This is a genomic window from Bradyrhizobium sp. JYMT SZCCT0180 (genome assembly GCF_018130165.1).
GTDB lineage: Bacteria > Pseudomonadota > Alphaproteobacteria > Rhizobiales > Xanthobacteraceae > Bradyrhizobium.
This window is the reverse complement of sequence record NZ_JAFCLZ010000002.1, coordinates 226,477-452,912: the sequence shown is the minus strand read 5'-3', so window position 1 is coordinate 452,912 and position 226,436 is coordinate 226,477. Positions and strand designations below refer to the sequence as shown.

The following is a 226,436-nucleotide window of genomic DNA, read 5'->3' as shown; positions in this document are numbered from 1 at the left end:
CGCTGGCCGAAGCCGCCGGGCACCAGGATGCCGTTGACGTGTTCGAGGAACGGCGCCGGATCCTCGTGCTCGAACACTTCGCTCTCGATCCAGTCGAGATTGACCTTCACCTTGTTGGCGATGCCGCCATGCGACAGCGCCTCGATCAGCGATTTATACGCATCCTTCATGCCGGTGTATTTGCCGACGATCGCGATGGTGACCGCGCCTTCGGGGTTGCGCACCCGCTCGTTGATGTCGTTCCAGCTTTGCATCGCGGGCGGAATCTTCGGCGTGATGCCGAACGCAGCCAGCACTTCGTCGTCGAGGCCGGCCTCGTGGTAGGCTTGCGGCACCGCGTAGATATTGTCGACGTCCCTCGCCTCGATCACGGCGCTTTCGCGCACGTTGCAGAACAGGCCGAGCTTGCGCCGCTCTTCCTTCGGAATCTCGCGGTCGGTGCGGCACAGCAGGATGTCCGGCTGGATGCCGATCGAACGCAGTTCCTTGACCGAATGCTGGGTCGGTTTTGTCTTTAGCTCGCCGGCACTGGGAATAAACGGCAGCAGCGTCAGATGAATGTAGACCGCGTGCTCGCGCGGCAATTCGTTCTTGAGCTGACGGATGGCTTCAAAGAACGGCAGGCCCTCGATGTCGCCGACGGTGCCGCCGATCTCCACCAGCACGAAATCATATTCGTCGTTGCCGGAGAGGACGAACTCCTTGATCGCGTTGGTGACGTGCGGCACCACCTGGATGGTCGCACCGAGATAATCGCCTCGGCGTTCCTTGGTGATGATGTCCTGATAGATGCGCCCAGTGGTGATGTTGTCGGCCTTGGTGGCCGGACGCCCCGTAAAGCGCTCGTAATGGCCGAGATCGAGATCGGTCTCGGCGCCGTCGTCGGTCACGAACACTTCGCCGTGCTGATACGGCGACATCGTTCCGGGATCGAGGTTGAGATAGGGGTCGAGTTTGCGGAGACGGACCTTGTACCCGCGGGCCTGCAACAGCGCGCCGAGTGCCGCCGAAGCCAGACCTTTGCCGAGCGAAGAAACCACGCCGCCGGTGATGAATATGTACCGCGCCATGGGACTCAACCTTTAAGGCCACTGCTCCGATTCGCCAAAACGAATCGCTCGCCAGAGCGAACATTTTGCCGAGCTGTGGGTGACGTGAAAATTAAAGCGATTTCAGAGCATTGATGGGAAGTTCTGATGCAGGACGGTAGTCGCCGTCCTGCATAGCCACCCTGCTTTATTGCGAACGCGGTGCTTGCGGGCCCGACGGCGCCGGCGGGCTCTGCTGTTCGTCGACCTTCTTCAGCGTATCGAGAACGCCGCCGCTGGTCGGCGGCGCGATCGGGGTCCCTCCGGGCTGGGACGGCGTCGCCGGGCCCGTGAGAATCGAGGCGGGCTTGCGATCGAGGCCTGCGGACCAGGCCAAATACAGGCTGGTGACAAAGAAGCCTGCCGCCAAAATCGCGGTCATCCGCGTCAACAGATTGGAGGTTCCACGGCTCGACATGAAGCCGGCGCCGCCGCCCATGCCAAGGCCGCCGCCTTCGGATTTCTGCAGCAATACCGCGCCGATCAGCACGGCGACGATCATGAGGTGAACGACAATAACGACGGCCTGCATTTCTAACCTTCCGTCACAAGCGATGAGCGCCGGGCTTCGGCTGCACTATTGAGCTTGCGGGTTTTCCTGAAGTTGCGCGGTGTTACACGATCGGACGGGGCATTGTCACCCCCAACCGCTGCCCCGGAGATAATTGCCGCAGGCTTTCCAACAAGCTGCGAAGCAACACGAAGTTGCGACATTTCCAGCTTGCGAACGGCGGCCCGCTTCCCTTATAGTAGACGTATGGATACTATTATGGACGATTTGAGCAGGCGGCTGGCGCAGCGCCTGCGTCTCGAGCGCGACAGCCGCGGCTGGTCGCTGGCCGATCTCGCCGAACGATCGGGGGTCTCAAAGGCCACTATCAGCAAGATCGAGCGTGCCGAAGTCAGCCCAACCGCGGTGGTGCTGGTCCGCCTCGCAAGCGCCTTTGACCTCACGCTTGCCGGCCTGATGTTGCGCGCCGAGGGCCAGGGCGAGCGCCTTTCGCGTGCCAGCGAACAGCCGGTCTGGCGCGATCCCGAGACCGGCTACCTGCGCACGCAGGTATTCAATCGCCCCGATCATCCGCTCGAAGTCATCAGGGTCGAATTGCCGGCACGACAGCGCGTGACGCTGCCGGCTTCGTCTTATGCCCATATCCGTCAGGTGGTTTGGGTACAGGCCGGCGCACTCGTCATCATCGAGGCCGGCGAACGGTATCTCCTCGGCACCGGCGATTGCCTCGGATTCGGTCCCCCCGCGGAGACGACCTTCGCCAACGAGAGCGCCGCACCCTGCACCTATGTCGTGGCGCTGGCCCGGAGCTAGCAACGATGTCGGAGGTCACCCTCAAAAGCACCGCGATCGAACAGGCGCTCCCCGACAGCGAAATCGCGGCCGGCCACAATGGCGGCCCACCCCTCGACGAAGCGCACCGGCCGGAATGGGGTGATGGAGGAATCGGAAATTATTTCTACTGGAAGGCTGCGCACCGCAGGGCGTGGCACAATCCCTCACCCGGCATCGTCGCCTTTCGCATTCAAAAGGCCGAACGGCTCGGGCTCACTTATGAAGAGTACACGTTGGAAATTCTCGAACGCGGCCGACATCTCCAGATCGAGGATGTCGAGCGGATTGCAGAAATCAAGCAGGCCCGTGCGGCCAGGAAACGAGGCTGAACGAGATGCCTGATATCGAAATCAAACCCTTGAGCCCTTCGCCCGATATCCGCGCGAGCCTCAGCGAGATACTGATCGAGGCGGTGGCCCATGGCGGTTCGGTCAGCTTCATGCATCCGCTGCATCAGGAAGTCGCAAATGCCTTCTGGGAGAAGTCGCTGGCTGCGGCGGCGCGCGGAGAACGGATCATTCTGGGCGCCTTTGACGGCGACCAACTGGTCGGAACGGTAACGCTGGTGCTGGACCTTGCGCTCAACCAGCCGCACCGGGCGGAAATCGTCAAGATGATCACGCGGGTCAGCCACCGCGGCCGCGGCGTCGCGAAGGCGCTGCTGTACGCTGCCGAACGCGTGGCGATCGATCACGGACGCTGGCTGCTGGTGCTCGACACCGCCGACGACGAAGGCGCGTCCGGATTATACGAGCGCGTCGGCTTCAAGTTGGCCGGGATCATTCCGGACTACGCCTACAAACCCCTCGGCGGCATGACCGGCACGATGTTCTACTGGAAGCGCCTGCAGAACAACGCCCCCACGCCAGCCTAGCATCCCGCTGCGATCGCCAAAAAGTCCACCGCCTTCAGGCTGGCGCCGCCGACCAGCGCGCCGTTGACGTTGGCGACCGCCATCAGCTCGGCCGCATTGGATGGCTTGACCGAACCGCCATAGAGAATCCGGACCTTGCCGCCCTCGGCCTTAAATCGGTCGGTGAGAACACCCCGGATAAACGCATGAACTTGCTCGACATCTCTTGCCGTCGGGGTCACCCCGGTGCCGATCGCCCAGACCGGCTCATAGGCCACTACCAGGTTGGCTGACGTCGATCCGTCCGGCAGCGAGCCTTTGAGCTGGCCACCGCAGACCTCCAGCGTCTGCCCGGCGTCGCGCTGGCCCTGGGTTTCGCCGATGCAGACGATGGCCGTCAGTCCGGCCCGCCAAGCGGCTTCAGCCTTCTGCCGGACCAGGGCGTCGGTTTCGCCATGGTCGGCGCGGCGCTCGGAATGACCGACAATGATGGCGCTGGCGCCGGCATCGGCCAGCATTTCAGCCGAAAGGTCGCCGGTATGGGCACCCGAGGCCTTCGGGTGGCAATCCTGGGCACCGACGGCGAGCTTTGAGCCCTTCGCCTTGTCCGCCAGGGTGGCGATCAAGGAGGCCGGCGGGCAGACCAGCAGGTCAGCCTTGGCGGCCACGGCTGCGGCACCTTCGCGCATCGCTTCAAATTCGGCCAGGGAGGACTTGAGGCCGTTCATTTTCCAGTTGCCGGCGATCAGGGGCCGAATGGCGTCGGGCATGTCGATTTTCTCTCGTATATGGGGTCCTCATCCGCTAGCAGAGGCGCGCGACCAGTTCCAGATGCCGCTTCAAAGTGGCCTCTGAGCCGTTAACCGCTTCAATTGGCCCGCGCTGGCGGAGTTGCGACGGGGCGACTGCCACTTTATGATGCGATATCAACTCGGGTAGACGCCCTGTTGCGGTATTCCAATCGGAAACCGCCTTGGGTATCACCCGGTTCCCCTCCTACAAAACAAGTTGGACCCATGCTTCGAGGAATACGCAAAGCCTCATCAAACTGGCTCGGCAAGGCCGTCATGAGCGTCGTGATGGGCGTGCTGATTCTCAGCTTTGCTGTCTGGGGTATCGCCGACATCTTCAAGGGCTTTGGGCAGTCGACGCTGGCCAAGATCGGCAAGACCGAAATCTCGACCGAGCAATTCCGCCAGATCTACACTGACAAGCTCCAGGCATTCGGTCGTCAGTTCGGCCGTCCGCTGACCCAGGAGCAGGCCCGTTTATTTGGGCTTGATCGTCAGGTGCTGCAGCAGACCATCGCGGAAGCCGCCCTCGACGAGGAGGCGCGGCGCATGGGCCTTGCACAGTCGGATGCCGAGGCCATGCGGATCATCTACAACGATCCCGCGTTCAAGGGAATCGGCGGCAATTTCGATCCGGCGCGCTTCCAGGCCACGATCCGCCAGTACGGGTACACCGAGCAGCGCTACCTCGCCGAGCGGCGACGCCTGGGCTTGCGGCGCCAGATCGCGGACACCGTCACCGCCGGGCTCGAGCCGCCGAAGCTCATGATCGATGCCTTGACCCGGTACCAGAACGAGCAGCGCTCGGTCGACTACATCAAACTCGACGCCGCGCAGGCGGGCACCATCGACACGCCCTCGCCCGAGACGCTCGCCGCCTATTTCGAAGACCACAAGACCCAGTTCCGCGCACCCGAATTTCGCAAACTGTCGTTCATCGTGGTCAGCCCCGAGGAACTCGGCAAATGGTCCGAAGTCTCCGACGAGGATGCGAAGAAAGTATTCGAGCAGAGCCGTAACCGGATCGGTACGCCCGAGAAGCGCGAAGTGCAGCAGATGGTGTTTCAAAACGCCGAGGAAGCCCTCACCGCGCGCAGCCGCATCACATCCGGAATGTCATTCGACGACGTCGCCAAGGAACACAACGCCAATCTCGTTGACCTCGGCATGACGGCAAAATCCGCCATCATCGATCCGGCCATCGCCGACGCGGCGTTCGCGCTGCCCTCCGGCGAGGTGAGCCAGCCGATAAAAGGCCAGTTCGTCGTGGCGCTGGTCAAGGTCGGCAAGATCGAACCGGCTACGACGCCTTCCTATGAAAGCGTCGCGGCGCAGATAAAAAAGGAAATTGCGACCGAGCGGGCGCGCAGCAAGGTCGCCGAACTCCACAACAAGATGGAAGACGAGCGTGGCGGCGGCGCCAGCGTGGTCGAAGCCGCCCAGAAGCTCGGACTGACGGCAGTCACCATCGAGGCCGTCGACCGCTCCGGCCGCGGCCCTGACGGCCGGCCGGTCGGCAATATTCCGCGCGGTCTCGAAGTGGTCTCGCAAGCCTTCGCAAGCAATGTCGGCGTCGACAACGATCCGATCCAGTTTGCCGGCGGTTATGTCTGGTACGACGTTCTCGGCATTACGCCGTCGCGTGAACGCACTCTCGACGAGGTCCGCGCCCAGGTCGAAGCCAAATGGCGCGAAGACCAGATCTCGAGCAAGCTGCGGGCGAAGGCGACCGAGATGGTCGGCAAGCTCGAGCGTGGCGCCACCTTGGCCGAAGAAGCCGCGTCGATCGGCTCGAAGGTCGAAACCGCAACCGGCTTCCGGCGCGACGCCGCTCCATCCGGCGTGCCCTCGAGCCTCATCACCGCGGCGTTTCGCACCGCCAAGGATGGCGTCGGACAAACCGCCGGCGCGGGTGGCAGCGAGTGGATCGTGTACCGCGTCACCGATGTCAGCATGCCCTCGGTCAACGTCGCTGCCGACGAGATCAAGAAAATGAAGGAGACGCTGCTGCGGGGCCTCACCGACGAACAGGTCGCGCAGTACGTCACGAAGATCGAGTCAGAGATCGGCACGACAATCAATCAGGCGGCCTTCGCACAGGTGACGGGCGCGAACAGCAACTGAGCATGATCCGGGACGTGGGCACCGGTTTTCCCTCGACAAACGCGTAGCGTTTGCTCGAAGGTCATGTTCAAGGGATAAAGACGTCCCAATCCTGAAAGCAACGCGATGGACGACCTCAAATCTATCATCGGAAAAGTCGCCACCGGTGCGACGCTGTCGCGTGAGGAGGCCGCCTCCGCCTTCGACAGCATGATGTCCGGCGAGGCCACGCCCTCGCAGATGGGCGGACTATTGATGGCGCTGCGGGTACGCGGCGAGACGGTCGACGAGATCACCGGCGCGGTGTCGGCGATGCGCGGCAAGATGCTGCGGGTCAAGGCGCCGGCGGAGGCCGTCGACGTGGTCGGCACCGGCGGCGACGGTTCCGGGTCGGTGAACGTGTCGACCTGCGCCTCCTTCATCGTCGCGGGCGCCGGCGTGCCTGTCGCCAAGCACGGCAACCGCGCGCTGTCTTCGCGCTCGGGGGCGGCCGACGTATTGGCCTCGCTCGGGGTCAGGATCGATCTTTCGCCCGACCAGGTCGGCCGTTGCGTGCGCGAAGCCGGCATCGGATTCATGTTCGCGCCCGCGCACCATCCGGCCATGAAGAACGTCGGCCCGACCCGGGTCGAACTCGCCACACGCACGATCTTCAACCTGCTCGGACCGCTGTCCAACCCGGCCGGCGTCAAGCGGCAAATGGTCGGCGTATTCTCGAGGCACTGGGTGCTGCCGCTGGCGCAGGTGCTGAAGAACCTCGGCTCCGAGTCGGTCTGGGTGGTGCACGGCTCCGACGGTCTCGACGAAATCACCCTCACCGGCCCGAGTTTTGTTGCAAGCCTCGAGAACGGCAATGTCCGCACCTTCGAGGTGACGCCGGAAGAGGCCGGCCTCGCCCGCGTCGGTGGCGAAGCGTTGAAGGGCGGCGATGCCGACGCCAACGCGGTGGCGCTGCAAGGCGTGCTGAGCGGCAAGCCGAGCGCGTATCGCGACGTCGCTCTCCTGAACGCCGCGGCGGCGCTGATCGTCGCCGGCCGCGCCAGGGATCTGAAGGAAGGCGTCGCGCTGGGCACCAAGTCGCTCGACGGCGGTGCCGCCGCTGCAAAACTCAAGCATTTGATCGCGGTGTCCAACGGCTGACCGCGGGAGCGCCTGACATGTCCGACATCCTGAGCAAGATCGAGACTTACAAGCGCGAGGAGATCGCCGCCGCCAAGCGGACGCATCCGCTGGCAAACCTTGAAGCACTGGCCAAAACCGCGCCGCCGCCGCGCGGCTTTTTGCGCGCGATCCGTGAAAAGCTCGGTCGCGGTAACTATGCGCTGATCGCGGAGGTGAAAAAGGCGTCGCCCTCCAAGGGGCTGATCCGCGCCGATTTCGATCCGCCGGCATTGGCAAAAGCCTATGAAGCCGGCGGTGCGGCGTGCCTGTCGATCCTGACCGATACGCCGTCGTTCCAGGGCCACCTCGATTTCATGGTCGCGGCACGCGCAGCGACCAATCTGCCGGTGCTGCGCAAGGATTTCCTGTTCGACACCTATCAGGTGGTCGAGGCCCGCGCCCATGGCGCCGATTGCATCCTGATCATCATGGCCGCACTCGATGACGGCACGGCCAGAGATCTGGAAGATGCCGCCATCGCCCACGGCATGGACGTGCTGATCGAGATCCATGACCGCGCCGAGCTCGATCGCGCGCTAAAGCTTCGCTCGCCGATGATCGGCGTCAATAACCGCAATTTGCGCACCTTCGAGACCACGCTGGTGACCAGCGAGGCGCTCGCGCCGCTGATCCCCGGGGATCGCCTGATGGTCGGTGAAAGCGGCATCTTTACGCCGGCAGATCTTGCGCGCCTCGCGCGCGTCGGCATGGCGACCTTCCTGGTCGGCGAAAGCCTGATGCGCCAGGCCGACGTCACTGCGGCCACGCGGACGTTGCTGGCCCGTACCGACGTGCCGCGCGCCACGGGGACGCGCTAGGCGATGGCGCGGAAGGCTTCCAAAGACGGCGCCCTCACCCACATCGATGCATCGGGCGAAGCGCGGATGGTCGACGTGTCGGCCAAACCCGCCACCGAACGGGTAGCCGTGGCCGAAGGCCGCGTGATCATGAGCAAGGCGACGCTCGAACTGATCGTCTCCGGTAACGCCAAAAAGGGCGACGTGCTGGGCACCGCCCGCATTGCCGGCATCATGGCCGCCAAGCGCACGTCGGATTTGATCCCGCTCTGCCATCCGCTGGCGCTGTCGAAGGTCACGCTCGACATCACGCCCGACAAGAAATTGCCCGGCTGCGTCGTCCGCGCCACCGTGAAGGTCACCGGGCCGACCGGCGTCGAAATGGAAGCGCTGACGGCGGTGTCGGTCGCGTGCCTGACGATCTACGACATGATCAAGGCCGTCGAGCGCGGTGTGCGGATCGAAGGCATTCACCTGGCCGAGAAAAAGGGCGGCAAGTCCGGACATTACCGCGCCGGGGACTGATCGGCGAGAAGACACCGTTCAGTCCGCCGGTCGTGACCTAATCACGGGTCACAATGATTTATCCGGCGTTGCGTTGCCGCTCGCGATAGCTGCGTGTCTTCATCCGGTTCCCGCACAGCGATGACATGCACCAGCGCCGCGTCGATGGTTTCGAGCGGTCGAAGAACACCCGGCGGCATTCGTCAGACGCGCACATTTTAAGCCGATCCAGCGTTCCATTTCTGGAGCCGTCATAGAGTTCTGCGACAATCGGCGACAGTCCTGCGAGCGCATCTTCACGCGCCGCCCGCAGCACCATGCCGTCATCCCCTGCGGCCACGACCAACGGAAAATACCTCAGCGTTTTGCCCAGCGCACGAGCTGCATCCTTGTTTGCGTGCCGCTCGAGCGGATCGCACTGCAGATAGTCGCGCACCAACGTCCGCAGTTCGATCACGGTTGCAAACATCGCCGGCGTGAGCTTCGCACTGGTGGGCGCCAGCCCGCGCTGCGACATCCAGCTCGCGAGCTCCCGCGCGCTGGTCAGTTCATCGCCTTGCGGATGCGGCACGCCGTGATGCGTGAAGTGCCTGACGTCGAGCGTATTGGCGAAATCATAGAGATTGGCCAGATCGTCCGGAACGCCGAACTTTTTTGATTCCCGCGACATAAACACCAGTAAAGCAGATTTACCGGTTGACAGCAATAGACACCAGTATAACTAATATACGAGTGTCGGACGCTGATCCGATTCCGACCGTGTCGATGACGGAGGCAGAGAATGGATACCACCGCGGATTTGCATTACCTCGAGCTCACGCAGATTGCGGCGCGCATCAGGACGCGCCGGATTTCGTCGGTGGAAGTCACGCGCGCGCACCTCGACCGCATCGCCGCCTTGGATGGCGAACTCGCCAGCTACGTCCAGGTGATGGCCGATGCCGCGATGGCCCAGGCCGAAACGGCGCACGCCGAGATTGCTGCAGGACGCTATCGTGGGCCGCTGCATGGCGTCCCGATTGCGCTCAAGGACCTGTTCTGGACCAAGGGTGTTCCGACGGCCGCGGGTACCGCCGTCCATCGCGATTTCCGTCCCGATCAGGACGCGAGCGTGGTGCGCCGCCTGAAGGAAGCCGGCGCGGTGGTGCTGGGCAAGCTGCAACTTACCGAAGGCGCCTATTCCGACCACCACCCGTCAGTGACACCGCCAAAAAATCCCTGGAGTGCTGATTATTGGCCGGGCATTTCGTCGAGCGGCTCGGCGGTCGCAACGGCGGCAGGGCTTTGTTACGGCTCGCTCGCCTCCGATACCGGTGGCTCGATCCGATGGCCGTGCGCCGCCAATGGCCTGACCGGGTTGAAGCCAACCTGGGGACGCGTCAGCCGCCACGGCGTGTTCGAACTCGCAGCGACCCTGGACCATATCGGGACCATCACCCGGAGCGCAGCGGATGCCGGCGCGATGCTCGGCGTCATCGCCGGACCCGACCGCGCCGATCCAACGGCCGTCCCCGATCCCGTGCCCGACTATCTCGCCGCGGCCGAGCAGGATGTGCGCGGCCTGCGGATTGGGTTCGACGCGAGATGGAGCATCGACGGCGTGGACCATGCAACCCAGCGGGTGCTCGGGGAAGCGATGGAGGTCATGCGTGTGCAGGGTGCTGATATCGTCGACCTGCAGTTTCCCGACGTGAAGCAAGCCGTCGCCGATTGGGTTCCGAACTGCGCGGTGGAAGCCGCGGTCGCGCACGAAGCAACCTATCCGGCGCGCAAGCACGAATACGGTCCCGTTCTCGCCTCCGTCGTCGAGACAGGTCGCGCGCTATCTGGGCTGGACTACCAGAAAATACTGCTGCGGCGACTGGAATTGCGCGGCCGGGTCACATCGCTGTTCGAGACCGTCGATGTGCTGCTAATTCCGGTACACCCATTTCCGCCCCTGACCCTCGCCATGATCAAGACGCTCGGCGAGCAGCCTGACCTGATTGCCAGGCTGCAGGAATACACCTGCCCCTTCAACATGACCGGCCATCCCACTATCACGTTGCCCGGCGGCTTCTCGGCAAACGGATTGCCGATCGCATTTCAGCTTGTGGCGGCGCATCTGGACGAAGCCACGCTGATACGCGCCGGCGCAGCCTTCCAGAGGATCACATCCTGGCACCGTCGCCATCCCGCTCCGAGCCCGTGGAGGCAATCGTGAGTATCCAATCCGCGCTGCCCAACTCCCGCATCTTCTACGGCTGGTTCGTCGTGGCCGCCGCATTCGCCGTAACCTTTGTCGGTTTCGGCTGCGCCTATACGTTCAGCGCGTTCCTGGAGCCGCTGCAGCGCGATTTCGGCGCCTCGCGCGGCTCGGTCTCGCTGGTGTTTTCGCTCGCGGGCTTTCTCTATTTTGCCCTCGGCATCGTCAGCGGCCCCCTCGCCGACTGCTACGGCTCCCGCCGCCTCGCGCTGGCAGGCATGCTGCTGATCGGCCTCGGGCTCGCCGCGGCGGCTGCCGCACGCAATTTGCTCGAGGTCTATGCCGCTTACGGGCTCGGTGTCGGACTTGGCATCGGCTGCGCCTATGTGCCCGCGGTCGGCGCGGTGCAGCGGTGGTTCGTGCGGCGGCGCGGCTTTGCCTCCGGTCTTGCCGTGAGCGGCATCGGCGTTGGCACACTGGTGATGCCGCCGCTGGCGACGCTCCTGATCGAGACGCTGGGATGGCGCGGCGCTTACCTGGCGCTCGGCGCCATCGCCGCTGTCGTTGGCGGCGGGATGGCGCTGCTGCTGGAGAACGATCCTCGCGCGCGCGGTCTCAACCCCGACGGCGATCCGGTCCTGCCGGGTGCGATCCCGGCGCAGGCGCAGGGCGCCACGGTCAGCGAGGCGATCCGCTCACCGCACTTCGTTGCGCTTTATGCCGCCTGCCTGATCTGCTCGTTCGGCCTGTTCGTGCCGTTCGTGCACCTCGTTCCCTATGCCGGGGATCACGGCGTTGCGGCCTCCTCCGCGGTGCTGCTGCTCGGTGTCATCGGCATCGGTTCTACCGCCGGCCGCTTCTTCCTCGGCGGGCTCGCCGACCGGATCGGCCGCCCGACCGCTCTGCTGCTGCTCTTCATCGGCATGGCAGGCGCGCTGGCGATCTGGCTGGTCTCGACGAATTTCTGGCAGCTCGCCGGCTTCGCCTTCGTCTACGGCATGATCTACGGCGCCTGGGTCGCCGTGCTTCCGGCCGTGGTGATGGATTATTTCGGCGGACGCAACGTCAGCGGCATTATCGGCATCCTCTACACCAGCGTCGCGTTCGGCACCCTGATTGGTCCCAGCACCGCCGGCTACGCATTCGATCTCACGGGTGATTATACGCTGCCGATCCTGGCCGGCGTCGCCGCCAACATCATCGCCGCCGCGATCATTGCAATCATGTTCCGCCCAGTCCACGCACCCCGGAACTAGGCCCTGCCGAGGTTGTCACCGGCAGCCCTCACTACCCGGCTAACGTTTCGTTAACCAGACTTGCTAACGTCAATTCCATCTCGGCGCGGTAGCACAGTGCCGGGCCGGAAGTACGCAACACTGCTTCCGGGATTAATTCCTGGCAGCGATCTCGTTCAATGGGTTCAGTCAACACCGCCTCATTCACGATCAAGCCGATCTTTCGCGGCGGTCCGATCCGATGGCTGATCCTGGGCGGCGTGCTGCTGATCGCCGCGATCGCGATCGGCGCGACCATCATGGCCGGCAATTTCCGCGAACGCGCGCTGCGCAACAGCGAGCGCGAGCTGGAAAACACCGTGCTGCTGCTGGCCCGCCATTTCGACCAGCAACTCGAGGATTTGGAGGTGGTCCAGAAGGACCTGATCAGCTTCATCCGATCCAGCTTGATCACGACGACGGAACATTTCCGGCGCCGGATGTCGAGCGAGGAAATCCATCTGATGCTGAAGTCCAAGATCGAGGCGGTGTCCTATGTCGGCGGCGTCAACGTCTTCGACGTCGAGGGCAGACTGATCAATTCGTCGGCGGCCTGGCCCGCCCCGCCCGTCAACGTCGCGGACCGGGCCTATTTCAAGACCTTCAAGTCCGGGCCGGAATCGCCGACCGTGGTGATCGAGCCGGTCTACAGCCGTGTCACCGGCGTCTGGACCACAGTGATCGCGCGCAAGGTCACGGGGCCGAACGGCGAATTCCTCGGCGCCATCGGCCGCGGCATCGAACCCGCCAATTTCGAGAAATTCTTCGCTTCGGTGGCGCTCGGATCGGATGCCGCGATCGCCATGCACCACCGCGACGGCACGCTGCTCGCCCGTTATCCGCATGTCGCCGAGATGATCGGCAAGAACTTCAAGTCCGGCCCGGCCAGCCAGCGGCTTGTGTTCGAGCGCGCCAATACCACCTCCCGTCTGACCAGCCCGCTCGACGGCGAGCACCGGGTGATCTCCTCGCGCGCGCTGAGCAAATTTCCGATCGTGATCGTCGCAGCGACGACCACCGCGGCGGCGCTGGCCGACTGGCGCGCGCAAATCTCCATCCTGATCGCGGTGGCCGGATTGTCCGTGGCGGCGATCGCCATCCTGCTGTTCCTGGTGGTGCGCAAGCTCTTGCAGCAGCATCGCGCGTCGCAGCAGCGGCTGACGCTGGAAAAACTGCGGCTCGACACCGCCGTCAACAACATGACGCAAGGCCTGCTGCTGTTCGATTCTTCGCAGCGCCTCGTCATTTGCAACCAGCGCTACCTCGACATGTACGGCCTGTCGGCCGAGATCGTGAAGCCGGGCTGCAGTTTCCGCGACGTGATCGCGCATCGAAAACAGACCGGATCGTTTACCGGCGACGTCGACCGCTATGTCGTGCGGGTGCTGCGCGACGTCGGGCAGCGCAACGCGATGATCATCACGACGCCCGACGGACGTTCGGTCCAGGTCGTCAACGAACCGCTGGCGGACGGCGGATGGGTGGCGACCCATGAAGACGTTACCGAACAACGCCAGGCCGAGGAGCGCATCACCCACCTCGCCCATTACGACGCGCTGACCGACCTGCCGAACCGCACGCTGTTCCACGAACAACTCAAGCAGGAATTGCCTCACGTCGCGGCCGACCGGCAGCTTGCCGTGCTCTATATCGACATCGACGAGTTCAAGAGCATCAACGACTCGCTCGGACACATGGTCGGCGACGAGTTGCTCAAGGCCGTCGCGGTCAGCCTCCGTGCTTGCGTGCGCGAGACCGATTTCGTGGCGAGGCTCGGCGGCGACGAATTCGCCATCGTGCAGACCGGGGTGACGGGCGCTAACGAGGTCACCGAACTCGTCCACCGCATCTACGATGCGATCCGCGCTCCCTACGAATGCCTCGGCCATCACGTGACCACCGACGCCTCCATCGGTATCGCGCTGGCGCCGCAGGACGGTTCTGACGTCGACCAGATCCTGAAGAACGCGGATCTGGCGATGTACGCCGCCAAGGCCGCCGGCCGCCGCACCCATCGCTTCTTCCGGCCGGAAATGGACGCCCAGGTGCGCGCCCGCCGCGTGCTGGAAATGGACCTGCGACAGGCCATCGTCGACGGCGGCTTCGAGGTTTATTACCAGCCGTGTCTGGACCTGCGGGACGGCAGGATCACCGGCTGTGAAGCGCTGGTGCGCTGGCGCCATCCGCAGCGCGGCATCATCTCGCCGGCCGACTTCGTGCCGATCGCCGAAGAGACCGGCCTGATCAATCAGCTCGGCGAGTGGGTGCTGACCACGGCGTGCGCCGAGGCCGCGACCTGGCCGGACGATGTCCGTCTTGCGGTCAACGTCTCGCCGGTACAGTTCAAGAGCGGCACGCTGGCGCTGAAGGTGATGGCGGCCCTTGGGGCGTCGGGCCTGGCCGCGGGCCGGCTGGAACTTGAGATCACCGAAGCGGTGCTGATCCGCGACGACGAAGCGGCGCTTGCCATCCTGCACCAGCTTCGCGCCATCGGCGTCAGGATAGCGCTCGACGATTTCGGGACCGGCTATTCCTCGCTGAGCTATCTGAAGCGCTTCCCGTTCGACAAGATCAAGATCGACCGCTGCTTCGTCACCGATATCGCCGAGCCGGAAGGGTCCGCCAGCATCGTCGAGGCTGTCGTGAACATCGCCGCCGCGCGCCACATGACGACGACGGCGGAAGGCGTCGAGACCGAGCAGCAGCGTGAATTGCTGCGCGCGCTCGGCTGTTCGGAGATGCAGGGCTATCTGTTCAGCCCGCCACGACCCGGCGCCGACATCAAGCCCCTGCTGCTCGCGCACCGGCCGATGCCTGCCGCCGCGAGCCCAGTGAGTTCCCGCAGGCGCAAGCCCGCCGCCTAGACGGGTCTTCTCGTTGAGAACGCGCTAGTTCGGCACCGCCCGCTTCGACGACGCGACCGCCGGCGCATTGGCGTTGACGGTGACGCCGCGCAGCAGATTGTAGGCGGCACCGAGCGCCTTGTCGTCCTTTTCTGACGGCGGCACGTAGGATTGCGAACCGGTCTGCTCGGCGCCGTCGCCTGCCAAATGGCCGCGCATCGACGCTTCGCCCTTCAGTTCGGCACGGTTCTTCAATTCGTCCGGCACGTCCTGCAGCACCTCGATGTCAGGCGTGACGCCCTGGGCCTGGATCGATTTTCCGGACGGCGTGAAATAGCGCGCGGTCGTCAATGCCAGCGCGCCGTTGGACTTGCCGAGCGGAATAATCGTCTGCACCGAGCCCTTGCCGAACGAACGCGTGCCGATGATGGTGGCCCGCTTGTGGTCGCGCAAGGCGCCGGCCACGATCTCCGAAGCCGATGCCGATCCGCCGTTGATCAGCACGACGAGCGGCTTGCCTTTGGTCAGATCGCCGCCGCGCGCGACGAAACGCTGGGTTTCCTCCGGCGTGCGGCCACGGGTCGAAACCACCTCGCCCCGCCCCATGAAAGCGCTCGACACCGACACCGCCTGATCGAGCAAGCCACCCGGATTGTTGCGCAGATCGACGACGTAGCCGACGAGCTTGTCGGACGGGATCGACTTTGTAATCTCACCGAGCGCCTTGCGCAGGCCGTCGGTGGTCTGCTCGTTGAAGCTGGTAATCCTGATGTAGCCGATATCGCCGCCTTCGGTGCGGAAGCGCACCGGCCGCACCCGGATGATTTCGCGAACGATCGCGACCTCGACCGGCGTGTCTGCGCCCTTGCGAACGATCTTCAGGCGGATCTTGCTGTTGGCCGGCCCCTTCATCTTGCTGACGGCCTGGTCGAGCGTCATGCCCTGAATGGAATCATCGTCGATCTGCGTGATCAGATCGCCCGACATGATGCCGGCCTTGGCGGCGGGCGTGTCGTCGATCGGCGCCACCACCTTGACGAGGCCGTCATCCATCGTCACCTCGATGCCTAGCCCGCCAAATTCGCCATGCGTGGTCTCCTGCATGTCGCTCCAGCCCTTGGCATTCATGTAGCGCGAATGCGGATCGAGCGAAGAGATCATGCCGTTGATGGCGCCCTCCATCAGCTTGGAATCGTCGGGCTTCTCGACATAGCTGGCGCGAATGCGCTCGAACACGTCACCGAACAGATTGAGCTGCGAATAGGTTCCGTCGGTGCGGGCCGCAGCCTTGGCGGCAGCAACCAGATGCGCCCCCTGCGGTCCGGCGACCAGAAAGGTCAAACAGGCGCCGGTGACCGTGCCGAGGAGAAAGGTGAGATTCCTGCGCATTTGCGATCCTTCTCGCTATCATCAGCCAAATTCAGGTGAATCGGCGTCCCGGGCTCCGGCACGGCCAACCAACAACGGCTTTTTGGTCGGATCAAGGCGGTTTCGGCCCGGGCCATTACGGGTTTGTTAGGTATAAGGTTTTGGCCGAAATCGGCCGGGTTTGTGGGGGCAGTATTGCAGCCTCCTCCAATGTCATCCCCGCGCAGGCGGGGATCCAGTACGCCGCGGCCTATCGGTTCAATCATCGGCGTCTCTGGGATACTGGATCACCCGCCCCCCGTGCGCAATTGCGCACTCGGGCGGGTGACGACAACTGAGTATGGGTTAGCATTCTCGCGACGCATTGCGCCCGAGCTTTGCCAGAAACTTCCCGCCCTCTCATTGAGAGGGCGCAGGGAAGACCGGGTGCGCGCTGCACCCGCGGTCTCGTGTGCGGTTTGCACTAAGTGGGCTGCACACGAGCATACAGGGCAGCGGAGAACACCCGGCCTTCCCTGCGCAATGGCTTTACGGCTTATGCCGTGATCTCCCCGGAGACGAGTTCTTGGTTGACTCCGTCACCACCGGTTCAGCTTGCGCCTAGCCGACGGCTTGACGCCAGCAACGGGCGCCAGGACCACACGGTTTTGCCGTACGCTTATCCACGCCGTCGTCGAGGCGTAAACCAGCGTCCACCGCATCCCGTCCAACGTCCGTGACGACGGCCGACGCCCTTCTGAGTAGGACGGGATGGCCGAATGTATGCACCTGATTTTCATTCTGGTAAACAGAAATATTTTTTATTTTGGGCTTGACACAAATTCCGTAAATCGGAAGTGATTTGCCCGTCGGGTTACTTTGTCGCACGCGGCCGGCGAAGCAGCGGGGCAAGAGAGTCCGGGCCTCAGCGCAAACGACCTAAGTGCCATGGTATGGCCGGTGTTGGATGGAAGCCGGAAGTAGTCGACGCAGGTCAAACCGACGCGATTGACCCGAAGCGGACGTGAAAGCTCTCCCGATCCGTCATCGCAAGATTTGCGGGTGCAATAACCCGATTTCACCGTGCGCGTCATGTCCGGTTGTACGACTGGTAGGCGGAGAGGGTTGCGAGCGCCAATATGGGAAAGATGAACACAAGGTCGACGCGAATGTTGCAGTCTGCATCGCACAGGGCGCCGGTCGCCACCTGACGCTCCCAGACGGCGTACAGCAGCCATAGGACGCCCGAAACGATCACGGCCAGACGCGGTCGCTGGCATCCCGCCACCAAGTGGATCACGGCCATCATTCCGGCGGCGAGCACAAATACGTTCATCGTGCTTCTCCCAACCACCCCTTCCGCAGACGTTTGGGCTCAAACTCCGTAGCCACCGGCCTCCGCTCTGGCGCATCGGCCTCCCGGTAAGTCCGCTGGTTGGCCCACTATAAACCATTCGGCCACTGATCCAATTGTGCGCTTGATCGATCGCCTGCAACCTGCTGAAACTCCTTTGGCTTGGGGGAGAAACAAATGGGGCGCAGGAAACTCGCATTGCTCGCTGCGTTGGCGCTGTCGGCTGGTGCATCACACGGTGCAGTGGCCCAACAGCGCGAACTTATGGAGATGTTCGGTAACTTCGTTCGTTCGGGTGTGGCCGCGGCAACGCAGCAAGCCTGGCAGCAACTCCCGCCCAATGAGCTGTCGTGTACCGACCAAGTCCTCCGCGAACGGGGCTTCTCGGTCAATCAAGCTATACAGGAAGGCGTGAACCCGTCCGACCCACGGGTTTCCGACGCTCGCACCGCCTGTCGTACGCCAGTGGGCCAGTCTTCAAACGCCCCCAATAGGGGCTCTGGATCGCCATCCGGTGCCAACGCATCGGTTTACTCTGTCGACGGGCTAACACTTGGCGCTCGCGTGGCGTTTGGCAGTGCCTCGTATACCGAATACTCATGCGGCCCCAGCAGCCAGTTTGTTGGCTTCACTTGGTGCCAACGGAAGAAAAACGAGCGAGGCGCTCGTGGTGCATTCACCTCGAGCTATTCGATACTCCATGCTTCGGATGGCACCGTCGCTTATGTTAACCGCTTTTTGGAGCCCGCTTGGTTTTCCGGAACCGAAGCTAATGATGATGTAGGTCGGCTGACAAAAAGGTTCGGCGCAGCGAGGACAATAGATATCCCAGCCAACTCGGCAGGCCTGACCGGTCTCATTGCCCTATGGGGCGACGTAAAGCTTCTGCCGTTGAACCCTCAAAGCGTTGCCCAACTGGGCGCTGGAAAGGATGTCCGCTCGGGAATACTTGTGGACCATCTTGGCAACTTCCGCCGCTCTGCCGAGCTGAACCTGCCAATCTATCGAGTAGCGGGCGGCCCAGGATATGTATGGGCAGCGAACTGGGATCGAAGCGGAACGGGCACTCTTCGTTTTTTTGCCGCTGACCTGCCGGCTCCAGCCAACCAAGTGGCTGAGAGTCCGCCAAGGAACGAGCCTCGCCCGGTGGATACACCGGCACAGGCGCGGTTCTCGAGCATGCTGAACACCCCATCCGTATGCGAGCAACTTCAGGCTGCCGAAACACAGCTCGGATCGAGCAGCCAAACACAAACATGCCCTCTCGTCGCTGAATGCCGCCAGCAGCTAAACGAAAGAGCTACTACCGTCGATACCTACCTCAAGCAAAGCCCGGAAGTCTCTCGTTGGCTTCGAGAGCAGAGAGTTTCGTCGGGGGTTCGAGAATCGTATCGGGATCTAGGAGGAGCGCTTGTCCGGGCTCAGATCCCGATGTCAGGCAATTGCGGCTACGACAGGATGTATATCCAACGATATTGGATCACATTGCGGGGTGACGCCAACGGCGGGGTCCAACGTCCGCTCGAGCTGTGGAAGTCTGCCGGAAGAGCGCTCCAATCCGACATCCAGAACACGCTTGCTCAGGACGAAAAGACCTACAACGAACTCCTGGAGAACACCGACCGGTATCAAGGGCGGGATGAGCTGGCCACGGACTTCGGCACTTACAAGCAATCCGTTCGCAACGAAGACTATGAGACCGCTCTGAGCATGCGCGCTGCCCTTCTCAACAAGTTCGAGGTCGGAAATCAACGGAGGCAGCTACTAGATAATCAAACCTCAAAAATCAGGTCCGTGACACAGTTAGTCTCCGATTGGTTGAACCAACTATCGGGACCGCTCGTTGTCGTCGCGGATCAAGCAACGATCGATGCAGTGCGCCAATTGAAGGGCGACCTGGATTCGTTGGCGGAGCGACGCGACCGAACGAAAGCAGACGTCTCCGTGGATTTGAACCAGGTTACAGCTCGACTGGATCAGATTCGTCCCAATGTCGCCAAGATCACTAAAGCATCGCAATGGGCGAAGGACCTTTCGGAGGCCCGCAATTCGGTCCTCAATGACATTCCGGTGCTCAAGCGGAGAATTGCCGACCTACCAAACTCGCGCCTACTGCCTAGCGAAACTCAAAAGGCAACTGAGCTCGACAAGGTCGCCAGCGACCTAAATACCTATCGCCCAGACGACGTGGAAAAGCAGGTCGAGTTCCAAGGCGCGATAACAAAGGTGAATACTGCCCTTTCCGAGTTGCGAACCGCCGTTTCCCAGCAAGAAGGTGTCGACAGTCTGACCAACGACATCGAACGTCTGAACTCCCGCGTGTCCGCGCGTGGCCGAGATCTGCTGGACAACAAGACTGGTCAAGCAATGGCCGATCTTGCCTCACAGCAGCAGTCTCTGAAGCTCATGAAGTTCCCCTTGAACGAAGACCAGTTACGCACCTATTCGAAGACGAAGGATACTTTCGATCGGGTCTCATCCGATGTCGATACAGTGATGGCAAACGGTGAGAAGCGGCGTGAAGTGCAGCGTCTCGGCGACCAATACTCGCGGGAGAGCGGCACGCGATGGTCTTTGGACCAGAAGATCGATCCTATGACCGATAAACCTGACTACAAGGTTTCATCGGTTCAGAAGAACGATGAAGGGGCAGTTGCCGAGATCGAGGCCAAGTGCGCGGAACGCGGCATAATCAGCTTCACTGCCCTCGTCGTGGACCAGGATGGGAAGCCAACGATATCGTTCCCGAACTACAATCCCTCTGAACAAGTCTTGATTGGCAAGCGGCGCCTCAATGGCGATGATCCCAAAGCTGCGGTGCTTGTCAGCGATCAATTTAATAATCGGTTTTCAATTCTGTTTCTTCTCGGGCAACCCGCACAAGCCCAGCCTGACAAGGGCCGACAAGGCAATCCGGTCGAGCAGATTCAGCTGCTTTCAAAGGCCCTCCAGGTCGGGATTGTCGGAGCCCAAAAGGCTGACGAGACCTGGCGTGTTCTCGTTCAGATCGAGACCAGCCGAGGTTCTCTGATCCTGAAGATCCCAACCTTCGAGCGAAGCATCAGGAAGCTGGTCGAGACCTGCTCATAGCTGCACTCCCAGTACCCGTGAGACCACCCAGCAGAAAGGCCGCACGATCGCCTTTCGGCCGGCGCGACCCAGGGGTGCAGACGGCGGATTAATCGCTCCTGCTGGTGAAGCAGCGCTGGTATCAACACCTGCTACATACGCGTAAAGCGTTGAGGGTGCGTTCTCAGTTGCTCGCGCGGGACCAGCCGAACGTAACCGTGGTTGATGTGCTCGTATGGCCCCCACATACGTTAATTACTGAACCAACACCTAATCGGCTCACTTCCAACAATCAGCTCGGACAGAGCGGATGGAAAGGAATGCTGAAATGCAAGCTCTCTTTGGCACTTCCGCTCAACCAGGTACGCAACGGATATCGCCAGGATGATCGATGCCACGGCGGCGAAGTACGGCCAACGTTTGTCACTCATTGAGCACTCCGTAGGCTCAAGGGTTGCCAGTGTGCTTATTATGTTCGATTTTGCCCTGCCCTGGGATGCGCGGATGTGAACATGTTCACATTTGAGGCGGATGACGAGCGCCACCAAAGTCAGCATTGGTGCAGTTACTTGCGCAACTTCCGCTGGCAGTTGGCTCGGTTCGAGGAGGACCGGCGTCTACTTGCACGTCGCCGCCGAGCGTGGGCTGCGGATGGCAGAGACTCGATCAGTCTAAGCGCGCGTCTGCGGGCAACCAAATTTGCCCGTCCACCGTAGGTAGATGTCGGATCCTTCAGCGGATCGGATGCCTCGCCGTCGATGCCTCGGCTCGAGTGACGTGACGTACTTGATCTCCCCGCACGTCGCGCGGGGCGGGCAATCAACCGCGAAGCTAATGTCTGGCAGCGGATCATCTGAAATCTTCGCGCCCTCCAAGTATCGAGTTAGTCGGCCGCACCACCATCGCGGACTTGATCACCCTGAACACTATGGCGGGAGGGTTGCTGAAATGGCGCTCGGGAGACGCAGCAGGTGAACGAGTTGCGTGGCCGTCTCCGGTGTGAGATTGCGGCGAAGGTGGTTCAGATCGCGATACAGATAATCACCATTCAATGACGTGGAGCATCCATCGTCATCGCACATTAGATCGTGAGGCAGCAACACCGAGACATTGGGCCATCGATTGGTGAGATCTCGAAGGGAGGACCGTATCTCTTCCTGATACGCGCCGAAAGTTGATCGTGGCGTTTTCAGTATTGGTGGAGGACAAGGGCGCCGCAAGATCATTGGGCTTTTGGACAAGCACAAGTAATTGTAGGGCAGCACTTGTGGTACGTCGCCGATCACCAGAAACTTGAGTCCTGGCCGGTCAAGCGACCGAAAGAATTCATCAAAGGCATCGGCCATCAATTCGATACCACGCTGGCCACCACGCTCGTTTGGACTGTCGCGGTAAAGATCAGTAGGATAGCCCACCCATGCAGCTGCGAGGATGATAACGTTGATATCTGGATTAGATCGAACGTAGCTCAAAATGGGGGCGATAAGCTTGGCGCAATGTTGCCCGTAACCTGGATCGGGAGGAAAAAAACGCCTCAACGATGTGCTGCCTAAGAGCGGCATACAACCCTGGTTCTGGGAAGTTGCGAATGAAATTCCAATCTCTTGCGCCGCCACATCGATCAATGGAGCGAAATGCTGTGCGTGGCTGTCGCCGATCAGCAGTCCAGCTATTTTAGTGTCGCCAGTTCCGAGAACACATGATGATGGATGCGAGATGGGAATCTCACGCTTGTGCCTACAGTCCCAGTTCCACATCACCTCCAAGCTTGCGTATTGCTCCGCGCCGGGTGCCCGTTCGGGAAAACCGCTCTTAATGACAATCACGAAGGCCAGCAAGCCTACGGCCGCTGTGGCGGTCAGTCCGCATCCGATGCTAACTTGAGCGTCCCGGCGCGATCGTCTGAAGGGCTCCTCGACAAAAGTCCATGACGCCCACGACACCACAAGGATGATTACCGCGAGGCACGCCTGTTCGATGACCGACATCGGGGCGTCCATTTGGTAGTGCCGATACAAGGTGATGATCGGCCAATGCCAAAGGTAGAGTGAGTAAGAGATTTTCCCCACGAATGTAAACGGCGCGAAGGAAAGGAGCCTTTGAACTAGCCCGACCGAACGCCACGGCGCTACTAGCAGCGCAGCTCCTGCCACGGGCAGCGCGGCATGATAGCTCGGGAACGGCGAGGATCGGGTGAGTGAGAGCGCGCTCCAAAGGATCAGCGCGAGGCCAGCCAATCCCGCGATGTGGGCGACGACGCGCGAAGCCGTATAGCGGGCGCGCGGGATGACCGCCAGCAGCGCGCCAACATCGAGTTCCCAGGCGCGGGTGTGAGGCAGGTAGAAGGCTGCCTTTGGATTTGTCTGCGTCTGATGGATGCACAGAACGAAGCCGGCGGCGCAAACAATGGCTACAAAAAGGCCGATGTTGCGACGGCTGCGACCGAACAGGTGAACAAGAAAGACAAGTGTTGCGGGCCAAACGAGGTAGAACTGTTCCTCGATCGCCAGTGACCAAGTATGCAGGAGCGGCATCATCTCGGACGCCACATCAAAATAGCCGGTGTGCTTTAGAAAGTAGAAGTTTGACGCCGAGACGGAGGCGTACAACACACTACGTGCCGTCACTTCATAGTCACCGGGCATCAAAAGAAACGCTCCGGATACCAGCACAATGGTCAACATCACCAGAAGCGCCGGGAAGATGCGCCTTATGCGTCGAGCGTAGAAGGCAGAGAAGGAAAAGCTTCCACTATCGATGTCTTGGATGATGATCTTGGTAATTAGAAATCCGGAAATGACAAAAAATACATCAACGCCGACGAAGCCGCCGCTGATCGGCCCCCCCAGGTGGAAGATGACAATCAGCAGAACCGCGATTGCGCGTAAGCCGTCGATATCGGGTCGGTATGGCTGGCTCATAGACCCACCAACTAGCACCACAACCCAGCCTAGAACAAGCATGCCCGCGAAGCTTGAGCGGCTCCGCGTTCTGTAAGGCGGGATACCCCGAGTTAGTGAAATTCCCATTCTTCTTGACGTAGAGGGCGCGCTTTCGCGCGTGAGAACCTAATGGCTGCAAGTCTCATTTCCAAAGACGCCGGCAACCTGATCATCGAGGAGGAGGTCTCAAGCCGGCAGCTCGTTCTTCAAAATGTCAACCACGACGGGCCCTGTCGTGATCCGGCAGCATTCACCGCCGCCGTCTTCGAGTTTCTGTCGGGGCTTGAGTAAGGCGCTCTGTGTCTCTGGTGCCACCTGCGAGCAGGTCAAGAAGGTTCTGCCGTTGTCGTTCGCGAATCTCGATCCCCAACAGGTCAAGAACATCGAGGAGCCGATCAGGGCTTACATCGTTGGCAGCCTCGGCGACCCTCCGGGTGCTGCCGCCCTCGCGAACGCTTCCAATTCCCTACCGCTGCCCGATAAGCCGTCCATCGCGGTGCTGCCATTCCACGCGGCTATCCCGCTGCGACGGATGGAACGCAGGCAGGCTCGCGTTGACAACCAAGACCGCGGACGGATGGATGGCTGCGAACGACGGCAAACACCTCAGGCGCAAGATCGAAACCCTTGATCGGCTGCTTCCCGATCGATGCCAGCGGGATGCGATCCCTGACCTGTTCGGTGACAACAGGGTCGACCAATATCTCCGCGTCGTCAGCCAGACTGCAAAGCCGGGATGCCAGATTGACGACGTTTCCGATCGCCGTGTAGTCGAGCCGCCCTTGATAGCCGAGGGTACCCACGGTCGCGGGTCCCATCGCAATGCCCACGCCGAAGCCCACGGTGCAGCCACCGGCGGACCAGTTGTTGGCAAGGGATTGCACGGCGGCCTGCATGTCGATCGCAAGCCTGATGCCGCAATGCGCCGGGTCCTCGCACCTGACCGGCGCGTTGACGAGAACCATCACGCCGTCACCGGCGAAACGGATCAGGGTGGCGGCATGGCGGGCCGTGACGGCGCCAATGGCCTCGTAATATTCTCTCAGCACGGCCAGAATGACCTCGGGCTCGGCGCGGGCGGAAAACGCGGTGAAGCCGCGCAGATCGCCGAAAATCGCAACCACGTCACGCCGCTGTCCATCCAGCAGCCGCGGATCGGAGTGTTCCACCAGTTCGGCGACCTGCGGGGCAAGGAATTGCTTCAGGCGATTGATGCGCTCGGATTTCTGTTGCGATGCTCCCAGCTCTTCCGCCATCTGGTTGAATCGGACTGCCAATTGCTCCAGTTCGTCGCGGCTTTCGATCGCGATGCGATGTTCGAGCTGTCCCATCCCGATCCGTTCAGCGCCCTCCTCCAGCTTGCGTATCGGCACCCACATGCGGGATGCACGCCAATAGGCGAGCACAAGCGCAAAAACCGTTCCGACGGCGATGAACATCAGGGAACGCCACAGCGCCGCGCGCATGGATTCAAACGCCTCTACGATCGGCTGCTGGGCAATCACGGTCCACCCCACATTCGCGGCAGGTACCGAGAGCGCGACGAAATCTCTTCCGTCATCGCCTGTGGTGACGACCGCCGATCCATTGGCAGCCGACACAACCGATTTGAGCCGGCTGAATTCGCCCGACCCCGCGCCACTGCGCAGCACCAGGCTGATGTCCGGGTGAGCAATCAGGCGTCCTGCGTCATCGACGACAAGGGCGTGGCCGGTGCTGCCGATCTTGATCGCCGCGATGACATCCCAGATCAGTTTCAAATTGATGTCGGCAACGACAACTCCGGCGGCCGCGCGGTTTCCCGCGACGGCGATCCGCATGTAGGGCTCTGAATCGCGCTGATATCGCACAGGACCGTACCAGACCCGGTTCGCGCGCGCCCCCACCACCGCGGGATCATCAGACATGTCCGTACCCCGACCGGACCGATTCAGACTCATCCTGGATACGAACACGCGTTCGGTGCCGGTCGGGTCAACCAGCGACACCGAAACGATCGCCGGCACCTGCTGCAGCAGCCGCAGCCCGTCGACCCTGCGCCGGTCGTCCTCGCCCTGGGTCCACGGAAACTGCACGAGCCAGCCGAGCTGATCGCGTATGCCATCGGTAAAGGTCTGGATCCGGTCGGCCGCAGCGCGGGCCTCGATCTGAAGCACTTCATTGAGATGAAGACGATGGTCGCGAAAGGCGAACCAGGCCTCGATCACGGAGCCAAGTGTGAGCGGCACCACCACTGCGACAAACAGTGTGACGAAGTACTTGACGAACAGGGAGCGCCGCGGCCGGGTCACGCTGGCGGCGCCCGGCAACTGGAGCTGCACGTCACGATGGGATGTGCCGGCCTCATTCGATCACCTTGTTGGCGCGAAACAGGATGGAGGATTTGTCGAGGTCGATGCCGAGCAGTTCAGCCGTCCTGAGATTGACGACCAGCTCGAATTTGGTGGGTTGCACAACAGGAAGCGTGGCGGGGTTTTCCCCGCGCAGGATCCGGTCGGCGTAGGCCGCAAGCGCGAAATAGGTCGCGCGCTGGTTCGCGCCATAGCTGATGAGCCCGCCAGCATCGCAATACTCGCTCCATCCGAACATCGAAGGCAGCCGATACTTGATGGCGAGCTGGGCGATCTTGGCGCGGTGCACCAGCGTGAGAACATCCGGAAAAACAAGCAACCCATCCGGGTGCGCGTCTCCAACCAGTCCAAGCGCGTGGTCCAGCTCGTTCGCGCCGGCAAAGGGAACATAAAGCAGCGTGATGCCGAGCTGCCGGGCGGCGTCCTGGGTCGCGCGCCACTCCGATTGTTCGCCCGGATGAAGACTGTTCGACAGGACCGCCAGGGTGCGCAGGGTCGGAAAGATTTCCTTCAGCAGCTCCACCCGCTTTCCCGCCACATCAAGCGACAGGAAGGTCGAGCCGGTGAAATTGCCGCCCGGTTCTCCGAGGCTCTTGACGAGGCCGAGCTCCACCGGGTCGCCGCTCAGCGCAAACAGGACCGGAACATCCGTTACCTCCGTCAGCGCGCGGGTCGCAGGGCCGCTCGACACGGCAAGGTCGACGTTGCCGCGCCGGACGTTCGATACCACCTCGCGCAGCGCCTGCGGATTGCCGGGCGCGTAGTGTAATTCCAGGGCCACGTTCTTGCCCTCGACATAGCCCCGCGCGCGCAATCCTTCGCGGAATCCGTCGAGGAACGGGTCGGGCTGGGACCCGGTGGAAACCCAGAAAATGCGATAGACCCTTGTCGGATCATGAGCCAGTGCGGCGACCGGCCAAGCCATCGCGGCACCGACAAGCGTTATGAAATCTCTTCGTTTCATGCTGGCCACCATGGCCCAAACCGGCCTTCCAAGCTTCGAGCCGGCATTCAGATGAGCTGCAGATAATCTTGATTTTTTCCTTTTTGGGCGGCTCGGGGTGCCCGAATGCGTCCTCGGCCCGAGGTTCCAACTGGCTCGTCCCTACTCCACGCCATAGCGCGTGAAGTGATCGCCGACGCTGGCCTGGATTGTCCTGGCCGCCGAGATATCGCCATCGCTGCCCGCCTTGTCGCCCTTCCTGAGCTTGGCAAGCCCGCGCCCATAGAGCGCGCTCGCCAGCTTCGGCTCGGTTCGCAGCGCAGAATCATAATCCTCGATCGCCGCGTCGAACTGGCCCATCTTCAGACGGACCAGCCCCCGCGAGTCGTACGTTTCGGCATTGTTGGGTCCCGCCCGAAGCGCCCTGTTGCAGTCCGCCAGCGCGGTTTCCAACGGCCCGACGACAGCGCGTGTCCAGCACCGCCCGCTCCATCCGGCTGCCAGATCGGGCTGAAGGCGAACCGCCTCGTCATAGTCCCGCGCCGCGCGATCGTACTCGTGCTTCTTCAGGTAGATTCCCGCACGGTTGACGAAGGCTCTGCCGTAGTTGGGATTGAGCTTGATCGCCTGATCGAGAGATTGGATGGCGAGGTCGTATTCGCCCTTTTTCAGGTACGTTACACCCCGGTTGTTGAACGGGCGGGCATCGCCTGGGTTGAGCTTGATCGATTCATCGAAATTGGGGATGGCGCGGTCGTAGTCGCCCTTTGAGGCATAGGCATTGCCACGATTGTTGTGGGCGACAGCCAGGGAGGCCGTCGTGAGTTGGCCCGATCCGATAAGCGCCGTGCAAGCATTGATCCGGTGCTCGAGCGAGGCGCGATGCGTACCGTTGCACAGCTCGAGATTCCCGAGATAGGTGTTGTTCTTCGGGTTCTGCGCCGCCGCCGGTGATCCGAACAGCAGCAAGGCGAGGATCGGCGCCAGGCCGAGGACAATGCGTCCGCTTGCGCTGGATTCCATGTCAGGCTTCCGGGTCCTGGAATAAGAGGATGAGCGGCCGACCGCCTAGCACCCCCGACAGATTTTCAGATTTGACCCGGGAGGCGTTGTTTCGGATGGCGCCGCCGCCGGTCTCCCGGGCTTTCGCATGACTTTGCTCTTGCCTTCTTCAATGAGGGTGGAAAACTTGAATGTCCCGTCGTCCGACATTTCGACGTGCGGCGTGGTGCCGCGAATCCCCATTGTCGCGACCGGAGTATCGACCTTCATATCGCCGGTCTTCGCGACCTGGCCGGCAACAAACGTGAAGGTTCCCTTGGTCAGACTGAGCAAGGTCTTGTTGGACTTCCCGTTTGGGTCATACACGAACTCGCTCAGGGCCATGCGCGCGTTGCTCGACAGATTGAACGCGGTGCCATCCGTAAAGGTGATGCCGACCCGGCCGTCGGCGCCGGTCGCGACCACATCGCCCTCATAGACGATATCACCAACCTTCGCCTGAGCGGCCAGAGCGTCGGCGCGAACCTGAATGACGGTCGCACCGGCGCGTTCGATGGTAACCGAACCTGTCGCGACGACGACTTTTCCAATCGGTTTGGATGCGACCTCCTGAACCGCGGGCGTCGCAGAACCGCGTTGCGCCTGAGCCGGGCCCGGGAAAGATCCGCCGATCGCCAGTGCGAAGCCCGTCAGCAAAACGGCAAGTGTGTGGTTGCACATGATCGGCCCTTCCCGAGCAAATCTCGTTCGCGTGGCCAACCGGTTCCTTGGAACCGCCGGCCAGGGCAACAATGGATGCGATTGAATATTATGCCGGACCGGGCCGCTCCGCACCACCTCCCCCAAAAGGAGTACCCCTTTTGCGCCGCGGGCCTTGTGCTGACTTTCCTAATCTCTCCAAAATGTTTGCGCTACTTTGGCACAGAAGATTTCGACGGTCGGTCTTTGGCTGACCGCGCCAAATGTTTTCACCTGATTGCGCAACTGGTAGCGGCAGACCGGGGCGGAACTCATGCTCGCAGGGTCCCACGCCAAAACCGGGGACGATCGTGACGCGGCAGCGGAGCGGCTTCCCCGCGTCATCGGCAATGCTCAGACGGATGCCCATGGCCGCCTCCCCGGCCAGGGGGCAAAGAGCGATTGCGCGCATGACGACAGGCCGTTTCCTGGCATTTCGGGCCGCACTCACGCCCGTTTCGGCATCCTGTGGCTCACAGCGCTGACCTTCTCCATGATGAAGGAAGCCGGAGCCGCGGACCCGAATGTCCTTTTCCTGGACGACGGCAACATAACCTACAAGGATCTTGAGCACGGAACCTTCGAGCTTGTGACCAAGGAGGCTATCCCGCGGCACTTCTTCGTTGAGGATCCTGGCGAAACAATCGTCCTGCGCCTCGAAGGATCCTCGCTCAATGTCAGCAAGGTCACAAATTCATCCTCGCGAATGGCGGAGTTGCAGGCAGCGCAGCAGGAAGCGCTCGCCACCCTTGCGAAAGGCATGGAGTCATCCGGGTCGAGCACACCTCCTTTGGTCGATCGGCTGCCGGTGCAACCGATCAACTTTATCGAGACTGACGTCCCCTCCCCCACGGGGGGGTCTTTCCAGCCGCTGCCGGTGCCCAACTTCCCTTCCACCCAAGTTATTATCGCAATGCCGCCTGTCCCGCCGACACTGAATGCCGTGGCAGGTCCGACCGAAATCGACACCTCGGCGTTTGACACCTTCACTGCGACGAGCGGCACTTTCATTGCCAGCAGTAGCAACGGCGCCACGCTGACTTACGGCATCAGCGGCGGGACCGCCGGCAGCACGGTACTGGCTGGGGAGACATTTGATGTCTCGCAGACGGGCCCCTACGGCACGCTTTACGTCAACAGCACGACCGGCGATTACACTTTCGTTCCGGACAGTCACGCGATCAATGCGCTGACCCAGCCCACGACCACGAGCTTCACCGTCACGGTGTCCGAGGGCGCGCTCGCAGCCAGCCAGACCTTCACGATCAACATCAATGGCGCCAACGACGCCGCCATCATTTCCGGTGCCGCGACCGGTTCGACGGTCGAGGCCAGTGGCGTCGCCAACCGCGCGCTGGGCACGCCGACCGTGACCGGCACGCTCACCAACACCGACGTCGACAATCCACACGATACCTTCACGGCAATCGAGACGCCCACGGCGAGCGCGGGCGGCTACGGCAGCTTCGCCATAACGGCGAATGGCGTGTGGACCTACATGCTCGACGAGACCAACAGCGCGGTGCAGGCGCTCAATGTCGGGGGCACACTGACCGACACCTTCACCGTGACCACCATCGACGGCACCGCCAAATTGATCACGGTCACCATCCAGGGCGCCAACGACGCGGCCGTCATTTCCGGCGCCACGGCCGGCGCGGTCATCGAGGCGGGCAGCGCCGGGCGCGGCACGCCGAGCGCGACCGGCGCGCTGAAGGCCGCCGATGTCGACAACACGCCGAACAGCTTCACGCCGGTCGACTCGCCGACCGAGAGCACGGGCGGCCATGGCACCTACACGTTGACCGCGGACGGCGTGTGGACCTACGCAGTCGACGATTGCGACCATGCGGTGCAAGCGCTCAACGTCGGGAAGACGCTGATCGACACTTTCACCGTGACCACGATCGACGGCACAGCGCAGGTGGTGACGGTCGAGATCCAGGGAGCGAACGACGCGGCCATCATCTCCGGCACCACCACCGGGTCGGTGACCGAGGCTGGGCACCATGAACACGGGAAATCGACCGCGTGCGGCACACTCACCAACACCGACATCGACAATACGCCCAATACCTTTACGGCCGTCGGCGAGCCGACCGTGAGCGCGGGCGGCTATGGCAGCTTCACCATGACGACGGATGGCAAGTGGACCTACACGGTCGACGACACCAACGGCGCGGTGCAGGCCCTCAATAGCTGCGACACGCTCTGCGACAGCTTCACGGTCACAACCATCGACGGTACCGCCCAGGTGGTGAAGGTCACCATCCAGGGCGCCAACGACCCGGCCGTCATTTCCGGCGCCACAGCCGGAAGCGTTGTCGAGGCCGCTTGTGATGACCACGGCACGCCGGTCGCGTGCGGCACACTCACCAGCACCGACGTCGACAATACGCCCAATGCCTTCACGCCGGTTTGCTGGCCGGAGGCGAGCGCGAGCGGCTACGGCAGCTTCACCATGACGGCGGCGGGGGTGTGGACCTACACGCTCGACAATTCGAACTGCACCGTGCAGGCGCTCAACAGCTGCGACACCCTTTGCGACAGCTTCACGGTCACAACCATCGACGGTACCTGCCAGGTGGTGAAGGTCACCATCCAGGGCACCAACGACCCGGCCGTCATCTACGGCACCACCGCCGGATGCGTGGTCGAGGCTGGTTGTGACGATCAAGGCAAGCCGGTCGCGTGCGGCACGCTCGAGAGCACCGACGTCGACAATGCGCCCAATGCCTTCACGCCGGTTTGCTTGCCGGAAGTGAGCACGGGCGGCTATGGCAGCTTCACCATGACGGCGGCCGGCGCGTGGACCTACACGCTCGACAACGCCAACTGCACCGTGGACGCGCTCAATAGCTGCGACACCCTTTGCGACAGCTTCACGGTCACCACCATCGACGGCACCGCCCAGGTGGTGAAGATCACCATCCAGGGCGCCAACGACGGATACGAATTCAAGGCGTCGGCCGCCGGCGACTCATTCCAGTTCAACGACGAGATTTCCGCCTTTGGCGGCTCAAGCGTCATCGATCCCCTTGATGTGGATTTTGCCCAAGCGGCAATCAGCCCGAGCGAAGATGTCGCAGGAACCAGCAGTTTCGCTCTCGACCCGTTGGCGAGCGCCGTCGCTTTTCATGCGCCGCACGACCTGATGCTGTGACGGCTTTCGAAACCGTGGCGCTCGAGAGCGCGAAACAAACAGTCAGCAAACACTTATCCCGTATATCGCTGCGCTGATGCAGGCTGCTCGCTGCGCGCGCCTTCCGAAGAAACCAACGTCACCGAAAGGCGCTGCAGGACTTTTACTTGGTGACCTTGTCGACCACCGCATCGATGCCCATGCGGATCGCGGTGCCGGTGGCGAAGGCAACCACGACGACCGGGATCCAGATGAATCCGCCCGAGACGGAGTCGAGTTCGGCAGCATTCAGTTCGCGCGCTTCAGGGTTCAGCTTGGTCATATCAGTCGCTCCCGTTATCGGTGGAAGGACTGTCCCCGCCACTCGTAAGAGATTGATAATCCGCGGCGCGCCAGGCCGCTGTGTCGGACGTCACACTCAAGTCGGTGCGTGGAACGGGTGTCGGGCGCGGCCCGATCGAACCGGAATCCGTGATGCGCTCGCACCATCTTGATCCCGCGCAGGCCTTGGCCACCAGCGAGGGGCGCAACCTGTTTTGGCGCAAGCGCCACAGAATCGTGAAGCCGCCACGGATTGCGGCGGTGCGGCCCGCGCATTACCTGACGTAGTACGCCTTGCTGGAGCAAGTATGATGCGCGCTGTTTTGGCCTTGGGCCTTTTGATCGCCCTCTGTGCTTCTGCCAACGCCGCAAAGGTGCAGCACGCCAAACCGCATGCGGGCCAGTCTCGCCCGGCCCAACCTGTTGCTGCCACCAGGGGCTATGCTGTTCCCGGTTGGACCGACGCACAGACGCGGTACTGGATGGACAGCTTTCACGGCGGAACGGATTGACGCCGAGCGGCACGACTACCCGCGCATCACCGCGTTGGCCTTTTCGGCGGCGGCGGTCATGGCAATCTTCGCCGATTTCGCTCCCGAGACCACTTCATTCACGCCGATCATGAAGGCATCCATGACGGGCCTCGATTGCGGATGGAAAAGTATCGCCTTGGCGCGGTCGACGTCGGCATTTTGCAAGTTGGTCAGCGCCGCTGCGGCGGCCTGCGGGCCGAACGCCTTCTTGAATTCCTCGCTCGACCAGGCCGACAGGCGTGTCGTGGCGAGTCCCGCCGCCGCGGTCTGCAGCGAGGTCGCCTTGCTTGTCGCCCACAGCAGAAACAGGAAAGCGGACCGCTTGTTGCGCGACTTGGAATTGATGCACGCCTGCCAGTGCGACATGAAGGGGATGGATGCCTGCCCGGGGGCATGCGGAAAGGCCGCAAACTCGGCCTGCTTCGTCACGCGGCTCTTGGCGGGATTGGAGATGTCGGTCGCGAAGTTGCTGCTGTCGATGGCCATTGCCGTCCTTCCTTGCAGGAAGTCGTCCAGCACGTGGTACCATTCATAGCTACCGACGCCGACCGGCCCGGCCTGGCTGAGCAGCTGCCCAAACATCTCGACGGCGGCGATGGCCTCGGGGCTCGCGAAAGCGGCCTTGTTGTCCTTGACCATGTGTCCTCCATAAGAGAACACGAAGCTCATGGCCGGCACCGACGAATTGCCGCCGGCCTGCGCGCGCATCGCAATCCCGGACATCGCGCTGGTCTTGACCGCCTTGGCGGTGGCAAGCAGCGCTTCGAACGTCTGGGGAATCGGCAGGTTCCTGGCCGTTCGCGCATCGCTGTTGACGAACAAGGTCACCGCCTCGGAGGTGATCGGGACGGCGTAGCGTTCGCGGTCCGACCACAGCGGAAACGCGCGCGCCGTCTTGAGAAGGTCGCTCTCGTCGTACCAGCCGAGATCGGTCAGCGACTTGTCGGCATAATAGGCGTTCAGCGGCGCGAGCCATCCTGCCGAGATGCCCTGGCCATAGGTCGTCCACATGAAGACGTCGGGGGTGCTGCTGCCACGGTTGAGCTGGATCGGCAGCGCGCCGAGATAGGCGGTTTCCAACCGGAAGTCGGTAGTGACGATGATACCGGTAAGCTTGGTGAAGTCCCACAAAAGCGGAGTGATCGCGTTCGACCAGGGATGGATTGCGCCTGCGAGCGCGATCGTCTGCCCCGCAAACTGCTTCCAATCTATCGAAGCCTTGGCATAGCTCGCGGCGGCATCCTCTGCAAAACCCCACCGCGGCAGCATGGCGAGGCCCGGCAATGTCGCGCCCACCGCGCCCAATCCCTTGACGAAGCTCCGCCGGCTGGCCGAGCCTGGACTGCTCGGTAATGTTTCACCTGGAGCCAAGTGGTTTGGAGCCATGTGGTTGCTCCTGCCGCGGATCGGCCTTCACAACAAGCAGACGGGGCCTTACCCGTGACGTTCTGGCCCCTTGCGTGTAATCTGCAAAATGGAACTTGCAGGTTCCCGTCTGATCCTGCGGACCGCGGCTATGTTTTCATTATACTAGCAATGTTCTGCGTCGGCATCAGAAAATAATCGCTCACGCGAGCATCGAAGACCGGGCCAATGTCAGTCACTCTGCGCCAGTCCTCTCGGTGGTTTGCTCGTCCGCTGGCGCTGGTGGTCGCGGTTCTTCTAACTGTGGTTGTCGCGACCGGGTTTCTCGGCTTCAGATATTGGCAGGAGCGACAAGCCGCAGATCTCTTGTTCGAGCGCGGTCGCCAGGTGCTCGAGACGCTGGATCGGCTGCGGACGGTGATCGCCGACGTGGAGGCCCAAAGGCGCGGGTATCTGCTGACTCTGGACCCCTCATATCTCAAGGCCTACGGCGTCTCCGACGAAAGCGTGCGCCGCGACGCCCAGGCGCTCCAGGCTCTGGTAGCGAGCGATCCATTGCAGAACCATCGTGCGGGACATCTGGCGCTGACCGTTGCAGCAAAGCTGCGCGAGATCGATGACATCGTCAATTCTGCCCGAACCAGCTCCGGGCCGGCGGCGCTGGCGATGATCCGCAGCCTGGACGAGATCCGGTCGCAAATCGACCAGATGGTGGACCACGAGCGCTTCCTGCGCGTGGATCAGGAGCGGCGCGCCGAGGCACTCGAACGCCGCAAAGCCTGGCTGATCGCTACGGCTGTCGTCGTTGTCGCGGTCCTGGCAGGGGCAGCGCTGGCGCTCGCACGGTTCGAAGCGAGGCGCCGGCGAAAAGCAACCGAGGAGAACGTCCAGCTTCAGAGCGATATCGAAGCGCGTGACAGGAAGATCCGGCGCCTGGTCGACGCCAACATCATCGGGATCATCATCTGGGAGGTCGATGGGCGCATTCTTGAGGCCAATGACGAGTTTCTCCGCATTGTGGGATACGACCGGGAGGATCTAATCTCGGGTCGCCTGCACCGGACAACGCTGACGCCGCCGGAATGGCTTGAGCGCGACGCGCGTACCGTTGCGGAGCTCAGGCAGGTCGGGACTGCGCAACCCTTCGAGAAAGAGTACGTGCGCAAAGACGGAAGCCGCGTTCCGGTGCTGATCGGCGCGACGATGATCGAAGGAGCTACAAATCAAGGTGTTGGCTTCGCCCTAGATTTAACCGAGCGCAAGCGGGCGGTCGAGGCCCTGCGGCAAAGCGAGGAGCGCTTTCGCACCCTCGTGCAATTCTCCTTCGACGTGTACTGGGAGACCGACGCGCAGCATCGCTTTACTCACCAGGAGTTCGCCGAGAACCTTGCCGACGCGCCGGCGTGGGGCGCCGAGATCGGGAAGACGCGCTGGGAGGTGCCTTACCTGGAGCCCGACGCGGAGGCCTGGCGCAAGCACCGGCAGACGCTCGATGCCCACCTGCCGTTCCGTGATTTTGAACTCGCGCGCCCTGCCCCCGACGGCAGCAAGCGTTACGTATCCGTCTCGGGGCTGCCGATGTTTGACGAGTCTGGGCGCTTCGTCGGCTACCGCGGCGTCGGGCGGCACATCACCGAACGCAAGCGGGCCGAAGAGGCCTTGCGCTCCGCGCAGGCGGAACTCACCCACGCCAATCGCGTCGCCACCATGGGGCAGCTGACGGCCTCGGTCGCCCATGAAGTCAGCCAGCCGATCGCCGCGACCGTGCTCAACGCCCAGGCCGCGTTGCGCTGGCTAGCCACTCAGCCACCGAACCTCGGCGAGGTTCGGCAGATCCTCGGCCAGATCACGGATGACGGCAAGCGTGCCGGCGACGTCATCGGCTGGATCCGGGCCCTCATCAAGAAAGCTCCCCCGCGGAAGGAGCGCCTGGAGATCAACCAGGCGATCCTCGAGGTCATAGCCCTGACCCGCGGCGAAGCGGTGCAGAACGGCGTCTGGGTACGGACGCAACTCGCGGAGGGCTTGCCGCTCATTCAAGCGGACCGGGTCCAGCTGCAACAGGTGATCCTCAACTTGATCATCAACGCCATCGAAGCGATGAACGGCGCCAGCGAGGGGACGCGGGAGTTGCTGATCAGCACCGCCGCAGACGCCTCGAACGGCGTGCTCGTGAGCTTGCGGGATACCGGTCCCGGACTGGATCCGGCGAGCCTCGAGCACCTCTTCGACGCGTTCTACACCACCAAGTCCAGTGGCCTCGGCATGGGACTAAGCATCTGCCGTTCGATCATCGAAGCGCAGGGAGGACGGATCTGGGCCGACGCCAACAAACCTTGCGGCGCCGCCTTTCATTTCACCCTGCCCTTGCAACGAGAAGAGATCGCTCCTGCCGAACACGCCGGCCCAATGCCGGTGGCATGAGATGTTGGTTCGGGAGCAAACCGTTTTGCGGATGCGCGTATCGCTATGCTCGCGCGCCAATCGCTGCTTATCGGCATCAATAGCGTCCACTAGTCAGGAGCGTGCCCACCGCGCCCGACGACCCATTCGCACCAAATCCTGCTCCGTAGAGAGATCGCCGAAATGTATCCATGCCCGAACGGTCACCAAGCCATGGCAATTCATCTCTGATCTTGTGAGACATCGGAACGCCGGAAAGGCCGATCTGATTTAGCGGCCAATATCCGGCATCGACGATTTCAATCGTCGCTCGCACCAGCTTTAATCCGTGTCCCGCCGGGGCAACCAATTCCACATTCTTCGGGTCATTCACGTTTCGCAGCCGCACCATGGATGGCACCAGCTCCAACGGGACCTCGCGCCGGCCCTTCAACGCGCCTATGCGGCTGAATTCTTCCGGCCCGACACCGTCGGTCGTAACATCGAAAACAACCGGAATGACGTATTCCGGAGCGGACCTCGGATGCCCTCCCGACGCAAGCAGCGCGAACAAGGCGTCGCGCTCGCCCAGATCGACCCAAACGGCCTCGCCACGGACCTCCGCAACCATATTCGCGGAAGCCCCCAGGAACTGCGGATTCTTGCGATAGGAGACTTCGCTGACGCTTGAGCCGGTTTTTCGTTCGCCGTTCAATTCCACTTCGAGCGTCAAGCGATATCGTACGGTGACGCTCGGAAACGCCGTCATCCAGAGCACGACAACGCCGGCAATCAGCAAGATCGTAATGACCAGCCCTTTCATTCGGGCGTCCTCCGATTCATTCTGCGCGGCTCACTTCGCCGATTCCGCACCAAGCCGCCATTATCAATCCCTCTTAAAAGCAAGTTCGGGTTCACCCAGGTAAAGATCAGCGGCCCTCAAAGCAGCTTCGGCTGGCCGACCGGGACCGCTCCACCACACCAGCTTTCTTTCGATGCCCTGGGTCACCGGCTCTCCGCCAACCCCAAGCAGCGTTAGCGGCCACGTACCTGCCGGCACAATTTCAATTGTCGCGCTTTGCAATGTGACACCGGCACCGAACACTTTGGTAAAACCATCGGGCTGAACTACACGTGCGGTTTTTGGATCATTCATATCCTCGAACGTCACCAAGGTCGGAATGAGCTTGCCGCGAAGCTCGGCCTTGGTACCCGGAGGCAGCTTTGGCAGCTCCGAGGACGCACCGCGGAACCCGGGCGAAGCTTGCCTCTGCTTCCAGAGCGGTTCAAACGCTTCACCGGGAAGGAAGTGGAGATTGGGATTTTCGCCACGTGCTCCAAGAGTGAGCAGCGCGACGAGATTTTGCGGCTTGCCGTCTCTCGTCGGGCCGAGGTCTACAAAGACAGCCTGGCCTGTGAGATGCGAGTCGCCGGTGCTCTGGCCCAGCGTCGTCCAGGCCGGATAACGCCGGGTTCGGACCTCCATCACGCTCGATCCACTCTTGAGGCCTTCCGGCGTCTCGACACTCAACGTGATTTTGAACCGATACGATGTCGTCGGATAAGACAACGAATAGACCGCGTACATCATTACAATCGCCGCCGCGAAAATTGCCGGCCATTTCCATGCTGCGCGGCTCCGGCGTCCGGTCGACATCAACGAACGTGCCGACTTCACGAGTTTTCCCCCACAAACATATTGTAAATCAGCTGAAATTGCCCTGGCGTTGAGATGACCAACTTTCCTTTCTGAGCGAGCAGCAGCGCCGGGTACCAGGGCAACTTCGTCGCAATATCCACCACGATTGGATCTCTTGTGATTTCGACAAAGGCTTCGGTGAAGCGGGCCGTCGGATCGATAGTATTCCGGACGTTCTCGATCGTTATCTTCTTTGCTGAGTTCGGATCGGCCGGATTCGCAAACCATATCAATCGTGGGAAGTTGGATGGGGCGAGACCGCGACGGCCGGTCAGACGCGGCAGCGCCGGCAACTCCGCGTCGGTGCTTTGGTTGCCAAATGCATTGGCGCAGAACCAAACGGCATCGATCGCGCCGTCAGGTATGGGGAGGATATTTTCGCCGGTACGAAGTGTCGCGACGACAACACCCCGAGACCCCAGGTCGATGACCGCGGCCTGTCCGCCGAGGTACGCGGCGCAACGGCCCAAGCCTGCAATCTTGGGACCGCACTCCCACACCACCTCTATCACGCTCGATCCGGTGTAGACTTTTTCGTCAAGCGAGAGAGAAACCTGGAGGCGGTAGCGATAGGAATAGGTCGGAAAGTTCAGCTTAAAGATCACCACCCCGGTCGCGATGAACGCCAGCAGTATCGCAAGCCACTTCATGCGCAGCCTGCGTCGCCGATGTCGAGCCGCTTCACTCCAACCCCATAAGACCTGCGAGTTACCGTCTGCTGCTCCATCGCCCATACATGGCGCAGCTTCATTGACAAATCGCTTCGCCCCACGGTTGCATATATGCCTGCCCCGTTAACCCCACTTCTTAAGCGCCCGTCCACCATTGCCGGACGGACCCGGCGCTTAACCATTTCGATTAACATCCCCTCAATCCACTCCCGACAATTCTAACGACCGTACTGGGGAGAGATTGCCGTGGACGGGTTTTCGCTGAACCTCTTTGCCATCGAATTCATCGGGCTGATGATGGTAGCGCTCTGCCTCGTCGTGCTCGCGCTGCCCTCGGGGCGCCGGCCGTCGAAACACGCCCGCTACGAGTAATTCTTTCCGGCCGGGCTTCTTTGGCCGGAACCACCGTTTGCAGGGCTCGCCCCAAGCGTGTCCTGCCGCAAAGCGCACGCAGAAAGCGGTGCTTTGCCTCCTATTCCGGGCCAAGAGCCTTTGTCTGACGCGTTTTCTTGACGCGAACCGGCGCCCACTTCGCTGGAAAACGCTCCGAAATTTGCCCAAAGACCCTTGACATACCAGCGCTTTCGGCAGAACGCCTGTCCAAAGCGTCATGGACTGTTCATGGATCTGATTACCACCACTTCCGACCTCGCGGCTGCCTGCGATCGCCTCTCCAAGCACCCGGTCATCACCGTCGACACGGAGTTCCTCCGCGAGACGACCTATTATCCCCTGCTCTGCGTCGTCCAAATGGCGAGCGCGGACGAAGCCGTCGTGATCGACACGCTGGCCGAGGGCATCGACCTCAAGCCGTTCTTCGAATTGATGGGCAATGAGGCGGTCCTGAAGGTGTTCCATGCCGCGCGGCAGGATATCGAGATCGTCTGGCACCAGTCCGGCACCATTCCGCACCCGATCTTCGACACGCAGGTGGCGGCGATGGTGCTCGGCTATGGCGACAGCATCGCCTATGACGCGCTGGTCGAGCGCATCACCGGCCACCGGCCGGACAAGACGCATCGTTTCACCGACTGGTCGCGCCGGCCCCTGACCGCGGACCAGATGCATTACGCGGTCTCCGACGTCACCCATCTGCGCGACGTATTCGCGGCGCTGGACGCCGATTTGAAGAAGCGCGGCCGCAGCGAATGGGTCAGCGAGGAGATGGAAGTCCTGACCTCGCCGAAGACCTATGATTTCCATCCCGAGCGCGCCTGGGAGCGGCTGAAGACGCGGGTGCGCAAGCCCAAGGAATTGGCCGTGCTGATGGAAGTCGCAGCCTGGCGCGAACAGGAGGCCCAGAGCCGCGACGTGCCGCGCAGCCGCGTGATGAAGGACGACGCGGTCGGCGACATCGCCACCCATGCGCCGACCACGCTGGAGCGTCTGGCCAATTTGCGCTCGCTGCCGAAGGGTTTCGACCGCTCCAAATGGGGCAGCGACATCGTCGCCGCCGTACAGCGCGGCATCGCGCGCGATCCTGCGACCTTGCCGAAGCTCGAAAAGCCGCGCGGCAATTCGAATGGCGCTGCGATCGTCGAGCTCCTGAAGGTGCTGCTGCGGATGACCTCGGAGCGTCATGCGGTGGCCAGCAAGGTGATCGCGACCGTCGACGACCTCGAGCAGATCGCGGCCGACGACAAGGCCGATGTCGCCGCGCTGCACGGCTGGCGCCGCGAATTGTTCGGCGAAGCGGCGCTGTCGCTGAAGCACGGCAGGCTGGCGCTCGCGATCGAAAAAGGCCGCGTGGTCAGGGTCGATCGCGATAAGGCGGTTTAAGCGCGCGGCAGCGGGGGCCTCATGGTTCGAGACGCGCTTCGCGCTCCTCACCATGAGGGTTTGATACCTTGTCCGGGGCTCTAAATCTTATCCGAAAATCCAAGCCCTCATCCTGAGGAGGCGCGAAGCACCGTCTCGAAGGATGAAAGCCCCACTACCACTTGAACTCGACGCCGAACGTGCCCTGGTGCGACTGCATCGCGGCGCGGAATTTGGCGTCGTAGTTGATGTAGAGGCGCGCGGTGTTGGTCAGGCTGAGCGAGGCCGAGGCGCCGGCATCCGCGCCGTACTGGCTTTCGCCGATGCCCTGGAAGGTCACGCTCTGGGCGCCGAGGCTGACGGTCGTATCGGAGAAATTCTGCACGACGTTGTTGACGAACTTGCCGTAGGCCGACAGGTCCAGAATCTTCTGGTCGAAGATCCAGTAGTGCCCGACCTCGGCGCCAACCAGCACGCGGAAGCGCTGCACACTCGCCCCCGTTGCCGTCACCGGATCGAGGCCGCCGAACTCCTGGAACGCTCCGGTCTGGGCGCGGACATATTCGACCGCGCCCTTGGGCACGATGCGGTACTGGTCCTTGGACCAGTAATAGCTGATCTCGCTCAGCACGCCGTCGAGCCTGGCGTTGTAGCCGGCGGTCGCGAAACCCAAACCGGTATCGCGGCGCGAATTGATGTTGCCAAAACCGTGCACGATCACGCTGGCCCAGGTCCACGGCCCGGCATCCACGGAGGCGTTGAAGCCGAACTGGGTCAGGTCGATTCCGGCTGACTGGAGCGCCAGCGGCACATCGATGTCGGTGCGGCTCTGGTCGACGGAGAAGCCGACATTGACGCCGGTTGCGATGCGCGCGCCGATGCCGGCGACGCCGCCCCAGGTCTTGCGCTTGTCGCCGACGAAAAACCCGAGCGGACCGTTGTTGGCCGAAATGCCATAGCCCTCGAACCAGGTCCGGTAGCGCGGCGTTTCCGCAGCCTCGGAGGCGCCGCCGCCGCCGGGATTGGTCCGCATCATGCGGCTGAAGCTGCTGGTGGTGCCGAACCGTTCCAGGAAACTGCTGCCGAGATTGGTGATGGTCGCGGTCGACGACACCGCTGAGTTGATCATCTGAGGCGTCGGGGACGGTGTGGGCGTTGGCGTCGGCGAGGCCGTCGGTGTTGGCGTGGGGGTCGGTGTCGGTGTCAGCTGCGCCTGCGCGGAAGACACGCCGAACGCCAGCACGAACGCGATCGCCGCCAGTCGCGCCAAAGCGCGACCGCCCCCGATCCTCTCCGCTCGCGATGCGCAGCGCATCAATATCAGTCCCGAAAAAAGCGCCCGCTCGAAAAATGCGCGACAAGCCGGTCGGCAAGCCCGGATTTGCGCCCAGTTCGTGCGGAGCGTCAATCGCTTACGGGCCTCACCGGGGACTGAATACAAGCCGCTGTTGTTCGGCGGCCACAGTCCTTGGACTGGGGGGCACTGGCCTTGTCCCAGACGGGCGAAATGGAACTAGGCGTCCCCGCCCCCGCTGCCACGATATTGCGCCGGCGAGGCGCCGAAGCGGCGGCGAAAACAACGGTGAAAATACGACACCTCGTTGAAGCCGCAGGCGAACGCGACCTCGTCGATCTTGAGGCGATCGTTGCGGCGATCGGCCAGCATCATGCGTGCCTTTTGCAGGCGCAGCTCCAGGACGCGCGCGGCGAAGGAGTAGTCGGTCTCAAAAAGCAGGTCGTTGACATAGCGGCGCGAGACGCCGAGGGCGCGTGCCACCTGTTCCGATGAAAAGTCCGGATCAGAAAATCCCTTCCTGATCGCGAGGAGAATGTCTTGCAACCGTGCAGCGCGCAGCCCGCGGGTGCGGGCAACTTCAGTCACGTCGCGGCGTGCGCCGAGCGCGAGCGCAAAGAGATCCAGAAAGGTCGTCTCGATGTGCGCATCCAATGGATTGCCGCCATCGTCGTTCGGCTCCTGGATGATGTCGAGATATCGCGCCAGATGCCGGAGCGTCGGATTGTTCAGGTCGAATTGACTGAGAATGAGATCGTCCGGGTCGGCAACCAGTTCAATGAGATTTTGGCGTGCCACTGCGACGGTCGTAGATTTCAACCCGGCCTTGCTTTGACATATGCCTGCGTTGTCTGCGGTATAAAATGTTGCCCCGCCCGGCGCCATGACGCATTCACGGTTCGTCAGCTCGCATCGTATCGATACCGGTTCGCGGGCATGATTGAACGTGAAGGCAAAGAGTTCAGTGGTGTCGTTGGCAATGTGCCGCGGCGTTCGCGCTAACGCATTTATCGCACCGCTGCTGAACCGACTGGCCCTCACGTTGCCGTACTGGGAGAATTGATAGCGCGCCGAAAACACCGGGCCGTTGAGCCTTGAATAGTCGAACGCGCAATAGAGGTCGCTATGAAGCTCTCTCCAGAGCTTGAAGCGACCGTTGTCGTCGAGTTCGGTGGACAAATCATCGGTCGAGAAAACGACTCTGTTCATAATGTTCTTGGGTCCCGCGCGGCTGGCTTCATCATAGGTCAGCGGCCAGAAGATAAAGTTCAACACACAAACATCGCGTGAACATCGATACCGGGCGATCGCTGCGCATCGTGGCGCTCCCCTGAGGTGCCGTTGGCGCCATGCAATTCATGTTTTCCCGTCGCCGCCGCCGCTTTCCTGTGACGCATCCGCAACATCCGATGAAATTGCCCGGCCGGTGCCATCCTGTTCATAACCAATGCCGCCGGGGATACGACGGTTTGCGCTCAGTCGAATAAGCCCTGCGGGAGACCGGAAATTTCAGGGGGATTTATGATCAAGTTTGCAAAGCCTGCGATCCTCGCATTGATCGGCGCCATGGCATTGCCGATCTCGAGCGCGCTGGCCGTCGAGGACGGCGTCACCTACGGCGGCGCCGAGATCAACAACGGAGGCGCCGTCGGTGTTGGCGCGATCGCAGCCAGCGGTTCGGGCGGAGCAGCCGCGAGTGCGAACGGATCCGGCGCGATCGCGGTCGGCGTCGGAGCGTCGGTGGGTGGTGGCGTCAGCGGTGTTGCGATCGGGAGCAGTTCGTCCGCGCTTGGATCCGGCGCCATCGCGATCGGCGCCAATGCGACCAGCACGAGCGGCATCTCGATTGGTGTCAGTGCAAATACAAATCTTGGCAGTAACAGCGTTGCCGTCGGTAACGGCGCCAGCGGGACCGCCATCAGCGCCTCGGCACTTGGCGACAGCGCAGCCGCAAACTTCAATAACGCCACAGCGCTCGGCGCCAACACGGTTGCCGGCGCCCTCAGCGCGACGGCGGTCGGCGGCGGCGCCAATGCCGGGGGTCAACACAGCTCGTCGTTTGGGTACAACAGCGCCGCGTCCGGAACCAACAGCGTGGCCGCCGGCGCCAGCAGTGCCGCATCGGGGGTCAACAGCGCGGCATTTGGCACCAGCGCCAACGCCACGGCGACCGGCGCCGTTGCGGTCGGCGTCAATGCCTCCGCCACCGCCACCAACTCCGTCGCCATCGGCGCCAATTCGACCGCCACCGCCGCCAATACGGTCTCCGTCGGCTCCGCCGGCAATGAGCGGCGCGTCACCAACGTCGCCGCCGGCGTCAGCGCGACGGACGCTGCGAATGTCAGCCAGCTCAACAGCGCGACGGCCAATTTCCAGTCGCAGGCCGCGGGGTTGCAGACCCAAACCAACGGGCTGCAGAGTCAGGCCAACGGATTGCAGACCCAGGTCACCGGCCTGCAAAGTCAGGTCACCGGGCTGCAAACCCAGCTCAATGGCGTGCAAAGCCAGGTCGATGCCAACCGCACCGAAGCGCGCCGCGGCATCGCTGCCAGCGCGGCCCTCGCCCCCGTCGTGATGCCTTCCGCCGCAGGCAAGCTTACGGTATCGGCGACCGGCGGCGCCTATCGGGGCGCCTATGGCGCGGGCTTCGGGCTTGCGTATCGCCTCAACACCCCGGCACCGACCGTGCTGTTCGGCAGCTATTCGAACGGCGGCGGCACCGAACATATCGGCCGTGTCGGCATGGCCGCTGAATTCTGAGCCGCGACACTCAGCGATGCGGCGAAGTCGACGAATACAGGGCCGGCGGCGCGCCCTGTCCACATGGTGCGTGTGTGCGGCAAGCCTTGCGCTGTCGCCGCCGCTTGCGCACGCCCAGCCGGTGGACTGGAGTAAGATGCCGACCATGCAGATCGAGCGGCAGTTCGGAGGGCCGTTGAAAGATACCGTCATCCAGCGATTGCGCGATCCGGTCGACGGCACGGTCTGCATGGTCTACCTGCCGATCAATGCGCCGCACTCACCGCAGCAGACCAGCGGCTATGTGCAATATGGCTCGACCACGATCGGCTCGATCAGCTGTTTTGCAGGCCCCGCCCCCGCACCAGCCGTAGCGGCCGCGCGGCCCAAGCCAGCGCAGCCCGCCAGCGCGCCCCAGCCGCAACCTCCGGCGCCGACCTCGCTTGACCAGCGCTGGCCACCGCCTGCCGCACAGCCTGCGCGTTAGCCGACCGCCGCATCACACCGCGGGCCAAATCAGGGTTCCGTCCGGCGCGGCCTGTCCCGAGACCTTGCAGATATCGCCTTCGAGGCGGACCTTGCCGCTGGCGAGCAGCCGCAGCGCCTCGGGATAGATGCGGTGCTCGATGCCGAGGATGCGCTGCGACAGGGTCTCGGCGGTGTCGCCATCGGCCACCGCGACCGCGCCCTGCATCACAATCGGCCCCGCGTCGGTTTCCGGGATCACGAAATGCACGGTGGCGCCTGAAATCTTCACGCCGGTCGTGAGCGCCTGGCCGTGCGGATCGAGGCCCGGAAAGGACGGCAGCAGCGAGGGGTGGATGTTGAGCATTTTGCCGTACCAGCGTTTGACGAATTCGGCGGTGAACAGCCGCATGAACCCGCCTAGGCAAATCAGCTCGACATTCTTTTCATCAAGCGCCCGCTGCAGCACCGCCTCGAAGCCGGCGCGGTCCTTGCCGAACGGCTTGCTCTCGATGACGGTCGTGGGAATACCGCTCGCAGCAGCCTTTTCCAGGCCGCCGGCGTCGGCGCGGTTGGAAATCACGGTGACGATTTCGGCCGGGAAATCCGCAAGCTTGGCCGCGTCGATCAGCGCGGCCATGTTCGATCCGCGCCCGGAGATCAGAATGGCGACGCGGCGCTTCACGGCGTCACCGCGACAGATCCAGATGACCGTTATAGACCACGCGGTGCTCGCCCCGATCGTCACTTTGCGCCGCGATCACTTCGCCGAGCAGGGCGACGGTCTCGCCGCCCTCGGTGAGGATCTCGGTGACCCTGTCGACCGCATCCGGCTTGACGATCGCGACCATGCCGATGCCGCAGTTGAAGGTGCGCAACAATTCGAGTTCGGCGATGCCGCCCTGCTCGGCCAGCCATTTGAAGACCGGCAATACCGGCAGCCGCGCCAGATCGATGCCGACGCCTAGATGCTTGGGCAGCACGCGCGGAATGTTGTCGGTGAAGCCGCCGCCGGTGATGTGGGCGAGGCCCTTGATGGCCCCGGTTTCGCGGATCGCGCGCAGGCAAGATTTCACATAGAGCCGCGTCGGCGCCAGCAGCGCGCCGCCGAGCGTCATGACGGGCGAGAACGGCGCCGGGGCGTCGAAGCCAAGGCCGGAATTCTCGACGATTTTACGGACCAGAGAGAAGCCGTTGGAATGCACGCCCGAGGACGCCAAGCCGATCACCGCGTCGCCGATCGCAATATCCGGACTCGGCAGCAGCGCGCCGCGTTCGGCCGCCCCCACAGCAAACCCTGCGAGGTCGTAATCGCCGTCCTTGTAGAGGCCGGGCATTTCCGCGGTCTCGCCGCCGATCAGGGCGCAGCCGGACTCCCGGCAGCCCTCGGCGACACCCGCCACGATGGCCGCCGCAGCTTCCGGATCGAGCTTGCCGCAGGCGAAATAGTCGAGGAAGAACAGCGGTTCGGCGCCCTGCACCACGAGGTCGTTGACCGACATCGCCACCAGGTCGATGCCGATTCCGCCATGCAGGCCGGTCTCGATCGCGATCTTGACCTTGGTGCCAACGCCGTCGGTCGCGGCCACCAGCACCGGGTCCGTGAAGCCTGCCGCCTTGAGGTCGAACAGCCCGCCAAAGCCGCCGATTTCGGCGTCGGCGCCGGCGCGGGCGGTGGCACGCACCATCGGCTTGATGAGATCGACGAGGCGATTGCCCGCATCGATATCGACGCCCGAATCGGCGTAAGTGAGCCCGTTTTTGCGGTCGATCATGCTCAATTCCCGTCAGAAGACGGCTGGTTACGAGGATTTCGGCGATCCTGCAATGGCTCGCAAGGACCGGATGCATATACTATGTAGATAACAACCGGCCTGCCCCGCAAAGGGCCGGATCTGTTACGTAATCAGGGCCGGTGGCCAGGTAGCCGGGAAGCGACCGAGTTGAATATTCCGAATATCATTACGCTGGGTCGCATCATCCTGGTGCCCATTATCGTCTGGGCGATCGCCTCGAGGCAGATGGAGATCGCGTTCGCGATCTTCGTGATTGCCGGTGTCAGCGACGCGGTCGACGGTTTCCTCGCCAAGCGCTTCAATATGACCAGCGAGCTCGGCGCCCTGCTCGATCCCCTCGCCGACAAGGCGCTTTTGGTCTCGATCTACGTCTCGCTCGGAATCTGGGGCGCGGTGCCGCTGTGGATCGTGATCCTGGTGGTGTCGCGCGACATCATGATCGTCACCGCCGTGATTGTGTCATGGTTGTTCGACAAGCCTATCCCGATGAAACCCTTGATGGTCTCGAAGCTCAACACGGTGGCGCAGGTGGCGTTCGCCGCCCTGGTGCTGGCGTCGCTCGGCTTCAACTTCAAGCCGACGCCATACGACCTGATCCTGATGGGTTTTGTTACGGTCTTTACTTTGGTTTCCGTCTCCCTCTATCTCGTGGAGTGGGTGCGGCACATGAGTACGATCGAGGCCAAATAGGCCTGCCCCTGAAGCGTTTTGTTTTACGCGTTTTCTTCACGCGAACCGGTACCACTTCGCTTGAAAACGCTATGGTTCCGGAGACTTGCGTGGCAGTTCGCGTTCAACCCCGTCAGCTTGCCTTTGCGCTGCCGCACGCCGAAAGCCTGACCCGCGACAATTTTCTGGAAGGGCCGGCCAATGAGGCGGGCCTGGCGCTGATCGAAAGCTGGCCCGACTGGCCCAACCGCATCATGCTGCTGGTGGGCCCGGAAGGCTCCGGCAAGAGCCACCTCGCCGCGATCTGGGCCGAGCAAGCCGGCGCCCGCTCGACATCCGCACACGCTCTGACGCCCACCGCCGTACCGGGCGCGCTCGCCACGGGGGCGCTGGTGGTCGAGGACCTGAAACCGGGGGATTTCGACGAGCGCGCGATGTTCCACCTGATGAATCTGGGGCGGGAAGACGAAGCCTCCATTCTGATGACGGCGCGGATTGCGCCATCGGCCTTCGAGGTCGAGCTGCGCGATCTGCGGTCGCGGCTGCGCGCGGTGCCGACGGTGCCGCTATTGCCGCCCGACGATTTGCTGTTCCGCGGCCTGATCATCAAATTTTGCGCCGACCGTCAGATGAGCATCGACGAGACGGTCGTGAGCTATCTCGCCAGCCGGATCGAGCGGTCCTATGCGGCCGCGCGCCAGGCCATCGACTTGCTGGATAGCGAGGCGCTGCGGCTCGGCCGGCCGGTGACCCGGGCACTGGCAGCCGAACTGCTCCGCAACGCCTGACGGGCGCTTGCTGCCGCTGCGCGCCATGTCACGCCCCCGCCGCCTTGACGGCGGCGGCCGGCGGAACATCAATGTCATCGAAACGTCATCCAACTATCACATGGTGCGCACGGCATCCGCCTAGATTGGCGCTGCGCTCCAACTGAGATGGATCGAAACTTCATGGACTCGGCACAAGTTGTTGAAATAAAAGAAAAAGACGTAGTTGCCGAAGCCCCGTTGGCGATCGCCACCAGCCCGGAGCGGTTCATCAATCGCGAGCTGTCCTGGCTGCATTTCAATCGCCGGGTGCTCGAGGAAGCCGTCAATCCCGGCCATCCCACGCTGGAGCGGGTCCGGTTCCTGTCGATTTCTGCCAATAACCTTGATGAGTTCTTCATGGTCCGTGTCGCCGGTATCAAGGCACAGGTCCGCGAAGGTATTGCCGAACGCAGCCCGGATGGCCTGACCCCCTCCGAGCAGCTTGTCCGCATCAACCAGACGGTTTCGGAACTCGCCTCCGACCAGCAGGCGATCTGGAGCGATCTGCGCACCATTCTGTCCCAGACCGGCATCATTTTGGTCGACAGCCACGACGTCACCAAGGCCGAGCGGACCTGGATCGAGGATCACTTCCTCCACAACATCTTCCCGCTGCTGACGCCGCTCGCGATCGATCCGGCGCACCCCTTCCCGTTCATCCCGAGCCTTGGTTTCACGATCGCGCTGCATTTGTCGCGGGTGTCCGACGGCAAGCCGATGAACGCGCTGATCCGCATGCCCGGCAAGATCGACCGTTTCATCCGCATGCCCGCGGGCAAGGACGGCGCGGTGCGCCTGATCACGCTGGAACAGGCCACCGGCCTGTTCATCGGCCGCCTGTTCCCCGGCTACACCGTCAAGGGCCAGGGCGCCTTCCGCATCATCCGCGACTCCGAACTGGAAATCGAGGAAGAGGCCGAAGATCTGGTCCGCCTGTTCGAGACCGCGCTGAAGCGGCGGCGGCGCGGATCGGTGATCCGGCTCGAGATCGAAGCCAAAATGCCGGAAGAGCTTCGCGCCTTCGTGCAGCAGGCGCTGTCCACCGCCGATGACGAGATTTTCCTGGTCGACGGCGTGCTGGCGATGAACGAACTGTCGCAACTGACGCGGCTCGACCGGCCCGACCTCGAATTCGTGCCCTATGTGCCGCGCCATCCCGAGCGGGTGCGCGACCATGGTGGCGATATCTTCGCCGCGATCCGGCAAAAGGATCTGGTGGTTCATCACCCCTATGAATCCTTCGACGTCGTCGTGCAATTCCTGCAACAGGCCGCCCGCGACCCCGACGTTGTCGCGATCAAGCAGACGCTCTACCGCACCTCGAACAACTCGCCGATCGTGCGGGCCCTGGCCGAAGCCGCCGAAGCCGGCAAGTCGGTGACCGCCTTGATCGAACTGAAGGCCCGGTTCGACGAGGAAGCCAATATCCGCTGGGCGCGCGACCTCGAACGCGCCGGCGTGCAGGTGGTGTACGGGTTCATCGAACTGAAGACCCACGCCAAATTGTCGATGGTGGTGCGCCGCGAGGGCGGCAACCTCACCACCTATGTCCACACCGGCACCGGCAATTATCACCCGGTCACCGCGCGCATCTATACCGACCTGTCCTACTTCACCTCGGACCCGATCATCGGGCGCGATGCGGCGCGGGTGTTCAACTACATCACCGGCTACGCCGAGCCCAGCGACATCGAGCGCATGGCGGTGTCGCCGCTGACGCTGCGCAACCGCATCATCGAACACATCAAGGGCGAATCCAATTACGCCCGCCACGGCAAGCCCGGCGCGATCTGGATGAAGATGAACTCGCTGGTCGACCCTGATATCATCGATGCGCTGTACGAGGCCTCGCAGGCCGGCGTCGCTATCGAGCTCGTGGTGCGCGGCATCTGCTGCCTGCGGCCCGGACTACCCGGACTTTCCGAGAACATCCGCGTCAAATCCATCATCGGCCGGTTCCTCGAACACGGCCGAATCTACTGCTTCGGCATGGGTCAAGGCCTGCCGAGCACAAAAGCTGCTGTGTATATCTCGTCCGCCGACATGATGCCGCGGAACCTGGACCGCCGCGTCGAGGTGCTCTGCCCGCTGCAAAATCCTACGGTGCATCAGCAGGTTCTCGAACAGATCATGGTCGCGAACCTGAAGGATACCGAGCAAAGCTGGCAATTGTTGCCGGACGGGTCTTCAACGCGTATGAAGGCCGCGAAAGGCGAAGAGCCGTTCAATCTGCACAACTACTTCATGACGAATCCGAGTCTGTCAGGCCGTGGAAAGTCTCTCAAGGAATCTTCGCCGCGCCGCCTCACGCGCCGTAATGAGCGTCAGCATTCGTCCTAGCGAGTTGCGTCATATGGGGGATTGGCGGTGAAGCGGCCGCGCAAGCGCTCGACCAGCGTCGCCGTCATCGATATCGGTTCGAACTCGGTTCGTCTCGTCGTCTATGAAACGATGGCGCGCAGCCTCGTCACGATCTTCAACGAGAAGGCGCTGTGCGGGCTCGGCCGCGAGGTTCAGACCACCGGGCTGCTGGCGACCGACGCCGTCGCCAAGGCGTTGACCGCGCTGCGGCGGTTTCGCGCGTTGTGCAGGATCCAGAAGGTCGGCCGCGTCTATGCGATCGCCACGGCGGCCTGCCGCGACGCCTCCAACGGCCCCGATTTCATCGCCAAGGCCGAGCGCATCTGCGGCGCCACCATTCAGATCCTGTCGGGACCGCGCGAGGCCAAATTGTCGGCGCTCGGCGTCGTCTCCGGCGTGCACGATCCCGACGGCATCGTCGGCGATCTCGGCGGCGGTTCGCTCGAACTGATCGACGTGCACCGCAACCGCGTCCGCAGCGGCGTCACGCTGCCGCTCGGAAGCCTGGCGCTGCAGGACCTGTCGGACAAATCGCTCAAACGTGCCGAGCGGATCGTCTCCGACGAACTGTCCGACGTCGCCCAGCTCAAGGCCGGCCACGGCCGTACCTTCTATGCGGTCGGCGGCACCTGGCGCGCGCTGGCGCGCATCCACATCATCCAGAGCGACTACCCGCTGCGGGTGATGCACGGTTATTCGATCCCGGCGGCGGAAGCGCTCGACTTCGCGCAGAGGCTGAGGCGGCTGGCTGCGGCCAACATGCTGGCTAATATCGAGATGATCTCCGACGCGCGGCGGCCGCTGCTGACCTACGCGGCGCTGGTGCTCGAACACATCATTCGCGTTGCCAGGCCCAAGACCATCGTGTTCTCGACCTTCGGCGTGCGCGAGGGGCTGTTGTACGAAAAGCTGCCGCCATCCGAACGCGCCCTCGATGGATTCATCTGCGCCGCGCAGACGCTGAACCAGCTGTTGTCGCGCTCCGCCCGCCATGCCGAAGAACTGGTCTCGTGGACCGATCGTCTGGTCAGGGTCGTCAAGCTGCGCGAAACGCCTGAGGAACGCCGGCTGCGCCACGCCGCATGCCTGCTGTCCGACATCGGCTGGCGGGTGCATCCGGACCATCGCGGCGAAGAGACGCTGAGCCTGATCACCAACGGCAATTTCGGCTCGATCAGTCACCAGGGCCGCGCCTTTGTCGCGCTGTCGGTGTTTTATCGCTACGCCGGTCTCAGCGAGGAAAACGAACCGCCGGCGCGGATCCGCGAGCTGGTGCCACCGGCGATGGACGAGCGCGCCAGAATGCTGGGCGCGGCGTTCCGCGTTGCGCATCTGATCTCGGCGGCGCGAACCGGTGTGCTGCCCGCGACGCATTTCCGCAGCCAGGGCCGCAAGCTGATGCTGGTGTTCGAGCACCGGATGGTCGATCTGGTCGCCGACCGCGTCGGCAGCCGCTTCAAGCAACTGGCCCGGCTGGTCGGACGCTCTGGATCGATCGTGCGGCGCTAGCGCGTGAAGCCAGGCGTCAGGCTTCCGCCTGATACGCGCTTGCATAGCGATCGATCAGGAACGATTTCATCAGATCAACTTTCGTTCTGTGGTGAGCCGGCAGCGCCAGTAATGCGATGCAGCTCAATCGGGAAGTCTGCTGAATTTTCGAAGGTTCTTGTCGACGAAGGACTCAGGCAGGAAGCGGCGCATGAAACGAATCTGTCCTGCAGCTTTTCCGGCCGTGTAGCGTCTCTTCGGCGATGCCGCATTGGCGGCCCTCACGACGGCTGCGGCAACAACCTCGGGTGCATCGCCTTTCGCGACGATCTCGCGCATCAGCTTCGCCGCGTCGGCGCGAATCGTATCGTAGACCGCAAGCGGCCGGTCCGGTCGCGTGATGTTCTCTTCGAAGGACGTGCGGGTCACGCCGGGTTCGACCAGCACGATGCGGATGCCCTGCGTTCGCACTTCGTGATCGAGAGATTCCGAATAGCCTTCGATGGCGTGCTTGGTCGATGCGTAGAGAGCGTTATAGGGAGCGGGGATCAGCCCGAGTATGGAACTGAGATTGACGATCCGGCCTCTGCGTTGCCGTCTCATCACCGGCAGGACCGCATTTGTCATTCGTATGATGCCGAACACGTTGACGTCGAACACGGCTTTCGCCTGTGACATCGTGGATTCCTCAGCGCCGCCCAGCAATCCGATCCCGGCATTGTTGACGAGAAGATCGATCCGACCTGCTCGGCTTAGAACCTCGTCGACGACGCCCTGCACGGATGCATCGTTGCTCACGTCGCAGATCAGCATCGTGATCCCATCCGCGGTGTCGGGCATCGGCTTCCGGCTGGTGCCGAAGACACGGTAGCCATCGCGGCGCAGCGCTTGTGCCGTCACCAGCCCGATGCCCGAGGAAGCCCCCGTAACCAGGGCAATACCGCATTCTGTCTCGCTCATCGGCCTCTGCTTTCATTTTGCCGTGGAACCTCGATGGACAATCAGTTACTATCAAATCGATATCAAGTCACTACTAAAAAGATATGGACATGAAGAATCTTTCGAACCAGCCATGCCTGATCGCCCGGAGCCTGGCGCTTGTGGGGGACGCATGGAGCATGCTGATCATGCGCGACGCCCATGCGGGGCTGAGCCGCTTCGATGATTTCCGCAAGAGCCTCGGCATCGCGCCGACGATGCTGACGGGGCGGCTTGCAGCCCTGACTGATGAGGGGCTGCTCGAGAAACGCCGCTATTCCGACCGTCCGCCGCGCGACGAATATGTGCTTACGGAAGCCGGCCGCGACTTTTTGCCGGTGCTGTTTGCGATCGGCGCGTGGGGACGCAAGCACCGCAGCGGGGGCAAGGTGACCCGGTTCTTCGACGCAGAGACCGGAACGGAGATTGATCCCGTCACCATCGACCGCCAGACCGGCGCTCCGGTCGGAACACGGCCCATCCGCATCGCTGCGCCCGAATGAGTGGCCCCAGGGGAGATGAAGCAGCGCGACGGATCACCGAGAACTTCGAGCTCACATCAAAAAAAACGCCCGGGAGATTCCCGGGCGTTTCCGTGTCGCGATGCGAGCAGTTCGCTACGCATTTCGCTGTCTGAACACCTACGCCGCCTTGGCGGCGTGCTCGGCGGCGTGTTTCTGCTGCGCGCTCTTGCGCCACATCGAACCGATCACCAGCACGATCGCGATGCCGATCAGGCCGCACACCACTTCGGCACCATGACCGCCATTGGCGAAGTGCAAGCCGATCGGGCTGAAAACGCGGTCGAGCGAAACGCCGATCGGCCCATCGGAAAGCGCACGCAAATAGGGAACGACGGCAGGATCGGTGGCCATCACCTCGCCGGCGACCCAGCCGAGCAGGCCTGCACCGGCCCATACCAGAGCCGGCATGCGCGTCAGCAACGCCATGATCAGCGCCGCACCGGCAACGATCAGGGGAACGCTGATCGCAAGGCCGATCACCAGCAACGGAATGCTGCCATTGGCGGCCGCCGCGACCGCGATCACGTTGTCGAGGCTCATCACGATGTCGGCGATCGCCACGATCCGCACGGCCGCCCACAGATGCGCCGCCGCGTGAACGTCGCCCTCACCTTCATCTTCGGGCACCAGCAGCTTGGCCGCGATGTAGAGCAGCGCCAGGCCACCGACCAGCTTGAGGAACGGCAGCGCCATCAGCGACACGACGATGCCGGTGAAGATGATGCGCAGCCCAACGGCGACGCCGGCGCCGAGGATCATGCCCCAGAACCGCTGGCGCGGCGGCAGCCCGCGGCATGCCATCGCGATGACGAGCGCATTGTCGCCCGACAGCAGGATGTTGATCCACATGATCTTGCCGAGCGCGACCCAGAAGGCGGGCTGCTGCATCTCGGCCTGAAACTGCGTGAAGAAAGTCGAGATCGTCGCCGGATCGAAAATTTGCAGCACCCAGTTCACAGCATGCTCCCCCCGGCGCTCGGCCGTCCTGGGCGGCGCTTGCGCGCCGCTCGTTTTGAATTAACCGACGATTTCGTTACCGGAAAAGAACTGCGCGATTTCGATCGCGGCCGTTTCCGTCGCGTCCGAACCATGCACCGAGTTTTCGCCGATCGACTTGGCGTGAACCTTGCGGATCGTGCCCTCGGCCGCCTTCGACGGATCGGTGGCGCCCATCACGTCGCGATATTTCAGCACCGCACCCTCGCCCTGCAACACCTGCACCACGACCGGGCCCGACGTCATGAAGTCGACCAGTTCGCCAAAGAACGGACGCGCCTTGTGGACCGCGTAAAAGGTTTCGGCCTGCTCGCGCGTCATGCGAATGCGCTTCTGGGCCACGATCCGAAGCCCCGCCTTCTCGATCAACGCGTTGACGGCGCCGGTCAGATTGCGCTCGGTCGCGTCGGGTTTGATGATCGAGAAAGTGCGTTCCATCGCCATAGTTACGTCCTTGCAAACACTGATTGGGAGTTGGGGGCTTATATCGGCGCAGTCCTGCGACGGCAAGCGACCCAATGCCGCGTTTTTGACGTGTTTTCGTTGGTCAGCCCCTTACCGCGGGCCGGACTTACGGCCGAAAACGCTTCGAGCCCTTGATTGCAACCATTTCACGTCGGCGCGAAGGCGTTCAGCACGTTAGGCTTTCAGGCAATCGGACGCCTTGTGGGCCGACCAGAAGCGAGCTCACGGATGGCGCGCCCTCCGCGCCGAAACCTCACTCAAACGATCATGCTTCGCGATCGGATGATCGCATTTCGCAATCGATCGCGTTGCATTGCCGCGGCTTCGTTGAGTGGCCGCGTCCTCTTCGGCAGCCCCCATTGCCCCGTCCATACAGGGAACCAGTGGGACGCAGCTCCCCAGCCTCCCCTCAGATGCATGCATCGGAGTTCTGCAACCGGAAACAAATCGCAGCCTCGTGACTTGATCCTGCAGCAACTTACTCAGACTTACTCAAAAGCAATGCTGGAACTCGCCATGGATAGCCGAATCAATCCCGTTTTCGAGCAGATCGATCACCGGACTTCGCGATCGATCTGCGATGCCGTCGGCGAACGGTTGCAGCAGTATATGCGTCCGGAAACCGAACTCTCGCCCCGCTTGCAGCAATTGATCAATGAGCTCCGCCGGCGTGAAAACGAGCGGCATTAACCTGTATCGGGAGCCTCAGGAACGCCTAAGCCTTGGGAGCGCCTGTTCGTCACATAAATCGGTTGCGTTTGGCAGCCGGTCCGGTGACAAGGCCGCATGCTTTCAATCACAGATATCTCGATCCGGATTGCCGGACGGCTTTTGATCGAGGACAGCTCGGTACAGATCGTGCCCGGCGCGCGCGTCGGCTTCGTCGGCCGCAACGGCGTCGGCAAATCGACGCTGTTTCATGCGATTCGCGGTGATCTGCCGACCGAATCCGGCAGCATCTCGATACCTCCGCGCTGGCGCATCGGCAGCCTTGCGCAGGAAGCCCCCGACGGGCCGGAAAGCCTCATCAATGTCGTGCTAAAGGCCGACCTCGAGCGCGACGCGTTGCTGCAGGAAGCCGAGACTGCCGACGATCCGCACCGGATCGCCGAGATCCAGACCCGGCTGGTCGATATCGATGCACATTCGGCGCCCGCTCGGGCTGCTGCGATCCTCTCGGGCCTCGGCTTCTCGACCGCGGACCAGGCCCGCCCCTGTTCGGAATTCTCCGGCGGCTGGCGCATGCGCGTCGCACTCGCCGCGACGCTGTTCGCGGCGCCCGATTTGCTGCTGCTCGACGAGCCCACCAACTATCTTGACCTCGAAGGCACGCTCTGGCTGGAAGAGCATCTGGCGAATTATCCGCGCACCGTGATCGTGATCAGCCATGACCGCGATCTCCTGGACACGTCGGTCGACCAGATCCTGCACCTCGATCGCGGCAAGCTGACGCTCTACAAGGGCACCTATTCATCGTTCGAGGAGCAGCGCGCCACGCGCGAGATGCTCGACGCCAAGCACGCCAAGCGGCAGATGGACGAGCGCAAGCGGCTGCAGGCGTTCGTCGACCGTTTCAAGGCGAAAGCGTCCAAGGCGCGCCAGGCCCAGTCGCGCGTAAAAATGCTGGAGCGGATGAAGCCGGTCACGGCGCTGGTGACGCAGGACGTGCGCGAGATTTCATTCCCGACGCCTGAAAAGATGCTGTCGCCGCCGATCATCGCGGTCGATGACGTCTCGGTCGGCTACGATCCCAAAAAGCCCGTGCTCAACCGCGTCACGCTGCGCATCGACACCGAGGACCGCATCGCGCTCCTGGGATCGAACGGCAACGGCAAATCGACACTTGTAAAACTGCTCGCGAACAAGCTGCCGCCATTCTCCGGGCGGATCACGCGCGCGGAGAAACTGTCGGTCGGCTATTTCGCGCAGCACCAGGTCGACGAACTCAACCTGGATGGCTCGCCCTACGACCATGTCCGCAAGCTGATGCCCGAGACGCCCGAAAGCAAGGTGCGCGCGCGGGTCGGCGCCATCGGATTTTCCGGCAAGGCCGGCGACACCCTGGTGAAGAGCCTGTCGGGCGGCGAGAAGGCGCGGCTGCTGCTCGGCCTCGCGACGTTCTACGGCCCCAACATGATCATCCTGGACGAGCCGACCAACCATCTGGACATCGACAGCCGCGCCGCCCTCGCCGAAGCGATCAATGAATTTCCCGGCGCCGTCATCATGGTCTCACATGACCGCTATCTGATCGAAGCCTGCGCCGATCAATTGTGGGTGGTCGCCAACCAGACCGTGACGACCTATGACGGCGATCTCGACGAGTACCGGCGGATGGTGCTGTCGATCCGCGACGTCAGACCCGCCTCGCGCGACCGTGGCAATGAGCGCGCGAAAGAAAACTCAAAACCCGAGCGCGGCAAAACTGAAAAGCGCACGCCGCTGCGGCAGAAAATCGCCGAGGCCGAGGCCGAGATCGCGCGCATCAACGGCATCATCGCCAAGATCGACACCGCCCTCGCGCTGCCGGATCTGTTCACGCGCGATCCGAAGCAGGCCGCCCAGCTCAGCAAGGCCCGGGCGGGTGCAGCAACCGCACTACAGCGCGCTGAGGAAGACTGGCTGGAAGCAAGTTCGCAATATGACGAGGCGACGGGTTAAGCCTTCCTAGCGAATGACGCCGATACGCGTGAAGAATCGTAGGGTGGGCAAAGGCGCGCTGCGCCGTGCCCACCATTGCGGTCACCGCAAGAATTTGGTGGGCACGCTGCGCTTTGCCCACCCTACGACTCTGCCAAAATGGAAAGCGCCTTACGTCGCCGCCGGCTTTCGCTTCGGCTTGGCGCCCCTCGGCTGTTGCACCGGCTCGGGCCCGCGCTCGATCGACGACAGGCGTCCAGCGGTGAAGGTGTAGATGCCGGCGCGCTGGCCGCGCGAATAGGTGACGATCGCAACGCGATCGCCGCGGGGATTATTCGAGAAGTTGACGCTGTCGGGCGCGCCGATGCCGCGGACCACGTCGCATTCGGTATGGCCAAGCGCGACGCTACCCGTCGTCGAGGGCGGCGGACTACCCGCCTGCGCATTGGCGTCGGCAGCACCTGGTGGCGGCGCCATTCCCGCGCAGCCGCCGTCGGCGGAGACGAGATCTTCCGCCATGACCGGCTTGTCCGGGGTCAGCGGCGGCGTCTCGATCGAAATGTTTTTGACGAAGACGCGGCCGGGACGCGAGAACCAGTCGGCATCCTTCGAAAGCAGGTCGGGCGCGCCGCTGCAGCCCGCGATCACGGGACCGAGCAGAAGCAACCCCAGCAATGGCTTTCGATTGAACGTTCCGTCTCGCACGCTAGACCCAGGCTCCCCCGCCCTTGATATGTAACTACTTGTCCCAACATCACTTTGCGGCACGACCATGGCTACCCACAAGCCCGCCGGAAGAAACTTCAAATTATCATTAATTGTCTTATATCGCTATTGTCGGCGCTGCCAGCGGCCCCGCTCGTCGGCCTGCCAATAAGTCACCTCGAAGCCGCGGGCCTTGCAATCGGTCCAGACGCCACGCGCCGCGGTCAGCGCGTCGGAATCGTCGCCGTTGAAAACCAGCACCAGGCGCTCGTAGCTGTCGGAATCCGCGGGCAGCGCGGCATTGTCGATCAGGAACCTGACATTGGCGCGGTTCGGATTGCCCTCCTCAGTCGAAAGGATGATGGGCTGATCCGGCGCGTCGGCGGCGCGCCAGGTGGCGTGCGGCAGGAACGAATCGTCACTGTAGGTCCACAGATGCGCATCGAGCGCATCGGTGCGTTCCTGCGATGTCGATTGCACGACCACGCGCCAGCCGCGCTCCAGCGACTTTTCCAGGAGCGGCGGCAGGACGCTTTCGAGCGACATGTTCTGCAAATGGTAGAACAGGACTTCCGTCATGCAGTTCTCAGCTCTTCCGCTGCTATTTTTTGGCTTCGTAGTATTCCGAGACCAGCCGGTCGAGCAGACGAACGCCGTAGCCGGAACCCCAGCTGTGATTGATCTCGGTTTTCGGCGCGCCCATCGCGGTTCCCGCGATGTCGAGATGCGCCCACGGCGTATCGTCGACGAAACGCTGCAGGAACTGGGCGGCGGTGATCGAGCCGCCGTACCGTGCACCGGCATTCTTCATGTCGGCAAATTGCGAATCCATCAGTTTGTCGTATTCCGGACCTAGCGGCAGACGCCAGACTTTCTCGCCAGTCTCAAGGCCGGCCTTGCTCAGCCGTTCCGACAACTCGTCATTGTTGGAGAACAGGCCGGCATGCTCGGTGCCGAGCGCGACCATGATCGCGCCGGTCAGCGTGGCCAGATCGACCATGAATTTCGGCTTGAACTTCTTGTTGACGTGCCAGAGCATGTCGGCCAGCACGAGCCGGCCTTCGGCGTCGGTGTTGATGATCTCGATGGTCTGCCCCGACATCGAGGTCACGATGTCGCCGGGACGCTGGGCATTGCCGTCAGGCATGTTCTCGACGAGGCCGATGGCGCCGACGACGTTGATCTTGGCCTTGCGCGCCGCCAGCGCATGCATCAGGCCGACGACGCAGGCAGCTCCCCCCATGTCGCCTTTCATGTCTTCCATGCTGGCGGCGCCTTTGATGGAAATGCCGCCGGTGTCGAAACAGACGCCCTTGCCGATGAAGGCAACCGGCTGCTCGCCCTTTTTGCCGCCGTTCCAGCGCATGATCACGGTGCGGCTGGGCTGGGTCGATCCCTGGCCGACGCCGAGCAGCGCACCCATGCCGAGCTTGGTCATCGCCTTGACGTCGAGCACCTCGACATTGACGCCGACCTTCTTGAGCTGACTGGCGCGGCGTGCGAACTCGATCGGGAAAAGCACGTTCGGCGGCTCGTTGACGAGCTCGCGCGCGATGATCACGCCGTCGACGACGTGCGATTCCGGCGCGAAGGCTTTGCGAGCGGCGGCAACGTCAGCCACCGCAATCGAAACGTCTGATCGCAAGGCACCGTTTTCGTCCTTTTTCTTGGTCTTGTAGCGGTCGAATTTATAGGCGCGCAGCCGGACGCCCGCCGCGATGGCGGCGGCCTGATCAGGCTGCATCGCGCCATCGGGCAGTTCGGCGATGATGGTGACGGCGTCGCTGGCGGCATTGAGCTTGCCGGCGGTGACGCCGCCGAATTTGAGAAAATCCTTCTCCTTCAGCGCCGACGGTTTGCCGAGACCGACGACGATCAGCCGCGGCGCCTTGATTCCCTCCGGCGCCAGAATATCCAGCGCCGCGCCGCTTTTGCCCTTGAACTGGTTGGCCGCCGCCGCCCGCTTGACGGTGTCGGCCGCTGACCCCAGCGCCTTGCGGGTCGCCGCGCCGAACTTCAGCGCATCGTCGCAAAACACCACCAGAATGCCGCGAACCGCCGCGGAAAACGGGACAAAGCCGACCTTGACGGCGTCGGACATAGGCAATTCCTCCAGAATTCAGGGCTGATTGCGGGACCGGAAACGGTCCCAAGGATACACGGAGCGGTATTCAGAATGGTCTCTTGGTGGCGGTCCCGATCAGCCGGGACCTTGATTTGCCACACTATGGCCTGTCAGCCGCGGCGCTGCCAAGCGCCTGCGTGGCCCCAAGGCCACAGGCGCCGAATAATTAACCATATCCTAAGGGTGCCACGGCCCGGCCATTTTGTTGACGGATCAAAGGGATGGTAGTGAGAGTGGAGACGGCTGAAAGGCTGGCGGCGCGACCTCGGGGATCCCGGTTTCGGGATTGGTCGCAAGCCGCTCTTTTGGCACGCTAGGTGGGATCGTGCGGTAAACGATGGGGTCTATCGACAAGTATATCTTCCGCACGACGCTTGCGTCGTTTGCGCTGGTCTTGGTCAGCCTGACGGGCGTGATCTGGATTACGCAGGCGTTGCGCGGAATCGACCTGATGACCAGCCAGGGTCAGACCATCATCACCTTCCTCGGCATCACCAGCCTGGTGATTCCCGCGCTGGTTCTGATCATCGCGCCGATCGCGCTGATGATCGCGGTCTCGCACACGCTGAACAAGCTCGCCACCGATTCCGAGATCATCGTGATGAACGCCGCCGGCTTCTCGCCGTTCCGGCTGTTCCGTCCCTTCTTCTACGCCACCTGCGTGGTGGCGCTGATGGTCGCCTTCATCGGCGCCTATCTCGCTCCCGACGGCATGCGCCGGATCAAGCAATGGGACGCCGAGATCACCGCGGACGTGCTGACCAACATCCTGCAGCCCGGTCGCTTCGCCCAGCTCGACCAGAATCTGACGATTCGCATCCGCGAACGGCTGCCGGGCGGCGTGCTCGCCGGCATCTTCGTCGACGATCGCCGCGATCCGAAAGAACGCGTCACCATCATCGCCGATCACGGCACGGTGCTGAAGAACGAGAATGGCTCGTACCTGGTGCTGGAAGACGGCAACCTCGAGCGATTCGAGGCGGGAAAACGCGACCCCGCGCTGGTGGCGTTCGGGCGCTACGCATTCGACATGTCGAAATTCTCCAATCAGCGCGACGCGGTGCTGGGGATTCGCGAACGCTACATCTGGGAACTGGTTTCGCCCGATGAAAACGATCCGGTGTTCAAGAAATTGGGCGGACAATTTTACGCCGAATTGCACGACCGCTTGATGGCGCCGGTGTATCCGTTCGCGTTTGCGGTCCTGACATTCGCATTTCTGGGCACGCCGCGCACCACGCGGCAGAGCCGCAACTTTTCGATCGGCGGTTCGATTATCGCGGTGTTCGGCCTGCGCATGGCCGGATTCGCCTGCTCCGTCATGGCGGTGAAAAATCCGACCGCCGCGCTGGTCCAGTATTTGATGCTGTTCGCATCGATCGGCATCGGCTTGTGGATGATTGTCGGCGGCGTGGTGGTGGAACCGCCGGCCGCACTGATCGAGGCGATCAACAAATCGAATGCGCGCCTGGCGCGGCTCTTTGGACGTCCGGCCACAGCATGAGCATGTTGACCAACACGCTTGGACGATACTTCGCCGGCCGCTTCCTGGTCGCGGCGGTGGGCGTGTTTGCAAGCATCTTCGTGCTGCTGGTGCTGGTCGACTACATCGAAATGGTGCGCAAGACCTCGGGGCTGGCGTCGGCATCGGCGATCACGGTCGCGCAGACGTCGCTGTACCGCGTGCCGCAGCTGCTCGAAAAGCTGATGCCGTTCTGCGTCCTGATCGGCGCGATGACCTGCTACCTTGCGCTGTCGCGGCGGCTCGAACTCGTGGTGGCGCGCGCCGCCGGCGTCTCCGCCTGGCAATTCATTGCGCCCGCGCTCGCCAGCGCGATCATCCTCGGCACCGCGGCGACCGTCGCCTACAATCCAATGTCGGCGAACCTGCGCGAACTCTCCAAGCGGATGGAAGCGGAGCTGTTCGGCTCGGCACCCGGCGGCGGCATCCAGGACGCTGCCGGATTCTGGCTCAACCAGATCAACAGCGAGGGCCAGACCATCATCAACGCCGCCCGCAGCGAGCGGCAGGGTGTGCGGCTGACCGGTCTCACGGTGTTCCGGTTTGATACAAACCTGCAGTTCAAGGAACGAATCGAGGCCCGAGAGGCGGCGCTGGAAGAAGGCCGCTGGGCGTTCAAATCAGTGCGCCGATACTCCCTCGACAAGCCGCCGATCGAACAGGAAAACCTGTACATCACGACCACCCTGACGCCGGCCCAGATTCGCAACAGTTTCTCGACCCCGGAAACTGTGTCTTTTTGGCAACTCCCCGGCTATATCCGATCTTCGGAGAGCTCGGGATTTGCGACCGCCGGCTACCGTTTGCAGTATCACAAGCTCATCGCACAGCCGTTTTTGCTGGCTGCAATGGTGATGTTGGCGGCGTCGGTCAGTCTTCGCTTCTTCCGGATGGGCGGCGTGCAAAAGATGGTTTTGAGTGGCGTGGGTGCGGGCTTTCTGCTCTACGTTCTGTCGAAAGTAACTGAGGATTTGAGCAAGGCTGAGTTGATGCATCCCATCGCTGCGGCGTGGTTGCCCGTCTGCGTGGGCGGCCTCACCGGTTTTTTGGCCTTGCTGTACCAGGAGGACGGGTAGTGGCCGTTGTCGCCGCCCGCCAGTTGAGGTCGCCTGCGTTCAGGCGGCGCAGCCCGCTGCGCCGCTATCGGAGCCGCTTGGCCACCGTTGGCGTCCCAATGATCGCCCTGCTCGCCGGCTTAGCGCTCGCAGGCGCGATGGTGCTTGCCTGGACGGCCCCCGCCTCGGCGCAAGGCTTCACCTACAATCCGCGGCCGCCCAAAGCGCCGCCCCGGCCCGCCAACAACAACGGGCAAATGCTCGTGCAGGCCGTCGAGGTCGATTACGACTACAACAACCAGCGTGTGTCCGCGGTCGGCAACGTGCAGATGTTCTACAACGGCACCAGCGTCGAGGCCGACAAGGTCATCTACGACCAGAAGACCAAGCGCCTGCATGCCGAGGGCAACATCCGCCTGACGGACGCCGAAGGCAAAGTCACCTACGCCAACATCATGGATCTGAGCGACGACTACCGTGACGGTTTCGTCGATTCGCTGCGCGTCGACACCGAGGATGCGACGCGGATGGCGGCAACCCGTGCCGACCGGAGCAGCGGCAATTACACCGTGTTCGAAAACGGCGTGTATACCGCCTGCGCGCCCTGCAAGGACGATCCGAAGAAGCCGCCTTTGTGGCAGGTCAAGGGTGCGCGCATCATCCACGACCAGACCGAGAAGATGCTGTATTTCGAGAACGCCCAGCTCGAATTCTTCGGTGTGCCGATGGCGTACCTGCCGTATTTTTCGACGCCCGATCCCACCGTGAAGCGCAAGACCGGCTTCCTGATGCCGTTCCTCAGCTCGTACACGCCTTATGGCTACGGCGTGGAAACGCCGTTCTATTGGGCGATTGCGCCGGACTACGACGCGACCTTCAATCCGCGTATCACGACCCGGCAAGGCGTGCTGTTTCAGGGCGAGTTCCGCCAGCGCCTGATCAACGGCTCGTACGCGATCCGCGCCTATGGCATCAACCAGCTCGATCGCAGCGCCTTCACTGGCCAGCCCGGCGACCGCGACCTCCGCGGCGGCGTCGAAACCAAGGGCCAGTTCGCCATCAACGACAAATGGACCTGGGGTTGGGACGGCGTGCTGTTGTCCGACTACTTCTTCATGTCCGACTACCGGCTGGCCCAGTACAGGGATACGTTGGGATCGTTCCTGAGCCTGCCGACCGAAGCGATCTCGCAGCTCTATCTGACCGGCGTCGGCAATCGCAGCTTCTTCGACGCGCGCACGATCTACTACCTCAGCTTCTCCGGCAGCCAGGAGAAGGTTCCGGTCATCCATCCGGTGGTCGACTATTCCAACGTGATCAACAGCCCGATCTTCGGCGGTGAGGTCAGCTACAAGACCAACTTCACCAGCCTGTCGCGCTCGACCGCGGCGTTCGACCCGATCACGACGCTGGCCAACACCAACGCGCTCTGCACCACCGCGTCCGCCGATCCGCTCGCGCGGCTACCTTCGCAGTGCCTGCTGCGCGGCATCCCCGGCACCTACACAAGGTTCACCGCGGAAGCGCAGTGGCGGCGGTCGTACACCGACCCCTATGGCCAAATCTGGACGCCGTTCGCGATCGCCCGCGTCGACGCCGTCGATGCCTCGATTTCGAATCAGCCGGGCGTCTCGAATTTCCTGCCTGTCGGCGATACCACCGCGCTGCGCGTGATGCCGACCGTCGGCCTCGAATATCGCTATCCCTTCATCAACGTTCAGCCTTGGGGCACCACCACGATCGAGCCGATCGCGCAGGTCATCATCCGCCCCAACGAGACCTATGCCGGCAGGCTGCCCAACGAAGACGCGCAGAGCATGGTGTTCGACGCCAGCAATTTGTTCGCGGTGGACAAGTTCTCGGGCTACGACCGCATCGAGGGCGGCGGCCGCGCCAATGTCGGCGTGCAGGCGACCACGCAATTCGACCGCGGTGGCAGCATCAACGTGCTGTTCGGACAATCCTATCAGCTGTTCGGCATGAACTCGTTCGCGGTCGCCGACCTGACCAATACCGGTGTCGATTCCGGCCTGCAGAACACGCGCTCCGACTATGTCGCCCGCGTCAATTATTCGCCCAACCGGACCTATACGTTCAGCGTGCGTGGGCGCATGGACGAAGCGACGCTCAACCTCAACCGTTTCGAGGCCGAGGGCCGCGCGTCATTCGACCGCTGGTCGGTCAGCCTGCTGTACGGCAATTACGCGGAGCAGCCAGCCCTTGGATACCTGACCCGGCGCGAGGGGCTGCTCGGCAGCGCGTCGGTCAAGCTGGCGACGAACTGGGTGGTCTCGGGTTCCGCGCGGTGGGATCTTGAAGCCAACAAGCTCAATCAGTACATCATCGGCGCAGGCTATGTGGACGACTGCTTCGTGCTCGCTGCCAATTATGTGACGTCCTATACCTATTCCGCCGGCACCACGCCGCCGGTCCTCAGCCACGGCTTCATGCTTCAGATCGGCCTGCGGACCATCGCGAATTCGTCCACGTCGGCCACCGGCGCCGGCGGCCTTCAGTAGCGTGGGCGAAGCCTTGAACGTGGGAAGCCTTGAACGCAGGAAGCCATGCAGTTCCCGGCGTATTGCGGATCGAATTGGTTGATGCGCCTGACATGAGCATGAAGACCATCAAGCCTCGACATCATCGCCTCCGGTTCCGGATCGCAGGCTGCTCGGTTGCACTGGCCATGCTCGCCAGCAGCGGCACTCACCTGCACGCGCAATCGATCGCCTGTATGGTCACGGGCGAGCCCATCACCAATCTCGATATCGAGCAGCGCACCAAGCTGAACTTCCTGACAACCCGCAAGCAGATGCCCCGCCAGGAAGTGATCGACCAGCTGATCGACGAAAAGGTGAAGATCCGGGAAGCCAAAAAGTTCGGCGTCGACCCCACGGCCAGCGATGTCGATCAGTCCTACGCCCAGATGGGTTCGCGAATGCGGCTCTCGAACGAGCAGCTGACAAAATCACTTGAAAGCCAGGGCATCCGGCCGGAGACCCTGAAGGCCCGCCTCAAGGCCGAGATGGTTTGGACCAGCCTGGTGCGCGGCCGGTACAAGGAGAGCCTCCAGGTCAGCGAGCGCGACATTAACGAGCAAGCCAAAGAGGCTGGCGATTCGGGCAAGGTCGAAGCCTTCCAATACAAGATGCAGCCGATCGTGCTGCTGGTTCCGCGCGGATCTCAGCCGGCGGCCGTCGAGGCGCGGAAAAGAGAAGCCGAAGCTTTGCGTGAACGCGTCACGAGTTGCGAGTCGGCCAACGCCTACTTCAAGTCGATGCAGAATGCCACGATCCGCGATAGCGTCACGCGCACGTCGTCCGACCTTCCCGCTCCTTTGCGCGAGATGCTCGACAAGACGCCGATCGGTCATTTGACCGCACCGGAAATCACCAGGCAGGGCGTCGAAATGGTGGTTTTGTGCGAGCGGAAACCGACTACCGTCGATTCGCCGAAGAAGCGGGAAATCCGCGAAAAGATAACGATCGAGAAATACGAGGCGAAGCAGAAAGCCTACCTGGCCGAGATCCGCAAAGCCGCAATGATCGAATGTCGTTGATGCATGGCAAAGCCCCTCGCGCTGACATCCGGCGAGCCTGCGGGCATCGGTCCCGACATCGCCATCGCAGCGTGGCTCCGGCGTAACGAACTGGGCCTCCCGCCGTTCTATCTGCTCGGCGATCGCACCTGCTTCGCCGAGCGGGCGAAGATCCTCGGATTGAAGATCGAACTCGCGGACACCAGTCCGGAGGATGCGGCCACAGCCTTTGCGCGGGCATTGCCTGTCGTGGCGACGGGCGAAGCGGCAACCGCGCCGCCGGGCCAGCCGGACACGACCAGCGCAAGCGCCGCGCTGGCTTCCATCCGTCAGGCGGTTGACCATGTGCGGGCCGGACGGGCCAGCGCTGTGGTCACCAACCCGATCGCCAAGAGCGTGCTGTACCGCGCCGGCTTCCGGCATCCCGGCCATACCGAATTTCTCGCCGAGCTCGCCGCCAATGGCGGGGCGGCACCGCAGCCGGTAATGATGCTGTGGTCGCCGGCGCTCGCGGTGGTGCCGGTGACGATCCATCTATCGGTGCGCAACGCGCTCGCGCAGCTCTCGACCGATCTGATCGTGACGACGGCCCGCATCGCGGTGGCCGACCTGAAGGCCCGCTTTGGCCTCGCCAGCCCTCGCCTGGCCGTATCAGGCCTCAATCCGCATGCCGGCGAAGACGGCTCGCTCGGCATGGAAGACATCGAGGTGGTGGCGCCGGCTATCGACATCCTGCGGCGCGACGGCATCGAGGTCCGGGGGCCGTTGCCCGCCGACACCATGTTTCACGAAGCCGCACGAAAAACCTACGACTGCGCGATCTGCATGTATCACGATCAGGCGCTGATCCCGATCAAGACCATCGCGTTCGAGGACGCCGTCAACGTCACGCTGGGATTGCCGTTCATCCGCACCTCGCCCGATCACGGCACCGCGTTCGACATCGCCGGCACCGGCCGCGCCAACCCGTCGAGCCTCGTCGCGGCGTTGCGGCTCGCCGCGCGCATGGCGGCCAGAGCGTTTTCCAGCGAAGTGGATACCGGTTCGCGTCAAGAAAACGCGTCAAATCAAAAAGGCTCCACCCCTGAATGAGCGCGATCGACGATCTGCCGCCGCTGCGCGACGTCATCCGCGAACACTCCCTGTCGGCCCGCAAATCGCTCGGCCAGAATTTTCTGCTCGACCTCAACCTCACGGCACGGATCGCGCGCGCCGCAGGTCCACTCGAGGGCGCCACCGTCATCGAGGTCGGCCCCGGCCCCGGCGGGCTGACGCGCGCGTTGCTGGCGCTGGGCGCGCGGCGCGTCATCGCGGTCGAGCGCGACGAACGCGCGCTGGCGCCGCTCGACTATATCGCCAAACGCTATCCGGGTCGGCTGGAGATCGTGCATGCCGACGCGCAGCATTTCGATCCCCGCCCCCTGCTCGGCGGCGAGCCTGCCAAGATCGTCGCCAACCTGCCCTACAACATCGCCACGCAATTATTGGTGGACTGGCTCTCGATCGAACCATGGCCGCCCTGGTACGACATGATGGTGCTGATGTTTCAGCGCGAGGTCGCCGAGCGGATCGTCGCGAAAGAAGATGACGAGGCCTATGGACGGCTCGCCGTGCTCGCCAACTGGCGCGCCGAGACCAAGATCCTGTTCGACATATCGCCGGCCGCCTTCGTGCCGCAGCCCAAGGTTACGTCGTCGGTGGTACGGCTGGTGCCGCGCAGCGCGCCGGAGCCGTGCGACCGCCGCGCGCTCGAGCAGGTGGCAGCTGCAGCCTTCGGCCAGCGCCGGAAAATGCTGCGCCAGAGCCTCAAATCGCTCTCGGTCGATCCGGCCCGGCTGGCCGCCGCCGCCGGCGTCGATGCGACCCGGCGCGCCGAGACGATCCCGGTATCCGGCTTTGTTGCCATGGCCCGTGAATTGACCAATATACGAACCACAAAATCAAACGTTCCCTGAGGAGAAAATGCCATGGCGCTGATGCGACGCCAATCGCTGGTCAAATTCGATGCGCCCCTGTGCGAAACCATCGTCGACACGCCCAAGCCTCAAGGCAACGAAGTCCTGGTCCGCATCGAACGTTGCGGACTGTGCCACTCCGACCTGCACATCCAGGACGGCTACGCCGATCTCGGCGGCGGCAAGAAGCTCGATACCACGCGCGGCATGACGCTGCCGTTCACGCTCGGCCATGAGATCGCGGGCGTGGTCGAGGAAGTTGGCCCCGATGCGCCGAAGGACCTGATCGGAAAGAAGCAGGCGGTATTCCCCTGGATCGGTTGCGGCCAGTGCCGCGACTGCGCGAACGGCGACGAGAATCTCTGCGTCAAGCAGCGCTTCCTCGGCGTCTCCATCGACGGCGGCTTTGCCAGCCACGTGCTGGTGCCCGACGCGAAATATTTGCTGGATTACGATCCGCTGCCGGTCAACCAGGCCGCGACGCTGATGTGCTCCGGCGTCACCGCCTATGGCGCGCTCAAGCGCCTGCTCGATCGTCCGCGGCAGCGTAATCTGCTGCTGATCGGGCTCGGCGGCGTCGGCATGATGGGACTGTCATTCGCGCAGGCGATGTTCACGCAGAAGATCGCGGCGGCGGACCTAAGCCCAGCCGCGCGCGAGAGCGCCCTGCAGAACGGCGCCGCGGTTGCTTACGACCCGTCGGAGCCCGACGTGGTCAAGCGCATGATCAAGGAGACCGAGGGCGGCTTCGACGAGATCGTCGACTTTGCCGGCAACGAAAAATCGATGGCCTTTGCGGTCTCGGTCGTGGCACGCGGCGGCAAGATCGTGGTCTCCGGCCTGATGGGCGGCAATTTCAGCCTGCCGATGGTGCAATGGGTCTACAAGCGCATGACGATCGAAGGCTTCATGGTGGGCACGCTGGCCGAGGCCAGGGAATTGATGGCGCTGGCGCGCGCCGGCAAGATCAAGCCGACGCCGATGAAGGAAGAACCGATGGCCGACGTCCAGAAATGGATCGACGAGTTGCGGGCCGGCAAGGTCGTCGGGCGCATCGTTCTGAAGAACTGAGGCGATGCAGGCGCGCAGCGTTGCCATGAATTGCGGCAACAGCGACGCTGTCGCGTCTTCCGAGGCATTACCGGTAAGTTAGATGCACCGTCACCGTAGTTCCACGGAATCGCTGGCGGTGTTGCTCCTGATCTTTCTTCCTCTATTCAACCGGCCAAAGCGAATCTTGTCCGGTCGTTGAATAACAGGCTTGAGGTCAAGCAAGGTATCCTGGGCCGCTTGCGCTTGCCATCGTTTGAAGGGGCTGCGCGTTTTTCGAATCGAGATCGATCTTCATAGGCAGCATGCTGCAACCGAGCGACCCTCGGGTCCCTCGTCGATGTGCACGCGATGATGCGGTCGCGATACCGAAACGCAACAGGCGACTGCAATCAGATGTCACGCTCAGAGTTGTAATGAAGGAACCAACCAGACTCAGGTTAGATTCCATGCAGTTGGAATTTGGCAGGGGGCTCTAATGCCATACTTCAATTTTGATCTTGTCGTCGGCGCTGAGTTTAAAAACCAGGGCGGCATGATCCTCGAGAACACAGATTACGCAATCGATAAAGCTGATAGCCTCGCGAACGAGCTTTGCATCGTTCGTCCCGAGCTGCGTTCGACAGGATGTGCCGTGCGCGTTACTGACGGAGACAGCAACGAGCTCTACCGCACTCCGCTCGAGACTATCGGCCGCGGGTAAAATCGTCCGGTCGTGGCGATGAGCGCACGATCTTGCGAATTGCTGCGATGCGTCCATTGAGTGCACTGTCACCTCACGATGGCCGAGGCCAAGGAATTGATGGCGCTGGCGCGCGCCGGCAAGATCAAGCCGACGCCGATGAAAGAAGAACCGATGGCCGACGTCCAGAAATGGATCGGCGAACTGCGCGCCGGCAAGGTGGTCGGGCGCATCGTTCTGAAGAACTGAAGCGAGTCTGCTCAACATAATACGGTGCGGGACGACCGAAAGAGAAGTCGTCACGCTCCGGCGAGTTGAATCAACTTGCGACCGATCGGTTTGGGCTGCTCGCTGCGCAGGACCAGCGACGTCGTCACGGCGCCGTGCCTGGCCACAGCGTCCACGATCGTTTCCAGTTGCTGCGGGGACGGCACGAAAACCTTGAGGATGAAACAATCCTCTCCGGTCAGTCGCAACACCTCCAGGACGTGAGGCATTTCGGAGAACTGCTTCAGGCAGGACTGAATATGTTCGTGGGTCGTGCGCACGCGGATCACGGCCATCATTCGGAGGCCCAGCGCGGCAGGATTAATTCGAGCGCCATAGCCGGTAATGACGCCGCGCTCCTCCAGTCGCTTGACCCGTTCGGACGTCGCGGGCTGAGACAGTCCGATCCTCCGGCCAAGCTCTGACATCGCGATACGTCCATCCTCCTGCATGGCTTCGATGATCGCGATGTCTGTGGGATCCAAGGCTACGACGGTGTTTTCTCGAGATGACATGGGTGAACCTTAAATCCATCGGTGCGCGCGCTTCTTTTCCGATCATTTCCCATTCCCGATCACAACGGAAGACGTCAACTTTGTCCCGTCACAGGGATAACGGAGCGGACATGGCTGAGATCATTATGGTGCCGGGGATCGGAGGATCGGGTGAGCTGCACTGGCAAACCCGCTGGGAAGACGCAAACCCGCGATGGCAGCGCCTCCGGCCGACGGACTGGAATCAGCCTGTGCTCGATGACTGGATCGCGGCGCTAGATCGCGCGGTTGGTGCAGCCCGGCAGGCGCCCCTCCTCGTCGCTCACAGCCTGGGGTGCCTTTTGGTGGCACACTGGCAACAAGTTTCGACGGCGCCGGTGGCTGGCGCATTCCTCGTGGCGGTTCCGAACCCGGAAGGCCAGGCCTTCCCCGTCGAGGCCGCCAGTTTTGCCAATCCGCCGCGGACGGAATTCAGGTTTCCCTCACTCATCGTCGCGAGCGTGGACGATCCCTATGGCACGGTCGAATATGCCCGAGAGAGAGCGAACCTGTGGGGATGCGGTATCGTCGAGGTTGGAGAACTCGGACACATCAACGAGACCAGCAAGCTTGAGGACTGGCCGCAGGGAAAGGCATTGTTCGCGGCTTTCGCCGCCGGAACAGCGAGCTGACGGCAAGGCAGTCCCGGCTAACGCCAGCACCTCGCCTTCAGATCGGATCGAGATTTCCCGCCCGCCTCACCGCGCGCAGACGAAGCTAGCTGCGCTTTTCGAATCGCCCGCCTTGTATTGCGGCCAGGCGGGCCACCGGCAAAGCGGCAATGAGCGGTCGACCGTGACGGGGAGCGCGGGCTGCTGTTCGACGACGACGAGATCGCCAGGAGCGCGGCCTTTTTCGACCCAGTCGACGAGGACCGACAGCATGTCGACACTCGACGGTGCGCCGCTGCCGACGTGGTCGACACCGGGCGCGGCATAGAGGCGGGCGAATTCGGCGGTCGCCGCCTCACCCATCCGCTTCTGCACCTGTTCGAAATAACCGATCCCCGCGTAGGGGCTCTGCGCGTAGTCGGCCATGTATTCAAGCATGATGAGCTTGCCGCCACGGGCCTTGAACGCGCTGAGGTCAGGATTGGTCGAATCCATCAGCGCGGAAACCTCGCGCACCCGATCGGCAAAATCCTCCACCCGGTATTTGCGGACATCGAAATTCGGATCGCGCGCGAAGATATGCGCGATGCCGCCCGCACCGTAGACCCAGGCGATGCCGTTGGCGGGCACCGGCGGCAGCGCCGGAGGCGCGGAGCCCAGCCACCACGCGCTCCATCCGCCGGTCGGGCCAAAGGATTTCGTGCCCTCGCCGGAAACGCCCCAGCCCGGATATTCGGTGATGCCGTTGGCGAGCGCGAACGGGAATTTATAGGGGGAAAGCAGCGTACGAATGGCGATGAGCTGCGCCTCGCTGAGGCACGTGTCGCCGCCAGCCCCGCTGGCGCAGAGCAGTTTCGCCGGGTCGAAACGCGCCTTGCAGCCGACCGCATCTTCCACCAGCGCGTCGGCGACGCCGTCCTGCGCATCGCAGGCCGCGAGCACCGCGTCGTGCACGAACTTGACCTGCGCCGGGCGAATCCACCCCTCGCCCATGGTCGCGAGGCCCGCGCGGGTGCCGGCGTGCTGCAGGCCGACCCAGTTGATCACGGGAACGCGGGCGAAGATGCCGTCGAAGTCGGCAGGATAGCGCTGCGCCATGGTCAGGCCCTCGCGCCCGCCTTCCGAACTGCCGACGAAATACATCCGCTCGGGTTTCGCGCCGTAAGCGCGCTCCATCAGCATGGCGGCAGCGTCGCGCACTTTCTTGTAGGAGGCATGGGCAAAATTGACGAAGGCCTCATCGTTCGCGGCAAACAGCTGCGGCGGTTCGCCCGGCTTGGTCTCGTGACCGGAGTCAGTGCCGTAGGTCGCAAAGCCCCGCGCCAGCGGAGAGGCGCTGTCGAAGGGGGCGGCCGGCGGCAGGCTGAGCCCGGTGATCAACACGCCGTTGAACCCGCCGCCGCCATACTGCACCGAGCGGCCGTTCCATTGCAGCGGCAGATTGAGCTGAAAGCGGATCGGCGGCGCCTTCGGATCGGTCGGATCGATATGACCCAGCACGCGGCAGAATTGCGGGGTCGCGGGGCTGATGCGGGCGGCGGGGGTTGGTCCGCCCGGCGCGACGGTCAGCGGCTTCGGCTCGGTCAACGCGGCCGTGTCGACCTTGATCGCGCCGCTGCCTGCACCCGACAATGTGGCGCATGCCGCGACCGGGTCGGCGCCGAGAGGCCGCTCGGCTGCAACGGCCAGCGCGGGCAGTGCGATGAGGCCGGATAGAAATACCGTCGTCGTCATTGCGCGCGATACGGCGAACTTCGTGATCATGCGATCCCCCCGCGGACCTCTCTCTTGGTCCTGTCAGGCGAAAACTGCCACAAAGCTCGACCGGCGTCACGCCTCGGCCTTGCAGCGACGTTACCCACCGCGCAACGACGCTGTCGAAACATTAGGCCGCACCGATCGGACGTCCGGCCCGCTTTTCGCGGGCGGCGCAGGCTGTTATCTTGCCGCCATATTGCGGGGAATTATTGGAAATGCGCGGGGCTTTCAGCGGCAAGGTCTGGGCGTTTTCAGCGTTGGCGCTTCTGCTGTCGCTGCTGTCGCTGCTGTCAGCCGCGCCCGCCGCCGCCGAGAAACGTATCGCGCTGGTGGTGGGCAACTCCGCCTATCAAAACGTTCCCCGGCTCGACAATCCCCGCAACGACGCGGCGCTGATGGCCAGCACGCTCGCCGGTCTCGGTTTTACCCTGGTCGGCGGCCGCGCCCAGCTCGATCTCGACAAATCGGCCATGGACACCGCCGTGCAGAATTTCGGTCGCCAGGTCCAGGGCGCCGATGTCGCACTGTTCTACTACGCCGGCCACGGCGTTCAGGTCGCGGGTTCGAACTATCTGGTCCCGGTCGGCGCCAATCCGACGCGCGAGGCCGATGTCGATTTCCAGATGGTGGACGTCAACCTCGTGCTGCGCCAGATGCAGGGCTCGGGCACGCGGCTCAACATGGTGATCCTCGATGCCTGCCGTAACAATCCGTTCGGCGCGCGCGGCCTGCGCGCCTCCGACGGCGGCCTCGCCCAGATGCGCGCACCGGAAGGCACGCTGATCTCCTACGCGACGCAGCCCGGCAACGTCGCGCAGGACGGCACCGGCGGCAACAGCCCCTACACCAAGGCGCTGGCGGCGACCATCAAGCAATCGGGCCTCGATATTTTCCAGACCTTCAACCAGGTCGGCCTCGCGGTGAAACGCGAGACCGGCGGCGCGCAGCAGCCCTGGGTATCGTCTTCGCCGATCGACGGCACGTTCTACTTTGTCGCGCCGAGCTCGCCCGCCTCGCCGCAGGTCGCGGTCGCACCGCAACCGGCGCCGCAGCTCTCCACCACGCTGCGCCCCGATCCCGACCGGATCCCGATCAAGGACGTCGCGCTGCTCAGGGAATTGAGCGACCGGCTCTACGAGCACAATTTCGATCCGGAGCCGCTCGACAGCAAGAACGGCATGCGGCTGGCGATCAGCCAGTTCCAGGCCAAGAGCAGCATGACGCCGACCGGCGAGGCCACCGAGGGCGTGCTGACGCGGCTACGCAAGATGGACGATCTCAAGCCCTGGGGCTCGATCGTCTATGGGCCCGACAGCAACAAATGGGGCATCTCCTGGAATCACACTTCACGGCGCGCGGCGGTCGACGATGCGCTCAAGAATTGCGGATCGAGCAAATGTCCGCTCGAGCTGAGCTTCTATGGATCGCGCTGCGGCGCGTTCGCAATCTCGGGGAATTCTTACTCGCTGGTTCAGCGCGACACGGTCCAGCGCGCCAAGGAGGCCGCGCTTGACGAGTGCAGCAAGGCTGGCAAGTCTTGCCGCGTCATCGGTGCGGTCTGTGCCGACGGATCCGGCCGCTAGATTTTACATTCGAGACATTGAAAGCACCGATTTATGCAAAACGCTGTTCAACGTTCGATCAAGGTTGGTCTGCTCTGCCTTTTGATGTCGGTTGGGTTCGGAACGACCGGCTTCGCGCAATCCGGCAGCACCGGCGGCAGCATCGGCAATGACGAGAAATCGCTGTCGGGATCGCGCACGACGCCGCGCGCGGTCGAGACCGAGAAGCCCGCACGGCGCAGCAAACCCAGAGCCGAGCCCGACGAACCGCGTCGCGTTTCGCGGAAGAGCGGCGGTGGTGGCGGCGGCGGCGGCAGTTTCGACGGCACATGGGTTGCCCAATCCCAGGGCTGCGGCAACAGCACCGAGCGGTTCGTAATCAGCGGCGGCAGGATCTCGGGTGAATTGAGTTCCGGTCAGGTCAATTCAAGTGGCTCTACGACGTCAGGCGGATCCGTCTCGGGTTTGAGTTGGAGCAGCTCCGGCCGTTTCACGGGCCGCAGCGGCGCCGGAACGTTCAGGCGATCGGACGGCTGTTCCGGAACGTGGACAGCGTCGAAACAGTAAGCATCCCGTTTGATTTCCGCTCGTCTTAGCCGGCATTACATTCGAGAAATTGAGGGCACCTGTTTATGCAAAACGCCGCTGTTCAACGCTCGCTCAGGATTGCTCTGTTCAGTCTGTTGATGTCAGCCGCATTCGGAGTAAGCGCCAGCCTGGCGCAATCCGGCAGCGCCGGCGGCAGTATCGGCAATGACGAGAAATCACTGTCCGGATCTCGCGCCACGCCGCGCGCGATTGAGACGGAGAAGCCCGCACGGCGCAGCAAGTCCGAAGCCGAGAGCCCACGCCGCGCCTCGCGCAGTGGCGGTGGTGGCGGCGGCAATTTCGACGGCGCTTGGATGGTCACATCCGTCGGCTGCGGCGGTACCACGACCGGCGCGGTGGTCGTGACCAGCGGCAGGATCATCGCCCAGGGCGTCAGTGGCAGCGTCAGCGGCAACGGTTCCGCCCGCACGGTCGGCAATTTCAACGGCGTCACGGTCACCAGTTCCGGCCGTCTCTCCGGCCGCAGCGGTTCCGGAACGTTCCGGCAATCGACCGGTTGCGCTGGAACGTGGACGGCCAGCAAACAATAGCTTTCGTGCCTGTTTTCTAGAGCGTTTTCCAGCGAAGTGGCTACCGGTTCGCGTCAAGAAAACGCGTCAAATCAAGAAGCTAGAGGCCCGTTCGATTCAATCGGAACGGAAAAGACTCTAGCCTCCCGTCCGCTTCGCATATTGGGCTGGCGAGCCCCAATTATGCCCTACCCGCTCCGAAATTGCGGCCCATTACGACCCAAGTCTTTAACGAAAACTTGAGACGTAAGTGTCGCGTATCACCATCGGGGATGGCCATGTCAAAGCGTTCAGCGAAATTCATCTCGGCGTTCTTCGCCAGTATTCTGGCGGGAACCAGTTTCGCTGCCGTTGCGCAGGATGCCGCCAAAGATACCAGCAAGGAGAACAGCGCGAAAACGGCGGACAGCTGCCTGACGCGTCCAAAAGGGGCTTTGCCGGCAGGCGGTCATTGGTATTACCGGGTCGATCACGCCACCAAACGCAATTGCTGGTACATCGGCGAAGCGAAGAACAAGACCGCGCGCGCCGCGCCGAAGGAATCTTCATCCGCGCCTGCAGCATCGGATTCCGCATCGGCGGAGGCGGCCAATGCCGTTTCGCCGCAGCAGAGCTTCAATGCGCGCAAATCGATCGCCAACGCGCGCGCCGAACTGACCGCGCCGCAGGCGCGCGTCGAGGATTTGATCGAGCCGCGGAGCACGGGCACCGTGCCCGTTGCCAAAATCGCAAATAACCAAATTGCGGCCGCACCAGACTCGCAACCGCCATCGTCCATCGCATCGCGCTGGCCGGAATCTTCGGGCGTCAGCCCCTCGAGCGGTCCGCGCCTTGCTGCGGCCGAGCCATCGCAGATCCCGCAGACTCAAAACCCGCAGACCCAAAGCCTCCAGACCCAGAACCTTCAAACCCCAAGCCTTCAAACCCAGAGCCTACAAGCCAATCCCACAGCGGCCCCGCCGCCCGCCATCCCCCCGGTTGCGCTCGCTGCCGCGGACGCATCGCAGGAAAGACGGTCGGCATCGATGCAGATGCTGCTGCTGGTAATGGCTGGTGCACTCGCGCTGGCAGGAATTACGGCAAGTCTGGTTTACCGGTTCGGCCGCGCGCAGGCGATCCCGCTGGAAGCGCGCGGTGATCGCCGAGCGATCTGGGATTCGATCCCGACCGAACGGAACTCGCCATCGATGTTCCCGGACGAGACGCCGGTCTGGCGCAGCAATACTCCGCGCGACGTTCCCCGCGATCCGCGCGCGCCCGACGATCCGGAGCGGCGGGTAACGGAGATGCTGGCGCGATTGGCGCGCAGTGCGCATACGTAAGGCCGGGCGTCGCGTAGTCCGGGCATAGACTCGGCCTGCGACCGCCGTCGGAATTACTTTTCGAGCTGGCGCTGCAGGCCGCGAACGAATTCCGTCAGTCCGGTGCGGCGCTCGCGCTTGAGCCGCTCGGCCTTGAGGATCGACTGCACCTCGGCGAAGGCATGGTCGACGTCCTGGTTGATGACGATGTAGTCGTATTCCGCCCAATGGCTCAGTTCGTGGGTGGCGCGGTCCATCCTTCCGCGAATGACCTCGTCTGAATCCTGGGCGCGGGTGTGCAGGCGCTTTTCGAGGTCGGCAGCCGACGGCGGCAGGATGAACACGCTGACCACGTCGGCGCGGGCTTTCTCGCGCAATTGTTGCGTGCCCTGCCAGTCGATATCGAACAGTACGTCCTGCCCGGCCGACAGCGCGGCCTCGACCGGCGCACGCGGCGTTCCATAGCGATTGTCGAACACGGTGGCCCATTCGAGCAATTCGCCCTTCTTGGCCATTGCTTCGAATTTCGGTTTGTCGACGAAGAAATAGTCGCGCCCGTCGACCTCTCCCGGCCGCATCGGCCGCGTGGTCGCCGACACCGACATCTTCAGGCCAGGCATCTTGTCGATCAGCATCCGCGACAGCGTGGTCTTGCCCGCGCCTGACGGTGAGGACAGCACGAACATCAGTCCGCGCCGCTCAACCCCGTCGAATCCACCAGCCGTCATCGCTCACTCCAGATTCTGGACCTGCTCGCGGAACTGCTCCACCACGTTTTTCATCTCGAGCCCGGTATTGGTCAACTCCAGATCGTTCGATTTCGAGCAGCAGGTGTTGACCTCGCGGTTGAACTCCTGGGCGAGAAAATCCAGCCGGCGCCCCACCGGGCCGCCCTTGCCGATCATCTCGCGGGCCTGGGCGATGTGGGAGGCGATGCGGTCGAGCTCCTCGCGGATGTCGGCTTTGGCCGCGATCATGATCGCTTCCTGATTGAGCCGGTCAGGATCGAAACGATCTGATGTTTCCAGCAGCGCTGCGACCTGTTCGGCCAGCCGCGCCCTGATCGCCTCGGGCTTGCGGCCGGGCGCAGCCTCGGCCCTGTTCGCGAGCTTCTCGATCTCATCCATGCGCTGGTTGAGGATCTGCCCGAGCGTGACGCCCTCACGGCGGCGCATCTCGACCAGATTGGCCAGCGCCTGCTCGAAGGCGACGGCCGCGGCGTCTTTGGCCGCCTTGTCTTCGGCCTCATCGCTTTCGGGCTCGACCACCTCGATGACGCCCTTGATGCCGAGCAGACCATCGATGCTGGGCGCAACCGCATCGATCTTGCCGGCGAGCACACCCGCGACCTTTACGATCGAGTTGAGCACGTCCTCATTGATGCGGATGGTCGAGACCGCGTTGGCCCGCTTGACGTTGAGATTGGCGTAGACCGTGCCCCGCGACAGCACCTCGCCGGCCCGCTTCTTGGCGAAAGCCTCGAGTTCGTCCCATCCAGGCGGCAGCCGCAGCCGCAGGTCAAAGCCCTTGGCGTTGACCGACTTCAGTTCCCACTCGAACGTGTACGGACCGCTGGCGCCGTTGCTCCGGGCAAAGCCGGTCATGCTCGATAGCGCCATCGCGTAAAACTTTCCGAAAACAGGGAGATGCCAGACTCGGGGTGCGGCGCGAGCTTAAAACGAATTCACGCCTGATGGAATTGACTTAGCGCTGAACCACCGGCGCCGTGGTGGTCGATTGCGCCGCGCCCTGGCGGGCGCCGGGGGCTGCCGCAGGCGCCGCCGGACGTGCGGGCTGCCGCTTCGTCCCCGTCGGTTTCGGCGTGGTCGCCGTCGGGTTGGTGTCGGCCGCCGGCGTACCAGCCGCTGCAGGCGGTGCGGCCTCTTCGGCCGGTTCGACGGTGTCGTTCTGGATCTGCTTTTCCAGCACCCGCAGCTTGGCGACGTTTTTCTGATGCTGGTCGTAGGTTTCGGTGAAGGTATGTCCGCCGCTGCCATCGGCGACGAAGAACAGGTCGCGGGTCCGCGCCGGGTTGGCGACCGCCTCGAGCGAGGCGCGGCCGGGATTGGCGATCGGGCCCGGCGGCAAGCCCTCGATCACATAGGTGTTGTAGGGCGACGGCTGGGTGATCTCGGAGCGCTTGATCGGCCGGCCCAGCGTACCCTTGCCGCCCACCAGCCCGTAGATGATGGTCGGATCGGACTGCAGCTTCATCTTCTGTCGCAGCCGGTTGGTGAAGACAGCGGCGACCCGGCTGCGCTCGTCGGCCCGGCCGGTTTCCTTCTCGACGATCGAGGCAAGCGTAATCAACGCCTCCGGCGATTTGACCGGAATGTCCGGATTGCGGCGTTCCCAGACTTCCGCGAGCATCCGCTTCTGGGTCTGCTGCATGCGCTGGACTACCTGTTCGCGGCTGGTGCCGCGCGGGAATTTATAGGTTTCCGGCAGCAGCGTGCCCTCGCGCGGCATTTCCTTCAGCGAGCCCGAGAACAGGTCGTTGTCGGTGAGGCGCGCCACGATCTGTTCGGAGGTCAAGCCTTCGGGAATGGTGACGCTGTGCTGCACCACCTTGCCCTCGACGATGGTCGCGATGACATCGCGCAGGCTGGCGCGCTTCTGGAACGAGTATTCGCCGGGCTTGAGGTCGGAACTCGCCTTCAGCGCAAACACGCTGCCGATGAACAGCCACGGATTGACGTTGATCACGCCCTCGCGCTGCAACGCGTCGGCAATGTCTCTTTTGCCGGCACGTGCCGGAATATTGACGATCTTGTCTTCCTGCAGTGGACCTGGCGTCTCCAAAAGCTGGCGCCCGTAATAATACGCGGTCCCCGCGCCGATCATCAAAATGATCAGAATGGTGATGATGGCGTTACCGATCACGACAAACAGATTGCGGGCGCGCTCGGACCGCTTCGGCGGCGGCGGTACCTGCTCGGGCTCCAGCGCAGCGCGCGGGCTCCGGGGGGAAATGGGCGGCCTTTCACTCATCGATGCAACCTGAATCCTGCCGGTTCAATCGTGGCCTGACAAACCCCTGCCCGGCCAATAGCATACGCCCACGTCTAGGAGTCATCGCCGAATACGGCAAAACGGTGGAGTCGCTCTAAACACTTGCTAACTAACTATGCGCCGAACGATGACGGAGGCGTTGGTACCTCCGAAACCGAAAGAATTCGACAACGCGACGTTGATCTCGCGTTGGCGCGCCGCTTGAGGCACGAGATCGATCGCCGTCTCCACCGACGGATTTTCCAGATTGATGGTGGGCGGGGCGATGTTGTCGCGAATCGCAAGGATGCTGAAAATCGCCTCGATCGCGCCGGCCGCACCGAGCAGATGCCCGGTCGACGATTTGGTCGACGACATCGACACCTTGGAAGTTGCATTGCCGAGCAACCGCTCCACCGCGCCGAGCTCGATCTCGTCGCCGATCTGCGTCGAGGTGCCGTGCGCGTTGATGTAGTCGATATCGGACGCGCTGATCCCAGCGCGTTTCAACGCCGCACTCATGCTGCGGAAGGCACCATCGCCGTCCGGCGCCGGTGAGGTGATGTGATAGGCGTCACCCGACAGGCCGTAGCCGATCACCTCGGCGTAGATTTTCGCGCCGCGCTTTTTGGCGTGTTCATATTCCTCGAGCACCACGATGCCGGCGCCCTCGCCCATCACGAAGCCGTCGCGATCCTTGTCGTAGGGACGCGAAGCCCGTTCCGGCGTGTCGTTGAAGGCGGTCGAGAGCGCACGCGCCGCGCAGAAGCCCGCCATCGCCAGCCGGCAGATCGGCGATTCGGTTCCGCCCGCCACCATCACCTCGGCGTCGCCGAGCGTGATCAGGCGGCTGGCATCGCCGATCGCGTGTGCGCCGGTCGAACATGCGGTGACGACGGAATGGTTGGGTCCCTTGAGGCCGTGCTCGATCGAGACGTAGCCGGAAGCGAGATTGATCAGCCGCCCTGGAATGAAGAACGGCGAGACCTTGCGGGGCCCGCGCTCCTTGAGCAGCAGCGCGGTATCGGCGATGCCGGACAGGCCGCCGATTCCGGACCCGATCAGGGTGCCGGTCGCGCATTTGTCCTCTTCGGTCTCGGGATGCCAATCGGCGTCGTCGAGCGCCTGACGCGCGGCGGCCATCGCAAAGATGATGAAATCATCGACCTTGCGCTGGTCCTTTGGCTCCATCCACTGGTCCGGATTGAAGGTGCCGCCGCTGCCGTCGCCGCGTGGAATCACGCAGGCGATCTGGCTGGAGAGATCGGCAACTTCGAAGGTCTCGATTCGCCTGGCGCCGCTCCGGCCGGCGAGGATACGCGTCCACGTTGCGTCAACGCCGCAGCCGAGTGGCGTAACCATGCCCAGCCCCGTGACGACAACCCGCCTCATATCAAAAACTCCGGCCCGAAACTGGCGGTCCATAACAAGAAACCGGGGGACCGTTCGACAACGGCCCGTCCGGCTCTATGCGCACCGCGCGGGGGCGTCAGCTTTTCGCGTTCTTTTCGAGAAATTTCGTCGCGTCGCCGACGGTCAGAATCGTTTCCGCGGCGTCATCGGGAATCTCGCAACCGAACTCTTCTTCAAATGCCATCACAAGCTCGACGGTGTCGAGGCTGTCAGCGCCAAGGTCATCGATGAAACTTGCCGCATCGACCACCTTCTCGGGTTCAACACCGAGGTGCTCGACCACAATCTTCTTAACCCGCTCGCCAATCTCACTCATCGTTCAACCTCGTGCTTGTTCCATTGGACCCGACCCCAAGATACCGCAAGACGATACGAGCCATCGTGGTCGTTAAACTTCCTTCGCAATCGCGCATAGTCTTGATTCGGCACGGTGGTAGCCGACAAAGGCCCGGCGAACGGCAGGCGTCGCCACGCCAATATACAGGGTTTCAAAATCCTGCAATGGCCTTGTTTGCCCATCCGTCGGTGGTTCGGTTATCATACTTCCCTACCGTTGACTACAAGCCCTCGGCCGGCCGCCCGAAACGGCCCTTCGCCGCATCGATCGGGCCGTAACCGGCTCAAATCATGGCCATTCCGCCGTTGACGTGGATGGTTTGCCCGGTGACGTAAGCCGCCTCGTTCGAACTGAGATAAACCGCCGCCGCGGCGATGTCCTCGGGCGTTCCCAGCCGTGCTGCAGGAACCTTCGACAGGATGGTCTCGCGCTGCTTGTCGTTGAGCGCATCCGTCATCGGCGTCTTGATGAATCCGGGGGCGATGCAATTGGCGGTCACGTTGCGCTTGGCGTATTCGCCGCCCAGCGTCTTGATCAGGCCGATGATTCCCGCCTTCGACGCGGTGTAATTGGCCTGTCCGGGATTGCCGGTCACACCGACGATCGAGGTGATGGCAATGATGCGGCCGAAGCGCTTGCGCATCATCAATTTGGTCGCGGCGCGCGCCAGGCGGAAGGTCGCCGTCAGGTTGACGTTGATGACGTCGTCCCAATCCTCGTCGCGCAATTGCACGAACAGGTTGTCGCGGGTGATACCGGCATTGGCGATCAGGATATCGACCTGCCCCATCGCCGCTTCCGCCGCGGGCACCAGGGCCTCGACTTCCGCGCTGTCGGAAAGATTGCACGGCAGCACGTGAACGCGCTCGCCGAGCTTGGTGGCGAAGGCATCCAGCACTTCGCGGCGCGTGCCCGAGATCGCCACCGTCGCGCCCTGCGCATGCAGTGCCTGCGCGATGGCGTTGCCAATGCCGCCGGTCGCGCCGGTCACCAGCGCCGTCCTGCCCGTCAAATCGAACATCGAAATCTCCTTGTTCGGCAAGCTTACTTCGAAGCCGCCAATGCGTCCTTGGCGGCGGCAATGTCCCCGGGCCCACCGACTGAAACGCCGACCGCACCATCGGCGATGCGCTTGACCAGCCCGCTCAGCACCTTGCCGGCGCCGATCTCGAAAAAGCGCGTCACGCCCTGGGACGCCATATAGGCGACCGACTCGCGCCAGCGCACGGTACCCGTGACCTGCTCGATCAGGCGGCGACGAATTTCGTCCGGATCGGTGATCGGCGCGGCCAGCACGTTCGACACGAGCGGCGAAGCCGGCGCCTTGATCGTCACATCGGCCAGCGCCTTCGCCATGGCGTCGGCCGCGGGCTGCATCAGCTTGCAATGGAACGGCGCGGACACCGGCAGCGGCATCGCGCGCTTGGCGCCCTTGGTCTTTGCAATTTCGAGCGCGCGCTCGACCGCGGCCTTGTCGCCGGAGACCACCACCTGCCCGCCGCCATTGTCATTGGCGGCCTGACAGACCTGATCCTGCGCAGCTTCAGCCGCGACAGCCACCGCCGCCTCGTAGTCCAGACCAAGCAGCGCGGCCATGGCGCCGACGCCGACCGGCACGGCCTTTTGCATCGCAAGGCCGCGGGTGCGGAGCAGGCGCGCGGTATCGCTGATACTGAGGCTGCCGGCCGCAGCCAGCGCCGAATATTCGCCGAGCGAGTGACCGGCCACGAAGGCGGCGTCCCGCCCGACTGAGAATCCAGCCTCGGTCTCCAGCACGCGCAAGGTCGCGATCGAGACCGCCATCAGGGCCGGCTGGGCATTTTCGGTGAGCTGGAGGGTTTCGGCAGGCCCGTCCCAGATGATCGCGGTCAGCTTTTCGCCGAGCGCCGCATCGACCTCGTCGAATACCGCCCGCGCGGCCGGAAAGGCGTCCGCCAAGGCCTTGCCCATACCCACGGCCTGCGACCCCTGGCCTGGAAAGGTGAATGCTGCGGTCATTTTGGCTCAAAACTCCATCAAGTGCAGCCGTAAGACACCGGGTTTCGCCGCCCTGTCAAGCCGGACGGAGCGTGCATCGCACAAGCAATCGCGGTGCAAAATTGGCCGCGCCGCCTGGAACCTCGCCGCGGCGCTCGCCGGGATCATCGCAGATATCGATCAACCCAGCTATTTCGGCACCGAAGCCACTCCTGCTGTCTTGAGCGTCCTGCAACAAGCGTGTAACGGCGCGAGCGCACACGGATGCGGCGCCAGCCCCGCAATCGCCGAGCCCGGTCAAGTCTTACCCAGGTGATCTCTTGAGTCCTGAACCTTCTGCGAAACCCGTGGCGTCCAGCTCGTTCGCGGCCATGAAGTCGCAGCCCTATCGGGCCCAGTTCATCGCCTACGTGCTGGCCATGATGGCCGACAATGTCGAGCACGTGATCAGCTATTGGGTGGTGTTCCAGAAATTCCATTCACCCGCGCTGGCGGGCTTTGCGGTGCTGTCGCACTGGCTGCCCTTTTTGCTGTTTTCCGTCGCCGTCGGCGGGCTCGCCGACCGGTTCGATCCGCGTCCGTCGCATCATTCAGTGCGGGATGCTGCTGTTCATCGTGGCGTCGGCGGGTTGGGGAATTTTCTTCATTACCGACACGCTTCAGATGTGGCACGCGATGCTGCTCCTGGTCATCCACGGCTGCGCCGGCGTGCTGTGGCAGACGCCGAACCAGCTGCTGCTTTACGATATCGTCGGCCCCGCCGATCTGCCGAGCGCGGTACGGCTGAACGCGATGGCGCGCTATCTGGGCATCCTGGTAGGTCCCGCCGCGGGCGGCGTGATCATGCTGGCGCTGGGACCCTCCCACGGCATCATTCTCAACACGGTGTTCTATCTCCCGATGCTGCTCTGGCTGTTCTGGGCGCCCATCAGCGCCCAGGGCGCAGTGGCAAAGCGCCTCGCCGTCCGCGGCCTTGCCGACATCGTGCAGACCATCCGCGTCATCGGCACCTACCCTGTCCTGATCTCGATGACGCTGCTCGCCGGACTGACCTCCTTCATGATCGGCAACGCCTACCACGCCCAGATGCCGGGCTTTGCCGTCGATCTCGGCCACGGCGACCCCGGCGTGGCCTACAGCGTGCTGCTGGCCGCCGACGCCGCCGGCGCACTGCTCGCGGGCATCGCGCTCGAAGCGTGGGGGCGGCTCAGAGCGACACCTCAGACGGCCATCGTCCTTGCCATTCTATGGGCGCTGTCGCTGCTCGCATTCGCATCGGTCGGGATCTACTCGCTTGCGATCGCGCTGCTGTTCGCCGCAGGATTCTTCGAGCTGTCGTTCAACACGATGGCGCAGACCATGGTCCAGTTGAACGCTCCCGCCAACATTCGCGGCCGCGTCGTCGGCCTGTTCAACATGGCCGGACTCGGCATGCGCGCCTTCAGCGGCATCACCGTGGGTCTGTTCGGCGCGGCGATCGGCATTCACTGGTCGCTTGCCCTGTCGGCCGCGGTGCTGTTGGCGTTTCTGTTCGTGCTGCTTCGCCGCGCCCATGCGCAAGCCGGCCGAACACGCGCCAGCGGCGGCTAGAAGCCGCCGGCCTTCTGATCGCCGCCGACCTCGGCCCCGGCACGTGCGCGGCGCGCGCTGCTCACGAGCTGGCCCGGGCGATCCTGCTGGTTGGGCTTTGCGGTCGCAAGGCGCAGCACGGCGGCATAGTTCGGCTGCACTTCCATGCGGTCGGCATGCCGGCTTTGGCTCAGAATGCGGTGGACGCGCGGCAGGTTGTAGCAGGGCACGTAGAACAGCAGATGATGCTCGAGATGATAGTTCACGTAATAGGGCGCGACGAACAGCCGCTCGAGGAAACCGGCATGCGTGGTGCGGGTGTTGCGCAAGGGATCGCTGCTGTCGGGCACCACGGCGTGCTCGGCGATATTGCGGATGCGGGTGATCACCATCTGCCAGGTGAAGAGCGGCAGCAGCCATAGCAGTGGATAGGCCCACCACACGCCGGCAGCGGCAAGGCCTGCGAACATCACCGCATTGACCGCGAACTGCGGACCGAGCTTTTCCCAGAAATGGGCAGCGCGCTTCGACAGCGGCCATTCCGCCGGACCGAGCGCGTTGAGCAATTGCGCCTTGCGCTGCTGATAACCGGTCTGCCCGGTGATATCGCGGAGGAATTTGCGGCGATAGCTCATCTTCGTAATCGGAAACGGCGCCGACAGAATGAGATCGGGATCGTCCTCCTGCTGGGTGCGCGCATGATGCTGCAGGTGATAGCGGCGATAGGCGCGGGTCTCGGCAAACACCGGATAGGCGCAGAACCACTGGCTCAGGGTCAGGTTGGTTTTCTCGTCGGCCGACAGGCAGCCATGCGCGCCGTCATGCATCAGGATCGCAAGCCCGAGCTGGCGCGAGCCGATGATGCCGACGGCCAGCACGAACGTCAGCGGATTGGGCCACCAGGCCACCAGCGCGATCGAGCCAACGATCAATGCCCAAGCATGCACGATCAGGGCAACGCCTTTCCAGGTCGAACGCCGGCGCACGGCGATCAATTCATCCTCGCTCAGGAAATCACGGGCACGCATGCGAAGCGCGGTCATGACGACGTCTCCCCTTCGGGTGAATCGGAAGCTGACGTGGGATTGCCGACGAGGCGCAGGCGCGCGCTGTCAACGGAAGAGGTCGTCGCCTGCTCACCGAGCGAGCGCAGCAACTCGCCGCACATCTGCTCGGCCGCGCGGCCCATGGCATAGCCCTCCACGATCACGCCGATCGCAACGGCCCAGAACCTGCGCGAACTTTCTTCCGGCGCGCGCAGCGAGCGCCAGCCGTGCCGCTCGACCTGGCTGGCATAGGCGCGTGCGCCCTCGCTGTGCAGCCGCTCGATGGTGCGCTCGACCAGCGGCGCGAGATCCTGGCGGCGGCGCGTCAGCGTCAGCGCCTCGGCGAAGAAGGCCACCGAGTCCGTCGCCGTCACCGTCTCGGCCAGCGCGTGGGTGTAGTCGCGCGGCGAATGCGCCTGCAGCGCCGCCTGCTCGGTCGCGCGCGCCAGATAGAGCATGTCGCGGCAGGCGGCTTCCACGAACAGCGCTTCCTTGGTCCGGAAATAATAGGTGATCTGGCTCGGAAACGCGTCGGCAGCGGCGGCGATATCCGAGATCGAGGCGCCGGAAAGGCCACGCTCTTTGAACAGGCGGCTGGCGCCATCCAGCAGGCGGGAACGCATCTGGCGTCCGGCCGAACGCGTGGCGCGGACGGCGTGCTTGGGGTCGCCAGGTGCCTGAGCGGTTTCGACGGACTCGGAAACCATTTTGGGAGCCATTTTGCCCTCTCGTCCCTTATTTGTATGATATACAAACAAATATGTCAATGAAGCCCTTGGGGACGGCGGTCGGCCAGGGCATCAACCGGCCAAATCCCCGCATCAACGCTTGCCAGCGGGCTCAAAATCTCTATAAACCGCGCATCCGTGGATCCCGGCCGGGAGCTGAACGGACGGTCTCAGCAATCTCACCTTTCGGCGATGTTGATGTGGCAGGGCCAGTTGGCCCGTCGTCCCGTGCTTCCGCCTTCTGAGCATTATCGAGTCCTTTCCGAAGGTCTCGAAGGGCTTGCCGCCGGGAACCGCGCCAACACAGGAAAGGACACCCATGCCTCTTTATGAGCATGTTTTTCTCGCGCGTCAGGATGCGAGCACCCAGCAGGTCGAAGAGCTGACCACCCAGATGACGGGCATCGTCGAAGGGCTCGGCGGCAAGATCACCAAGACCGAGAACTGGGGCGTGCGCTCCCTCACCTATCGCATGAACAAGAATCGCAAGGCACATTTCGTGCTGATGAACATCGATGCGCCCTCCGCTGCGGTCACCGAGATCGAGCGCCAGGAGCGGATCTCTGAAGACGTCATCCGCTATCTCACCGTCCGCGTCGAAGAGCACGAGGAAGGTCCCTCTGCCATGATGCGCAAGGCCGATCGCGATCGCGAGCGCGACGATCGTGGTGGTGGTGGTTTCCGTGGTGACCGCGAAGGCGGCTTCCGTGGCGACCGTGAAGGCGGTGGCTTCCGTGGCGACCGTGGCCCGCGCCGTCCGCGCGATGAAGACGCAGCGGTTGAGGAGTAAGAATCATGGCTGAAGCTGGTGCACGCCGTCCGTTTTTCCGCCGCCGCAAGACCTGCCCGTTCACGGGTCCGAATGCGCCGAAGATCGACTACAAGGATTCCAAGCTGCTGATGCGTTACGTTTCCGAGCGCGGCAAGATCGTGCCGAGCCGCATCACCGCCGTCTCCGCCAAGAAGCAGCGTGAACTCGCCCGCGCCATCAAGCGCTCGCGGTTCCTCGGCTTGCTGCCCTACGTTATTCGCTAAGACGATTTCGATCGGCGGCATCCGTGCCGCCGATCGCGACTTTTCATAAGGCTTCCGGGTCGTCCGGTCGCCGATGGTTGGGGTCCAAAGACCTCTAACCGCTCGAAGGGAGCGGGACAGCTGATGATCGTGATCATACTCATAGCGCTTGCGGCCGGCTCTGCGTCGGCGCTGATGTTCGCCTCGATCATCTCGGGCGCGCTGATCTCATTGCTATTGTTCTATCTGGCCCCGCTGCCGCTGATGGTGGCCGCCCTTGGGTGGGGCCCGCTTGCGGCGACGATCGGCGGCATCGCCGCGGCTTCTGGCCTTGGGCTGATGTTCGGCCTGCCCTACTGCATCGCCTTTGTCGTCACCGTCGCCCTGCCCGCCTGGTGGCTCGGCCATCTCGCGCTGCTCGGACGGCCGCTGCCCGCCGAGGAAGCAGACAATGGCGCCCCGCCTGCCGCGCCTGCGATGGAATGGTATCCGGCCGGCCGCATCCTGCTGTGGGTTGCAGGCTTTGCGATGCTGACCACGATCACCGCCATGCTGACGCTCGGCAGCGACGCCGAGGCGATTACGGCGGCACTGAAACGCGGCCTGATGCGAATCCTGACGCCCCGCAATGCCGCGCCATCAGGCGACACCGAGCGGTGGGTTAGCGCGCTCGCAATCATCGCGCCGCCGGCCGCCGCGATCGTCGCCATGATGACGCTAACGCTCAATCTCTGGCTCGCCGGCAAGATCACCGCGACCTCCGGCCGCCTGCACCGGCCGTGGCCGGACCTGAAGAGCGCAGAGCTGCCGCCGATGACGCTGGTCGCGCTGTCGGTCGCACTGGCGTTCTGTTTCGTCGGCGGGCTCGTCGCGTTGTTCGCGCAGATCACGGCCACCGCCTTGTTGATGGCCTACGCCATCATCGGCTTTGCCGTGCTGCACACGCTGACACTGGCGCTGAACGGCCGCGCGTTCTGGCTGTCCTGCGCCTACGCCGTCGTCGTGGTGTTCGGCTGGCCGGTATTGGCGATGGTCGTGCTTGGCCTCGCCGACGCGGTATTCGGATTTCGCCAACGCTTCATGCGCGGCAGACCGCCGCCGGTGCCTGCAGCCTAACCATTCCACCGATCCACTCAAACCGGACCATCACCACTTCAAAAGGAGAACGAATATGGAAGTCATTTTGCTGGAACGCGTCGCCAAGCTCGGTCAGATGGGCGAAGTCGTCAAAGTCAGGGACGGATTTGCCCGTAACTTTCTGCTCAAGCGCGGCAAGGCGCTGCGCGCCACGTCGGACAATCGCTCCAAGTTCGACGGCATGAAGGCCGAACTCGAGGCCAACAACCTCAAGGCCAAGGGCGAAGCCACCAAGGTCGCGGAGAAGATCAACGACCGCAACGTGGTCGTGCTGCGCCAGGCCTCCGAAACCGGCCAATTGTTCGGTTCGGTCAGCGTGCGCGACATCATCGCCTCCTTCGAGGCCGACGGCGTCACCATCAGCCGCAGCCAGGTCATGCTGGACGCGCCGATCAAGACCATCGGCAAGCACTCGATTGCCATCGCCGTGCACCCCGAAGTCGAAGTCAGCGTCAGCGTCACGGTTGCACGCAGCGCGGATGAAGCCGAGCGCATCAACCGCGGCGAGGACATCTCGAGCCGTCAGGAAGATCAGGACGCCGCCGCCGAGGCGCTGGCCGCCGCCGGCGAGTTCTTCGATCCGGAAGCTCACCACGACGACGACGCGCCGGCCCCGGCTGCGACCGAGAAGTAACGCAGGCCGATCTTTATGTGTTGAAGACCAAGCTCGGCCGATCAGGCCGGGCTTGGGATCGGTGCCGCCGCTTTCTCGTCGAGCATCGCGATCGAGGCGAGCGCCGTTGCGGTGTGCTTTTCGACGCCATCGGTGACGCAATATACGTCAGCCGCGACCACCGCGACCTGACGTCCCGGCTTGATCACCCGCGCGCGGCAGATCAGCCGCTCGCCCACCGCTGGCGACAACAGATTCAATTTATATTCCGCCGTGAGCGCCGGCTGGCCGCGTGACGTCGCAGCCGCGATGGTGGTCGCATTGTCGACCAGGAACGCCGTGACGCCGCCGTGGAACAGGCCGTGCTGCTGCAACAGCTCCGGCCGGCGGTCGACTGCAAGCGTGCACCCGCCGCGCGTCAGTTCGGACAGTTCGGCGCCGATATGATTCATAAAACCCTGGCGGCCGACATTGTCGCGGATGCGTGTGGCGATCGGCGCGAACTCCGGATCGGTATTGGCGATCATGGGGTCTCTCCTGTTCTGTGGCCGGCATCAATGGCGACCACCGCACGGGTGGCGCAGGCGATCAGGGTGTCGGCGTGGTCCCTGGGATCGTCACGGTGGCGGCCCGACAACCAGGCGCGACAGAAAATCTGCGCAGGCCCGATGATCTGGCTGAAGAACAAGATCGCCGTCATCGGCAGCAATTCGCCGCGCGCGATCAGCGGCGCGCGCCAGCGCTCGACGGCCTCGGCGAGACGCGAATTCTGCGCGCGCTGCGCACCACGGATTTCTTCGGTCCATTCGCCGCGCGAAATCTCGAACAGATAGCGCGCCTCGCGCCGGTTGTTCACGACCCAGTCAAGATGCGCATGGATCAAGCGTGCCACGCCTTGCCGGGCGCCGCAGGGTTCGTCGATCCCAGCCAGTACTGCGGCATGGTAGCGGCCGAGGATTTCCAGGAACAGCGTGCCGGCCAGTTCCTTCTTCGATCCGAAGAAGTGGAAAAAGCTGCCGTTGGACGCGCGCGCGCGGGTTCGAATGGCAGCCACGGTTGCGCCCTCAAAGCCGTCGCGGTCGAACACCGCCAATCCCGCCGCCAGCAGATCCTCTCGTGCCGTGGTCACCACGCCAAACCTCGCCGGTTAGATCACTACTCTAGAGTATTACTCTAGCGGTGATTGAGCAAGTCCGCTCGCGAGCTTTCGTTCGCGAACGTTATAGGCGTGCGTTGTTGGAACGCGGCGTTACTGGGAAATGGGCGGTGCGGGCGGCCCCGCAGGCGCAACCGCCGGTGGAGGCGGCGCAGTTGCCGTCACCTCGGGCGGAGTGGCCGGCGCAGGTGCTGCGACGGGCGCCGACGGACTCGGGATGGCGGCCGGCTCTCTCGGGCTCGCGGCTGATTCTGATGTACCGCTGGGGGGCAGTGCGGCGGCCGCCGGCGCGGGCGTGACCGGCGGGACCGGATCAGGCCGCAGCGGCGTTGGTTCGCTGCCGCCGGTTTCCCTGGGCGCATCGACCTTGGCGGTCTCGGACTTGGCTGATTCAGGCTTCCCTGCTTCAGATTTGCCCGTTTCAGATTTGCCTGTTTCAGACTTGCCTGTTTCAGACTTGCTCGAGTCAGAGGTTCCGTCGCCGGCCGGCTTGGGGGCTTCAGGCTTTTCGCCGGGATCCACCTTGGCGGTTTCGCGCTTGGCTTCTTCCTTGGCCGCCTCGTCCGGTTTCGGCGGCTCTTCGGCAGGCTTGCCGCGCTTGCCGAGCTTCTGCTTGGCGCCCGTTTTGCTGTCGGTCGCGGTCTGCGGCGTCTGGCCATCGGCGGGCCTTGCGGCATCGGGCGGCTGGCCCGGCCGTCGCTTGCCGTCGCGTCCGGGGCCTTGCGGCGTGAGCCCGTCGGCGTCGGGCCGGGATGCCTCTTGCGTGGCGGCGGGATGTTGCCGGCGGCCGGGCTGATCCGGCCGGGCAGCCTCTTGCTTGGCGCCCTTTGCCGCATCGGTCTTCGGCTGATCCTTGCTCTGAAATCGTGCGTCGGCCGCGCCGTTCGAGATCAGGAACGAGGCCAGCACCCCGGCCATCTCGCTGCTGGTGGTGTAGTGCTGGCGCAGAAAGCCGGGCAGCGACGACGGCGACACGCTCTTCAAAAGGCCGCGAGGGCTCTTGTGGCAGGCGTTGCAGGTACCCGAGAAGATCTGGGAAGGGGTCTTGCCGGCCTCCAGGTTTTCAGCCCGGGCCGTGAGACAGCCAACCAGAAGCATCACCGTCGCCAGACTGAGCGCTCGGCTCAACATTCCCTGCTTCTCCAATTGGAATCGCTTCCAGCGTCGCGCAACACGGCCGACGGCGGTCACCTTTTAGCCGATTATCCTGCGAATGGAAGCTCACTTGTGACGCAACTGCGTGATCTCCACATTTGGGAATATCCGCTTTGACTACAACGCCCTAGCCCGTCGGGCTGATCACGATTATGATCTGGTTGACGCACATTGGAACCTTCGTTCCCGCCGTGCGTCGGTTGTAACGGGCCGGTCGTTCCATTGGTGCTTTGATGGATCGTTTGTTGCGTTATTTCCTGGGGCAGTTCATCCGACGCGGCACGATGACATTCACGGCCGCGAGCGGGACCACATTCACCTGCGGCGACGGCACCGGGCGGCCGGTATCGGCCCGGTTCCTGAGCCGGCGCACCGAACGGCGGATCCTCCTCAATCCCGAACTGGCGCTGGGCGAAGCCTACATGGACGGCACGTTCGTGGTCGAAAACGGTTCGATCGCAGACGCGCTGGCGATCCTGCTCGATCAGCCAGCCATGGTGCCGCAATGGGCTCGGCTGCAATGGTGGATGCGCTATCTCGCCCGACACATCAGTCAGTTCAACTGGCGCGGCCGGTCACGAAACAATGTCGCGCATCATTATGACCTCGACGGGCGGCTCTATTCGCTCTTCCTCGACGCCGACAAGCAATATAGCTGCGCCTATTTCGAGACGCCGGACGCCACGCTCGATGATGCCCAGTTGGCCAAGAAGCGCCACCTCGCCGCCAAGCTCCGAATCGGGCGCGGCGACCGCGTGCTCGACATCGGCTCGGGCTGGGGCGGGCTTGGGCTCTATCTGGCCGAGATGACCGGCGCCGATGTTACCGGCATTACGCTCTCGACCGAACAATTGCAGGTCGCGAACGCCCGCGCCGAAGAGAAAAAGCTGGGCCATCGGGCGAAATTCCTGCTCAGCGACTACCGCGACATTCCAGGTCCGTTCGACCGGATCGTGTCGGTCGGGATGTTCGAGCATGTCGGCGTCGGGTTTTATGAAACCTTCTTCAAGCGATGCGCCGAGCTGCTCAGCGACGACGGGATCATGGTGCTGCACTCGATCGGCCGCTCCACCGGCCCCGACGTGACCAGCCCCTGGACCACGAAGTATATTTTCCCGGGCGGCTACATCCCCGCGATGTCCGAAGTGACGCCGGCGATCGAGAGCTCCGGGCTTCTGGTCTGCGACACCGAGATTCTGCGGCTGCATTATGCGGAGACGCTGAAAGCCTGGCGCGAGCGTTTCATGGCGCGGCGCGAAGAGGCCGTGCGCCTTTACGATGAACGCTTTGCCCGAATGTGGGAATTCTATCTGGCCGCTTCGGAGATGTCGTTCCGCAAGCAGAACCTGATGAATTTCCAGATCCAGCTCACCAAGCGCCAGGGCGTGGTACCGATGACACGCGACTACATCACGCGCGAAGAGGCGCGGCTGCGCGGGATCGAATCCGGAAAGCAACCGCGGCTGCAAATCGCGGGCGAGTAGGCCAATTTTGAGCTGAATGTCTTAGTTTCGGAAGCTGTAGTCCGAGCCGTAGGCTACTCCGGCAGTTGCCGGGCGAGCGAGTTGCGCGCGCAGAGCGTCCAATACGTCGATATCGCAGGGCACGGCACGCGATTCCGGGCGCGAGACGAGTTCCATGGTGTCGATCAGCATCGACAACCAAGCGCGCTGGTCGCCTCCTGATCCCCATGTACCGAGCTGCTGACCCATCGTCTTGTCCTTGATCCCTGCTCTTAACCAACCCGAAAGCCTAAAATCCGTTCCCAAGTTCCTCGACCAGGATGCCGGCCAGAAACCCCCTCGGATGTGATCTGGTTCACAGAGTTTGCCGGCTGATTGCCGTAAAACTACTGAATGGCCCAGAAAACCTACTCAACCTCGCTCGTCCCTCGCGCCGATCTCATCGTCGATTACGCCTTGATCGCGACCGGCATCGGCTCGGCCTTGATCGCGTTGATCTTTCTCATCCTGGCTTGATCAATCGCTAACATCGCGGCCCGGATGACCTCCGCAGCCTGGTTAGGTCTGTCCAACTGGCGAGAAGGTTCAGGCGGCCCTAACAGCTTTCCAAACATTTTCGTGAATGCGGCGGTACCGAGCGGCCGTCGCACGGCTTTGGCCAAAATCCGTCAAGTGCAACGCCGCCACGGCCGACGGGGATTCACATCTCGCTTGTGTGAATCGGGCATAAGGCATGTAGGTACTTCCGCTCGGCACAAGGGGAGCGCTTTATCGCCACCCCAAATCCGGCATCCCAAATACCGACCCAAATCCGAAGAACAATTCCGAGCATGGCGCTGACTGATTCGAACGTTCTGAAACTTGCCCCCGACGCGGGAACTCCGGCCTATCGGAGTGCGCCGCACAATATCGAAGCCGAACAGAGTCTGCTGGGCGCGATCCTGGTGAACAACGACGCGTTCTACCGGGTTTCGGACTTCCTCGAGCCAAAACACTTCTTCGAACCGATCCATCAGGCGATCTACGAGACCGCCAGCAGCCTGATCCGGATGGGCAAGGTTGCGACGCCCGTCACGTTGAAAACCTTCCTGCCTGCCGAGACCGACATTGGCGGCATGACGGTTGGGCAATACCTCGCCCGTGTCGCGGCCGAGGCCACCACGATCATCAACGCGCAGGACTACGGCCGAACGATCTATGACATGTCTCTGCGCCGCGATCTGATCCGGATCGGCGAGGACATGGTCAACGTCGCGTTCGACGCGCCGGTGGATTTTGCCCCGCGCGCGCAGATCGAGGACGCCGAACGCCAGCTTTACGAGCTGGCGGAGTCCGGCCGCTACGACGGCGGCTTCCAGCGTTTCGCGCAGGCGATGAAGACCGCGCTCGATATGGCGGCCAACGCCTATCAGCGCGACGGAAAATTGTCCGGCATTTCAACCGGCCTCCGCGATCTCGACTCCAAGATGGGCGGCCTGCAGCGGTCGGACTTGATCATCGTCGCCGGACGTCCCGGCATGGGCAAGACCGCGCTTGCCACCAATATCGCCTATAACATCGCCGAGGCGTACCAGCCGGAAGTCCAGGCCGACGGCACCATGAAGGCGGTCAATGGCGGCGTTGTCGGCTTCTTCTCCTGCGAAATGTCCGCGGAGCAGCTCGCCACGCGTATTCTGGCCGAGCAAACCGGCATTGCGTCCAGCATGATCCGCCGCGGCGGGATCAAACAGGACGAATTCGACAGGATCCGCGACTACACCATCAAGCTCGAGCACTTGCCGCTGTTCGTCGACGAAACCGGCGGCCTTTCGATCTCGCAATTGACGGCCCGCGCGCGGCGGCTGAAGCGGCAGAAGGGCCTCGACATCATCGTGGTCGACTACATCCAGCTGCTGCAGGGCTCCGGCAAGAAAGGCAATGACAACCGCGTCCAGGAAGTCACCGAGATCACCACCAGCCTGAAGGCGCTAGCCAAGGAGCTCAATATCCCCGTGATCGCGCTGTCGCAGCTGTCGCGCCAGGTCGAAAGCCGCGACGACAAGCACCCGCAATTGGCGGACTTGCGCGAATCCGGCTCGATCGAACAGGACGCCGACGTCGTGATCTTCGTGTACCGCGAAGAATACTATCTGCAGAACAAGGAACCCAAAATCGGTACGCCCGAGCACGAGAAATGGAAGCTCGACATGGAGCTCGCTCACGGCAAGGCCGAGGTGATCATTGCCAAGCAGCGCCACGGACCGACGGGTACGGTCCAACTGCAATTCGAAGGGCAGTTCACGCGGTTCAGCGATTTCGCCGAAGGGGATCTACCCTACCGCGGGCCCTAAGCGCGGTTTCCAGCGAAGCATCGGACTTGATCCGGGATGCTGCCAGGTTCGCGCGAAGAAAACACGTCAAAACAAGAATCCAGAGCGCGATCGGTTCTGATCAATCAGGACCGACCAGCGCCCCAGTCCTGCCTTCTGCGCGGTTGAACCATGGCGTTCGCCCGCGTAAAATGCGGCATGAACATCGCATCCGACCCCAAATCCATCCCCACCAGCACCCTGCTCTCGCCCGAGGCGAACCAGGCCGCCGCGCTGGCGAGCGCCACCGGCGTGCTGACCGTCGATCTCGACGCCATCGTCGCCAACTGGCGTAAGCTCGAAAAGACCGCCGTGCCGGCCGAATGCGCCGGCGTGGTGAAAGCGGACGCCTATGGCTGTGGCGCCGAACAGGTCGGGCGCGCACTGGCCAACGCCGGCTGCAAGACGTTTTTCGTCGCAACCCTGGATGAAGCGCGCGTGCTCCGCGCGGCTCTTCCTACCGCAACGATCTATACGCTCGACGGCTTCTTTCAGAACACCGGCGACGCCTACGCCAAGCTCGATTGCAAGCCCGTGATCGGCGATCTCAACGAACTCGCCGAATGGGACGTGTTCTGCCGCCGTTCCGGCTGGTCCGGGGGGGCGGCCATTCACATCGACACCGGCATGAACCGGCTCGGCCTGACCGTGACCGAGGCGCAAGGCATCATCCCGCGCATCAATGCCGGCGATCACGGCATCACGCTTGTGATGAGCCACCTCGCCTCCGCCGAACTCCTCAACAACCCGCTCAACGCCAAGCAGCTCACGACCTTCCGCGAAATCGCGAGCCTTTTTGCCGGTGTGCCGGCGTCGCTGGCGAATTCTTCCGGCGTTTTCTTAGGTCCCCAGTTCCAGTTCGAACTGGTGCGGCCAGGCGCCGCCGTCTACGGCATCAACCCGACACCGGAAGCCGACAATCCGATGCAACCGGTCGTCGAATTGAAGGCCCGCATCGTGCAGATCCGCAATCTGGAAAAGGGCGAGACCGTCGGTTATGGCGGCACCTGGACCGCGCGGCGGCCGACGCGGGTCGCGATCGTCTCCGCAGGCTATGCCGACGGATATTTCCGCGCCGCCAGTTCGAATGACGGCAGCCGCGGCGCCGAGGTGGTGGTGGCCGGCAAGCGCTGCCCGATCGCGGGTCGCGTCTCGATGGACCTGATGGCGGTCGATGTCACCGATCTGGAAAAGAACGCGGTGCGGCGTGGCCACATGGTGACGCTGCTCGGCGAAGGCATCACGGTCGATGAACTAGCCCACCATTTCGGTACCATCGGCTATGAAGTGCTGACCAGCCTCGGCAAGCGTTACGCGCGAGTTTACAAGGGCGGCGACGCAAAGGCCGAGCCGCTGGCGGTAACCGCGCCGCCCGTGCCGCCGGCAATCGAACCAGTGCCGGCGACCGCTGAACCCGCCGCCGCGCCAGCTCAGGCCCCGCCCCCGCTGCCGACCTGACAATTCCTGTCAGGCATGAAGATCGCGACCTTCAACATCAACAACGTCAATCGCCGCCTGCCCAATCTGCTGCGCTGGCTGCGTTCGGCAAAACCCGATGTCGTGGCGTTGCAGGAGTTGAAATCGACCGACTCCGATTTTCCGGCTGCTGCAATCGAGAAGGCCGGCTATGGCGCGGTGTGGCGCGGCCAGAAGACCTGGAACGGCGTCGCGATCCTGGCGCGCAACGCCGAGCCCGTGCTGACGCGGACCGCCCTGCCCGGCGGCCCCGGGGATAACGAGGCGCGCTACATCGAAGCCGCCGTCAATGGCATCATCGTCACCAGTCTCTACCTGCCGAACGGCAATCCGCAGCCCGGGCCAAAATTCGACTACAAGCTCGACTGGTTCAAACGGTTGCGCTCGCATGCCGCGAAATTCATCAAGCAGGACATCCCCGTGGTGCTGGCCGGCGACTACAACGTCGCGCCGACCGAACTGGATATCTATCCGACCAGATCCTGGGACAGGGACGCGCTGATCCAGCCGAAAAGCCGCGCGGCGTTCAAGACGCTGACGGCGCAAGGCTGGACCGACGCAATCCGTACCCTGCACCCGTCAAGCCAGATGTTCACGTTCTGGGACTACAAGCGCAACCGCTGGCCACGCGACGCCGGGCTGCGGCTCGATCATCTCCTGCTGAGCCCCGTGCTCGCGCCGCGCTTGATGAAAGCCGGAGTCGACCGCAAGATCCGCGGCGAGGAAGGCGCCAGCGATCACGCGCCGGCGTGGATCGTGTTGAAGTAGTAGGGTCCAGAAACAAAACTGCGAAAACAACCCCATGCAAAGAAAGGAACCTGCTGGGTTAGCTGCCGAATTTCCGGCGCAGCCAGCGGTCGCCAGCATTGGCCGCGAAAACCTTTTGACACGTCGGGCAAATCACCGGCACATATCCATCATCCCCCCATTCTGCAAAACGCCCTTTGGCCTGTCCGTCCAGCTCTGTGCGGCGCGATTGATGGCGGACGCATTGGGGGTAGCCCATCGCTCGCAATGTCCGCTATTCCCTGAACAGCGGACCTTTCGCGACGCTGCGGTCATGTCAGCTTTGTGCCATGAGCTGACGACCATACGCAACGGCAGCTATCCGTACACATCAGCCCGCTTGATCGATCTGGGTACGCTTGAGTTGCGACTACCTGAGCTGCTATCGTCGCTAATGTGGCTACTTCCAGAGTCGGGTCTCAATGGGAGGTGATCATGTCAGATCGTGATGCCAGCGAGCACACTGGTCCGAACGCAAGCCGCCCGGTAGTGGGCAAACTCGATAAAAACGACTTGCCGGAAGCTGCGCGGATTGTGCGTCTCGCCTTTGGGACTTTCATTGGGGCTCCGGACCCGGAGACGTTTTGGGCCGATCGGGATTACGTTTATGGCCGTCAGCGCGCGGCTCACGTAGCCTCATTCGGCGCGACACTGGATGGAAAATTTGTCGGCTCCAATTTTGCCACCAACTGGGGAAGCGTCGGCTTCTTAGGCCCATTGACCGTGCGTCCTGATGTCCAGGGGCAAGGTATCGCCGGAGCACTGCTTGCGAAGACCATGGAGCAATTCGAAACCTGGGGCACGCGGCATGTTGGGTTATTCACATTCTCGGATAGCGCAAAGCATATCGCTCTCTACCAAAAATACGGCTTTTACGCGCGTTTCCTCACAGCAATCATGTCGGCAAAAGCGGTGCGGCAAACGGCAGCCGGATGGTTGCGCTTCAGCGAGTTGAGCCAAGTGCAGCGAGAGGAGGCCCTCCAGTCGTGTCGGGACGTAGCTGAAACGATTTACCCGGGTCTCGACCTGTCCGGTGAGATAAGCGCGACGCATTCGCAGGGTTTAGGTGACATAGCTTTGGTTGAAGGTGCCCGTGGCATCGCGGCGTTCGCGGTGTGTCACTACGGGCCACGCAGCGAAGCCGGCGCGGACACCTGCTTCGTTAAATTCGGTGCGGTTCGCGACGGAGGATCGGCCGAACGCGACTATCTCCGGCTGCTCGATGCGTGTGAGGCTATGGCGGTCGCTGCCGGCATGTCGAACTTGTTGGCTGGTGCGAACATGGCGCGCCATGAAGCCTATCAGCATCTCGTCGCCCGCGAATTTCGCAGCGAGATTCTGGGCGTGACCATGCACAGACAGAACGATCCGGGCTATTGCCGCCCGGGCGCCTACATCATCGACGATTGGCGATAACATCCAATAGACTTGACTTCCGGAATGGGTCATTCGCGTCGGTTTGATCGGATCACGGCGACTTCCGGTCTACCCCGATGAACGGACATTCTCGGGATAGGCAGGCATGTCTCAAAGATGCCAAACGCGGACATTCCACCGCGCTATGCTTAGGCTCGCCTTACGGGCGGCCAGCCACGTCCAGTTGATAGTTCACATCCAGCGCAACACGCTTTTTGTGTGGAGCGTCAGGATGCCAACCGACGACTGCGAACATCACGAAGAAGCCCACAATATACGCCACCACGACAGACCAGCCGTGCCGCAGCCACAAGCCGACCGACTTGGCCTCCGGATACATATTGGCGATCGCGACGCCCGCCGACGAACCGAACCAGATCATCGAACCGCCAAAGCCCACGCTATATGCAAGGAAACCCCAGTCGTAGCCACCCTGCTTCAGCGCAAGCGCCGTCAACGGGATGTTGTCGAACACGGAAGACAGGAAGCCGAGCCCCAACGCGGTTTGCCACGAGGCGACAGGCAATTCCTCTACCGGCATGAAGGACGCATTGGTGACAAGGGCCAAAAGGAAGACCGTGCCCTTGAACGTTTCCGGCATGATAGCCCAATCCGGCCGACGCAGCGGCGCGGCTGCGAGAATGACGATCCACACCGCAAGCCCTATCACGGGGACGGCATCGAGCATCGCCGGAAATTTCAGATTGGCGATGACGTTGGCCGAAACAGCGATGATCAGGATTGCAGCGACAATTCCCACGTAGGTCCAATCGATGTGCAGGCCACGCTGCGCATCCTTCTCTATGGGGGAATGGCGATGTTGTGCGAGCGAAGCCGGTATTCCGTAGATCAGGAAGCCAGCGATGGCTGCAACGTATGCCTCCACGACGCGCAGCGGGCTAATGCCGTCGATCCACATCATGGTGGTGGTGGTATCACCAACGACGCTGCCTGCGCCTCCGGCATTGGCGGCCGCGACGATGGCGGCAAGGTAACCGATATGCACTTTGCCCTTGAATACGTGCCGCGCCATAGTGCCACCGATCAAAGCAGCGGCGATGTTGTCGAGGAAACCCGACATCACGAATACGATCGCCAGCAGGATCAGGCCGCCGCTCCAGCCGTTTGGCAGCAACGCCGGCATCGCGTCGGGGATTCGGCTGTTCTCGAAATGCCGCGACAGGATAGCGAACCCCATCAGCAGTAGAAACAGATTGGCAAGAACAACCCATTCGTGATGCAGCTGGAACATGAAGCCGGTCAGACCCTCGCCATGCCGGAAGCCGGTAAACAGCAGCTTGTAAAGCGTAACGGCCACGAGCCCGGTCAACGCCACCTCAAGTGTCCAGCGGTGGAACACCGCGACGCCTAGCAGCGTCAGGCCGAAAAGAATGAAATCAACGGGGATGCTGAACAGGTAGACGGGCTGGGCAGAGTACGCGCCCATTGCGGATGCTGCCGCGACCGGATTTGCGAACAGGATGCCTAGGAGGAGCACCACAGCGGCGAGAAGCAGCAGCGGTGGCACATTGACGGCCCTCCCGGCGAGGTATTGGGCACGGAGGATTTCTTCGTCTGATCTTCGACAGGTCATGGGGCGCACGCTCTCCGCGTGGCGGCCCGACCATCGCTTGACCTGTCACTGCCACCTGCAGCGAGCACCCGACTGCCGTTCTACACGCCACCCAAAAGAAAGCAATGTGTGCCCGAGGCCTTATGTCCGCTTTGGGTCAATCGCGTCGGTTTGACGGTCGGCCAGCCACTTCCGGTCTACCGCCGTCAACGGACGTCGCCAGATCGGCCGGGCTCTTCCGCTTCGTGCCAGAAGCCGACACTGCGCTCTGCCTCACTTGCTCCACTTTGCCCTCGAAAGGGAATATTGCAGACGACAGAACCGCTGGCGGATGCGCCTACCACTGCGGCCTAGTGAACTTGTGCTCTCAGCGCGTTCCATAGAGCAAACAGCTCGGCGGCCTCGGGCCGGCCACCGCTGAGCGCGGTCTGCACGAGAACAAGCTTCAGGTCTGGATCGACAAAGACAAATTGTCCGCGAAGGCCTTGCAGCGAAAAACGTCTGGTGTCTGCGGAATACCAGATTTGATAACCGTACTTCGCCAGCGGAAAATCCGTCGGAAGCGCATTGGCGGCCGATGCCGCCAGCCAGTCCTCGGGGACGACGGTCTTGCCCTGCCAATTGCCGCGATTGGCCAGCATCAGGCCGAGACGCGCCCAGTCGCGCAGCACCGCATTGACATAGGCAAACGTGATTTCCTGCCCGGTCGCATCGATGATCCACGTCGCATCGGCTTCCGCTCCCAGCGGCTGCCAGAGCTTTTCGGCGGCATAGTCGGATACTGTTCGCTTCGTGGCGGCCGCGAGCACAAGGCCGAGCACCAGCGATTCAGCCGACGAGTAGGAGAAACGCGCCCCCGGCAGGGAACGGCGGGTGTTGAACTGCATCACCGCAGCGAGGCTGCCGGCAGAGTCCTGCTCAACGGTCATGCGGGCCAGTTTGTTGATGTCGCTGGACCGGATGTCGTAGTCTTCCGAGAAGGCGACGCCTGAGGCCATCAGCAGCAGCGCCTTGATCGGCGTACGGCCGTATTCGGTGTCCTTCAAACCAGGGACATAGGTTTCCGCCAGATCATCGACGGACCGGATGGCCCCCTCCTTCACGGCGATGCCGATCAGCAGCGCAACCACGGTCTTCGCCATGGAAAAGGATGCCAGGCGGTCCGTATCGGTGCGTCCGTACTGGTAACGCTCGACCAGGATCGTATTGTCTTTCGCGATCAAGAGGCCAGTGACCGGTTGACGATTGAGGTAGTCGTCGAGCGTCAGGTCGAGCCCGGCAAAGCCATAGCGAATAGCAGGCTCGCCCGCTACGCGTGCCAGCGGGGCCGGCTGCTTCGGGGCAGCGATGGTGCGCGCAGGAAACAGCGTGTCGTAGCGGCTCAGCGCACCGACGCGGCAGCGCGTTTCGTGAACATAGGCAATTCCCGTGCAGCTCGGGTACCCCTCCTTGCGGCCGAACTCGTCCGCATTCGGCCCGTCGGCACGAAAGCGGGGACCGGCCCCTTGTGAGGCCGGTGCTGCCTGGGCGAAGGCTCGATGCGAATTCAGTGTGAGCGCATCCAGCATGAAAGGGAATGCCGCTGCGCAGGCGACGCAAAGCAGCCGTGTGAAGCCGCGTCCGGTCATTGAGAAAGCACCCAAGCTATTGCAACTGTCGCTTGATCCTAGTTGACCCTGATACACTAGCCAATGTCCGCTTCGGGTCATTTTCAGAACTTGGCACTCGCGATGGCGATGACCGATCCAACATCGTGAATGGAAATCGTTCGATCAGCCGCGCTGGTTGGATAGGAGGACTAGTCTACCCGCCCAATCTCTTGTGCAGCATGACGCCGAGAATATTGGAGTAATCGTCGGTCCACAGCGCGCTCGACCGGTCCGGCTGCAGCGGCGTCCAGCTTGCGGCAACGCTGCCGATGGCGGCCGCATCGCGCGCCAGGACGACGAGGCGTGCATTGGCTTTCATCGTGGTCAGCAGATCGCCGGCGCTGGTGTCTTCCCGCAGGTAGGCGACAAGCCCAAGCGATTGCGCGACGTTACCCACAACAGGCGCGAGATCGAAGTAGCGGTTGGAGATATGCACCACGATCACACCATGCGGCGTGAGCTTTGAAAGATAACCCGCAACCGCTTCGCGCGTCAGCAGATGCACCGGAATCGCATCCGACGAGAACGCATCGAGCACGATCAGATCATAGCGGTCGGTTGATGCCTCCAGCGTCAGGCGCGCGTCGCCGGCGACAATAGGCGCATCGGGGGCGCATTTCGACAGGAACTCGAAGCGGCGCGGATCGCGCGCGATCCGGATCACCTCGGGATCGATCTCGAAGAAGGTCCAGCGCTCCCTGCCCTTGCGATGACAAGCCAGGGTGCCGGTACCGAGGCCCACGACGGCCACATGGTCGAGGCTGCCCCGCACAGCACGGGCGGCGCCGATGGCTTCCGCGTACGGACCGCCCGGATAGTAATAGGTCTGTGGCAAGAGCGGGCCGGTGACCGGCGTGCCATCATCGTTGCGCAACCGCTGCGCGCCATGAATGGTGGTGCCGTGATAGAGCAAGCGGGCACTGCCGCCGTTGATCTCCGCGACCTTGTGGACGCCAAAGAAACTGCGCGCGGTTTCGATCGGCGCAATGCCGGGCCGCCACAGGGCGGTCACCGCAAAACTCAGGATCACGAGCCCGACGAAGCGCATCGGCCGTTGCCGCTGAAAAAGCATCGCCGCTGCCAGCAGCGCCAGCAGGACCTGGAAAGCCAGTTCCAATGTTGCCGGCGGCTGATAGCGCGTGACGTACCAGACCAGCGCCAGCGCTGCGCTGATTGCAAGCCATGGCAACGCGCCGGTCAGCGCCTTGCGGAAGCCTCCGGTAAAAATGCCGGGCGTGCACAACAGCGCGAGCGCGATCAGGATCGGATATTCGTAGTTGCCATTGAAGATCTGCGGCGCGACGAGCCCCGCAAAGGCGCCACCGATCACCCCGCCAAGGGACGTGCAGAGATAGAACTCCGTCAACCGTCGCGGGCTCGGCCGCCGCGCGTAAAGTTCGCCGTGGCACATCAGCGTCAGCAGCGCGAAGACGACGAGGTTGAGGGCTATGGTCGTCAGCCAGAACACCTTCTCACCGCCGATCAGGCTGACCGCGAGCGGCGCCACCGCGAACGGAACGAAGCGCACCACATTGGCGTGGGCGATCCATGGCCGCTCGCGGAACACGGCGACGAAAGTCAGCAGGTAGATCGCAAGCGGCACCACCCACAGGAATGGTGCGGCGGCAATATCGGTCGTCAGGTAGGCAGTGACCGCGATGACGAGCCCCGATGGCACGGCGGCGAGAGCGATCCACCGCATCCGTTCGCCGGTACTTCCGCGGATATCGTTGGAAACCTCGACCTTTGCGGCGACAGGCTTCGCGCGCGACGTCAACACCGCGACCAGGCTCAGGAGCATGGCGAGCAGCGCAAAGCCGATCGACCACGCCGCAGCTTGCGTCTTTAAAGTGAGAAACGGTTCGATGACGACGGGATAGGCGAACAGTGCCGCGAACGAACCGAGGTTGGACGCGGCGTAGAGAACGTAGGGATTGCCGGCCCGGCTGTGCCCGCTGCCTGCGAACCAGCTTTGCAGCAGCGGCGCGCTGGCCGACAGCGTGAAGAATGGCAGGCCGATCGAGACCGCGAACAGGCCGAACAGCCAGAGCGCCGTCCCATCCGATGGCGGAACACCCCATCCAGGCGCGATCGCGATCGGCAGCATCGTCGCGGTGGCGCCGAGCAGCGCAAGGTGGAACATTGCAGCCCAACGCGGCGCAAGCACGCGGTTCAGCAGATGCGCGTAGGCATAGCCGCTGAGCAGCACGGTCTGGAAAAACACCATCGCCACCGACCACACCGCGGGCGCGCCGCCGAGTTTCGGCAACACCATCTTGGCGAACATCGGCTGGATCGAGAACAAGAGCAGCGCCGAGACGAACAGCGTCGCGACATACAGCAGCGGCGTCAGCCGGACCGCCATCGCCTGCCGATCGCAGTCGGGCGAAATCCGATCGGAAGCATTGAAAAGCGACATAGTCCCCCTGGCACACCGGCAATTTGTGGTTGCACCGTAGCCAATCAGTCCTGAGCAAAGTCTTAACCCGGCTGCCGGGAACCGCTGACATGCACCATGGTAAAGGCCGCCTTGCCAGTCGCCGCGGCGGAACCCAACGAGCGGCGCGGTTCCCGCTCCCAACTAAAATATCGAAAACAACCCCATGCAAAGAAAGCAGCGGTCGCTGGCATGGAGGCTCCGAGCGAGCCTGCAAAAACCTTTTGACACGTCGGGCAAATCACCGGCACGTATCCATCATCCCCCATCCTGCAAGATGCTTTTGGCCTATCCAGCCAGCGCTGTTCTGCGCGATTGCGGGCAAAAAATCCTTTCGACAATTGAAGTTGCACGGGCTCGCGCGGCGGACGACCGCCCGGGCATTGCCAAACCGCGCGCGTCCAATGCGCGTGCTCGAGGAGACATCGACATGGACACACCTCCAGAACTCAACGAGCCCACGGCAATGCCCGCATCCTGTCAACCCAAGCCTGCCGCAGCCCCACGGCTAATAATCTCGACAAGCGGAGTGTCCATCGACCATCCCGATCCCGCATTTGCCGAACGGCTGATGGCAGACGCGTTGGGGGTCGCCGATCGCGACGCGATGCATGGCATCCTGCAACAACTGCTGAAAGCCAGCGTGAACGGGCGGCAGCCCGACCCGGCCAAGCTCGCCTTCATGATTTCAATGATGGAAAGTATCAAGCCGAGGGATTCCATCGAAGCGATGCTGGTAGCGCAGATGGTGTCCGTCCATGTGCTGGCGATGCGAAGTGCCTATCACCTCGCAAACGCGGAAGACATCGCCCAACAAGACAGTGCCGGGCGCGCATTGGGCAGGCTCGTCCGTACGTTTCCGGCCCAGATCGAGGCGCTCAACCGCTATCGCAACAAGGGCGAGCCTGCCGTCACTGTTCAGAACGTGCGTGTCGGGGATGGTGGCAAGGCGATCGTCGGCAACGTCACGCAGCATGCGAGCGTGATCGTTTCGGGCAAGAGCCAGCGTCCGTGAAGGACCCGACGCCCCACCGTCGAACACGGGGGCGCGATTGCCTCAACGCCAAACGGCGACCACAGGCATGAGCAATCGCTCCCCCAACACCCGCCCGATGCTGGCGAGCCCGCGTTGCGGGGCAAAAATCCGTTCCGGTGGATCATGCCGCTCGCCGGCGGTGCGCGGCAAAAGGCGCTGCCGCATGCATGGCGGTGCGCCGGAATCCGGTGCGCCAAGAGGAAACCAGAACGCGCGCAAACACGGCCTCTTCACAAAGGCCGCGACTGCCGAGCGCAAGCAGATTGAGGTCCTGTTGGCTGATGCACGCAAGCTGCTGCAACAGATGAAATGATTTGGCGTCGCCAGCCCCTGAAATAGCGCCTTGTACGGAACATCGTCATGCCCGGCCTTGTGCCGGGCATCCACGTCTTGCCTTCCCTTAAATAAGAAAGACGTGGATGGCCGGGACAAGCCCGGCCATGACGAAATCGAGAATCATTTTCAGACAGTTAGGAAGTGTCCGAAAAATGCGGGCTGCTTTTCGATCAGGCCCTAAGGTCTGCGGCCTGAGCGGCGCCCTGGCCGGATATCAGCCCTTCTTTGTATGACCCCAGATCTGATCCCAGTCCTCGCCCGCGGCGTCGACGACGCGGCCGTCGGCCTCGAAGAACTTGTTCGGGACCTGGAAGATCGCGAGCATCAGCCCGCCCTCGGGGCACCAGGCGACGTGACGGCTGCCCTGCTCGCGCCAGATGTATTCGCCGGCCTTGCATACGATGCCCTTTGCCGGCCCCTCCTTGTCGACCAGGCTGCCTTCGAGCACGTAGGTCTGCTCGATGTTGACATGCTCGTGGTCGGGCAGCACCGCGCCGGGTTGAAACCGCATCAGCGCGGTCATCAGGCCGGTCTTGCGATCGAACAGCAGCGTCTTGGCTTCGCAACCGGGGAAACGGGTCTTCTGCCATTCCATGTCGGCCGGGCGAACGAGATGCGAATGCGCGTCTGATGTCTCTGGGTGTTTCGGCGTCACGGCGTCCATGGCGATCCTCCGTCTTTTTTGGATTTGAGGCGATCCTAGAGCCTTTTCCGTTCCGATGAAATCGGGAACGGGGCTCTAGATTCTCGATTTGACGCGTTTTCTTGACGCGAACCGGTTGCCCACTTCGCTGGAAAACGCTCTGCCAGCTTTGCTTGCGACCGCCAGCCGGGAGAAGCCGCATCCAGTCTTGCTGGCGTCCGCCCCCAATTGTAGGATCAACACGCTAGCCACTCCCGCGACGCATGGTGAACGATGGCGGCGCTGCAACATTCGCGTTTCTGCAAGGGCTGCTGGGAGCAGATGCGCATGCCCGTGCCGATCCGCGGGGTAATCTCGGCGCCGTTCCGGGCATTTGGCGTTCGCCCGAGCCGAATGAACCCCAACACCTGCACCATCTGCGAGCTGATGTTCACGAAGGTGATGCGAGCCCGCAAGATCACCATCGACGCGACCGTGATGTTTGCCGATCTGCGCGGCTATACCAGCCTGTCCCAGTCGAAATCACCGGAGGCCGTGTCGGGTCTGCTCGATGCCTTCTACGATGAATGCGCCGACGCGATCTGGCGGCATGAGGGGCTCCTCAACAAGACGATCGGCGACGCCGTCATGGCCGTCTTCAATTTTCCGTTGCGGCGCGACGACCATGTCCGCAATGCCCTGCTCGCGGCGCGCGATATCCAGAACAACTGGCGCGAACGGCGCGACGGTCTTGCAGCCGCGCTTGGCCTCAACGCCGGCGACCTCGGGATCGGCATCGGCATTCACGCCGGCGAACTCAGTTTTGGCGAATTCGGCCGGTCACACCGCGACCTCACCGCCATCGGCACCGTCGTCAACACCGCCTCCCGTGCGCAGTCGGTCGCCGAAGCCGACCAGATTCTCGTGACGCAGGAGGTCTATCAGCGCGCCCGGCCGGATTTGCAGGCGAGTCATTCGAAGACGTTTCAGCTCAAGGGATTCGATGCCCCGATCGAGCTTTACGCGGCATAGCCCCGCCTCGCTTCCAGAGGTCGTCGTCGCTCACCAGAGGTTCTTGCCGTCGATGACCGTCACCGGCACGGCGTCGAGGTCGACCTCATCGAACAGCCGCGCGTTGACGGCGACCTTGGGGTTCTCGAAGTCCGGCTTGCCGGTCGACCAGTCAGGCGATTCCCCATAGGTCCCGCAGCCGCAATTGGCGCAGAAATGATGTTTGATGGTTCGGCTGCCCCACTGGTACGTGGCGACATTCTCCGGCGGCGAGGTCAGGCGAAATTGCGCGGGTGTGTAATAGGCCCACAGCGCGCCGCGCTTCGAACATAGCGAACAGGTGCAGCGGGTCACGTCGGCCGGCATCTCGTCCACCTCGAATTGCGTCTGGCCGCAATGGCAGCTTCCCTTGATTGGCACGATCTGTTCCCTTCCGAATGATCTGGCGAGAAGTTCATAACCGCTACCTGCTGCCAGCATGGTGTCAGCAGCAAGCACGCCGATGCCTTCCGGCAAGGCGCCGCCAAACGTGATCGGGGTGCGTTGCCGCTGGGTTGCGAAAGTTGCTAGCGTTCCGGTCCCGCCCGAGTCGCGGAGCAGGTCTTCGGCGCGAGTGTTCGAAGCAAGTCCTGGGAGCAAGTCTTGGGTTTCCTCTTCGTCCTCACCGTCGGGCTTCTCGCCGGCACCATCAGCGGCATCGTCGGCACCGGCTCCTCGATCATGCTGATGCCGGTGCTGATCTATCAATACGGGCCGAAGGAAGCCGTGCCGATCATGGCGGTGGCGGCCGTGATGGCGAACCTGTCGCGTATCCTGGCATGGTGGCGTGAGGTCGATTGGCGCGCCTGCCTCGCTTATTCGGTCACCGGCATTCCGGCTGCGGCACTCGGCGCCCGGACGCTGCTGGCTTTGCCGTCGCACGCCGTCGATATTGCGATCGGGCTGTTTCTGATCGCGATGGTGCCGGTGCGGCATTGGCTTGACCGACACCAGCTTAAAGCGCGGCTCTGGCATCTGGCGGTCGGTGGCGCCGTGATCGGCTATCTCACCGGCATCGTGGTGTCGACCGGCCCGCTCAGCGTGCCGCTGTTTCTGTTTTACGGGCTGAACAAGGGCGCGTTCCTCGCCACCGAAGCTGCAAGTTCGCTCGGACTCTACTTGAGCAAATCAGTCACCTTCGAACGCTTCGGCGCGCTGACATCAGATGTGGCGCTGAAAGGCCTGGTTGCCGGCTCCTCGCTGATGTTCGGCGCCTTCATTGCCAAGCGCTTCGTGCTGCACCTGCAGCCCCAGATGTTTCGCCTGCTGATGGACGGCATCATGCTGGTGGCCGGGCTTTCCATGTTCTGGAATGCGTTGTGGAATAGCCCGCCCGGGCCGTGAACCCTCAAATCACCGAGCGGACGGTTTGTGGGGTCCGCCATGCGCTAATCGCGGAGCAAATTCCGCGTCGTAGCGAAATGACGCTAAGTGCCAAAAAGCAGACATCGCAACGGCTTCAAGTGAGCGGTCAGCGTTCTCCTGGCCGAGTCATCGGCAGATGTTTCTGCAACCTTCGGTAGCGCAATTCGGAATGTATGGTACCGTGCACATATCGGGACGATGTCCGTCCCGGATTTGGAAGGACACGTCATGAGATTGTCGTCAGGCTTTGTCGCGCCCTCAGCTGTCGCTATCCTGTCAACTGTATTGTTGTTCGGCCCGAGCAGTACGGCAATGTCGCAAACCGCAGGCCCCGCCACCCCGCTTCCTAGCATCACGGTCGAAGCGCCGAAGCAGGTGGCAAGGCCAAGGCCGACGCAGCTGCCGAGGCAGGCAGCAGGTGCATCTCGCCGGGCATCGCCAACCGCTCATACGCTAACCGCTCGCACGCCATCGGCTGCGCCAGATTCAGTATTGGGGAAGATTGCCAAGCTTGAGAGAGCCAGCAGCAGTTGCAACGGTGGTTGCGAAACAAGCTTCAAAACCGGCAACGCCCCCTGGGTTGGATGCAGCTATTCGGCGGGGATATTTGGAACTTACTCGCCAACGTGCACGGACACACTCACCTACAAAACCTACGCGGAGTGCAAGGACACCAGACAGTTTTTGGGCATGGTAGAACGAGAAGCCCGCTGGCTTTGCAGCGGCCTGCTCGCCGGGGGGAAGCTGGCCGGGGAGAAGCGTCAGGTCGCCGAACTCAAACGAGCAGGACGTCGCTAGTCCATACCGCACGCCGGCTGCGCCCGAGACGTAGGATGGCATGTTTCAATCAACGGACTTGGAGCCATGCGGCTCCGGGTCATGCGCGACCGGGGCCAAGCACTGGCTAGCCCAGCCACATCAGCTGTTCCGCCGAAAGCGGAAGTACGCGACCTGATACGACAAGCCCGCAGTCAACTGACGGGCATTCGTCAAACTCGCATCAATTCGAATCTTGCTCCGCGATATTGCGTCCACGCCCTCGCATTCCGGTTGCCGCCGACGCCGACGAGGCTGGTCGATCCCAGGCCCAATGACGCTCTTGCCGCCTGGCGCGCCTGTGATCGGCCCTCGCCTGCCAAATCCTCCTTTCCGATCTGAACCAACCCCGCGCTCCGGGAGACGAAGTGACGTGCATCACATCCAATTCCGGATGAGGCCTTAGACGTTGCGTGGTTTGAACACTCATGTTCAGCCACAGGAGATTTGGAAATGTACAGGGGCATTATCGGCGCCGTTGCTGCCGTCATCGTCGTCGGCTTGATCGCAGCCGGAAGCTGGTACACCGTCGATCAGACCGAGCGCGGCGTGCTGCTGCGCTATGGCGCGGTCATCGGCACCGCACAGCCGGGCCTCGGCTTCAAGATCCCGCTGATCGACAGCGTCGAGAAGGTCAGCGTCAAGACCACGACCTTCTCCTGGGACAAGATGAATTCCTATTCCTACGACCAGCAGCCCGCCGATCTCAAGATCAGCGTCACGTTGCGGGCATCGCCGGAAAAAGTAACGGATCTCTACGCCAAATTCGGCCGGCTGCAGGCGGCGGTCAATCAGGTGGTCAGCCCTGCCGTCAACCAGCAGGTCAAGATCGTATTCGGCCGCTATACCGCGGTGAAAGCCATTCAGGAGCGCGGCGCCCTCAACAACGCGATCCGAGACGCCATTACCGCTTCGCTCAAGGATGATCCGATGATCATCGTCGAGAGCGTGCAACTCGAGAACATCGAGTTCAGCTCGACCTATCTGCATTCGATCGAACAGCGCATGCTGGCCGAGGTCGAGGTGCAGAAGCTGCAGCAGAACGCCGAGCGCGAGAAGGTTCAGGCGCAGATCACCGTCACGCAAGCCAACGCCAAGGCCAACGCCGTCCGCGCCGAAGCCCAAGCCTCCGCCGACGCGCTGCGGCTGAACGGCGAAGCCCGCGCCACCAACATCAAGCTGACCGGTGAAGCCGAAGCCGCCGCGATCGAAGCCCGCGCCAAGGCGCTCGGCACCAACCCGAACCTCGTCACCCTGGTGCAGGCCGAGCGCTGGAACGGCGTGCTGCCGACCACGATGGTGCCCGGCTCCGCGGTGCCGTTCGTCTCGGTCAAATAGTCTTCGAAAACATCCGGAAGCGGTGATGCCTGGGATCGCGATCTCAGGCATCATCGTCTTGGGGAACAGGTCCCATGCGAATTGTCATCACCATGGCGGGCATCGCGCTCGCTTTCGCCCTCGCCGCGCCGGCCTCGCACGCCGCGGAGAGTTTTGACGGGCTCTGGGCCAGGACGGCGAAGGACTGCCGCAACAAGGAAGGCCCCGACAGCAAGACGCTCATCGACATGAGCAAACCGATCGGCAGCAAGCCCGCGCCGATGGTCGACCAATATGAAAATCACTGCCGAATCGACCGCAAGACCGTGGTCGGAGACGGCATCAATCTCTCGGTCACCTGCTTTGAATTCTGGGATTATTTCAACAAGGGCGTCGAGCCGCGGAAAGCCACCGTCAAGCTCGCCCCCGGCCCGAACGGCACCATCAAGATCGACGGCAAGCCGTATCTGCGCTGCAAGGCCGGGAGCGGTGCCGCCAAGCGCTAGGCGCAGCCCACTGCCCGAGCCTCCGGTGATACACACCGCAACAGAAAGTGTTCGACTGCTTCCGGTCACCTCAGTCCATTTCATGCGGGACCGCATGCTAACCTGCGAACCTCGATCCCTTCCTGGAATTGATAATCGTGGGCGCATTGATTTTCGACTTCGACGGCGTCATCGCTGACAGCGAGGCGATCGCCAATACCGTTCTGGCGGAAACGGTGACTGGCCTCGGTCATTCAACAACGCTCGACCAGGCGCTTGCCCGCTATTCCGGCCGGAGGTGGGATGAAGCCGTGGCCGAGATCGAAGCGGCAATCGGAAAACCGCTACCTGCGGATTTCTCCGACCAGCTCAAGCTTGCCACCTTCGAGCGGTTCCGGACAGATTTGAAGGAAGTGAGCGGCGCGTCGGATTTCATCCGGCGTTTTTCCCACCTGCCCCGGTGCATCGCCTCGTCCAGTTCGATGGATCGGCTGCAGCTGTGCCTTTCGGTATTGGCGCTGGAAGCGGAATTCGGCAGTCATGTTTTCAGTGCCGATATGGTCGCGCGAGGAAAGCCGCATCCGGACATCTTTCTGCTTGCTGCCGACAAATTGGGCGTGGGTCCGGAGCAATGTCTTGTGATCGAGGACAGCGCCAGCGGGATCAAGGCGGCGGTTGCGGCTGGCATGGCCGTCGTCGGGCTGTGCGCGGCCAGTCATATTCGCGAAGGCCATGATCTCAGGCTGCGCGATGCCGGCGCCGTCCACCTGGCGCATTCATGGTCGGACGTCGAGCACGTCGCCCTTGAGTTTTTCAAAAGTTAGGATGCCTGCGGAGCATCGCGAACCGTTGAAAAACGCGGCCGGATGACATCATGCTGACGCCAAGAATGCACGGTACCGTGGCATAGTGCACGATCCGATCAATTCGGCCTTGAGGGCGATGTCTTGAGCGCAATAGCTGACGTAGTTGATATTACCGATCCCGGGAACGAGCCGGCCAAACGGGGCGATGCCCAGCAAGACACCCTGAGATTCGCGGAAGCCGCGCTTACCGACAGCAAGCGCGAGGGTTTGCTGCTCGCTGTTCGCGCCCGCTGGGTTGCGCTGGCGGTGACGGCCGCCACCCTGCCGATCATCAATCCGGAGTGGGAGGTCCTCTATTACGTTGCGATGCTCGGCCTGTTTGCCCTGATCGGCTGGGCCCAGCTCAAGGTCGGCAAGGCCGAGCGGTCCGTGCCGGAGCTTGTTCTGATATTTTGCGATCTGATGCTGATGACCTTCCTGACCGTCGTGCCCAATCCCTGGAGCACGTCCGACTGGCCGCTTGCCATGCAGTACAGGTTCGACAGCTTCATCTACTTCTTTGTTTTCCTGGGCACCGCGACGCTGGCCTATTCCTGGCGCACCGTTGTGGCGATGGGGTTCTGGACTTCGGCGCTGTGGGCGATCGGCGTCGGCTGGGTTTACCTGCAGCCGCAAACCCACGCAGCATTGTCGGAACGGGTGCGGGCCGCCGTCGGCGCCGACGTCAGGCTGTTCGATATCATCGACCCCTCCTCGATCGGCTTTGGTGCCCGGTTCCAGCAGATCACGGTCTTCCTGATCGTCGCCATGACGCTGGCGCTGGCGGCGCGCCGCTCGAACGCCCTCTTGATCAGCCACGCCGGCATCGAGCGCGAACGCACCAATTTGGCGCGCTATTTCTCTCCCAACGTCGTCGAACAGCTGTCCAAGAACGACGATCCGCTCAAACAGGTGCGAACGCAGAATGTCGCGGTGCTGTTCACCGACATCGTTGATTTCACTGCCTATGCGGACGGCCGCAGCCCGATGGAAGTGATCGGGACGCTGCGGCAGTTCCACGAGCGGATGGAACGGGAAGTTTTCCGGCACGCCGGCACGCTGGACAAATATCTCGGCGACGGATTGATGGCGACGTTCGGCACGCCCTTCACCAGCGATTCCGACGCCGGCAACGCGCTGCGCTGCGCGCAGGCCATGATCGGCTCGATCGCTGAACTCAACCGCGAGCGAAATACCCGCAACGAGCCGCCGATTAAGCTCAGCGTCGGATTGCACTACGGCCAGGTCGTGCTCGGCGATATCGGACTGAACCGGCTCGAATTCGCCGTCATCGGCACGGCAGTGAACGCCGCAAGCCGCCTTGAGGCACTGACGCGTGAATACGGCTGCGCCCTGGTTGCCAGCGACGAACTGGTGCAGCGAGCGCGGGCAGAAACCGGCAGCTCGAGCGACGACTTTTTGCATCTTGTCAAAAAGCCAGCGCGGACCATTCGCGGCCTTGAGCAACCGGTGGGGATATGGACGCGGGACTACGATGCGTCCTGACAGGCGAAGCCACGGTTGACCACGCACCATGTCAGGGCGCATAGGCCATCGCAGAATTGAACTCACCTATGGCTGACCCAATGCCCCAATCCAAACCTCACGATTCCTTCTACGTCGAACCGCGCAGCGGCGAGCGCTTTTCCCTGGATGTGCCGCGCTGGTGCGCCGACGGGCAAAGGCCGCTGCTGATCAACCCGCAGCCCGGCATCGGCCGCGAAGACATCGATCGCGGCACGCGGTCGCTGTGGCGGTACCGGGCTTCGCTGCCGGTCGAAATTGCAAAACCGATTTCGCTCGGTGAAGGCTGCACCCCACTGGTGCAGAAAGAATGGGACGATTTTCGGCCGTTCTTCAAGCTGGAATGGTTCAACCCGACCTGCAGCTTCAAGGACCGGGGCACCACCGTGATGCTGTCCTATGTGCGGCAGCTCGGCATCGATGCGGTGCTGGAAGACTCCTCCGGCAACGGCGGCGCCTCGGTTGCGGCCTATGGCGCGGCCGGCGGCATGCGGGTGAAGATCCTCGCCCCCGCCTATACGTCGCCCCCCAAGGTCGCGCAGGTTCGCGCCTATGGCGCCGAGGTGCAGCTGGTCGAAGGTCCGCGCGAAGAATCCCAGCGCGAAGCGATCCGCCAGTCCAGCGAGATCTTTTACTCCAGCCACAACTGGCAGCCGTTCTTCCTGCAGGGGACCAAATCGGTCGCCTATGAGATCTGGGAAGATTTCAACTTCACGGCGCCCGACAACATCATCATCCCGGTCGGCGCGGGCAGCAACCTGCTCGGCTGCCACATCGGCTTCTCCGAATTGCTCGCGGCCGGCCAGATCAGCAAACTTCCCAGACTGTTTGCCGCGCAGCCGCTCAACTGCTCACCGCTCGACGCGAGCTTCCAGGCCGGCGTCGACACGCCGGTCGATCGCGCCGTCAACAAGACGATCGCCGAAGGCACCGCGATCGCGCATCCGCTGCGGCTCAAGGAAATGATCCACGCCTTGAAAGACAGTGGTGGCGAATCGGTCGCGGTTTCCGAGGACGAGATCGTCGCCGCCCTGAGGCGGCTGGCGCGGCTGGGCCTGTTCGTCGAGCCCACATCGGCCAGCGTCGCGGCGGCGCTCGCAAAGCTTACGGCGCGAGGCGTCATCAAGGAGCGCGAAACCACGGTGGTGTTGATTTCGGGGACCGGCATCAAGACGGCGTCCACGATTGCCGAACTGTTTTGATTCCGGGCCCTCCCAGCCTTTGACTTGGCACTGGAACCGCTATAGAACAAAATAAGAACAAGCGCCTCACCGGGACTTCATGGCCAAATCCACCCTCTCCTTTGTCTGCCAGAACTGCGGCGCTGCGTTTAATCGCTGGCAGGGCAAGTGCGAGGCCTGCGGCGAGTGGAACACGCTGTCCGAGGAGGACACGACGGGCGCGACCTCGATGCCGGTCTCGATCCGCTCCAAACGCCGGGGAAGAACTTTTGCGCTGGAATCGCTGACCGGCAAAAGCCAGGACGCGCCCCGCCTCTCCTCCGGCATGGTCGAGCTCGATCGCGTCACCGGCGGCGGCTTCGTCCGCGGCTCGGTGCTGCTGGTCGGAGGCGATCCCGGCATCGGCAAATCGACGCTGCTGACGCAGGCCACCAGCATGATGGCGCGTGCGGGACACCGCGCGGTCTACATTTCAGGCGAAGAAGCCGTCGCCCAGGTGCGGCTGCGCGCCGAGCGGCTCGGCCTTGCCGACGCGCCGGTGCAGCTCGCGGCCGAGACTTCCGTCGAAGACATCGTCTCGACGCTGTCCGAGGGCGCGGTGCCGCGCCTGATCGTGATCGATTCGATCCAGACCATGTGGACCGATACGGTGGAATCAGCCCCCGGCACGGTCACCCAGGTCCGCGCCTCCGCGCAGGCGCTGATCAGGTTTGCCAAGAAATCCGGCGCCACCATCATCCTGGTCGGGCACGTCACCAAGGACGGCCAGATCGCCGGCCCCCGCGTGGTCGAGCACATGGTCGACGCGGTGCTGTCGTTCGAGGGCGAAGGCTCGCAGCAGTTCCGCATTCTGCGCGCGGCGAAGAACCGCTTCGGCCCGACCGATGAAATCGGCGTGTTCGAGATGACGGGCCTCGGCCTGCGCGAGGTCTCGAACCCCTCCGAATTGTTCCTGTCGGAGCGCGACCTCGGCAGCCCCGGCACCGCTGTGTTCGCCGGCATCGAGGGCACCCGCCCGGTGCTGGTGGAATTGCAGGCGCTGGTGGCGCCGACCACCCTCGGCACCCCCCGCCGCGCCGTGGTGGGCTGGGACCCAAGCCGGCTGTCGATGGTGCTGGCGGTGCTGGAGGCCCATTGCGGGGTCAAACTGTCGGGCTACGACGTCTATCTGAACGTGGCCGGCGGCCTGCGGATCCAGGAGCCCGCGGCCGATGTGGCGGCGGCCGCCGCACTGGTTTCGTCGCTGGTCAACGCGCCGCTGCCGACGGATGCGGTCTATTTCGGCGAGATCTCGCTGTCCGGCGCGGTCCGGCCGGTGGCACAGACGTCGGCCCGGCTGAAGGAAGCGGCAAAACTCGGCTTCGGGCGCGCAATACTGCCCGAATCGGCGCGTGGTGAGGCCGGCGGCGACGCGGGCCTGGTGCTGAACAGCGTCGGCGGATTGACCAGCCTGGTCGCTGAAATTGCCGCGCGAGGCACGCCCAGAGCCAATCGAGAGGGTAACCGGGAGGCCAATCGCGAAGGCCCAGCGGAGAAAAATGCCACACCGACGCGATTCCGTCGCGAGAACGGCTAAAGCGGCGTGACGTTACGCCCCCTCGCCGCTATACAACGCGCGCGAAAGGCGCGTGGGATGGCGTGATATCCGGCCTTGCGGGACACGCCATATGACCGTCACCTAGAACGGCACCGACACGCCGATTCGCAAGACTTTGAGCATTTACGAGCGGACCTGACCAGCCGATGCCGATAACGATACTCGATCTCGTCCTGCTTGGTGTGATGCTGATTTCGGGGCTGCTCGCCATGGTGCGCGGCTTCATGCGCGAGATTCTGTCGATCGCGGCCTGGGGCGCGGCGGCTCTGGTCACGCTGTATGCTTTCTCCAAGCTGCTGCCGACCGCCAAAACTTATTTCAATAACGACACGGTGGCGGCCGTGGTGGTGGTAGCCGGCACCTTCATCGCGACCCTGGTCGTGGTGTCGATCATTACGGTGCGGATTTCGGACATGATCCTGGATTCGCGGATCGGCGCGCTGGATCGCACCCTCGGCTTCCTGTTCGGTCTGGCCCGCGGCCTGCTGATCGTGGTCGTCGCCTTCCTGTTCTTCAGCTGGCTGGTTCCGGACAAGCAGCGGCCCGACTGGATCACCGGGGCGAAGTCCCGGATGGTGCTGCAGGGAACCGGCGATTGGTTAATGGCGCTCTTGCCTGACGACCCTGAGAACACCATCTTAAAGAGATTCAAGAAGAATAAACCCGACGACGATTCAACTGACGCCGAGCCGGCAGCCCCGGCGTCCGGCGATGGCTACAGCAAACCTGCCCGCGACGGCCTTAAAAAGCTGATCGAGAAACCTGCGAGCAAGTAACTCTTGGCCAAAAGAGAGGCGATGGACGCGATGCAAAACCCTTCCGATCTCGCCGAGCAACTTGACCGAAACTCCGGTCCGATCGATTTGCAGGACGATCTTGAAGGCGACACGCTACGCGAGGAATGCGGCGTGTTCGGCATCTTCGGCCACCCCGAGGCCGCCGCCATCACCGCACTCGGACTGCACGCCCTCCAGCATCGCGGCCAGGAAGCCGCCGGCATCGTCTCCTTCGACGGCAGCCGCTTCCACAGTGAACGCCGACTTGGCCTCGTCGGCGACACCTTCTCCCGCCGTGAAGTGATCGAGCGCCTGCCCGGCAATGCCGCCGTCGGCCATGTCCGTTATGCCACGACAGGCGCCACCATCCTGCGCAACGTGCAGCCGCTGTTTGCCGAGCTCAATGCCGGCGGTTTCGCGGTCGGCCATAACGGCAACCTCACCAACGGTCTGACACTGCGCCGCGAACTCGTGCTCCACGGCGCCATGATGCAGTCGACCACCGACACCGAAGTGATCCTGCATCTGGTCGCGCAATCGAAGCGCACCCGTTTCGTCGACCGTTTCATCGAGGCGTTGCGCACGATCGAGGGCGCCTATTCGCTGACGGCCTTGACCAACAAGAAACTGATCGGCGCGCGCGATCCGCTCGGCATCCGTCCCCTGGTACTCGGCGACCTCGACGGTCACCCGATCCTGACCTCGGAGACCTGCGCACTCGACATGATCGGCGCCAAATATGTCCGCGACATCGAACCCGGCGAAATCGTCGTGTTCGACGACAAGGGCGCGCACAGCCACAAGCCATTTCCGCCAAAACCGCCGCGGCCCTGCATCTTCGAATACATCTATTTCTCGCGGCCGGATTCCATCGTCGGCGGCCGTTCGGTCTATGAGGTTCGAAAGGCCTTCGGCGCACAGCTCGCGCGCGAAAGCCAAGTCGAGGTCGACGTCGTGGTGCCGGTGCCGGATTCCGGCGTGCCCGCCGCGATCGGTTACGCCCAGCATTCCGGCGTGCCGTTCGAACTCGGCATCATCCGCAACCACTATGTCGGACGTACCTTCATTCAGCCGACCCAGAGCGTGCGCGAGCTCGGCGTGCGCATGAAGCATTCGGCCAACCGCGCCGCGATCGAAGGCAAGCGTATCATCCTGATCGACGACTCGCTGGTTCGCGGCACCACCTCCAAGAAGATCGTGCGCATGATGCGCGACGCCGGCGCCCGCGAAGTGCATTTCCGCCTCGCCTCGCCGCCGATCCTCTACCCCGACTATTACGGCATCGACCTGCCGGACCGCGGCGGACTGCTTGCCGCCACGCATACCCTTGAGGAGATGCGCGAGATCATCGGCGCCGATTCACTGGCGTTCCTGTCGATCGACGGCATGTACCGCGCGATGGGCGAACCCGGCCGCGATCCCGCCAATCCGAAATTCTCGGACCATTGCTTCACGGGCGCCTACCCGACCCACCTCACCGACCAGAGCGAAACCGAGCCGTCGCCGCGGCAATTGTCGTTGCTGGCGGAGGCGAGTTAGCTGTCGTCCCTGCGAACGCAGGGACCCATAACCACAGGCCTTCGTTTTTCGGACGCCTATAGACACAACCACCTTTCGCCTCATAACCGTCACGGCGTATGGGTCCCTGCGTTCGCAGGGACGACGATAATAGAGCCTCTTCGATGATCTCCTCCCTCGCCTCCCGTATCGCTCTCGTCACCGGCGCCTCACGCGGTATCGGCTATGCCACCGCGCGCGCACTCGCAAAGGCCGGCGCGCATGTCGTGGCGGTGGCGCGCACGCAAGGCGGGCTGGAAGAGCTCGACGACGAGATCCGCAAGGACGGCGGCAGCGCCACGCTGGTGCCGCTGAATCTGACCGACTCCGACGGCATCGCGCGGCTCGGCGCGGCGCTGCACGAGCGCCACGGCAAGATCGACATTCTCGTCGGCAATGCCGGCGTCGCCGGCCCCTCCTCGCCGCTAGGTCATATCGAGCTGAAGCCGTGGAACGACGTGATGGCGGTCAACGTCACCGCCAACTTCCAGTTGATCCGCTGCATGGAGCCGCTGCTGAGGCAGTCCGACGCCGGCCGCGCCGTGTTCGTCACATCAGGCGCCGCCAACAAGGCCAGCGCCTATGTTGGCCCCTATGCCGCCTCGAAAGCCGCCCTCGAAGCGCTGACGCGCGCCTGGGCACAGGAGACCGCGAGCACGAACCTTCGCGTCAACCTCTTCAGCCCCGGCCCGGTCCGCACCAAGATGCGTGCTATCGTATTCCCCGGCGAAGACCCGGCGACGCTGGATACGCCGGAACAGGTCGCGGAATTCATCGTGCCGATGTGCGCGCCCGACTGGACCGAAACCGGCAAACTCTACGATTACAAGACGCGCACGCTGATGGACTTTCGTGCGCCGGCCTGAGTTCTCTCCACGTCATTGCGAGGAGCGAAGCGACGAAGCAATCCATTCTTCCTTTGCGTGGCGCCATGGATTGCTTCGCTGAGCCTGTCATCGGGCGCGCATTCGCGCGACCCGGTGGCTCGCAATGACGACGTCATGCCGTTGACACCTCCCCCTCCCCACGATTGACTGCCCGCGCAAGCGGGAGCAACCCGCCAGGAAGATCAAGGGAGGAAGCATCATGCCGATGCATCATCGCGCGCGCTCGATACCTGCCGTCCAACGTCTCAGCAAAACGATTCTTGCAGGCCTGACCGTCGCGACACTGATTGGCATCACAGCGATGCCGCTTCCCGCGCTCGCCGGCGATGTTCCGACCTTCGCGGTCGATGCATCCTGGCCGAAGCCGCTGCCGAACAACTGGATCCTCGGCCAGGTCGGCGGCATCGCCGTCGATTCCAAGGACCACATCTGGGTCATCCATCGTCCGCGCTCGCTGACCGACGATGAAAAGGGTGCTGCGCTGACCCCGCCACGATCGAAATGCTGCGTCTCGGCGCCGCCGGTGCTGGAGTTCGACGCCGAGGGCAATCTGCTGCGCTCCTGGGGCGGAGCGGGCGAAGGCTATGAATGGGTCGGACGCGAACATGGCATCGAAGTCGACGAGAAGGGTTTTGTCTGGGTCGGCGGCAATGCCGACAATGACAACGCGGTTGTCAAATTCACCCTCGACGGCAAGTTCGTGATGCAGATCGGCAAGATCGCGCCGAGCAAGGGCTCCAACGACACTACCCAACTCGGCAAACCCGCCGAGACCGCGGTCGACAAGGATGCCAACGAGATCTACATCGCCGACGGTTACGGCAACCGCCGCGTCATCGTGTTCGACGCCACGTCAGGTGCCTACAAGCGGCACTGGGGCGCCTATGGCAAGCCGCCGAACGACGACAAGCAGCCGCCCTACGATCCCAAGGCGCCGCCTGCCCAGCAATTCGCCAATCCCGTGCATTGCGTAAAGCTCACCAATGACGGGATGGTTTATGTCTGCGACCGCATCAACAACCGCATCCAGGTGTTCAAGAAGGATGGAACTTTCGTGAAGGAGTGGTTCTTCGAGAAGAACACGCTCGGCAATGGCGCGGTGTGGGACATCGCCGTCTGGCCCGATCCGAAACAGACCTGGCTGTTGAGCGCTGATGGCGAAAACAACGAAATCCGGGTGCTGAAGCGCGACGACGGTACCGTGGTCGGGAGTTTTGGACGCAGCGGCCGCAATGCCGGGCAGTTCCACTGGATTCACGCCATGGCCGTGGATTCCAAGGGCAACGTCTATACCGCCGAAGTCGATACCGGAAAGCGCATCCAGAAATTCAAGCTGACATCGGACGCGCTACGATAGGTGGATTGCCCAAGGCATCCGGAACCACTACCACCATCTCAGTCATATGCCGGGCGTGGACCTCCCAAAGAAGGCCACCCGGCGACCATAGATGGAGGAAATACATGACTGCACTAAGCGCGCGGCGCCTCGCCGCGTTGATCACCGTTGCCGGCGTCAGCTTTACTGCGCCCGCCTACGCCCAGGACAAGACCGTCAAGATCGGCGTGTTGAACGACATGTCGAGCCTTTACGCCGATATCGGCGGCCCCAATTCGGTGGTCGCGGTCAAGATGGCGATCGAGGACTCGGGGCTGCTCAAGAAAGGCTGGAAGATCGACGTCGTCAGCGGCGATCATCAGAACAAGCCCGACGTCGGCGTTAACATCGCGCGGCAGTGGATCGACAACGACAAGGTCGATGCGATCGCCGATACGCCGAACTCCGGCGTGGCTCTCGCCGTCAGCAACCTCGTCAAGGAGAAGAACGCGGTGCTGCTCAATTCGGGCGCAGCTTCCGCCGATCTCACCGGCAAGGCCTGCACGCCGAACACGATTTCCTATACCTACGACACCTACATGCTGGCCAACGGCACCGGCAAGGCGCTGACCAAAGCCGGCGGCGACACCTGGTTCTTCCTGACCGCCGACTATGCTTTTGGCCACGCGCTGGAGCGCGACACCTCCGCCGTCGTTACCGCCAATGGCGGCAAGGTGCTCGGCGGCGTCAAGCATCCGATCAACTCGTCGGACTTCTCGTCCTTCCTGCTGCAGGCACAAGCGTCCAAGTCGAAGGTCGTAGGACTTGCGAACGCCGGTGGCGACACCACGAACGCCATCAAGCAGGCAGCCGAATTCGGCATCGTCGCCGGCGGCCAGAAGATCGCCGCTCTGCTGCTGTTCATCAACGACGTGCATTCGCTGGGACTGAAAACGGCGCAAGGCCTGACGTTCACGGAATCCTTTTACTGGGACATGAATGACCAGACCCGCGCCTTCTCAAAGCGGTTCGCCGCATTGGCGAGCAAGAACTCCATGCCGTCGATGACCCAGGCCGGGAGTTACGCCATGGTGCTGCATTATCTCAAGGCGATGGAAGCGCTTGGCGGCAATCCGCGTGACGGCGCCAAGGTCGTCGCCAAGATGAAGGAACTGCCGACCGACGATCCCTTGTTCGGCAAGGGCCCGCTGCGCGCCGACGGCCGCCGTCTCATTCCGGCCTATCTGTTCGAAGTGAAGACACCGGCAGAGTCGAAGGGTCCGTGGGACTATTACAAGCAGATCGCCACGATCGCCCCGGAAGATGCCGCCAAGCCGCTCGAGGCCAGCGATTGTCCGTTGGTGAAGAAATAGTCGGGTAACAACTCGATCGTCGTCCCGGCGAACGCCGGGACCCATACGCCGCGGCGGCTGTGATTATAGCAGGTGTCGGCCACCTTGCTTTAGCCGATAGCACAACGCGGTATGGGTCCCCCGATGCGCAATTGCGCATCTGAGCTCAAGGCCGGGACGACGTCGGTAGTTGCGCGCTGCTTTTGCCAGCCAACGTCCGCCATGCGACCAACAGCGCCAGCGCCAAAAGCGCAGCGGCCAGGAGGAACGGCGCGCCCGGCATTTTCACCGGCGCAGAATCGCCGATGAAATAGGCAAAGATCAGCGTAAACAGAAACGGTCCCACCATCTGTGCGACGCTGTTGACGCTGTTGGTGGCGCCCTGCAACTGGCCCTGCTGATCGGGCGCGACCAGTTGCGTGGTCAGCGACTGGACCGCGGCTCCGGCGATGCCCCACAACGCCATCACGGGAATGCCGACCCAGAACAGCGGGCCGGTCGGCGCCGCGCCATAGATCAGGAAACCGAGCGCACCGCAGCCGAGCCCGAGCAACAGCGCGCGGCGTTCGCCGAGGCGCGCGACGATCGGTCCGACGCCCGCGCCCTGCACCACCATGGCGCAGATGCCAACGAGGGCCAGCGTCAGCCCGACCGTCTTGGTGTCCCACCCATAGCGATAGGTCGCATAGAGCACGAAGGTCGAGGGCAGCACGACATGCGCGACCTGGCCGAAGAAATTCGCCAGCGACAGACCTGCGAGAATCCGGTTGGAACGCAGCAGATGCAGCGCGCCGAGCGGGTTGGCGCTTTTCCATTGGAACGGTGCGCGCCGTTCCGGCGGCAACGACTCCGGCAGGATCAGCCAGCCGTAAAGCGTGTTGGCAAAACTCAGGCCCGCCGCGACCCAGAACGGCAGCCGCGGATCCATGTCACCGAGCAGGCCGCCGACGGCGGGGCCGAGAATAAATCCGGCGCCGAACGCCGCGCCGATCTTGCCGAACACGGCAGCGCGTCGTTCCGGCGGCGTCACGTCGGCGATGTAGGCAAAAGCCGTGGAGATACTCGCCGAAGTGATCCCCGAGATCACGCGGCCGATGAACAGCCACAGCAGCGACGGCGCCAGCGCCATCAGCACGTAGTCCAGCGCCAGGCCGAAATTGGACAGCAGCACCACCGGCCGGCGGCCGAACCGGTCGGACAAGGCGCCGAGGATCGGCGAGAAGATGAACTGCATAACCGCCCAGGCGGTGCCGAACAGTCCAAAGATCCGCGCGGCGGTCGCGGTATCGTTGTCGACGAAGCTTTCGACCAGCTTGGGCAAGATCGGCAGGATCAGGCCGAGTGCGAACATGTCGAGCAGGATGGTAACGAAAATGAAGATGGCGGCGCCGCTGCGCACCGGCGGCATCCCGGCCGCGCGCTCCGAGGCCGCCTCGTTCACGACGGCCGTTTGCGCTTGTGGGCGAACGGATTGGCCTTCTCGCGCAGCATAATCCGGATCGGCGTGCCCGGCAGATCGAAGGCCTCACGCATGCTGTTGGTGAGATAGCGCAAATAAGAGGTCGGCACCGCGTCCGCCCGCGAGCAGAACAGAATGAAACTCGGCGGCCGCGCCTTGGCTTGTGTGATGTAATTCAACTTCAGCCGGCGGCCCGACACCGAGGGCGGCGGATTGGCGTCGACCGCCTGTTCGAACCAGCGATTGAGGGCTGCGGTCGGCACGCGCTTGTTCCAGACCGCATAGGCTTGCTGGATCGCGGTCATCAGCCGATCGATGCCTTCGCCCATCAGGCCCGACACGGCAACCACCGGCGCGCCCTTGATCTGCGGCAGCAAATGATCGGCGTCGGTGCGCAGCCCCGAAACGAGACTGCCTTTCTTCTCCATCAAATCCCATTTGTTGACGGCCAGCACGACCGCGCGCCCCTCGCGCTCGATCAGGTCGGCGATGCGCAGATCCTGTTCCTCGAACCGGTTCTGTGCGTCCATCATCATGACAACGACTTCGGCAAAGCGCACCGCGCGCAGCGCGTCCGCCACCGAGAGCTTCTCCAGCTTCTCATCGATCCGCGCCCGCCGCCGCAAGCCGGCGGTATCAAACACGCGGAAGTCACGCCCAGCCCAAGTCACCTCGACCGAAATGGAATCCCGGGTGGTGCCGGCCTCGGCGCTGGTCAGCAGCCGATCCTCGCCGAGCAGATGATTGATCAGCGTCGATTTGCCGGCGTTGGGACGGCCGACGATCGCGACGCGGATCGGACGCTTGGCGAGATCCTCGTCGGATACGATGATGTCGTCATCGTCGAACTCCTCCGCCTCCTCGGTGGGATCGGGCATCAGCACCCGCAGCGAATCGTAGAGATCGCTGAGGCCTTCGCCATGTTCGGCGGAAATCTGCACGGGATCGCCGAGCCCGAGCGCGTAGGATTCCATCGCGCCGACTTCGCCGTGCCTGCCCTCGCTCTTGTTGGCGACCAGCACCACGGGCTTGTTGGCGCGGCGGGCGAAATCGGCAAAGGCACGGTCGTTCGGCGTAAGCCCGGCCCGCGCGTCGATCACGAACATCAGCGCGTCGGCAAGCGCAATCGCGGTTTCGGTCTGTTCCTGCATCCGCGCCGTGAGCGAGCCCCTGGCGCCTTCATCGAGCCCGGCGGTATCGATCACGGTGAATTCGAGGTCGCCAAGGCGCCCGTTACCCTCGCGGCGGTCGCGGGTGACGCCAGGTTCGTCGTCGACCAGGGCGAGCTTCTGCCCGACCAGCCGGTTGAACAGCGTCGACTTTCCGACATTGGGTCGGCCGATGATGGCAATCGTAAAGGGCATAAATAAATCCAAACGCCCCTTTTGAAGGACGGGTCAATCGAACGAAACGATAGAGCACGGTTCTGTCGCAACCGCGCCCTGATTTTGTTTTGACGCGTTTGCTACCGCAGATAAGTCTACGCAATCTGCGTAAACTTATTGCTGAGCGAACCGGCGCCGACTTCGCGCGAAAACGCTCTGCAATTAACGCGTGAAGCTGCCGCTGGGCATCGGCGCCGGGAACGGCGCGGCGGATTGTTGGGTGGACTGCGCGGGCGCCGCCGATTGGGCAGCCGGCTGATCGGGCGGCGGAGCGGTGGTGCGCTTGCGCACAATCTTCTTCGGCTTCGGCGCCGGCGGCGCTGCGTTGGTGCCGCCCTCTTCCACCGGTGCGGCATCGGGGTCTGCGGCGGCGGGCTCGGTCGCGGGCGCCGCTGCAACGGGTGCCTGCTTGCCTCTGGATTTCGCGGATCCCCTGGACTGCGGTTCCTGCGGCGGCTGTGCGACCGCTGCCTGGGCATTCGGGTCTTCGATCTGCTGCTGGCGCGTGCCTTTGTAGAGATCCTTCGGCACGCCCTGCTCGAGACCGGGCACACCGTCGGGGAAGACCGGCTTGCGTTCACCGGGTAGCTTCTTTTTGGTGTCGAGGAAGTCGAGCATGTCGCTCGGATCGAAATTGCCCATGCTGCTACAGCCCGCCAGCGCGCTGGAAAACGCGATGAGGATGGTGGCTGCGATCAGACGGTGCGGGCGGCGCATGCTCGGGTTCTCGTTTGTCTCGTTGGCCGGCTCAGCTCTTTGCGACAGGCGGAAGCAACGCCTGCAGCGCTTCGGCGCGAGAGCGCAGGCTCGGTGGCGTGCCGCCGTCATTGGCAATCACGTCCAGCCATTGCCGTGTCGCTGTCGCATCGTTGGCGCGCCAGGCCGACAGGGCCAGCAGTTCGCGCGCAGTATGGCGAAAGGTTGCAGTCGGTCCGGCTGCCGCCTCCAGGCGAGACTTCATGTCGGGATAGGAGATGCTCTCCAACAGCAGCTGGGCGGCGCGAATCCGGGCCAGATCCTGTTCCGCCACGCCGACGCTGCGGTCGGCGGCAATCTCGTCGAACATCTTGGCAGCAGCCTGCTGGTCGCGGCTTGCGACCTCCGCGGCCGTACGCAGGCGCGCCAGCACGCGGTATCCCGCCGGCGCCTTCGCCGCCAGCTCGGCAAACGCCGCCTCGGCCTCTGCGTGCTTGTTGGCTTCCGATAGCTCCGCCGCCTTGTCGAAGGCCGCACCGGCCTCAACCGCCTTCTTGGCTTCCAGATATTGGTAGCCACGCCAGCCACCCACGGAGGCGATGATCAGCAGCGCTCCTGCAATGATATAGAGAGAATATCGGTCCCACAGCTTCTTGAGCTGATCGCGACGGACCTCTTCGTCGACTTCATTAAATAATTCAGACACTTAAGGCTATCCCATCCCCGATGAGCCGCTGGACGCGCGGCGGCGCCCTGCGCCCGATCCCCGCATGGCGGCGGCGATACCCTAACGATATGGCGGTGGCAAGGCAAAGCGAGGCGGATCAAAGCGTTAACGCTGGAGGGCAGCCAGAAGCGAGTTGTCCCACGCCGCGAGCGTCCGGGAATATTGACTTCGCGGTTCAAAGCTTGGCGTAATCCGTTCGATTTTCGTCGGTTATTCGTCTGATTTTGCAGGTGCTTCATGGTTTGCCGCGCCCTGGTCGTCACGCTTGCCATCGGGGCCGCCGCCCTGCCCGCCGCGACCCAAGCCTACGACATCAAGGCGAAGACGCCGGAGACGGCATTTTCCGGCAAGCAGCGCCCCGACATTTTGGGCATCTCGGCGGATTCCACCGCTGATTCCGCGCGTGCCACGCTAGAATCGTTCTTCAAGGGACGCCCCAACACCACGACCGACGTCCAGCAGCAAAAATTCGGCAGCACCGCGATCAGCTTCACCTCGGCACTGACTTTCAGCCTTGCCCCCGGGGCCAGCCAGAACGGTGAGGTGCTGTCGAGCAGCTTCTCGTCGCCGGCGAGCGGAAATCGCATTTATTTCCTCGCCCGCAACCTCACCTTTGCGAAGGACCAGCAGCCGGCGAAGGCCGACATGGTCAGGGAGGTGATGGGCAAATACGGCGCGCCCACCATCGTCGGCGATCAGCACCTCTATTACATCTATCGCGCCGGCTCGATCGTATCGGTCGGCACGAAATACAAGGAAGCAGCCGCGGTCGAGGCCATCGGCAAGCCGCTCGATCCCAAGGCCGCGCTCAAGCTCAACGGCGAAACCATCCGCGGCAGCTGCGTGGCTGTCGTCAAGCGTGCGCAGGCAAAGGAGAAAGCGCTGGCCGCGATGCTCAGCGAAGCCAAGGGCGCCAATTGCGACGGCGTGCTGAGCGTGCAGCTTATACCGGGCACGGCGCCCGACCGGGTCGGAATCGCGCAGTTCTCGCTTTTGGACGTCAAACGCGTGATCAGCGCGGCGACGATCGACAATGATGCGCTTGCCGCAGAACAAAGCGAACGCAATGCGATGCCAAAAGGCAGCGCGCCGAAGCTCTAGATTTCTGTTTGGCGCGTTACGCGAACCGGCCCCCCCGGATCAAGTGCGACGGCTGCGTCGCACGAAAACGCTCTAAATCGCCTCGCGCAGTTCGCGCAACTGGCGTTTGAGTACCTTGCCGTTGGCGTTGCGCGGCAGCGGATCGGCGGTCAGGTCGATGGTTTCCGGCACCTTGTAATCCGAAAGCCGCTCGGCACACCACGCACGCAAGGTCTCAACGCTTGCCCCGCCTTTGACCACGACCACGGCGTGGACGCGCTCGCCGAGCACCGGGCACGGTTTGGCGATGATCGCGCTTTCGAGCACGTCGGGGTGGCCTGACAGGACAGACTCGACCTCGGCGGAATAGATCTTCAGGCCGCCGCGGTTGATCATGTCCTTCTGGCGATCGAACACGCGCACGAAGTTTGCCTCATCGATCGAGCCGAGATCGCCGGAATGCCAGAAGCCGGCGGTAAAACTTTCAGCCGTTGCCTTTGGATTGTTCCAGTAGCCCTTGATGACCGAGCCGCCGTGGATCCAGATTTCACCGATCTCGCCGCGCGGCAGTTCGTGGCCGTCGGGATCGACGACGATGATCTGCGCGCCGGGACAAGGCAATCCGACGCTGTCGATGTACCGCGCGGTCAATTCGCCGGGCATCATGGTCGACGGCGACGTCGTCTCGGTGGCGCCGTAGCAATTTGCCAGCTTCAGGCCCGGAATCCTGGCGGCCAGCCGTTCGATCGTCGCAATCGGCATCGGCGCTCCGCCAAAGCCGCCGATCCGCCAGCTCGACAGATCGTAGCTGTCGAAATCCGGTTGCAGCAGGCAGAGATTGTACATCGCCGGCACCATCACGGTGTAGGTGACGCGTTCTCGTGCCGCCAGCTTCAGATATTCCGCGGCCTTGAACTCCGGCATCACGATCAGCGCGCCCGCGCAGCGAGCCATGGTCGTTATATTGGCGACCACGCCGGTGACGTGCCCGAGCGGCACCGCGGCGATCGAGCGGTCCGACGCGGTCAACTGCAGGCACGACACGAACACCATCGACGAATGGATGATGTTGCAATGCGCCAGCATTGCGCCCTTTGGCTTGCCCGTGGTGCCCGACGTGTAGAGGATCATCGCGGTGTCTTCTTCGCCGACCTCGGCGGGCGTCACTGATGCCGCGTGATCCAGCAGACCGGAGAACTGCGAGGCGCTGCCGTCAGCGACGGCAACGCGATGCAGGAGGTCAGGCACATCGCGCGCATCCGGCAGGCGCTCGGCCAGTGTCGCTTCGTGGACCAGCAGCTTTGCGCCTGAATCGGTCAGCACATAGGCGATCTCCGGCTTTTGCTGGCGGGTCGAGAGCAGCACCGTCACCAGGCCGGCATGAGCGGCGGCGAACATCGTCAGCACGAACTCAACGCGATTGCCGAGCAGCACGGCGATTCGATCGCCGCGCTCCAATCCGAGCCGCTGAAACCCGGTCGCAATCCGTGCCGATTGGGAGGCGACGTCGCGCCAACTCATCCGGCGATCACCGCAGATCAATGCCTCGCCATCCGGATTTCGCTCTGCAGCCTCGGCAATCATCGCCCAGACGGAGCCCGGCCGCTCACTAAACGCCGGCACCACGCGATCGCCGAAGCGCGTCTCGAGCCGCATCGCCGGAATAGGATGTTGCGACCAGTCCATTTTGGCCTCGTCAGTTCTTTGCCTTCATGTCGTAGACGTGTTCGGGGCCGGGAAACGCGCGGGAACGGACGTCCGCAGCGTAGCCTTCAATGGCGGCCTCGATCGCGGGCCCGAGATTACCATAGCGGCGCACGAATTTCGGCGTCCGTGGCGACAGGCCGAGCATGTCCTCCAGCACCAGCACCTGGCCGTCGCAGGCGGCACTGGCGCCGATGCCGATGGTGGGAATGGCGATGCTTTCGGTGATCTTGCGGGCCAGCGGTTCGGCGACCGCCTCGATCACGACCGAGAAGGCACCCGCCTCGGCAATGGCCTTGGCGTCGTTCTCGATCGGCTCCCAGCTGCCCTCCTCGCGGCCCTGCGCGCGAAACGAGCCGAGCGTGTTGATCGATTGCGGCGTCAGGCCGATATGGCCCATCACGGGAATACCGCGCTCGCTGAGAAATGCCACCGTCTCCGCCATCCGCACGCCGCCTTCGAGCTTGACGGCGCCGCAATGGGTCTCCTTCAATATCCGTACCGCGGCATGGAACGCCTGCTCTTTCGAGGCCTCATACGAGCCGAAGGGCATGTCGACCACGACCAGCGCGTGTTGCGAGCCGCGCATCACCGCACGCCCCTGCAGGATCATCATATCGAGCGTCACCGGCACCGTGGTCTCGAACCCGTGCATGACGTTGCCGAGGGAATCGCCGACCAGAATAACGTCGCAATAGCGGTCGACCAATGCCGCCGTATGCGCGTGATAGGACGTCAGCATCACGATCGGATCGCCGTTCTTGCGCGCGCGAATGTCCGGCGCGGTCTTGCGCCTGATGGCCGACTGGACTGACATGCTAGACTCCGACCACGGGGACGCCGATCACGACCGGATGGAAGGCAAATGCCAGCGCCAGATAGGCGATGACCCCGACCGCGATTGCGATCAGGTCGTTGCCGGGACCGCCGACCGGTATCGGCGGCCCGCCGGCGTCGGTGCGGCGTTTCAGCGAGATGCGGTCGAACACCGCCCACGCCAGGAACGAGCCGAACAGAATGATCGAGCCGAGATCGCCATTGGCGAGCAGATGCGCGGCCGCCCACAGCTTGACGCCGGTCAGCATCGGATGCTTCAGCGTCGTGTAGATCCGGCCGCGGATGTAGGACGCGACCACCAGAATGATCGCGGGCAGCATCAGGGCCACGGTGATGTGCTTGAACGCCGTCGGCGGGTTCCAGACGTTGATCCAGCCCGTAGCGCGATAACTGCCAAAGCCCCAAATGATCAGAGCCAGACCCGCGACCGAGGCCAGCGTATAGCCGATCTTGTACCCGCCCTCGCCCATCGAGCCGATGAACCGTGCGCGCAATTCGCGCTGCGTGGTCAGCGTGTGGACGCCGAGAAACAGGACCAGCCCCAGGATCATCACCAGCAGTCCCATGATGTCCCCTCTCCCCGCGCCCCTTCGTTACCCTCGCCTATCATTGATGGGGCTTGGAGCGCAATGCGCTCCGCCGCCATCCGCCTCACGGCTTCTCCGCCTGCTTCTTCAGATCGCGGTTGTCGACATAGCGGATCGCGATCGGCCGCCCCGCCAGCGCGCCACCGAGCCCATCGGTGAATTTCAGCGGTTTGCAGGCCTCGAGCGAGGCATTGATCGCCTTCAGATAGGTGGAGCGCGTATCCGCCGGGACACCGGCGGTGGAGAAGGTCAGCTGGGGCGCGGCAATGATCTCGCCGGAGCGCTTGAAGCTGAAGCGCACCGACATCTGCATGCCCTCGCGCGCGCTATCGGCCGGCGGGGGGGTCCAGCAGGATCGCAGCGCCGCAAACAGGTCGCCGATGCTGTCGAGGTCGTGGTCCGGCTTCTGGTATTTCGCCGCCTGGTCCTTTGGCGGTACGCTTTCGATCGTCAGTTGCAGGTTCTGGCCGTAGGGATAATCGATCTCGGGAATGCAGGGGCCATCGTTGAACACGCTGCAGAATGACGGCGTGCAAGGCTGGCCGTCGAGCACGCTGCAGGGCGCGTGCGAAAACGGCGTGGCGTCGATCTGACGCCGCGACTGGGCGTCGGCGGCGCCGATACCGGCAACCGCAACGATCAGGCAGATGATGACGCGCCGGAGCATGCGGCGATCCTTCAATGGCGATCCAATCAAGTTGGTCCGCGCCTTGGTCGGGTTCAAGCGGGCCGGCGTTCACATCCCCGCGTTCATTTCCCTGATATCATCGCCGAAAGTTCCGCGATCAGCGCCTTTTCGCTGGGCTGGTCGAGAATACCGGTCGCATAGAGCGAGATGCCGCCATAGAGCGTGATGTAGACCTTCATCACGGCCCGGCGCCGCGCGGCAGGCGCAAGGATATCCTGACAGAAGATCCGCATCGCCTGGGTGATGACACCGTGGACGGCGCTCTGCAGCGGCGGATTGTGCTTCATCGCCGCGTGCGGGCGGCTGGTCATCAGCGCATAGAGCGCGCGGTTGGCGAGCGCGAAGCGAACATATTTCGCGGTGTAATCCTCCGGCGTGGTCGCTTTGACCAGGATCGCGGCTAGCCGGTTATAAGCGCCGGTGGCGACCGCATCGAGCAGCGCTTCGCGGTCCCTGAAATGATTGTACAGCGAGCGATGCGCGACGCCGACGGCATCAGCCACCTCGCGCAAACTCAATTGCTCGTGGCCGGCCTTGGCCACCAGACGGGTGGCGGCCTTCAGCGCGGCTGATTTCAGATTGCCGTGGCGATAGGTCGTCCGGCGCGGCGATGCGGTCATGCCCCTTCATACAAAGGCACCGGCCGCAGCGCCACCGTCGCAGGCGCGATTTCCCAAGCCTAGGCCGAAGCGCGGCTCCGGACGCGATCCTCGCCATATTGCGGGGTGATGTCCTCGTCGATCATGCCGCGGATCATCTTGATCACAGCGCCGCGTGCCCGCGCCTTGGTGGCGGCATGCGCCGCCATGTCGAGCGTGCTCAGCTTCCCGGCGACCTCCTCCGCGCTGCGCTCGAGGGCGTCAGCCGCCACCACGCGATCGAAGAAGCCGGCGGTGACGGCTTCCGCCGGACCGAACATTTCGGCCGTCATCACCACCCGGCTGAAATAGGCCGGCGTCAGCCGCTGCCGGGCGATCTCGATGGCAAACCGCGGCACCGTGAGCCCGATCGCAACTTCGTTCATCCCGATCAGGTAATTGCCCTCGGCGGCGAGACGGTGGTCGCTGGACATGATCAGGAACGCCCCCATCGGATAGGCGTTGCCCTGGCAGGCCGCGACCACCGGCGTCGGAAACGACAGGATGCGCAGCGCCAGTTCGGCGCCCGCTTTCAGCATCAGGTACTGATCCTCGGCGCTGCCTTTGGCGAAGACATTGAGGTCGAAACCGCCGGAAAAGTGCCTCCCGCGTGCCTTCAGGATCACGACGGTTTTGTCTTTTTCCGCCTGGTCGAATGCCGCATGCAGCGCGTTCAGCATCGCCAGCGACATCACATTGGCCTTGCCATCGTCCATCACGATGGTGCCGACGAAGCCGGTGCGGGAATAGGTCGCAAGATCAGGCACGTTAGCCTCCCTGTTCTATAAGCATCCATTGGATACTTTAGGAATGTCCGCGGGCGTGCAAGACCAGTCAGGGAGCAAGAAACGCATACAGGCATCCACTGGATGCATGGGTAATGGGCGTGCTGTGCTGCAACGACACGCCGCTGCTGTCGTCGCCCGCCCGAGTGCGCAATTGCGCACGGGGGGCGGGTGACCCGGTATTCCAGAGGCGAATATTGATTAGCCGAAAGGCCGCGGCGTACCGGCTCCCCGCTTTCGCGGAGGACGACAGGAGAACGGAGGCCAATTCCAGCCTCCCCGCGCTCCTACCCCTTCTTCTTCACATCCTTGATGTGGGAAAACACGATGCCCTCGGCGCGTTCCTTGGTGTAGCCCAGATAGAACTCGTTCTTGGCGAGGAACACCGGGTCACCGTCGACGTCGTCGGCAACACCCGATCCGTTGGCCGAGACGAACGCGTCGAGCTTCTTGCGGTCGTCGGACGAGATCCAGCGGGCCAGCTGGAATTCCGAGACTTCGAACTCGACCGGCAGCGAATATTCCGCGTCAAGCCGCGCTTTGAGCACGTCGAGCTGGAGCGGACCGACCACGCCGACCAGCGCCGGTGCGCCATCGCGCGGGCGGAACACCTGCACGACGCCCTCCTCCGACATCTGCTGCAGCGCTTCCTTCAGCTTCTTGGCCTTCATTGCGTCGGTCAGGCGCACGCGGCGGACGATTTCCGGCGCAAAGCTCGGCACGCCGACGAAGGTGAGGTCTTCGCCTTCGGTGAGCGTGTCGCCGATCCGCAGCGTACCGTGGTTGGGTATGCCGACGACGTCGCCGGCGAAGGCTTCATCCGCCACCGAGCGGTCCTGGGCAAAGAAGAATTGCGGCGAGGACAGCGACATGTTCTTGCCGGTGCGCACCAGCTTGGCCTTCATGCCGCGGCTGAGCTTGCCGGAGCACAGCCGCGCGAACGCGATGCGGTCGCGGTGGTTCGGATCCATGTTGGCCTGGATCTTGAACACGAAGGCGCTCATGCGCGGCTCGGCTGCCTCGACCTTACGCAGGTTGCTTTCCTGCGCGCGCGGCGCCGGTGCAAAGCGGCCGAGGCCTTCCAGCAAATCGCCGACGCCGAAATTGCGCAGCGCGCTGCCGAAATAGACCGGCGTCAGATGGCCCTCGCGGAACGCATCGAGCTCGAACGGCTTGCAGGCCTCCGAGACCAGCGCGAGTTCATCCTTGACCTCGGCGACGTCGAGATTGGCGCTCCGGCCGGCGAGATCGGCGATGTCGATCTGCTGCGCGGCACCGGTCTTGGCGCCGCCGCCTTCGAGCAGGCGCACGCCGCCGGTGGCGATGTCGTAGGTGCCGAGGAAGTCACGGCCGCGGCCGACCGGCCAGGTCATCGGTGTGGTGTCGAGCGCCAGCGTCTTCTCGATTTCATCGAGCAATTCGAAGGTGTCGCGGCTTTCGCGGTCCATCTTGTTGATGAAGGTGATGATCGGGATGTCGCGCAGGCGACACACCTCGAACAGCTTTCGGGTCCGCGCCTCGATGCCCTTGGCGGCGTCGATCACCATGACCGCGGAGTCGACCGCCGTCAGCGTGCGGTAGGTGTCTTCCGAAAAGTCTTCATGGCCCGGCGTATCCAGCAGGTTGAAGACGAGGCCATCGAACTCGAAGGTCATCACCGAGGTCACGACCGAGATGCCGCGCTCGCGCTCGATCTTCATCCAGTCCGACCGGGTGTTGCGGCGTTCGCCCTTGGCCTTGACCTGACCGGCAAGGTTGATGGCGCCGCCGAACAGCAGCAGCTTTTCGGTCAGCGTGGTCTTGCCGGCGTCGGGGTGGGAAATGATGGCAAAGGTCCGCCGCCGCGCCACTTCATCTGCAAGCGGCGACCGGGACGGCGATTCGGCTGAAACGGCAATGTCGGACATGAATCGAGCGTTTGGCAGGGAAAACGGGCGCAATCAAGGGCGATTTGGCAATTGCCGACGGTAGATACAACCCCCATATCCAGCCGGGAAGGACGACCTTCCCATCACCATCATCCGCGGGGACGACCCTGCTCTATCTGGAGGGTTTGTCATGGCTTGGGCTGTGTTGTTCACCGCGGGTCTTCTCGAAATCGGTTGGGCCATCGGTCTCAAATACACCGAAGGCTTTACGCGGCTGGTGCCATCGGTCCTGACGCTGGCGGCCATGGCCGGGAGCATCCTCCTGCTTGGACTGGCGTTGAAAACGCTGCCGATCGGAACCGCCTATGCCGTCTGGACCGGAATCGGCGCCGTAGGCACGGCTATCCTCGGCATCGCCCTGTTCGGTGAACCTGCCACCGCGGCCCGCCTGGCCAGTATCGGCTTGATCGTAGCCGGCATCGTCGGGCTGAAGCTGGTCACCTAACGCAGCAGCACCACCGCCCAATAGGTCGCTGCCGCCACGATTCCCGAGGCCGGGATGGTGATGACCCAGGCGTAGACGATCGAACTGGCCACGTTCCAGCGCACGGCCGAGACCCGGCGCGCCGCACCGACGCCAACGATGGCGCCGGTGATGGTGTGGGTGGTGGAAACGGGAACCCCGAGCCAGGTCGCCATGAACAGGGTCGCGGCCCCGCCGGTTTCCGCGCAAAAGCCCTGCATCGGCGTCAATTTGGTGATCCGCAGGCCCATGGTGCGGACGATCCGCCAGCCGCCCATCAGCGTGCCGAGCCCCATCGCCGCCTGGCACGAGATCACCACCCAGAACGGGATCGAAAATTCGGTGCCGAGATGGCCCTGCGAATAGAGCAGCACCGCGATGATGCCCATGGTCTTCTGCGCATCATTGCCGCCATGGCCGAGCGAATACAGCGAGGCCGAGACGAATTGCAGGATGCGGAAGGCGCGGTCGACCGCAAACGGCGTCGAGCGCACCGAGAGCCAGGACACGATCGCCACCAGCACCAGCGCCAGCAGGAAGCCGACCAGCGGCGACAGCACAATTGCCAGCAGCGTCTTGGAGAGTCCGCTCCAGACCGCCGCGGACAGGCCTGCCTTGGCGATCCCGGCACCGAGCAAGCCGCCGATCAGCGCGTGCGAACTGGACGAGGGAATGCCAAGCCCCCAGGTGATCAGGTTCCAGACGATGGCGCCGACCAGCGCGGCAAAGATCACCGTCGCGTCGACGATGCTGGGCTCGATGATGCCGGTGCCAATGGTGTTGGCGACGTGAAGACCGAACACCAGAAAGGCGATGAAGTTGAAGAAGGCGGCCCAAAACACCGCATATTGCGGCCGCAACACGCGCGTCGACACGATCGTGGCGATCGAATTGGCGGCGTCGTGCAACCCGTTGAGGAAGTCGAACAGCAGCGCGACCGCAATCAATGCGATCAGGATTGGGAGACCAAGCGAAGCATCCACTTGTTGGCCCTGCCCTATACTTGTTCGATTACGATGCTGTTGATCTCATTGGCGACGTCGTCGAAGCGGTCTGAAACCTTTTCAAGATGCTTGTAGATCTCGGCGCCCACGATGAAATCCATGGTGTTGGCGTCGCGATGCTTGAGAAACAGCTCCTTCAGGCCGATATCGTGGAGGTCGTCGATGCGACCCTCCAGCTTGCCGATCTCCTCGGTGATCGCGGTCAGCATCGCGACGTTGTCGCCGATCGACTGCATCAGCGGCAATGCGCGCCCGACCAGATTGGCGCACTCGACAATCAGCGTTCCGATTTCGCGCATCGGCGGCTCGAAGGCGCGGACCTCGAACAGAATGACGGCCTTGGCGGTCTGCTGCATCTGGTCGATGGCATCGTCCATCGAGGTGATCAGGTTTTTGATATCGCCGCGGTCGAACGGGGTGATGAAGGTGCGCCGGACCGCGGTCAGCACCTCGCGCGTTACATTGTCGGCATCGTTTTCGAACTGATTGACGCGCTGGCAGAACACCGGCGTCTCGTCGCCGCCGCGCAGCATGTCCTGCAGGGCCAGCGCCCCCTGCACGACGGTCTGGGAATGGCGGGCAAAGAGGTCGAAAAACCGCTCTTCCTTGGGCAGGAAATAGCGAAACCAGCGCAACATCGGTCTTATCCATCGTTCTGGAACGGCTGCCCGAGGCAGCCTGTCACAAAACTGTCATAGACCATTCACAGGCAAAGCGCGCGACGACGGACCCCGGAATAGTGGTCATCCACCGCTTTGTAGGCCGTAAAAATGCGCCCGAACGGGCAGTTTACAGCGAACGGCGGAAGAAATGCGCGATCTCGCCGATCACGCCGCGGCGGAAAGTCAGCACGCAGGCGACGAAGATGACGCCCTGGATCACCGTCACCCACTGGCCGAAACCGGCCAGATATTGCTGCATGGCGATGATCACGAAGGCGCCGACCACGGGACCGAATACGGTTCCGAGACCGCCGACCAGCGTCATCAGCACGATTTCGCCCGACATCGTCCAGTGCACGTCGGTGAGCGAGGCGTTCTGCGCCACAAACACTTTCAGCGAGCCCGCAAAACCGGCGATCGTTCCGGAAAGGATGAAGGCCACCAATTTGTAGTGATCGGTCTTGTAGCCCAGCGAGATCGCACGCGGCTCGTTTTCGCGGATCGCCTTCAAGACCTCGCCGAACGGCGAGTTGATGGTGCGATAGATCAAGAGGAAGCCGCCGAGGAATCCGACGAGGATGACGTAATAGAGCACCGTCGGCTTGGCGAGATTGAAGATCCCGAACAGATAGCCCTGCGGGATGCCCTGGATGCCGTCCTCACCATGGGTGAACGGCGTCTGCAGGTAGATGAAATACAGCAGCTGCGACAGCGCCAGCGTGATCATCGAGAAGTAGATGCCCTGGCGGCGAATGGCGACGACGCCGGTAATGACGCCAAGCCCGGCGGCACCCAGGGTGCCGACCAGAATTCCAAGCTCCGGCGACAGCCCCCAGACCTTCAGCGCATGCGCGGTGAAGTAACCGGCCGTGCCCAGAAACATCGCGTGGCCGAACGACAATAGCCCGCCATAGCCGATCAGGAGATTGAACGCGCAGGCCAGCAGCGCAAAGCACAGCGCCTGCATCACGAAGAACGGATAGATCCCGGTCAGCGGCACGATCGCCAGCAGCGCCGCCATCAGGACGAATACGATCATCTCGTCGCGCACGGCACGCGGTGACACCGGCAGTGTATCGTCAGTCAATGCGCTCATATCAGGCCGCCCGTCCGGTCAGACCCGTTGGCTTCACCAGCAACACCAGCACCATCAGGACGAAAACCACGGTGTTTGAAGCTTCGGGATAGAAATATTTGGTCAGTCCTTCGATCACGCCGAGCGAAAAGCCGGTGATGATCGATCCCATGATGGAGCCCATGCCGCCGATCACCACCACCGCGAACACGACGATGATCAGGTCGGCGCCCATCAGCGGCCGGACCTGATTGATCGGGGCGGACAATACGCCGGCCAGCGCCGCAAGACCGACGCCAAGCCCGTATGTCAGCGTGATCATCCTGGGCACGTTGATGCCGAACGCGCGCACCAGTGTCGGGTTCTCAGTCGCGGCGCGCAGATTGGCGCCAAGCCGAGTCTTTTCGATCAGGTACCAGGTGGCGAGGCAAACGATGAGCGAGAACACGACTACCCAGCCGCGGTAAATCGGCAGGAACATGAAGCCGAGATTCATGCCGCCCTTCAGTTCATCGGGGATCGCATAGGGAAGGCCCGAGGAGCCGAAATAATTCTGGAACACGCCCTGCACGATCAGCGCGATGCCGAACGTCAGCAGCAGCCCGTAGAGATGATCGAGGCCCGAAAGCCACTGCAGCATGGTCCGTTCCAGGATCATGCCGAAGATGCCGACCACGATCGGCGCGATGATCAGCGCCGGCCAGTATCCGATGCCCGCCAGGTTGAGCAGGAAATAGGCGCAGAACGCCCCCATCATATAGAGCGCGCCATGGGCGAAATTGATGATGTTGAGCATGCCGAAGATCACGGCCAGCCCGAGACTGAGCAGCGCGTAGAACGAGCCGTTGATCAGTCCCACCAACAACTGTGCGTAGAGAGCTTGCATCGGTTTCGCACTCGATTTCGTGTGACGCGGATTCGCGTGAAGGGAAGCCCGCCGGCACGGTGCCGGCGGGCAATCGTCTTACTTCTTTACCAGCGGACAGGCGCTTTCCGAAAGCGGCCGGAAAGCCTGGTCGCCCGGGGTGGTCCCGATCAACTTGTAATAGTCCCACGGCCCCTTGGATTCGGCCGGCTTCTTGACCTCGAACAGGTATGCCGGATGAAGCTTGCGGCCGTCGGCGCGGATCGTGCCTTTGCCGAACAGCGGGTCGTCGGTCGGCGCCGCCTTCATTTTCTCGACGACCTTGATGCCGTCATGCGGATTGCCGCCCATCGCATCGAGCGTCTTGAAGTAGTGGACCAGACCGGAATAGACGCCGGCCTGCACCATGGACGGCATCGCCTTGTTCTTCATGCGCTCGGAGAAGCGCTTGGAAAACGCGCGGGTGTCGTCGTTGAGATCCCAGTAGAAGGTTTCGGTGAAGTTCAGGCCCTGGGCAACCTTCAGACCGAGCGAATGAACGTCGGTAATGAAGAGCAGAAGACCGGCCAGCTTCTGGCCGCCGGCGACGATGCCGAATTCCGACGCCTGCTTGATGGTGTTGGTGGTGTCGCCGCCGGCATTGGCCATGCCGACGATCTTGGCCTTGGAAGCCTGCGCCTGCAGCAGGAACGAGGAGAAGTCCGACGAGTTCAGGGGATGCCTGACGTTGCCGATAACCTTGCCTCCCGATTTAGTCACGACCGCGGCGGTATCGCGCTCCAGCGCGTGGCCGAACGCGTAGTCCGCGGTCAGGAAGTACCAGGTGTCGCCACCCGATTTCACCAGCGCCTGGCCCGTGCTGTTCGCCAGCATGTAAGTGTCGTAAACCCAGTGGATCGTGTTCGGCGAGCACTGAGCGTTGGTGAGGTCCGACGTCGCCGCGCCGGTATTGATCATGACGGCGTTCTTTTCCTTCACCAGATTGTTGACCGCCAGCGCCACGCCGGAGTTCAGCACGTCCATGAAGATGTCGACCTTCTCGACGTCGATCCATTGGCGCGCGATGGTCGTGGCGATGTCGGGCTTGTTCTGATGATCGGCCGAAATCAGGTCGATCTTCCAGCCCTTGGCAGCGAGCCCGGAATCCTCGATCGCCATCTGGGCGGCGAGCGTGGAGCCGGCGCCGCCGAGGTCGGAATAGAGACCGGAATTGTCGGTGAGGACGCCGACCTTGACGGTTTTATCCTGCGCCAGCGCGCCGCTCGCGGCGAGGGTCAGCGCGGTGCCGAAAAGAAGTGCCGAAATTTTCTGTTTCATATTTTCTCCCTGAATTTTGCTTGCCGAACTATACCGATCAGACGCCAAGATAAGTGTGGAGCTTGTCCATATTGGCCTGCAGTTCCGAATTCGCGAACCCGTCGATGACCTTGCCGTGCTCGACGATGTAGTAGCGATCCGCGACCGTCGCGGCGAAGCGGAAATTCTGCTCGACCAGCAGGATGGTGAAGCCTTCTGACTTCAGCCGCGCGATGGTGTGACCGATCTGCTGGATGATAACCGGTGCCAGACCTTCGGTCGGCTCGTCCAGCATCAGGAACCGCGCACCGGTACGCAGGATTCGGGCGATCGCGAGCATCTGCTGCTCGCCGCCTGAAAGTTTGGTGCCCTGGCTGTTGAGGCGCTCCTTCAGGTTCGGAAACAGCTCGAAGATCTGATCGAGCGACAGGCCGCCCGGGCGCACGATCGGCGGTAGCAGCAGGTTTTCGCGCACGTCGAGGCTTGCGAAAATGCCGCGCTCTTCCGGGCAGAAGGCGACGCCCATCCGCGCGATCTTGTCGGACGCGGCGCGCGTAATGTCCTGATCGTTGAAGCGGATCGAACCGGTGCGCTTGCCGATGATTCCCATCACGGACTTCAGCGTGGTGGTCTTGCCGGCACCGTTGCGGCCGAGCAGCGTTACCACCTCGCCGGCATTCACATTGAAGTTGATGCCGTGAAGGATGTGGGATTCGCCGTACCAGGCCTCCAGGTTCTGAACCGAGAGAACTTGTGCGCCGGTCGTCTTTGCAGGGGCTTCCGCCATCTTTACCTCAGCCATGACCGGCCCCCAGATAGGCTTCCTTGACGCGCTCGTCCTTGGACAGATCGGCATAATTGCCTTCCGCCAGCACCTGACCGCGCGTCAATACCGTGATGATATCGGAAAGGTTCGCCACCACGGAGAGATTATGTTCGACCATCAGGATCGTGTGTTTCGCCGAAATGCTCTTGATCAGCGCCGCGATCTTGTCGATGTCCTCGTGGCCCATGCCGGCCATCGGTTCGTCGAGCAGCATCATCTCCGGATCGAGCGCCAGCGTCGTCGCGATTTCGAGCGCGCGCTTGCGCCCATAGGGCATCTCGACCGCCGGTGTCGTGGCGAATTCGCTCAAGCCCACATCATTCAACAGCTCATGGGCACGATTGTTGAAGCGATCGAGCACGCTCTTGGAGCGCCAGAAATCGAATGAAGAGCCATGCTGGCGCTGCAACGCGACCCGAACATTCTCCAGCGCCGTGAGGTGCGGAAACACCGCCGAGATCTGGAACGAACGCACCAGCCCGAGGCGGGCCACGTCGGCCGGCGCCATCGCAGTGATGTCCTGCCCCTTGTACAGAATCTGGCCCGCCGAGGGCTTCAGAAACTTGGTCAGGAGATTGAAGCATGTCGTCTTGCCGGCGCCGTTCGGCCCGATCAACGCATGGATACTGCCGCGACGCACCTTGAGAGCAACGTCGCGAACGGCGAAGAAACCCGCGAATTCCTTGGTCAATCCGTGGGTTTCGAGAATGATCTCATCGGCCAAACAAACTTCCCCCATCAGCCCGCTGCGAAGTCCCCTCGCGCGCGGCCAATTTTTCCCTTGTCGGGCAGGCTCTCCCGGACGCCTTGGAAACCGTCCCGGACCTGCCGCCTCCGGGCGGAATATGCCGTCAACGGCACGGATTAGGCAAGGCGGAAAGCTTGGCCAGGCCAAAGCATTAGTGCCGGTTCCAAATCCGCCCTTAGTCGAATTGCATGGCCCGCGCGAATGGCAGGGGGCCGGAGCGTTTTTCCGCCGAACCCGTGCACCGGAAAGCCGCCGTTAACGGTGTTTTGCTGCAATCGGGCCGTTTCATAGAATATTACCGCCCGCGGCGGATCATCTCGCGATTTAGTCAGGCAGGGATCGCGGCCGTGGATTTCGCAAGCGCCGACCCATCAATCGTCAAATCGATCAAGCAGCGCGATTTGCTGAACACCTGGCTGCGGCTTTTTGCCCGCGATCAGGCCGTGCCGCGCATGGACGAATTTCAACCGGAGCGGATCGAGGATGAACTTCCCGACCTTGTTTTTCTGGATGTCGATACCGGCGCTCAGCCGCCGCGCCTGGTGATCCAGAGCGACGGCACGCGGATGTCGAGCGCGTATGGCAATACCGGCAAGGGCCGCTATCTGGACGAGTATCTTGGCGCAAGGCTCGCACCGATCGTGATGCCGGTCTATTACGAATGCATCGCTCGCCGCCTCCCCGCCTACACCATCGCCAATATCGATGACATCTACGGGCGAATCGTTGCCTATGAGCGGCTGCTGCTGCCGTTCTCCGACGACGGCAACGTCACCCGCATCATCGCATCGCTAAAGACCATCAGCGAGGATGGCGGTTTCGAGATCAGGAATCTGATGCGCGGAAGCGACAAGCTGCCGGTGCCGAAGCTTCGCACCATCATCGATCGCGACCTTTTCCATCGCGCGCCCGGCCGCATTCCGTCCGGCGACGTGCTCGAATTCGGCTAGGTCAATGGAATTTGCAAGTGCCGATCCTTCGGTCGTAAGGTCGATCAAGCAGCGCGAGCTCCTGAACGCATGGCTGCGCGCCGCAACCAGGCACCGGCCGCTTCCCCTTATCGATGATTTCCATCCGAACCGCGTCAGCGACGAACTGCCCGACATGATGGGATTTGACGTCGAAGGTGAAGGCGAAGGCGCGCGATTCCTGATTACCCAGGCAGGCGCCACACTAAGCACCACTTATGGCAGCGACCACCTCAGCCCGGCCGAGCGGATCAATCGCTATCTCGACGACGCGCTCGGGCCGGAACGGTATGCCCGCGTGATCGCCCTGTATAGCGTTTGCCTGAAGCACAGGCGGCCGGTCTATTCGATTTCAACGGTGCAGGATGCCGACAACAAGGACGTATCCTATGAGCGGCTCCTGATTCCGTTCGGCCGGGGCGATGCCGTCGAACAGATCGTGGGCTCCTACAAGAGCATCAGCATCGAGGGCGGCTTCAAGATCAACAATCTGATGGGACTGAGGCCCAAGGCCGTTCCTGTGATCCTGGTCCGGGCAATCATCGATCGCGACTTTGTCCCTCATCAGGCGAGCCGGCAACCGTCCGACGAAGTGGTCGAACTCGACTAACGTTTTCGAACGAAGCATGCCCTCGGACTTGATCCGGGGGTGGGCACCGGTTCGCGTAAAGAAAACGCGTCAAACCAGGAATCTAGGCCTTGCGCTTGCCCTTCGACGCCACTTCCTTGGCGTAAATATCCGGCTTGAACCCGACCAGCAATTTGCCGCCGAGATCGAGCACGGGACGCTTGATCATCGACGGCTGCGCCAACATCAGCGCGAGCGCCTTGCGCTCGTTCAGCCCTTCCTTGTCGCTATCCGGCAGCTTGCGGAAGGTCGTGCCGGCGCGGTTGAGCAGGGTTTCCCAGCCGAGCTCGTCGGACCATTGCTTGAGCATGTCCTTGGCGATGCCCGCGGTCTTGTAGTCGTGAAAATCGTAAGCGATGCCCTGGCTGTCGAGCCAGGCACGCGCCTTCTTCATGGTGTCGCAATTCTTGATGCCGTAGATGGTGATGGGCATTTCAACACATTCCAGATTTGGCGCCATTCGCTGCTGGCGAGGCGTCCGCAGGTTTCTATACAATGCAGATCAGCGAATCCATCATAGACTGACGTGTCACCCGCAGGTGAGGCCCCGCATGGAATTCACCCTTTTGTTTCTGGCAGCAAGCATCGTGATGCTGGTTGCCTGGCGCGGTTCACGCGCCCTTGCGCTCAGCCTGTATGCGGCCGCCATGATCGCCTGCGTCGCGACTTATCTGCACCATGCGACCGATACGTTGAAACTGTCGTTCTGAGCCGCCCATGACCCAGACCCGCGCCATCACCCTGAATGCGCTCAGCCTCTACGCCGTCGCACTGGTGCTGGCGGCGGCATTCGCGGCGCAGCTTCTTCTGCATGAATTACCCTGCCCGCTGTGCCTGCTGCAGCGCATCCTGTTTGCGATGCTCGCGATCGGCCCAATCCTCAACATCCGCTTCGGCCCACGCCCCAGCCACTATGCGCTGTCGCTATTGGCAGCGGTTGCCGGCGCGGTCGCCTCGACACGGCAGGTGCTGCTACACATCATGCCCGGCGACGCCGGCTACGGGTCGGCATTGCTCGGCTATCACTATTACACCTGGGCCCTGATCGGCTTCATCGCAGCCGTCGTCCTCCTCGCGGCGGTGCTGCTGTTCGACCGGCAGTTCGAAGATGATGGCGCTGCATTGCCGCCGACCGGCGGCCTGTTCGCGCAGGCCGCCGTCTGGCTCGTGATCGGGCTGACGGCGGCGAACGTGGTGATGACGCTTTTGGAATGCGGCTTTGGGGCATGCGCCGATAACCCGGTTGTATATGAATTGCTCAAACGGGGAGTGTAGCGGTTTGCCGACCTTGAAGCAGAAGCGCCGCCATCAGGATCAGTTCTTGGCGTAAGACTCCAGGTACTCGGCTGACGGTGGAATCGGCGTGATCACATCGATCAATACGCCGTTGGGATCTTCAGTGATGAAGTGCCGTTGACCGAAGGGCTCATCGCGGAGCGGAAGCAGGATAGGCAGCCCGGCTGCACGAAACCTGCCATAGACCTCATCGACGTCTTGAACTTCAAAATTGATCAGAACACCGCGCGCAGAGCCGCGCGCTTTCGCGGGGATCGTGTCGTGATCGCCTGCCAGGATCGCGAGGGCAACGTTCTCTTGCACTTTCGATTGCAGATGGACGTACCAGTCCGCCTCGAACGCCGGCTCGAAATCAAAGTGGGTTCGATAAAATGCCGAGGTCGCGGCGACATTGTCGACCATCAGTACCGGATAATAGCTCGTGATTTGCATCCTTGTTCTCCGCGGCTAAAAAACATACAGTGTGTACGTAAACATAAACATACAGGCTGCATGCATGCAAGTGGTAAAAGGACGCAGGAGCAACATCGACCGCAGCGCCACCACTCGTGGGAGAGTGCTTGAAGCGGCCAAAACACTTTTTATCGCAAAGGGATATGCGGCCACCGGAACGCCCGAAATTGCCACGCAAGCGGGAGTGACCCGGGGTGCGCTCTACCATCATTTCGAGGACAAAAGGGCACTCTATCTCGCCCTGGTCGAGGTTGAGTCCGCCGCTGTTGCCGCCGAGATCGACGACGCTGCTTCGCCTGCAGACGCTCCGATGCACATGCTCCATACTGGCGCTTCAGCGTACTTGCGCGCGATGCAGAAGGAAGGACGAACACGTCTGATCCTAATCGAGGCCCCCGCCGTTCTGGGTTTCGAAACCGTGGATGCCATCGATGCCAAACATGGCCGCCGAACTTTGTTGAATGGTCTGGAAGCGGCGATGCGCCCCTCGCCTGAAATCTCGCTCATCGCCGTGGCCAATATCCTATCTGCGGCCTTCGACCGGGCGGCTATCGCCATCGCTGCAGGCGGTAACTTTTCCGAATACGACATGGCGCTGAAGCAACTGATGGATGGCCTTGTCGCCGAGAGATTGACTTCGACCGGCCATCAGCCTGTGTGAAAGGCATTTCACACGAAGGCTGTTGAGCGATGTTAACCGCCCGCTTTTGGAAAGCGCGTTGCGAAACGTCCAGTTGCTTACGGCCGTTTCGGAATGTTCAGGCCGCGCTCCACGGCAGGCCGCGCGAGGCCGCGCTCCAGCCATGCCGGCACGTGCTTGAGAGAATCGAACGCGACGAGTTCGCGCGCACCGTAGAAACCGATCAGGTTGCGCACCCAGCCGAGCATCGAAACATCGGCGATGGTATACTCATCGTCCATCACCCACTGCCGGCCGCCCAGATGGGTCTCAAGCACGTCGAGCAGGCGCTTTGACTCCGCGACATAACGCTCGAGCGGCCGCTTGTCGGTAAACTCCTTGCCGGCGAATTTGTGGAAGAAGCCGACCTGGCCGAACATCGGCCCGATCCCGCCCATCTGGAAATGCACCCACTGAATGGTCTGCCAGCGGCGCGCGGCGTCCGCCGGCAGCAGCTTGCCGGTCTTCTCCGCGAGGTATTGCAGGATCGCGCCGGACTCGAACAGGCCGAGCGGCTTGCCGCCGGGACCATCGGGATCGAGGATCGCAGGGATCTTGCCATTCGGATTCAGTGACAGGAATTCCGGCGTCTTCTGGTCGTCCTTGCCGAAGTCGACCAGATGCACTTCGTAAGGCAACCCGATCTCTTCGAGCATGATCGAGACCTTGACGCCGTTCGGTGTCGGGAGCGAATAGAGCTGAAGGCGGTCGGGATGTTTGGCGGGCCAACGTTTTGTAATTGGGAAGGCGGAAAGATCGGACATTGAAACTCGTTCTTTTCGTGGTTGTTGTTGCGCCGGTAATGTACGAACCTTGCCGCGCATAACAAGGGTCGGCGCCGCCAATGACGGATCATCCAACACCAGAGAAGCTCGGGCTGACCGATGCGGAACTCGCGGTTCATCCGACCGTGTTCGCGGCCGATGCACTGAAGGATCAGGTCGTGCTGGTCTCGGGCGGCGCCGGTGGCATCGGGCGGGCGATCGCCTGGCTGTTTGCGCGGCTTGGCGCGCATGTCGCCGTGGCCGGGCGCGATCAGGGCAAGCTCGATGCGCTGGTCGCCGAAATGACCGGACGCGGCCTGAAAGCATCGGCCCACACCGCCGACATCCGCGAGCCCGACGCCGTCCACGCCCTGTTCGATGCGGTATGGGACGCCCATGGCCGCCTCGATATTCTCATCAACAGCGCCGGCGGACAGTTTCCGCAAGCCGCGATCGATTTTTCCGTGAAGGGCTGGAACACAGTCATCAACACCAATCTGAACGGCACCTGGTACATGATGCAGGCCGCCGCGCAGCGCTGGCGCGACCGCAAGCATCCCGGCAGCATTGTCAACATCGTGGTGGTGACGACGCATGGGCTCTACGGCATCGCGCATTCGGTCGCGGCGCGGTCCGGCGTGATCGGGCTGTCGCGCGCCGTTGCGGTCGAATGGGCGCCGCTGAACATCCGCGTCAATTGCATGGCGCCCGGCGCGATCGAGACCGAGGGTTGGAACGTCTACACGCCGGAAGCCCGCGCCGCCTATTCGCGCTCGAACCCGATGATGCGCGCGGGCTCGCCATGGGACATCGCGGAAGCCAGCGTCTACCTCGCCGCCCCATCCGGCAAATTCGTCACCGGCGAAACGCTGACGGTCGACGGCGGCGGTCAGCTCTGGGGCGAGACCTGGACCACGGGCAAGCCGGACTATTTCAGCGGCGACAGGTGATGTGCTAGTCGATCCCGCATGCCCCGCTATCGCCTTGCCATTTTCGATTTCGACGGCACGCTCGCCGACTCGCTTCCCTGGTTTCGAACCGTTTTTCAGGACCTGATCGCGAAGTTCGACCTAGCGCCCGTCAGCGCCGAGGAACTGGAGGGATTGCGCGGACGGTCGGGCCGCGAAATCATCGCCCGCCTCAACATGCCGATGTGGAAGCTTCCGGCCATCTCGCGCGACATGCGGCGCCGAAAGCTTGCGGCCGCAAACCAGATATCGCTGTTCGACGGCGTCCCGCAACTGCTGGCCGACCTGCAGAGCCTCGGCATCCACACCGCGATCGTCAGCTCCGACAGCGAAAGATCGGTACGCCGGGTCCTCGGTCCTTCCGCGGCGCTGATTGAACGTTTCGACTGCGGCGCCTCGCTCTTCGGCAAGCATCACAAATTCAAACGCGTTGCGCGGCAGCTCGGAACGATTCCTTCCGAAGTCCTCTGCATTGGCGACGAACTCCGCGATATCGAAGCCGCCAGGGCCGCCGGGATGGATTCCGGCGCGGTCGCCTGGGGCTACGCCCTGCCCGCCGCGCTGCAGGCAGCCGGGCCGACGCATTTCTTCCATACGTTCGACGAGATCAAACAAAAGCTCACGATCGCCTGATTTAACGGTCACGCCTTCTTCTGCAGCACCGTCACATGCAGGCGACGGCGGATTTCCATGCCTTGCCGCCGATAAAGCGCGATCGCCGAGGTGTTGCTGCTGAACACATGCAGGAACGGAATCTCGCCTCGATCAACGATTCCGCGGGCAACCGCGCCGAGCAGCGCTTGCGCGTAGCCGCGGCCGCGGTGATCCGGATGCACGCAGACGGCGGTCATCTCGGTGTAATTGCCGGGCTTCATGCGCTCGCCGGTCATCGCGACGAGCTGGCCGTCGATCCTGATGCCGAGAAACGTTCCGAGTTCGTGGGTTCGCGTACTGAACGGCCCGGGTTTGGTCAGCTCGACCAGCGCGATCATCTCGGGCACGTCGGCCACGCCGAGCGTGACGATCTCCACGCCGGGCAGCGAACTTTGCGCTGGTGTGCCGACCATCTGCTCTCCGGTTTCGGCGAGCAGCGTCTTGAATTGATCCGGCGCGGTCACAGCGTCCGGCGTAAACAGCACAGCGATCTCGGATCCGGACATCAGCGCGCCGAGGGCGGCAAAACTTTCGCGCGACATGTCCACCATGTCGGCGAATGGCGCGATCGCAAGCGGGAAGCGCCGCGCCACGGTGCCGCCCTCGGCCAGTGCCTGCTGCCGGGTCGTCAATGCGCTCCAGATGGGCTGATCGAGCGGTTGGGTCATGGTTCTGCCGGCGCAAGTCCGCTCAAAGCACGCAGCCGTAATGCGCCGACGACACCAGACGGATATACTTGTCGTGCACCGAGCCGCGCCGCACCCGCCCCGCGTCAGGCGCGCGCCAGTCGGCCATGCGCCGGGCGATCTCCTCGGGCGACACGTCGAGGGTGACGGTGCGAGCGCCGGGATCGATCACGATGACATCGCCGTCGCGGACCGCCGCGATCGGACCGCCACGCGCCGCTTCCGGCGAAACATGGCCGATCAGGATGCCGTGCGAGACGCCGGAGAAGCGCCCATCGGTGATGAGCGCAACATCCTCACCGAGGCCCTGCCCCTGCAACTGGATCGTCAGCATTACCATTTCGGGCATGCCAGGCCCGCCGACCGGACCGACATTGCGCACCACGATCACATTGCCGGCCACGATCTCGCCGGCGCGGATCGCAGCCATCGTGGCGGCCTCGGATTCGAACACCCGCGCCGTGCCGCGGAATTGCCCGTTGTCGAGCGTCTTGCCGGAGAGCTTGAGCAGGCAGCTTTCCGGCGCGAGATTGCCCTTCAGCACGCTGATGTGGTTGTTCGGCGGCGCGACGGGACGTGCCACCGGCGAAACGACCTTCTGTGGGCCGATCTGCTCCAGCGTCGGCACATCAGCGAGGTTTTCCGCCAGCGTCTTGCCGGTCACCGTCATCACGTCGCCGTGCAGCAGGCCGTTGCGCAGCAGCTCCTTCATCACGACAGGCACGCCGCCGATCGCATGCAGGCTTCCCATCGCAAAGGGTCCATGCGGCTGCAGGTCGGCCAGCAGCGGCACCCGTTCGCCGACCGCCTGGATGCGCTCGATGCCGACCGGCACCTGCGCCTCGCGCGCGACCGCGAGCAGATGCAGATACATGTTGGTCGAACCGCCCATCGCGTAGACGGTGGTGATCGCGTTCTCGAATGCGCGCTCGGTCATGATGTCGCGCGGCCGGATTCCGGCCTCGATCAGCCGGTACAGCGCATCGACCGAGGCGCGGGCCTGCGCGCGGACGTCGGCATGGATATCGCTGCCGGCGTGGTAGTCGGCGGGATGCGAGGCGCCGCGCGGCAGCATCATGCCGATCGCTTCCGCAATCGTGCTCATCGTGTTGGCGGTGAACATCGCGCCGCAGGTGCCGCTGCCGGGCATCACGTTGCGCTCAATCTCGGTCAGCTCTTCCGACGAGATGCGGCCGGAATCGTTGGCCGCGCGCGCCTCGGCGTAATCCATGATGGTCAGATTGTTGCCCTTGGCGGCCCACGCCCCGAACGACACCCGGCCCGGCGAACTGGTGCCGGGATAGAGCACGAGCCCGAAGGCATTGGTCCGCGCCAGCGGCATCAAGGCGGCAGCGCCTGTCTTGTCGCAGCCGGAGATCACGATCATGGCGTCGCCATGGTGCGCGTAGTGGCCGATCTCGAAGCAATCGGCGACGACGTCACGGGACGCCAGGCTGTAGCCTGCCGTCGGCGTGCCCTGCGTCAGCGCGTCCGACACCGCCGGCGCCCCAACGATCAGCCCCTGCCCGCCTCGCTCGGCGAGAAGTTCGACCAGCAAATCGGTAATGGTACGCACGCGATTGTTGCACCGATGCGCATTGGTATAGGCGCTCGCAATCGTCACGACAGCGCTGGTCTTCGCGGCGCGGTCCGGTTCGAAACCGGCGGCACGCAGTTCGACGCGGGCTTTCTTCCAGTAGGTGCTGCTGTCTTCAACCATTATTGCTTATTTGCCTCTTGCATGCTGATCGAACGCGCTGAGCACCGCGAGCGTCAACGCCGTGATGCCGGTTTGAATAGTCGGCTTCGGTACCGGTGCGAACAGCGGTGAATGATTGCCGGGCAGCGGCGTCCCGGCCTTGTTTGCCGCCATCCACCGTTCCGGCTCGTAGACGCCGATATTGAACATCATCGACGGCACCCCGGCTCCGGCGAATTCGGAAAAATCCTCGCTGGTCGTGTTCGCGGGCGTCAGCCTCAGCTTTTCGCCGAACGCCGCCTTCAGCACCTTCTCGGCGGTCGCGACCACGGCGGGATCGTTGATCACGGCCTTGGTACCCTCCGCGATCCTGATCTCCGGTGGCGGCGCATCCGACATCTCGGCGGCGGCCTTCGCCACCCGTTCGATACCCGCGACCAGTTTGTTGCGCACCGCAGGCTTGAAGGTGCGGATAGTCCCCAGCAGCGTCGCCTCGTCCGGGATGATATTGCCGACCGTGCCGCTATGGATCGATCCAATGGTGACGACTGCGAATTCGGTCGGATCCTTTTCGCGGCTGATCACGCTCTGCACATCGACGATAAATCGCGCGGCCATCATCACGGGATCGATGGTCAGTTGCGGCATCGCTCCGTGACCGCCGCGGCCACGGAACTTGATATAGAGGCCGTCAACCGTGGATGAGCCGACGCCGACGCGATAGTTGACATTGCCGTAGGGAACGCCGCCGGCATGCAGGGCAAAGGCGAAATCGGGCTTCGGAAATCGCGTGAACAGGCCGTCATCCAGCATGGCCTTCGCGCCTTGCACGATTTCCTCGGCCGGCTGCGCGATGAACATCAAGGTGCCCTTCCACTGGTCCTTCATACCTACCAGTGTCTTGGCCGTGCCGACCCAGTTCGCCATGTGAATGTCATGGCCGCAGCTATGCGCGATGAACGTCTCGCGGCCGTTCCAGGTGGTCTTTTCACGGCTCGCATACTCGAGGCCGGTCTTCTCCTCCATCGGCAGCGCATCGAGCTCGGTGCGCACCAGAATGGTGGGGCCGTCACCATTCTTGTAGATCGCAACCAGCCCGGTCCGGCCGACCTTCTCGGTCACCTCAAAACCAAGCGCGCGCATCTCGGCGGCGAGTTTTGCCGCGGTCTTTACCTCCTGAAAGGCGAGTTCAGGATGGGCATGGAGATCCTTGTAGAGCGCATCGAGTTTTGGATAGTCCGCCTCGAACGATTTCTCGATCGCGGCCTTGAGCGCGGGAACGTCCAGTTCGGCATGCGCGGGCCAGAGCGTGAATGCACAGAGCGCCGATGACAAAAGCAAGGATTTGACCAAGTGCTTCATGGCGGCGGCGCTCCCTTGTTTCCCCGGTGTTGCTCTTATCGGCAGCTTGGACGACGGCTTGTCGGGTGTCTACCCGGTTTTGCCGTCGTCAAAGCTCACGATCACGGCAGCGTTCGCGATCAGGATCGGATCGTTGCCCAGATCGGACGGGATCTCGAGCCCGCCCGCGATCGCCTTCACGGTCTTGGTGCCATATGGCAATTCCTTGGCGACTTCAGCGGTATCCACCGCCTCGGGGTTCGGCACGGCGATGGTGACATCGACGTACATATCGTTGGCGGTTTTGCCCAGCATCCGGAAGAAGCCGAGGCTGGAGTGGCGGATCGCGTCCGAGACCGCACGCTTCGCGGCCTTGGTGGCGTCGCGGCCATGAACATCAACGCCCATGCCCATTTCGGTAATACAGCGCACGCGTGCCATCAGGTTTTTGCTTTCATTGAAGTGCGAGGAAATCAGTTCTGGCGCAGAGTTTCGCGCCATGGCGGTCCGAAGGCAAGCGGCCGACTAATCACTGGCGATCCCTGAGCTTACGAACAGCCGTCGTCAGACGATCGATTTCGTCCTCGGTATTGTAATAATGCGGCGAGGCCCGCACGATCGAAGGTAATGCACGCCGCTGCGCGTCGAGCAGCGTGCTCGCAGGGTCCGACGTGCTGACATTGATTCCCGCCCCGGCCAGATGCGTTTTAACCGCATCGGCCTCAAAGCCAGGGACGGAGAATGTGACGATCGCCGCCGGGTGCGGCCCGAGGTCATGGATTGTGACATCAGGAATCTGGTCAAGCCCGGTGCGCAGCAGGCCAGCCAACGTTCGGCAACGCGCGGCAATCGGCTCGATTCCGATCGCCCGCGCGTAGTCCACCGCGACACCAAGCCCTAATCTTGTGGCGTAGTTGTTCTCCCAGGTCTCGAAGCGACGGGCGTCGGCCCGAAGCTGGTAGCGATCGGGCGCCACCCACGGCGCTCCAAAATGGTCGATCATCGGCGGCTCGAGCTTGCCCAGCAGTTCGCGACGCACATACAGGAATCCGGTCCCGCGCGGACCGCGCAAGAACTTGCGTCCCGTCGCTGAAAGCATGTCGCAGCCAAGCGCGGCGACGTTGACTGGCATCTGTCCGACCGCCTGACACGCGTCGAGCAGATAGGGAATCCCGTGCGCCCGTGCGATGCGGCCGACGTCAGCCGCAGGATTCACCAGGCCGCCATTGGTGGGCACCCAGGTGACCGCGATCAGACGCACGCGATCGTCAAGCATCCGCTCCAGCGCTTCTGCATCCAGCACGCCATCTGCGTCATCAGGGATGATCTCGATCACCGCCCCAGTGCGCCTGGCGACCTGCAGAAACGCAACGTAGTTCGCCGCGTATTCGGCCCGTGCGGTCAGGATGCGGTCGCCGGCGCGCAGCGGCAGGGCGTAAAAGGCCATTTGCCACGCCACAGTGGCATTTTCGGTCAGCGCAATCTCATCCCTGGCGGCGCCGATCAGACCGGCAACACTATCGTAAACGCCGTCAAGGCGTACCGCGGCCTCGGCGGCCGTCTCGTAGCCCCCGATTTCGGCCTCTCGCCTGAGGTAGTCTGTCATCGCCTGCAGCACCGGCAAGGGCATCAGCCCGGCGCCTGCATTGTTGAGGTGGACACGGCCGACGACACCGGGCGTCTCAGCGCGAAGGTGTTCAAGATCAATGGACATGAGCAATCCGGTTTCAGACGAACTGAGGGAGCCTACCAGACCAGCCCTGCCCTCGGAGGGGTGGATTTGGCATAGCGAAAAAGAGACAGACCGTGTCGGAATCCCGTCCCCTCGTTCGTCCACCCGATGAGCCCACGCCGACGACGGCCCAATACTCCTCGCTGATCTGCCTGTCGACCTCGCCACCCTCTCCCTCCAAAGCACCGAGCCTGCCTATTCACCCCAACCGACAAGGACATCCGTCATGACTTCCATCACGCCGTTCCTCTGGTTCGACAACAACGTCCCTGCGGCCGTCGCCTTCTACAAATCGGTGTTTCCCAATGCCAAGGTCGAAATCGTCAATGACTTCATGGCGAGTTTCGAGCTTGAGGGACAGAAGTTCAACGCCCTCAATGGCGGACCCAAGTACAAATTCACCGAGGCGGTGTCCTTCTTCATCAGCGTCGAGACCCAGGAAGAGGTGGACTATTTCTGGGGCAGACTGACCGCCGACGGCGGCGAAGAATCGCAATGCGGATGGCTGAAGGACAAATTCGGCCTGTCCTGGCAGGTTGTGCCCACGGCCCTTGGTCGTTACCTCGGCGATCCCGATCGCACGAAGGCCGATCGCGCCATGCAGGCCATGATGAAGATGCGAAAGATCGTCATTGCCGATCTCGACAAGGCATTTGCCGGCTGATCCCTGACACGGCAGGGCGATCAAGGTAACAACGAGCCCGGGCGCGCTAATACGCGCCCGGGTTTGCTTATCTGACTATGCTGAGGCCGGCACCGGCGCCGCTTGCGCGTTGGCGTTCGCCTTGGGGAACGGTTTGAATGTCATCGCGACCAGGAACGCGCCCAGTCCCATCGCCCAGGAGCCGACATAAAGCCATGTATAGCTGCCAAGGGTATCGTAGATCAGACCGCCGGCGACCGGCCCCGTGGCCATACCGAGGCTGCCGGCCATCGCGGTGCCGCCGATCACGGTGCCCATCATCTTCAACGGGAAATTCTCGCGCGCGATTGCAGCATATAGTGGCATCGTGCCGGCATAGATGAAGCCGAACACCGCCGCCACAGCGTAGAAGCCAGCAAGGTCGCGGACGAACACATAGGCCAGCGCGCCGAAGGCCTGCACCAGCAATCCCGCCACCAGAACGCGCTTGGCGCCTAATTTGTCACCGAGGATGCCGAACGCGATGCGGCCGCCGAGCCCGGTGAGCCCTTCGAGGCTGTAGATCGACACCGCCGCGATCAGCGGGATACCGCAACTGACGGCATAGCTGACCGTGTGGATGATCGGACCCGAATGGGTGGCGCAGCAGAAGAAATTCGTCAGCAGCAGGATTGCGAACTGGGGCGACCGCACCGCCTCGCCGACCGACATCTCGGTCTGCTGCTCGCCGTTTACCAGGGTACTGGCACTGGCCGCCGCGAGCGCCGGCGGGCGCCGCACCAAGAGCGATACCGGAATCATGATGACAGCAACAATCGCAGCCACGATCTGCAGTGTCGTTCGCCAGTCATGGAACGAGACCAGCCAGGCCACCAGCGGCGCCATGGTCATGGGTGCGATTCCCATGCCGGCCGACACCAAGGACACCGCGAGGCTGCGATTTGTATCGAACCAGCCGGTAACGCAGGCCATCATCGGCGCAAAGATCGCGGCAATCGCGCCGCCGACGAGAACGCCGAAGACGAACTGGAACGCGAGCAGCGACGTCGCCAGGCTGGCGAGCAATAGGCTTGCCGCCAACACCAATGATCCCGTCAGCACCACCGGCAGCGGTCCGAAGCGGTCGGACAGCGAGCCCCAGAGCATGCTGCAGCACGCCATCGCCAGGAAACCGACCGTCATCGCGCTCGATACGCCGGCGACCGACCAGCCGGTATCACGCGTGATTGATTGCAGCAGCACCGGCAGCGAAAACATCGCGCCGATCGCGACGCAGCCGAGCGTGCCGCCGGCCGCGACGATCACCCAACGATAGCGAGAATGGTCCATTACAAATCTCCGTTTTGGCGCTTCTTTGTTCAAGACGTACGAGAAGCGCCAAAGGCGACATGATCAGGATAATTTTTTGAGCCCTCGGTTCAGGAACTGGCAGCAGGTGGCATCTTGTCGAATTTCGGCAAGGCTGGGTCGAGATCATCCCAGGCGTGGCCGCGCATCCCGTAGGTGACGGCCTGCGGCTTGAAACGGCCGGGATCGTCGAGGCTCGCCGCGTGCACGGTAATGAAATCGGGCATCGCCGCGAAGGTCAGGTAGACCGGTGACCCGCAGGCCGGGCAGAAGCTGTGCGTCTTCACATTGCCGCTGTCGGCAACGACGTCGCAACGCGCCGCCTCGCCTTCGAGTTTTACGTTCTTCCTGCCCATGAAGGTCAGATAGGACCCGTGCCCGGTGCCGCTCCTGCGCTGGCAGTCAAGGCATTGACAGTGGTTCATGAAGACGGGTTCGCCGGAAATTTCATAACGGATCGCGGCGCAGGCGCAGCCGCCGAAAAAAGCTTTGCTCATGTTGTTCCTTATCGTGGGGGTGATGCGAGGCAATCTGGATTTCGAACGCAGGATCAGCACCGGCGAACACCATTTCGCCGGCGGGAAATCAGTGTCAGCCACGGCGCCAGATGAAAGGCGCTCATCAGCAAATACATCGGGACCATGCCGCCCAGCGGTGACGCGCCCGAACACAGCACATCCAGCGATCCGAAAGAGGTCAGCAGCGCCATAGCCGCGAAGGTCGGCGCGGCCGCGAGGTACAGAAAATCGGCGGCGCCGATCGCGGCCGCGTTGCCGTTGTCACAAGGAATCGCACCAGTACCGCGTGCGACGGCATGCGTCTCACTCATGGTCGTTCTCCCGTGTTGCCGTTACCTGCCCGCACCGCTCGCGCAGAGCCGCGAGCGGTGGCTTACGCCAGTGGCACTAGCCGCTTTGTTTCCGCATGGCGGCCTCGCCGGCATCCGACACCTCGACCCATTTCCTGTCGGGTGCGGCGTCCGGCACGTAGCTGTCGTGCCAGTTCCACCATTTGTAGGTCGGTGTCTGCGGAGTGCCTTCCGGAGAATCCTCCCACACTTCCTGGCGGCCGAGCGGCGTGATGTCGAGGTAGTTCCAGGTGCTGCCCATCTGCTCGTCGCCGCGGTTGTTGATGAAGTAGGTCCGGAAAATCTTGTTGCCGTCGCGGATGAACACGTTGGTGCCGTGCCATTCGTCGACGCCGAAGTCTTTGTCGAAACTGTCGGTGATGGTGTACCAGGGCATCTCCCATTCCATCCGCTTCTTGAGCCGCGCGATGTCCGCCTGGGGCGCGCGCGAGACAAATGCAAGCGTGGTATCGCGGGCGTTCAGATGAGCGAGGTGGGCGACCTGGTCGGCCCCCATGGAGCAGCCGCGGCAGGCTTGTTCGGGCCAGCCGTGCACTCCGGGCTCGAAGAAGGCGCGGTAGACGATCAACTGACGTCGGCCGTCGAACAAGTCGACCAGGCTCGCTTTGCCGTCCGGTCCTTCGAACGCATAGGTCTTGTCCACAGCCACCCACGGCATCCGCCGGCGCTCGGCGGCCAGCGCGTCACGAGCGCGGGTATTGGCCTTTTCCTTCACCAGCATCTGCTGACGTGCGGCTTCCCACTCCTGTGCCGAAACGACATGAGTCTTCATTGCTAGAGTCATAGCTAGCCTCCTGTTGGTTGCGATGCTTGTTGCGTTACGCGTCGTGCTGCGGCGTCAGGCCGGCAGCCGCCGGTCGTATTCGTCGCGCAGCCTGCTCCAGCCTTCCCAGAACGGCGCCGGCTCCTTGCCGGATGCGCGGGCGACCAGGACATCGAGGTGCATGTGCCAACCGGCGCCGACCTTGAGCAGGGTCGCGCGATCGGGCAGGCGGCGATGGATCACCGTCAGCAGCACGCCCTGCCCCTTTGGCTCCAGTTCAAACGTCACGTCGCCGCTGTTGTTCCAGGCAATGGAAAGCTTGCGCATCGGATCGAGTTCGGTGATCCGGCTCTGCATGCGGTGCTCTTCGGGAAAATCCGCTGGCCGCGGGCTCGGCGGATCGTTGAGCTGGCCGTTGCGCCAGACCAATTCGACTGGTGCGCCGACCTTCATCTCCATCGCGCCTGCCGCCAGCCATTTGCGGCGCAGGTCGCTGTCGGTGAGATAGGCCCAGATGCGCTCGATCGGACCGGGCAACAGCCGCTGGATCTTCAGCGTGGTGGGTTCGATCAGCGTGCCGTAGGCGTCGGGTGTCTTCGCATCCATCGTTCTGCTCCTTCACGTCTTGCTTTTCTTTGCGGCTGCTTCGTCTTCGGCGCGCAACAGGGATTCCAGCGTGTCGAGTTTTTCATTCCAGAAGCGCTCATAACGCCGCAGCCACTCATTGGCTTCGGCAAGCCGCGCCGCTTGCAGGCGGCAGAGATGCGTCCGGCCCTGAATCGTGCGCGTCACCAGCCCCGCGTTCTCAAGAACCCGCACGTGTTTCGAGGCGCCCGCGAAACTCATGCTGAACGGGGTCGCCAGTTCCCCGATCGTGAGTTCGCGTTCCGCGAGCTGGCCGAGCATGGCTCGCCGCGTGGGGTCCGCGAGGGCATGAAAGACGGCGTCGAGATGGGCTTGTTGCTCAACCATGTGGTTTAACATAGTCGCACAGTCCGGATTGTCAACCGATCGGTTTAACTTCTTTGTGATCGGGCTCTGTCCGGTTCCCGCGCTAGCCGTCCGGCACGGTGTAGACGTCGCACGGAGCCACGATGCCGCGCAAAGCATGCGTTCCGAGCGGGATCAGTTTTGCGGTGGTCTCGGCGGCGACCGCACCGGAAATCAGAACCGTCCGGCCGAGCGGCCGGCAAAGCCCTTCGAGCCGGCTGACCAGATTGACGGCGGGACCGATCGCGGTGAAATCCAGCCGGTCCGCCGCGCCGACATTGCCCCAAAGGATTTCGCCGAGATGCAGCGCGGCGCCGAACGAAAGCGATGGCAAGCCCTGCTCTCGCCTGATCTCATCAAGATGCGCCATGCCGGCTTGCGCGGATGTGACCGCACGAAGCGCCGCGTTGCAGGCATCGCCGGCATTGTCCCCGGTGACCGGAAAGATCGCGAGCATGCCATCGCCGATAAACTTCAGCACTTCACCGCCAAAGGCGTGGACCGCGCCGGCCATGCAATCGAACCAGGCATCCAGCGCGGTGATGACGGAAGGCGGCGGCTCGCTCTCGGACAACGCGGTGAAGCTGCGCAAATCAGCAAAGAGCAGCGCGGCGCGGATGGTCTCACCGACATCGCGCCGCAATGGTCCTGCCAAAACGCGCGCCGCGCTGCGCCGGCCAAGATAAGCCTCCAGCGCTGCGGTCAGCGTCGCGCGCGCTGAAAGTGCGGCGAGTGGTGCGGCGGCAAATCGGGCGACCTCACGCAGCCGGGCGATCTCTGTTGCCGTGAACTGATGCGGCCCGATCCATGAGAGCACAGGTCCTTCCGGTCCCGGTCCCACGACGTCTTCATGCACCATTCCGTCCGCGAGCCCGGCCAGCCAACGCCAGCCGGCATCGCCAGCGGAGTCCTTCTGTGCTGCATCCGCCGGCGCAAAACCCACCGCCTCGATCACCTCGCCATTCTTGGTCCGCCACAACCAGGTGCGGCGCGCAATGATCGGATGCGGAACCGCGAGCGTCAGGGCGCCGCCGGCGAGCGGCAGATTATCAGCGATCAAATGCGCACCGAGTTCGGCAAGGAACCGGTCCGCCCCCGGTGAAGCGCTCGCCGCATCCACCAGCCATGTCAGCGTCGAATTGAGTTGCATGGGCCGATCATGTGGCAGCGGCGCGTCATTGTCATCAACCGCCCTTGGTAAATCCGCGCGCGGGCATATGTTCGCATCGGTTGCACCTTCTTCATGCCAGCGAGCAACGAGGTTTTCGATGACTGAAGCGTTCGTCGTCCAGCGCGAGACCCACATTGCGGCACCACGCGCCAGCGTGTTCGCCTTCCTCACCGATCCCGACAAGATCGTGCAGTGGATGGGCACCGAGGCGACGACACAGATGCATCCGGGCGGGCTCTATCTCCTGAAAGGCGTCGGCAGCGCCACGGCGCGCGGCGCGTTTCGCGAAGTCGTGCCGGTGCACCGCCTCGCCTACAGTTTTGGCTGGGAATCCAACGACGAGGTGCCGCCGGGATCAAGCCTGATCGAAATCGATCTGATCGAAAAGGATGGCGGCACGCTGCTGCGCATGACCCATAGCGGCCTTCCCAACGAGGCGACCCGCGCCAGCCATGACAAGGGCTGGGCGCATTATCTCGGCCGGCTGACCTCAGCCGCCGCCGGTCAAAATCCTGGTCCCGATCGGGGCCCGAATGCCACGCGGGGCGCGGCGTGATCCATCCTGCACGTAAATCCATTGTTCACCGCCATTCGGAATGGCGTTCTTGCGCCAGCATGCCGGTGATCCAATCAACAAAGGCGATGATTTCCGGATTGGCGCGATCCTCGCGGCGATAGAGCAGCCGGTGAGCGACGGCAGGAATGCCGAGCGGCCCGAAAGGCATCGTCAAGGTGCCTCGGCGCAGATGGTCACCCGCCTGCAAGGTCGATTCGAGAGCGAGGCCCAGCCCGTCCGCCGCGACCGCGAGCGCAAGATGCGCCCGGTCGAACTGCAGGCCGCGCGGATTGAGCGGCACCAGCCGCGCGTGCCTGGCCGACCACTGGTCCCAAGGCACCACGCAGCGCAGCGAGTGGATCAGCGGCACGCGAGCGATATCGGCAGGCGCCGTCAATCGGTGCTCGGCGACGAAGCTTGCGCTCGCGAGCGGCACGATCAACTCCTCGACGAGCGGCACCGCCTCGCAGGATTCCGGCACGGGACGCGCATACTGGATATCGACCAGGATGCCGTCCTGGCCGAGCCGCGCCGGCTCGTGACTGGCGTAGAGCGCAATGTCGATCGCCGGGTGCTCGCGCAGGAACTGGCCGAGCCGTGGCACCAGCCAAAGCGTCGCGAAGCTTGGCGAGGCGTGGATCGGAAGCCGGCGCACGCCGGCGCCGGAGGCGACGCGGCTGGTTGCGGTCACGAGTCGGGCGAAGCTCTCGCCTATCGATGCGCTGTAGGTCAGCGCCTCCTCTGTGGGGATGACGGTTCGCTTGACGCGCAGGAACAGCGGGCGCCCGAGCGTACCTTCCAGCGCGCGCATCTGATGGCTGATCGCAGAAGGCGTCAGGTTCAACAGCTTGGCCGCACCGACAAAGCTGCCGGTTTCCATCACGGCGCGGAAGGTCAGCAGCCACTGCAGGGGCGGCAACTCGCCAATCATTGACGAATACAGCTCATCGATTCAGGCATCCTTATTCGCTTTTGCTGCCCCATTTCCTCATGCTAGCACGCTGAAATGAGGAATGCAGCTCATCAAATGAAGCTGCTGACGATCGGGAAGAGACGCCACCCGCCATATTGGGGGCTGACATCGGCAGGCGGCGCAAGCCCGCCTGGTGATCGCTGTACGCCGCCAAGTAGGCGGCACGGCATGGCTGTTTCCGTCGATTTCTCACTGGATGAGGCTGGCCCGATCATCGATCGGCCGAAGGCGGAAGGCGCACCAATATGAACTTGCATCGCATGCTCCTGGAACGGACGGCGGCCGGACGGCCGGTCACGGTCGCCATCATCGGCGCCGGAAAATTCGGAACGATGTTCCTCTCGCAGGCCCGCAACACCGACGGCATGCATATCGTCGGCGTCGCCGACCTCAACACCGCGCGCGCCCGCTCGCAGTTGCAGCTCGCCTGCTGGCCGCAGGAGCAATATGCCGCCGCCTCGATCGAGGACGCGCTCAAGAATGGCGCGACGCATATCACCGACGATGGCGACAAGCTGGTCACCCATCCCGGAGTCGAGGTCGTCATCGAAGCGACGGGCGATCCCGGCGCCGGCATCCGCTTCGCGCTGAAAGCGATCGAGCACGGCAAGCACATCATCATGGTCAATGTCGAAGCCGACGCCGTTGCCGGCCCGATCCTGGCCCGCAGGGCGAGCGCGGCCGGCGTGGTCTATTCGCTCGCCTGGGGCGACCAGCCGGCGCTGATCGCCGACCATGTCGATTGGGCGCGCGCGGCGGGCTTCAAGGTGGTCTCGGCCGGCAAGGGCACGCGCTACCACCCGACCTACCACCAGTCGACCCCCGACACGGTCTGGGACATCCTCGACAAGTACATGAAGATCAAGGATCGCAACTCGATCAATCCGAAGATGTTCAACAGCTTCGTCGACGGCACCAAGTCGGGCATCGAGATGACCGCTGTCTGCAACGCGACCGGCCTTCATGCGCAGGCCAACGGCCTCTCCTTCCCGCCGGCGACACGTTTCGAGCATGCCGAGATATGCAAGCCGAAATCGGACGGCGGTGTGCTGGAGCGCAGCGGCGTTACCGAGGTCACGTCCTCCGTCTATCGCGACGGCACCGATGTCCCCAACAGCCTGGTCATGGGAACCTACGTCGTGTTCGAGAGCGACAGCGCCTATAGCGAGGAGTGCTTCCGCGAGTACAGCATGCTGCCGGACAAGACCGGCAAATATTCCTGCCTGTACCGGCCGATCCACATGATCGGACTGGAGCTCGGCATCTCGGTCGCCTCCGCCGCCCTGCGCAAGGAGCCGACGGGCGCGCCGATCATGTTCAACTCTGATGTCGTCGCTACCGCCAAGCGCGCGCTCAAGGCCGGCGAGATGCTTGACGGCGAAGGCGGTTTCTGCGTCTGGGGCAAGCAGACGCCCGCCTCGGCCTCGCTCGATGAAGGCTATCTGCCGCTCGGGCTCGCCCACAACGTCAAGCTCAAGACCGACATCGCCGAAGGCCAGCGCCTGAAATGGAGCGACGTCGCCTACGACCCCGCCAATATCGCCGTAAAGGTCCGGCGCGAGATGGAAGCCGCCTTCGCGCGCCCCAACACCCGCGTCGCCTGACCGACTTCATGACGGGGCGCCGTGGCGCCCCGCCATCGCCCAGAGCCCGAACAACGGGCCGAACCACAACCGAGGAGGGCTAACCATGACGACCAAGGGACGAAGCTATCTATCCCGCCGCGCCATGCTCGGCGGGCTTGCGACCGGAGCGGCGCTGATCGCCATGCCGGGCGTGCTGAGGGCTCAGAAGCTCAGCTGGATCGGCGCCAGCGCAGCCTCGCAGCAGGATTTCATCGGCATCAGCCTCGATTTCTTCAACAAGCGCGTCACCGAACTGAGCAAGGGACAGATCGAAATCACCGGCCACCATGGCGGCGCGCTCGGCGGCGAACGCGAGCATGTCGAGGCCGTCCTCCAGGGCGCGATCCAGATCGCGACGCCTGGCCAGGGCGTGGTTGCCGGCTGGTACCGCCCGGCAGAGGTCTGGACCCATCCTTATTTATTCAAGGACGTCGCTCACAAGGATCGCGTCTGGGACACGATGCGCGCCGAATATCAGGATGACATCGCCAAGGCCTCCAAGCTGCGGCCGCTCGGCGCCATCCCGCGCATGCCGCGCATGCTCTCCTGCAACCGGGTGGTGAAAGTACCAGCCGACATGAAGGGGCTCAAAATCCGCGTGCCGGAAACCGCGCTCTGGCGGCGGACCTTCGAGCTGTTCGGCGCCTCGCCTACCCCGCTTCCCTTCCCCGAAGTTTTCCAGGCCCTGAAGTCGAGCGTGATCGACGGCCAGGAGAACCCGATGGGCCTGACCTACAATTCGGGCATCTTCGACGCCAACACCCATCTGTCGCTGACCGAGCACATGATGCAGGACAACTGCGTCCTCATGAGCGAACCGGCCTACCAGAAACTGAGCCCTGAGCTGCGCCAGGCGGTCGACCAGGCCGCGCGCGACATGGAAGCCGAGATGCGGCCCAAGGTGATCGCCGACGACGTCCGCGTCCTGGAACTGATCAAGGCCAAGAAGATCGTGATCTCCGAGGTCGACAAGGCGGCCTTCACCGCGACGGTGAAAAGCCTGACGACCGAGTTTCCGGCGGGCAAGAAATGGGCCGACCGCATCGGCCAGATCGCCTGACGCGTTCAGCTTGCTGCGGGACGCGCTCGCTTCGGTCCACGACCGAGGCGGCGCGTGAGCGCTTCCGGACGGGCAATTGTTGTTTGACAGCGGAGCATCCCGCATGACGGCGATCATCGGCAGGCTATCGGACGTCATCACCGAGATCGCCAAGTTCGTACTCGGGCTCTGCGTCGCGGCGATCGTGCTGATTACGCTTGCCGCCGTGTGGTGGCGCTATGTCATCAACGCACCGATTGCCTGGATCGAGCAGGTCTCCAACATCCTGTTCATCTGGATCACCTTCATCGGCGCGGCGGTGCTCTACCGGCAAAAGCTGCATATCGGCGTCGACATGTTCATCGGCATGCTCAAGGGACGCGCCCAGCAGGTGATGTTCTGGGTGATCGAACTCGCCAACCTGACCTTCATCATCGTGCTGTTCATCTACAGCCTGAAGCTCTCGATCGACGTCCTGCCCAACACCTATGGCGCGCTCGATATCACCCCGGCCTTCTTCTATTTCTCGGCGCCGGTCTCCTGCGCGATGATGATGCTCTACTTCATCGAGAAGATCGTCGATCCCTCCAAGCGTCAGCCTGACGGCTTCGCAGGGGATTTCTGAGATGAGCACCGTTCTGATCGGCGGCTTCTTCCTGCTGCTCGCATTGTCGGTGCCGATTGCCTTCGCGATGGGGCTCGCCACCATCGGCGCGATCCTGGCCCATGGCTCGCTGCCGATGTCGATCCTGGCGCAGCGCACGTTGGTCGGCGCCGATTCCTACGCGCTGCTCGCGATCCCCTTCTTCATCCTGGCCGGAAACCTGATGAATGGCGGCGGCATCACCCACCAGATCATCAATCTAGCCAACGCCATGGTCGGCCGGTTCCGCGGCGGCCTGGCGCTGACCTCGGTGACGGCGGCGATGATCTTCTCCGGCCTGTCGGGCTCGGCCGCGGCCGACGCGTCGGCGCTCGGCAAGGTGCTGATCCCGGCGATGAAGAAACAGGGCTATGGCGGCGGCTTCGCTGCGGCGCTGATGGCGTCGGCCTGCGTCAACGGGCCGATCATCCCGCCCTCGATCCCGCTCGTCATCTACGGACTGTCCGCAGGAAAGGGCGTCTCGATCATCGCGCTGTTCCTCGGCGGCATCGTGCCGGGCATCCTGCTTGCGCTGTCGCTGATGGTCGCGGCCTACTGGATTTCGGTGAAGCGCAACTACCCGGTCTCGGAAGCGGTGCCGATCCGGCAGATTCCCCGGCTGTTCCTGCCGGCAAGCTGGGCGCTGATGATGCCGGTGATCATCCTGATCGGCGTCACCGGCGGCATCGTCACGGTCACCGAGAGCGCCACCATCGCCGTCGTCTACGCCGCCTTCATCGGCTTCTTCGTCTACCGGGAGCTCAGCCTCAGGACGATCTGGCCGATCCTGATCCAGACCGCCCTCGACACCGCGTTGGTGATGTTCATCATTGCCCTGTCATCGGGCTTCGGCTGGCTGCTCGCGGTCTCCGGCACGCCGCGCGCGCTCGCGGTCTGGATCGGCTCCCTCTCCTCGGATCCGACGATCATCCTGATGATGATCAACGTCTTCCTCCTCATCATCGGCATCTTCATGGAGCCGCTGCCGGCGATGTTCATCCTGATCCCGGTGCTGGTCCCGGTGGTCCAGGCCGTCGGCATCGACCTCGTCCATTTCGGGCTGGTGATGGTGTTCAACCTCTGCCTCGGGCTGATCACGCCACCGGTCGGCATCCTGCTCTACATCTGCGCCAACTTCGCCGGCGTGAAGCTGGAGGAAGAGAGCCGTGAACTCGGCCCCTTCCTGGGCGCCGGGCTCGCGGTGCTGATCATCATCTCGCTGTTTCCCGCGACGGTATTGTGGCTGCCGAAACTGCTTGTAGGTTACGGCCAGTAGACCGCGGCGAGCCTTTGGAGGTGCTCGATAGAGCGCCTCCGCGTTAGCGATCCGCCAGCTTGCATCCCGACTGCGGCGCGATCTGGCCCAGCGCGCGGACCGTGACGAGTTCGCTCCCCTGCGTCCTGGCGATGAACATGTTCATCGTCGCGTAGTGGTTCCGGTCGATCGTCACCGGCCCGGTCGGCGATGCGAAGACCAGCCCCGCCATCGCGTCGATGATGGCTTCCTTGTCGACCTTGCCGGCCTTCTCGATCGCGCCCCTGAGCGCGATCAGCGTATTGTAATGCGTCATGACATAGTTCGACACCAGCACGTCGGCGCCGCCCTCGGCGCTGACCTTGGCAACGAACGCCTTCATGGCGGGATCGTCACTGGTCGCGACCGACGGCACCGCCGTGTGCATGTTCTGGCCTTTGCCGCGGAAAATGCCGAGATCGATCTCGGACAAGCCGAGGAATGCGACCGTCGTTTCCTTGAACAATCCCTTCTCGTCGGCCTGCCGGATGAAATCGATGCCGTCGCCTTTCAATGCGAACAGCAGCACCTTCGGCTTGGCCGCCGCCACCTGCGCGATCAGCGGGGTGAAATCCGTCTCCGTGCCAAGCGTATATTGCGTGCCGACGATTTTGCCGCCGAGCTTCTCAATCAGCGGCTTTGCAAGATCGAACATCTGGTGTGGCCAGACCCGGTCGGCACCCAGCAGGAAATAGGTATTGCCGAAAGTCTGGTTCATGTAGGGCAGCAATTGGCCCATGTCCTGATTGGGTACGGTCGAGAACGAGAAGACATAGCGGCTGCATTTGCCGCCCTCGTAATTGGTGGCGTAGAGCAGCGGAGTTTTCGAGCTCTCGGCGATTGGCACGATCGCATTCAGGTTGGCCGAGGTGATGGGGCCGACCACCGCCACAACGCCATCGGCGATCAACTTGCGCATCGCGGCCTCGGCGGAGGGCGGCCTTGTCTTGTCGTCGGCGTAAATCACTTCAACCGGTCTGCCGAGAATGCCGCCCGCCGCGTTGATTTCCTTGGCCGCGAGATCAAGCCCGAGCTTGGCCTGCTGGCCGTAAAGCTCGACGCCGCCGGAAAACGGCAGCACCGCGCCGACGCGGATCGGCTCGGCGGCATCGGCGCTGCTGAGGCCTACGCCACATACCAGCAGCGCGAGCGCCATACGCTTGATCGACTGCAACGCCATGCGCGCTCCCTCCGCGACCGAGAATCGGTTGCGGCGAGCCTACAGGGGATTCGTTAGGCCTGCAGCCGCACGAACTCAGGCAGCGGCGATCGACCGGCGTGTGAATTCACTTGCCTTCAGCCGGCCGACCAGATCAGACAGTTCCTCGACCTCTGATGCTGTCAGATCGGTCAGCGGCGAGCGAACCGGACCGGAATCACGGCCGATCACTTTCATCCCGGCCTTGATCATCGAGACCGCATACCCGCGCTTGCGGTTGCGGATCGCGAGCAGCGGCATGATGAAATCGCGCAAGCCCGCCTGGACGGTTTCACGGTCGCGCCGCCGCACCGCCGCGTAGAATTTGGTCGAGAACTCAGGCACGAAGTTGAACACGGCGGAGGAATAGGTCGTGACGCCCATTTCCAGATAAGGCAGTGCGAAGGTCTCCGCGGTGGGCAATCCGCCGACATAGGTCAGCCGGTCGCCCATGCGCAGATAGATCCGCGTCATCTGTTCGATGTCGCCGACGCCGTCCTTGAACCCGACGAGATTCGGGCAGCGCTCGCAAAGTTTTGCGATCGTGTCCTCGTTGAGGATGGCGTTGTCGCGATTGTAGACGATGACGCCGAGGCTGGTCGCCTTGCACACCGCCTCGACATGAGCAGCCAGTCCGGCCTGCTCGGAGAACACCAGATAGGGCGGCAGCAGCAGGATGCCGTCGGCGCCGGCACGCTCTACGGCGCCAGCGAGTTCGGTCGCCAGCGCCGTGCCGTAGCCGACGCCGGCGAGCACCGGGACGCGGCCGGCGGTCTCTTGTACCGCGGTTGTAACGACGTCGACGACTTCCGCCGGCGTGAGCGAGAAGAATTCGCCGGTGCCGCCGGCCGCGAACAGACCGGCCACCTCATAACTGCACAGCCAGTCGAGATTGGAGCGATAGCGCGCCGCGTCGAATTTGTTGGCGGCGTCGAACGGCGTGACGGGAAACGACAGCAGCCCGTTGCCGATCGTCAGTGCCATTTCCTTCGGGGTCATTCTGCTCATCGCTGCGGTCCTCGCTGTGAAGAGCTCAGGAGTAGACCGGGACTGATGCCGCCGCAGACCAATTGCTGGATCGAATGATCCATTGATTGGATGGCTCAGGCGCTGCTGGCCAGGAAATAGGAATTCGTCATGCCCGGCCTTGTGCCGGGCATCGACGTCTTCGTTTCATTCAGCAAGAAAGACGTGGATGGCCGGGCATAGGCGAGCGGAAGCGACGCCGTCCTTCAGACGGCTATGCCCGGCCATGACGACAACCACTCGGTTCAGGCTCCCGCCAGGTCGCGGGCAATCGCCGCGATCACCGGCAACAGCGGATTGTCATTGTCGTCCCGCCAGACGAAGTAGAGTTCGGCTGCCCGTTGCTGATCGTCCGCCAGCGGCCGCAGGGCGACGCCCCTGAACTGCAGTTTCTCAGCCGCTTCCGGCACCAGCGCCACGCCGACGCCGGCTTGCACGATGGCCAGGATCGAATGGATCTGCGCGAGGTGCTGGACATAGACCGGGGCCAATGCGGCGCGCGAGAACAGCTCCACCAGCAGGTCGTGGAAGTAACGGGCCTCATACGGCGCATATGTGATGAACGGTTCGGCCGCGAGATCCCTGAGATCGACCGTCGTCGCCCCGGCGAGCTTGTGCCCGGCCGGCACGGCCGCGATCATCCGCTCTGCCTTGACCCGGAAAAACTGCAGGCCGGTGCGCGGGATCGGCGGCCGCAACAGGCCGATATCGATTTCGCCGGCACCGAGACGCTTGAGCTGGTCGCCGCTGACCATTTCCTTGAGGATCAGCTCGACGTCAGGCAATTGCTGGCGGCAGGCCGCGACCAGCTCGGGGACATAACTATAGGAAGACGCGGCGGTGAAGCCGATATTGACCGAGCCGGCCTTGCCTTCCGCGACGCGCCTCGCCAGCAGGGCCGCGCTTTCCGTGAGCTTCAGGATCAGCCGCGCCTCAGTCAGGAAGCTTTGTCCGGCCGGTGTCAGCCGGACCAGGCGATTGCCGCGCTGAAGCAGTTTTACACCCAGGATCCGTTCGAGAATCTGGATCTGCCGGCTCAGCGGTGGTTGCGTCATGTTCAGCCGGGCAGCGGCGCGGCCGAAATGCAGTTCCTCCGCCACGGCCACGAAGCAGCGCACCTGACTCAGTTCGAACATCCCGCTCCCTTTATTCTCCGCCGCATACCGGCTCCGCCTCGCCTAGCCTAGCGCATGTCCGCGATTTGATCCAAAATTGGTATCGGACCATCCTCATTCTGGTTCGCTATTGGATCGGTCATCGCCTATCGTGCCATCAGCGCGGCCTAAGACCGCGATGCGCGACGCCGCAGAGCGCCTGCGCGAATTCGACCGGAGGAGAAACCAATGCTTCCACGTTTCGGGCGCCGCGCCGCCCTCGCCGCCGCCGCAGCCATCCTGTTCAGCCAACTGCCGGGCACAGCTTCCGCCCAAAATTTCGACCGGCCGGTGCGCATCATCGTGCCGTTCGCGCCCGGCGGAACCTCCGACATCCTGGCGCGGCTGATCAGCCCGAAACTGTCGGCGGCGATCGGCCAGAGCGTGGTGATCGAGAACAAGCCCGGCGCATCAGGCAATCTCGGCGCCGACACCGTCGCCAAGGCGACGCCTGACGGCACGACGTTGCTGCTGACGGATCTCGGTTCGCTCACGACGGCGCCCAGCCTGTTTTCGAACCTGACCTATAGTCTCGAAAAGGATCTTGCGCCCGTCACGATGGTGATGTTCGGCCCCTATGTGCTGGCCGTGCATGAATCGATCCCGGTCAAGACGGCGGCGGAACTGATCGCCTATGCCAAGGCCAATCCCGGCAAACTCGCCGTTGCCAATTCCGGCGTCGGCGGCGCCAATCACATCACCGCCGTGGTGATGCAGAAGGAACTCGGCATCCAGTTCAAGCACGTACCCTACAAGGGCGGTGCTGCGGCCACCCGCGCCGTGGTCGCGGGCGAGAGCGGCGCCCTCATCAATGGCGCGTCGGCCACCCTTCCCTTCGTGAACAACAAGCAGTTGATCGGTCTGGCGGTCACCGGCGAGAACCGCGTCCCGTCCGCGCCTGACGTGCCGACCTTCAAGGAAGCCAAGCTGCCCGGCGGCGAGTTCGGCACCTGGCAAGGCATCGTCGTGGCCAGCGGTACACCGCCGGCAGTGATTGCACGGCTCAACGCCGAGATCGGCAAGATTCTGGAGACACCCGAGATCAAGGCCAAGATCGCCGAACAGGGCGGCGAAGTCCGCGCCGGCAGCACGGATGCGATGGCGACCTGGCTGAAGGATTCAACGAAGCGCTGGGGCGACATCATTCGCGAAGCCGGCATCAAGGGCGAATGACGCGATCGAGACTGGCGATGCGAGGCTTGCGATGAACGCCCGCCGAACGGACTGGCAGGACCTGCTCTTCGGGCTGTTCCTGATCGCTGTCGCTGCAATCGCGCTGGCGGCAACGCGCACTCTGTCGGGCGGCAATGCCGCCGACATGGGGCCCGGCTACATGCCGCGCGCCATCGCCATCATGCTGCTGGGCTTCGGGCTCTGGTTCAGCGTCCGCGGGCTCCGCCGCCCCTTTGTCGGGATCGCGCCGGTCCGGCTGCAGCCCCTGCTCGCGATCACGGCATCCGTAGCCGTGTTCGCACTGACAGCCACGCGCTTCGGCCTTGCGCTGTCGTCCTTTGCCGCAATCCTGATCGCCAGCCTGGCGACGCGGGAAGCGCGGCCGATCGAAACCCTGCTGTTCGCGCTGGGGCTTTCGGCGGCCGCGGTGCTGCTCTTCGTCAAGGCGCTGGCCTTGCCGGTGCCGATCTGGCCGGGAGCATGGTTCTGACATGGAGCTCTTCGACAATCTGCTGATGGGGCTCTCGACCGCCCTGCAGCTGAACAATCTGCTGTTCTGCCTGATCGGCGTCGTCATCGGCACCGCGATCGGCGTGCTGCCCGGCATCGGGCCGATCCCGGCGGTCGCGCTGCTGCTGCCGTTCACCTTCGGCCTGTCGCCACCGTCAGCCATGATCATGCTGGCCGGCATCTTCTACGGCGCGCAATATGGCGGCTCGACCACCGCCATCCTCGTCAACGTGCCCGGCGAGACGTCTTCGGTCGTCACCTGCCTCGACGGCCACGAGATGGCCAAACAGGGCAAGGCCGGGACCGCGCTTGCCATCGCCGCGATCTCGTCGTTCTTTGCCGGCACCGTCGCAACTGTCGTCATCGCCGTGCTCAGCCTGCCGCTGGCGGCGCTGGCGCTGAAATTCACCGCGGTCGAATATTTCAGCCTGCTCGTGCTCGGATTGATCGCGGCCGTCGTGCTCGCGCACGGCTCCGTTGCCAAGTCGCTCGCAATGGTGCTGCTCGGCATCCTGCTCGGCCTCGTCGGCATCGACGTCAATTCTGGCGCGCCGCGGATGACCTTTGGTGTTCCTGAAATCTCCGACGGGCTCGACTTCGTGCCGGTCGCGATGGGGTTGTTCGGTCTCGGCGAGATCATCGCCAACCTCGAGCGCCCGGCGACGATGCGCGTCGTCAGCCAGTCGATCCGCAGCCTGATCCCGAGCCGGGCCGATCTTCGCGCCGCCTTCCCGGCGATGGTCCGTGGCACAATGTTGGGCTCGGTCCTCGGCGTATTGCCGGGCGGCGGCGCGGCGCTGCCGCCGTTTTCTTCGTATGCGCTGGAGAAAAAACTCGCCCGCGATCCTTCCCGCTTCGGCAAGGGCGCGATCGAAGGCGTCGCGGGGCCCGAGGCGGCCAACAATGCCGGTGCGCAGACCAGCTTCATCCCGCTATTGACGCTCGGCATCCCCGCCAACGCCCTGATGGCGCTGATGATCGGCGCGCTGATGATGCAGGGCATCCAGCCCGGGCCGCAGATCATGCGCGAACAACCGCAACTGGTCTGGGGCGTCATCGCCAGCATGTGGGTCGGCAATCTGATGCTGCTGGTGATCAACCTGCCCCTGATCGGCGTGTGGGTCTCGATGCTGAAGATTCCCTACCGGCTGCTGTTCCCGGCAATCGTGCTGTTCTGCTGCATCGGCACCTTCGGCATCGCCAACAATCTGTTCAACGTCTGGCTGATGCTCGGCTGCGCTGTCATCGGTTACTTCTTCATCAAGGTCGGCGTCGAGCCCGCGCCACTGCTGCTTGGGCTCGTGCTCGGCCCGCAGCTTGAGGAAAATTTCCGGCGCGCGATGCTGCTGGCGGACGGCGATTTCTCGGTCTTCGTGCGCCGTCCGATCAGCGCCACGCTGCTCGCCCTGGTCGCGATATTGTTCTTGCTAATGGTATTCCCGAAAATCCGGCGCAGCAGGCAGGAGGCGCTGGCGGAATGACCGCAGCGCCACTCATTTCTCGCCTCATTTCTTGCGTTGCGGATAGATCGTCTCGCCGCGCTTGAGCATCGCGACGAACGTTTCGACCTTCTTCTTCCGTCCGGCCTCGGTTTTCATGTTGTGAGTCCGAAACGCCAGCGCGAAGCGGTTCTGCGCGCTGAGTTTCGCCAGCATGGCCTTTGCCCTGGGCTCGGCATCGATCGCGGCCTGCAGATCATCGGGGATCTTCATGTCCTTGCTGTTATAGGCGCGCGCCCAGCGCCCGTCGGACTTTGCCGCGTCGACTTCCTTCAACCCGTGATCGGTCATCCGGCCTTCGTCGATCAGCCGCGCGACGTTGTCGACGTTGATCTTGCTCCAGATGCTTTTCTTGGTGCGCGGCGTATAGCGCTGCATGTAGCTCTTGTCGTCAAAACCCTTGCGCTGGCCATCGATCCAGCCCCAGCACAGTACGACGTCGATGGCCTGCTTCGGCGTAATCGATTTGAATCCTGAATCCACCTTGTGGATCTTGATCCAGATCTCGGTTTCCTTGTCGTGGTGTTTGCCGAGCCATTTGTAGAAACTCTCGGCATCCTTGAATTCGCGGATCTTGTCGGCATTGATTTTGACGGGTGCCACCAGCGGACCTTTGATCGGAGAATCATTCGTCGTTGAACGCTTCTATCATCGCGCACATCCACCGGGCCTCAGGAACGGTGCAGCGCGCAGCCGGCCTTACTTTCCCTCGGCGATGTCGTCCAATTTGCCCCAGCCAGCACTGGCGCCAGCCGCCGCCAACTTACACATCTGCCGGCATTTCCGGCATGCCGCGCCGCTTCTCGTTTGAATTGTCTGGGGAATCGGCCCTGGCGACCGTCTTTCACCGTAGCCGGCGCCCGCCTGCCGGACACGAACACGTGAATAATATATCGCATACGATTAAATCGGACACATTGACTTCCGGTGCTGTCGGGCCTTTATAGCGCGTACGCAAATAGATCGCATCCGATCTAATTCACAAAGGGAGAAGGACCATGACAAATGCAAGCAAGACCGCGAGCCCCGCCATGAAGCTCGAGGTCGTCGTTATCCCGGTTTCCGACGTCGATCGCGCCAAGGCGTTCTACGGCAGCCTCGGCTGGCGGCTCGATGCCGACTTCGCCGACGGCAAGGACTATCGCGTTATCCAGTTCACCCCGCCCGGCTCAGACGCTTCTGTGATCTTTGGCAAGAACGTCACCTCGGCGACCCCCGGCTCCGCAAAGGGACTCTATCTGGTCGTCTCCGACATCGAAGCCGCGCGCAGGGAATTGCAGGGTCGCGGCGTCGACGTGAGCGAAGTGTTCCACGCCGCCGACGGCGTGTTCTCCGGCAAACATGAACCCTTCCTGCTCGGGCGTGATCGCGCCAGCGGCCCGGATCCGGAGCGTCGCACTTACCAGTCGTATGCTTCCTTTAGCGATCCTGATGGCAATGGCTGGCTGTTCCAGGAAGTCACCGCCCGCGCCCCCGGACGTGTCGAAGGCAACACGAATTTCTCGTCGTCGGCCGAAATCGCCAGCGCGCTTCGCCGCGCGGCGGCAGCCCATGGCGAGCACGAGAAGCGGAACGGCGGCCAGCACGATGTGAACTGGCCGGACTGGTACGCCGAGTACATCGCCAAGGAACAGGCCGGCGAGCCGCTGCCGCTGTGAACAGCTTTTATCCCACGCGGACCGGCCGGGTCTCGGCCCGGTCCACGCGGGCTCGTGAAATTCCTCAACCCAAGGAGAACCGATATGAGCAACCATCTGTTGAAGACGATGCGAGTTGTAGCGAGCGCGGCGTTGATCGCGGCAAGCGTTTTGGCGCTGCCCGCGGCGCAGGCACAGCCGTCCGGCATCACGCGAACCGACCTGCAGCGGCATGATCTCAGCATCCCCGGACGCGAGGTCGTCCAGGTGCGGGTCGATTTCGCGCCGGGCGCGGCGTTCGGCAGGCATAGCCATCCCGGCGAAGAGATCGTCAATGTGCTGGAGGGCACGCTCGAATACGAGATCGAGGGCAAGCCACCGGTCACACTCAAGGCGGGCGATGTTCTGTTCATTCCGGCCGGTACTGTTCACGCGGCCAAGAATGTCGGCAGCGTCACCGGCAGCGAGCTCGCCACCTACATCGTCGAAAAAGGCAAGCCGCTTCTGACATTGAAGAAGTGACGGCGACCGCTTCCCACGAGGAATACTGCGATGATCGAGATAGCCCTCGCCCTGGCGGCAGGACTGCTGACGGCGGCAGCGCCGTGCATCCTGCCGCTGCTTCCGATCCTGCTCGGCACGTCGATCGGCCAGCACGGCCGGTTGCGGCCGCTGTTCATCGTGAGCGGTTTCGTCATCGCCTTCTCCGGCTTCGCCTTGCTGTTCAGCGCGTTCCCAACGGTGCTCGGGCTGTCGCATGACAGCTTGCGCAAGGTTTCCATCGTGCTGCTCGGCGGCTTCGGCGTGCTGATGCTCTGGCCACAACCTTACGAATGGCTGGTAGCGCGGTTGAGTGGCCTGCTCTCCCACGCGGATGACGCCCTGCGGGCTGCCGGACCGGGCAATTTCGGCGGCCTCGTTCTTGGCCTCTCGCTCGGCGTATTGTGGACGCCCTGCGCCGGGCCGGTGCTCGGCTCCATACTCACGCTGATCGCGACGTCGGAAGACCTCGCACGCGCCGGCGTGCTGCTTGTCACCTACGCAATCGGCGCGGCCCTCCCGATATTGCTGATCGCTTATGGCGGACAATACGCCACCACCCAGATGCGCAGGCTCGTGCCCTACACGCCTGCCCTGCAACGCAGCTTCGGCGCGGCCGTACTGCTCGTCGCGTTCGCTTTCTACACGCAATACGACACCATCATCACGGTGTGGCTCTCGGACTTCTACCCGAACCACCAAACAGGACTATGACCATGCGCAAGCTTCTCACCGTCATTGTGCTTCTGATTGTCGGTTTCCTCGTCGCCATGCAGTTCAGCCCGTCGCTGACCCGCGGCGAGCAAGCCACATCGAGCGAGCGCCGCACCGCGCCGGAATTTGCCGGGATTTCGACCTGGCTGAATTCTCCGCCGCTGACGCTGGAAAGCCTGCGCGGCAAGGTCGTGCTGGTGCAGTTCTGGACCTATTCCTGCATCAATTGCGTGCGCACCCTGCCCTATGTGACGAAGTGGTACGACACCTACAAAGACAAGGGTTTCGTTGTGGTCGGCGTGCACACGCCCGAATTCGCCTTCGAGCGGGAAACGGCGAACGTCGAGACCGCCATCAAGCGCTTCGGCATCAAATACCCTGTTGCGCAGGACAATCAGTACCGCACCTGGCGCGCCTTCGGTAATCAGTATTGGCCGGCCGGATATCTGATCGACAAGTCCGGCACCATCGTCGCGACACAGTTCGGCGAAGGCGGCTACCAGCAGATGGAGAACACGATCGCCCGCCTCGTCGGCGAAGCCACGCCGTCCGCGCAGGCCAGCGATCCCGATCTCGCCGGCATCGAAACATCAGAACTCTATCTCGGGTCGGAGAAGAACGACGGCGCCATCGTGGCCTCGCAGGATTCCGCAGCGGGAGAGCGATCCTACGCGCTGCCGGACAGCGTGCCGCAAGGCCGCTTCGCGCTCGGTGGCGCCTGGAAGCTGGTTGGCGACAGCGTCACCGCCTCGGCAGACGGTAGCGAGATCGTGCTCCGCTTCAACGCGCCCAAGGTCAATCTGGTCGCGGGCAGCGCGTTGCCGCAAGCGGTCTCCATCACCGTGGACGGCACGTCGCAACCGCCGGTCACCATCGATGGAAGCCGGCTCTATCCCCTCTACAGCGGAACCAGCGGCGAGCATGTGTTGCGCCTGAAGGTGCCCAAGGCCGGCCTGAGCGCTTACAGCTTTACGTTCGGTTGATCGGCAAGCCTTGATTAACAAGGCCTCCTAGACAAGGTTCGGCCGCGCGCCGCTGGCGCAGGCCTGTTCGACGCAACGGCTGGCGCGGAGGATTTTCTCCTCGCTGAACATCGGCCCCACGATCTGCAGGCCGATCGGCAAGCCATCGACAAATCCGCAGGGCACCGAGGCCGCGGGCTGGCGGGTGAGATTGAACGGCCATGTCAATGGCGTCCAATCGAACCATTGGGGAAAGCGCGCCGGATCCGGCGTATCGATGCCGGCGGCGAAGGCGGTGATGGGAATGGTCGGCGTCAGCAAGAGATCGTAGTGCTGGTGGAAGTGATGCATCTGCTGGCTGAGCGTGCGCATGTCGGCATAGGCCGCCTGCAATTCGCTCGCCGAGATATCCTGGGCTGATATCACCAGCCTCAGCAGGCCTGGATCGAGCGCCGCTAATTGCGCGCCGTCGAAATCCCGCACGACAGCGGCATGCGATGCGCCCCAGATCACTTCCAGCGCGGGCTGCGCCGCGGACAGATCCAGATCGACGCTCTTCACATCGGCCCCTGCCTTCACCAGCGCTTCGATCGCCGGCTGCATGCCATCAGCGACATCCGGCTCGGTGACCGGGAAGCCGAGATCCGGCGACCATGCGATTTTCATTCCCGCCACCCCCTCGTCGAGGCCATCGAGATAGTCGATGCCGCGATAGGGAACGGCGAAGGAATCCCGCGCGTCAGGCCGCGTCAGCACGTTCAGCAACAGCGCACTGTCGGCGACATCGCGCGACAGTCCGCCATACACGGCGAGCGTTCCCATCGGCCCCAGCAAATTCGGCACCACGCCGTAGCTCGCCTTCAATCCAAACACGCCGCTGAACGCCGCGGGGATGCGGATCGAGCCGCCGCCGTCGCCGCCGGTGGCCAGCGGCACGACGCCCGCCGCGACCAGGGCGGCCGAACCGCCGCTGGAGCCGCCGGGCGTGCGGGAAGTATCCCAGGGGTTGCGGGTGATGCCGGTCAGCGGCCCGTGCGTAATCCCCTTCCAGCCGAATTCGGGAGTCGTGGTCTTACAGAAGAACACCGCGCCGGCCTCACGCAAGCGCGCGACACCCGGCGTATCCTCCGTGCTCGGCGCCGTTGCGGTCGAGTGCGAGCCGATGCGCATCGGCCAACCCTTGACATGTCCGGTGTCCTTGATCGCGACCGGCACGCCATCGAGTGGTCCCATGGGATCACCGCGACGCCAGCGTTCCGCCGACTCTGCAGCTAGTCGCCTCCCCTGCGGCTCATCCAGCAGGCACGTGGCATTGAGAGTCGGATTGACCGCGTGCAGTCGCGCCAGCGTCGCTTCCAATACATCGACCGGCGACAGGTCGCCCTTGGCGAAGCGCCGGGTCATCTCGCGGGCGGAAAGCCAGTTCAAATCGTTGGACATCGCGCGGCCTACTCGGCCGCTTCACGCGCGGGGACGCTCGGCTCGATATCGCATTGCAGGATATCGGTGAAGCGGTTGAACGCGCCACACAGCGAGATGCGCCAGGTCAATTCGATGATCTGGGCCTCGGAGAAATGTTCACGAAGGCGGGTGAAGATTTCGTCGCGCGTCTTGCTCCAGTTATTATTGACAGCAACGGAATATTCGACCACGAGCTTGTCGACGTCGTCGAGTTCCGGATGATCCTTGTAGTCGAGCAGCCGTTCGGCGCCCTCCTCCGATACGCCCTGGATCGCCAGTTTCGGCGCGTGGTGCGAGACGCAATAGTCGCACTTGTTCAACAAGGACACCGCGACCAGCGCGATCTCCAGATGCCGCTTCGACAAGGTGCCGCTCTCGGCGAGATCGACCAGCAGCGACCATGTATGCTCAAAGATCGGCGGCCGGTGCGCCATCACGCCCGCCTGGTTCTCGAACGCGCCATAGGTCGTCATCTTGTCCCACAGCGGCTGCAGCTCGGCCGGGAGATCGTTCTTGGTCTTGATCGACACGCGTGACATGGCTTTATCCTTGAATCGAGTTCGCGAATTGCGGTGATGGTGCCACAGGCCAGGAGGTTTGGCGCGACCCGCTCTGGAATAGCAGGTCTGCCTGTGGTGAGGCTGTCATTCCGGGGCGATGCGCAGCATCAAACCAAAGATGTACAATGGCACATCGGGGAATGACGGAGACAGAGAGCATGACCATCCGCCCCATCGTCCGCTATCCCGATCCGCGGCTCGCGCTCCCCACGCAAGCGGTTTGAGAAGCTGTCGTGGGGTTGATACCGGCCCTCTGAGTACGATCAAGGTCAACCGAACAATTTTGCAATCCATAAACCAATCCGCGAATTCTACTTTCACGTGCCGCATTTCCACATGGGCCAATGAGGTTGCTTTAACGGCCTCACGATAGGTTGCCGACAAGAGAGGCGGCGAAGTTCATGTGAGGTCGGTATGGAATCAGGCCGAGTATTTTGGGAATTGGGCACCTGGTCGCGTTTTGGCGGGGCCCCCATTATTGACGTTGCATGGTGAAGGCGCATTTCGGCGTTGCTCGCCAAAGGACGGAGTTTCCCAGTCGTGACCCAGCGCGCGTTCAATACATCACTCATCCTGTTGGCAGCGGCTGTCGCGCTGTCGGGGACATCGTTTCCGGGCGGGATGCTCGGCTTCCTGCTCGCGATCGGGTTCGTCATCTTCATCGGCGTGCCGGCGGCTTCCATCGCAAAAGCGTTCAACCTGAGCGAACTTCCACTGACATTCAATCAGTTCGCCGCGATTCTGGCCGGCGGCTACGCGCTGTTCGTCGTCATTTCGGCAGTGCAGGCATGGCGACTGCTGCAGCAGCGTGACCTGCACAAGGCACGATCGGCAGGGTTTGGAGTGGCGGTCTTACTGGCATTGCCGTTGGTCGGCTGGCTTTCGTTGCGAGCGATGACGCATGCCTAGCCATTATGCGCTGGTAACGTGAGGGTACAACAGCTTTTCACTGCCGAGCCGCCGGATCATTTCGTTGCGAGAATGCCAATAGAGATCAAGATCGGTGCTGTCTAGATATGGGCCAGACGGCGAGAAAACACCGTTGGCCTGCCACGATCCAGCGTCGAGTTTCATGACCAACTCGCAAGCCCCTTGAACCGCCCATGTCAGATAGCGCTCGCCAGCCGGCGTCCGGCGGGCTCGGTCATCAAGGCTGACATCCACGCCGGCTACTCGACCTCGATTGCGAAACGCGGCATTGTTGGGGAACCACTCCGTGTAAAACATCAAGCCCAATAACAGGTCGTCTCCCGTAGGCTCTCCAGGATGACGGATCAAAGCAGCTTCGTTAAACGGCGACCAATCCGAAGCGAAACAGTGCGACACTTCCCAATCCCGCATCAGCCCAAGGCGGGCAAGCATGTCACAGGGGGCATTGAGATTGTTTTCGCAGGCATGAAAGTACACCAGTTTCCCCTCGATCTCTGCGTCGCACAGCCCCCATAATATGCGAGCGATCTGCGTGGCCAGGCCGGCATATGTCCTGTCAGAGTAGTTCGTCATCGTCATCATGAGCCGATCCGCAGCAATTCAATTGTCCGGCCGCCATCAATGGCATTCAAGGAGTATCTGCGCGCTTGAGAAGTTCAGCGCTTTCAACTCGTCCGGTTTCAAGAAAAAATAATAGGCGCCGGAATCGCCCCAGCTCCAGTGCATGGCGTCATCGCTCGCGATCTGGAACAGCAAGAGCTCGTTCGTGGGACCGATTTGGGCGTCCGACTGGACACCATTGCGATAACCGCCCATGCGATGAGGCCGGTTGTGATGGAGGCTTCGCCAATGCGGCTCGAATTCCGCAAGCACGGCCCGCGGGATCAAGGATTGACGCGCAACATCCACATAATAGTCGGCCACCAGTTCGCGGACGCCGGTGCGCTGACCGAGATCGGCAGAGAGTTCTTTCTCCCAGAAGCTGACATGAAGCCGTTCGCCATCCCTGTCCACCCAGTGGTAATTCCAGAAACGGAAGGTGTCCTGCCGGAGGCGTGTCTTGAGCGTTTGCCAGGCCTCAATCGGCATCGGGCTGTCGAGATCATGGCCAAGAACGGCGGATCTTTCGCCGGCAACACGGTCCACGACTGCTGCGCGCCAATGCCGAAGGTCGCGGTTAGACCGGCGCAGATAGGCGATGATCGAGTCCGGCGTCGAGTGGCGCGCCAGGAAAGCGGCCAGCGCTTCGCGCCGCGTCCTCCGCACCTCGGCCACCGCAATCGTTTGGACGCGGCGCAGGCGCAGCGTCTCGTCTTCCGGCTCAGGACCTTCGAGCAAGGGCCGCGACGATGCGGTCCACTTGGCGTCATCCGCATCGACCGCGGCGAGGATGGAGCCGATGTAGCCCGGCTGGTTGAGCCGCTCGACAAGCTCGTTGGGAAGCCGCAACTCATCCATCGGTGTGGAGCACGCGCGTTCGATGCTGTCGAGCACGTAAAGCGCGCCGCGCCAGGTGAAGGGCTCGGGGTCGGACGGCCGTTCCCGGTCAGGGGCGACGGGCTGCCCCGCATAGAGAATCTCCGCGAAACTGTCCGGCGCGACTACCGTTCAGTTGCCTTCTTTGGTCAGTGTGTTGGCAACGACAACCAGGTCGACCGGCCAACGCCGCCAGAGTGTCGGCACCTCAGCCAGCGAGCGGCAATAGCCATAGCCCGGATCGGTGTAGACGCCGTCATAGACGGGGCCGAGATCGAACGGCGGCTTCCGCTCGGGTCCCAGCGTATCGACGTGGAGGATACGAAAGGCGTCGGGTTCTTCGGGCGCGCCTTGATTGGGATCGACGAACAGCAGCAGCCAGCCCTCACGCGGTCCGAGCCCGCCCCAGAGTTCGGCGGGCAGGTCGGCACAGGCGATCTGCGCGAGGAAATGCAGCGGCCGCTCGCCCTTCTCCGGATGCTCGGCGGAAACTGACCGCGGCCATTCGACGTGATCCGGCATCATCAGCAGGCCGCCCAGCCATGATCGCGGTGCTTCGAACCGCGGCGGGACCTGCCGCCGCAGGATGACGGAGACGCTTTCGCTGACGCCGGCAGGTGGACTGACCGGGACATCGCGCATCGGCTTGGCAGGATCGTCGCTACGGGCGCCAGACGGAATCGACCTCGCCTTCTCCGCTTCCTTGGCTCGCCGGAAACGGCGAAAGTCCCAGACAATAAACGCCGCGGCGCAAACGATCAGCAATTGCCACCAGGACATGCTCCCCCCTTCAATATCCGGTTGTCGTGAGCAAGACACGGTCGAAGCGACGCGTGCGAAGGTCGTCGGGCAGAATCCAGAACTGGTACACGCCTTCCCCGAAATGATGTCCGAGCCCTTCGTCGGAGGACAGTTCCAGAAGCAGCAAATGCGTGCCGGCGGTTTCCTCCTCATTGCCCTGCACGTAACCTGGCGGCGCCAGCATGCGGTCGGGGGTGGCGGCGAAGATGCCGGACTCGGCTCGCGTGGCAAGGGCGTGGGTGGCTTCGATGCGCGCAATCGCCTCCTTGGGAATGCGACTCGCCGCCTCGGCGGACTCGGCGAGCGCCGCCTCGATGGAAAGCCTCGCGGCTTGCTGGATCACGACCGCCGAGAAATCTCGCCAACCCTCCAGCCATGACCAGAAGCTGTCGCGCGTCTGCTCCGACGTCGCCGCGAAAGGCGCGTGCTGGGCAGCTTGCACCAGCCATTGCCGTGCCTCCAGGCCGATCCGCTCCGACATCGCCTGAATGTCCTCGGCGGTCATCGCGCGCAGGCGATAGCTGGTCCCGGCATAGCGAAGCTCACGGTTCACGTAGCCGAGAACCAATCCTGCGCCGATCTCGATCGCGCACCAGTCCTGCGGATAGGTCGCGTAAGGCCTGCTTATGCCGGCCTGCTTGGGTGCGGCATCATCAGGGGGAGCTGCAACGCCTCTTCGCGCTTCCTGCGCTTCGAGCAGCACGGCATCCATGGCCCGCAATTCGGGCCACCAAAACACGGGATTTTCGTTTTCCTCATCGATCTCGCTGCGCCAGGCCTCGATAAGGGCCGGAGGAATCGCAATGGCCAGCGGATCGAACGGCCATTTCAGCAACAGTTTTGGCAAGCGCGTATCAGGGTCGTCCAGCGCTTCGGTCCAGCGCCAGGCATGGCGCGCCTCTGATCCGTAGACGGCGGCAAGATTAGCCGGTGCGGGCGCCTGCGCCATCGCATCCATCGCGTTCTCCGTATAGAGCACGCGAAAACCGTTCGAATGACCCCAGCGCAAGTCGAGAAAGAAATACAGCACGCCCTGCGAAGGAAATGCCTCATGCCGCGCCGATGCCGGCACGGCGGCGCAATCGATCTGCATCACGAAGTGAAGCGGCTCGGTCGCGCCTTTATGCGTCCAGGTCGGCCATGTGAAGGAACGAGGCGCGGTCGGAAGACCGCCGAAATAGCTGAGATGCCGGGGATCATGGCTGGGCGGCATCTGCTGCAGGAAGACAATCGCGGTCCGCGCAGGCTCGATGCGAACCGAAGCGGCGCGAAGATCCTGCCTGACAACGCCGGCCGTGGGGGCGATCGATGGCGAAGCCGCACGGGCGGAAATAGCGGGGGTGCTGGCGGGCTTATCTTGTTTGTCACTTCCGTTACCGGGCAGCAAAGCGACCAGCGTCGCCGCGACGATTCCAAGCGTGATGGCGATGAAAATGGCCGCGCCCCATGGTATCCACGCGCCCGTTGCGATGCCTCGGAAGATCACCAGCGCCATCACGGCCGCGATCGTGATGGCGGCAACGTTCAGGGGCTTCAGGCTGGCCATGGTCCACTCCGACTCTAGCTTGCCGGTTGTATAGGACGAAAATGTCTCGTTCCGGTTAAAGCGATAAGCAACACGGGAGACCCACGCATGCGCTACAACAGATCATGACCATCCGCCCTATCGTCCGCTATCCCGATCCCCGGCTCGCACTCCCTGCGCAGCGAGTGACCGCGTTCGACGGCACGCTGCGCGAGCTGGCGACAGACCTGCTCGAGACCATGCACGCCGCACCCGGCATCGGCATCACCGCGCCGCACATCGGCGTCTCGCTTCGCGTCGTGGTGCTCGATCTCGACCCGGTCGATGGCGCGCGGACCTATGTCAATCCGGAGATCATCTGGGCCTCGCCCGAGATGATCATGCATCAGGAAGGCAGCGTCTCGATGCCCGGCGTCAACGACGACATCGAGCGCCATGCCCGGTTGCGGATCAGCTATCATGACGTCGACGGCCATGCCCGAACCGAGGAATCGCAAGGCCTGCGCGCGGTCTGCCACCAGCACGAGATCGATCAGCTCAACGGGATTTTCTGGATCAGGCGGCTGTCCCGGCTGAAGCGCGAGCGGCTGATCAAGCGGTTCGAGAAGCTGTCGCGGGGTTGAGGTGAAGGCGGGCAACTCGCCTTGGAGATCGGAGACCGCTACGGCCCTACCATCCCTTCAGGCCGAATTCCTCCAGCCCGCGCGCGCTCCTCCAGTTGGCCAATGCCCGGTGAAGCGCAGGCACGTAATCTCGCCAAAGGGCATTCAGTTTGCGCATTTCGGAAAGGTAGCGGCTCGCCACCTCAGTCTCGTCGGCCATCGCATCCTTCAAGAACAAATCCCGGGCGATACCGAAGAGTTCAGCGGCGTCAGACAGGCCAATCATGCGCAGGTTGCGCTGGGCCTGATCCCAGACATCCGGTTCCTCCTGGTGGGCAAAATAATAATCGAAACCACCTTGCCAGGTCACCAGTGCATCGAGCTCGTGCAGCACATTCATGTTTGCGTCAAATCGAAATCCACCCCCTTCGAGATAGCGAAACTTCGGTACCCGGAGCGTGTCGTTCCTCTTGTATGGATGGGTCGGCGGCACGTCGCTGCGATTTGCTTCGACCAGGCGTATCGCTGTATCCACGCCAGTTTCGGCATTGATCAGGTGCATCCCGGCCAAGGATTTCGAGAAAACCGTTACGCCGTGTTCGGAGAACACGAGATCCAGGCCGTTGTATCGCAGGCACACATCAAACTTGTAATCGAGGAATTGAGCGATGATCGGTGTCATCAAGACCGGGTCTACGGTTGAAATCCCGCCGGTCCATTCAGAAAACTCCGACGCGTTTTCCAGCGCCCGTGTTGCTATCAACGTGCCGCAAGTTATCGGGCAAAGGCAGACAACTCCCTCGTCGCGTGTTTGAGGCTGGAGGTCGCTGTACCTCCTGCCGTGAATTGCCAACAAATAGGAAACCGCGCGCAAGACGCCGCTCATGTTACGGTTCTCAAGCCACCAAGCGCAGTAACCAAGGCCATCCGCAAGTTCCGCCCGGTAGCCACATTGACGCGCCGCGCCCGCGATCCAACCACGGACCTCCATCGTCGGCAGCTCGAGTGCATCATCATCCATTGAAATGATCCCGTACCGGGGAGAGCGGAAATATTCCGGGATTGTCGGTCCCGCCTTCCTTGCCGAACATGCGGATAACACCCGGTTGCACACCGGAATAATTATCTCCAAAGGTTTAATGGTCCGTCTGAGAACTGTTTCAGCGCTGGTGGCAGCGCATCAACGTTTGCGAAACCATGATCAAGCGGTGGCCGCCTTCGCTCTTCGGGCCATGGCGGAAAGGCCGGCCAATCCATGCTGCGAATTTGGCGCCCCGCCACTCGGTCAGGCAGGCTGCGGAATGCGCGCGATGACCTTGATCTCGAAATCAAAGCCGGCCAGCCAGTTCACGCCGACCGCGGTCCAGTTCGGGTATGGCGCCTCGCCGATCGCCTTCAGCCTGATAGGGCCGATCGTCTCCCACTGCCTGGCCGGGTCGGTGTGGAAGGTGGTGACGTCGACGACGTCGTCGAAGGTGCAACCGGCGGCCTTCAGCACGGCGGCGAGATTATCGAAGGCAAGCTGGACCTGCTTTGCAAAGTCAGGCTCGGGCGAGCCGTCATCGCGGCTGCCGACCTGGCCGGAGACGAACAGCAGATCGCCGGAGCGGATCGCCGCCGAATAGCGGTTGATTTCGTACAGCGCCTGCCGGCCGGCAGGGAAAATTGCGTCGCGTTTTGACATTGTTTCACTCCATTTGAACGAGGCAAGCCCGACCGTAACGCTTGCGGCCGGCAGGAGCATTGATATACGCCCCGTATGCCGCTATATCTGTTCATACGCGCCGTATGTCAATGGCATACGCGGCGTATCTTTTTTGGAGTTTGGCTTTGGTCGCAAAGCGGCGGGCGCAGATGGTGGAGAAGACCCGGGCCAAGCTCATCAGGGCCGCCCGCAAGGCGTTTGCGGCCGAGGGTTATGCGGCGGCGTCGATGGACGAACTCACCGCCAAGGCCGGCCTGACGCGCGGCGCGCTCTACCACAATTTCGGCGACAAGAAGGGCCTGCTGCAGGCGGTGATCGACCAGATCGACGCCGAAATGGTGGCGCGGATGCGCATCGTCCAGGACCGGGCCAAGACCGCATGGCTCGGCTTTCTCGACGCCAACATCGCCTTTATCGAGATGGCGCTGGAGCCGGAGATCCAGCGCATCATGCTGCTGGACGGGCCGGCCGTGCTCGGCGATCCCTCGCGATGGCCGAACCAGAACGAGTGCCTGCGCACCACGACGCAAACCATCCAGGCGCTGATCGATGCGAAAACGGTCCGGCCGGTCGATGCGGAAGCGGCCGCCCGGCTGCTCAATGGCGCCGCGCTCAGCGCTGCGCTGTGGATTGCGGCGGCCGACGATCCCCGCGCCGTCCTTGCCAAGGCGGTCGCGGCGTTCCGGCATCTTGCGGTCGGGTTGCTGCAGATCGAGGAATGACGTAGCGACAGTCACGGCAACTTCAGCCCCGCGTCAGCAATTTCTCATAACGCCAGATTTCGAGATCGAACGGGCCGTCAACGGTATCGAGGCGGTTGACCATCGTCCGGGCGAGATGCCATCCGCTCTTCTCGTAAAATTTTGCGGCGCGCGAATTGCCGATCGCGCAGGCGAGCCAGGCCGTCTCGACGCCGCGCTGCGACATCTGCACCTCCGCGTCCGCGATCAGCGTGGCCGCGACACCCGTGCCGCGCGCTGCCGATGTGACGTAGAACTGATTGAGCTCATCGCCCTTCAGCATCGCAAAGCCCAATGGCGCGCCCAGCGGGCCAATCACCCGCACATCGGCAAGCGCGACGGACATCCGTTCGGCAAAATCTTCAAACGTGCGCGCACGCGCCAGCGCCGGCGGCAGGATCGCGGCGTGGGCATCCTGCCAGCCGTCATGCCACAGGCGCGTCAGCACGCTGGTTTCGGAGGGGTCGGCTGGTCTTGGGATCATCGGGTGAACAACATCGTCTGCCATAGCGAATGGAAACCTCGTCGGTACGACCCAAATCCAATCCTCCGCGAAAGCGGAGGATCCAGTACGCCGCGGCTTCTCGGTTCGACCCAAGCGACCTCGTGTGACGTCCGTCACAGCGACGGCAAGCGTCCTGCGGCATTGATCTGCCCATCGACGGCGGAATGGTCCGCCCGACCTGACAAGGAGTGGACGACAATGCAGAACATGGAACAGAAGACCTCGGAAATCCGCGAGTTGACCGATGCAGAACTCGAGGCGATCAGCGGCGGCAACATCTTCGGCGACATTGGACGCTGGATCGTTCGCCGCCTCCAGGGGCCCGGCGACCTTCGCCGCGCGACCGACCGCCCGAACTGAACTCATCTTCCAGACTGCCCCCCGCGGCGCAAGCGGCGTTCGCGGGGGTCTCGCGTCCGATCTGTCGCACTGAGCGCCCCGCCCCGCCTTCTCACCCTCCCGCCATCAAATCCTTCGCCAGCGCCATGTAGGCCGGCAGCGTGACGGGGTCGTTGGCGGCGTTGCCGGCGGCGGGGTGCGAGGCATAGCGCGCGATCACCATCTCGGCTTTCGGATCGATATAGATGCCCTGGCCGTGAACGCCGCGCGCCATGTAGGCGCCGTGGGCGTTGTGTGTCACCCACCACTGGTTCCGGTACGATGCGCCGGGCAACGTCGTGTAGCCGGCCGGCTTGAATTTCTCGGGATCGCCGCCGCGCGCGATGTCTTCCACCACCGTTGACGGCACGATCTGGCGGCCGTTGAAGCGGCCGTGATTGCGGATCGTCTCGCCGAAGCGGGCGAGATCGCGCAGCGTCGTCGAAAGGCCGCCGCCGCCGCTTTCGGTGCCGATGCGGTCAACGTGATAATGCGCGTCCTCTTCCGCGCCCATAGGCGCCCAGATCCGCTCGGAGAGCAGGTCAGCCAGCGTCATCCCACTCGCGCGCCTGATGATCCAGGCGAGCACGTCGGAATTGACGGTCTTGTAGGCAAAAGCCTTGCCGTGCTCGCCCTGCTTGCGCTGCGTGCACAGGAAATCGAAAATATTGGTGGCGCCCTCATAGCCCGGCTCGATCGGCGCCATGCCGTTGGCGCGCCGCAAACCGAACACGCCGGAATTCTTGTCGGTATAGACTTCGGTGTATTCGAGGCCGGTGGTCATATCCATCGCCTCGCGCACCCGCGCGTCGCCGAACGCGCTGGCCTTCAGCTCGGGCACATAATCGGTGACCGGCGCCTGCGGATCGATCTTGCCCTCCGCAATCAGAATGCCGGCGAGCGTGCCGGTGAACGATTTTGTGACCGACATCGCGATATGCGGCTTGTGCGGCTTCAGCGCGCCGAAATAACGCTCGTAGATCAGCTTGCCCCGGTGCATCACGGCGATGCCGTCGGCATAGGTTTCGTCAAGCATGCGCTCAAAGGTCATCGGCCGGCCATCCATCGTGACCGACTTGGACGCGCCGATATCGTGGTCCGCACGCGGCAGCACCGACGCGGGCCCTGCCCCGCGCCAGACGTTTACGGTCGGCACCAGTTGGCGGATATTGCTCCACGCCCAGCGCAGTTCGGGGAAGCTGCGGAACGAACCGTTGTGGAAGGTGATGGTTTTGTCGGGCGGCGGCGGAAAGCCTTGCATCCAGCCGAGGGATTGGGGGTCGGTTTCGGCGGCGGTTGGAGTTGGTTGGGCGGCTGCGACGGACATGAAGGCTGGCTCCGGAGGGGCGATCGAGGATTCGTAGCATGGGCCCGCACGGGAGGCAGCCTGCGTTTGAGGCTGAGGGTTATGCGTTCGCATGCTCGCGGCACCCCTCTCCGTCGTTCCCCCGATGCGCAATTGCGCATCGGGGAATGACGGAGGCTACTCGTTGATCTCGGGCTCGACGAGCTTCGCCAGGTTTCGCAGCGACTCCTGCCAACCGAGATAACAAGCCTCGGCTGGAATGACGTCAGGCACGCCGGCCTGCTCGATATTCACCTCGGTGCCGACCAGCACCTTCTTCAGCGTCACGGTCACCTGCATCTCGCCGGGCAGGCCCGGATCGTCGAATGTGTTGGTGTAGCGCAGGCGTTCGCCAGGCACGAGTTCGACATATTTGCCGCCGAACGAGTGGCCTTTTTCCGTCGTGAAGTTCCGGAAGGACATCCTGAACGTACCGCCGACCTTCGGCTCCTGATGGTGCACGGTGCAGGCAAAGCCGTTTGGCGGAAGCCATTTGGCAAGCGCATCCGCTTCAAGGAACGCGCGATAGACTTTTTGCGGGCTGGTTGTCAGGACACGGTGCAAACGGATGGTGCTGGGCATGCTGATGGACCTCTTGGATTGCCGGTTGGTGCCCCGAGGACGAACGAGACTTGATCGAGCCGACATGGGGTCTGGGATTTTCTTGAAAAGGAACTCACGCCTGTTCGGCCTACGGTAGCACGGGTCCTCATTCTCGCGGCACGACATGCCCGAGCTATTGCTTTGGTTTCGCCCTCTGATGACAGAGGGCGCAGGGAAGGCCGGGTGCGCGCTGCACCCGCGGTCTCGTGTGCGATTGTGCATAAGAATGCTGCACACGAGCATACAGGGCAGCGGGGAACACCCAGCCTTCCCTGCGCAATGGCTTTACGGCTTATGACGCGCTCTCCCCGGTGAGACGGCCTCTATTGCCACCGTCGCCTCTGGTCAGCGTTAGCCTCCCAAAAGCTTGACGCCGTTACGGGCGCCAGGACCACACGCTTTTGCCGTACGCCTCTGCCGCGCCCGTCAAGCGCAACATCGGCGTCCATCGCAACCCGCCCAACGTTCGTGACGATGGCCGACGCCCCTCATGGCAGGACGGGATGGGCAAATATGTGCCGGTGATTTGGGGTGAGTGGAAAGGAGAATATTTTTGATTTACGGAAATTTTGGACTTGACATGATTTCCGTAAAACAGAACTGATTTGCCCGTCGGGTTGTTTTGTCGCAGGGCGCAAGGCAACTTCGTTGTTGCGTGCGAAGCGGCGGGTTAGCGAAGCGTAGCCCCGACATCACGAGTTCATCGGGTGCTCAAATCATCGCCTTTCGCGCCACGACGAACGGCCGCGCGTCCTTGCCGCGCGAGGCGTGGCGCGCAAGTTCGATGATTTCAAATCCCGCCGACGCGATCTCGCGCTCCAGATCCTCCGCGGACAGGAACGTCACATGGGGCGCCTTGCCGATGAGCTGCGCCAAGGGCACCGCGATCCGCAGCAGCGGATTCATTTCCTTCAGGCATGGCGTCTTCGAAAGGAACAGCCCGCCAGGCCGCAGCAGCCGATGGATGCCTCGCAAGACCGCGGCGCGGTCGGCCACCAGATGCAGGACATTGAAGCCGAACGCGACGTCAAAACTTCCGTCGGGCCACTGCGCCGCCTCGGGCCGCGCCACCTCGAACGTGATATTGCCGCAGCCTTCGGCGTGAGCCTTCTCACGCGCGATCGCGATCATTTCGCCGGACAGGTCGGTCGCCATGATGCGCCCGACCGATGGCGCAAGTCTAAGCGCCGTCGTTCCCGTCCCGCATCCGAACTCGAAAGCCGCCTCATTGCCGTTGAGATAATGTCGCGTTCGCTCCAGCGTGCGCTCATAGCCCGGCATATCGGCGATCGGATCGGCGGCATATTTGCGCGCGATGCGGTCCCAGAACTGCGCATCATTTGCGGTACGAAACATGGTGTCCCCTATGCGGAGGCTTCTAGCATATACGGAGGAATTGGGAACTTCGGATGACAGTCCGTAAGATGGCAGCCCGTAGGATGATTAGCGTAAGCGTAATCCGCCGCTCGGTCTGTTACAAAGGCGGCGGATTACGCCTTCCGCCTTCGCTCTGCGAGCTACGGCGGACAGGTCGGCTAATCCGGTTCCTGAATACTGGTTACGAGGACTGGTACATGATCGACTGGACGACCTTGATAGCTTACGTCTCAATCGTTCTTGGATTCGTTTTCATACCTGGTCCTGCCACACTCCTGACCGTCGCCCGGGCAACAAGCTCGGGCACCCGGGTCGGCATCGCGACCGGAGCTGGAATCGCGGCGGGCGATGTTATTCATACCTTCACGGCGATCGTCGGCATTTCCGCAATCATCGCCGCGTCGGCCACACTTTTTAGTATCGTCAAATATCTCGGCGCCGCCTATTTGGTCTTTCTCGGAATACAGGCGATCATCGCAAAATCACCGTCGGATCCAGCTGCCGCCCGATCAGTTCTGATCACGCCCCAGACGGCGTTTCGGCAGGCCATCGTGGCCGAAGTGCTAAACCCAAAGACAGCGCTTTTCTTCCTGGCCTTCCTGCCTCAATTCGTCGACTCCGGGAATGGCTTGGTGGCGCTGCAACTGGCGATCTTCGGAACGATCTTTGTCCTGTTGGGCTTGCTGAGCACCGTGATATTTGCGGTTTCGGCCGGACGCCTAGGCAACTTTCTCCGCCGCAATCCGACTGTGCTGAAGTGGCAAGGCAAGATCGTAGGCGGAATTTATTGCGCCTTGGGCATCCGCCTGGCTCTGCAAGAGCGCTAGCATTATTGCCGGCAACGCCCGCCGCTAACGCTCCACTAGTTCGTCGCGGTAAAACGATGCGATGGACTATGCCTTCGGCGAATTCACCGCACGAGCTAACAGGGCAAAAAGTGTCTCGGTTCCCGCTCTTCGATGCTGAAGGCGGCGCGCTAGGTCTCCCAGCGTTCCCAGTAGAACAAACCAGAAGTAAGTTGCGCACTTTCGCTAAATTCCTCGGTATACCGTTGTGGCACACGCATAATCTCGTTCAACAGACCTGCTACGTTGTCCGCAAGTAAGTCGGTTTCAATCTCATCGCCTTCAAGAAAATAGCCCCACCGCAGCGCGCCTCGCGGATTGGAGAGCCCGAGCAGCATCGCCAACGCCCGGTCGAAAGCACCTCCAGCGCCGTTGGGTGGCTTATCTGCAAAGAAATTCCACGTAACGCACATTGGTGCAGCAGCAGACAGTGCAACTTGTACCTCTTGATGCATGCGCCTCAGGAAGTGGGCAATGAATAAAACCATAGGAGCTTGGTTCCCAGAAAGCTCCACGGTGTGCTTCTCACCTGTTCGAGCATTCACAAGTGGCCCTATCGACACCCGTGTGCGGTCATCCAGCAAATGCCGCCGGTAGCACTGAGAGCCACCGAGCTCTTTGATGAAATGCTCCTCGCTTGCGGCAATCGACGGTTCCGTCGCCGAAATTGCAAACACCATGACCCGATGACGGTCTAGGCTAGACATCAAACTGGCGCAGAACCGCCTTTTGTAATGCGAGTTCGCTCGGGTCCACTTAGTGAGCTTGCACGTTAGCGGGTTGGCAATTTGACCAAGCTCACGCGCCAGCGCGCTATGCTCAACCGCGGCTGACAGTATCAGTGCCGAGGTATGCCATTTCTCGCCAATCAGTTGTTCTGTCGGCGAGTGGTCTAAAGACGCTATGAACAACCCATCATATTGATGGCCCGCGAAGTACTCGCTGAGCCCGCGATGAAGCGCGGCAGGTTCGATCTCTGGCATTTCAACCTGTACTGACACCGCGAGCGGTATACCCCCTCACTCCCACTCGATCGTCCCCGGCGGCTTGCTCGTCACGTCATACACCACCCGGTTCACCCCCTTCACCTCGTTGATAATCCGCGTCGCGGTCTCGCCGAGGAATTTCATCTCGAAGGGATAGAAGTCGGCGGTCATGCCGTCGGTGGAGGTGACGGCGCGGAGGCCGACGACGTATTCGTAGGTGCGGCCGTCGCCCATCACGCCGACGGTTTTCACCGGCAGCAGCACGGCGAAGGCCTGCCAGATCGCATCGTAGAGGCCGTGTTTCCTGATCTGGTCGATATAGACCGCGTCGGCGTTGCGGAGGATGTCGAGCTTTTCTTTTGTGATGTCGCCGGGGCAGCGGATCGCAAGGCCCGGCCCGGGGAACGGATGGCGGCCGACGAAGATTTCGGGGAGGCCCAGTTCGCGCCCGAGCACGCGGACCTCGTCCTTGAACAATTCGCGCAAGGGTTCGACCAGCTTCATGTTCATGCGCGCTGGAAGGCCGCCGACATTGTGGTGGCTCTTGATGGTGACGGAAGGTCCGCCGGTGAAGGAGACGCTCTCGATCACGTCGGGGTAGAGCGTGCCCTGCGCCAGGAAGTCCGCGCCGCCGATCTTTTTCGCCTCGGCATCGAACACGTCGATGAACAGGCGGCCGATGGTCTTGCGTTTTACTTCGGGGTCGGTGACGCCTTCGAGCTCGCCAAGGAACTGTTTTGACGCGTCCACGTGCACCAGGGGAATGTTGTAGTGGTGCCGGAACAGGTCGACGACGGTTTTTGCTTCATCGAGCCGCAGCATGCCGTGATCGACGAACACGCAGGTGAGCTGGTCGCCGACCGCCTCGTGGATCAGCACCGCGGCGACCGCCGAGTCGACGCCGCCGGAGAGACCGCAGATCACCTTGCCCTTGCCGACCTGGGCGCGGATCTTCTCGATCGCCTCTTCGCGGAAGGCGCGCATGGTCCAGTCGCCGGTGAGGCCGGAAACTTTCCTGACGAAATTGCGGATCAGTTTGGCGCCATCCGGCGTGTGCACCACTTCGGGGTGGAACATCAGGCCGTAATATTTGCGCTTCTCGTCCTGAATGACCGCGAACGGCGCGTTGGCGCTGACGCCCGCGACCGAAAAGCCCGGCGGCATTTTGGTGATGCGGTCGCCATGGCTCATCCAGACCTGGTGCTTTTCGCCCATGCCCCAGGTGGATTCGAACAGCTGGCTTGATGCCTTGACCTCGACATCGGCGCGGCCGAATTCGCGGTGGTGGCCGCCCTCGACCTCGCCGCCGAGCTGGGCGGCCATGGTCATCTGGCCGTAGCAGATGCCGAGCACGGGAACGCCGGAATCGAAGATCAGCTGCGGCGCGCGGGGCGAGCCGGCCTCATGCACCGATTCCGGACCGCCGGAGAGGATCACCGCTTTCGGCTTCATCTCCTTGAAGGCTTGCTCCGCCTTCTGGAACGGCACGATCTCGGAATAGACGCCCTCCTCGCGGACGCGGCGGGCGATCAGTTGCGTCACCTGACTGCCGAAATCGACGATCAGAATCTTGTCGTGCGCCGAGGCCACTGAGGGCGTCGACTCTGCTGCGGGCTGTGCTGCTGTCATGGACAGGAATTACGCGACGGGGGGCGTACTCGCAACCGCACAGATGGGGGACTCACATTCTTATGTGGCGGTGGACGGGAGGTATTTGGGTAGGTATTGTTGACCTGGTTTGGGCTGCGGGCTCGGTGCACCTCTCCCGCTTGCGGGGGAGGTCGACGCGCAAAGCGCGGCGGGTGGGGGCTCTCTCCAATCGAAGAGTCCGACTCGCGGAGGCACCCCCACCCCAGCCCTCCCCCGCAAGCGGGAGAGGGAGTGCACCAGCGCCGTGGACACATCCGAATTCGAGACACGAGAAACCCCATGAAAATCCCCACCCTGCCCTTTACCGTCACCGACTGGAGCAAGGTCGAGCCGACGACGCACAAGGGTGAGACCGGTCAGGCGATTTGGCGGACGCTCGACATTGGCGACTTGCGGGTGCGGATGGTCGAGTACACGCCGGGCTATCTGGCCGATCACTGGTGCGATCGTGGCCACGTGCTTTATGTGCTGGAGGGCGAACTCGATAGCGAGCTGCGGGATGGGCGGACGTTCAAGCTGACGGCGGGGATGAGTTATCAGGTGTCGGATTTCGGCGATGCCGCGCATCGGTCGTCGACGACGACGGGGGTCAAGCTGTTTATTGTGGATTGAGGTATCGTAGGGTGGGCAAAGCGCTTGCGTGCCCACCCTCGCGCGCACAGGACTTGATGGTGGGCACGGCGCAAGTGCGCCTTTGCCCACCCTACGCAGTCACGACCGCTTCAGCACCGACACAAAAAACCCATCCGTCCCGGTCCGGCGCGGAGTCATCAGCCAGCCCTCCGGCGACTGCAGCGCGGCGTTGGCAAAATCTTCCGCCTTGTCCCACAGCACGCTCGCCGTCTGTTCCGGCGGCACCACCGAAAACTCCGGATGGCGCGCGACAAAACTGCGGACCTGCGCGCCGTTTTCCGGCGGCAGTACGGAGCACGTGATGTAGGCGATCCGGCCGCCCGGCTTGACCAGAGCGGCCGCGCGATCAAGTACTTCGGCCTGGTCTTTCAGGCGAACCTCGAGCGCGCCGGGGCGCATCCGCCATTTGGCGTCGGGGTTGCGGCGCCAGGTGCCGGTGCCGGTACAGGGCGCGTCGATCACGACGAGATCGGCCGAGCTGTGGATGTCGGCGAGCGGGTCGGCGTCGCCCTTCGGCGTGCGGACGTCGGCGTTATGGATGCCGGCGCGCGACAGCCGCTCGTGGATCGGCGCGAGCTGGCGCTTGTCGTGGTCGGTGGCGATCAGGCGGCCCTTGCCCTGCATCATTGCCGCTAACGCAAGCGTCTTGCCGCCGGCGCCGGCGCAGAGGTCGATCACCTGCTCGCCGGGTTTTGCCGCCGACAGCAACGCCGCCAGCTGCGAGCCTTCATCCTGCACTTCAACGGCGCCCTTGATAAAATCCTCCTCGGCATGGATGCCGGGGTTGCGGGCGTCGGCGCCGAGTTCGATGCGCAGGCCGATTGCGGACCACGGCGTCGGCTGCGCGCCGAGATGAGAAAGCCGCGGCAACATCTTCTCGCGGTTGGCTTTTAGGGTGTTAATGCGAAGGTCGAGCGGCGCCCGGCTGGCCATAGCCGTGGCTTCCGCGACGCGGTCGTCGCCGAACACATCTGCCAGATACGCATCCAGCCATTCCGGGTAATCGCCGGCGATGTGCGGCGGCGCATCGCGGAGGGAGCGCGAGGTCAGGGCGGTGCGTTCCGCCGCACTGAGCGGTTCGGGCGCAAAGCGCTCGCCGTGGCATAGATTGGAGATCGTCTCGGTGTCCATGCCGCGCTCAAGCCGAAGCATGCCGAGCACGCGCGCCCGCGGCGTGTCGGATTCCATCAGCCAGGCGCTCGAGGCGCGGCGGCGCAACACGTCCCAGACGAGGCCCGCGATCGCCGCGCGGTCCCCCGAACCGGCAAAGCGATGCGCGGTGCCCCACTCCTTCAGCGCCTTGGCGGCGGGAACACGCTGGGCGTCGATGGTGTCTATGAGTTCGATGGCTGCGGACAGCCGGGCGGCGGGGGTCATTCAGGTCTTTCGTTTGAGATAGGCGCGGTGTCAGATGAGCAACAGCATCTTCAGCGCGAAGTAGATCCACATCGCCAGCAGCACAAGGACGCCGGCGAACCAGGCCAGCGAGCGGGTCCGGACGTCGTTCGACGTGACAAAGATCCCGGCATGGGCAAAGCGCGTCACGACGAACACCCAGGACATCAGCAGGATGAAGAAATCGGCCTTGCGCAGCGGCAGCGCCAGCGCGATCAGGACGTAGAACAGGACCGGGATTTCGAACTGGTTGCTGTAGCAATTGCCGATCTTGGTGGCCTTTTCCGGCCAGTTCGGCTGCCGCAGCGCGATGTCCTTCAGGCTGGTTTCCCTCGCCTTCAGCGCCCCGGTCCGCGCCGTGGCCATCCACAGCAGCAGCGCAAAGGTGAGCCCGACCTGAGCGAAGACAGGCAGCAGAACCAGTTGAATCGACATCAGCACGCCCATGGGAATCTCCCCGCAGGGCGTTCGCCGCCCGTACCAACCAATAGCGGGGGTGCCGCCCTGTGACAAATCGGCAGCCGCGTCCGGTTGAACCGCAATCGGCACCGCCGTGACCTACTGCTGGAGCGGTCAGGTCATTCCGGTCGGAACGGCTCCGCCGCTTCGAGATGGCGCCATGAACATCACCTCACCGCTTCTAACCGGCGCGGCCCGCGTGGCCGAAGCGCCCGGCGATTCCGTGACCTCGCTGCTCAGAATGGTTGGCGCCGGAACCGGATGGTTCGACGACAGCGTCAATGGCGGGCTTGGCATCGTGATGTCGACGCTGGCCGGTGTCGCCGCTGCGCTGGCGGTGGCCATCGTGCTGTCGGTCTATTTCCGCAGCGGCACCCGCAGCCCGCGCGACCTTTTCAAGCATGGCCTCGCCGCCGTTGTCGTGATCGCCCTCACAGCCTTCGTGGTCTACGACGTCAGGCATGCCGCGCTGGCCTATCTCGGCATCAATCCGGCAAAACCCGCGGTGGAGTTCGAAATCCGGCTGCCGAAGGCGGCGCTGACCGCAATTGCCGATACCCAGGTGGAACTGCTCACCGACCGGAACCAGAAGCTGGCCAAGGTGCAGGATGCGCTGGCCTCGACATCGGACGGCCGCAACGTGCTCAAGGGAACCGTCACGCTCGACTACCGCACCACCGAACGCATGGTGGTGCTCAATCTGCCCGGGCGTGCGCAAACCCAGTTCAAGCTGCGGCTGCCGGCCAGCCCGACGCATTCCGACAAGTTCGGGCCGTGGCATCTGGCCGACGGCATCACGCTTGCGAAGGGCGACACCGTCACGCCAGAGACGCACAACGCCTTTGCGATCCGCTACCGCGTGCTGTGAGCGTCGGCGGCTTTCCTTTCAAACGGCTTTTCAAACAAGCATTCAAACGACCTTGCGCGCACCTGTTTTCGTGCGAACGACCGCGTGCAAAATTTCATCATTCCGTCGCCGACAAATCTATAATCAGGGACGAAAGGATTTTCGCATGAGCCCATTCCGCCTGACCCAGATTTCCGACACCCACCTCGCCCGCCGCCTCGTAAAGCTCACTGACAATTTTCATCGTGTGGCCGCGCATATCGACGCGACGCGGCCTGATCTTGTGATCAACAGCGGCGATCTCGCATTCAGTGCCCCGACCAGCCCGGACGATCTCGCCTTCGCCAAAAGCCTGCACGCCGAGCTGCCGGTCGCCTGCCGCTACCTGCCCGGCAATCACGACATCGGCGACAACCCGACCGCGGTCGGACCGGTGCCGTCGCATGCCGCGAGCGAACAGCACCTGCAAAACTTTCGCGCTGTGATCGGCGAAGACCGTTGGCGGTTCGACGAAGCCGGCTGGTGTTTTGTCGGGTTGAACTCGCTGATCATGAACACCGGACTTGCCAGCGAGGCCGAGCAGTTCGACTGGCTCGCGTCAGAACTGTCACGCACCGGCGGCAAGCCGGTCGCACTGTTCCTGCACAAGCCGCTCTATCTCGACGCGCCAGACGATCCCGAACTTGAGGCTTCCGCGATCCGCTACGTGCCGCAGCCGGCGCGCAGGCGACTGATCGAGATGTTCGGCGCGGTCGACCTGCGTTTAGTGGCCTCCGGCCATGTCCACCAGCGCCGCGACTTCACCTATGGCCGCGTCCGCCATGTCTGGGCGCCCTCTGTGGGCTTCATCATTCCCGGTCGCATGCAGCCGTTGATCTCGATCAAGGAAACCGGGCTGGTGGAATACCGCTTCACCCCGGACAGTTTTGAAGTCCGCCACATCAGAGCGCCCGGCCAGGTCGATGTCGACCTGGACGAGTTGCTCAAGAAAGCGCCGGCCGACTAGCCCGTGAACCCGTGAATTCAGAAGAGGCGACGGCCGTCCGCTTTGGTCGTCGTGCCGTTTCGCTCGGCCGGCTGGCCCTTGGCGCGCGGGCTAGGTTCCTCGTCCGCTGTCGTACCCGCCCTGAATACGCCTTTGCCTCCTTCTTGGGCCAAAACTGGCTAAAAACTGATAATGACAACGTTGTCATTCTGTCATACGGTGAATTCGGCACCTTGGATCGCCACAGATGGAGCGACACATCCCCCTCGGCATCTCCCATTCCTGCATCCCGCTCGATCGATGGCGCGTGATCTTCGGTCCCACAGCGGACAGGGCCCTGAGGCGGGTCCTGCACACCCGTTTCGGCTGAGGGAACGGCGATGAACTTCCTGCCGCTCTGGCGCTATCGCGACCAATTGATCGATGGGACGCTCGTCACGCTCGAGCTGACCGTCATAGCCGCCTGCTTCGGCCTCTTGATCGGCACCGCCGGCGCCGTCGCACTCAAGGGGCGCGCGAAGCCCACGCGCTGGCTGGTGCGCGGCTACATCGAGCTGTTCCGCAATACGCCATCGTTGATCCAGCTCTTCATCGTGTTCTTCGTGCTGCCGAGCTTCGGCTTGAAGCTGCCGGCGTTCGAGGCGGCGGCGGTGGCGCTGTCGCTCTACTTCGGCGCCTATTCGGTCGAGATCATCCGCTCGGGCCTCGACTCCGTCCCGAAAAGCCAGATCGAGGCCGGCCAATGCCTCGGTCTCAGCGGCTGGCAGGTGTTTGTCCATATCCTGCTGCCGCCGGCGCTGCGCAACGCCTATCCGGCGGTGACCAGCCAATTCGTGCTGCTCCTGCTCGGGACTTCGCTCGCCTCGCAGGTCGCCGCCGACGAGCTGTTCCACGTCGCAGGCTTCGTCGAGAGCCGCACCTATCGCAGCTTCGAAGTCTACGCGGTCATCTGCGCGGTCTATTTCGCGATGGCGATGTCGTTCAAGATCCTGTTCGCGGTGGTGGGCGCCCTCGCCTTCCGCTCGCCCCGGCGGCGTTGAGGCAGGCCGCCGCATGCGATCCTTCTCCTTCATCGATTTCGTCTCGCTGCTCTCGGCGCTGCGCTGGACGGTGGTGCTCGTCGTCCTCGCGCTCGCCTTCGGCGCGCCGCTCGGACTTGGGCTGGCGACGGGCCGGATCAGCCGCATCGCCCCGCTGCGCTGGATCTCGGCCGCGGCGATCCAGGTGATCCAGGGCGTGCCGCTGCTCGGCCTGCTCTTCTTCTTTTACTTCGGCATGCCGGTGTTCCTCGGCATCCAGGTGCCGGCGCTCGTCGCGGTTACGGTGGCCTACACGCTCTACACCGCGGCCTTCCTGGGCGATATCTGGCGCGGCGGGCTCGAGGCCGTGAAACAGGCGCAATGGGAAGCCGGCGCCTGCCTCGGCCTGTCGCGCTGGCAGCAATTTTGCCACATCGTCGGGCCGCAGGCGCTGCGCCTGTCGCTGCCGCCGACGGTCGGCTTCCTCGTCCAGCTCGTGAAGGGCACCTCGCTCGCTTCGATCATCGGATTCGTCGAGCTGGCGCGCGCCGGCCAGGTGGTGAGCGCCGCGACCTTCCAGCCGCTCCTCACCTACGCCGTGGTCGCGGCGATCTACTTCGCAACCTGCCTGCCGCTCACGCTGTGGTCCCGTTCCCTGGAGGCTCGCCTCGATGGCTCTCGTTGAAATCCGCGACGTCCACAAGAAGTTCGGCCGGACCGACGTGCTCAACGGCGTTTCGCTCGACGTCGAAGAGGGCGAGATCGTCACGATCATCGGCCGCTCCGGCTCGGGCAAATCGACGCTGCTCCGTTGCATCAACGCGCTCGAGACGGTCGATGCCGGCGAGATTCACGTCGAGGGACAAAGGGTTCATGCCAAGATGCCGGACTTGCGGCAGTTTCGCCAGCGCGTCGGCATCGTCTTCCAGGCCTTCAACCTGTTTTCCCACCTCAAGGTCGAACGCAACATCACGCTGGCCCCATTGCTCACCGGCCGCATCGGCAAGTCCGAAGCGCGAGCGCTTGCTCAGGATGTCCTCGCCCGCGTCGGCCTCGCCGACAAGATCGACGCCTGGCCGGAGCAGCTCTCCGGCGGTCAACAACAGCGGGTGGCGATTGCCCGCTGCCTTGCCATGGCCCCGCACCTCATGCTGTTCGACGAGGTGACTTCGGCGCTCGACCCCGAACTGGTCGGCGAGGTCCTGAAGGTGATGGAGGCGATGGCGCGCCAGGGCATGACGATGATCCTCGTCACGCACGAGATGGGGTTTGCCCGCAACGTCGCCGACCGCATCGTCTTCATGCACCAGGGCCGCGTCTGGGAACAGGGACCGCCGTCGAAACTGTTCGTCCGACCCGAGACCCCCGAACTCGCAAGTTTCATCGCCTCGGTGAAATGAGCCCCTTCCAAGCAAACCGGCCATCGTGCCGCCACCAGGAGAGAGTTATGAGAAGATTGAAATCCCTCTTCGCTATCGCCACCACGGCGCTCGCCGTCCTCACTGCGCCAGGTCTTGCCAGCGCCGACAAGCTGAAGGATGTGCTCGGTGCCGGACGTCTGCGCGTCGGCATCCTCACCGACGCTGCACCCTGGGGCTTCAAGGACGACAAGGGCGAAATCGCCGGCCTCGACGCCGATCTCGCCAAGCTGATTGCGGCCGACATGGGCGTGAAGCTCGAACTCGTCCCGGTGACGGGCGCGGCGCGCATCCCGAGCCTGTTGTCCGACAAGATCGACGTCCTGATCGCAGGCCTTGGTGCAACGCCGGAACGCGCCCAGCAGATCATGTTCTCCCAGCCCTACGCGGTGGTGAATCTGGGCGTTTATGGTCCGAAGTCGATTGCCGCAGCGACGGGCAAGAAGGCCGAAAACCTCGAACGCCACACCGTCGCGGTGGCCAAGGGAACGACGCTCGACGTCTGGCTCACCGACAATGCGCCAAAGGTGAAGCTGGTGCGCTTCGAGGACACTCCCGCGGCGATCGCCGCCTATCTCGCCGGCCAGGCCGACAGCTTCGCCGAGAACAGCGCGATCGCGCTCAAGGTGAAAGAGCAGAATCCAACCAAGGAGGTCGAGCTCAAGTTCCTCATCCGTCAGTCGCCGGCGCATATCGGCTTGCGGCAGGGCGAGCAGAATCTGCTCAACTGGATCAACACCGCCCTCTTCACCAACAAGCTGAACGGCAAGCTCGGCGAACTGCAGCTGAAGTGGTTCAAGGAAGAGCAGTCACTGCCGACCTTGTGAGTTCAGGCGAACTTCTTTTTTTCTCGAGGAGCTGCAAACATGATTGAACGTTATTTGGTCGGCCCGCGCATGAGCCAGGCCGTTGTCTGCGCCGGCATGGTGCATATCGCCGGCCAGGTGGCCGACGACCGCAAGGCGGGGATCGTTTCCCAGACGACCCAGGTGCTCGGCAAGATCGAGGCGCTGCTGAAGCAGGCGGGATCCGATCGCTCCAAGCTGGTCGCGGTCAACGTCTTCCTGCCGCACATCACCGACTTCGAGGCGATGAACTCGGTGTGGGACGCCTGGATCGATCCCGCCAATCCGCCCGCACGCGCCTGCGTCGAGGCGCGGCTCGCCGACCCCGATTTGCGCGTCGAGATGACGGCCGTCGCCGCCGTCTGAGACGCGCTTCGTGCACTCCTTCAACCTTCGGCCGGCGTCGGTGACGACGCGGCCCTGAGGCATCCAATGCATACCGGACTTTTCCACGAGATCGACTTCGACGCCGACCACAAATGGTCCGGCCACCTCAGCATCCCGTTCTCGATCGATCGGTCGCCCTATTTCCAGGTCAAGATTCCGATCTTCCGGATCCGCAACGGTGCGGGCCCGCGAGTTCTGCTGATGGCCGGTAACCACGGCGACGAATACGAGGGTGAGATCACGCTCGCGCGGCTGTTTCGCCGGCTCGATCCCGCCAACATGAAGGGCGAGGTGACCATCCTGCCTTTCGCCAATCTCCCGGCGGTGATGGCAGCCCGCCGACGCTCGCCGCTTGACGAGGGCAATCTCAACCGCGCCTTCCCTGGCGACCCCTCGGGCACGCCAACTTTCCGGCTCGCTCATTTCCTCGAACATGAACTCTTCCCCCGCCACGACGTGATCTTCGACATCCATTCCGGTGGAACGTCGATGGCGCATCTGCCTTGCGCCCTGATCGAGCGGCAAGGCCCGCCGGACATGTTCGCCCGCGCGCTCGGTCTCATGGAGGGGCTCGGAATGCCGTTCGCCTTTGTCGCCGAAAACGGCGCCGAAGCCCCGACCTCGATGGCAGCTGCCGCGCGGGCCCGAGCGATCGGCATCTCCGGCGAATTCGGCTCCGGCGGCACGGTCACGCCGCAGACGATGGCCCTGACCGCCCGGGCCGTGGACCGGCTGCTGCTCGCGCTTGGCATCATCGAAGCACCCGTGCTCGGCCCACACGTCCCCATCGAAGGACAAACCGAACTGCTGGCGCTGGAGAGCCACGCCCAGGCGGTGTTCGCGACACGGCGCGGCTGGTTCGAACCGGCGGTCGTGGTCGGCGCGCGGGTCAGGGATGGCGACGTGGCGGGCTGGTACCACGATTTCGAACGACCCGAGGCGCCCGAGGAAGTGCTGCACTTCCCCGCCGCCGGGATCGTGATCTCGCAACGTCTCCACACCGACTGCCAGAGCGGCGATTGCCTGGTCCAGGTTGGCCGGCCGTTGACACGCGATGAGGTTTCGGGCCGATGAGATTTTGGTACGCGAAACGACTCTAGACAACACTAGCCCCTGGATTCGATGGCCGATCCGCCCCTGACAACCTTCGATGATGTCGTGCGAATTCCGGCACCGCCCGGGCGCGGCACTACGGTCGGACGACCGCCGCGCATCGAAGAGGTGGCGGAACGCGCCGGGGTCTCCCCGATCACGGTGTCGCGGGTGCTGCGTCATCCCGAGAAGGTCAATCGTGAGACCCGCGACCGCATTCTCGGGATCATCGAGGCGACCGGATACGCTTCCAACCCTCACGCGCGGGCGTTGCGTTCGGGCCGCTCCAACGTCGTCATGGCCTTCGTCTCCAACATCCTCAGCCAGCAGTTCGGCTTGGCCGTGCGCAGCTTCGCAGCGGCGCTCGAGCCGGAAGGATACGAAGTGTTGGTCGGTCAGACCTCATACTCCTATGCCCGGGAAGTGGCGATGCTGCAGTCGCTGCGCGGCATCCGGCCGGCGGCCGTGCTGTTTACCGGCGTGATCGAGCTCGAAGAGAACCGGGCCGCCCTGCAGGAGCTGGCCATTCCGGTGATCGAGACATGGGCCTATCCGCGTGATCCGATCGACATGCTCGTCGGATTCTCCAATGCGGATGCCGGAGCGATGGCGGCACGGCGACTGGCGACCGCCGGACATCACCGCGTTGCCTTCATCGGTCGCAGCAGCGGCCGCGGCGCGCTACGCCGGGACGGTTTTCGCGCAGCCGCTGGAAAACTCGGCATCGAGATCGTGCACGAGATCGCCGTCGGCGAGGTCACCGGTCTTGTCGACGGCCGCACCGCCTTCGGCGCCCTTCTCGCCCGCGGCGATCCGGTCGACGCCGTCTTCTGCGCCAACGATCTATTGGCGACGGGAGCGCTGATCGAAGCGCGCTCCCGCGGCCTGTCCGTGCCGCGCGATCTTGCGTTGCTCGGCTTCGGCGACAACGACGTGGCGGATCAGATGACGCCGGGCCTCACCACGATCGCATTTGATTCCGCGGCGATCGGCCGGATCGCCGGCGAACTTCTGCTGGCGCGTTTGGCCGGTTCGCCGCATGCCGTGCAGCAACACGCGGTCGAACTCTTCTTCGTCGAACGCGGCAGCATCTAAAGACCGATTCCCTACGCCTTGTCCGGCCCGACGCGCACCAGTTGCTTGCCGAAATTGGCGCCCTTGAGCAGGCCCATGAATGCGGCGGGCGCACTGTCGAGGCCTTCGGTGACGAATTCCTTGTGCTTGATCTTGCCTTCGCGGAACCACTGCGACATGTCGCGCAGGAAGTCACCGTGGCGCGCGGCAAAATCGCTGACGATGAAGCCACGGATGGTGAGGCGCTTGGTCAGCACCGCGCGCATCATCTTGCCGGCCCATTTCGGCGAGGTCTCGCCGAAATTGTTGTACTCGGCGATCAAGCCGCAGACCGGCATCCGCGCGAACGCGTTGAGCTGCGGAAACACCGCATCGAACACCGCGCCGCCGACGTTTTCAAAGTAGACGTCGATGCCCTTCGGGCAGGCGTCCTTCAGTTTGGCGGCGAGATCGGGATCGCGATGGTCGAGGCAATCGTCGAAGCCAAGTTCCTTTTTGACGTAGTCGCATTTGTCCTTGCCGCCGGCGATGCCGATCGCCCGCGCGCCCTTGATCCTGGCGATCTGGCCGACGGCTGACCCGACGGCGCCGGAGGCCGCCGCCACCACGACGGTCTCGCCCGGCTGCGGCTTGCCGATATCGAGCAGTCCGGTATAGGCGGTCATGCCGGGCATGCCGAGCACACCGACGGCGGTCGAGATCGGCGCGAGCTTCGGATCGATCTTGGCGAGGCCCTTGCCGTCCGAGATCGCATGCGTCTGCCAGCCGGCGCGCGACAGCACGATGTCGCCCTTCGCAAAACCGGGATTGTTCGAGGCGATCACCTCGCTGACGGTGCCGCCTTCCATCACGCCGTCGATCGGCACCGGCGCCGCATAGGACGGGCCGTCGCTCATCCGCCCGCGCATGTAGGGATCGAGCGACAGCCAGATGGTGCGCAGCAGGACCTGGCCTTCGCCCGGCGTCGGCGCGGCATATTCCTCAAGGCGGAAGTCGGATGGCTTCGGTTCGCCCACGGGACGGGACGCGAGAACGATACGTTTTGCGGATTGGGACATGGTTGGTTCCTCCGAACTCTTTGTCGCTCTGCATAGTACAGGATATTGCAATCCTTACGTGCATCGATAGGCTGAAGCATCTCTACAAAGAGAGTATATGCCAAAAGGAAACATGATGTCTGCAACGTCTTTTGTTTTGGGATCCTTGATTGCTGTATCGATTGTCCTTGGGGGACCGACTGTTACGCTCGCGGCCAACTTCGCGCAGTTCGACGATTTGTCAAAGCGTTGCAAGGCGACCGACAAGATACCACCCTCGGACAAGGGAAAGGGCATCGCGAGAGTAGCGATGGCCGAGCACAAGGAGTTTGACGGCAATCGCGTGGATCACACCGGCCGAATGATTTTCTTTGGGCATGGGGAAGCTGAAAGCGATCAGAAGAACGGTCGCAACGTGGGCAGAAAGGACATCCCTTGGCAAAAGGTCCTGACATACTGGGAAGCCATTGATGGCAGCGAGAGAAGCACCACCCATTCACCCGAGGACGCCTTAAAGACTTCGTTTTATCAGAACGTTCTCGCTTCGACAGACTCACCGATCGTGCCAGACAAAATGAAACTGGAGAAGTTACTGACCACAATTTCCAGGATTGATTTGTCGGCGACGGGTGAGGACGAGCCACGCATCCGGGCTGCCTTGCAGCAGAGCGTGATTCGCAGCAGTATCAGCGACGTTCCCTGGTCTGCCGCATTTGTCTCCGCCACCATGCGCCAGGCGAAATTGACACGACCGCAATTCGCCTTCAGCGCCGCTCACGTCACCTATATCCGCCAGGCAATCAAGCAATCGGTGACTGACGTAACAGCCGGCTCTGCGAACGCATTCTATAGAGCCTGCGACCCCCAAAGTACGATGCCTAGAGTTGGCGATCTGTATTGCTATCACCGACATGTCGAGGGCACATCGGATGTCTATAAGCCACGTAGCGGGTTTACTCTGTTTCGTTCGCTCTTTGCGGACTTCGTTGCGAGCGAAGACAATGATCCGATCAGCCGAAGCCATTGCGATATCATCGTCAAGGTCGACGACGCTTCAAAAAAGGTTCACGTGATCGGCGGCAACGTACAAAACTCGGTCACCGAGAAGATATTGAACATCACCGAACAACGGCATTGTCGCCATCGCAAGGAACGAAAGAGTGTGCGAGCTATAATCCAGACAAGCAAGGCTCAGAGGAGCCAAACTGCAATTTGAACGATCAGAAATGGTTCGTTTTGCTTCAAGCGCGAATGTAGGCGTAGGCTCGTCCCGATCGCCATTGTTCATCAGCGCGGTACCGAGCGCCGGGGCTGGCGCTCGGCAGACTTTGGATACCGATCCGATCCCGTCAATTTGACTAGAGACTGGCGTAGACGGGGTTCGGCACCACCACGATCTTGTTAGCCTCGCCGAGACTCAGCGCTGCACGGTTAACCGTGCATCAGGCCGCGATTTTCGCCAGCGCGGCCTCAAACGCCGCCGCAGCGCTTGGCAAGTCGGGGAACGCCAGCCCGCTATCCGCGGTCTGCTTCTGGGCTTCCGTCGCGGTGGGACGCACCTCCGCAATCGGCTTTGCCCCATCCAGCAAGGCCGCCGGCGCGATCACGTGAAACTCGTGGGTTTCGACCGGCGCATCCTTCAGGAGGAAGACGCTGAGCGAGACGATGTCGGTACCCCGCCGATAGGAAATGTAGCGGTCGACCGCCACCGAACCGTCGCGCTGCATACCGCCGAGTTTTGCAAAACCCTTGGAGTCGAGCAGCTTGTGGGCCTTGAAGCCCTTGACGCCCACCGACCTTGCTTTTGCGGTCTCTTCCGACAGGTCGAATTTGGCGGCCATCGCCTTGCCGATTTCGGCGAGCTGCTCCGACATCGCGTGCTCGAACTCTTTCAGTTCGGTGCGCGGCTTCGATGCCTTGCCTGGCCTTGCGGCATTGCGCTTTTCCAGCTCGGCGTTGCACCGCGCGATGATGTCAGCCGCGGCTTTCCGCTCGGCGTTGACGAGCAGATTCTTCAAATCCTGATTAGAAAGCGCGGCAATCCTGTCGTCCGACCAATCGACCATGATCAACTTCTTTCAATGATAAATCGCCGTCATTCCGGGGCGCGTCGAAGACGCGAACCCGGAATCCCGAGATTCCGGGTTCGCTTCGCGCCCCGGAATGACGGCCTAGAATTACACGCCGCCCGGATAGTTCGGGCTTTCCCGCGTAATGGTGACGTCGTGGACGTGGCTTTCGCGCAGGCCCGCGCCGGTGATGCGCACGAACTGCGCCTTCTCGTGGAATTCGGCGAGGTTGCGCGCGCCGACGTAGCCCATCGCCGCGCGAAGACCGCCGGCGAGCTGGTGCATGACGTTGCCGACCGGGCCCTTATACGGCACCTGGCCCTCGATGCCCTCGGGCACCAGCTTGAGCGTGTCCTTGATGTCCTGCTGGAAGTAGCGGTCGGCCGAGCCGCGCGCCATCGCGCCGACCGAGCCCATGCCGCGATAGGCCTTGTAGGAACGGCCCTGCCACAGGAACACTTCGCCCGGCGTCTCGTCGGTGCCGGCGAGCAAGGAGCCGACCATGGCGATGTCGGCGCCGGCGGCGAGCGCCTTGGCCAGATCGCCGGAATATTTGATGCCGCCGTCTGCGATCACGGGGATGTCGGATTTCTTGGCGGCTTCGACCGCGTCCATGATCGCCGTGAGCTGGGGAACGCCGACACCGGCGACGATGCGCGTGGTGCAGATCGAACCCGGCCCGATGCCGACCTTGATCGCATCCGCACCGGCATCGATCAGCGCCTGCGCGCCTTCCTTGGTGGCGATATTGCCTGCGATGACTTGTACCGCGTTGGAAAGCCGTTTGATGCGGTTGACGGCTTCCAGCACCCGCGAGGAGTGGCCGTGGGCGGTGTCCACAACGACGAGATCGACGCCGGCGTCGATCAATAGCTCGGTGCGCTCAAAGCCGCCCTCGCCGACCGTGGTCGCCGCCGCGACACGAAGCCGTCCCTGCGCGTCCTTGCAGGCGAGCGGGTGCGCGACCGCCTTTTCCATGTCTTTGACAGTGATCAGGCCGACGCAGCGATATTGATCGTCGACCACCAGCAGCTTTTCGATGCGATGCTTGTGCAGCATCCGCTTCGCCTCGTCCTGGCTGACGCCTTCGCGCACCGTGACGAGACCTTCATGCGTCATCAGCTCGGAGATCTTTTGCCTGGGGTCGGTGGCAAAACGCACGTCGCGGTTGGTGAGGATGCCGACCAGCTTGCCCGGAACGCCCTTGGAAGCACCGGTGACCACGGGAATGCCGGAGAAGCCGTGATCGTTCATCAGCGTCAGCGCGTCCGACAGCATGGCGTCTGGGCCGATGGTCAGCGGATTGACCACCATGCCGGATTCGTACTTCTTGACCTGCCGCACCTGGGCGGCCTGGCCTTCGGGATCGAAATTGCGGTGAATGACGCCGACGCCGCCGGCCTGCGCCATCGCGATCGCCATGCGCGCTTCGGTCACCGTATCCATCGCGGACGCAATGATCGGGATGTTGAGCGGGATCGCGCGGGTCACGCGGGAGCGGATATCGGCCTCGGAGGGCAGGATGTCCGACAGACCCGGTTTGAGCAGCACGTCGTCGAACGTGTAGGCTTCGCGGATAGCCTGAAGTTCCTGCGCCATTTGCCAACTCCTTTCGGCGGCCTTCCGCCGCATATTATTTAAGATGAACGTCGCCTTCGGCTGCGCGAGCGGCGCTGCCGTCGAATCGAAGCCCATCGGTGGGGTTGACGGTGGTCGATAGCATGGCAGACGGCCGAATCAAAGCGTTTGGCCGCTATGCACAGGCTTTTCCCGAAAAGCCCTTAGTTAAAGGACCTTAACGTTGATATCCCGGCGGCGGGCCGTGCTGGCGGATCGCCTCAACCACCTCCCGGTGCCGGCGGTCCTCCCGCTTCATGTGAACCATGACAAGCGCATGCGCCGACGGCACCAGCAGCAGGACGTGGAAAAACAGGCCGAAAACCAGGCAAAACACCAGCAGAACGAGGTTGAAGATCGCCGAAAATGGCTGCCCGTTCAGGAGCAGCCCAAGCGGCGGCAACAGCGCGGCAAGCAGGTAGATCATCGTCAGGTCTCCGGTGGCGCCAGTTAGCGGCGTCACGCAGGATTTAGGTGGTATGCGCGGTTCCGCAATGGCCAAGGTCCGCCGCCAGGAAGCAGCTGATCTCATTCGATCAGGAGGTCGACTGGCACGCCGAGCGCCCGGGCGAACTTCTTCTGCAGTTCGGCCGGACCCTTACGCCGACCGGTTTCAATCTCTGACAAGTAGTTCTGGCTAATTCCGACCGCCACCGCCAGCTCGCCTTGGATCATGTCGCGCCATTCGCGGATAACGCGCACCGCGTTGTCTCCGCTTGCGAGACGATCAGCCACGGCTTTCGGCAAAACGACTTCACGGCCTTCCTTGAGACTACGCGTCGAACTGCGGACGATCCGGCTCGCGGCGGCATCTTCCTGTGCCTCAGCGGCAAGGGCAACCAACCGATCATACTCGTTGCGCGGCAGTACGGCGAGATCATCGCCACCGGGCGTACGGATGAACTGGACAGAGCTCTTTGCGGTACCGGCTTTCGCCATCGGGTCCTCTCAGTCTGACCGAAAAAACAGCCAGTTTCGGCTCCTCACCAACTGTTCATCATGGCCGGGCTTGTCCCGGCCATCCACGTCTGCCTTGCTTAAGTGAAGCTTAGACGTGGATGCCCGGCACAAGGCCGGGCATGACGAAATTTGCTACCAAGTCTTATTTCATTGGATGCATTTTGAGTCAGGCTCTTGAGCGCAACTATCGCATAATGCGATGCACGCATCAAGTTACCTATCGCATAATCCGGGATCACACAGGGTTTAGGTGGTATGCGCGGTTCCGCAATGGCTTGTCCGAGAGCGGGGTGATACAGCCCAATTCACCCCGCCTGCCCTCCCGCACCCTGATTCCCATGGACAAGCAGCGCATCATCCCGCTCATCGTGGCCACCGCCCTGTTCATGGAAAACATGGACGCGACGGTCATTGCGACGTCGTTGCCGGCGATCGCGGCTGACATCGGCACCAGCCCGCTGACGCTGAAACTGGCGATCACGTCTTACCTGCTCTCGCTCGCGGTGTTCATTCCCGCCAGCGGCTGGACCGCCGACCGCTTCGGCGCGCGGATGGTGTTCGCGATCGCGATCGGGGTGTTCATGGTCGGATCGATCGGCTGCGCATTGTCGCAGAACGTGACCCATTTCGTGATCGCGCGCATCCTGCAGGGTCTTGGCGGTGCGATGATGACGCCGGTCGGGCGACTGGTGCTGCTGCGTTCGATCGACAAGAGCGGGCTGGTGCAGGCGATGACCTGGGTGACGGTGCCGGCGCTGATCGGCCCGGTGATCGGGCCGCCGCTGGGCGGCTTCATCACCACCTATTTTTCCTGGCACTGGATCTTCCTGATCAACATCCCGATCGGCCTGCTCGGCATCTTCCTCGCGATGAAATACATCGATCCGATCCGCAGCGAGGATCCGGAGCGCTTCGATCTCTACGGGCTGGTGCTGGCGGGCATTGGCCTGGCCGGCATCGCGTTCGGTCTGTCCGTTGCCGGCCTCAACCTGCTGCCCTGGACGGTCGTCGGCGGCCTCATTGCCGTCGGATCGATCTCGATGACTCTTTACGTGGTGCATGCGCGGAAGACGAAATCGCCAGTGCTGGACTTCTCGATGCTGCGCCTGCAGACGCTGCGCGCCAGCATCTATGGCGGCTTCCTGTTCCGGCTCGGGATCGGCGCGCTGCCGTTCCTGCTGCCGCTCTTGATGCAGGAAGGTTTCGGGTTGACGCCGTTCCAGTCCGGCCTGGTGACGTTCTCCTCCGCGGTCGGCGCCATGGGCATGAAGACCTTGGCGGCGCGGATCATCCGCACCTTCGGCTTCCGCAACCTGATGGCGGTCAACGCCATCATCAGCTCGGTGTTTCTCGCCGCCTGCGCCCTGTTCACGGTGTCGACGCCGCTGACGCTGATCTTCCTCATCCTCGTGGTCGGCGGCTTCTTCCGCTCGCTGCAATTCACCGCGATCAACACCGTCGCTTATGCAGAAGTCGAACCGGCGCAGATGAGCCGCGCCACCACGCTTGTGAGCGTCAACCAGCAGCTGGCGACGTCGGCCGGCGTCGCGGTCGGCGCGTTCTCGGTGGAATCGACCATGCTGTGGCATCACGCCACCGAACTGGATGCAACCATGTTCGGCCCGGCCTTCATCGTGGTCGCGATCATCTCGGCGGTGTCAGGCTGGTTCTTCTGGCAGATGCCCGATGACGCCGGTAATGAAATCTCGGGCCGCAAGGCGGTCGAGATTTCCAGCCGGAAGGGCGCGGAAAAGGCCGCAACCAAAGCCGCCAGCGAAGGCACCGAGGACGCGCGCGATCAGCGGCTGGGATAGATCCGTCACACCCAGTTGATCCCGGCACCGGAAACATATCCGGGGCGCAACCGTTTTCCTTCTGTACCTGGAAAGGAAGACACCATGAAACTCGGAACTATTGGATTGGCCGCAGCGCTGACATTTGCGAGCACACTGGCTATCGCTCAAACCGGCACCGGTTCCGCCGGTGGCAGCACGGCCCCCGGCGGATCGACCACAAGCGGCACCACCACAGGACCGTCGGTCAACAGCACGACGACAGGCAGTTCCACCACCGGCTTGAGCAACGATGCCGGCAGCGCCGCCGCCGGCACGAACAGCACGCGCAATCCATCAGGAAATCCCGCCATCAATACCTCCCCCAGCGGATCGCCGGCGCTTCCTCAGGGCGGACGGTAGTTACGGCACCGCAATGTAGGAATACGGGAAAGCCGCCTCATGGCGGCTTTCTTTTTGCCCGGCCGGTGCCGTTGGCGGCTCTCATTTCGAATTCACGACGACCCGGTTTGCTGTGTGACGTCGGTCACGGCAAGGGGCCGGCCCATGCCGTATCCCTGTGATCACGGATGGCGGGAATGGTCTCGCTCGAGGACACACGGGAGACGACAATGGTGAACTCTAGGAATTCAGATCAGTCGGTTCGTCTGCTCGACGACGCCGCGCTCGAAGCGGTGGCGGGCGGGGTCAAGGATGGCTGCATTCCGGGGCGCCCGCTGCCCAAGCCCCCGATCAATCCCGACGGCGACTGGACGTTCAATAGCGCCTTCGTGCGCTGGACCATCGGCTAACGATCAATCCCAACCCAACAGGAGACTGACATGACGAAGAACGAACTGAACCTCGATGAACTGAACAAGGTTGCCGGCGGCATGATCAAGACGACTTGCCCGCGGCTTCCGACCGGGACCGGCCCGACCTTCCCGACCGACCCGTTTCCGTTCCCGATTCCGTTTATTCCGCTTGGTCCGTTCCGTTTCTGATCATTCACGGCATCAGACCGGCAAGAGGCCGCCCGACTGGGCGGCCTCTTTTATTTGCGTCATTGCGAGGAGCGCAAGCGACGAAGCAATCCATTCTTTCTTGTTGCCGCAAGATGGATTGCTTCGCTTCGCTCGCAATGACGGCTGAACGTATCGGCTAAACCTTCGCTCCACCGCGAAAGCCCATCGCCAGCACGTAGCGCTCGGACGAGTCCTGGCGGCTTGACGCCGGCTTGACGTGTTTGACGGTAGCAAAATCGCGCTTCAGCTGCGCCAACAGTTCGCCTTCGGCGCCACTCTGAAACACCTTTGCGACGAAGGTGCCGCCGGGATTGAGCACCTCGGTGGCGAACGCCGCCGCGGTTTCGACCAGCCCGATGATGCGGAGCTGATCGGTCTTGCGATGGCCCGTGGTGTTAGCGGCCATGTCTGATAGCACCACGTCGGCGCGGCCGCCCATCATCGCCAGCAGTTTTTCCGGCGCATCGTCGGCAAGGAAGTCGAGCTGCGCGAAGGTGACGCCCGGCACTTCCGGCATTTCCAGCAGATCGATCGCGACCACCTTGCCCTTGCCATTGGCCGCCCCGATGCGCTTGGCCGCGACCTGGCTCCAGCCGCCGGGAGCCGCGCCGAGATCGACCACGGAGATGCCTTGCTTCAGAAAGCGATGCTTGTCGTCGATCTCGATCAGCTTGTAGGCCGCGCGGGAGCGCCATCCGTCCTTTTTGGCCTGCGCCACATAGGGATCGTTGAGCTGCCGTTCCAGCCAGAGCTTTGATGACAGCTTGCGCTTGCCACCAGACTTGACCGTGACGTGCAACCGGCCGGTGGTGTCTTTCGCCATATCGAGTACTTACTTGATGATGCTGTGTACGGCCTCGTGGTTCGAGACGCGCGGCTTCGCCGCGCTCCTCACCATGAGGGTCTAGACCTCATCCTGAGGAGCGGCGCAAGCCGCGTCTCGAAGGATGAAGCCACTGAACTGAAAAACCGCCTTAGCACGACCGCAGCGCGCCGTCCTCCCGCATCATTTCGACCAGCATGCCCTCGCGCAGGCCGCGGTCGGCGACGCGCAGCCGCGGCAGCGGGAACGCGTCGCGGATCGCGTCGAGAATGGCGCAACCGGCCAGCACCAGATCGGCGCGCTCGACGCTGATGCAATTGTTGTTGGCGCGCTCCTGATAGCTCATGCCGAGTAGCCGCTGGATCACCGAGGTGACGTCGGAATTGTTCATCCAGATGCCGTCGATCCGCCGGCGGTCGTAGCGCTGCAGATTGAGAAACACGCCGGCCAGCGTCGTCACGGTGCCAGACGTGCCGAGCAGATGCATGTCACGCAGATCACCACCGTGCTCGGCCGCAAACGGCGCCACATATTGCGCGACCTCGGCGACCATCCGCGCATAGGATTCGGGCGTGACGTCCTTGCCGCCGAAATGCTCGGCGATGGTGACGACGCCGAGCGGGATCGACATCCAGGCCTTGATCCGCGGTACGGCGTTTTCCTCCGCTGGATCGCGCTCGATCCGAACCAGTTCCGTCGATCCGCCGCCGATGTCGAACAGGATGGCACCCCGTCCCCTGGGATCGAGCAGCGGCGAGCAGCCGATCACCGCGAGCGTCGCCTCGGTCTCGCGATCGATCACCTCGAGCCGGATGCCGGTGTCTTTTGCCACCCTCTCGCGAAAGCTATCGGCATTGGCCGCGGCGCGGCAGGCTTCGGTTGCGATCAACCGCAAACGTCTCGCCTTGCGGTAGCGGATCTTGTCGCTGCAAATACTCAAGGCCGCAATCGCACGATCAATCGCCGCCTCGCTGATGGAACCGGTCGAGGAGATGCCCTCGCCCAGCCGGATGATCCGTGAGAACGAATCGACCACGCGGAAGCCGTCGCCGGACGGACAGGCGATCAGGAGCCGGCAGTTGTTGGTGCCAAGGTCGAGCGCGGCGTAGACGCCGCTTTCCGCCCCTGCCACAGCAGACCCTGACGGGCTTGCGCGGGCCGCAAGGCCATCGGCAAGCCGCGTATCCTCGTTCATCAAAACTGTCTTTCCGCGGCATATGCTGCCGCCGAAGAATGAGCGTTCACGGAAACTTTAGCAGCGCCAAGGGCCTACGCAACATCCCATCACATGGGACCATGCCCAAACAGGCGTTGTCGCTGGGGGATCGGTGCGTTATTTGGTTCCGAGCCCGCGAAAGTCGCGGGAATCCAAGCATTTCAGGTATTTTTCGATGCAAGATCATACGTCGCCGTCGTCGCTGGAAAACGCAATCGCAGTGCAAAAATACGGCGTCGGGCAGCCTGTGCGCCGCAAGGAAGACGACACGCTGGTTCGCGGCAAGGGCAAATACACCGATGATTTCAGCCTGCCGGGCCAGGCCTATGCCTGGATGGTGCGCTCCAGCCACGCCCACGGAATCATCCGCGGCATCGATATCAAGGCGGCGCGGACCATGCCGGGCGTGCTCGGCGTCTGGACCGGCCAGGACCTCGTGGCCGCCGGCTACAACCCCTTCACCTGCGGCCTGCCGCTGAAGAGCCGTGACGGCTCGCCGCTGTTGCAGACCAACCGCATGGCATTGGCGACCGACAAGGTGCGCTTCGTCGGCGATCCCGTGGCCTATGTCGTCGCCGAAACGCTGGCGCAGGCGCGCGACGCGGCGGAAGCCGTCGAGCTCGATATCGAGCCGCTGCCCGCGGTGACCAGTGCCGAGGAAGCCGCACAACCCGGCGCGCCGCAGCTCTACGATCACATCCCCAACAACACAGCGCTCGACTATCACTATGGCGATGCCGCCAAGATCGATGCTGCGTTCGCCGGCGCCGCGCACGTCACAAAACTCGATATCGTCAACACCCGCGTCGCCGTGGTGTCGATGGAGCCGCGCGTGGCGCTGGCCTCCTACGACAAGGCCAGCGAGCGCTTCACGATCCAGGTGCCGACGCAGGGCGTTTCCGGCAACAAGGTCACGTTTGCAAAGATCCTGAACGTACCGAACGACAAGGTTCGCATCCTGACCGCCAATGTCGGCGGCTCGTTCGGCATGAAGAACATGAACTATCCGGAATACACCTGCATCGCGCATGCCTCGAAGGTGCTGGGCCGTCCGGTGAAATGGACCGACGAGCGCTCGACCAGCTTCCTGTCCGACAGCCACGGCCGCGCGCAGACCATGCATTGCGAACTGGCGCTGGATGCCGAGGGTAAATTTCTCGCCGTGCGCCTGAAGGGCCATGGCAATCTCGGCGCCTACATCACCGGCGTGGCGCCCGGCCCGCTGTCGCTCAACACGGCCAAGAACCTTGCGAGCGTCTATCGCACACCGCTGCTCGGCGTCGACATCAAGACGGTGCTGACCAACACCACCTTGATGGGCGCCTATCGCGGCGCCGGCCGGCCCGAGGCCAATTACTACATGGAGCGGCTGATCGACCGCGCCGCCGACGAAATGGGCATCAACCGCCTCACCCTGCGCAAGCGCAATTTCATCAAGCCGACGCAACTGCCGTTCCCGGCGGCCTCCGGCGTCACCTATGACAGCGGCGATTTCCAGGGCGTGTTCGCGAAAGCGCTGGAGCTTTCCGACCACGCCAATTTTGCCAGACGCAAGAAGGAAAGCAAGAAGCAGGGAAAACTGCGCGGCATCGCGGTTGGCTCCTACCTCGAAGTCACGGCACCACCGAGCGGCGAACTCGGCAAGATCAATTTCGAACCTGACGGTTCGGTGAAGCTCACGACAGGCACGCTCGATTACGGCCAGGGCCATGCCACGCCGTTTGCGCAGGTGCTGTGCGCTGAACTCGGCGTACCCTTCGAGAAGATCACGCTCGAGCAGGGCGACAGCGATCTCGTGCGCTTCGGCAACGGCACCGGCGGCTCGCGCTCGATCACCGCAACCGGCCAGGCGATCGTCGAGGCCGCGGCGCTGGTGGTCGCCAAGGGCAAGCAGGCGGCGGCGCATCTGATGGAAGCCAGCGAGGGCGACATCGAATTCGGCAATGGCCGCTTCACCATCGCCGGCACCGACCGCTCGATCGGCATCATGGAGCTGGCGCAACGGCTGCGCGACGGCAAGGTGCCGGAGGGCGTGCCCGATACGCTCGACGTCGACCACGCCACCAAGGACACGCCGTCGACCTTCCCCAATGGCTGCCACGTCGCCGAGGTCGAGATCGATCCCGACACCGGCGTGACCCAAATCGTGCGCTACACCGGGATCTCTGACTTCGGCACCATCGTCAATCCGATGATCGTCGACGGCCAGCTGCATGGCGGCGTCGCGCAAGGCATCGGCCAGGCGCTGATGGAGGAAGTGAGCTACGATTCCAGCGGCCAGCCGATCACCGGCTCGTTCATGGATTATGCGATGCCGCGCGCCGGCGACATCCCGCTGATGGCAACCGCCGATCACCCCTCGCCGGCCAAGACCAATCCGCTCGGCACCAAAGGCTGCGGCGAAGCCGGCTGCGCCGGCAGCCTCGCCTGCATCGTCAATGCTGTCATCGATGCGCTGTCGGAGTACGGCATTTCAGAGATCGATATGCCATTGACATCGGAACGCGTCTGGCGTGCGATCCAGGAGGCCAAGGCGAAGAAGGCGGCATAGGATGCAACCAGCCATCATCGGTGAACTCCGCGCAGCGTTCGACGCGACAACGGTCCTGACCGGCGCCGATATCGATGCGCGCTATTACACCGATATAGCCGGCATCCCCGTCCCTCCGCCGATTGCGGTGATGCGGCCGCGCTCCACCGAGGACGTCTCGCGATTCCTGGCGATCTGCCACCGGGCGCGCGTTGCGGTCACGACCCAGGGCGGCATGACCGGGCTCGTCGGCGCCACCATGCCGATGGCCGGCGAGATCGTGCTGTCGATGGAGCGCATGAACGCGATCGAGGAAGTCGACACCGGCGGCGGGGTCGTGATCGCCCAGGCCGCCGTGCCGCTGCAGCGCGTGCACGAGCGCGTCGCGCAGGACGGCTTCATGTACCCGCTCGATCTCGGCGCCCGCGGCAGCTGCACGATCGGCGGCAACATCTCGACCAATGCCGGCGGCAATCGGGTGATCCGCTATGGCATGACGCGCGATCTGGTGCTCGGGCTCGAAGCGGTGCTTGCTGACGGCACCGTGCTCAAGGGCGTGCGCAAATACATCAAGAACAACACCGGAACCGACCTCAAGCAATTGTTCATCGGCACCGAAGGCACGCTCGGCGTGGTGACCCGCGCGGCATTGCGGATTTTCCCGGCGCCGGCCGAACAGCAGGTGGTGCTGTGCGCGCTGCCGAGCTTCGACAAGGTGCGGGCGATGCTCGACCTGGCGCGCAAGCGGCTTGGCGGCGAACTGACCGCGTTCGAGGTGATGTGGAACAGCTATTACCGCCTTGTGACGCAGCTGGTGCGAGGCGTCGCCGCGCCGCTGCCGGCCACCCATCCCTTCTACCTGCTGATGGAATCCTCGGGCAGCAATGCCGAGCGACTCCGCGCCGACGTTGAAAGTCTGCTCGAAGAGGCGCTGGGTGAAGGCATCATCCTCGATGCGATCATTGCCAATTCGGGTGCTTCTACAGCCGCGATCTGGCGGGTGCGCGATTCCAGCGTCGAACTCAGCCGGGCGACCGCGCCCACCGTCGGCTTCGACATCAGCCTCGCCATCGACCAGATGGAACCGTTCACGGAAGCCGTCGCAAAGGCGATCAAGGCGGTCGACAAAGACGCCTACACCATCGTGCTCGGGCATGTCGGCGACGGCAACCTGCACGTCAACACAAAATACTCGCCTCCGGCCGACAAGCATGAGGAAATGAAGAAGCTGGTCTTCGGCCTCACCAGCGACTTCGGCGGTTCGATCTCGGCCGAGCACGGCATCGGCATCTCCAGGCGGCCGTATCTCAAGCTCAGCCGCACCGCGGAGGAGATCGAGACCATGCGCACGCTGAAGCGCGCGCTTGATCCGCATCACATCCTCAATCCCGGTCGCGTCTTCGAGATGTGAAGCGCGCCGCTTAGGCGGCGAGCTTCAAAGCGCGCTCCAGAAGCTCCAGGCGGTCCTGGCCCCAGAAAATCTCGCCCGAGGGCAAGACGTAACTGGGCGCGCCGAACACGCCCGCCTTCACGGCATCCTGCGTGTACTGCTCATACAGCGCATCGAGTTCCGCGTCCGACGGGCCGCCGGCCCGCACTGCGGCGGCGTCGAGGCCGGCGCGCTGCGCTGATGATGCCAGCACCGCGGGGTCCGCAAACGATTCCTCGCGCTCCCAGACGGCGCGCGCCAGCTCCAGCGACAATTTATGAGCATCCTTGCCCTGCAGCTTGGCTGCGATCACGAGGCGCGTCGCCGCCGCGTCATCGCTGGGAAAGAATTTGGGCTCGACAGTGAGCGGAAGTCCCCGCACCTCGCGCCAGCGCTTGAGCTCCATCAGCCGGTAAGCCTGCCGCTGAGGCGAGCGCTTTGGCAGCGGCAGTCCGCCGGTCTGCTCAAAAATGGGACCGAACTTGGCGGGCTTGACGTTGACTTGCGCGCCATAGCGCCGCGCGATCTCGGCGAACGGGCCGCTGCCCATGTAGGTCCAGGGCGAGTTCAGCGACAGATAATAGTCGATGGTGATGGCCATGGTTACGCCGCCACCTGTTCGCGCGGCTGGTAGATCGCCGTGTGGTGGCAATGCGCCAGCGGCGTCTTGCCGTTGGCGACCACCAGTGCGTCGAGTTCGACGAAACGGTGGCCCTTCTTGTCGTAATTGCCGATCACTTTGGCGCGCGCCGTCAACTCGTCGCCGATGCGGGCCGCGGACAGGAGCTGCATCCTTGTGCCGACATGAATCCACGGGCCCATGATGGCGTTGTCGACCAGCACCATGTTCATCACCCGCGGCAACAGGCCGGGATGGCCGAGTCCTTCCTGCGCGTAAATCGCTTCGGTTTCGCGAATATCCGCCAGATATTGTTTTGCCGCGTCCGTCGCCCAGGTGCGCGGCGCCGCGCCGAGCCATTTACCAAGAGCATAGGACGCCGCATCCACCGGCTTGCGTTCGCCTGCGGCTGCGACCTCGACAAAGTCGGAAAGCGAGAATGATGGCGCTGCCGGTGACAGCGAAGCTGTGCCGGTCGCACAAATATCTCCCCGGCTCTCGACCTGGAGCTCAAGCACGCCGTTGCCTTCCTCGCCCATGACATCGGCCTGCTCACCGTCATAGACCGGCTTGACGAAGCGCGCCTCGATCAGTCCACGTTCGAGAAAGGCCCGGCCCCATTTTGCGACCGGCAGGTGCATCATGTAGGCCATGACATCGACACCGGGGACCAGACCGCCGCTAAAACCATAGCGCTTCGCCACCGTGTCATCGTGCATCTTGTTCTCGGAATGCTTGGAAGTGTTGTAGGCCGAGACGCGATACGGCCCGATCCGGCTTGTCATGCCCGTTTCCTCTATTTTCTTGTTGTTTCCGGGCGTTATCGTACGCAAAGAAAGTGTCGTGGCAAGCGTGTTCCCCGGCCTGTTTTCCTCGCATTTTTCCGCCCCATGGAGTACCACGCGCGGACGAGACGACGAGACCGAATCCACCCCCCATAAACCGACTGAAGTGCCTGACTTGAATCCTACCCGCATCTATGTCGACGCCGACGCCTGCCCGGTCAAGGACGAGATCTATAAGGTCGCGAGCCGGCACGGCCTGCCCGTCAGCGTGGTCGCGGGCAATTTCATCCGCGTGCCGCAGGATCCGCTGATCGAGCGGATCGCCGCCGGCGCCGGGATGGACGCCGCCGACGACTGGATCGCGGAACGCGCCGGCAGAGGCGATATCGTCATCACCTCGGATATTCCGCTGGCGAGCCGATGCGTGAAAGCCGGCGCCGAGGTGCTGGCACCGAACGGCAAGCCATTCACCGAACAATCGATCGGCATGACCCTGGCGGTACGCAATTTGATGACCGACCTGCGCTCATCAGGTGAAGTGACGGGCGGCCCGAGATCCTTTGCGCCGCGGGACCGCTCGGCGTTCCTCTCCGCGCTCGACCAGACTATCCGGCGCATCCAGCGTCAGCGGGCCCAAGCGCCTGCGCCGAACCAGAATTGAGCTGAACGATGCCGCCGCCGCTGATCCAGTTGAAAGATATCGCGCTGACCTTTGGCGGCACGCCGCTGTTATCAGGCGTCGAGCTGTCGGTATCGACGGCCGAGCGCGTGTGCCTGATCGGCCGCAACGGTTCCGGCAAATCGACGCTGCTGAAGATCGCCGCAGGGTTAGTCGAGCCCGACAGCGGCAGTCGCTTCGTGCAGCCCGGCGCCACCATCCGCTATCTGCCGCAGGAGCCTGACTTCGGCGAGCACAAGACGACACTGGCCTATGTCGAAGCCGGGCTCAATCCGGGCGACGATCATTATCAGGCGCGCTATCTCATCGAGCAGCTGGGCTTGAGCGGCGATGAAGATCCCGCCCATGTCTCGGGCGGTGAAGCCCGCCGCGCGGCGCTGGCGCGGGTGCTGGCGCCCGCCCCCGACATCCTGCTGCTGGACGAGCCGACCAACCATCTCGATCTCACCACCATTGAATGGCTGGAAGGCGAATTGGAAAGCCGCCGCTGTGCGCTGGTCATCATCAGCCATGACCGCCGCTTCCTCTCGAACCTGTCGCGCTCGACCGCCTGGCTCGACCGCGGCCAGATCAAGCAGATCGATCGCGGCTTCTCCGCATTCGAGGCCTGGCGCGACGAAGTGCTGGCCGAGGAAGAGCGCGACCAGCACAAGCTCGACCGCAAGATCGTCAATGAAGAGCATTGGCTGCGCTATGGCGTCTCCGGCCGCCGCAAGCGCAACGTCAAGCGGCTCGGCAATCTGCATGCCCTGCGCGACCAGCGGCGGACCTATCGCGGCGCGACCGGCAACGCCAGCCTCGCCGCCGCCGAAGCGGACAAGTCGGGCAAGCTTGTTATCGAGGCCAAGAACATCGGCAAATCCTTTGGCGATCGCAAGATCGTCGAGGGCTTCTCGATCCGGGTGCAGCGCGGCGACCGCATCGGCATCGTCGGCCCTAACGGCGCCGGCAAGACCACCCTCATTGACATGCTGACCGGCGGCAGCCCGCCCGACAGCGGCACGATCCGTCTCGGCGCCAATATCGAAATGGCGACGCTGGACCAGCACCGCGAAAGCCTCGACCCTAAATCGACGCTGGCCGATGCCCTGACCGGGGGCGGCAGCGACCACGTCATGATCGGCGGCAAGCCGAAGCATGTCGTCAGCTACATGAAGGACTTCTTGTTCGCGCAGGAGCAGATGCGCACGCCGCTGGAAGTATTGTCCGGCGGTGAACGCGGCCGGCTGATGCTGGCGCGTTCGCTGGCAAAAGCTTCCAACCTCTTGGTGCTGGACGAACCGACCAACGATCTCGACCTCGAAACCCTCGACGTGCTCGAGGAAATGCTCGGCGACTACGAAGGCACAGTGATCCTGATCAGCCATGACCGCGACTTTCTCGACCGCGTCGTGACCTCGGTGATCGCGCCCGAAGGTGACGGAAGCTGGATCGAATATGCCGGCGGCTACACCGACATGCTGGCGCAGCGCGGCGCGGATCTGAAGCGTGAGGCGGTCAAGGTCGCCGAAGAGAAGCGGGAAGCGAGGGTTGCCGCCGGATCGCCTTCGACCGGACCGAAACGGCGCCTGAACTTCAACGAAAAGCACGCGCTGGAAACGCTGCCCAAGACCATGGCGAAGCTGCAAGCCGAGATTGCCAAGCAGCAGCGCATCCTCGACGATCCCGATCTCTACAAGAAGAACCGCAAGAAGTTTGATTCCGCCTCCGATGCGCTTACAAAGGCGCAGAAGGAATTGCAGGAAGCCGAGGACAAGTGGCTGGAACTTGAAGTGCTTCGGGAAGAGATTGAGCAGGCTTGAATCGTAGGATGGGTGGAGCGAAGCGATACCCATCATGCCCAATGGATAGTGTTTGATGGGTTTCGCTTCGCTCTACCCATCCTACGAAAGAGGACTCCCATGACCACACCTCTCGCCGCCAAGATCGCCCGTGAATACGGCACGCCCGCCGCCGTCATCGACATGGACCGGGTCGAGCGCAACATCGCGCGGATCCAGGCGGCTTGCGATGCCGCCGGCGTCGCCAACCGGCCGCATATCAAGACCCACAAGAGCCCGCTGCTTGCCACGATGCAGATCAAGGCCGGCGCCAAGGGCATCACCTGCCAGAAGCTCGGAGAAGCCGAAGTGATGGCGGATGCCGGGATCGACGACATCCTGATCAGCTACAATCTGATCGGCGAAGAGAAGATGGCGAGGCTCGGCGCGCTGCAGGGCAAGGCGCACATGACGGTCGCCTGTGATAATTCCGTTGTTGTAGCCGGCCTGCCGCAGGCGGCCGCTGCTTCCGGCCGGCCGCTGTCGGTGGTGGTTGAATGCGACACGGGCCGCAAGCGCGCCGGCGTCGAGACCCCGGCGGAAGCCATTGCGCTGGCGCGCGAGATCGCGGGTTCCAAGGGGCTGAAATTCGCAGGCTTCATGCTGTACCCGACCGAAACCGGCTGGGCCGAAGCGCAGAAGTTTTTTGACGAGGCGCTGGCAGGCATCCGCGCCCACGGCCTCGACGTCACGATGGTTTCGACCGGCGGCTCGCCGAACATGGTGAATGTCGGCAAGCTCAAGGGCGGCACCGAGCATCGGCCCGGTACCTACATCTACAACGACCGCATGCAGGTCGCCGCCGGCGTCGCCGGCTGGGACGATTGCGCACTCAACATCTATTCGACGGTCGTCAGCCGCGCCGGCCCGGACCGCGGCATCCTCGATGCCGGCTCCAAGACGCTGACGTCCGACACCGGCGGGCTCGAAGGCCACGGCCTGATCCTCGAACATCCCGAGGCCAAGATCGCGCGCTTTGCAGAGGAACATGGTTTCCTCGACCTCACCCGCAGCAACACGCGCCCGAACGTCGGCGACGTCGTGCGCATCGTGCCCAACCATGTCTGCGTCGTCGTCAACATGATGGACGAGGTGGTGATGGTCCGCGGCGACGAGATTCTTGGGACGCTGCCGGTGGCGGCGCGGGGGAAGCTGCGGTGAAATTCACGTAGGGTGGGCAAAGGCGCGATAGCGCCGTGCCCACCATCTCAGACGCAACAAGAATGGTGGGCACGCTTCGCTTTGCCCACCCTACGACGCGCGGCTAAGCCACTTCAACACACCCTTCCCCGCCGCCGCCCCGGTCGCGAACGATGCCTGCAGCAGATAGCCGCCGGTCGGCGCTTCCCAATCGAGCATTTCGCCGGCAGCGAAGACGCCGGGCAAGCGGCGGATCATGAAGTTGGCGTCGAGTTCGTCGAAGGCGATGCCGCCTGCGGTCGAGATTGCGCGGGCAATCGGGGCGATGCCGTTGAGATTAATCGGCACGGCGTTGATCAGACGCGCGAGATCGGCCGGTGGTAACGACGCCAACGAGACGCCGGTTGTCTTCGCCGCCTCCTGCAATAACCCGATCGCGACCGGCGAAAGATGCGCGGCCTTGCGCAAGAAATTCGACTGGGATTGCTTCCCCCTTGGCGCGGAGAGCCGCGCGGTCAGTTCCTCGATCGCCAGATCGGGCCGCAGCGCGACGTGCAGCGTCGCCTGCCCTGCGCTGAGGATGGCCTCGCGCAAATCTGCCGACAGCGCATAGACCGCGCCACCTTCGATACCCGTGCGGGTGATGATGGCTTCGCCGCGAACGGTATTCGCGTCAAACGTCAGCGCGACGCCTTTGAGCGGCTGACCCTCGAACCGATCGCGAAAGATATCGGACCAGGCGACGGTGAAGCCGGAATTGGCGGAACGAAGCTTTGATATCGTCACGCCCCTGGCGGCGAGCGTTTCCACCCAGCTCCCATCGGAGCCAAGCCGCGGCCAGCTGGCGCCACCGAGCGCCAGCACCGTCGCGTTGGCTTCGACCTCGCGCTGTCCGTCAGGCGTTTGAAACAGGAGGCGGCCATCTTCGCTCCAGCCGGTCCAGCGATGGCGCAGCGCGAGTTTCACGCCCTGCGAATCCAGCCGCCGCAGCCATGCCCGCAGCAGCGGCGAGGCCTTGAACGCCTTTGGGAAAACGCGGCCGCTGGAGCCGACGAAGGTCGGCTGCCCCAGCGCCTCGCTCCAGTCGCGCAGCGCCTGTGGCGGAAAGGATTCGATGGCGGCCTTCAGGTTCGGCATTGCTTCGGCGTATCGTGCCATGAACGCCGGCAACGGCTCGCTGTGCGTCAGGTTGAGCCCGCCCCGCCCGGCCATCAGCAGCTTGCGGCCGACGGACGGCATCGCGTCATAGACGGTGACGGCAGCACCGCCTTGCGCGAGCACTTCGGCGGCCATCAGGCCGGCGGGGCCGGCGCCGATGATGGCGATGTGGGTTTGAGTCGAGGACATTTCCTAATGTAAGCCGGATCACGTGCCACAAAAACAGCCGTCATGCCCGGGCTTGTCCCGGGCATCCACGACTTGCTTGTGGCGCGGCCCTGAAGACGTGGATGGCCGGGTCAAGCCCGGCCATGACGAGAGAGTGCGGCGTGACGCGGGACGGTTACAGCTTGATCCCCGCTCTCGCCGCGGCCTGCGCAACATACTTCTGCGTCTGTTCGAACGCGCCCTGCAGCGCCTTCGCCGTGGACATGTCGTCGATTGCGGCAAAGTTCGCTGCGATGGCGTCCGGCGTCCAGTCGGACTGCGGCAGGTTGATGCCTTCGGTCTCGACGACCTTGATCACCGCGAACGAGCCGGCACCGGCGCCCATGAT

The 226,436-nt window shown here is 63.0% G+C and carries 222 protein-coding genes and 3 pseudogenes (2 of these 225 only partly in view); 111 read left to right on the top strand and 114 right to left on the bottom strand.

The features are described 5' to 3' along the window. Positions 1 to 1,070: the 5' portion of a CTP synthase gene (gene pyrG / locus JQ641_RS04755; protein WP_211994657.1), read on the bottom strand. Its footprint begins 562 nt before the window's first position; the window shows 1,070 of its 1,632 coding nt (coding positions 1-1,070); it begins with the start codon at positions 1,068 to 1,070; its stop codon lies beyond the left edge, outside the window. A 166-nt stretch (positions 1,071 to 1,236) separates the two neighbouring features. Beyond that, positions 1,237 to 1,620 carry a preprotein translocase subunit SecG gene (gene secG / locus JQ641_RS04750; RefSeq protein WP_211994656.1) on the bottom strand — a complete coding sequence of 128 codons (384 nt, stop codon included), beginning with the start codon at positions 1,618 to 1,620 and terminating at the stop codon, positions 1,237 to 1,239. A 225-nt stretch (positions 1,621 to 1,845) separates the two neighbouring features. On the opposite strand from secG, the gene JQ641_RS04745 reads away from it, so the two are divergent. From JQ641_RS04745 to JQ641_RS04735, 3 genes are read left to right on the top strand one after another with little or no spacing between them, the layout of a single operon-like run. Further along, positions 1,846 to 2,412 carry a helix-turn-helix domain-containing protein gene (locus JQ641_RS04745; protein ID WP_211994655.1) on the top strand — a complete coding sequence of 189 codons (567 nt, stop codon included), beginning with the start codon at positions 1,846 to 1,848 and terminating at the stop codon, positions 2,410 to 2,412. Positions 2,413 to 2,417: 5 nt separating this feature from the next. Continuing rightward, a complete protein-coding gene (locus JQ641_RS04740; RefSeq protein ID WP_249150187.1) occupies positions 2,418 to 2,762 on the top strand; it encodes a hypothetical protein in 345 nt (114 codons plus the stop codon). 5 nt (positions 2,763 to 2,767) lie between these two features. After that, entirely contained in the window at positions 2,768 to 3,307 is a 540-nt protein-coding gene (locus JQ641_RS04735) for a GNAT family N-acetyltransferase (RefSeq protein WP_211994654.1), read from the top strand. Here JQ641_RS04735 and tpiA read toward each other — a convergent pair. Then, entirely contained in the window at positions 3,304 to 4,056 is a 753-nt protein-coding gene (gene tpiA / locus JQ641_RS04730) for a triose-phosphate isomerase (RefSeq protein WP_211994653.1), read from the bottom strand. The two genes, JQ641_RS04735 and tpiA, sit on opposite strands and share 4 nt — an antisense overlap. Positions 4,057 to 4,302: 246 nt before the next feature. Here tpiA and JQ641_RS04725 point away from each other — a divergent pair, with 246 nt between their 5' ends. From JQ641_RS04725 to moaC, 4 genes are all read left to right on the top strand, one after another. After that, the gene (locus JQ641_RS04725; protein ID WP_211994652.1) at positions 4,303 to 6,201 is read left to right on the top strand and encodes a peptidylprolyl isomerase; all 1,899 of its coding nucleotides are present in this window, start codon (positions 4,303 to 4,305) and stop codon (positions 6,199 to 6,201) included. Between the two features lie 105 nt (positions 6,202 to 6,306). Further along, the gene (gene trpD, locus JQ641_RS04720) at positions 6,307 to 7,320 is read left to right on the top strand and encodes an anthranilate phosphoribosyltransferase (protein ID WP_211994651.1); all 1,014 of its coding nucleotides are present in this window, start codon (positions 6,307 to 6,309) and stop codon (positions 7,318 to 7,320) included. A 17-nt stretch (positions 7,321 to 7,337) separates the two neighbouring features. Then, positions 7,338 to 8,159, top strand: coding sequence for an indole-3-glycerol phosphate synthase TrpC (gene trpC, locus JQ641_RS04715; protein ID WP_211994650.1), 822 nt, complete (start codon positions 7,338 to 7,340; stop codon positions 8,157 to 8,159). A gap of 3 nt (positions 8,160 to 8,162) precedes the next feature. Next, the gene (gene moaC / locus JQ641_RS04710; protein WP_211994649.1) at positions 8,163 to 8,663 is read left to right on the top strand and encodes a cyclic pyranopterin monophosphate synthase MoaC; all 501 of its coding nucleotides are present in this window, start codon (positions 8,163 to 8,165) and stop codon (positions 8,661 to 8,663) included. Between the two features lie 58 nt (positions 8,664 to 8,721). Here the strand turns inward: moaC and JQ641_RS04705 are convergent, their stop codons facing one another. Further along, positions 8,722 to 9,312, bottom strand: a complete 591-nt coding sequence (locus tag JQ641_RS04705; RefSeq protein WP_211994648.1) for a CGNR zinc finger domain-containing protein — start codon at positions 9,310 to 9,312, stop codon at positions 8,722 to 8,724. Between the two features lie 111 nt (positions 9,313 to 9,423). On the opposite strand from JQ641_RS04705, the gene JQ641_RS04700 reads away from it, so the two are divergent. From JQ641_RS04700 to JQ641_RS04690, 3 genes are all read left to right on the top strand, one after another. Beyond that, positions 9,424 to 10,845: an amidase gene (locus JQ641_RS04700; RefSeq protein ID WP_211994647.1), complete on the top strand. Its 1,422-nt coding sequence runs from the start codon at positions 9,424 to 9,426 to the stop codon at positions 10,843 to 10,845. Further along, positions 10,842 to 12,083 carry an MFS transporter gene (locus JQ641_RS04695; protein WP_211994646.1) on the top strand — a complete coding sequence of 414 codons (1,242 nt, stop codon included), beginning with the start codon at positions 10,842 to 10,844 and terminating at the stop codon, positions 12,081 to 12,083. The genes JQ641_RS04700 and JQ641_RS04695 overlap by 4 nt, the downstream gene beginning before the upstream one ends. Before the next feature lie 158 nt (positions 12,084 to 12,241). Then, complete coding sequence (locus JQ641_RS04690) at positions 12,242 to 14,965, top strand: bifunctional diguanylate cyclase/phosphodiesterase (RefSeq protein ID WP_211994645.1); 2,724 nt, start codon at positions 12,242 to 12,244, stop codon at positions 14,963 to 14,965. A gap of 24 nt (positions 14,966 to 14,989) precedes the next feature. Here JQ641_RS04690 and JQ641_RS04685 read toward each other — a convergent pair whose 3' ends face one another. Together JQ641_RS04685 and JQ641_RS04680 are read right to left on the bottom strand one after the other, a co-directional pair. Next, positions 14,990 to 16,333 (bottom strand): S41 family peptidase, encoded by a 1,344-nt coding sequence (locus JQ641_RS04685; protein WP_211994644.1) that lies wholly within the window; start codon positions 16,331 to 16,333, stop codon positions 14,990 to 14,992. A 1,048-nt stretch (positions 16,334 to 17,381) separates the two neighbouring features. Further along, positions 17,382 to 17,627, bottom strand: coding sequence for a hypothetical protein (locus JQ641_RS04680; RefSeq protein ID WP_211994643.1), 246 nt, complete (start codon positions 17,625 to 17,627; stop codon positions 17,382 to 17,384). A 216-nt stretch (positions 17,628 to 17,843) separates the two neighbouring features. On the opposite strand from JQ641_RS04680, the gene JQ641_RS04675 reads away from it, so the two are divergent. After that, a complete protein-coding gene (locus tag JQ641_RS04675; RefSeq protein ID WP_211994642.1) occupies positions 17,844 to 20,735 on the top strand; it encodes a hypothetical protein in 2,892 nt (963 codons plus the stop codon). Positions 20,736 to 21,098: 363 nt separating this feature from the next. Then, positions 21,099 to 21,224, top strand: a complete 126-nt coding sequence (locus JQ641_RS38420; protein ID WP_283815157.1) for a hypothetical protein — start codon at positions 21,099 to 21,101, stop codon at positions 21,222 to 21,224. Positions 21,225 to 21,640: 416 nt separating this feature from the next. Here the strand turns inward: JQ641_RS38420 and JQ641_RS04670 are convergent, their stop codons facing one another. Further along, a complete protein-coding gene (locus JQ641_RS04670; RefSeq protein ID WP_211994641.1) occupies positions 21,641 to 23,635 on the bottom strand; it encodes an acyltransferase family protein in 1,995 nt (664 codons plus the stop codon). A 150-nt stretch (positions 23,636 to 23,785) separates the two neighbouring features. On the opposite strand from JQ641_RS04670, the gene JQ641_RS04665 reads away from it, so the two are divergent. Next, positions 23,786 to 23,947: a hypothetical protein gene (locus JQ641_RS04665; protein WP_211994640.1), complete on the top strand. Its 162-nt coding sequence runs from the start codon at positions 23,786 to 23,788 to the stop codon at positions 23,945 to 23,947. A gap of 224 nt (positions 23,948 to 24,171) precedes the next feature. Here JQ641_RS04665 and JQ641_RS04660 read toward each other — a convergent pair whose 3' ends face one another. From JQ641_RS04660 to JQ641_RS04645, 4 genes are all read right to left on the bottom strand, one after another. Beyond that, entirely contained in the window at positions 24,172 to 25,947 is a 1,776-nt protein-coding gene (locus JQ641_RS04660) for a cache domain-containing protein (protein WP_349628496.1), read from the bottom strand. Positions 25,948 to 25,999: 52 nt separating this feature from the next. Continuing rightward, positions 26,000 to 26,971: an ABC transporter substrate-binding protein gene (locus JQ641_RS04655; protein ID WP_211994639.1), complete on the bottom strand. Its 972-nt coding sequence runs from the start codon at positions 26,969 to 26,971 to the stop codon at positions 26,000 to 26,002. A gap of 141 nt (positions 26,972 to 27,112) precedes the next feature. Further along, a complete protein-coding gene (locus JQ641_RS04650; RefSeq protein WP_211994638.1) occupies positions 27,113 to 27,973 on the bottom strand; it encodes a tetratricopeptide repeat protein in 861 nt (286 codons plus the stop codon). Between the two features lie 45 nt (positions 27,974 to 28,018). Then, positions 28,019 to 28,711, bottom strand: coding sequence for a FecR family protein (locus JQ641_RS04645; RefSeq protein ID WP_349628495.1), 693 nt, complete (start codon positions 28,709 to 28,711; stop codon positions 28,019 to 28,021). Positions 28,712 to 28,964: 253 nt separating this feature from the next. Here JQ641_RS04645 and JQ641_RS04640 point away from each other — a divergent pair, with 253 nt between their 5' ends. Further along, positions 28,965 to 31,853: a VCBS domain-containing protein gene (locus JQ641_RS04640; RefSeq protein WP_211994637.1), complete on the top strand. Its 2,889-nt coding sequence runs from the start codon at positions 28,965 to 28,967 to the stop codon at positions 31,851 to 31,853. A 142-nt stretch (positions 31,854 to 31,995) separates the two neighbouring features. Here the strand turns inward: JQ641_RS04640 and JQ641_RS04635 are convergent, their stop codons facing one another. Continuing rightward, entirely contained in the window at positions 31,996 to 32,154 is a 159-nt protein-coding gene (locus JQ641_RS04635; protein ID WP_192739579.1) for a hypothetical protein, read from the bottom strand. A gap of 80 nt (positions 32,155 to 32,234) precedes the next feature. Here JQ641_RS04635 and JQ641_RS04630 point away from each other — a divergent pair, with 80 nt between their 5' ends. After that, positions 32,235 to 32,441, top strand: coding sequence for a hypothetical protein (locus JQ641_RS04630; protein WP_211994636.1), 207 nt, complete (start codon positions 32,235 to 32,237; stop codon positions 32,439 to 32,441). Between the two features lie 239 nt (positions 32,442 to 32,680). Here JQ641_RS04630 and JQ641_RS04625 read toward each other — a convergent pair whose 3' ends face one another. Beyond that, positions 32,681 to 33,982, bottom strand: a complete 1,302-nt coding sequence (locus tag JQ641_RS04625) for an ABC transporter substrate-binding protein (protein WP_349628494.1) — start codon at positions 33,980 to 33,982, stop codon at positions 32,681 to 32,683. Positions 33,983 to 34,279: 297 nt separating this feature from the next. On the opposite strand from JQ641_RS04625, the gene JQ641_RS04620 reads away from it, so the two are divergent. Beyond that, a complete protein-coding gene (locus JQ641_RS04620; RefSeq protein ID WP_211994634.1) occupies positions 34,280 to 36,475 on the top strand; it encodes a PAS domain S-box protein in 2,196 nt (731 codons plus the stop codon). Between the two features lie 76 nt (positions 36,476 to 36,551). Here JQ641_RS04620 and JQ641_RS04615 read toward each other — a convergent pair whose 3' ends face one another. The 3 genes from JQ641_RS04615 to JQ641_RS04605 all read right to left on the bottom strand — a co-directional run bounded on the left by JQ641_RS04615 (position 36,552) and on the right by JQ641_RS04605 (position 38,782). Then, positions 36,552 to 37,256: a hypothetical protein gene (locus tag JQ641_RS04615; RefSeq protein WP_211994633.1), complete on the bottom strand. Its 705-nt coding sequence runs from the start codon at positions 37,254 to 37,256 to the stop codon at positions 36,552 to 36,554. A 63-nt stretch (positions 37,257 to 37,319) separates the two neighbouring features. Then, a complete protein-coding gene (locus JQ641_RS04610) occupies positions 37,320 to 38,111 on the bottom strand; it encodes a hypothetical protein (RefSeq protein WP_211994632.1) in 792 nt (263 codons plus the stop codon). Continuing rightward, a complete protein-coding gene (locus JQ641_RS04605) occupies positions 38,108 to 38,782 on the bottom strand; it encodes a hypothetical protein (protein ID WP_211994631.1) in 675 nt (224 codons plus the stop codon). Before JQ641_RS04605 ends, JQ641_RS04610 begins: the two co-directional genes overlap by 4 nt. A 267-nt stretch (positions 38,783 to 39,049) precedes the next feature. On the opposite strand from JQ641_RS04605, the gene JQ641_RS38415 reads away from it, so the two are divergent. Beyond that, complete coding sequence (locus tag JQ641_RS38415; RefSeq protein ID WP_283815164.1) at positions 39,050 to 39,175, top strand: hypothetical protein; 126 nt, start codon at positions 39,050 to 39,052, stop codon at positions 39,173 to 39,175. Between the two features lie 249 nt (positions 39,176 to 39,424). Further along, positions 39,425 to 40,582 (top strand): ribonuclease D, encoded by a 1,158-nt coding sequence (rnd, locus tag JQ641_RS04600; protein WP_211994630.1) that lies wholly within the window; start codon positions 39,425 to 39,427, stop codon positions 40,580 to 40,582. Between the two features lie 154 nt (positions 40,583 to 40,736). On the opposite strand, the gene JQ641_RS04595 is transcribed toward rnd, so the two are convergent. Together JQ641_RS04595 and JQ641_RS04590 are read right to left on the bottom strand one after the other, a co-directional pair. Continuing rightward, complete coding sequence (locus JQ641_RS04595; protein ID WP_211994629.1) at positions 40,737 to 41,876, bottom strand: autotransporter outer membrane beta-barrel domain-containing protein; 1,140 nt, start codon at positions 41,874 to 41,876, stop codon at positions 40,737 to 40,739. Between the two features lie 198 nt (positions 41,877 to 42,074). Beyond that, positions 42,075 to 43,127, bottom strand: coding sequence for an AraC family transcriptional regulator (locus JQ641_RS04590; protein ID WP_211994628.1), 1,053 nt, complete (start codon positions 43,125 to 43,127; stop codon positions 42,075 to 42,077). A 249-nt stretch (positions 43,128 to 43,376) separates the two neighbouring features. Between JQ641_RS04590 and JQ641_RS04585 the strand changes: the two genes are divergently transcribed. Both JQ641_RS04585 and JQ641_RS04580 read left to right on the top strand, forming a co-directional pair. Next, positions 43,377 to 44,615 carry an adhesin gene (locus JQ641_RS04585; protein ID WP_211994627.1) on the top strand — a complete coding sequence of 413 codons (1,239 nt, stop codon included), beginning with the start codon at positions 43,377 to 43,379 and terminating at the stop codon, positions 44,613 to 44,615. Between the two features lie 136 nt (positions 44,616 to 44,751). Beyond that, positions 44,752 to 45,081 (top strand): hypothetical protein, encoded by a 330-nt coding sequence (locus tag JQ641_RS04580; protein ID WP_211994626.1) that lies wholly within the window; start codon positions 44,752 to 44,754, stop codon positions 45,079 to 45,081. 12 nt (positions 45,082 to 45,093) lie between these two features. On the opposite strand, the gene purN is transcribed toward JQ641_RS04580, so the two are convergent. After that, a complete protein-coding gene (purN, locus tag JQ641_RS04575; protein ID WP_211994625.1) occupies positions 45,094 to 45,744 on the bottom strand; it encodes a phosphoribosylglycinamide formyltransferase in 651 nt (216 codons plus the stop codon). 4 nt (positions 45,745 to 45,748) lie between these two features. Beyond that, complete coding sequence (gene purM / locus JQ641_RS04570) at positions 45,749 to 46,834, bottom strand: phosphoribosylformylglycinamidine cyclo-ligase (RefSeq protein WP_211994624.1); 1,086 nt, start codon at positions 46,832 to 46,834, stop codon at positions 45,749 to 45,751. A 168-nt stretch (positions 46,835 to 47,002) separates the two neighbouring features. Here purM and JQ641_RS04565 point away from each other — a divergent pair, with 168 nt between their 5' ends. The 4 genes from JQ641_RS04565 (at position 47,003) to ppx (ending at position 52,203) form a co-directional block, all read left to right on the top strand. Further along, on the top strand, positions 47,003 to 47,545 hold the full coding sequence (locus JQ641_RS04565) for a CDP-alcohol phosphatidyltransferase family protein (RefSeq protein ID WP_192740702.1): 543 nt from the start codon (positions 47,003 to 47,005) through the stop codon (positions 47,543 to 47,545). An 89-nt stretch (positions 47,546 to 47,634) separates the two neighbouring features. Continuing rightward, entirely contained in the window at positions 47,635 to 48,312 is a 678-nt protein-coding gene (locus JQ641_RS04560; protein ID WP_211994623.1) for a P-loop NTPase family protein, read from the top strand. Between the two features lie 162 nt (positions 48,313 to 48,474). Beyond that, complete coding sequence (locus JQ641_RS04555) at positions 48,475 to 50,673, top strand: RNA degradosome polyphosphate kinase (protein ID WP_211994622.1); 2,199 nt, start codon at positions 48,475 to 48,477, stop codon at positions 50,671 to 50,673. Between the two features lie 27 nt (positions 50,674 to 50,700). Then, positions 50,701 to 52,203, top strand: a complete 1,503-nt coding sequence (gene ppx / locus JQ641_RS04550) for an exopolyphosphatase (RefSeq protein ID WP_211994621.1) — start codon at positions 50,701 to 50,703, stop codon at positions 52,201 to 52,203. Between the two features lie 123 nt (positions 52,204 to 52,326). Here ppx and JQ641_RS04545 read toward each other — a convergent pair whose 3' ends face one another. Next, positions 52,327 to 53,142 carry an oxidoreductase gene (locus JQ641_RS04545; RefSeq protein WP_211994620.1) on the bottom strand — a complete coding sequence of 272 codons (816 nt, stop codon included), beginning with the start codon at positions 53,140 to 53,142 and terminating at the stop codon, positions 52,327 to 52,329. An 89-nt stretch (positions 53,143 to 53,231) separates the two neighbouring features. Between JQ641_RS04545 and JQ641_RS04540 the strand changes: the two genes are divergently transcribed. Continuing rightward, complete coding sequence (locus JQ641_RS04540) at positions 53,232 to 53,663, top strand: winged helix-turn-helix transcriptional regulator (RefSeq protein ID WP_211994619.1); 432 nt, start codon at positions 53,232 to 53,234, stop codon at positions 53,661 to 53,663. Between the two features lie 138 nt (positions 53,664 to 53,801). Here JQ641_RS04540 and JQ641_RS04535 read toward each other — a convergent pair whose 3' ends face one another. From JQ641_RS04535 to JQ641_RS04525, 3 genes are all read right to left on the bottom strand, one after another. Further along, positions 53,802 to 54,641: a TerC family protein gene (locus JQ641_RS04535; protein ID WP_211994618.1), complete on the bottom strand. Its 840-nt coding sequence runs from the start codon at positions 54,639 to 54,641 to the stop codon at positions 53,802 to 53,804. 60 nt (positions 54,642 to 54,701) lie between these two features. After that, complete coding sequence (gene ndk / locus JQ641_RS04530) at positions 54,702 to 55,124, bottom strand: nucleoside-diphosphate kinase (protein ID WP_211994617.1); 423 nt, start codon at positions 55,122 to 55,124, stop codon at positions 54,702 to 54,704. A gap of 513 nt (positions 55,125 to 55,637) precedes the next feature. Beyond that, entirely contained in the window at positions 55,638 to 55,832 is a 195-nt protein-coding gene (locus tag JQ641_RS04525) for a hypothetical protein (protein WP_211994616.1), read from the bottom strand. Between the two features lie 99 nt (positions 55,833 to 55,931). Here JQ641_RS04525 and abc-f point away from each other — a divergent pair, with 99 nt between their 5' ends. Continuing rightward, positions 55,932 to 57,806, top strand: a complete 1,875-nt coding sequence (abc-f, locus tag JQ641_RS04520) for a ribosomal protection-like ABC-F family protein (RefSeq protein ID WP_211994615.1) — start codon at positions 55,932 to 55,934, stop codon at positions 57,804 to 57,806. A gap of 150 nt (positions 57,807 to 57,956) precedes the next feature. Here the strand turns inward: abc-f and JQ641_RS04515 are convergent, their stop codons facing one another. From JQ641_RS04515 to JQ641_RS04505, 3 genes are all read right to left on the bottom strand, one after another. After that, entirely contained in the window at positions 57,957 to 58,445 is a 489-nt protein-coding gene (locus JQ641_RS04515; RefSeq protein WP_211994707.1) for a hypothetical protein, read from the bottom strand. A 171-nt stretch (positions 58,446 to 58,616) separates the two neighbouring features. Further along, positions 58,617 to 59,069 carry a DNA polymerase III subunit chi gene (locus tag JQ641_RS04510; RefSeq protein ID WP_211994614.1) on the bottom strand — a complete coding sequence of 151 codons (453 nt, stop codon included), beginning with the start codon at positions 59,067 to 59,069 and terminating at the stop codon, positions 58,617 to 58,619. A 22-nt stretch (positions 59,070 to 59,091) separates the two neighbouring features. After that, complete coding sequence (locus JQ641_RS04505; protein ID WP_211994613.1) at positions 59,092 to 60,591, bottom strand: leucyl aminopeptidase; 1,500 nt, start codon at positions 60,589 to 60,591, stop codon at positions 59,092 to 59,094. 361 nt (positions 60,592 to 60,952) lie between these two features. Between JQ641_RS04505 and lptF the strand changes: the two genes are divergently transcribed. The 9 genes and pseudogenes from lptF to JQ641_RS04460 all read left to right on the top strand — a co-directional run. Beyond that, on the top strand, positions 60,953 to 62,119 hold the full coding sequence (lptF, locus tag JQ641_RS04500; RefSeq protein ID WP_211994612.1) for an LPS export ABC transporter permease LptF: 1,167 nt from the start codon (positions 60,953 to 60,955) through the stop codon (positions 62,117 to 62,119). Continuing rightward, positions 62,116 to 63,213, top strand: coding sequence for an LPS export ABC transporter permease LptG (gene lptG, locus JQ641_RS04495; RefSeq protein ID WP_211994611.1), 1,098 nt, complete (start codon positions 62,116 to 62,118; stop codon positions 63,211 to 63,213). Before lptF ends, lptG begins: the two co-directional genes overlap by 4 nt. Positions 63,214 to 63,311: 98 nt before the next feature. Then, positions 63,312 to 65,711: an LPS-assembly protein LptD gene (locus JQ641_RS04490; protein WP_211994610.1), complete on the top strand. Its 2,400-nt coding sequence runs from the start codon at positions 63,312 to 63,314 to the stop codon at positions 65,709 to 65,711. Between the two features lie 98 nt (positions 65,712 to 65,809). Continuing rightward, the gene (locus JQ641_RS04485) at positions 65,810 to 66,751 is read left to right on the top strand and encodes a peptidylprolyl isomerase (RefSeq protein ID WP_211994706.1); all 942 of its coding nucleotides are present in this window, start codon (positions 65,810 to 65,812) and stop codon (positions 66,749 to 66,751) included. A gap of 3 nt (positions 66,752 to 66,754) precedes the next feature. Then, positions 66,755 to 67,744, top strand: a pseudogene (pdxA, locus tag JQ641_RS04480) (4-hydroxythreonine-4-phosphate dehydrogenase PdxA); the annotation flags it as partial. Positions 67,745 to 67,818: 74 nt separating this feature from the next. After that, entirely contained in the window at positions 67,819 to 68,685 is an 867-nt protein-coding gene (rsmA, locus tag JQ641_RS04475) for a 16S rRNA (adenine(1518)-N(6)/adenine(1519)-N(6))-dimethyltransferase RsmA (protein WP_192740716.1), read from the top strand. Positions 68,686 to 68,697: 12 nt separating this feature from the next. Beyond that, positions 68,698 to 69,756: an alcohol dehydrogenase gene (locus JQ641_RS04470; protein WP_211994608.1), complete on the top strand. Its 1,059-nt coding sequence runs from the start codon at positions 68,698 to 68,700 to the stop codon at positions 69,754 to 69,756. A 457-nt stretch (positions 69,757 to 70,213) separates the two neighbouring features. Next, entirely contained in the window at positions 70,214 to 70,438 is a 225-nt protein-coding gene (locus JQ641_RS04465; RefSeq protein ID WP_211994607.1) for a hypothetical protein, read from the top strand. A gap of 75 nt (positions 70,439 to 70,513) precedes the next feature. Then, a pseudogene (locus JQ641_RS04460) lies at positions 70,514 to 70,666 on the top strand (alcohol dehydrogenase); the annotation flags it as partial. Between the two features lie 50 nt (positions 70,667 to 70,716). Here the strand turns inward: JQ641_RS04460 and JQ641_RS04455 are convergent. Next, entirely contained in the window at positions 70,717 to 71,199 is a 483-nt protein-coding gene (locus tag JQ641_RS04455; RefSeq protein ID WP_211994606.1) for an Lrp/AsnC family transcriptional regulator, read from the bottom strand. Positions 71,200 to 71,309: 110 nt separating this feature from the next. Between JQ641_RS04455 and JQ641_RS04450 the strand changes: the two genes are divergently transcribed. Then, entirely contained in the window at positions 71,310 to 71,849 is a 540-nt protein-coding gene (locus JQ641_RS04450) for an RBBP9/YdeN family alpha/beta hydrolase (RefSeq protein WP_211994605.1), read from the top strand. Positions 71,850 to 71,915: 66 nt separating this feature from the next. Here JQ641_RS04450 and JQ641_RS04445 read toward each other — a convergent pair whose 3' ends face one another. Then, complete coding sequence (locus JQ641_RS04445; RefSeq protein ID WP_249150184.1) at positions 71,916 to 73,592, bottom strand: tannase/feruloyl esterase family alpha/beta hydrolase; 1,677 nt, start codon at positions 73,590 to 73,592, stop codon at positions 71,916 to 71,918. A 209-nt stretch (positions 73,593 to 73,801) separates the two neighbouring features. Between JQ641_RS04445 and JQ641_RS04440 the strand changes: the two genes are divergently transcribed. Then, positions 73,802 to 75,169 (top strand): caspase family protein, encoded by a 1,368-nt coding sequence (locus JQ641_RS04440; protein WP_211994604.1) that lies wholly within the window; start codon positions 73,802 to 73,804, stop codon positions 75,167 to 75,169. 47 nt (positions 75,170 to 75,216) lie between these two features. Here the strand turns inward: JQ641_RS04440 and JQ641_RS04435 are convergent, their stop codons facing one another. After that, on the bottom strand, positions 75,217 to 75,513 hold the full coding sequence (locus tag JQ641_RS04435) for a hypothetical protein (protein WP_211994603.1): 297 nt from the start codon (positions 75,511 to 75,513) through the stop codon (positions 75,217 to 75,219). 321 nt (positions 75,514 to 75,834) lie between these two features. Between JQ641_RS04435 and JQ641_RS04430 the strand changes: the two genes are divergently transcribed. Together JQ641_RS04430 and JQ641_RS04425 are read left to right on the top strand one after the other, a co-directional pair. Then, a complete protein-coding gene (locus JQ641_RS04430) occupies positions 75,835 to 76,287 on the top strand; it encodes a hypothetical protein (RefSeq protein WP_249150183.1) in 453 nt (150 codons plus the stop codon). A 257-nt stretch (positions 76,288 to 76,544) separates the two neighbouring features. Then, complete coding sequence (locus tag JQ641_RS04425) at positions 76,545 to 77,588, top strand: hypothetical protein (RefSeq protein ID WP_211994601.1); 1,044 nt, start codon at positions 76,545 to 76,547, stop codon at positions 77,586 to 77,588. A gap of 53 nt (positions 77,589 to 77,641) precedes the next feature. Here the strand turns inward: JQ641_RS04425 and gmk are convergent, their stop codons facing one another. The 7 genes from gmk to fabD all read right to left on the bottom strand — a co-directional run bounded on the left by gmk (position 77,642) and on the right by fabD (position 84,306). Further along, on the bottom strand, positions 77,642 to 78,295 hold the full coding sequence (gene gmk, locus JQ641_RS04420; RefSeq protein WP_192740726.1) for a guanylate kinase: 654 nt from the start codon (positions 78,293 to 78,295) through the stop codon (positions 77,642 to 77,644). Between the two features lie 3 nt (positions 78,296 to 78,298). Continuing rightward, a complete protein-coding gene (locus JQ641_RS04415; protein WP_211994600.1) occupies positions 78,299 to 79,186 on the bottom strand; it encodes a YicC/YloC family endoribonuclease in 888 nt (295 codons plus the stop codon). An 85-nt stretch (positions 79,187 to 79,271) separates the two neighbouring features. Then, a complete protein-coding gene (gene mltG, locus JQ641_RS04410) occupies positions 79,272 to 80,558 on the bottom strand; it encodes an endolytic transglycosylase MltG (protein WP_211994599.1) in 1,287 nt (428 codons plus the stop codon). Between the two features lie 126 nt (positions 80,559 to 80,684). Next, complete coding sequence (gene fabF / locus JQ641_RS04405; protein WP_211994598.1) at positions 80,685 to 81,950, bottom strand: beta-ketoacyl-ACP synthase II; 1,266 nt, start codon at positions 81,948 to 81,950, stop codon at positions 80,685 to 80,687. 97 nt (positions 81,951 to 82,047) lie between these two features. Then, positions 82,048 to 82,287, bottom strand: a complete 240-nt coding sequence (locus JQ641_RS04400; RefSeq protein ID WP_006020277.1) for an acyl carrier protein — start codon at positions 82,285 to 82,287, stop codon at positions 82,048 to 82,050. A gap of 304 nt (positions 82,288 to 82,591) precedes the next feature. Then, positions 82,592 to 83,329 (bottom strand): 3-oxoacyl-[acyl-carrier-protein] reductase, encoded by a 738-nt coding sequence (gene fabG, locus JQ641_RS04395; protein WP_192740730.1) that lies wholly within the window; start codon positions 83,327 to 83,329, stop codon positions 82,592 to 82,594. A gap of 23 nt (positions 83,330 to 83,352) precedes the next feature. Next, positions 83,353 to 84,306 carry an ACP S-malonyltransferase gene (gene fabD / locus JQ641_RS04390; protein ID WP_211994597.1) on the bottom strand — a complete coding sequence of 318 codons (954 nt, stop codon included), beginning with the start codon at positions 84,304 to 84,306 and terminating at the stop codon, positions 83,353 to 83,355. A gap of 350 nt (positions 84,307 to 84,656) precedes the next feature. On the opposite strand from fabD, the pseudogene JQ641_RS04385 reads away from it, so the two are divergent. Next, positions 84,657 to 85,875: pseudogene (locus tag JQ641_RS04385) on the top strand (MFS transporter). Here JQ641_RS04385 and JQ641_RS04380 read toward each other — a convergent pair. Continuing rightward, positions 85,872 to 86,897, bottom strand: coding sequence for a fatty acid desaturase family protein (locus JQ641_RS04380; RefSeq protein WP_211994596.1), 1,026 nt, complete (start codon positions 86,895 to 86,897; stop codon positions 85,872 to 85,874). The pseudogene JQ641_RS04385 and the gene JQ641_RS04380 sit on opposite strands and share 4 nt — an antisense overlap. Further along, entirely contained in the window at positions 86,894 to 87,619 is a 726-nt protein-coding gene (locus JQ641_RS04375; RefSeq protein WP_211994595.1) for a TetR/AcrR family transcriptional regulator C-terminal domain-containing protein, read from the bottom strand. The genes JQ641_RS04380 and JQ641_RS04375 overlap by 4 nt, the downstream gene beginning before the upstream one ends. Positions 87,620 to 87,947: 328 nt before the next feature. Here JQ641_RS04375 and rpsF point away from each other — a divergent pair, with 328 nt between their 5' ends. From rpsF to rplI, 4 genes are all read left to right on the top strand, one after another. Beyond that, positions 87,948 to 88,418 (top strand): 30S ribosomal protein S6, encoded by a 471-nt coding sequence (rpsF, locus tag JQ641_RS04370; RefSeq protein WP_211994594.1) that lies wholly within the window; start codon positions 87,948 to 87,950, stop codon positions 88,416 to 88,418. 5 nt (positions 88,419 to 88,423) lie between these two features. Further along, positions 88,424 to 88,663, top strand: a complete 240-nt coding sequence (rpsR, locus tag JQ641_RS04365; protein WP_002711478.1) for a 30S ribosomal protein S18 — start codon at positions 88,424 to 88,426, stop codon at positions 88,661 to 88,663. Between the two features lie 123 nt (positions 88,664 to 88,786). Continuing rightward, complete coding sequence (locus JQ641_RS04360; RefSeq protein WP_211994593.1) at positions 88,787 to 89,758, top strand: hypothetical protein; 972 nt, start codon at positions 88,787 to 88,789, stop codon at positions 89,756 to 89,758. Positions 89,759 to 89,813: 55 nt separating this feature from the next. Further along, complete coding sequence (gene rplI, locus JQ641_RS04355; RefSeq protein ID WP_211994592.1) at positions 89,814 to 90,413, top strand: 50S ribosomal protein L9; 600 nt, start codon at positions 89,814 to 89,816, stop codon at positions 90,411 to 90,413. A 41-nt stretch (positions 90,414 to 90,454) separates the two neighbouring features. Here rplI and JQ641_RS04350 read toward each other — a convergent pair whose 3' ends face one another. The 3 genes from JQ641_RS04350 to JQ641_RS04340 form a co-directional block, all read right to left on the bottom strand. Further along, complete coding sequence (locus JQ641_RS04350; RefSeq protein ID WP_211994591.1) at positions 90,455 to 90,919, bottom strand: PaaI family thioesterase; 465 nt, start codon at positions 90,917 to 90,919, stop codon at positions 90,455 to 90,457. After that, positions 90,916 to 91,521, bottom strand: coding sequence for a TetR/AcrR family transcriptional regulator (locus JQ641_RS04345; RefSeq protein WP_211994590.1), 606 nt, complete (start codon positions 91,519 to 91,521; stop codon positions 90,916 to 90,918). Before JQ641_RS04345 ends, JQ641_RS04350 begins: the two co-directional genes overlap by 4 nt. A 120-nt stretch (positions 91,522 to 91,641) precedes the next feature. Beyond that, on the bottom strand, positions 91,642 to 92,679 hold the full coding sequence (locus tag JQ641_RS04340; protein WP_249150181.1) for a prolipoprotein diacylglyceryl transferase: 1,038 nt from the start codon (positions 92,677 to 92,679) through the stop codon (positions 91,642 to 91,644). 257 nt (positions 92,680 to 92,936) lie between these two features. Here JQ641_RS04340 and JQ641_RS04335 point away from each other — a divergent pair, with 257 nt between their 5' ends. After that, on the top strand, positions 92,937 to 94,187 hold the full coding sequence (locus JQ641_RS04335) for a cyclopropane fatty acid synthase (RefSeq protein ID WP_211994589.1): 1,251 nt from the start codon (positions 92,937 to 92,939) through the stop codon (positions 94,185 to 94,187). Positions 94,188 to 94,208: 21 nt separating this feature from the next. Here JQ641_RS04335 and JQ641_RS04330 read toward each other — a convergent pair whose 3' ends face one another. Next, entirely contained in the window at positions 94,209 to 94,415 is a 207-nt protein-coding gene (locus JQ641_RS04330) for a transcriptional regulator (RefSeq protein ID WP_211994588.1), read from the bottom strand. Positions 94,416 to 94,559: 144 nt separating this feature from the next. On the opposite strand from JQ641_RS04330, the gene JQ641_RS38410 reads away from it, so the two are divergent. The 5 genes from JQ641_RS38410 to JQ641_RS04310 all read left to right on the top strand — a co-directional run bounded on the left by JQ641_RS38410 (position 94,560) and on the right by JQ641_RS04310 (position 100,192). Further along, complete coding sequence (locus JQ641_RS38410) at positions 94,560 to 94,682, top strand: hypothetical protein (RefSeq protein ID WP_283813416.1); 123 nt, start codon at positions 94,560 to 94,562, stop codon at positions 94,680 to 94,682. A 314-nt stretch (positions 94,683 to 94,996) separates the two neighbouring features. Next, on the top strand, positions 94,997 to 96,496 hold the full coding sequence (locus JQ641_RS04325) for a replicative DNA helicase (RefSeq protein ID WP_211994587.1): 1,500 nt from the start codon (positions 94,997 to 94,999) through the stop codon (positions 96,494 to 96,496). Positions 96,497 to 96,673: 177 nt separating this feature from the next. Further along, positions 96,674 to 97,972 (top strand): alanine racemase, encoded by a 1,299-nt coding sequence (gene alr, locus JQ641_RS04320; RefSeq protein ID WP_211994586.1) that lies wholly within the window; start codon positions 96,674 to 96,676, stop codon positions 97,970 to 97,972. 15 nt (positions 97,973 to 97,987) lie between these two features. Beyond that, positions 97,988 to 98,758, top strand: coding sequence for an exodeoxyribonuclease III (locus JQ641_RS04315; RefSeq protein WP_211994585.1), 771 nt, complete (start codon positions 97,988 to 97,990; stop codon positions 98,756 to 98,758). A gap of 453 nt (positions 98,759 to 99,211) precedes the next feature. After that, positions 99,212 to 100,192 carry a GNAT family N-acetyltransferase gene (locus tag JQ641_RS04310; protein ID WP_211994584.1) on the top strand — a complete coding sequence of 327 codons (981 nt, stop codon included), beginning with the start codon at positions 99,212 to 99,214 and terminating at the stop codon, positions 100,190 to 100,192. Between the two features lie 160 nt (positions 100,193 to 100,352). Here JQ641_RS04310 and JQ641_RS04305 read toward each other — a convergent pair whose 3' ends face one another. The 3 genes from JQ641_RS04305 to JQ641_RS04295 form a co-directional block, all read right to left on the bottom strand. Next, complete coding sequence (locus JQ641_RS04305; protein WP_211994703.1) at positions 100,353 to 101,639, bottom strand: citrate transporter; 1,287 nt, start codon at positions 101,637 to 101,639, stop codon at positions 100,353 to 100,355. A 476-nt stretch (positions 101,640 to 102,115) separates the two neighbouring features. Continuing rightward, positions 102,116 to 103,393, bottom strand: coding sequence for a serine hydrolase domain-containing protein (locus tag JQ641_RS04300; protein WP_211994583.1), 1,278 nt, complete (start codon positions 103,391 to 103,393; stop codon positions 102,116 to 102,118). A gap of 175 nt (positions 103,394 to 103,568) precedes the next feature. Then, entirely contained in the window at positions 103,569 to 105,833 is a 2,265-nt protein-coding gene (locus JQ641_RS04295) for a fused MFS/spermidine synthase (protein WP_211994582.1), read from the bottom strand. A gap of 184 nt (positions 105,834 to 106,017) precedes the next feature. On the opposite strand from JQ641_RS04295, the gene JQ641_RS04290 reads away from it, so the two are divergent. Together JQ641_RS04290 and JQ641_RS38405 are read left to right on the top strand one after the other, a co-directional pair. Continuing rightward, on the top strand, positions 106,018 to 106,866 hold the full coding sequence (locus tag JQ641_RS04290; protein ID WP_249150180.1) for a hypothetical protein: 849 nt from the start codon (positions 106,018 to 106,020) through the stop codon (positions 106,864 to 106,866). Between the two features lie 67 nt (positions 106,867 to 106,933). Next, positions 106,934 to 107,200: an HGGxSTG domain-containing protein gene (locus JQ641_RS38405; protein ID WP_349628493.1), complete on the top strand. Its 267-nt coding sequence runs from the start codon at positions 106,934 to 106,936 to the stop codon at positions 107,198 to 107,200. 237 nt (positions 107,201 to 107,437) lie between these two features. Here JQ641_RS38405 and JQ641_RS04280 read toward each other — a convergent pair whose 3' ends face one another. Beyond that, complete coding sequence (locus JQ641_RS04280; protein ID WP_211994581.1) at positions 107,438 to 107,887, bottom strand: cupin domain-containing protein; 450 nt, start codon at positions 107,885 to 107,887, stop codon at positions 107,438 to 107,440. A gap of 261 nt (positions 107,888 to 108,148) precedes the next feature. Between JQ641_RS04280 and JQ641_RS04275 the strand changes: the two genes are divergently transcribed. After that, a complete protein-coding gene (locus JQ641_RS04275) occupies positions 108,149 to 108,877 on the top strand; it encodes an adenylate/guanylate cyclase domain-containing protein (RefSeq protein WP_211994700.1) in 729 nt (242 codons plus the stop codon). A 30-nt stretch (positions 108,878 to 108,907) separates the two neighbouring features. Here the strand turns inward: JQ641_RS04275 and JQ641_RS04270 are convergent, their stop codons facing one another. Then, positions 108,908 to 109,276 (bottom strand): GFA family protein, encoded by a 369-nt coding sequence (locus tag JQ641_RS04270; RefSeq protein ID WP_211994699.1) that lies wholly within the window; start codon positions 109,274 to 109,276, stop codon positions 108,908 to 108,910. 222 nt (positions 109,277 to 109,498) lie between these two features. On the opposite strand from JQ641_RS04270, the gene JQ641_RS04265 reads away from it, so the two are divergent. The 12 genes from JQ641_RS04265 to JQ641_RS04210 all read left to right on the top strand — a co-directional run bounded on the left by JQ641_RS04265 (position 109,499) and on the right by JQ641_RS04210 (position 123,933). Then, entirely contained in the window at positions 109,499 to 110,239 is a 741-nt protein-coding gene (locus tag JQ641_RS04265; RefSeq protein WP_192740677.1) for a sulfite exporter TauE/SafE family protein, read from the top strand. 1,290 nt (positions 110,240 to 111,529) lie between these two features. Further along, on the top strand, positions 111,530 to 112,414 hold the full coding sequence (locus JQ641_RS04260) for a prohibitin family protein (protein ID WP_192740676.1): 885 nt from the start codon (positions 111,530 to 111,532) through the stop codon (positions 112,412 to 112,414). Positions 112,415 to 112,488: 74 nt separating this feature from the next. Next, positions 112,489 to 112,899 carry a hypothetical protein gene (locus tag JQ641_RS04255; RefSeq protein ID WP_211994580.1) on the top strand — a complete coding sequence of 137 codons (411 nt, stop codon included), beginning with the start codon at positions 112,489 to 112,491 and terminating at the stop codon, positions 112,897 to 112,899. Between the two features lie 137 nt (positions 112,900 to 113,036). Further along, entirely contained in the window at positions 113,037 to 113,702 is a 666-nt protein-coding gene (locus JQ641_RS04250; RefSeq protein ID WP_211994579.1) for an HAD family hydrolase, read from the top strand. Between the two features lie 123 nt (positions 113,703 to 113,825). Next, a complete protein-coding gene (locus JQ641_RS04245) occupies positions 113,826 to 115,229 on the top strand; it encodes an adenylate/guanylate cyclase domain-containing protein (RefSeq protein WP_211994578.1) in 1,404 nt (467 codons plus the stop codon). Positions 115,230 to 115,309: 80 nt separating this feature from the next. Beyond that, complete coding sequence (locus tag JQ641_RS04240) at positions 115,310 to 116,449, top strand: threonine synthase (RefSeq protein ID WP_211994577.1); 1,140 nt, start codon at positions 115,310 to 115,312, stop codon at positions 116,447 to 116,449. Positions 116,450 to 116,528: 79 nt separating this feature from the next. After that, positions 116,529 to 118,004 carry a DNA repair protein RadA gene (gene radA, locus JQ641_RS04235; protein WP_211994576.1) on the top strand — a complete coding sequence of 492 codons (1,476 nt, stop codon included), beginning with the start codon at positions 116,529 to 116,531 and terminating at the stop codon, positions 118,002 to 118,004. Between the two features lie 167 nt (positions 118,005 to 118,171). After that, positions 118,172 to 118,801, top strand: coding sequence for a CvpA family protein (locus tag JQ641_RS04230; RefSeq protein ID WP_192740670.1), 630 nt, complete (start codon positions 118,172 to 118,174; stop codon positions 118,799 to 118,801). Between the two features lie 30 nt (positions 118,802 to 118,831). Beyond that, positions 118,832 to 120,340 (top strand): amidophosphoribosyltransferase, encoded by a 1,509-nt coding sequence (gene purF, locus JQ641_RS04225; protein ID WP_211994698.1) that lies wholly within the window; start codon positions 118,832 to 118,834, stop codon positions 120,338 to 120,340. Positions 120,341 to 120,483: 143 nt separating this feature from the next. Then, on the top strand, positions 120,484 to 121,224 hold the full coding sequence (locus JQ641_RS04220; protein ID WP_211994575.1) for an SDR family NAD(P)-dependent oxidoreductase: 741 nt from the start codon (positions 120,484 to 120,486) through the stop codon (positions 121,222 to 121,224). A gap of 322 nt (positions 121,225 to 121,546) precedes the next feature. Beyond that, positions 121,547 to 122,602, top strand: coding sequence for an NHL repeat-containing protein (locus JQ641_RS04215; protein ID WP_249150205.1), 1,056 nt, complete (start codon positions 121,547 to 121,549; stop codon positions 122,600 to 122,602). Between the two features lie 104 nt (positions 122,603 to 122,706). Further along, positions 122,707 to 123,933 carry an ABC transporter substrate-binding protein gene (locus JQ641_RS04210; protein WP_211994574.1) on the top strand — a complete coding sequence of 409 codons (1,227 nt, stop codon included), beginning with the start codon at positions 122,707 to 122,709 and terminating at the stop codon, positions 123,931 to 123,933. A gap of 145 nt (positions 123,934 to 124,078) precedes the next feature. Here the strand turns inward: JQ641_RS04210 and JQ641_RS04205 are convergent, their stop codons facing one another. The 4 genes from JQ641_RS04205 to JQ641_RS04190 form a co-directional block, all read right to left on the bottom strand. Further along, positions 124,079 to 125,320, bottom strand: a complete 1,242-nt coding sequence (locus tag JQ641_RS04205) for a TCR/Tet family MFS transporter (protein ID WP_211994696.1) — start codon at positions 125,318 to 125,320, stop codon at positions 124,079 to 124,081. Between the two features lie 29 nt (positions 125,321 to 125,349). After that, entirely contained in the window at positions 125,350 to 126,735 is a 1,386-nt protein-coding gene (gene der / locus JQ641_RS04200; RefSeq protein WP_211994573.1) for a ribosome biogenesis GTPase Der, read from the bottom strand. Positions 126,736 to 126,918: 183 nt separating this feature from the next. Beyond that, complete coding sequence (locus tag JQ641_RS04195; protein WP_211994572.1) at positions 126,919 to 127,473, bottom strand: hypothetical protein; 555 nt, start codon at positions 127,471 to 127,473, stop codon at positions 126,919 to 126,921. A gap of 31 nt (positions 127,474 to 127,504) precedes the next feature. Continuing rightward, positions 127,505 to 128,158, bottom strand: coding sequence for a tetratricopeptide repeat protein (locus JQ641_RS04190; RefSeq protein ID WP_211994571.1), 654 nt, complete (start codon positions 128,156 to 128,158; stop codon positions 127,505 to 127,507). A 258-nt stretch (positions 128,159 to 128,416) separates the two neighbouring features. Here JQ641_RS04190 and JQ641_RS04185 point away from each other — a divergent pair, with 258 nt between their 5' ends. Next, a complete protein-coding gene (locus tag JQ641_RS04185; RefSeq protein ID WP_211994570.1) occupies positions 128,417 to 129,280 on the top strand; it encodes a hypothetical protein in 864 nt (287 codons plus the stop codon). A gap of 72 nt (positions 129,281 to 129,352) precedes the next feature. On the opposite strand, the gene JQ641_RS04180 is transcribed toward JQ641_RS04185, so the two are convergent. From JQ641_RS04180 to JQ641_RS04150, 7 genes are all read right to left on the bottom strand, one after another. Beyond that, positions 129,353 to 130,945, bottom strand: a complete 1,593-nt coding sequence (locus tag JQ641_RS04180; RefSeq protein ID WP_211994569.1) for a class I adenylate-forming enzyme family protein — start codon at positions 130,943 to 130,945, stop codon at positions 129,353 to 129,355. Positions 130,946 to 130,955: 10 nt separating this feature from the next. After that, positions 130,956 to 131,780, bottom strand: a complete 825-nt coding sequence (panB, locus tag JQ641_RS04175; RefSeq protein WP_192739594.1) for a 3-methyl-2-oxobutanoate hydroxymethyltransferase — start codon at positions 131,778 to 131,780, stop codon at positions 130,956 to 130,958. Position 131,781: 1 nt separating this feature from the next. Next, the gene (locus JQ641_RS04170) at positions 131,782 to 132,366 is read right to left on the bottom strand and encodes an NnrU family protein (RefSeq protein WP_211994568.1); all 585 of its coding nucleotides are present in this window, start codon (positions 132,364 to 132,366) and stop codon (positions 131,782 to 131,784) included. Positions 132,367 to 132,451: 85 nt separating this feature from the next. Continuing rightward, positions 132,452 to 133,054: a UCP034077 family protein gene (locus JQ641_RS04165; protein ID WP_211994567.1), complete on the bottom strand. Its 603-nt coding sequence runs from the start codon at positions 133,052 to 133,054 to the stop codon at positions 132,452 to 132,454. A gap of 83 nt (positions 133,055 to 133,137) precedes the next feature. Next, positions 133,138 to 133,695 carry a TetR/AcrR family transcriptional regulator gene (locus tag JQ641_RS04160; RefSeq protein WP_211994566.1) on the bottom strand — a complete coding sequence of 186 codons (558 nt, stop codon included), beginning with the start codon at positions 133,693 to 133,695 and terminating at the stop codon, positions 133,138 to 133,140. 59 nt (positions 133,696 to 133,754) lie between these two features. Next, positions 133,755 to 134,480: a crotonase/enoyl-CoA hydratase family protein gene (locus JQ641_RS04155; RefSeq protein WP_211994565.1), complete on the bottom strand. Its 726-nt coding sequence runs from the start codon at positions 134,478 to 134,480 to the stop codon at positions 133,755 to 133,757. A gap of 305 nt (positions 134,481 to 134,785) precedes the next feature. Next, positions 134,786 to 136,405, bottom strand: a complete 1,620-nt coding sequence (locus tag JQ641_RS04150) for a peptide chain release factor 3 (protein WP_211994564.1) — start codon at positions 136,403 to 136,405, stop codon at positions 134,786 to 134,788. 151 nt (positions 136,406 to 136,556) lie between these two features. Here JQ641_RS04150 and sugE point away from each other — a divergent pair, with 151 nt between their 5' ends. Further along, a complete protein-coding gene (gene sugE, locus JQ641_RS04145; RefSeq protein WP_211994563.1) occupies positions 136,557 to 136,871 on the top strand; it encodes a quaternary ammonium compound efflux SMR transporter SugE in 315 nt (104 codons plus the stop codon). On the opposite strand, the gene JQ641_RS04140 is transcribed toward sugE, so the two are convergent. The 7 genes from JQ641_RS04140 to JQ641_RS04110 all read right to left on the bottom strand — a co-directional run bounded on the left by JQ641_RS04140 (position 136,868) and on the right by JQ641_RS04110 (position 143,341). Continuing rightward, entirely contained in the window at positions 136,868 to 137,872 is a 1,005-nt protein-coding gene (locus JQ641_RS04140; protein ID WP_211994562.1) for an inorganic phosphate transporter, read from the bottom strand. The two genes, sugE and JQ641_RS04140, sit on opposite strands and share 4 nt — an antisense overlap. 14 nt (positions 137,873 to 137,886) lie before the next feature. Continuing rightward, complete coding sequence (locus JQ641_RS04135; RefSeq protein WP_211994561.1) at positions 137,887 to 138,531, bottom strand: DUF47 domain-containing protein; 645 nt, start codon at positions 138,529 to 138,531, stop codon at positions 137,887 to 137,889. Positions 138,532 to 138,682: 151 nt separating this feature from the next. Next, entirely contained in the window at positions 138,683 to 139,651 is a 969-nt protein-coding gene (locus JQ641_RS04130) for a branched-chain amino acid ABC transporter permease (RefSeq protein ID WP_211994560.1), read from the bottom strand. 1 nt (position 139,652) lies between these two features. Then, positions 139,653 to 140,516, bottom strand: coding sequence for a branched-chain amino acid ABC transporter permease (locus JQ641_RS04125; RefSeq protein WP_192739604.1), 864 nt, complete (start codon positions 140,514 to 140,516; stop codon positions 139,653 to 139,655). A gap of 78 nt (positions 140,517 to 140,594) precedes the next feature. Next, positions 140,595 to 141,812: an ABC transporter substrate-binding protein gene (locus tag JQ641_RS04120; RefSeq protein ID WP_211994559.1), complete on the bottom strand. Its 1,218-nt coding sequence runs from the start codon at positions 141,810 to 141,812 to the stop codon at positions 140,595 to 140,597. 37 nt (positions 141,813 to 141,849) lie between these two features. Continuing rightward, entirely contained in the window at positions 141,850 to 142,593 is a 744-nt protein-coding gene (locus tag JQ641_RS04115; RefSeq protein ID WP_211994558.1) for an ABC transporter ATP-binding protein, read from the bottom strand. Continuing rightward, on the bottom strand, positions 142,586 to 143,341 hold the full coding sequence (locus JQ641_RS04110) for an ABC transporter ATP-binding protein (protein ID WP_192739607.1): 756 nt from the start codon (positions 143,339 to 143,341) through the stop codon (positions 142,586 to 142,588). Before JQ641_RS04110 ends, JQ641_RS04115 begins: the two co-directional genes overlap by 8 nt. Positions 143,342 to 143,712: 371 nt before the next feature. Here JQ641_RS04110 and JQ641_RS04105 point away from each other — a divergent pair, with 371 nt between their 5' ends. Then, positions 143,713 to 144,315, top strand: coding sequence for a PAS domain-containing protein (locus tag JQ641_RS04105; RefSeq protein ID WP_349628492.1), 603 nt, complete (start codon positions 143,713 to 143,715; stop codon positions 144,313 to 144,315). 4 nt (positions 144,316 to 144,319) lie between these two features. Continuing rightward, positions 144,320 to 144,943, top strand: a complete 624-nt coding sequence (locus tag JQ641_RS04100; protein ID WP_211994556.1) for a hypothetical protein — start codon at positions 144,320 to 144,322, stop codon at positions 144,941 to 144,943. An 82-nt stretch (positions 144,944 to 145,025) separates the two neighbouring features. On the opposite strand, the gene JQ641_RS04095 is transcribed toward JQ641_RS04100, so the two are convergent. Continuing rightward, positions 145,026 to 145,394 carry an ArsC family reductase gene (locus JQ641_RS04095; RefSeq protein WP_211994555.1) on the bottom strand — a complete coding sequence of 123 codons (369 nt, stop codon included), beginning with the start codon at positions 145,392 to 145,394 and terminating at the stop codon, positions 145,026 to 145,028. A gap of 118 nt (positions 145,395 to 145,512) precedes the next feature. Between JQ641_RS04095 and JQ641_RS04090 the strand changes: the two genes are divergently transcribed. Together JQ641_RS04090 and JQ641_RS04085 are read left to right on the top strand one after the other, a co-directional pair. Further along, complete coding sequence (locus JQ641_RS04090; protein ID WP_211994554.1) at positions 145,513 to 145,671, top strand: DUF5993 family protein; 159 nt, start codon at positions 145,513 to 145,515, stop codon at positions 145,669 to 145,671. Positions 145,672 to 145,678: 7 nt separating this feature from the next. Further along, a complete protein-coding gene (locus JQ641_RS04085; protein WP_211994553.1) occupies positions 145,679 to 146,236 on the top strand; it encodes a disulfide bond formation protein B in 558 nt (185 codons plus the stop codon). 39 nt (positions 146,237 to 146,275) lie between these two features. On the opposite strand, the gene JQ641_RS04080 is transcribed toward JQ641_RS04085, so the two are convergent. Next, positions 146,276 to 146,689 (bottom strand): VOC family protein, encoded by a 414-nt coding sequence (locus JQ641_RS04080; RefSeq protein ID WP_211994552.1) that lies wholly within the window; start codon positions 146,687 to 146,689, stop codon positions 146,276 to 146,278. A gap of 64 nt (positions 146,690 to 146,753) precedes the next feature. Here JQ641_RS04080 and JQ641_RS04075 point away from each other — a divergent pair, with 64 nt between their 5' ends. After that, positions 146,754 to 147,371 carry a TetR/AcrR family transcriptional regulator gene (locus JQ641_RS04075; RefSeq protein ID WP_211994551.1) on the top strand — a complete coding sequence of 206 codons (618 nt, stop codon included), beginning with the start codon at positions 146,754 to 146,756 and terminating at the stop codon, positions 147,369 to 147,371. 77 nt (positions 147,372 to 147,448) lie between these two features. Here JQ641_RS04075 and JQ641_RS04070 read toward each other — a convergent pair whose 3' ends face one another. After that, positions 147,449 to 148,153 (bottom strand): glutathione S-transferase N-terminal domain-containing protein, encoded by a 705-nt coding sequence (locus tag JQ641_RS04070; protein ID WP_211994550.1) that lies wholly within the window; start codon positions 148,151 to 148,153, stop codon positions 147,449 to 147,451. A gap of 80 nt (positions 148,154 to 148,233) precedes the next feature. Here JQ641_RS04070 and JQ641_RS04065 point away from each other — a divergent pair, with 80 nt between their 5' ends. Both JQ641_RS04065 and JQ641_RS04060 read left to right on the top strand, forming a co-directional pair. After that, on the top strand, positions 148,234 to 149,103 hold the full coding sequence (locus JQ641_RS04065) for an SDR family oxidoreductase (protein WP_211994549.1): 870 nt from the start codon (positions 148,234 to 148,236) through the stop codon (positions 149,101 to 149,103). Between the two features lie 18 nt (positions 149,104 to 149,121). After that, on the top strand, positions 149,122 to 149,754 hold the full coding sequence (locus tag JQ641_RS04060; protein ID WP_211994548.1) for an HAD-IA family hydrolase: 633 nt from the start codon (positions 149,122 to 149,124) through the stop codon (positions 149,752 to 149,754). A gap of 8 nt (positions 149,755 to 149,762) precedes the next feature. Here JQ641_RS04060 and JQ641_RS04055 read toward each other — a convergent pair whose 3' ends face one another. The 5 genes from JQ641_RS04055 to JQ641_RS04035 form a co-directional block, all read right to left on the bottom strand. Next, positions 149,763 to 150,443, bottom strand: a complete 681-nt coding sequence (locus tag JQ641_RS04055; RefSeq protein WP_211994547.1) for a GNAT family N-acetyltransferase — start codon at positions 150,441 to 150,443, stop codon at positions 149,763 to 149,765. 22 nt (positions 150,444 to 150,465) lie between these two features. Continuing rightward, the gene (ilvD, locus tag JQ641_RS04050; RefSeq protein ID WP_211994546.1) at positions 150,466 to 152,181 is read right to left on the bottom strand and encodes a dihydroxy-acid dehydratase; all 1,716 of its coding nucleotides are present in this window, start codon (positions 152,179 to 152,181) and stop codon (positions 150,466 to 150,468) included. Between the two features lie 6 nt (positions 152,182 to 152,187). After that, entirely contained in the window at positions 152,188 to 153,522 is a 1,335-nt protein-coding gene (locus JQ641_RS04045) for an amidohydrolase (RefSeq protein ID WP_211994545.1), read from the bottom strand. Between the two features lie 69 nt (positions 153,523 to 153,591). Next, positions 153,592 to 153,942: a Lin0512 family protein gene (locus JQ641_RS04040; protein ID WP_211994544.1), complete on the bottom strand. Its 351-nt coding sequence runs from the start codon at positions 153,940 to 153,942 to the stop codon at positions 153,592 to 153,594. Positions 153,943 to 154,030: 88 nt separating this feature from the next. After that, positions 154,031 to 155,215 carry an aminotransferase class V-fold PLP-dependent enzyme gene (locus JQ641_RS04035; RefSeq protein ID WP_211994695.1) on the bottom strand — a complete coding sequence of 395 codons (1,185 nt, stop codon included), beginning with the start codon at positions 155,213 to 155,215 and terminating at the stop codon, positions 154,031 to 154,033. Positions 155,216 to 155,459: 244 nt separating this feature from the next. Between JQ641_RS04035 and JQ641_RS04030 the strand changes: the two genes are divergently transcribed. After that, the gene (locus JQ641_RS04030) at positions 155,460 to 155,897 is read left to right on the top strand and encodes a VOC family protein (RefSeq protein ID WP_211994543.1); all 438 of its coding nucleotides are present in this window, start codon (positions 155,460 to 155,462) and stop codon (positions 155,895 to 155,897) included. A 75-nt stretch (positions 155,898 to 155,972) separates the two neighbouring features. Here JQ641_RS04030 and JQ641_RS04025 read toward each other — a convergent pair whose 3' ends face one another. The 7 genes from JQ641_RS04025 to JQ641_RS03995 form a co-directional block, all read right to left on the bottom strand. Further along, positions 155,973 to 157,205: an MFS transporter gene (locus JQ641_RS04025; protein WP_211994542.1), complete on the bottom strand. Its 1,233-nt coding sequence runs from the start codon at positions 157,203 to 157,205 to the stop codon at positions 155,973 to 155,975. 89 nt (positions 157,206 to 157,294) lie between these two features. Continuing rightward, positions 157,295 to 157,720 (bottom strand): GFA family protein, encoded by a 426-nt coding sequence (locus JQ641_RS04020; protein ID WP_211994694.1) that lies wholly within the window; start codon positions 157,718 to 157,720, stop codon positions 157,295 to 157,297. Positions 157,721 to 157,773: 53 nt separating this feature from the next. Continuing rightward, positions 157,774 to 158,052, bottom strand: coding sequence for a hypothetical protein (locus JQ641_RS04015; protein ID WP_211994541.1), 279 nt, complete (start codon positions 158,050 to 158,052; stop codon positions 157,774 to 157,776). 76 nt (positions 158,053 to 158,128) lie between these two features. Then, positions 158,129 to 158,875, bottom strand: a complete 747-nt coding sequence (locus JQ641_RS04010; RefSeq protein WP_211994540.1) for a DUF899 domain-containing protein — start codon at positions 158,873 to 158,875, stop codon at positions 158,129 to 158,131. 54 nt (positions 158,876 to 158,929) lie between these two features. Further along, positions 158,930 to 159,460 carry an SRPBCC family protein gene (locus tag JQ641_RS04005; RefSeq protein ID WP_211994539.1) on the bottom strand — a complete coding sequence of 177 codons (531 nt, stop codon included), beginning with the start codon at positions 159,458 to 159,460 and terminating at the stop codon, positions 158,930 to 158,932. A 12-nt stretch (positions 159,461 to 159,472) separates the two neighbouring features. Continuing rightward, positions 159,473 to 159,826, bottom strand: coding sequence for an ArsR/SmtB family transcription factor (locus JQ641_RS04000; protein ID WP_211994538.1), 354 nt, complete (start codon positions 159,824 to 159,826; stop codon positions 159,473 to 159,475). An 82-nt stretch (positions 159,827 to 159,908) separates the two neighbouring features. Continuing rightward, the gene (locus JQ641_RS03995; protein WP_211994537.1) at positions 159,909 to 160,994 is read right to left on the bottom strand and encodes an adenylate/guanylate cyclase domain-containing protein; all 1,086 of its coding nucleotides are present in this window, start codon (positions 160,992 to 160,994) and stop codon (positions 159,909 to 159,911) included. A 118-nt stretch (positions 160,995 to 161,112) separates the two neighbouring features. On the opposite strand from JQ641_RS03995, the gene JQ641_RS03990 reads away from it, so the two are divergent. Then, on the top strand, positions 161,113 to 161,571 hold the full coding sequence (locus JQ641_RS03990; RefSeq protein ID WP_211994536.1) for an SRPBCC family protein: 459 nt from the start codon (positions 161,113 to 161,115) through the stop codon (positions 161,569 to 161,571). 25 nt (positions 161,572 to 161,596) lie between these two features. On the opposite strand, the gene JQ641_RS03985 is transcribed toward JQ641_RS03990, so the two are convergent. Beyond that, positions 161,597 to 162,502, bottom strand: a complete 906-nt coding sequence (locus JQ641_RS03985) for a LysR substrate-binding domain-containing protein (RefSeq protein ID WP_211994535.1) — start codon at positions 162,500 to 162,502, stop codon at positions 161,597 to 161,599. A gap of 287 nt (positions 162,503 to 162,789) precedes the next feature. On the opposite strand from JQ641_RS03985, the gene JQ641_RS03980 reads away from it, so the two are divergent. The 4 genes from JQ641_RS03980 (at position 162,790) to JQ641_RS03965 (ending at position 167,127) form a co-directional block, all read left to right on the top strand. After that, positions 162,790 to 164,148 carry an NAD(P)H-dependent oxidoreductase gene (locus tag JQ641_RS03980; RefSeq protein WP_211994534.1) on the top strand — a complete coding sequence of 453 codons (1,359 nt, stop codon included), beginning with the start codon at positions 162,790 to 162,792 and terminating at the stop codon, positions 164,146 to 164,148. 85 nt (positions 164,149 to 164,233) lie between these two features. Continuing rightward, positions 164,234 to 165,229 (top strand): TRAP transporter substrate-binding protein, encoded by a 996-nt coding sequence (locus JQ641_RS03975; RefSeq protein WP_211994533.1) that lies wholly within the window; start codon positions 164,234 to 164,236, stop codon positions 165,227 to 165,229. Between the two features lie 103 nt (positions 165,230 to 165,332). Beyond that, positions 165,333 to 165,833 (top strand): TRAP transporter small permease, encoded by a 501-nt coding sequence (locus JQ641_RS03970; RefSeq protein WP_211994532.1) that lies wholly within the window; start codon positions 165,333 to 165,335, stop codon positions 165,831 to 165,833. 1 nt (position 165,834) lies between these two features. Further along, positions 165,835 to 167,127 carry a TRAP transporter large permease gene (locus JQ641_RS03965; RefSeq protein WP_211994531.1) on the top strand — a complete coding sequence of 431 codons (1,293 nt, stop codon included), beginning with the start codon at positions 165,835 to 165,837 and terminating at the stop codon, positions 167,125 to 167,127. A gap of 43 nt (positions 167,128 to 167,170) precedes the next feature. Here the strand turns inward: JQ641_RS03965 and JQ641_RS03960 are convergent, their stop codons facing one another. The 3 genes from JQ641_RS03960 to JQ641_RS03950 form a co-directional block, all read right to left on the bottom strand. Further along, positions 167,171 to 168,325 (bottom strand): substrate-binding protein, encoded by a 1,155-nt coding sequence (locus JQ641_RS03960; RefSeq protein ID WP_211994530.1) that lies wholly within the window; start codon positions 168,323 to 168,325, stop codon positions 167,171 to 167,173. Positions 168,326 to 168,400: 75 nt separating this feature from the next. Then, positions 168,401 to 169,351, bottom strand: a complete 951-nt coding sequence (gene kdgD, locus JQ641_RS03955; RefSeq protein ID WP_211994529.1) for a 5-dehydro-4-deoxyglucarate dehydratase — start codon at positions 169,349 to 169,351, stop codon at positions 168,401 to 168,403. A gap of 263 nt (positions 169,352 to 169,614) precedes the next feature. Then, entirely contained in the window at positions 169,615 to 170,505 is an 891-nt protein-coding gene (locus tag JQ641_RS03950; protein WP_211994528.1) for a LysR family transcriptional regulator, read from the bottom strand. Between the two features lie 207 nt (positions 170,506 to 170,712). Between JQ641_RS03950 and JQ641_RS03945 the strand changes: the two genes are divergently transcribed. Genes JQ641_RS03945 through JQ641_RS03935 form a run of 3 tightly spaced genes read left to right on the top strand, consistent with a single transcriptional unit; the run spans position 170,713 to position 173,687 of the window. Further along, the gene (locus JQ641_RS03945; protein WP_211994527.1) at positions 170,713 to 171,696 is read left to right on the top strand and encodes a Bug family tripartite tricarboxylate transporter substrate binding protein; all 984 of its coding nucleotides are present in this window, start codon (positions 170,713 to 170,715) and stop codon (positions 171,694 to 171,696) included. 31 nt (positions 171,697 to 171,727) lie between these two features. Beyond that, on the top strand, positions 171,728 to 172,186 hold the full coding sequence (locus JQ641_RS03940) for a tripartite tricarboxylate transporter TctB family protein (RefSeq protein ID WP_211994526.1): 459 nt from the start codon (positions 171,728 to 171,730) through the stop codon (positions 172,184 to 172,186). Between the two features lies 1 nt (position 172,187). Continuing rightward, positions 172,188 to 173,687, top strand: coding sequence for a tripartite tricarboxylate transporter permease (locus JQ641_RS03935; protein WP_211994525.1), 1,500 nt, complete (start codon positions 172,188 to 172,190; stop codon positions 173,685 to 173,687). Positions 173,688 to 173,711: 24 nt separating this feature from the next. On the opposite strand, the gene JQ641_RS03930 is transcribed toward JQ641_RS03935, so the two are convergent. Continuing rightward, complete coding sequence (locus JQ641_RS03930; protein WP_211994524.1) at positions 173,712 to 174,308, bottom strand: YdeI/OmpD-associated family protein; 597 nt, start codon at positions 174,306 to 174,308, stop codon at positions 173,712 to 173,714. Between the two features lie 395 nt (positions 174,309 to 174,703). Between JQ641_RS03930 and JQ641_RS03925 the strand changes: the two genes are divergently transcribed. The 4 genes from JQ641_RS03925 to JQ641_RS03910 all read left to right on the top strand — a co-directional run bounded on the left by JQ641_RS03925 (position 174,704) and on the right by JQ641_RS03910 (position 177,579). Next, positions 174,704 to 175,363, top strand: coding sequence for a VOC family protein (locus JQ641_RS03925; protein WP_211994523.1), 660 nt, complete (start codon positions 174,704 to 174,706; stop codon positions 175,361 to 175,363). Positions 175,364 to 175,447: 84 nt separating this feature from the next. After that, positions 175,448 to 175,864 carry a cupin domain-containing protein gene (locus tag JQ641_RS03920; protein WP_211994522.1) on the top strand — a complete coding sequence of 139 codons (417 nt, stop codon included), beginning with the start codon at positions 175,448 to 175,450 and terminating at the stop codon, positions 175,862 to 175,864. A gap of 30 nt (positions 175,865 to 175,894) precedes the next feature. After that, positions 175,895 to 176,596: a cytochrome c biogenesis CcdA family protein gene (locus tag JQ641_RS03915; protein ID WP_211994521.1), complete on the top strand. Its 702-nt coding sequence runs from the start codon at positions 175,895 to 175,897 to the stop codon at positions 176,594 to 176,596. Positions 176,597 to 176,598: 2 nt separating this feature from the next. Continuing rightward, entirely contained in the window at positions 176,599 to 177,579 is a 981-nt protein-coding gene (locus JQ641_RS03910; RefSeq protein ID WP_211994520.1) for a thioredoxin family protein, read from the top strand. A 27-nt stretch (positions 177,580 to 177,606) separates the two neighbouring features. Here the strand turns inward: JQ641_RS03910 and JQ641_RS03905 are convergent, their stop codons facing one another. Together JQ641_RS03905 and JQ641_RS03900 are read right to left on the bottom strand one after the other, a co-directional pair. Then, a complete protein-coding gene (locus JQ641_RS03905; protein ID WP_211994519.1) occupies positions 177,607 to 178,998 on the bottom strand; it encodes an amidase in 1,392 nt (463 codons plus the stop codon). Between the two features lie 8 nt (positions 178,999 to 179,006). Then, complete coding sequence (locus JQ641_RS03900) at positions 179,007 to 179,558, bottom strand: carboxymuconolactone decarboxylase family protein (RefSeq protein ID WP_211994518.1); 552 nt, start codon at positions 179,556 to 179,558, stop codon at positions 179,007 to 179,009. A gap of 561 nt (positions 179,559 to 180,119) precedes the next feature. Here JQ641_RS03900 and JQ641_RS03895 point away from each other — a divergent pair. Then, complete coding sequence (locus JQ641_RS03895) at positions 180,120 to 180,488, top strand: hypothetical protein (protein ID WP_211994517.1); 369 nt, start codon at positions 180,120 to 180,122, stop codon at positions 180,486 to 180,488. Between the two features lie 3 nt (positions 180,489 to 180,491). Here the strand turns inward: JQ641_RS03895 and JQ641_RS03890 are convergent, their stop codons facing one another. The 4 genes from JQ641_RS03890 to JQ641_RS03875 all read right to left on the bottom strand — a co-directional run bounded on the left by JQ641_RS03890 (position 180,492) and on the right by JQ641_RS03875 (position 184,332). Further along, positions 180,492 to 181,091, bottom strand: a complete 600-nt coding sequence (locus tag JQ641_RS03890) for a hypothetical protein (RefSeq protein ID WP_211994516.1) — start codon at positions 181,089 to 181,091, stop codon at positions 180,492 to 180,494. Between the two features lie 36 nt (positions 181,092 to 181,127). After that, on the bottom strand, positions 181,128 to 182,003 hold the full coding sequence (locus tag JQ641_RS38400) for a DUF1963 domain-containing protein (RefSeq protein WP_211994515.1): 876 nt from the start codon (positions 182,001 to 182,003) through the stop codon (positions 181,128 to 181,130). Positions 182,004 to 182,117: 114 nt separating this feature from the next. Beyond that, the gene (locus JQ641_RS03880) at positions 182,118 to 182,765 is read right to left on the bottom strand and encodes a DUF1963 domain-containing protein (RefSeq protein WP_211994514.1); all 648 of its coding nucleotides are present in this window, start codon (positions 182,763 to 182,765) and stop codon (positions 182,118 to 182,120) included. Positions 182,766 to 182,775: 10 nt separating this feature from the next. After that, complete coding sequence (locus JQ641_RS03875) at positions 182,776 to 184,332, bottom strand: DUF1963 domain-containing protein (protein WP_211994513.1); 1,557 nt, start codon at positions 184,330 to 184,332, stop codon at positions 182,776 to 182,778. Between the two features lie 104 nt (positions 184,333 to 184,436). Between JQ641_RS03875 and JQ641_RS03870 the strand changes: the two genes are divergently transcribed. Then, positions 184,437 to 184,934, top strand: coding sequence for a peptide deformylase (locus JQ641_RS03870; RefSeq protein WP_211994512.1), 498 nt, complete (start codon positions 184,437 to 184,439; stop codon positions 184,932 to 184,934). Positions 184,935 to 184,980: 46 nt separating this feature from the next. Here JQ641_RS03870 and JQ641_RS03865 read toward each other — a convergent pair whose 3' ends face one another. Continuing rightward, positions 184,981 to 185,934 carry a DMP19 family protein gene (locus JQ641_RS03865; RefSeq protein ID WP_211994511.1) on the bottom strand — a complete coding sequence of 318 codons (954 nt, stop codon included), beginning with the start codon at positions 185,932 to 185,934 and terminating at the stop codon, positions 184,981 to 184,983. A gap of 264 nt (positions 185,935 to 186,198) precedes the next feature. Beyond that, entirely contained in the window at positions 186,199 to 186,597 is a 399-nt protein-coding gene (locus tag JQ641_RS03860) for a RidA family protein (RefSeq protein ID WP_211994510.1), read from the bottom strand. 146 nt (positions 186,598 to 186,743) lie between these two features. On the opposite strand from JQ641_RS03860, the gene JQ641_RS03855 reads away from it, so the two are divergent. Then, positions 186,744 to 187,340: a TetR/AcrR family transcriptional regulator gene (locus JQ641_RS03855; RefSeq protein ID WP_249150178.1), complete on the top strand. Its 597-nt coding sequence runs from the start codon at positions 186,744 to 186,746 to the stop codon at positions 187,338 to 187,340. Positions 187,341 to 187,362: 22 nt separating this feature from the next. Here JQ641_RS03855 and JQ641_RS03850 read toward each other — a convergent pair whose 3' ends face one another. Beyond that, positions 187,363 to 187,866: a GNAT family N-acetyltransferase gene (locus JQ641_RS03850; protein WP_249150177.1), complete on the bottom strand. Its 504-nt coding sequence runs from the start codon at positions 187,864 to 187,866 to the stop codon at positions 187,363 to 187,365. A gap of 195 nt (positions 187,867 to 188,061) precedes the next feature. Here JQ641_RS03850 and JQ641_RS03845 point away from each other — a divergent pair, with 195 nt between their 5' ends. Beyond that, positions 188,062 to 188,223: a hypothetical protein gene (locus JQ641_RS03845; RefSeq protein WP_211994509.1), complete on the top strand. Its 162-nt coding sequence runs from the start codon at positions 188,062 to 188,064 to the stop codon at positions 188,221 to 188,223. 91 nt (positions 188,224 to 188,314) lie between these two features. Here JQ641_RS03845 and JQ641_RS03840 read toward each other — a convergent pair whose 3' ends face one another. From JQ641_RS03840 to JQ641_RS03830, 3 genes are all read right to left on the bottom strand, one after another. Continuing rightward, positions 188,315 to 189,568: a serine hydrolase domain-containing protein gene (locus JQ641_RS03840; RefSeq protein WP_211994508.1), complete on the bottom strand. Its 1,254-nt coding sequence runs from the start codon at positions 189,566 to 189,568 to the stop codon at positions 188,315 to 188,317. Positions 189,569 to 189,724: 156 nt separating this feature from the next. Beyond that, a complete protein-coding gene (locus tag JQ641_RS03835; RefSeq protein WP_211994507.1) occupies positions 189,725 to 190,168 on the bottom strand; it encodes an SRPBCC family protein in 444 nt (147 codons plus the stop codon). A gap of 732 nt (positions 190,169 to 190,900) precedes the next feature. Further along, positions 190,901 to 191,545: a class I SAM-dependent methyltransferase gene (locus tag JQ641_RS03830; protein ID WP_211994506.1), complete on the bottom strand. Its 645-nt coding sequence runs from the start codon at positions 191,543 to 191,545 to the stop codon at positions 190,901 to 190,903. A 218-nt stretch (positions 191,546 to 191,763) separates the two neighbouring features. Between JQ641_RS03830 and JQ641_RS03825 the strand changes: the two genes are divergently transcribed. Then, the gene (locus tag JQ641_RS03825; RefSeq protein WP_211994505.1) at positions 191,764 to 192,393 is read left to right on the top strand and encodes a LysE family translocator; all 630 of its coding nucleotides are present in this window, start codon (positions 191,764 to 191,766) and stop codon (positions 192,391 to 192,393) included. 149 nt (positions 192,394 to 192,542) lie between these two features. Here the strand turns inward: JQ641_RS03825 and JQ641_RS03820 are convergent, their stop codons facing one another. Next, on the bottom strand, positions 192,543 to 193,394 hold the full coding sequence (locus tag JQ641_RS03820) for a hypothetical protein (protein WP_211994504.1): 852 nt from the start codon (positions 193,392 to 193,394) through the stop codon (positions 192,543 to 192,545). Positions 193,395 to 193,430: 36 nt separating this feature from the next. After that, complete coding sequence (guaA, locus tag JQ641_RS03815; RefSeq protein ID WP_211994503.1) at positions 193,431 to 195,026, bottom strand: glutamine-hydrolyzing GMP synthase; 1,596 nt, start codon at positions 195,024 to 195,026, stop codon at positions 193,431 to 193,433. A gap of 300 nt (positions 195,027 to 195,326) precedes the next feature. On the opposite strand from guaA, the gene JQ641_RS03810 reads away from it, so the two are divergent. Beyond that, complete coding sequence (locus JQ641_RS03810) at positions 195,327 to 195,659, top strand: DHCW motif cupin fold protein (RefSeq protein ID WP_211994502.1); 333 nt, start codon at positions 195,327 to 195,329, stop codon at positions 195,657 to 195,659. A 99-nt stretch (positions 195,660 to 195,758) separates the two neighbouring features. Here JQ641_RS03810 and JQ641_RS03805 read toward each other — a convergent pair whose 3' ends face one another. Beyond that, positions 195,759 to 197,057: an RsmB/NOP family class I SAM-dependent RNA methyltransferase gene (locus tag JQ641_RS03805; protein ID WP_211994501.1), complete on the bottom strand. Its 1,299-nt coding sequence runs from the start codon at positions 197,055 to 197,057 to the stop codon at positions 195,759 to 195,761. 30 nt (positions 197,058 to 197,087) lie between these two features. Continuing rightward, positions 197,088 to 197,510, bottom strand: coding sequence for an MAPEG family protein (locus JQ641_RS03800; RefSeq protein ID WP_211994691.1), 423 nt, complete (start codon positions 197,508 to 197,510; stop codon positions 197,088 to 197,090). A 184-nt stretch (positions 197,511 to 197,694) separates the two neighbouring features. On the opposite strand from JQ641_RS03800, the gene JQ641_RS03795 reads away from it, so the two are divergent. The 9 genes from JQ641_RS03795 to JQ641_RS03755 all read left to right on the top strand — a co-directional run bounded on the left by JQ641_RS03795 (position 197,695) and on the right by JQ641_RS03755 (position 205,222). Then, the gene (locus JQ641_RS03795; protein ID WP_349628491.1) at positions 197,695 to 198,402 is read left to right on the top strand and encodes an acriflavin resistance protein; all 708 of its coding nucleotides are present in this window, start codon (positions 197,695 to 197,697) and stop codon (positions 198,400 to 198,402) included. Between the two features lie 145 nt (positions 198,403 to 198,547). Then, entirely contained in the window at positions 198,548 to 199,387 is an 840-nt protein-coding gene (locus JQ641_RS03790) for a metallophosphoesterase family protein (protein ID WP_211994500.1), read from the top strand. A 359-nt stretch (positions 199,388 to 199,746) separates the two neighbouring features. After that, a complete protein-coding gene (locus tag JQ641_RS03785; RefSeq protein ID WP_211994499.1) occupies positions 199,747 to 200,406 on the top strand; it encodes an amino acid ABC transporter permease in 660 nt (219 codons plus the stop codon). A 13-nt stretch (positions 200,407 to 200,419) separates the two neighbouring features. Next, positions 200,420 to 201,070, top strand: a complete 651-nt coding sequence (locus tag JQ641_RS03780; RefSeq protein ID WP_211994498.1) for an amino acid ABC transporter permease — start codon at positions 200,420 to 200,422, stop codon at positions 201,068 to 201,070. Then, positions 201,057 to 201,785 (top strand): amino acid ABC transporter ATP-binding protein, encoded by a 729-nt coding sequence (locus JQ641_RS03775; protein WP_211994497.1) that lies wholly within the window; start codon positions 201,057 to 201,059, stop codon positions 201,783 to 201,785. The genes JQ641_RS03780 and JQ641_RS03775 overlap by 14 nt, the downstream gene beginning before the upstream one ends. Positions 201,786 to 201,832: 47 nt before the next feature. After that, on the top strand, positions 201,833 to 202,630 hold the full coding sequence (locus tag JQ641_RS03770) for a transporter substrate-binding domain-containing protein (protein ID WP_211994496.1): 798 nt from the start codon (positions 201,833 to 201,835) through the stop codon (positions 202,628 to 202,630). A 39-nt stretch (positions 202,631 to 202,669) separates the two neighbouring features. Next, complete coding sequence (locus tag JQ641_RS03765; protein WP_211994495.1) at positions 202,670 to 203,014, top strand: RidA family protein; 345 nt, start codon at positions 202,670 to 202,672, stop codon at positions 203,012 to 203,014. 66 nt (positions 203,015 to 203,080) lie between these two features. Further along, positions 203,081 to 204,109, top strand: a complete 1,029-nt coding sequence (locus JQ641_RS03760) for a succinylglutamate desuccinylase/aspartoacylase family protein (protein WP_211994494.1) — start codon at positions 203,081 to 203,083, stop codon at positions 204,107 to 204,109. Positions 204,110 to 204,157: 48 nt separating this feature from the next. Further along, entirely contained in the window at positions 204,158 to 205,222 is a 1,065-nt protein-coding gene (locus tag JQ641_RS03755; protein ID WP_211994493.1) for a LacI family DNA-binding transcriptional regulator, read from the top strand. An 11-nt stretch (positions 205,223 to 205,233) separates the two neighbouring features. Here JQ641_RS03755 and curA read toward each other — a convergent pair whose 3' ends face one another. Beyond that, positions 205,234 to 206,259: an NADPH-dependent curcumin/dihydrocurcumin reductase gene (curA, locus tag JQ641_RS03750; protein WP_211994492.1), complete on the bottom strand. Its 1,026-nt coding sequence runs from the start codon at positions 206,257 to 206,259 to the stop codon at positions 205,234 to 205,236. Positions 206,260 to 206,374: 115 nt separating this feature from the next. Between curA and JQ641_RS03745 the strand changes: the two genes are divergently transcribed. Then, on the top strand, positions 206,375 to 207,454 hold the full coding sequence (locus JQ641_RS03745) for a DUF2272 domain-containing protein (RefSeq protein ID WP_211994491.1): 1,080 nt from the start codon (positions 206,375 to 206,377) through the stop codon (positions 207,452 to 207,454). Between the two features lie 226 nt (positions 207,455 to 207,680). Here the strand turns inward: JQ641_RS03745 and JQ641_RS03740 are convergent, their stop codons facing one another. The 4 genes from JQ641_RS03740 to JQ641_RS03725 all read right to left on the bottom strand — a co-directional run bounded on the left by JQ641_RS03740 (position 207,681) and on the right by JQ641_RS03725 (position 210,863). Beyond that, positions 207,681 to 208,304 (bottom strand): hypothetical protein, encoded by a 624-nt coding sequence (locus JQ641_RS03740; RefSeq protein WP_211994490.1) that lies wholly within the window; start codon positions 208,302 to 208,304, stop codon positions 207,681 to 207,683. 111 nt (positions 208,305 to 208,415) lie between these two features. Beyond that, on the bottom strand, positions 208,416 to 209,906 hold the full coding sequence (guaB, locus tag JQ641_RS03735; RefSeq protein WP_211994489.1) for an IMP dehydrogenase: 1,491 nt from the start codon (positions 209,904 to 209,906) through the stop codon (positions 208,416 to 208,418). A gap of 196 nt (positions 209,907 to 210,102) precedes the next feature. Beyond that, on the bottom strand, positions 210,103 to 210,351 hold the full coding sequence (locus JQ641_RS03730; RefSeq protein WP_192739669.1) for a hypothetical protein: 249 nt from the start codon (positions 210,349 to 210,351) through the stop codon (positions 210,103 to 210,105). A gap of 101 nt (positions 210,352 to 210,452) precedes the next feature. Continuing rightward, a complete protein-coding gene (locus tag JQ641_RS03725) occupies positions 210,453 to 210,863 on the bottom strand; it encodes a helix-turn-helix transcriptional regulator (protein ID WP_211994488.1) in 411 nt (136 codons plus the stop codon). A 359-nt stretch (positions 210,864 to 211,222) separates the two neighbouring features. Between JQ641_RS03725 and JQ641_RS03720 the strand changes: the two genes are divergently transcribed. After that, positions 211,223 to 212,698 carry a DHA2 family efflux MFS transporter permease subunit gene (locus JQ641_RS03720; RefSeq protein WP_211994689.1) on the top strand — a complete coding sequence of 492 codons (1,476 nt, stop codon included), beginning with the start codon at positions 211,223 to 211,225 and terminating at the stop codon, positions 212,696 to 212,698. Between the two features lie 146 nt (positions 212,699 to 212,844). Here the strand turns inward: JQ641_RS03720 and JQ641_RS03715 are convergent, their stop codons facing one another. Then, positions 212,845 to 213,030 (bottom strand): hypothetical protein, encoded by a 186-nt coding sequence (locus JQ641_RS03715; protein WP_211994487.1) that lies wholly within the window; start codon positions 213,028 to 213,030, stop codon positions 212,845 to 212,847. Between the two features lie 225 nt (positions 213,031 to 213,255). Here JQ641_RS03715 and JQ641_RS03710 point away from each other — a divergent pair, with 225 nt between their 5' ends. Continuing rightward, positions 213,256 to 213,468 carry a hypothetical protein gene (locus JQ641_RS03710; protein WP_211994486.1) on the top strand — a complete coding sequence of 71 codons (213 nt, stop codon included), beginning with the start codon at positions 213,256 to 213,258 and terminating at the stop codon, positions 213,466 to 213,468. Positions 213,469 to 213,498: 30 nt separating this feature from the next. Beyond that, a complete protein-coding gene (locus tag JQ641_RS03705) occupies positions 213,499 to 213,660 on the top strand; it encodes a hypothetical protein (protein WP_211994485.1) in 162 nt (53 codons plus the stop codon). Positions 213,661 to 213,817: 157 nt separating this feature from the next. Here JQ641_RS03705 and JQ641_RS03700 read toward each other — a convergent pair whose 3' ends face one another. Both JQ641_RS03700 and JQ641_RS03695 read right to left on the bottom strand, forming a co-directional pair. Further along, positions 213,818 to 214,504 (bottom strand): RlmE family RNA methyltransferase, encoded by a 687-nt coding sequence (locus JQ641_RS03700; RefSeq protein ID WP_211994484.1) that lies wholly within the window; start codon positions 214,502 to 214,504, stop codon positions 213,818 to 213,820. Between the two features lie 151 nt (positions 214,505 to 214,655). After that, on the bottom strand, positions 214,656 to 215,699 hold the full coding sequence (locus JQ641_RS03695; protein ID WP_211994483.1) for a Ppx/GppA phosphatase family protein: 1,044 nt from the start codon (positions 215,697 to 215,699) through the stop codon (positions 214,656 to 214,658). A gap of 196 nt (positions 215,700 to 215,895) precedes the next feature. On the opposite strand from JQ641_RS03695, the gene JQ641_RS03690 reads away from it, so the two are divergent. Further along, on the top strand, positions 215,896 to 218,271 hold the full coding sequence (locus JQ641_RS03690; protein ID WP_211994482.1) for a xanthine dehydrogenase family protein molybdopterin-binding subunit: 2,376 nt from the start codon (positions 215,896 to 215,898) through the stop codon (positions 218,269 to 218,271). A gap of 1 nt (position 218,272) precedes the next feature. Continuing rightward, positions 218,273 to 219,661, top strand: coding sequence for an FAD-binding oxidoreductase (locus JQ641_RS03685; protein WP_211994481.1), 1,389 nt, complete (start codon positions 218,273 to 218,275; stop codon positions 219,659 to 219,661). A gap of 10 nt (positions 219,662 to 219,671) precedes the next feature. Here JQ641_RS03685 and JQ641_RS03680 read toward each other — a convergent pair whose 3' ends face one another. After that, on the bottom strand, positions 219,672 to 220,280 hold the full coding sequence (locus JQ641_RS03680; RefSeq protein ID WP_211994480.1) for a 2-hydroxychromene-2-carboxylate isomerase: 609 nt from the start codon (positions 220,278 to 220,280) through the stop codon (positions 219,672 to 219,674). A 2-nt stretch (positions 220,281 to 220,282) separates the two neighbouring features. Beyond that, positions 220,283 to 221,083, bottom strand: a complete 801-nt coding sequence (locus tag JQ641_RS03675) for a hypothetical protein (protein ID WP_211994479.1) — start codon at positions 221,081 to 221,083, stop codon at positions 220,283 to 220,285. A 175-nt stretch (positions 221,084 to 221,258) separates the two neighbouring features. On the opposite strand from JQ641_RS03675, the gene JQ641_RS03670 reads away from it, so the two are divergent. From JQ641_RS03670 to JQ641_RS03660, 3 genes are all read left to right on the top strand, one after another. Beyond that, on the top strand, positions 221,259 to 221,744 hold the full coding sequence (locus JQ641_RS03670) for a YaiI/YqxD family protein (protein ID WP_192739680.1): 486 nt from the start codon (positions 221,259 to 221,261) through the stop codon (positions 221,742 to 221,744). 8 nt (positions 221,745 to 221,752) lie between these two features. Beyond that, positions 221,753 to 223,564: an ABC-F family ATP-binding cassette domain-containing protein gene (locus JQ641_RS03665; protein WP_211994478.1), complete on the top strand. Its 1,812-nt coding sequence runs from the start codon at positions 221,753 to 221,755 to the stop codon at positions 223,562 to 223,564. Between the two features lie 99 nt (positions 223,565 to 223,663). Beyond that, positions 223,664 to 224,743, top strand: coding sequence for a D-TA family PLP-dependent enzyme (locus JQ641_RS03660; protein ID WP_211994477.1), 1,080 nt, complete (start codon positions 223,664 to 223,666; stop codon positions 224,741 to 224,743). Positions 224,744 to 224,833: 90 nt separating this feature from the next. Here the strand turns inward: JQ641_RS03660 and JQ641_RS03655 are convergent, their stop codons facing one another. Continuing rightward, positions 224,834 to 226,069 (bottom strand): BaiN/RdsA family NAD(P)/FAD-dependent oxidoreductase, encoded by a 1,236-nt coding sequence (locus JQ641_RS03655; RefSeq protein ID WP_211994476.1) that lies wholly within the window; start codon positions 226,067 to 226,069, stop codon positions 224,834 to 224,836. Between the two features lie 154 nt (positions 226,070 to 226,223). Beyond that, positions 226,224 to 226,436, bottom strand: partial view of an SDR family NAD(P)-dependent oxidoreductase gene (locus JQ641_RS03650; protein WP_211994475.1) — the 3' portion only. Its footprint extends 705 nt past the window's final position; only the last 213 of its 918 coding nucleotides appear in the window; its start codon lies beyond the right edge, outside the window — the gene reads right to left on this strand; it ends in the stop codon at positions 226,224 to 226,226.

Coding starts and splice junctions, on each gene's coding strand:
- JQ641_RS04305 (WP_211994703.1), bottom strand. CDS start 101,639: ATGGGCGCGTACTCTGCCCAGCCCGTCTACCTGTTCAGCATCCCCGTT.
- JQ641_RS04220 (WP_211994575.1), top strand. CDS start 120,484: ATGATCTCCTCCCTCGCCTCCCGTATCGCTCTCGTCACCGGCGCCTCA.
- JQ641_RS04100 (WP_211994556.1), top strand. CDS start 144,320: ATGGAATTTGCAAGTGCCGATCCTTCGGTCGTAAGGTCGATCAAGCAG.
- JQ641_RS04185 (WP_211994570.1), top strand. CDS start 128,417: ATGGTTTGCCGCGCCCTGGTCGTCACGCTTGCCATCGGGGCCGCCGCC.
- JQ641_RS04310 (WP_211994584.1), top strand. CDS start 99,212: ATGTCAGATCGTGATGCCAGCGAGCACACTGGTCCGAACGCAAGCCGC.
- secG (WP_211994656.1), bottom strand. CDS start 1,620: ATGCAGGCCGTCGTTATTGTCGTTCACCTCATGATCGTCGCCGTGCTG.
- JQ641_RS04115 (WP_211994558.1), bottom strand. CDS start 142,593: ATGGCTGAGGTAAAGATGGCGGAAGCCCCTGCAAAGACGACCGGCGCA.
- JQ641_RS04705 (WP_211994648.1), bottom strand. CDS start 9,312: ATGTCGCGGGAATCAAAAAAGTTCGGCGTTCCGGACGATCTGGCCAAT.
- JQ641_RS04035 (WP_211994695.1), bottom strand. CDS start 155,215: ATGTCCATTGATCTTGAACACCTTCGCGCTGAGACGCCCGGTGTCGTC.
- JQ641_RS04650 (WP_211994638.1), bottom strand. CDS start 27,973: ATGGAATCCAGCGCAAGCGGACGCATTGTCCTCGGCCTGGCGCCGATC.
- der (WP_211994573.1), bottom strand. CDS start 126,735: ATGCCCTTTACGATTGCCATCATCGGCCGACCCAATGTCGGAAAGTCG.
- JQ641_RS04255 (WP_211994580.1), top strand. CDS start 112,489: ATGCGAATTGTCATCACCATGGCGGGCATCGCGCTCGCTTTCGCCCTC.
- JQ641_RS04445 (WP_249150184.1), bottom strand. CDS start 73,592: ATGATCACGAAGTTCGCCGTATCGCGCGCAATGACGACGACGGTATTT.
- JQ641_RS03725 (WP_211994488.1), bottom strand. CDS start 210,863: ATGGCGAAAGCCGGTACCGCAAAGAGCTCTGTCCAGTTCATCCGTACG.
- JQ641_RS04540 (WP_211994619.1), top strand. CDS start 53,232: ATGAAGAATCTTTCGAACCAGCCATGCCTGATCGCCCGGAGCCTGGCG.
- rpsR (WP_002711478.1), top strand. CDS start 88,424: ATGGCTGAAGCTGGTGCACGCCGTCCGTTTTTCCGCCGCCGCAAGACC.
- radA (WP_211994576.1), top strand. CDS start 116,529: ATGGCCAAATCCACCCTCTCCTTTGTCTGCCAGAACTGCGGCGCTGCG.
- JQ641_RS04615 (WP_211994633.1), bottom strand. CDS start 37,256: ATGAAAGGGCTGGTCATTACGATCTTGCTGATTGCCGGCGTTGTCGTG.
- JQ641_RS03835 (WP_211994507.1), bottom strand. CDS start 190,168: ATGCCCAGCACCATCCGTTTGCACCGTGTCCTGACAACCAGCCCGCAA.
- JQ641_RS04725 (WP_211994652.1), top strand. CDS start 4,303: ATGCTTCGAGGAATACGCAAAGCCTCATCAAACTGGCTCGGCAAGGCC.
- tpiA (WP_211994653.1), bottom strand. CDS start 4,056: ATGCCCGACGCCATTCGGCCCCTGATCGCCGGCAACTGGAAAATGAAC.
- JQ641_RS04685 (WP_211994644.1), bottom strand. CDS start 16,333: ATGCGCAGGAATCTCACCTTTCTCCTCGGCACGGTCACCGGCGCCTGT.
- JQ641_RS03920 (WP_211994522.1), top strand. CDS start 175,448: ATGAGCAACCATCTGTTGAAGACGATGCGAGTTGTAGCGAGCGCGGCG.
- guaB (WP_211994489.1), bottom strand. CDS start 209,906: ATGGCGCAGGAACTTCAGGCTATCCGCGAAGCCTACACGTTCGACGAC.
- JQ641_RS03960 (WP_211994530.1), bottom strand. CDS start 168,325: ATGGCGTTGCAGTCGATCAAGCGTATGGCGCTCGCGCTGCTGGTATGT.
- JQ641_RS03845 (WP_211994509.1), top strand. CDS start 188,062: ATGCAGAACATGGAACAGAAGACCTCGGAAATCCGCGAGTTGACCGAT.
- JQ641_RS04040 (WP_211994544.1), bottom strand. CDS start 153,942: ATGGCACGCGTGCGCTGTATTACCGAAATGGGCATGGGCGTTGATGTT.
- JQ641_RS03775 (WP_211994497.1), top strand. CDS start 201,057: ATGGCTCTCGTTGAAATCCGCGACGTCCACAAGAAGTTCGGCCGGACC.
- purF (WP_211994698.1), top strand. CDS start 118,832: ATGCAAAACCCTTCCGATCTCGCCGAGCAACTTGACCGAAACTCCGGT.
- JQ641_RS03880 (WP_211994514.1), bottom strand. CDS start 182,765: ATGTCCTGGTGGCAATTGCTGATCGTTTGCGCCGCGGCGTTTATTGTC.
- JQ641_RS04400 (WP_006020277.1), bottom strand. CDS start 82,287: ATGAGTGAGATTGGCGAGCGGGTTAAGAAGATTGTGGTCGAGCACCTC.
- JQ641_RS04690 (WP_211994645.1), top strand. CDS start 12,242: ATGGGTTCAGTCAACACCGCCTCATTCACGATCAAGCCGATCTTTCGC.
- JQ641_RS03690 (WP_211994482.1), top strand. CDS start 215,896: ATGCAAGATCATACGTCGCCGTCGTCGCTGGAAAACGCAATCGCAGTG.
- JQ641_RS03660 (WP_211994477.1), top strand. CDS start 223,664: ATGACCACACCTCTCGCCGCCAAGATCGCCCGTGAATACGGCACGCCC.
- JQ641_RS04425 (WP_211994601.1), top strand. CDS start 76,545: ATGTCAAAGCGTTCAGCGAAATTCATCTCGGCGTTCTTCGCCAGTATT.
- JQ641_RS04230 (WP_192740670.1), top strand. CDS start 118,172: ATGCCGATAACGATACTCGATCTCGTCCTGCTTGGTGTGATGCTGATT.
- JQ641_RS04215 (WP_249150205.1), top strand. CDS start 121,547: ATGCCGCTTCCCGCGCTCGCCGGCGATGTTCCGACCTTCGCGGTCGAT.
- JQ641_RS04205 (WP_211994696.1), bottom strand. CDS start 125,320: ATGCCGCCGGTGCGCAGCGGCGCCGCCATCTTCATTTTCGTTACCATC.
- JQ641_RS04700 (WP_211994647.1), top strand. CDS start 9,424: ATGGATACCACCGCGGATTTGCATTACCTCGAGCTCACGCAGATTGCG.
- JQ641_RS04135 (WP_211994561.1), bottom strand. CDS start 138,531: ATGTTGCGCTGGTTTCGCTATTTCCTGCCCAAGGAAGAGCGGTTTTTC.
- JQ641_RS04525 (WP_211994616.1), bottom strand. CDS start 55,832: ATGCCGCTCGTTTTCACGCCGGCGGAGCTCATTGATCAATTGCTGCAA.
- JQ641_RS04470 (WP_211994608.1), top strand. CDS start 68,698: ATGGCGCTGATGCGACGCCAATCGCTGGTCAAATTCGATGCGCCCCTG.
- JQ641_RS03890 (WP_211994516.1), bottom strand. CDS start 181,091: ATGATGACGATGACGAACTACTCTGACAGGACATATGCCGGCCTGGCC.
- JQ641_RS04080 (WP_211994552.1), bottom strand. CDS start 146,689: ATGCAAATCACGAGCTATTATCCGGTACTGATGGTCGACAATGTCGCC.
- alr (WP_211994586.1), top strand. CDS start 96,674: ATGAACATCGCATCCGACCCCAAATCCATCCCCACCAGCACCCTGCTC.
- JQ641_RS04735 (WP_211994654.1), top strand. CDS start 2,768: ATGCCTGATATCGAAATCAAACCCTTGAGCCCTTCGCCCGATATCCGC.
- JQ641_RS04350 (WP_211994591.1), bottom strand. CDS start 90,919: ATGATCGCCAATACCGATCCGGAGTTCGCGCCGATCGCCACACGCATC.
- JQ641_RS04335 (WP_211994589.1), top strand. CDS start 92,937: ATGGATCGTTTGTTGCGTTATTTCCTGGGGCAGTTCATCCGACGCGGC.
- fabD (WP_211994597.1), bottom strand. CDS start 84,306: ATGACCGCAGCATTCACCTTTCCAGGCCAGGGGTCGCAGGCCGTGGGT.
- JQ641_RS03795 (WP_349628491.1), top strand. CDS start 197,695: ATGAACATCACCTCACCGCTTCTAACCGGCGCGGCCCGCGTGGCCGAA.
- JQ641_RS03810 (WP_211994502.1), top strand. CDS start 195,327: ATGAAAATCCCCACCCTGCCCTTTACCGTCACCGACTGGAGCAAGGTC.
- JQ641_RS04555 (WP_211994622.1), top strand. CDS start 48,475: ATGGACTCGGCACAAGTTGTTGAAATAAAAGAAAAAGACGTAGTTGCC.
- JQ641_RS04195 (WP_211994572.1), bottom strand. CDS start 127,473: ATGCGCCGCCCGCACCGTCTGATCGCAGCCACCATCCTCATCGCGTTT.
- JQ641_RS04300 (WP_211994583.1), bottom strand. CDS start 103,393: ATGACCGGACGCGGCTTCACACGGCTGCTTTGCGTCGCCTGCGCAGCG.
- JQ641_RS03730 (WP_192739669.1), bottom strand. CDS start 210,351: ATGATCTACCTGCTTGCCGCGCTGTTGCCGCCGCTTGGGCTGCTCCTG.
- ndk (WP_211994617.1), bottom strand. CDS start 55,124: ATGGCGATGGAACGCACTTTCTCGATCATCAAACCCGACGCGACCGAG.
- JQ641_RS04455 (WP_211994606.1), bottom strand. CDS start 71,199: ATGTCATCTCGAGAAAACACCGTCGTAGCCTTGGATCCCACAGACATC.
- JQ641_RS03780 (WP_211994498.1), top strand. CDS start 200,420: ATGCGATCCTTCTCCTTCATCGATTTCGTCTCGCTGCTCTCGGCGCTG.
- kdgD (WP_211994529.1), bottom strand. CDS start 169,351: ATGAGCAGAATGACCCCGAAGGAAATGGCACTGACGATCGGCAACGGG.
- JQ641_RS04005 (WP_211994539.1), bottom strand. CDS start 159,460: ATGGATGCGAAGACACCCGACGCCTACGGCACGCTGATCGAACCCACC.
- JQ641_RS04010 (WP_211994540.1), bottom strand. CDS start 158,875: ATGACTCTAGCAATGAAGACTCATGTCGTTTCGGCACAGGAGTGGGAA.
- JQ641_RS03805 (WP_211994501.1), bottom strand. CDS start 197,057: ATGACCCCCGCCGCCCGGCTGTCCGCAGCCATCGAACTCATAGACACC.
- JQ641_RS04295 (WP_211994582.1), bottom strand. CDS start 105,833: ATGTCGCTTTTCAATGCTTCCGATCGGATTTCGCCCGACTGCGATCGG.
- JQ641_RS04330 (WP_211994588.1), bottom strand. CDS start 94,415: ATGGGTCAGCAGCTCGGTACATGGGGATCAGGAGGCGACCAGCGCGCT.
- JQ641_RS04665 (WP_211994640.1), top strand. CDS start 23,786: ATGGCTGCAAGTCTCATTTCCAAAGACGCCGGCAACCTGATCATCGAG.
- moaC (WP_211994649.1), top strand. CDS start 8,163: ATGGCGCGGAAGGCTTCCAAAGACGGCGCCCTCACCCACATCGATGCA.
- JQ641_RS04340 (WP_249150181.1), bottom strand. CDS start 92,679: ATGTTGAGCCGAGCGCTCAGTCTGGCGACGGTGATGCTTCTGGTTGGC.
- JQ641_RS04360 (WP_211994593.1), top strand. CDS start 88,787: ATGATCGTGATCATACTCATAGCGCTTGCGGCCGGCTCTGCGTCGGCG.
- fabG (WP_192740730.1), bottom strand. CDS start 83,329: ATGTTCGATTTGACGGGCAGGACGGCGCTGGTGACCGGCGCGACCGGC.
- JQ641_RS04020 (WP_211994694.1), bottom strand. CDS start 157,720: ATGAGCAAAGCTTTTTTCGGCGGCTGCGCCTGCGCCGCGATCCGTTAT.
- JQ641_RS04280 (WP_211994581.1), bottom strand. CDS start 107,887: ATGGACGCCGTGACGCCGAAACACCCAGAGACATCAGACGCGCATTCG.
- JQ641_RS04160 (WP_211994566.1), bottom strand. CDS start 133,695: ATGACCGCATCGCCGCGCCGGACGACCTATCGCCACGGCAATCTGAAA.
- JQ641_RS03705 (WP_211994485.1), top strand. CDS start 213,499: ATGACGAAGAACGAACTGAACCTCGATGAACTGAACAAGGTTGCCGGC.
- JQ641_RS03695 (WP_211994483.1), bottom strand. CDS start 215,699: ATGAACGAGGATACGCGGCTTGCCGATGGCCTTGCGGCCCGCGCAAGC.
- JQ641_RS03990 (WP_211994536.1), top strand. CDS start 161,113: ATGACTGAAGCGTTCGTCGTCCAGCGCGAGACCCACATTGCGGCACCA.
- JQ641_RS03710 (WP_211994486.1), top strand. CDS start 213,256: ATGGTCTCGCTCGAGGACACACGGGAGACGACAATGGTGAACTCTAGG.
- JQ641_RS03700 (WP_211994484.1), bottom strand. CDS start 214,504: ATGGCGAAAGACACCACCGGCCGGTTGCACGTCACGGTCAAGTCTGGT.
- JQ641_RS04745 (WP_211994655.1), top strand. CDS start 1,846: ATGGATACTATTATGGACGATTTGAGCAGGCGGCTGGCGCAGCGCCTG.
- JQ641_RS03950 (WP_211994528.1), bottom strand. CDS start 170,505: ATGTTCGAACTGAGTCAGGTGCGCTGCTTCGTGGCCGTGGCGGAGGAA.
- JQ641_RS03680 (WP_211994480.1), bottom strand. CDS start 220,280: ATGGCCATCACCATCGACTATTATCTGTCGCTGAACTCGCCCTGGACC.
- lptF (WP_211994612.1), top strand. CDS start 60,953: ATGGGGTCTATCGACAAGTATATCTTCCGCACGACGCTTGCGTCGTTT.
- JQ641_RS04505 (WP_211994613.1), bottom strand. CDS start 60,591: ATGTCCGACGCCGTCAAGGTCGGCTTTGTCCCGTTTTCCGCGGCGGTT.
- JQ641_RS04620 (WP_211994634.1), top strand. CDS start 34,280: ATGTCAGTCACTCTGCGCCAGTCCTCTCGGTGGTTTGCTCGTCCGCTG.
- JQ641_RS03765 (WP_211994495.1), top strand. CDS start 202,670: ATGATTGAACGTTATTTGGTCGGCCCGCGCATGAGCCAGGCCGTTGTC.
- JQ641_RS03870 (WP_211994512.1), top strand. CDS start 184,437: ATGACCATCCGCCCTATCGTCCGCTATCCCGATCCCCGGCTCGCACTC.
- curA (WP_211994492.1), bottom strand. CDS start 206,259: ATGTCCCAATCCGCAAAACGTATCGTTCTCGCGTCCCGTCCCGTGGGC.
- purM (WP_211994624.1), bottom strand. CDS start 46,834: ATGATCGACCGCAAAAACGGGCTCACTTACGCCGATTCGGGCGTCGAT.
- JQ641_RS03825 (WP_211994505.1), top strand. CDS start 191,764: ATGATCGACTGGACGACCTTGATAGCTTACGTCTCAATCGTTCTTGGA.
- JQ641_RS04070 (WP_211994550.1), bottom strand. CDS start 148,153: ATGTCCGATCTTTCCGCCTTCCCAATTACAAAACGTTGGCCCGCCAAA.
- JQ641_RS04170 (WP_211994568.1), bottom strand. CDS start 132,366: ATGGGACTGCTGGTGATGATCCTGGGGCTGGTCCTGTTTCTCGGCGTC.
- panB (WP_192739594.1), bottom strand. CDS start 131,780: ATGTCAGTCCAGTCGGCCATCAGGCGCAAGACCGCGCCGGACATTCGC.
- JQ641_RS03865 (WP_211994511.1), bottom strand. CDS start 185,934: ATGGATGATGATGCACTCGAGCTGCCGACGATGGAGGTCCGTGGTTGG.
- JQ641_RS04090 (WP_211994554.1), top strand. CDS start 145,513: ATGGAATTCACCCTTTTGTTTCTGGCAGCAAGCATCGTGATGCTGGTT.
- lptG (WP_211994611.1), top strand. CDS start 62,116: ATGAGCATGTTGACCAACACGCTTGGACGATACTTCGCCGGCCGCTTC.
- JQ641_RS03925 (WP_211994523.1), top strand. CDS start 174,704: ATGACAAATGCAAGCAAGACCGCGAGCCCCGCCATGAAGCTCGAGGTC.
- JQ641_RS03655 (WP_211994476.1), bottom strand. CDS start 226,069: ATGTCCTCGACTCAAACCCACATCGCCATCATCGGCGCCGGCCCCGCC.
- JQ641_RS04130 (WP_211994560.1), bottom strand. CDS start 139,651: ATGAGCGCATTGACTGACGATACACTGCCGGTGTCACCGCGTGCCGTG.
- JQ641_RS03760 (WP_211994494.1), top strand. CDS start 203,081: ATGCATACCGGACTTTTCCACGAGATCGACTTCGACGCCGACCACAAA.
- JQ641_RS04605 (WP_211994631.1), bottom strand. CDS start 38,782: ATGAAGTGGCTTGCGATACTGCTGGCGTTCATCGCGACCGGGGTGGTG.
- JQ641_RS03900 (WP_211994518.1), bottom strand. CDS start 179,558: ATGTCACGCGTGTCGATCAAGACCAAGAACGATCTCCCGGCCGAGCTG.
- mltG (WP_211994599.1), bottom strand. CDS start 80,558: ATGAGTGAAAGGCCGCCCATTTCCCCCCGGAGCCCGCGCGCTGCGCTG.
- JQ641_RS04510 (WP_211994614.1), bottom strand. CDS start 59,069: ATGACGGAAGTCCTGTTCTACCATTTGCAGAACATGTCGCTCGAAAGC.
- rnd (WP_211994630.1), top strand. CDS start 39,425: ATGGATCTGATTACCACCACTTCCGACCTCGCGGCTGCCTGCGATCGC.
- JQ641_RS04065 (WP_211994549.1), top strand. CDS start 148,234: ATGACGGATCATCCAACACCAGAGAAGCTCGGGCTGACCGATGCGGAA.
- JQ641_RS04375 (WP_211994595.1), bottom strand. CDS start 87,619: ATGGCTCCCAAAATGGTTTCCGAGTCCGTCGAAACCGCTCAGGCACCT.
- JQ641_RS04180 (WP_211994569.1), bottom strand. CDS start 130,945: ATGGACTGGTCGCAACATCCTATTCCGGCGATGCGGCTCGAGACGCGC.
- JQ641_RS04120 (WP_211994559.1), bottom strand. CDS start 141,812: ATGAAACAGAAAATTTCGGCACTTCTTTTCGGCACCGCGCTGACCCTC.
- JQ641_RS04585 (WP_211994627.1), top strand. CDS start 43,377: ATGATCAAGTTTGCAAAGCCTGCGATCCTCGCATTGATCGGCGCCATG.
- JQ641_RS03860 (WP_211994510.1), bottom strand. CDS start 186,597: ATGTCAAAACGCGACGCAATTTTCCCTGCCGGCCGGCAGGCGCTGTAC.
- JQ641_RS04635 (WP_192739579.1), bottom strand. CDS start 32,154: ATGACCAAGCTGAACCCTGAAGCGCGCGAACTGAATGCTGCCGAACTC.
- JQ641_RS04670 (WP_211994641.1), bottom strand. CDS start 23,635: ATGAGCCAGCCATACCGACCCGATATCGACGGCTTACGCGCAATCGCG.
- JQ641_RS04450 (WP_211994605.1), top strand. CDS start 71,310: ATGGCTGAGATCATTATGGTGCCGGGGATCGGAGGATCGGGTGAGCTG.
- sugE (WP_211994563.1), top strand. CDS start 136,557: ATGGCTTGGGCTGTGTTGTTCACCGCGGGTCTTCTCGAAATCGGTTGG.
- JQ641_RS03980 (WP_211994534.1), top strand. CDS start 162,790: ATGAACTTGCATCGCATGCTCCTGGAACGGACGGCGGCCGGACGGCCG.
- JQ641_RS04465 (WP_211994607.1), top strand. CDS start 70,214: ATGCCATACTTCAATTTTGATCTTGTCGTCGGCGCTGAGTTTAAAAAC.
- rsmA (WP_192740716.1), top strand. CDS start 67,819: ATGAGCGCGATCGACGATCTGCCGCCGCTGCGCGACGTCATCCGCGAA.
- JQ641_RS04125 (WP_192739604.1), bottom strand. CDS start 140,516: ATGCAAGCTCTCTACGCACAGTTGTTGGTGGGACTGATCAACGGCTCG.
- JQ641_RS03665 (WP_211994478.1), top strand. CDS start 221,753: ATGCCGCCGCCGCTGATCCAGTTGAAAGATATCGCGCTGACCTTTGGC.
- JQ641_RS04260 (WP_192740676.1), top strand. CDS start 111,530: ATGTACAGGGGCATTATCGGCGCCGTTGCTGCCGTCATCGTCGTCGGC.
- JQ641_RS03875 (WP_211994513.1), bottom strand. CDS start 184,332: ATGGCCAGCCTGAAGCCCCTGAACGTTGCCGCCATCACGATCGCGGCC.
- JQ641_RS04055 (WP_211994547.1), bottom strand. CDS start 150,443: ATGACCCAACCGCTCGATCAGCCCATCTGGAGCGCATTGACGACCCGG.
- JQ641_RS38410 (WP_283813416.1), top strand. CDS start 94,560: ATGGCCCAGAAAACCTACTCAACCTCGCTCGTCCCTCGCGCCGATCTC.
- JQ641_RS03850 (WP_249150177.1), bottom strand. CDS start 187,866: ATGGCAGACGATGTTGTTCACCCGATGATCCCAAGACCAGCCGACCCC.
- JQ641_RS04025 (WP_211994542.1), bottom strand. CDS start 157,205: ATGGACCATTCTCGCTATCGTTGGGTGATCGTCGCGGCCGGCGGCACG.
- JQ641_RS04045 (WP_211994545.1), bottom strand. CDS start 153,522: ATGAAGCACTTGGTCAAATCCTTGCTTTTGTCATCGGCGCTCTGTGCA.
- JQ641_RS04315 (WP_211994585.1), top strand. CDS start 97,988: ATGAAGATCGCGACCTTCAACATCAACAACGTCAATCGCCGCCTGCCC.
- JQ641_RS03755 (WP_211994493.1), top strand. CDS start 204,158: ATGGCCGATCCGCCCCTGACAACCTTCGATGATGTCGTGCGAATTCCG.
- JQ641_RS04000 (WP_211994538.1), bottom strand. CDS start 159,826: ATGGTTGAGCAACAAGCCCATCTCGACGCCGTCTTTCATGCCCTCGCG.
- JQ641_RS04240 (WP_211994577.1), top strand. CDS start 115,310: ATGCCCCAATCCAAACCTCACGATTCCTTCTACGTCGAACCGCGCAGC.
- JQ641_RS04210 (WP_211994574.1), top strand. CDS start 122,707: ATGACTGCACTAAGCGCGCGGCGCCTCGCCGCGTTGATCACCGTTGCC.
- JQ641_RS04430 (WP_249150183.1), top strand. CDS start 75,835: ATGTCAGCCGCATTCGGAGTAAGCGCCAGCCTGGCGCAATCCGGCAGC.
- gmk (WP_192740726.1), bottom strand. CDS start 78,295: ATGACGGCTGGTGGATTCGACGGGGTTGAGCGGCGCGGACTGATGTTC.
- JQ641_RS04485 (WP_211994706.1), top strand. CDS start 65,810: ATGAAGACCATCAAGCCTCGACATCATCGCCTCCGGTTCCGGATCGCA.
- JQ641_RS04640 (WP_211994637.1), top strand. CDS start 28,965: ATGCTCGCAGGGTCCCACGCCAAAACCGGGGACGATCGTGACGCGGCA.
- JQ641_RS04545 (WP_211994620.1), bottom strand. CDS start 53,142: ATGAGCGAGACAGAATGCGGTATTGCCCTGGTTACGGGGGCTTCCTCG.
- JQ641_RS03785 (WP_211994499.1), top strand. CDS start 199,747: ATGAACTTCCTGCCGCTCTGGCGCTATCGCGACCAATTGATCGATGGG.
- JQ641_RS04015 (WP_211994541.1), bottom strand. CDS start 158,052: ATGAGTGAGACGCATGCCGTCGCACGCGGTACTGGTGCGATTCCTTGT.
- JQ641_RS04380 (WP_211994596.1), bottom strand. CDS start 86,897: ATGACCGCGCTTCGCATGCGTGCCCGTGATTTCCTGAGCGAGGATGAA.
- JQ641_RS03910 (WP_211994520.1), top strand. CDS start 176,599: ATGCGCAAGCTTCTCACCGTCATTGTGCTTCTGATTGTCGGTTTCCTC.
- JQ641_RS03970 (WP_211994532.1), top strand. CDS start 165,333: ATGACGGCGATCATCGGCAGGCTATCGGACGTCATCACCGAGATCGCC.
- JQ641_RS03790 (WP_211994500.1), top strand. CDS start 198,548: ATGAGCCCATTCCGCCTGACCCAGATTTCCGACACCCACCTCGCCCGC.
- JQ641_RS03720 (WP_211994689.1), top strand. CDS start 211,223: ATGGACAAGCAGCGCATCATCCCGCTCATCGTGGCCACCGCCCTGTTC.
- ilvD (WP_211994546.1), bottom strand. CDS start 152,181: ATGGTTGAAGACAGCAGCACCTACTGGAAGAAAGCCCGCGTCGAACTG.
- JQ641_RS38405 (WP_349628493.1), top strand. CDS start 106,934: ATGAGCAATCGCTCCCCCAACACCCGCCCGATGCTGGCGAGCCCGCGT.
- JQ641_RS03745 (WP_211994491.1), top strand. CDS start 206,375: ATGTCTGCAACGTCTTTTGTTTTGGGATCCTTGATTGCTGTATCGATT.
- JQ641_RS04030 (WP_211994543.1), top strand. CDS start 155,460: ATGACTTCCATCACGCCGTTCCTCTGGTTCGACAACAACGTCCCTGCG.
- JQ641_RS04060 (WP_211994548.1), top strand. CDS start 149,122: ATGCCCCGCTATCGCCTTGCCATTTTCGATTTCGACGGCACGCTCGCC.
- JQ641_RS03685 (WP_211994481.1), top strand. CDS start 218,273: ATGCAACCAGCCATCATCGGTGAACTCCGCGCAGCGTTCGACGCGACA.
- JQ641_RS03770 (WP_211994496.1), top strand. CDS start 201,833: ATGAGAAGATTGAAATCCCTCTTCGCTATCGCCACCACGGCGCTCGCC.
- JQ641_RS03675 (WP_211994479.1), bottom strand. CDS start 221,083: ATGACAAGCCGGATCGGGCCGTATCGCGTCTCGGCCTACAACACTTCC.
- JQ641_RS38420 (WP_283815157.1), top strand. CDS start 21,099: ATGATCGATGCCACGGCGGCGAAGTACGGCCAACGTTTGTCACTCATT.
- JQ641_RS03905 (WP_211994519.1), bottom strand. CDS start 178,998: ATGTCCAACGATTTGAACTGGCTTTCCGCCCGCGAGATGACCCGGCGC.
- JQ641_RS04150 (WP_211994564.1), bottom strand. CDS start 136,405: ATGTCCGACATTGCCGTTTCAGCCGAATCGCCGTCCCGGTCGCCGCTT.
- trpC (WP_211994650.1), top strand. CDS start 7,338: ATGTCCGACATCCTGAGCAAGATCGAGACTTACAAGCGCGAGGAGATC.
- rpsF (WP_211994594.1), top strand. CDS start 87,948: ATGCCTCTTTATGAGCATGTTTTTCTCGCGCGTCAGGATGCGAGCACC.
- JQ641_RS04680 (WP_211994643.1), bottom strand. CDS start 17,627: ATGAACGTATTTGTGCTCGCCGCCGGAATGATGGCCGTGATCCACTTG.
- JQ641_RS03800 (WP_211994691.1), bottom strand. CDS start 197,510: ATGTCGATTCAACTGGTTCTGCTGCCTGTCTTCGCTCAGGTCGGGCTC.
- guaA (WP_211994503.1), bottom strand. CDS start 195,026: ATGACAGCAGCACAGCCCGCAGCAGAGTCGACGCCCTCAGTGGCCTCG.
- JQ641_RS04415 (WP_211994600.1), bottom strand. CDS start 79,186: ATGGCGCTATCGAGCATGACCGGCTTTGCCCGGAGCAACGGCGCCAGC.
- JQ641_RS03830 (WP_211994506.1), bottom strand. CDS start 191,545: ATGTTTCGTACCGCAAATGATGCGCAGTTCTGGGACCGCATCGCGCGC.
- JQ641_RS03915 (WP_211994521.1), top strand. CDS start 175,895: ATGATCGAGATAGCCCTCGCCCTGGCGGCAGGACTGCTGACGGCGGCA.
- JQ641_RS04165 (WP_211994567.1), bottom strand. CDS start 133,054: ATGCTCCGGCGCGTCATCATCTGCCTGATCGTTGCGGTTGCCGGTATC.
- fabF (WP_211994598.1), bottom strand. CDS start 81,950: ATGAGGCGGGTTGTCGTCACGGGGCTGGGCATGGTTACGCCACTCGGC.
- JQ641_RS03940 (WP_211994526.1), top strand. CDS start 171,728: ATGAACGCCCGCCGAACGGACTGGCAGGACCTGCTCTTCGGGCTGTTC.
- JQ641_RS04325 (WP_211994587.1), top strand. CDS start 94,997: ATGGCGCTGACTGATTCGAACGTTCTGAAACTTGCCCCCGACGCGGGA.
- JQ641_RS03975 (WP_211994533.1), top strand. CDS start 164,234: ATGACGACCAAGGGACGAAGCTATCTATCCCGCCGCGCCATGCTCGGC.
- trpD (WP_211994651.1), top strand. CDS start 6,307: ATGGACGACCTCAAATCTATCATCGGAAAAGTCGCCACCGGTGCGACG.
- JQ641_RS04740 (WP_249150187.1), top strand. CDS start 2,418: ATGTCGGAGGTCACCCTCAAAAGCACCGCGATCGAACAGGCGCTCCCC.
- JQ641_RS04595 (WP_211994629.1), bottom strand. CDS start 41,876: ATGCGCTGCGCATCGCGAGCGGAGAGGATCGGGGGCGGTCGCGCTTTG.
- rplI (WP_211994592.1), top strand. CDS start 89,814: ATGGAAGTCATTTTGCTGGAACGCGTCGCCAAGCTCGGTCAGATGGGC.
- JQ641_RS04075 (WP_211994551.1), top strand. CDS start 146,754: ATGCAAGTGGTAAAAGGACGCAGGAGCAACATCGACCGCAGCGCCACC.
- JQ641_RS03715 (WP_211994487.1), bottom strand. CDS start 213,030: ATGGCGGGATTTCCTGATGGATTGCGCGTGCTGTTCGTGCCGGCGGCG.
- JQ641_RS03740 (WP_211994490.1), bottom strand. CDS start 208,304: ATGGTCGATTGGTCGGACGACAGGATTGCCGCGCTTTCTAATCAGGAT.
- JQ641_RS04490 (WP_211994610.1), top strand. CDS start 63,312: ATGATCGCCCTGCTCGCCGGCTTAGCGCTCGCAGGCGCGATGGTGCTT.
- JQ641_RS03840 (WP_211994508.1), bottom strand. CDS start 189,568: ATGTCCGTCGCAGCCGCCCAACCAACTCCAACCGCCGCCGAAACCGAC.
- JQ641_RS04290 (WP_249150180.1), top strand. CDS start 106,018: ATGCAAAGAAAGCAGCGGTCGCTGGCATGGAGGCTCCGAGCGAGCCTG.
- JQ641_RS04580 (WP_211994626.1), top strand. CDS start 44,752: ATGCCGACCATGCAGATCGAGCGGCAGTTCGGAGGGCCGTTGAAAGAT.
- JQ641_RS03995 (WP_211994537.1), bottom strand. CDS start 160,994: ATGCAACTCAATTCGACGCTGACATGGCTGGTGGATGCGGCGAGCGCT.
- JQ641_RS03965 (WP_211994531.1), top strand. CDS start 165,835: ATGAGCACCGTTCTGATCGGCGGCTTCTTCCTGCTGCTCGCATTGTCG.
- JQ641_RS03985 (WP_211994535.1), bottom strand. CDS start 162,502: ATGATTGGCGAGTTGCCGCCCCTGCAGTGGCTGCTGACCTTCCGCGCC.
- JQ641_RS04085 (WP_211994553.1), top strand. CDS start 145,679: ATGACCCAGACCCGCGCCATCACCCTGAATGCGCTCAGCCTCTACGCC.
- JQ641_RS04440 (WP_211994604.1), top strand. CDS start 73,802: ATGCGCGGGGCTTTCAGCGGCAAGGTCTGGGCGTTTTCAGCGTTGGCG.
- JQ641_RS03820 (WP_211994504.1), bottom strand. CDS start 193,394: ATGCCAGAGATCGAACCTGCCGCGCTTCATCGCGGGCTCAGCGAGTAC.
- JQ641_RS04655 (WP_211994639.1), bottom strand. CDS start 26,971: ATGAAACGAAGAGATTTCATAACGCTTGTCGGTGCCGCGATGGCTTGG.
- JQ641_RS03935 (WP_211994525.1), top strand. CDS start 172,188: ATGGAGCTCTTCGACAATCTGCTGATGGGGCTCTCGACCGCCCTGCAG.
- JQ641_RS04095 (WP_211994555.1), bottom strand. CDS start 145,394: ATGCCCATCACCATCTACGGCATCAAGAATTGCGACACCATGAAGAAG.
- JQ641_RS03945 (WP_211994527.1), top strand. CDS start 170,713: ATGCTTCCACGTTTCGGGCGCCGCGCCGCCCTCGCCGCCGCCGCAGCC.
- abc-f (WP_211994615.1), top strand. CDS start 55,932: ATGCTTTCAATCACAGATATCTCGATCCGGATTGCCGGACGGCTTTTG.